This is a genomic window from Sulfitobacter pontiacus (assembly GCF_040790665.1).
Taxonomy (GTDB): Bacteria; Pseudomonadota; Alphaproteobacteria; order Rhodobacterales; family Rhodobacteraceae; genus Sulfitobacter; species Sulfitobacter pontiacus.
The window spans coordinates 56,949-284,857 of record NZ_CP160850.1 but is presented as its reverse complement, the minus strand read 5'-3'; the positions used below and the strand labels follow the sequence as shown (position 1 = coordinate 284,857).

Annotated in this window: 211 protein-coding genes, 3 tRNA genes, 3 rRNA genes, 13 pseudogenes and 1 other annotated feature (2 of these 231 cut by a window edge); of the genes and pseudogenes, 149 read left to right on the top strand and 81 right to left on the bottom strand. The window is 59.1% G+C overall.

Annotation, left to right across the window (positions count from 1 at the left end; translation table 11 throughout):
- From AB1495_RS16305 to AB1495_RS16220, 18 genes are all read left to right on the top strand, one after another.
- Window positions 1-53, top strand: the final stretch of a protein-coding gene (locus tag AB1495_RS16305; protein ID WP_074637163.1) for an ABC transporter ATP-binding protein. 1,633 nt of this gene lie to the left of the window's left edge; the window shows 53 of its 1,686 coding nt (coding positions 1,634-1,686); the start codon falls outside the window, past its left edge; it ends in the stop codon at window positions 51-53.
- Window positions 50-1,216 carry a M20 aminoacylase family protein gene (locus AB1495_RS16300; RefSeq protein WP_074637165.1) on the top strand — a complete coding sequence of 389 codons (1,167 nt, stop codon included), beginning with the start codon at window positions 50-52 and terminating at the stop codon, window positions 1,214-1,216. The genes AB1495_RS16305 and AB1495_RS16300 overlap by 4 nt, the downstream gene beginning before the upstream one ends.
- Window positions 1,217-1,286: 70 nt before the next feature.
- Window positions 1,287-2,426, top strand: a complete 1,140-nt coding sequence (locus AB1495_RS16295; protein ID WP_074637167.1) for a M20/M25/M40 family metallo-hydrolase — start codon at window positions 1,287-1,289, stop codon at window positions 2,424-2,426.
- A gap of 520 nt (window positions 2,427-2,946) precedes the next feature.
- Window positions 2,947-4,406, top strand: a 16S ribosomal RNA gene (locus tag AB1495_RS16290).
- Between the two features lie 248 nt (window positions 4,407-4,654).
- Window positions 4,655-4,730 (top strand) — tRNA-Ala (locus tag AB1495_RS16285).
- 100 nt (window positions 4,731-4,830) lie between these two features.
- Window positions 4,831-4,907 (top strand) — tRNA-Ile (locus tag AB1495_RS16280).
- A gap of 605 nt (window positions 4,908-5,512) precedes the next feature.
- Window positions 5,513-8,420, top strand: a 23S ribosomal RNA gene (locus AB1495_RS16275).
- Window positions 8,421-8,602: 182 nt separating this feature from the next.
- Window positions 8,603-8,717: ribosomal RNA gene (gene rrf / locus AB1495_RS16270) — 5S ribosomal RNA — on the top strand.
- Together the 16S, 23S and 5S rRNA genes with 3 tRNA genes alongside form the textbook arrangement of a ribosomal RNA operon.
- Window positions 8,718-8,786: 69 nt before the next feature.
- Window positions 8,787-8,863, top strand: a tRNA-Met gene (locus AB1495_RS16265).
- Between the two features lie 139 nt (window positions 8,864-9,002).
- A complete protein-coding gene (locus AB1495_RS16260) occupies window positions 9,003-9,581 on the top strand; it encodes an ImuA family protein (RefSeq protein WP_074637810.1) in 579 nt (192 codons plus the stop codon).
- Entirely contained in the window at window positions 9,553-10,995 is a 1,443-nt protein-coding gene (locus AB1495_RS16255; RefSeq protein WP_367581978.1) for a DNA polymerase Y family protein, read from the top strand. Before AB1495_RS16260 ends, AB1495_RS16255 begins: the two co-directional genes overlap by 29 nt.
- Window positions 10,992-14,255, top strand: coding sequence for an error-prone DNA polymerase (locus AB1495_RS16250; RefSeq protein WP_074637813.1), 3,264 nt, complete (start codon window positions 10,992-10,994; stop codon window positions 14,253-14,255). The genes AB1495_RS16255 and AB1495_RS16250 overlap by 4 nt, the downstream gene beginning before the upstream one ends.
- 248 nt (window positions 14,256-14,503) lie before the next feature.
- Window positions 14,504-15,442: a DctP family TRAP transporter solute-binding subunit gene (locus AB1495_RS16245; RefSeq protein ID WP_367581985.1), complete on the top strand. Its 939-nt coding sequence runs from the start codon at window positions 14,504-14,506 to the stop codon at window positions 15,440-15,442.
- 14 nt (window positions 15,443-15,456) lie between these two features.
- Window positions 15,457-15,813: a cupin domain-containing protein gene (locus tag AB1495_RS16240; protein ID WP_005848253.1), complete on the top strand. Its 357-nt coding sequence runs from the start codon at window positions 15,457-15,459 to the stop codon at window positions 15,811-15,813.
- A complete protein-coding gene (locus AB1495_RS16235) occupies window positions 15,810-16,283 on the top strand; it encodes a TRAP transporter small permease (protein ID WP_074637816.1) in 474 nt (157 codons plus the stop codon). Before AB1495_RS16240 ends, AB1495_RS16235 begins: the two co-directional genes overlap by 4 nt.
- Window positions 16,280-17,563 (top strand): TRAP transporter large permease, encoded by a 1,284-nt coding sequence (locus AB1495_RS16230; protein ID WP_074637818.1) that lies wholly within the window; start codon window positions 16,280-16,282, stop codon window positions 17,561-17,563. The genes AB1495_RS16235 and AB1495_RS16230 overlap by 4 nt, the downstream gene beginning before the upstream one ends.
- Window positions 17,564-17,592: 29 nt before the next feature.
- Window positions 17,593-18,837: a Zn-dependent hydrolase gene (locus tag AB1495_RS16225; protein WP_074637819.1), complete on the top strand. Its 1,245-nt coding sequence runs from the start codon at window positions 17,593-17,595 to the stop codon at window positions 18,835-18,837.
- Window positions 18,834-19,781: an ornithine cyclodeaminase family protein gene (locus AB1495_RS16220; RefSeq protein ID WP_074637821.1), complete on the top strand. Its 948-nt coding sequence runs from the start codon at window positions 18,834-18,836 to the stop codon at window positions 19,779-19,781. Before AB1495_RS16225 ends, AB1495_RS16220 begins: the two co-directional genes overlap by 4 nt.
- Here AB1495_RS16220 and AB1495_RS16215 read toward each other — a convergent pair.
- Window positions 19,763-20,695 carry a LysR family transcriptional regulator gene (locus AB1495_RS16215; RefSeq protein ID WP_037953368.1) on the bottom strand — a complete coding sequence of 311 codons (933 nt, stop codon included), beginning with the start codon at window positions 20,693-20,695 and terminating at the stop codon, window positions 19,763-19,765. The genes AB1495_RS16220 and AB1495_RS16215 overlap by 19 nt on opposite strands.
- Window positions 20,696-20,862: 167 nt before the next feature.
- On the opposite strand from AB1495_RS16215, the gene AB1495_RS16210 reads away from it, so the two are divergent.
- The 11 genes and pseudogenes from AB1495_RS16210 to AB1495_RS16160 all read left to right on the top strand — a co-directional run bounded on the left by AB1495_RS16210 (window position 20,863) and on the right by AB1495_RS16160 (window position 29,936).
- Window positions 20,863-21,207 (top strand): RidA family protein, encoded by a 345-nt coding sequence (locus tag AB1495_RS16210; RefSeq protein ID WP_074637823.1) that lies wholly within the window; start codon window positions 20,863-20,865, stop codon window positions 21,205-21,207.
- A gap of 106 nt (window positions 21,208-21,313) precedes the next feature.
- Entirely contained in the window at window positions 21,314-21,928 is a 615-nt protein-coding gene (locus AB1495_RS16205; protein ID WP_074637824.1) for an RraA family protein, read from the top strand.
- Between the two features lie 54 nt (window positions 21,929-21,982).
- Window positions 21,983-23,515 (top strand): ABC transporter substrate-binding protein, encoded by a 1,533-nt coding sequence (locus AB1495_RS16200; RefSeq protein ID WP_074637826.1) that lies wholly within the window; start codon window positions 21,983-21,985, stop codon window positions 23,513-23,515.
- A 70-nt stretch (window positions 23,516-23,585) separates the two neighbouring features.
- Complete coding sequence (locus AB1495_RS16195; RefSeq protein ID WP_005848269.1) at window positions 23,586-24,506, top strand: ABC transporter permease; 921 nt, start codon at window positions 23,586-23,588, stop codon at window positions 24,504-24,506.
- Entirely contained in the window at window positions 24,506-25,378 is an 873-nt protein-coding gene (locus AB1495_RS16190; protein ID WP_009824089.1) for an ABC transporter permease, read from the top strand. Before AB1495_RS16195 ends, AB1495_RS16190 begins: the two co-directional genes overlap by 1 nt.
- Window positions 25,379-25,383: 5 nt before the next feature.
- A complete protein-coding gene (locus AB1495_RS16185) occupies window positions 25,384-26,358 on the top strand; it encodes an ABC transporter ATP-binding protein (protein WP_074637828.1) in 975 nt (324 codons plus the stop codon).
- Window positions 26,355-27,305 (top strand): oligopeptide/dipeptide ABC transporter ATP-binding protein, encoded by a 951-nt coding sequence (locus AB1495_RS16180; RefSeq protein ID WP_244269080.1) that lies wholly within the window; start codon window positions 26,355-26,357, stop codon window positions 27,303-27,305. Before AB1495_RS16185 ends, AB1495_RS16180 begins: the two co-directional genes overlap by 4 nt.
- A gap of 140 nt (window positions 27,306-27,445) precedes the next feature.
- Window positions 27,446-27,900: pseudogene (locus AB1495_RS16175) on the top strand (transposase); the annotation flags it as partial.
- Between the two features lie 128 nt (window positions 27,901-28,028).
- Window positions 28,029-28,232, top strand: coding sequence for a hypothetical protein (locus tag AB1495_RS16170; RefSeq protein ID WP_074637833.1), 204 nt, complete (start codon window positions 28,029-28,031; stop codon window positions 28,230-28,232).
- A gap of 118 nt (window positions 28,233-28,350) precedes the next feature.
- A pseudogene (locus tag AB1495_RS16165) lies at window positions 28,351-29,521 on the top strand (IS3 family transposase).
- A gap of 25 nt (window positions 29,522-29,546) precedes the next feature.
- A complete protein-coding gene (locus AB1495_RS16160; RefSeq protein WP_074637563.1) occupies window positions 29,547-29,936 on the top strand; it encodes a C4-dicarboxylate ABC transporter substrate-binding protein in 390 nt (129 codons plus the stop codon).
- A 173-nt stretch (window positions 29,937-30,109) separates the two neighbouring features.
- On the opposite strand, the gene AB1495_RS16155 is transcribed toward AB1495_RS16160, so the two are convergent.
- The 4 genes from AB1495_RS16155 to AB1495_RS16140 form a co-directional block, all read right to left on the bottom strand.
- Window positions 30,110-30,703: a TetR/AcrR family transcriptional regulator gene (locus AB1495_RS16155; RefSeq protein ID WP_074637561.1), complete on the bottom strand. Its 594-nt coding sequence runs from the start codon at window positions 30,701-30,703 to the stop codon at window positions 30,110-30,112.
- Between the two features lie 27 nt (window positions 30,704-30,730).
- Window positions 30,731-32,470: an aldehyde dehydrogenase family protein gene (locus AB1495_RS16150; protein WP_074637559.1), complete on the bottom strand. Its 1,740-nt coding sequence runs from the start codon at window positions 32,468-32,470 to the stop codon at window positions 30,731-30,733.
- Window positions 32,467-34,089: a long-chain fatty acid--CoA ligase gene (locus tag AB1495_RS16145; RefSeq protein ID WP_074637558.1), complete on the bottom strand. Its 1,623-nt coding sequence runs from the start codon at window positions 34,087-34,089 to the stop codon at window positions 32,467-32,469. Before AB1495_RS16145 ends, AB1495_RS16150 begins: the two co-directional genes overlap by 4 nt.
- A gap of 76 nt (window positions 34,090-34,165) precedes the next feature.
- On the bottom strand, window positions 34,166-35,893 hold the full coding sequence (locus AB1495_RS16140; RefSeq protein WP_244269057.1) for a GMC family oxidoreductase: 1,728 nt from the start codon (window positions 35,891-35,893) through the stop codon (window positions 34,166-34,168).
- Window positions 35,894-36,346: 453 nt separating this feature from the next.
- Here AB1495_RS16140 and AB1495_RS16135 point away from each other — a divergent pair, with 453 nt between their 5' ends.
- The gene (locus tag AB1495_RS16135) at window positions 36,347-36,487 is read left to right on the top strand and encodes a hypothetical protein (protein ID WP_208856551.1); all 141 of its coding nucleotides are present in this window, start codon (window positions 36,347-36,349) and stop codon (window positions 36,485-36,487) included.
- Window positions 36,488-36,806: 319 nt separating this feature from the next.
- Here the strand turns inward: AB1495_RS16135 and AB1495_RS16130 are convergent, their stop codons facing one another.
- Window positions 36,807-37,121, bottom strand: a complete 315-nt coding sequence (locus tag AB1495_RS16130) for a putative quinol monooxygenase (RefSeq protein WP_074637556.1) — start codon at window positions 37,119-37,121, stop codon at window positions 36,807-36,809.
- A 336-nt stretch (window positions 37,122-37,457) separates the two neighbouring features.
- On the opposite strand from AB1495_RS16130, the gene AB1495_RS16125 reads away from it, so the two are divergent.
- From AB1495_RS16125 to AB1495_RS16095, 7 genes are all read left to right on the top strand, one after another.
- Complete coding sequence (locus AB1495_RS16125; protein ID WP_074637554.1) at window positions 37,458-38,984, top strand: acyl-CoA synthetase; 1,527 nt, start codon at window positions 37,458-37,460, stop codon at window positions 38,982-38,984.
- 100 nt (window positions 38,985-39,084) lie between these two features.
- Window positions 39,085-40,248 (top strand): acyl-CoA dehydrogenase family protein, encoded by a 1,164-nt coding sequence (locus AB1495_RS16120; RefSeq protein WP_037942207.1) that lies wholly within the window; start codon window positions 39,085-39,087, stop codon window positions 40,246-40,248.
- A gap of 52 nt (window positions 40,249-40,300) precedes the next feature.
- Window positions 40,301-41,278: a nitronate monooxygenase family protein gene (locus AB1495_RS16115; protein WP_074637553.1), complete on the top strand. Its 978-nt coding sequence runs from the start codon at window positions 40,301-40,303 to the stop codon at window positions 41,276-41,278.
- Window positions 41,279-41,322: 44 nt separating this feature from the next.
- On the top strand, window positions 41,323-42,060 hold the full coding sequence (locus AB1495_RS16110; protein ID WP_074637551.1) for an enoyl-CoA hydratase/isomerase family protein: 738 nt from the start codon (window positions 41,323-41,325) through the stop codon (window positions 42,058-42,060).
- Window positions 42,061-42,324: 264 nt separating this feature from the next.
- Window positions 42,325-43,356 (top strand): IS110 family transposase, encoded by a 1,032-nt coding sequence (locus tag AB1495_RS16105; RefSeq protein WP_074637878.1) that lies wholly within the window; start codon window positions 42,325-42,327, stop codon window positions 43,354-43,356.
- Window positions 43,357-43,736: 380 nt separating this feature from the next.
- Window positions 43,737-44,792, top strand: a complete 1,056-nt coding sequence (locus AB1495_RS16100; RefSeq protein WP_367581984.1) for an acyl-CoA dehydrogenase family protein — start codon at window positions 43,737-43,739, stop codon at window positions 44,790-44,792.
- 12 nt (window positions 44,793-44,804) lie between these two features.
- Window positions 44,805-45,938 (top strand): acyl-CoA dehydrogenase family protein, encoded by a 1,134-nt coding sequence (locus AB1495_RS16095; RefSeq protein ID WP_074637547.1) that lies wholly within the window; start codon window positions 44,805-44,807, stop codon window positions 45,936-45,938.
- A 44-nt stretch (window positions 45,939-45,982) separates the two neighbouring features.
- Here AB1495_RS16095 and AB1495_RS16090 read toward each other — a convergent pair whose 3' ends face one another.
- Window positions 45,983-46,627 (bottom strand): TetR family transcriptional regulator, encoded by a 645-nt coding sequence (locus AB1495_RS16090; protein ID WP_005848303.1) that lies wholly within the window; start codon window positions 46,625-46,627, stop codon window positions 45,983-45,985.
- Between the two features lie 397 nt (window positions 46,628-47,024).
- Between AB1495_RS16090 and AB1495_RS16085 the strand changes: the two genes are divergently transcribed.
- The 19 genes and pseudogenes from AB1495_RS16085 to AB1495_RS15995 form a co-directional block, all read left to right on the top strand.
- Window positions 47,025-48,593 (top strand): long-chain-fatty-acid--CoA ligase, encoded by a 1,569-nt coding sequence (locus AB1495_RS16085; protein WP_074637546.1) that lies wholly within the window; start codon window positions 47,025-47,027, stop codon window positions 48,591-48,593.
- Window positions 48,590-49,600 carry a phosphotransferase family protein gene (locus AB1495_RS16080; protein WP_244269055.1) on the top strand — a complete coding sequence of 337 codons (1,011 nt, stop codon included), beginning with the start codon at window positions 48,590-48,592 and terminating at the stop codon, window positions 49,598-49,600. The genes AB1495_RS16085 and AB1495_RS16080 overlap by 4 nt, the downstream gene beginning before the upstream one ends.
- The gene (locus AB1495_RS16075) at window positions 49,597-49,992 is read left to right on the top strand and encodes a DUF6285 domain-containing protein (RefSeq protein WP_139283849.1); all 396 of its coding nucleotides are present in this window, start codon (window positions 49,597-49,599) and stop codon (window positions 49,990-49,992) included. Before AB1495_RS16080 ends, AB1495_RS16075 begins: the two co-directional genes overlap by 4 nt.
- A 46-nt stretch (window positions 49,993-50,038) precedes the next feature.
- A complete protein-coding gene (locus AB1495_RS16070; protein WP_074637537.1) occupies window positions 50,039-51,370 on the top strand; it encodes an acyl-CoA dehydrogenase family protein in 1,332 nt (443 codons plus the stop codon).
- Window positions 51,370-52,221, top strand: coding sequence for a crotonase/enoyl-CoA hydratase family protein (locus AB1495_RS16065; RefSeq protein ID WP_074637536.1), 852 nt, complete (start codon window positions 51,370-51,372; stop codon window positions 52,219-52,221). Before AB1495_RS16070 ends, AB1495_RS16065 begins: the two co-directional genes overlap by 1 nt.
- Before the next feature lie 35 nt (window positions 52,222-52,256).
- Entirely contained in the window at window positions 52,257-53,048 is a 792-nt protein-coding gene (locus AB1495_RS16060; RefSeq protein ID WP_074637534.1) for an enoyl-CoA hydratase-related protein, read from the top strand.
- 38 nt (window positions 53,049-53,086) lie between these two features.
- Window positions 53,087-54,247 (top strand): acetyl-CoA C-acetyltransferase, encoded by a 1,161-nt coding sequence (locus AB1495_RS16055; protein ID WP_074637532.1) that lies wholly within the window; start codon window positions 53,087-53,089, stop codon window positions 54,245-54,247.
- 133 nt (window positions 54,248-54,380) lie between these two features.
- Window positions 54,381-55,538, top strand: a complete 1,158-nt coding sequence (locus AB1495_RS16050; RefSeq protein WP_074637531.1) for a C4-dicarboxylate TRAP transporter substrate-binding protein — start codon at window positions 54,381-54,383, stop codon at window positions 55,536-55,538.
- Between the two features lie 75 nt (window positions 55,539-55,613).
- Window positions 55,614-56,162, top strand: coding sequence for a TRAP transporter small permease (locus tag AB1495_RS16045; protein ID WP_074637529.1), 549 nt, complete (start codon window positions 55,614-55,616; stop codon window positions 56,160-56,162).
- Window positions 56,155-57,459: a TRAP transporter large permease gene (locus AB1495_RS16040; protein WP_074637526.1), complete on the top strand. Its 1,305-nt coding sequence runs from the start codon at window positions 56,155-56,157 to the stop codon at window positions 57,457-57,459. The genes AB1495_RS16045 and AB1495_RS16040 overlap by 8 nt, the downstream gene beginning before the upstream one ends.
- Before the next feature lie 234 nt (window positions 57,460-57,693).
- Window positions 57,694-58,941 (top strand): acetyl-CoA C-acetyltransferase, encoded by a 1,248-nt coding sequence (locus tag AB1495_RS16035; protein WP_074637524.1) that lies wholly within the window; start codon window positions 57,694-57,696, stop codon window positions 58,939-58,941.
- Between the two features lie 88 nt (window positions 58,942-59,029).
- Entirely contained in the window at window positions 59,030-59,791 is a 762-nt protein-coding gene (locus tag AB1495_RS16030) for an SDR family NAD(P)-dependent oxidoreductase (protein WP_074637522.1), read from the top strand.
- A 21-nt stretch (window positions 59,792-59,812) separates the two neighbouring features.
- Window positions 59,813-60,592: an SDR family NAD(P)-dependent oxidoreductase gene (locus AB1495_RS16025; RefSeq protein WP_074637521.1), complete on the top strand. Its 780-nt coding sequence runs from the start codon at window positions 59,813-59,815 to the stop codon at window positions 60,590-60,592.
- Between the two features lie 106 nt (window positions 60,593-60,698).
- Window positions 60,699-61,523: an enoyl-CoA hydratase-related protein gene (locus AB1495_RS16020; protein ID WP_074637519.1), complete on the top strand. Its 825-nt coding sequence runs from the start codon at window positions 60,699-60,701 to the stop codon at window positions 61,521-61,523.
- A 51-nt stretch (window positions 61,524-61,574) separates the two neighbouring features.
- Window positions 61,575-62,732, top strand: a complete 1,158-nt coding sequence (locus AB1495_RS16015) for an acyl-CoA dehydrogenase family protein (protein ID WP_208856550.1) — start codon at window positions 61,575-61,577, stop codon at window positions 62,730-62,732.
- 9 nt (window positions 62,733-62,741) lie between these two features.
- Window positions 62,742-63,830, top strand: a complete 1,089-nt coding sequence (locus tag AB1495_RS16010; protein WP_074637517.1) for a CaiB/BaiF CoA-transferase family protein — start codon at window positions 62,742-62,744, stop codon at window positions 63,828-63,830.
- A 39-nt stretch (window positions 63,831-63,869) separates the two neighbouring features.
- A complete protein-coding gene (locus AB1495_RS16005; protein WP_083350914.1) occupies window positions 63,870-64,640 on the top strand; it encodes an SDR family NAD(P)-dependent oxidoreductase in 771 nt (256 codons plus the stop codon).
- A gap of 175 nt (window positions 64,641-64,815) precedes the next feature.
- Window positions 64,816-65,244, top strand: coding sequence for a phosphotransferase (locus AB1495_RS16000; RefSeq protein ID WP_244269053.1), 429 nt, complete (start codon window positions 64,816-64,818; stop codon window positions 65,242-65,244).
- Window positions 65,178-65,822, top strand: a pseudogene (locus tag AB1495_RS15995) (phosphotransferase family protein); the annotation flags it as partial. The gene AB1495_RS16000 and the pseudogene AB1495_RS15995, both read left to right, overlap by 67 nt.
- Before the next feature lie 182 nt (window positions 65,823-66,004).
- Here the strand turns inward: AB1495_RS15995 and AB1495_RS15990 are convergent.
- Complete coding sequence (locus tag AB1495_RS15990) at window positions 66,005-66,643, bottom strand: TetR/AcrR family transcriptional regulator (protein WP_074637513.1); 639 nt, start codon at window positions 66,641-66,643, stop codon at window positions 66,005-66,007.
- Between the two features lie 70 nt (window positions 66,644-66,713).
- On the opposite strand from AB1495_RS15990, the gene AB1495_RS15985 reads away from it, so the two are divergent.
- Genes AB1495_RS15985 through AB1495_RS15975 form a run of 3 tightly spaced genes read left to right on the top strand, consistent with a single transcriptional unit; the run spans window position 66,714 to window position 69,790 of the window.
- Complete coding sequence (locus AB1495_RS15985) at window positions 66,714-67,760, top strand: phosphotransferase family protein (RefSeq protein WP_208856549.1); 1,047 nt, start codon at window positions 66,714-66,716, stop codon at window positions 67,758-67,760.
- Between the two features lie 13 nt (window positions 67,761-67,773).
- Entirely contained in the window at window positions 67,774-68,508 is a 735-nt protein-coding gene (locus AB1495_RS15980) for an SDR family NAD(P)-dependent oxidoreductase (RefSeq protein ID WP_074637511.1), read from the top strand.
- A 34-nt stretch (window positions 68,509-68,542) separates the two neighbouring features.
- Window positions 68,543-69,790, top strand: a complete 1,248-nt coding sequence (locus AB1495_RS15975; protein ID WP_074637509.1) for an acyl-CoA dehydrogenase family protein — start codon at window positions 68,543-68,545, stop codon at window positions 69,788-69,790.
- 93 nt (window positions 69,791-69,883) lie between these two features.
- On the opposite strand, the gene AB1495_RS15970 is transcribed toward AB1495_RS15975, so the two are convergent.
- Genes AB1495_RS15970 through AB1495_RS15955 form a run of 4 tightly spaced genes read right to left on the bottom strand, consistent with a single transcriptional unit; the run spans window position 69,884 to window position 72,931 of the window.
- Window positions 69,884-71,398, bottom strand: coding sequence for a DUF2207 domain-containing protein (locus AB1495_RS15970; protein ID WP_074637507.1), 1,515 nt, complete (start codon window positions 71,396-71,398; stop codon window positions 69,884-69,886).
- The gene (locus tag AB1495_RS15965) at window positions 71,395-71,775 is read right to left on the bottom strand and encodes a DUF2207 domain-containing protein (protein WP_159431876.1); all 381 of its coding nucleotides are present in this window, start codon (window positions 71,773-71,775) and stop codon (window positions 71,395-71,397) included. The genes AB1495_RS15970 and AB1495_RS15965 overlap by 4 nt, the downstream gene beginning before the upstream one ends.
- A 4-nt stretch (window positions 71,776-71,779) precedes the next feature.
- Window positions 71,780-72,340 carry a LemA family protein gene (locus tag AB1495_RS15960; protein WP_074637503.1) on the bottom strand — a complete coding sequence of 187 codons (561 nt, stop codon included), beginning with the start codon at window positions 72,338-72,340 and terminating at the stop codon, window positions 71,780-71,782.
- Between the two features lie 48 nt (window positions 72,341-72,388).
- On the bottom strand, window positions 72,389-72,931 hold the full coding sequence (locus tag AB1495_RS15955; RefSeq protein ID WP_074637501.1) for a hypothetical protein: 543 nt from the start codon (window positions 72,929-72,931) through the stop codon (window positions 72,389-72,391).
- A gap of 153 nt (window positions 72,932-73,084) precedes the next feature.
- On the opposite strand from AB1495_RS15955, the gene AB1495_RS15950 reads away from it, so the two are divergent.
- Window positions 73,085-73,969, top strand: coding sequence for a hypothetical protein (locus tag AB1495_RS15950; protein WP_083350912.1), 885 nt, complete (start codon window positions 73,085-73,087; stop codon window positions 73,967-73,969).
- A 212-nt stretch (window positions 73,970-74,181) separates the two neighbouring features.
- On the opposite strand, the gene atzF is transcribed toward AB1495_RS15950, so the two are convergent.
- Complete coding sequence (gene atzF, locus AB1495_RS15945; RefSeq protein ID WP_074637499.1) at window positions 74,182-75,972, bottom strand: allophanate hydrolase; 1,791 nt, start codon at window positions 75,970-75,972, stop codon at window positions 74,182-74,184.
- Window positions 75,973-76,125: 153 nt separating this feature from the next.
- On the opposite strand from atzF, the gene AB1495_RS15940 reads away from it, so the two are divergent.
- The 9 genes from AB1495_RS15940 to AB1495_RS15900 all read left to right on the top strand — a co-directional run bounded on the left by AB1495_RS15940 (window position 76,126) and on the right by AB1495_RS15900 (window position 84,575).
- Window positions 76,126-77,028, top strand: a complete 903-nt coding sequence (locus AB1495_RS15940; protein ID WP_074637497.1) for a LysR family transcriptional regulator — start codon at window positions 76,126-76,128, stop codon at window positions 77,026-77,028.
- A 158-nt stretch (window positions 77,029-77,186) separates the two neighbouring features.
- Window positions 77,187-78,308, top strand: a complete 1,122-nt coding sequence (locus tag AB1495_RS15935; protein ID WP_074637495.1) for a BMP family ABC transporter substrate-binding protein — start codon at window positions 77,187-77,189, stop codon at window positions 78,306-78,308.
- Window position 78,309: 1 nt separating this feature from the next.
- Window positions 78,310-79,416, top strand: coding sequence for an ABC transporter permease (locus AB1495_RS15930; RefSeq protein WP_074637493.1), 1,107 nt, complete (start codon window positions 78,310-78,312; stop codon window positions 79,414-79,416).
- A complete protein-coding gene (locus tag AB1495_RS15925; protein ID WP_074637491.1) occupies window positions 79,416-80,342 on the top strand; it encodes an ABC transporter permease in 927 nt (308 codons plus the stop codon). Before AB1495_RS15930 ends, AB1495_RS15925 begins: the two co-directional genes overlap by 1 nt.
- Before the next feature lie 11 nt (window positions 80,343-80,353).
- A complete protein-coding gene (locus tag AB1495_RS15920) occupies window positions 80,354-81,364 on the top strand; it encodes a formamidase (RefSeq protein WP_074637489.1) in 1,011 nt (336 codons plus the stop codon).
- The gene (locus AB1495_RS15915) at window positions 81,361-82,041 is read left to right on the top strand and encodes a cysteine hydrolase family protein (RefSeq protein ID WP_208856548.1); all 681 of its coding nucleotides are present in this window, start codon (window positions 81,361-81,363) and stop codon (window positions 82,039-82,041) included. The genes AB1495_RS15920 and AB1495_RS15915 overlap by 4 nt, the downstream gene beginning before the upstream one ends.
- Window positions 82,038-83,573, top strand: coding sequence for an ABC transporter ATP-binding protein (locus AB1495_RS15910; protein ID WP_074637485.1), 1,536 nt, complete (start codon window positions 82,038-82,040; stop codon window positions 83,571-83,573). Before AB1495_RS15915 ends, AB1495_RS15910 begins: the two co-directional genes overlap by 4 nt.
- On the top strand, window positions 83,570-84,235 hold the full coding sequence (locus tag AB1495_RS15905; protein WP_074637484.1) for a cysteine hydrolase family protein: 666 nt from the start codon (window positions 83,570-83,572) through the stop codon (window positions 84,233-84,235). The genes AB1495_RS15910 and AB1495_RS15905 overlap by 4 nt, the downstream gene beginning before the upstream one ends.
- A complete protein-coding gene (locus AB1495_RS15900; protein ID WP_074637482.1) occupies window positions 84,228-84,575 on the top strand; it encodes a cupin domain-containing protein in 348 nt (115 codons plus the stop codon). Before AB1495_RS15905 ends, AB1495_RS15900 begins: the two co-directional genes overlap by 8 nt.
- A 424-nt stretch (window positions 84,576-84,999) precedes the next feature.
- On the opposite strand, the pseudogene AB1495_RS15895 reads toward AB1495_RS15900, so the two are convergent.
- Window positions 85,000-86,030 (bottom strand): annotated as a pseudogene (locus AB1495_RS15895) (IS3 family transposase).
- Window positions 85,589-85,705, bottom strand: a sequence feature (AL1L pseudoknot). (Overlaps the previous pseudogene by 117 nt.)
- 58 nt (window positions 86,031-86,088) lie before the next feature.
- Entirely contained in the window at window positions 86,089-86,475 is a 387-nt protein-coding gene (locus AB1495_RS15890) for a DUF4440 domain-containing protein (protein WP_074637478.1), read from the bottom strand.
- A gap of 145 nt (window positions 86,476-86,620) precedes the next feature.
- Between AB1495_RS15890 and AB1495_RS15885 the strand changes: the two genes are divergently transcribed.
- On the top strand, window positions 86,621-87,508 hold the full coding sequence (locus tag AB1495_RS15885; RefSeq protein WP_074637476.1) for a LysR family transcriptional regulator: 888 nt from the start codon (window positions 86,621-86,623) through the stop codon (window positions 87,506-87,508).
- Between the two features lie 6 nt (window positions 87,509-87,514).
- Here the strand turns inward: AB1495_RS15885 and AB1495_RS15880 are convergent, their stop codons facing one another.
- Entirely contained in the window at window positions 87,515-88,420 is a 906-nt protein-coding gene (locus AB1495_RS15880) for a LysR family transcriptional regulator (protein ID WP_074637474.1), read from the bottom strand.
- Window positions 88,421-88,528: 108 nt separating this feature from the next.
- Here AB1495_RS15880 and AB1495_RS15875 point away from each other — a divergent pair, with 108 nt between their 5' ends.
- Together AB1495_RS15875 and AB1495_RS15870 are read left to right on the top strand one after the other, a co-directional pair.
- On the top strand, window positions 88,529-89,152 hold the full coding sequence (locus AB1495_RS15875; RefSeq protein WP_064215666.1) for a glutathione S-transferase family protein: 624 nt from the start codon (window positions 88,529-88,531) through the stop codon (window positions 89,150-89,152).
- 171 nt (window positions 89,153-89,323) lie between these two features.
- On the top strand, window positions 89,324-91,294 hold the full coding sequence (locus tag AB1495_RS15870; protein WP_074637472.1) for a pyridoxamine 5'-phosphate oxidase family protein: 1,971 nt from the start codon (window positions 89,324-89,326) through the stop codon (window positions 91,292-91,294).
- Between the two features lie 313 nt (window positions 91,295-91,607).
- Here the strand turns inward: AB1495_RS15870 and AB1495_RS15865 are convergent, their stop codons facing one another.
- The 7 genes from AB1495_RS15865 to AB1495_RS15835 all read right to left on the bottom strand — a co-directional run bounded on the left by AB1495_RS15865 (window position 91,608) and on the right by AB1495_RS15835 (window position 98,343).
- Window positions 91,608-92,462: a peptidylglycine monooxygenase gene (locus AB1495_RS15865; protein WP_159431875.1), complete on the bottom strand. Its 855-nt coding sequence runs from the start codon at window positions 92,460-92,462 to the stop codon at window positions 91,608-91,610.
- Window positions 92,459-93,664 carry an amidase family protein gene (locus AB1495_RS15860; protein ID WP_074637468.1) on the bottom strand — a complete coding sequence of 402 codons (1,206 nt, stop codon included), beginning with the start codon at window positions 93,662-93,664 and terminating at the stop codon, window positions 92,459-92,461. Before AB1495_RS15860 ends, AB1495_RS15865 begins: the two co-directional genes overlap by 4 nt.
- Window positions 93,665-93,675: 11 nt before the next feature.
- Entirely contained in the window at window positions 93,676-94,974 is a 1,299-nt protein-coding gene (locus AB1495_RS15855) for a TRAP transporter large permease (protein ID WP_074637466.1), read from the bottom strand.
- 2 nt (window positions 94,975-94,976) lie between these two features.
- Window positions 94,977-95,447 carry a TRAP transporter small permease gene (locus tag AB1495_RS15850; RefSeq protein WP_159431874.1) on the bottom strand — a complete coding sequence of 157 codons (471 nt, stop codon included), beginning with the start codon at window positions 95,445-95,447 and terminating at the stop codon, window positions 94,977-94,979.
- A 135-nt stretch (window positions 95,448-95,582) separates the two neighbouring features.
- On the bottom strand, window positions 95,583-96,542 hold the full coding sequence (locus tag AB1495_RS15845; RefSeq protein ID WP_074637462.1) for a TRAP transporter substrate-binding protein: 960 nt from the start codon (window positions 96,540-96,542) through the stop codon (window positions 95,583-95,585).
- 69 nt (window positions 96,543-96,611) lie between these two features.
- Window positions 96,612-97,280, bottom strand: coding sequence for a DUF4286 family protein (locus AB1495_RS15840; RefSeq protein WP_074637461.1), 669 nt, complete (start codon window positions 97,278-97,280; stop codon window positions 96,612-96,614).
- A gap of 175 nt (window positions 97,281-97,455) precedes the next feature.
- Window positions 97,456-98,343, bottom strand: coding sequence for a LysR family transcriptional regulator (locus AB1495_RS15835; protein WP_074637460.1), 888 nt, complete (start codon window positions 98,341-98,343; stop codon window positions 97,456-97,458).
- A 438-nt stretch (window positions 98,344-98,781) separates the two neighbouring features.
- Here AB1495_RS15835 and AB1495_RS15830 point away from each other — a divergent pair, with 438 nt between their 5' ends.
- Window positions 98,782-99,186 (top strand): hypothetical protein, encoded by a 405-nt coding sequence (locus AB1495_RS15830; RefSeq protein WP_139283845.1) that lies wholly within the window; start codon window positions 98,782-98,784, stop codon window positions 99,184-99,186.
- A gap of 242 nt (window positions 99,187-99,428) precedes the next feature.
- Here AB1495_RS15830 and AB1495_RS15825 read toward each other — a convergent pair.
- Window positions 99,429-99,961, bottom strand: a pseudogene (locus AB1495_RS15825) (glyoxalase superfamily protein).
- 433 nt (window positions 99,962-100,394) lie between these two features.
- On the opposite strand from AB1495_RS15825, the gene AB1495_RS15820 reads away from it, so the two are divergent.
- Window positions 100,395-101,027: a tyrosine-type recombinase/integrase gene (locus AB1495_RS15820; protein ID WP_074637457.1), complete on the top strand. Its 633-nt coding sequence runs from the start codon at window positions 100,395-100,397 to the stop codon at window positions 101,025-101,027.
- Window positions 101,028-101,228: 201 nt separating this feature from the next.
- Here AB1495_RS15820 and AB1495_RS15815 read toward each other — a convergent pair whose 3' ends face one another.
- Window positions 101,229-101,666 carry a helix-turn-helix domain-containing protein gene (locus tag AB1495_RS15815; RefSeq protein WP_074637455.1) on the bottom strand — a complete coding sequence of 146 codons (438 nt, stop codon included), beginning with the start codon at window positions 101,664-101,666 and terminating at the stop codon, window positions 101,229-101,231.
- Between the two features lie 75 nt (window positions 101,667-101,741).
- Here AB1495_RS15815 and AB1495_RS15810 point away from each other — a divergent pair, with 75 nt between their 5' ends.
- The 6 genes from AB1495_RS15810 to AB1495_RS15785 all read left to right on the top strand — a co-directional run bounded on the left by AB1495_RS15810 (window position 101,742) and on the right by AB1495_RS15785 (window position 105,846).
- Entirely contained in the window at window positions 101,742-102,131 is a 390-nt protein-coding gene (locus tag AB1495_RS15810; protein ID WP_039911262.1) for a mercuric transporter MerT family protein, read from the top strand.
- Window positions 102,132-102,145: 14 nt separating this feature from the next.
- Complete coding sequence (locus tag AB1495_RS15805; protein ID WP_074637453.1) at window positions 102,146-102,442, top strand: heavy-metal-associated domain-containing protein; 297 nt, start codon at window positions 102,146-102,148, stop codon at window positions 102,440-102,442.
- Window positions 102,439-102,675 (top strand): mercury resistance system transport protein MerF, encoded by a 237-nt coding sequence (merF, locus tag AB1495_RS15800; protein WP_074637451.1) that lies wholly within the window; start codon window positions 102,439-102,441, stop codon window positions 102,673-102,675. Before AB1495_RS15805 ends, merF begins: the two co-directional genes overlap by 4 nt.
- On the top strand, window positions 102,672-104,087 hold the full coding sequence (gene merA, locus AB1495_RS15795) for a mercury(II) reductase (protein WP_074637450.1): 1,416 nt from the start codon (window positions 102,672-102,674) through the stop codon (window positions 104,085-104,087). Before merF ends, merA begins: the two co-directional genes overlap by 4 nt.
- A 4-nt stretch (window positions 104,088-104,091) precedes the next feature.
- Complete coding sequence (locus tag AB1495_RS15790) at window positions 104,092-104,292, top strand: hypothetical protein (protein ID WP_244269048.1); 201 nt, start codon at window positions 104,092-104,094, stop codon at window positions 104,290-104,292.
- Between the two features lie 207 nt (window positions 104,293-104,499).
- Window positions 104,500-105,846 carry an NAD(P)/FAD-dependent oxidoreductase gene (locus AB1495_RS15785; RefSeq protein WP_074637448.1) on the top strand — a complete coding sequence of 449 codons (1,347 nt, stop codon included), beginning with the start codon at window positions 104,500-104,502 and terminating at the stop codon, window positions 105,844-105,846.
- Between the two features lie 238 nt (window positions 105,847-106,084).
- Here AB1495_RS15785 and AB1495_RS15780 read toward each other — a convergent pair.
- A pseudogene (locus AB1495_RS15780) lies at window positions 106,085-107,179 on the bottom strand (transposase); the annotation flags it as partial.
- A 40-nt stretch (window positions 107,180-107,219) separates the two neighbouring features.
- Here AB1495_RS15780 and AB1495_RS15775 point away from each other — a divergent pair.
- The 3 genes and pseudogenes from AB1495_RS15775 (at window position 107,220) to AB1495_RS15765 (ending at window position 110,643) form a co-directional block, all read left to right on the top strand.
- Entirely contained in the window at window positions 107,220-108,443 is a 1,224-nt protein-coding gene (locus tag AB1495_RS15775; RefSeq protein WP_197145911.1) for an IS256 family transposase, read from the top strand.
- Between the two features lie 36 nt (window positions 108,444-108,479).
- A pseudogene (locus AB1495_RS15770) lies at window positions 108,480-109,617 on the top strand (IS3 family transposase); the annotation flags it as partial.
- A gap of 171 nt (window positions 109,618-109,788) precedes the next feature.
- Window positions 109,789-110,643, top strand: a pseudogene (locus AB1495_RS15765) (sterol desaturase family protein).
- Window positions 110,644-110,685: 42 nt separating this feature from the next.
- Here the strand turns inward: AB1495_RS15765 and AB1495_RS15760 are convergent.
- Both AB1495_RS15760 and AB1495_RS15755 read right to left on the bottom strand, forming a co-directional pair.
- Window positions 110,686-111,915 (bottom strand): MFS transporter, encoded by a 1,230-nt coding sequence (locus AB1495_RS15760; protein WP_074637714.1) that lies wholly within the window; start codon window positions 111,913-111,915, stop codon window positions 110,686-110,688.
- A 7-nt stretch (window positions 111,916-111,922) separates the two neighbouring features.
- The gene (locus AB1495_RS15755) at window positions 111,923-112,183 is read right to left on the bottom strand and encodes a metal-sensing transcriptional repressor (RefSeq protein ID WP_074637716.1); all 261 of its coding nucleotides are present in this window, start codon (window positions 112,181-112,183) and stop codon (window positions 111,923-111,925) included.
- Between the two features lie 81 nt (window positions 112,184-112,264).
- On the opposite strand from AB1495_RS15755, the gene AB1495_RS15750 reads away from it, so the two are divergent.
- The 3 genes from AB1495_RS15750 to AB1495_RS15740 are packed head-to-tail and all read left to right on the top strand — an operon-like array spanning window position 112,265 to window position 114,081.
- Entirely contained in the window at window positions 112,265-112,621 is a 357-nt protein-coding gene (locus AB1495_RS15750; protein ID WP_074637717.1) for a hypothetical protein, read from the top strand.
- Window positions 112,622-112,678: 57 nt separating this feature from the next.
- Window positions 112,679-113,407, top strand: a complete 729-nt coding sequence (locus AB1495_RS15745; RefSeq protein ID WP_074637719.1) for a HupE/UreJ family protein — start codon at window positions 112,679-112,681, stop codon at window positions 113,405-113,407.
- A gap of 17 nt (window positions 113,408-113,424) precedes the next feature.
- Window positions 113,425-114,081, top strand: coding sequence for a transmembrane anchor protein (locus AB1495_RS15740; RefSeq protein WP_074637721.1), 657 nt, complete (start codon window positions 113,425-113,427; stop codon window positions 114,079-114,081).
- A gap of 38 nt (window positions 114,082-114,119) precedes the next feature.
- Here the strand turns inward: AB1495_RS15740 and AB1495_RS15735 are convergent, their stop codons facing one another.
- Window positions 114,120-114,443: a YnfA family protein gene (locus AB1495_RS15735; protein WP_074637723.1), complete on the bottom strand. Its 324-nt coding sequence runs from the start codon at window positions 114,441-114,443 to the stop codon at window positions 114,120-114,122.
- Window positions 114,443-114,868 (bottom strand): helix-turn-helix domain-containing protein, encoded by a 426-nt coding sequence (locus tag AB1495_RS15730; protein WP_074637724.1) that lies wholly within the window; start codon window positions 114,866-114,868, stop codon window positions 114,443-114,445. Before AB1495_RS15730 ends, AB1495_RS15735 begins: the two co-directional genes overlap by 1 nt.
- A gap of 303 nt (window positions 114,869-115,171) precedes the next feature.
- Between AB1495_RS15730 and AB1495_RS15725 the strand changes: the two genes are divergently transcribed.
- From AB1495_RS15725 to AB1495_RS15640, 18 genes are all read left to right on the top strand, one after another.
- Complete coding sequence (locus AB1495_RS15725) at window positions 115,172-117,388, top strand: heavy metal translocating P-type ATPase (protein WP_139283874.1); 2,217 nt, start codon at window positions 115,172-115,174, stop codon at window positions 117,386-117,388.
- Window positions 117,389-117,407: 19 nt separating this feature from the next.
- Window positions 117,408-117,872, top strand: a complete 465-nt coding sequence (locus AB1495_RS15720; protein WP_074637727.1) for a DUF411 domain-containing protein — start codon at window positions 117,408-117,410, stop codon at window positions 117,870-117,872.
- Window positions 117,873-117,967: 95 nt separating this feature from the next.
- Window positions 117,968-118,402 carry a CBS domain-containing protein gene (locus tag AB1495_RS15715; protein WP_074637729.1) on the top strand — a complete coding sequence of 145 codons (435 nt, stop codon included), beginning with the start codon at window positions 117,968-117,970 and terminating at the stop codon, window positions 118,400-118,402.
- 86 nt (window positions 118,403-118,488) lie between these two features.
- Complete coding sequence (locus AB1495_RS15710; protein ID WP_074637730.1) at window positions 118,489-119,457, top strand: cation diffusion facilitator family transporter; 969 nt, start codon at window positions 118,489-118,491, stop codon at window positions 119,455-119,457.
- Window positions 119,458-119,480: 23 nt separating this feature from the next.
- Window positions 119,481-119,918 (top strand): hypothetical protein, encoded by a 438-nt coding sequence (locus AB1495_RS15705; protein WP_244269069.1) that lies wholly within the window; start codon window positions 119,481-119,483, stop codon window positions 119,916-119,918.
- Window positions 119,919-120,016: 98 nt separating this feature from the next.
- Window positions 120,017-120,964: an exo-alpha-sialidase gene (locus AB1495_RS15700; RefSeq protein ID WP_244269071.1), complete on the top strand. Its 948-nt coding sequence runs from the start codon at window positions 120,017-120,019 to the stop codon at window positions 120,962-120,964.
- Window positions 120,961-121,455 (top strand): DUF411 domain-containing protein, encoded by a 495-nt coding sequence (locus AB1495_RS15695; RefSeq protein ID WP_074637732.1) that lies wholly within the window; start codon window positions 120,961-120,963, stop codon window positions 121,453-121,455. Before AB1495_RS15700 ends, AB1495_RS15695 begins: the two co-directional genes overlap by 4 nt.
- Window positions 121,456-121,462: 7 nt before the next feature.
- Complete coding sequence (locus AB1495_RS15690; RefSeq protein ID WP_005848461.1) at window positions 121,463-121,594, top strand: hypothetical protein; 132 nt, start codon at window positions 121,463-121,465, stop codon at window positions 121,592-121,594.
- Window positions 121,591-122,067, top strand: coding sequence for a cytochrome c (locus tag AB1495_RS15685; RefSeq protein WP_005848463.1), 477 nt, complete (start codon window positions 121,591-121,593; stop codon window positions 122,065-122,067). The genes AB1495_RS15690 and AB1495_RS15685 overlap by 4 nt, the downstream gene beginning before the upstream one ends.
- A complete protein-coding gene (locus AB1495_RS15680; protein WP_074637734.1) occupies window positions 122,064-122,642 on the top strand; it encodes a DsbE family thiol:disulfide interchange protein in 579 nt (192 codons plus the stop codon). Before AB1495_RS15685 ends, AB1495_RS15680 begins: the two co-directional genes overlap by 4 nt.
- On the top strand, window positions 122,639-123,154 hold the full coding sequence (locus AB1495_RS15675; RefSeq protein WP_074637736.1) for a TlpA disulfide reductase family protein: 516 nt from the start codon (window positions 122,639-122,641) through the stop codon (window positions 123,152-123,154). Before AB1495_RS15680 ends, AB1495_RS15675 begins: the two co-directional genes overlap by 4 nt.
- 53 nt (window positions 123,155-123,207) lie before the next feature.
- Complete coding sequence (locus AB1495_RS15670; RefSeq protein ID WP_039911275.1) at window positions 123,208-123,426, top strand: hypothetical protein; 219 nt, start codon at window positions 123,208-123,210, stop codon at window positions 123,424-123,426.
- Between the two features lie 22 nt (window positions 123,427-123,448).
- On the top strand, window positions 123,449-123,730 hold the full coding sequence (locus AB1495_RS15665; RefSeq protein ID WP_074637740.1) for a hypothetical protein: 282 nt from the start codon (window positions 123,449-123,451) through the stop codon (window positions 123,728-123,730).
- 54 nt (window positions 123,731-123,784) lie between these two features.
- On the top strand, window positions 123,785-124,432 hold the full coding sequence (locus AB1495_RS15660; protein ID WP_005848473.1) for an SCO family protein: 648 nt from the start codon (window positions 123,785-123,787) through the stop codon (window positions 124,430-124,432).
- Window positions 124,429-125,076, top strand: a complete 648-nt coding sequence (locus AB1495_RS15655) for a hypothetical protein (RefSeq protein WP_244269072.1) — start codon at window positions 124,429-124,431, stop codon at window positions 125,074-125,076. Before AB1495_RS15660 ends, AB1495_RS15655 begins: the two co-directional genes overlap by 4 nt.
- Complete coding sequence (locus AB1495_RS15650; RefSeq protein WP_074637741.1) at window positions 125,073-125,552, top strand: hypothetical protein; 480 nt, start codon at window positions 125,073-125,075, stop codon at window positions 125,550-125,552. Before AB1495_RS15655 ends, AB1495_RS15650 begins: the two co-directional genes overlap by 4 nt.
- The gene (locus AB1495_RS15645; protein WP_005848477.1) at window positions 125,545-126,273 is read left to right on the top strand and encodes a cytochrome c biogenesis CcdA family protein; all 729 of its coding nucleotides are present in this window, start codon (window positions 125,545-125,547) and stop codon (window positions 126,271-126,273) included. Before AB1495_RS15650 ends, AB1495_RS15645 begins: the two co-directional genes overlap by 8 nt.
- A gap of 218 nt (window positions 126,274-126,491) precedes the next feature.
- Window positions 126,492-129,047, top strand: a complete 2,556-nt coding sequence (locus tag AB1495_RS15640) for an NAD-dependent epimerase/dehydratase family protein (protein WP_074637743.1) — start codon at window positions 126,492-126,494, stop codon at window positions 129,045-129,047.
- Between the two features lie 402 nt (window positions 129,048-129,449).
- Here AB1495_RS15640 and AB1495_RS15635 read toward each other — a convergent pair.
- The 3 genes and pseudogenes from AB1495_RS15635 to AB1495_RS15625 all read right to left on the bottom strand — a co-directional run bounded on the left by AB1495_RS15635 (window position 129,450) and on the right by AB1495_RS15625 (window position 133,122).
- Window positions 129,450-130,836 (bottom strand): annotated as a pseudogene (locus AB1495_RS15635) (IS1182 family transposase).
- Window positions 130,837-130,990: 154 nt separating this feature from the next.
- The gene (locus AB1495_RS15630) at window positions 130,991-131,449 is read right to left on the bottom strand and encodes a GAF domain-containing protein (RefSeq protein WP_005848481.1); all 459 of its coding nucleotides are present in this window, start codon (window positions 131,447-131,449) and stop codon (window positions 130,991-130,993) included.
- Window positions 131,446-133,122, bottom strand: coding sequence for a gamma-glutamyltransferase family protein (locus AB1495_RS15625; RefSeq protein ID WP_074637748.1), 1,677 nt, complete (start codon window positions 133,120-133,122; stop codon window positions 131,446-131,448). Before AB1495_RS15625 ends, AB1495_RS15630 begins: the two co-directional genes overlap by 4 nt.
- A 90-nt stretch (window positions 133,123-133,212) precedes the next feature.
- Here AB1495_RS15625 and AB1495_RS15620 point away from each other — a divergent pair, with 90 nt between their 5' ends.
- The 4 genes from AB1495_RS15620 to AB1495_RS15605 are packed head-to-tail and all read left to right on the top strand — an operon-like array spanning window position 133,213 to window position 137,202.
- A complete protein-coding gene (locus tag AB1495_RS15620) occupies window positions 133,213-134,010 on the top strand; it encodes a GntR family transcriptional regulator (protein ID WP_074637749.1) in 798 nt (265 codons plus the stop codon).
- Between the two features lie 42 nt (window positions 134,011-134,052).
- Window positions 134,053-134,991, top strand: a complete 939-nt coding sequence (locus AB1495_RS15615) for a tripartite tricarboxylate transporter substrate binding protein (protein ID WP_074637751.1) — start codon at window positions 134,053-134,055, stop codon at window positions 134,989-134,991.
- Window positions 134,992-135,002: 11 nt separating this feature from the next.
- On the top strand, window positions 135,003-135,611 hold the full coding sequence (locus AB1495_RS15610; RefSeq protein ID WP_367581977.1) for a hypothetical protein: 609 nt from the start codon (window positions 135,003-135,005) through the stop codon (window positions 135,609-135,611).
- 10 nt (window positions 135,612-135,621) lie between these two features.
- Window positions 135,622-137,202, top strand: coding sequence for a tripartite tricarboxylate transporter permease (locus AB1495_RS15605; RefSeq protein WP_074637755.1), 1,581 nt, complete (start codon window positions 135,622-135,624; stop codon window positions 137,200-137,202).
- 124 nt (window positions 137,203-137,326) lie between these two features.
- Here AB1495_RS15605 and AB1495_RS15600 read toward each other — a convergent pair.
- A pseudogene (locus tag AB1495_RS15600) lies at window positions 137,327-137,557 on the bottom strand (transposase); the annotation flags it as partial.
- Between the two features lie 113 nt (window positions 137,558-137,670).
- Between AB1495_RS15600 and AB1495_RS15595 the strand changes: the two are divergent.
- Entirely contained in the window at window positions 137,671-138,702 is a 1,032-nt protein-coding gene (locus tag AB1495_RS15595; RefSeq protein WP_074637878.1) for an IS110 family transposase, read from the top strand.
- Window positions 138,703-139,035: 333 nt separating this feature from the next.
- Here the strand turns inward: AB1495_RS15595 and AB1495_RS15590 are convergent.
- Window positions 139,036-139,821: pseudogene (locus AB1495_RS15590) on the bottom strand (IS30 family transposase); the annotation flags it as partial.
- A 382-nt stretch (window positions 139,822-140,203) separates the two neighbouring features.
- On the opposite strand from AB1495_RS15590, the gene AB1495_RS15585 reads away from it, so the two are divergent.
- From AB1495_RS15585 to AB1495_RS15570, 4 genes and pseudogenes are all read left to right on the top strand, one after another.
- The gene (locus AB1495_RS15585; RefSeq protein WP_074637876.1) at window positions 140,204-141,268 is read left to right on the top strand and encodes an MBL fold metallo-hydrolase; all 1,065 of its coding nucleotides are present in this window, start codon (window positions 140,204-140,206) and stop codon (window positions 141,266-141,268) included.
- A 121-nt stretch (window positions 141,269-141,389) separates the two neighbouring features.
- On the top strand, window positions 141,390-142,613 hold the full coding sequence (locus tag AB1495_RS15580; RefSeq protein ID WP_367581983.1) for an IS256 family transposase: 1,224 nt from the start codon (window positions 141,390-141,392) through the stop codon (window positions 142,611-142,613).
- A 20-nt stretch (window positions 142,614-142,633) separates the two neighbouring features.
- Window positions 142,634-143,113, top strand: a pseudogene (locus tag AB1495_RS15575) (DDE-type integrase/transposase/recombinase); the annotation flags it as partial.
- On the top strand, window positions 143,055-143,966 hold the full coding sequence (locus tag AB1495_RS15570) for a DUF4198 domain-containing protein (RefSeq protein ID WP_367581982.1): 912 nt from the start codon (window positions 143,055-143,057) through the stop codon (window positions 143,964-143,966). The pseudogene AB1495_RS15575 and the gene AB1495_RS15570, both read left to right, overlap by 59 nt.
- A gap of 33 nt (window positions 143,967-143,999) precedes the next feature.
- On the opposite strand, the gene gspD is transcribed toward AB1495_RS15570, so the two are convergent.
- From gspD to gspG, 5 genes are read right to left on the bottom strand one after another with little or no spacing between them, the layout of a single operon-like run.
- On the bottom strand, window positions 144,000-145,895 hold the full coding sequence (gspD, locus tag AB1495_RS15565) for a type II secretion system secretin GspD (RefSeq protein WP_074637169.1): 1,896 nt from the start codon (window positions 145,893-145,895) through the stop codon (window positions 144,000-144,002).
- 47 nt (window positions 145,896-145,942) lie between these two features.
- The gene (locus tag AB1495_RS15560) at window positions 145,943-146,818 is read right to left on the bottom strand and encodes a type II secretion system protein N (protein ID WP_074636973.1); all 876 of its coding nucleotides are present in this window, start codon (window positions 146,816-146,818) and stop codon (window positions 145,943-145,945) included.
- Window positions 146,815-147,177 carry a type II secretion system minor pseudopilin GspI gene (gspI, locus tag AB1495_RS15555; protein WP_074636976.1) on the bottom strand — a complete coding sequence of 121 codons (363 nt, stop codon included), beginning with the start codon at window positions 147,175-147,177 and terminating at the stop codon, window positions 146,815-146,817. Before gspI ends, AB1495_RS15560 begins: the two co-directional genes overlap by 4 nt.
- Complete coding sequence (locus tag AB1495_RS15550; RefSeq protein WP_074636978.1) at window positions 147,174-147,656, bottom strand: prepilin-type N-terminal cleavage/methylation domain-containing protein; 483 nt, start codon at window positions 147,654-147,656, stop codon at window positions 147,174-147,176. Before AB1495_RS15550 ends, gspI begins: the two co-directional genes overlap by 4 nt.
- Window positions 147,653-148,138, bottom strand: coding sequence for a type II secretion system major pseudopilin GspG (gene gspG, locus AB1495_RS15545; RefSeq protein WP_074636979.1), 486 nt, complete (start codon window positions 148,136-148,138; stop codon window positions 147,653-147,655). The genes AB1495_RS15550 and gspG overlap by 4 nt, the downstream gene beginning before the upstream one ends.
- A 181-nt stretch (window positions 148,139-148,319) precedes the next feature.
- On the opposite strand from gspG, the gene gspL reads away from it, so the two are divergent.
- The 4 genes from gspL to gspF are packed head-to-tail and all read left to right on the top strand — an operon-like array spanning window position 148,320 to window position 152,564.
- Complete coding sequence (gspL, locus tag AB1495_RS15540; RefSeq protein WP_074636981.1) at window positions 148,320-149,366, top strand: type II secretion system protein GspL; 1,047 nt, start codon at window positions 148,320-148,322, stop codon at window positions 149,364-149,366.
- Complete coding sequence (gspM, locus tag AB1495_RS15535) at window positions 149,363-149,818, top strand: type II secretion system protein GspM (protein WP_074636983.1); 456 nt, start codon at window positions 149,363-149,365, stop codon at window positions 149,816-149,818. Before gspL ends, gspM begins: the two co-directional genes overlap by 4 nt.
- Window positions 149,815-151,347, top strand: coding sequence for a GspE/PulE family protein (locus AB1495_RS15530; RefSeq protein WP_074636985.1), 1,533 nt, complete (start codon window positions 149,815-149,817; stop codon window positions 151,345-151,347). The genes gspM and AB1495_RS15530 overlap by 4 nt, the downstream gene beginning before the upstream one ends.
- The gene (gene gspF / locus AB1495_RS15525) at window positions 151,347-152,564 is read left to right on the top strand and encodes a type II secretion system inner membrane protein GspF (protein WP_074636987.1); all 1,218 of its coding nucleotides are present in this window, start codon (window positions 151,347-151,349) and stop codon (window positions 152,562-152,564) included. The genes AB1495_RS15530 and gspF overlap by 1 nt, the downstream gene beginning before the upstream one ends.
- Here the strand turns inward: gspF and AB1495_RS15520 are convergent.
- A complete protein-coding gene (locus AB1495_RS15520) occupies window positions 152,561-153,226 on the bottom strand; it encodes a hypothetical protein (RefSeq protein ID WP_074636990.1) in 666 nt (221 codons plus the stop codon). The genes gspF and AB1495_RS15520 overlap by 4 nt on opposite strands.
- On the opposite strand from AB1495_RS15520, the gene AB1495_RS15515 reads away from it, so the two are divergent.
- The 3 genes from AB1495_RS15515 (at window position 153,184) to AB1495_RS15505 (ending at window position 155,761) form a co-directional block, all read left to right on the top strand.
- Entirely contained in the window at window positions 153,184-154,356 is a 1,173-nt protein-coding gene (locus tag AB1495_RS15515; RefSeq protein ID WP_367581981.1) for a penicillin-binding protein activator, read from the top strand. The genes AB1495_RS15520 and AB1495_RS15515 overlap by 43 nt on opposite strands.
- A complete protein-coding gene (locus AB1495_RS15510; RefSeq protein ID WP_074636992.1) occupies window positions 154,353-154,880 on the top strand; it encodes a type II secretion system protein GspJ in 528 nt (175 codons plus the stop codon). Before AB1495_RS15515 ends, AB1495_RS15510 begins: the two co-directional genes overlap by 4 nt.
- A gap of 113 nt (window positions 154,881-154,993) precedes the next feature.
- A complete protein-coding gene (locus AB1495_RS15505) occupies window positions 154,994-155,761 on the top strand; it encodes a general secretion pathway protein GspK (RefSeq protein ID WP_159431873.1) in 768 nt (255 codons plus the stop codon).
- Between the two features lie 304 nt (window positions 155,762-156,065).
- Here the strand turns inward: AB1495_RS15505 and AB1495_RS15500 are convergent, their stop codons facing one another.
- Window positions 156,066-157,691 (bottom strand): DUF4331 domain-containing protein, encoded by a 1,626-nt coding sequence (locus tag AB1495_RS15500; protein ID WP_074636996.1) that lies wholly within the window; start codon window positions 157,689-157,691, stop codon window positions 156,066-156,068.
- Window positions 157,692-157,899: 208 nt separating this feature from the next.
- Here AB1495_RS15500 and AB1495_RS15495 point away from each other — a divergent pair, with 208 nt between their 5' ends.
- Window positions 157,900-158,355, top strand: a complete 456-nt coding sequence (locus AB1495_RS15495; RefSeq protein ID WP_074636998.1) for an A24 family peptidase — start codon at window positions 157,900-157,902, stop codon at window positions 158,353-158,355.
- A gap of 83 nt (window positions 158,356-158,438) precedes the next feature.
- Here the strand turns inward: AB1495_RS15495 and AB1495_RS15490 are convergent, their stop codons facing one another.
- Window positions 158,439-161,618: an efflux RND transporter permease subunit gene (locus tag AB1495_RS15490; RefSeq protein WP_074637000.1), complete on the bottom strand. Its 3,180-nt coding sequence runs from the start codon at window positions 161,616-161,618 to the stop codon at window positions 158,439-158,441.
- A complete protein-coding gene (locus AB1495_RS15485) occupies window positions 161,615-162,823 on the bottom strand; it encodes an efflux RND transporter periplasmic adaptor subunit (protein WP_074637002.1) in 1,209 nt (402 codons plus the stop codon). Before AB1495_RS15485 ends, AB1495_RS15490 begins: the two co-directional genes overlap by 4 nt.
- Before the next feature lie 316 nt (window positions 162,824-163,139).
- On the opposite strand from AB1495_RS15485, the gene AB1495_RS15480 reads away from it, so the two are divergent.
- Entirely contained in the window at window positions 163,140-163,895 is a 756-nt protein-coding gene (locus AB1495_RS15480; protein ID WP_367581980.1) for a TetR/AcrR family transcriptional regulator, read from the top strand.
- 40 nt (window positions 163,896-163,935) lie between these two features.
- Here the strand turns inward: AB1495_RS15480 and AB1495_RS15475 are convergent, their stop codons facing one another.
- From AB1495_RS15475 to AB1495_RS15450, 6 genes are all read right to left on the bottom strand, one after another.
- Window positions 163,936-165,243: a TRAP transporter large permease subunit gene (locus AB1495_RS15475; RefSeq protein ID WP_005848587.1), complete on the bottom strand. Its 1,308-nt coding sequence runs from the start codon at window positions 165,241-165,243 to the stop codon at window positions 163,936-163,938.
- Window positions 165,243-165,749, bottom strand: coding sequence for a TRAP transporter small permease (locus AB1495_RS15470; protein WP_005848588.1), 507 nt, complete (start codon window positions 165,747-165,749; stop codon window positions 165,243-165,245). The genes AB1495_RS15475 and AB1495_RS15470 overlap by 1 nt, the downstream gene beginning before the upstream one ends.
- Window positions 165,750-165,806: 57 nt before the next feature.
- The gene (gene dctP, locus AB1495_RS15465; RefSeq protein ID WP_074637004.1) at window positions 165,807-166,817 is read right to left on the bottom strand and encodes a TRAP transporter substrate-binding protein DctP; all 1,011 of its coding nucleotides are present in this window, start codon (window positions 166,815-166,817) and stop codon (window positions 165,807-165,809) included.
- A 78-nt stretch (window positions 166,818-166,895) separates the two neighbouring features.
- Window positions 166,896-167,486, bottom strand: a complete 591-nt coding sequence (gene leuD / locus AB1495_RS15460) for a 3-isopropylmalate dehydratase small subunit (protein ID WP_074637006.1) — start codon at window positions 167,484-167,486, stop codon at window positions 166,896-166,898.
- Window positions 167,483-168,880, bottom strand: coding sequence for a 3-isopropylmalate dehydratase large subunit (gene leuC, locus AB1495_RS15455; protein ID WP_074637008.1), 1,398 nt, complete (start codon window positions 168,878-168,880; stop codon window positions 167,483-167,485). Before leuC ends, leuD begins: the two co-directional genes overlap by 4 nt.
- Complete coding sequence (locus tag AB1495_RS15450; RefSeq protein ID WP_074637010.1) at window positions 168,877-169,692, bottom strand: GntR family transcriptional regulator; 816 nt, start codon at window positions 169,690-169,692, stop codon at window positions 168,877-168,879. The genes leuC and AB1495_RS15450 overlap by 4 nt, the downstream gene beginning before the upstream one ends.
- A 141-nt stretch (window positions 169,693-169,833) precedes the next feature.
- Between AB1495_RS15450 and AB1495_RS15445 the strand changes: the two genes are divergently transcribed.
- Genes AB1495_RS15445 through AB1495_RS15420 form a run of 6 tightly spaced genes read left to right on the top strand, consistent with a single transcriptional unit; the run spans window position 169,834 to window position 176,964 of the window.
- Complete coding sequence (locus tag AB1495_RS15445) at window positions 169,834-170,400, top strand: tautomerase family protein (protein ID WP_074637171.1); 567 nt, start codon at window positions 169,834-169,836, stop codon at window positions 170,398-170,400.
- Window positions 170,397-172,091 carry a hydantoinase B/oxoprolinase family protein gene (locus tag AB1495_RS15440; RefSeq protein ID WP_074637012.1) on the top strand — a complete coding sequence of 565 codons (1,695 nt, stop codon included), beginning with the start codon at window positions 170,397-170,399 and terminating at the stop codon, window positions 172,089-172,091. Before AB1495_RS15445 ends, AB1495_RS15440 begins: the two co-directional genes overlap by 4 nt.
- The gene (locus AB1495_RS15435; RefSeq protein ID WP_074637014.1) at window positions 172,088-174,154 is read left to right on the top strand and encodes a hydantoinase/oxoprolinase family protein; all 2,067 of its coding nucleotides are present in this window, start codon (window positions 172,088-172,090) and stop codon (window positions 174,152-174,154) included. Before AB1495_RS15440 ends, AB1495_RS15435 begins: the two co-directional genes overlap by 4 nt.
- Entirely contained in the window at window positions 174,151-174,753 is a 603-nt protein-coding gene (locus AB1495_RS15430) for a cysteine hydrolase family protein (protein ID WP_074637016.1), read from the top strand. The genes AB1495_RS15435 and AB1495_RS15430 overlap by 4 nt, the downstream gene beginning before the upstream one ends.
- Complete coding sequence (locus AB1495_RS15425; RefSeq protein WP_074637018.1) at window positions 174,750-175,610, top strand: oxaloacetate decarboxylase; 861 nt, start codon at window positions 174,750-174,752, stop codon at window positions 175,608-175,610. The genes AB1495_RS15430 and AB1495_RS15425 overlap by 4 nt, the downstream gene beginning before the upstream one ends.
- Complete coding sequence (locus tag AB1495_RS15420) at window positions 175,597-176,964, top strand: FAD-dependent oxidoreductase (RefSeq protein WP_074637022.1); 1,368 nt, start codon at window positions 175,597-175,599, stop codon at window positions 176,962-176,964. The genes AB1495_RS15425 and AB1495_RS15420 overlap by 14 nt, the downstream gene beginning before the upstream one ends.
- Before the next feature lie 49 nt (window positions 176,965-177,013).
- Here the strand turns inward: AB1495_RS15420 and AB1495_RS15415 are convergent, their stop codons facing one another.
- The 7 genes and pseudogenes from AB1495_RS15415 to AB1495_RS15385 form a co-directional block, all read right to left on the bottom strand.
- Entirely contained in the window at window positions 177,014-177,778 is a 765-nt protein-coding gene (locus AB1495_RS15415) for an SDR family NAD(P)-dependent oxidoreductase (RefSeq protein WP_074637024.1), read from the bottom strand.
- A 25-nt stretch (window positions 177,779-177,803) separates the two neighbouring features.
- The gene (hisD, locus tag AB1495_RS15410; protein WP_074637026.1) at window positions 177,804-179,135 is read right to left on the bottom strand and encodes a histidinol dehydrogenase; all 1,332 of its coding nucleotides are present in this window, start codon (window positions 179,133-179,135) and stop codon (window positions 177,804-177,806) included.
- 104 nt (window positions 179,136-179,239) lie between these two features.
- Window positions 179,240-180,004 carry an HpcH/HpaI aldolase/citrate lyase family protein gene (locus AB1495_RS15405; RefSeq protein ID WP_074637028.1) on the bottom strand — a complete coding sequence of 255 codons (765 nt, stop codon included), beginning with the start codon at window positions 180,002-180,004 and terminating at the stop codon, window positions 179,240-179,242.
- Between the two features lie 21 nt (window positions 180,005-180,025).
- Window positions 180,026-181,084 carry a TRAP transporter large permease subunit gene (locus AB1495_RS15400; RefSeq protein WP_244268999.1) on the bottom strand — a complete coding sequence of 353 codons (1,059 nt, stop codon included), beginning with the start codon at window positions 181,082-181,084 and terminating at the stop codon, window positions 180,026-180,028.
- A gap of 97 nt (window positions 181,085-181,181) precedes the next feature.
- Window positions 181,182-181,613 (bottom strand): annotated as a pseudogene (locus AB1495_RS15395) (TRAP transporter large permease subunit); the annotation flags it as partial.
- A 385-nt stretch (window positions 181,614-181,998) separates the two neighbouring features.
- Entirely contained in the window at window positions 181,999-182,967 is a 969-nt protein-coding gene (locus AB1495_RS15390; RefSeq protein ID WP_074637030.1) for a TAXI family TRAP transporter solute-binding subunit, read from the bottom strand.
- A 110-nt stretch (window positions 182,968-183,077) separates the two neighbouring features.
- Window positions 183,078-184,058, bottom strand: a complete 981-nt coding sequence (locus AB1495_RS15385) for a LacI family DNA-binding transcriptional regulator (protein WP_005848616.1) — start codon at window positions 184,056-184,058, stop codon at window positions 183,078-183,080.
- Between the two features lie 170 nt (window positions 184,059-184,228).
- Between AB1495_RS15385 and AB1495_RS15380 the strand changes: the two genes are divergently transcribed.
- The 4 genes from AB1495_RS15380 to AB1495_RS15365 all read left to right on the top strand — a co-directional run bounded on the left by AB1495_RS15380 (window position 184,229) and on the right by AB1495_RS15365 (window position 187,209).
- A complete protein-coding gene (locus AB1495_RS15380; protein WP_074637032.1) occupies window positions 184,229-184,930 on the top strand; it encodes a haloacid dehalogenase type II in 702 nt (233 codons plus the stop codon).
- 140 nt (window positions 184,931-185,070) lie between these two features.
- Complete coding sequence (locus tag AB1495_RS15375; protein ID WP_009824175.1) at window positions 185,071-185,541, top strand: MarR family winged helix-turn-helix transcriptional regulator; 471 nt, start codon at window positions 185,071-185,073, stop codon at window positions 185,539-185,541.
- Window positions 185,534-186,400 carry a serine aminopeptidase domain-containing protein gene (locus AB1495_RS15370; protein ID WP_074637034.1) on the top strand — a complete coding sequence of 289 codons (867 nt, stop codon included), beginning with the start codon at window positions 185,534-185,536 and terminating at the stop codon, window positions 186,398-186,400. Before AB1495_RS15375 ends, AB1495_RS15370 begins: the two co-directional genes overlap by 8 nt.
- A gap of 44 nt (window positions 186,401-186,444) precedes the next feature.
- The gene (locus tag AB1495_RS15365) at window positions 186,445-187,209 is read left to right on the top strand and encodes an enoyl-CoA hydratase (RefSeq protein WP_074637036.1); all 765 of its coding nucleotides are present in this window, start codon (window positions 186,445-186,447) and stop codon (window positions 187,207-187,209) included.
- Window positions 187,210-187,425: 216 nt separating this feature from the next.
- On the opposite strand, the gene AB1495_RS15360 is transcribed toward AB1495_RS15365, so the two are convergent.
- Window positions 187,426-188,148 carry a DAPG hydrolase family protein gene (locus tag AB1495_RS15360; protein WP_074637037.1) on the bottom strand — a complete coding sequence of 241 codons (723 nt, stop codon included), beginning with the start codon at window positions 188,146-188,148 and terminating at the stop codon, window positions 187,426-187,428.
- A gap of 173 nt (window positions 188,149-188,321) precedes the next feature.
- Here AB1495_RS15360 and AB1495_RS15355 point away from each other — a divergent pair, with 173 nt between their 5' ends.
- The gene (locus AB1495_RS15355) at window positions 188,322-189,005 is read left to right on the top strand and encodes a TetR/AcrR family transcriptional regulator (RefSeq protein WP_037941463.1); all 684 of its coding nucleotides are present in this window, start codon (window positions 188,322-188,324) and stop codon (window positions 189,003-189,005) included.
- Window positions 189,006-189,146: 141 nt separating this feature from the next.
- Here AB1495_RS15355 and AB1495_RS15350 read toward each other — a convergent pair whose 3' ends face one another.
- Both AB1495_RS15350 and AB1495_RS15345 read right to left on the bottom strand, forming a co-directional pair.
- Complete coding sequence (locus AB1495_RS15350; RefSeq protein WP_244269003.1) at window positions 189,147-190,421, bottom strand: surface lipoprotein assembly modifier; 1,275 nt, start codon at window positions 190,419-190,421, stop codon at window positions 189,147-189,149.
- A gap of 83 nt (window positions 190,422-190,504) precedes the next feature.
- On the bottom strand, window positions 190,505-191,209 hold the full coding sequence (locus tag AB1495_RS15345) for a hypothetical protein (RefSeq protein WP_074637039.1): 705 nt from the start codon (window positions 191,207-191,209) through the stop codon (window positions 190,505-190,507).
- Between the two features lie 171 nt (window positions 191,210-191,380).
- Here AB1495_RS15345 and AB1495_RS15340 point away from each other — a divergent pair, with 171 nt between their 5' ends.
- From AB1495_RS15340 to AB1495_RS15330, 3 genes are read left to right on the top strand one after another with little or no spacing between them, the layout of a single operon-like run.
- Entirely contained in the window at window positions 191,381-191,980 is a 600-nt protein-coding gene (locus AB1495_RS15340) for a hypothetical protein (RefSeq protein WP_244269005.1), read from the top strand.
- Window positions 191,902-193,539, top strand: a complete 1,638-nt coding sequence (locus AB1495_RS15335; protein WP_244269007.1) for a sensor histidine kinase — start codon at window positions 191,902-191,904, stop codon at window positions 193,537-193,539. The genes AB1495_RS15340 and AB1495_RS15335 overlap by 79 nt, the downstream gene beginning before the upstream one ends.
- The gene (locus tag AB1495_RS15330; protein ID WP_074637041.1) at window positions 193,536-194,177 is read left to right on the top strand and encodes a response regulator transcription factor; all 642 of its coding nucleotides are present in this window, start codon (window positions 193,536-193,538) and stop codon (window positions 194,175-194,177) included. Before AB1495_RS15335 ends, AB1495_RS15330 begins: the two co-directional genes overlap by 4 nt.
- Before the next feature lie 101 nt (window positions 194,178-194,278).
- Here the strand turns inward: AB1495_RS15330 and AB1495_RS15325 are convergent, their stop codons facing one another.
- From AB1495_RS15325 to AB1495_RS15275, 11 genes are all read right to left on the bottom strand, one after another.
- Window positions 194,279-195,373 carry a C45 family autoproteolytic acyltransferase/hydolase gene (locus AB1495_RS15325; protein ID WP_074637043.1) on the bottom strand — a complete coding sequence of 365 codons (1,095 nt, stop codon included), beginning with the start codon at window positions 195,371-195,373 and terminating at the stop codon, window positions 194,279-194,281.
- A gap of 1 nt (window position 195,374) precedes the next feature.
- Window positions 195,375-196,448 carry a PHB depolymerase family esterase gene (locus AB1495_RS15320; protein WP_074637045.1) on the bottom strand — a complete coding sequence of 358 codons (1,074 nt, stop codon included), beginning with the start codon at window positions 196,446-196,448 and terminating at the stop codon, window positions 195,375-195,377.
- A gap of 30 nt (window positions 196,449-196,478) precedes the next feature.
- Window positions 196,479-196,895 carry a CopG family transcriptional regulator gene (locus tag AB1495_RS15315; RefSeq protein ID WP_009824184.1) on the bottom strand — a complete coding sequence of 139 codons (417 nt, stop codon included), beginning with the start codon at window positions 196,893-196,895 and terminating at the stop codon, window positions 196,479-196,481.
- Window positions 196,896-196,973: 78 nt separating this feature from the next.
- On the bottom strand, window positions 196,974-198,395 hold the full coding sequence (locus AB1495_RS15310; protein ID WP_074637048.1) for a UdgX family uracil-DNA binding protein: 1,422 nt from the start codon (window positions 198,393-198,395) through the stop codon (window positions 196,974-196,976).
- The gene (locus AB1495_RS15305; protein ID WP_074637050.1) at window positions 198,395-199,630 is read right to left on the bottom strand and encodes a putative DNA modification/repair radical SAM protein; all 1,236 of its coding nucleotides are present in this window, start codon (window positions 199,628-199,630) and stop codon (window positions 198,395-198,397) included. The genes AB1495_RS15310 and AB1495_RS15305 overlap by 1 nt, the downstream gene beginning before the upstream one ends.
- Before the next feature lie 111 nt (window positions 199,631-199,741).
- On the bottom strand, window positions 199,742-200,116 hold the full coding sequence (locus AB1495_RS15300; protein ID WP_005848648.1) for a response regulator: 375 nt from the start codon (window positions 200,114-200,116) through the stop codon (window positions 199,742-199,744).
- Window positions 200,113-201,213 (bottom strand): HWE histidine kinase domain-containing protein, encoded by a 1,101-nt coding sequence (locus AB1495_RS15295; protein ID WP_074637051.1) that lies wholly within the window; start codon window positions 201,211-201,213, stop codon window positions 200,113-200,115. Before AB1495_RS15295 ends, AB1495_RS15300 begins: the two co-directional genes overlap by 4 nt.
- Window positions 201,214-201,360: 147 nt before the next feature.
- Entirely contained in the window at window positions 201,361-202,149 is a 789-nt protein-coding gene (locus tag AB1495_RS15290) for a heme ABC transporter ATP-binding protein (RefSeq protein ID WP_074637053.1), read from the bottom strand.
- The gene (locus AB1495_RS15285; RefSeq protein WP_244269009.1) at window positions 202,149-203,213 is read right to left on the bottom strand and encodes an iron ABC transporter permease; all 1,065 of its coding nucleotides are present in this window, start codon (window positions 203,211-203,213) and stop codon (window positions 202,149-202,151) included. The genes AB1495_RS15290 and AB1495_RS15285 overlap by 1 nt, the downstream gene beginning before the upstream one ends.
- Before the next feature lie 4 nt (window positions 203,214-203,217).
- Complete coding sequence (locus AB1495_RS15280) at window positions 203,218-204,078, bottom strand: hemin ABC transporter substrate-binding protein (RefSeq protein WP_074637057.1); 861 nt, start codon at window positions 204,076-204,078, stop codon at window positions 203,218-203,220.
- Window positions 204,075-205,130, bottom strand: coding sequence for a hemin-degrading factor (locus AB1495_RS15275; protein WP_074637059.1), 1,056 nt, complete (start codon window positions 205,128-205,130; stop codon window positions 204,075-204,077). The genes AB1495_RS15280 and AB1495_RS15275 overlap by 4 nt, the downstream gene beginning before the upstream one ends.
- Window positions 205,131-205,346: 216 nt before the next feature.
- On the opposite strand from AB1495_RS15275, the gene AB1495_RS15270 reads away from it, so the two are divergent.
- Window positions 205,347-207,374, top strand: coding sequence for a TonB-dependent receptor domain-containing protein (locus tag AB1495_RS15270; protein ID WP_244269011.1), 2,028 nt, complete (start codon window positions 205,347-205,349; stop codon window positions 207,372-207,374).
- A gap of 51 nt (window positions 207,375-207,425) precedes the next feature.
- On the opposite strand, the gene AB1495_RS15265 is transcribed toward AB1495_RS15270, so the two are convergent.
- From AB1495_RS15265 to AB1495_RS15235, 7 genes are all read right to left on the bottom strand, one after another.
- Window positions 207,426-207,866: a cytochrome c gene (locus AB1495_RS15265; protein WP_074637061.1), complete on the bottom strand. Its 441-nt coding sequence runs from the start codon at window positions 207,864-207,866 to the stop codon at window positions 207,426-207,428.
- Window positions 207,867-207,920: 54 nt separating this feature from the next.
- Window positions 207,921-208,661, bottom strand: coding sequence for a copper-binding protein (locus AB1495_RS15260; protein ID WP_074637064.1), 741 nt, complete (start codon window positions 208,659-208,661; stop codon window positions 207,921-207,923).
- A gap of 48 nt (window positions 208,662-208,709) precedes the next feature.
- Entirely contained in the window at window positions 208,710-210,068 is a 1,359-nt protein-coding gene (locus tag AB1495_RS15255) for a multicopper oxidase family protein (RefSeq protein WP_107277643.1), read from the bottom strand.
- 11 nt (window positions 210,069-210,079) lie between these two features.
- Window positions 210,080-211,543, bottom strand: coding sequence for a TolC family protein (locus AB1495_RS15250; protein WP_074637066.1), 1,464 nt, complete (start codon window positions 211,541-211,543; stop codon window positions 210,080-210,082).
- A complete protein-coding gene (locus AB1495_RS15245) occupies window positions 211,543-211,785 on the bottom strand; it encodes a hypothetical protein (protein WP_009824197.1) in 243 nt (80 codons plus the stop codon). The genes AB1495_RS15250 and AB1495_RS15245 overlap by 1 nt, the downstream gene beginning before the upstream one ends.
- 83 nt (window positions 211,786-211,868) lie before the next feature.
- Complete coding sequence (locus AB1495_RS15240) at window positions 211,869-212,276, bottom strand: hypothetical protein (protein WP_074637069.1); 408 nt, start codon at window positions 212,274-212,276, stop codon at window positions 211,869-211,871.
- Window positions 212,277-212,342: 66 nt separating this feature from the next.
- A complete protein-coding gene (locus AB1495_RS15235; protein ID WP_074637071.1) occupies window positions 212,343-212,825 on the bottom strand; it encodes a helix-turn-helix domain-containing protein in 483 nt (160 codons plus the stop codon).
- Between the two features lie 159 nt (window positions 212,826-212,984).
- Here AB1495_RS15235 and AB1495_RS15230 point away from each other — a divergent pair, with 159 nt between their 5' ends.
- Window positions 212,985-214,397, top strand: a complete 1,413-nt coding sequence (locus tag AB1495_RS15230; protein WP_074637072.1) for an MATE family efflux transporter — start codon at window positions 212,985-212,987, stop codon at window positions 214,395-214,397.
- Here AB1495_RS15230 and AB1495_RS15225 read toward each other — a convergent pair.
- Entirely contained in the window at window positions 214,394-215,278 is an 885-nt protein-coding gene (locus AB1495_RS15225; protein WP_005848677.1) for a LysR family transcriptional regulator, read from the bottom strand. The genes AB1495_RS15230 and AB1495_RS15225 overlap by 4 nt on opposite strands.
- Window positions 215,279-215,411: 133 nt before the next feature.
- Between AB1495_RS15225 and AB1495_RS15220 the strand changes: the two genes are divergently transcribed.
- The 9 genes from AB1495_RS15220 to AB1495_RS15180 all read left to right on the top strand — a co-directional run bounded on the left by AB1495_RS15220 (window position 215,412) and on the right by AB1495_RS15180 (window position 224,715).
- Window positions 215,412-216,359, top strand: a complete 948-nt coding sequence (locus AB1495_RS15220) for a tripartite tricarboxylate transporter substrate binding protein (protein WP_074637074.1) — start codon at window positions 215,412-215,414, stop codon at window positions 216,357-216,359.
- The gene (locus AB1495_RS15215; protein ID WP_074637076.1) at window positions 216,356-216,865 is read left to right on the top strand and encodes a tripartite tricarboxylate transporter TctB family protein; all 510 of its coding nucleotides are present in this window, start codon (window positions 216,356-216,358) and stop codon (window positions 216,863-216,865) included. Before AB1495_RS15220 ends, AB1495_RS15215 begins: the two co-directional genes overlap by 4 nt.
- On the top strand, window positions 216,866-218,383 hold the full coding sequence (locus AB1495_RS15210) for a tripartite tricarboxylate transporter permease (RefSeq protein WP_064215692.1): 1,518 nt from the start codon (window positions 216,866-216,868) through the stop codon (window positions 218,381-218,383).
- The gene (locus AB1495_RS15205) at window positions 218,367-219,956 is read left to right on the top strand and encodes a gamma-glutamyltransferase family protein (RefSeq protein WP_074637078.1); all 1,590 of its coding nucleotides are present in this window, start codon (window positions 218,367-218,369) and stop codon (window positions 219,954-219,956) included. Before AB1495_RS15210 ends, AB1495_RS15205 begins: the two co-directional genes overlap by 17 nt.
- A gap of 99 nt (window positions 219,957-220,055) precedes the next feature.
- Window positions 220,056-221,033, top strand: coding sequence for a bile acid:sodium symporter family protein (locus AB1495_RS15200; RefSeq protein ID WP_074637080.1), 978 nt, complete (start codon window positions 220,056-220,058; stop codon window positions 221,031-221,033).
- Between the two features lie 207 nt (window positions 221,034-221,240).
- Window positions 221,241-222,509 carry a tetratricopeptide repeat protein gene (locus AB1495_RS15195; RefSeq protein ID WP_074637082.1) on the top strand — a complete coding sequence of 423 codons (1,269 nt, stop codon included), beginning with the start codon at window positions 221,241-221,243 and terminating at the stop codon, window positions 222,507-222,509.
- An 86-nt stretch (window positions 222,510-222,595) separates the two neighbouring features.
- A complete protein-coding gene (locus AB1495_RS15190) occupies window positions 222,596-222,832 on the top strand; it encodes a type II toxin-antitoxin system Phd/YefM family antitoxin (RefSeq protein WP_005848692.1) in 237 nt (78 codons plus the stop codon).
- On the top strand, window positions 222,829-223,227 hold the full coding sequence (locus tag AB1495_RS15185) for a type II toxin-antitoxin system death-on-curing family toxin (protein ID WP_074637085.1): 399 nt from the start codon (window positions 222,829-222,831) through the stop codon (window positions 223,225-223,227). The genes AB1495_RS15190 and AB1495_RS15185 overlap by 4 nt, the downstream gene beginning before the upstream one ends.
- 102 nt (window positions 223,228-223,329) lie before the next feature.
- On the top strand, window positions 223,330-224,715 hold the full coding sequence (locus AB1495_RS15180; protein ID WP_074637087.1) for a cytochrome P450: 1,386 nt from the start codon (window positions 223,330-223,332) through the stop codon (window positions 224,713-224,715).
- On the opposite strand, the gene AB1495_RS15175 is transcribed toward AB1495_RS15180, so the two are convergent.
- A complete protein-coding gene (locus tag AB1495_RS15175; protein WP_074637089.1) occupies window positions 224,697-226,088 on the bottom strand; it encodes a sensor histidine kinase KdpD in 1,392 nt (463 codons plus the stop codon). The two genes, AB1495_RS15180 and AB1495_RS15175, sit on opposite strands and share 19 nt — an antisense overlap.
- A 175-nt stretch (window positions 226,089-226,263) precedes the next feature.
- Between AB1495_RS15175 and AB1495_RS15170 the strand changes: the two genes are divergently transcribed.
- Complete coding sequence (locus AB1495_RS15170; RefSeq protein WP_074637091.1) at window positions 226,264-226,992, top strand: acyl-homoserine-lactone synthase; 729 nt, start codon at window positions 226,264-226,266, stop codon at window positions 226,990-226,992.
- Here the strand turns inward: AB1495_RS15170 and AB1495_RS15165 are convergent.
- Entirely contained in the window at window positions 226,959-227,576 is a 618-nt protein-coding gene (locus AB1495_RS15165; protein WP_074637093.1) for a TetR/AcrR family transcriptional regulator, read from the bottom strand. The genes AB1495_RS15170 and AB1495_RS15165 overlap by 34 nt on opposite strands.
- Before the next feature lie 113 nt (window positions 227,577-227,689).
- On the opposite strand from AB1495_RS15165, the gene AB1495_RS15160 reads away from it, so the two are divergent.
- On the top strand, window positions 227,690-227,909 hold the 5' portion of the coding sequence (locus AB1495_RS15160) for an efflux RND transporter periplasmic adaptor subunit (protein ID WP_074637095.1). The gene runs 857 nt beyond the window's last position; 220 of the gene's 1,077 nt are visible here — the first part of the coding sequence; it begins with the start codon at window positions 227,690-227,692; its stop codon lies off the right edge, out of view.

The following is a 227,909-nucleotide window of genomic DNA, read 5'->3' as shown; positions in this document are numbered from 1 at the left end:
CCAACTTCCGTGCGCTGGACCGCACGCCCCCCGTGACAGGAGCCACCCTATGACCACCATTCCAAAGATCGAATCCTTTGCCAGCGATCTGACCGCGATCCGTCAGGATTTCCACGCCCACCCCGAGTTGGGGTTCGAAGAGGTGCGGACCTCGGGCATCGTGGCGGCGCAGCTGCGCGCCTATGGGGTGGACGAGGTACATGAGGGCATCGGCGGCACCGGTGTTGTCGGGCTGATCAAGGGGCAGGGGGGTGGCAACCGCCGTGTGGGTCTGCGCGCCGATATGGACGCGCTGCCGATCGATGAAACCTCGGGCGTGGCCTATGCCTCGACCAACCCCGGGCGGATGCATGCCTGTGGTCACGACGGTCACACCACGATGCTGCTGGGGGCCGCGCGCTATCTGGCCGAGACGCGGGATTTTGACGGCACCGTGGTGCTGATCTTCCAACCCGCCGAGGAAGGTCTGGGCGGTGCGCGCCGCATGATCGCCGAGGGGCTGTTTGAACGCTTCCCCTGTGACGAGATCTACGGGATGCACAACGATCCGAATTCGGAACCCAATGTTGTGTCTGTCACGCCGGGGCCTGCGATGGCAGGGGCGAGCTTTTTCGACATCACGATCAAGGGCACCGGCAGCCACGCCGCCGCGCCGCATCAGTCGAAAGACCCGATCGTTATCGGGTCCGCTTTGGTGCAACAGCTGCAAAGCATCGCCAGCCGCAATATCATCCCCACCAAGCCCATCGTTCTGTCGGTGACCAAGTTCAATGCGGGCTCTGCCTATAACGTGGTGCCCGATACGGCGACGATCGCCGGCACCATCCGCTATTTCCATGACGATGTGTCCCAGCTTGCCGATCAGCGCATCCGCGATATCTGCGCGGGCATGGCGCTGTCTTACGGGGTGGAGATTGACGTGGATCTGCGCAATGTCTTTGATGTGCTGATGAACGATCCCGACCTGACCACCGCCTATGTCGCAGCCGCCGCAGATGTGGTGGGCGCTGACCTGTCGTCAGAATCGACCGAGCAGGCCACCGGATCAGAGGATTTTGCCGATATGCTGAAAGTCGTGCCCGGGGCCTATTGCCGTGTCGGACACGCGGGCAATGTGCCGCTGCATAATCCGGGCTTTGTGCTGGATGACGCGATGCTGCCTGTGGGGGCATCGATCTATGCGCGCATCGTGGAAACACGTCTGCCCAAGGCCTGAAGTTACGCTATCATCAAAAACGTCTGGCGGCGCCGCAGATCACGGCATCGCACTAGGGAGGAGACCCGACATGACCAATCCGCTTGAGCTGCCGTTTGACACGGACGAGATGATCGCAGGGCTGCGCCCCTGGATCGAAACCGAAAGCCCGACCTTTGACGCGGGGGCCGTGAACCGGATGATGGATCTGGTGCAGCATGATTTGGCGGCCTTGGGCGCGCGGGTTGAGCGGATCCCGGGCCGGATGGGGTTCGGCGACAGCGTGCGTGCCACCATGCCCCACCCCCGTGCGGGTGAGGGGGGTATTCTGCTCTTGGGGCATATGGATACGGTCCACCCTGTAGGCACGTTGCAAAAGCTGCCGTTCCGCCGCGAGGGGGGGCTTTGTTATGGCCCCGGCCTGATGGATATGAAGGGCGGCAATTATGTCTTCCTTGATGCGCTGCGCAAATTGCTGGCCGCCGGGTTCGAAACTCCGCTGCCCGTCACGGTGTTGTTCACGCCGGATGAAGAGGTCGGCACACCGTCGACCCGCGCGCTGATCGAGGCCGAGGCCAAGCGCCATAAATATATCCTTGTGCCCGAACCTGCCTGCCCCGACGGCGGCGCGGTGATCGGGCGCTATGCCATCGCGCGGTTCAACCTGCAAACCCGCGGCAAACCCAGCCACGCGGGATGGGCGCTGAAGGATGGCGTGTCGGCGATTGCCGAAATGGCAAAGCATGTCGCCGTGATCGAAGGCATGACCAGCGACGACTGCACCTTCTCGTTGGGCGTGTTCAACGCAGGCCAATGGGTGAACTGCGTATCTTCGGTCTGCGATGCCGAAGTTCTGTCGATGGCCAAGACACAAGAACAGCTCGATGCGGGCGTCGCCAAGATGATGGCCTTGAACGCGGATCAGGGGAATGTGGTGATGGAGGTCACGCGCGGCGTGACCCGCCCCGTGTGGGAACCGGACCAGCCCGGCACGATGGCGATGCTGGGGGTGGCGCAAGAGATCTCGCGCGAGCTGGGGTTCGAGATGACCGGCCAATCGGCAGGCGGCGGTTCGGACGGGAACTTTACCGGTTACCTCGGATTGCCCACGCTCGATTCCATCGGGGTCCGGGGGCAGGGGCTCCATACGTTGAACGAACATATCGAAGTCGACAGTCTGGTAGAGCGCGCAAAGCTGGCCGCGGGGCTTTACTGCCAGCTTGGGGCATAGGAGCCGGAATGGGGGCACAGCGCCAGCAGCACGCGATATCAGCGTGGTTCCGAATAAAATCGAAAAAAACGAAGTTTTTTGAAAAAAGCTGTTGCAGCCCCCAAATCACAGGTCTATAGAGCGTTCTACCGGAGACGCAGACAAGCAGACACGGGGCGCTAGACGGGGACGACGGGTTACGGTTCGGGTCTTACGTAGCGGGAAAATTCTGAGGTAATTGAGGCGGGGCGCGCTGAGAAGTTTACGGCGCATCTTGGTTTCTTTTGTCTCGACGCTCTTTGAAATTGATAGATATCTGAAGAGATATGTGGGCGGTTTGGTTCATTCGATGGATCAACGTCTGTATATCGCGCTCTTAGGCTTCGGCCGATGATGGAGTGTCAGCTTCACTGTTTGGACGGCTTGTTGTTACTTTGGTAACTTTAAGCACTTCAAACGGAGAAAACGCCTGTATCATTCAGTAAGTGATGCAGGTTTGATGTGCAGAGGTTCGACGTCAAGGATACGCAGTAATGCGTTTCAACTTGAGAGTTTGATCCTGGCTCAGAACGAACGCTGGCGGCAGGCCTAACACATGCAAGTCGAGCGCACCTTCGGGTGAGCGGCGGACGGGTTAGTAACGCGTGGGAACATACCCTTTTCTACGGAATAGCCTCGGGAAACTGAGAGTAATACCGTATAAGCCCTTCGGGGGAAAGATTTATCGGGAAAGGATTGGCCCGCGTTAGATTAGATAGTTGGTGGGGTAATGGCCTACCAAGTCTACGATCTATAGCTGGTTTTAGAGGATGATCAGCAACACTGGGACTGAGACACGGCCCAGACTCCTACGGGAGGCAGCAGTGGGGAATCTTAGACAATGGGCGCAAGCCTGATCTAGCCATGCCGCGTGTGTGATGAAGGTCTTAGGATCGTAAAGCACTTTCGCCAGGGATGATAATGACAGTACCTGGTAAAGAAACCCCGGCTAACTCCGTGCCAGCAGCCGCGGTAATACGGAGGGGGTTAGCGTTGTTCGGAATTACTGGGCGTAAAGCGTACGTAGGCGGATTGGAAAGTTGGGGGTGAAATCCCAGGGCTCAACCCTGGAACTGCCTCCAAAACTATCAGTCTAGAGTTCGAGAGAGGTGAGTGGAATTCCAAGTGTAGAGGTGAAATTCGTAGATATTTGGAGGAACACCAGTGGCGAAGGCGGCTCACTGGCTCGATACTGACGCTGAGGTACGAAAGTGTGGGGAGCAAACAGGATTAGATACCCTGGTAGTCCACACCGTAAACGATGAATGCCAGTCGTCGGGCAGTATACTGTTCGGTGACACACCTAACGGATTAAGCATTCCGCCTGGGGAGTACGGTCGCAAGATTAAAACTCAAAGGAATTGACGGGGGCCCGCACAAGCGGTGGAGCATGTGGTTTAATTCGAAGCAACGCGCAGAACCTTACCAACCCTTGACATCCTGTGCTAACCCGAGAGATCGGGCGTTCACTTCGGTGACGCAGTGACAGGTGCTGCATGGCTGTCGTCAGCTCGTGTCGTGAGATGTTCGGTTAAGTCCGGCAACGAGCGCAACCCACATCCTTAGTTGCCAGCAGTTCGGCTGGGCACTCTAAGGAAACTGCCCGTGATAAGCGGGAGGAAGGTGTGGATGACGTCAAGTCCTCATGGCCCTTACGGGTTGGGCTACACACGTGCTACAATGGCAGTGACAATGGGTTAATCCCAAAAAGCTGTCTCAGTTCGGATTGGGGTCTGCAACTCGACCCCATGAAGTCGGAATCGCTAGTAATCGCGTAACAGCATGACGCGGTGAATACGTTCCCGGGCCTTGTACACACCGCCCGTCACACCATGGGAGTTGGTTCTACCCGACGACGCTGCGCTAACCTTCGGGGGGCAGGCGGCCACGGTAGGATCAGCGACTGGGGTGAAGTCGTAACAAGGTAGCCGTAGGGGAACCTGCGGCTGGATCACCTCCTTTCTAAGGATGATCTTAGCAGCGAGAACTTGTTCTCACTCGTAGATCACTTAGCAGGTCAGTAAACAAAACTGACCATATTCAAGGCATCGCAAGATGACCTTTCGGACCGAGCCGTCCTCATATCTCTTCAGCAAGCGTCTCACGCAGTGAGGCGCGAAGCCCCGACAGGGTATTTGCACAGCAAATGTCCCGGAAGGGGTAGGGTTGCTTCATGCAGCCAACGTAACACGCAGCCCTCGGGCTACGCTGGGGCCTTAGCTCAGCTGGGAGAGCGCCTGATTTGCATTCAGGAGGTCAGGAGTTCGATCCTCCTAGGCTCCACCAAGCATACGGCCCTTGAATAACCGCTTGGGCTGGTCCCTCTCGGGACATTCCTTCGGAATGCCCTGCCGGGACGTCGCGGTTTTGCTTTGCAAAACACGCTGGGTCGGTAGCTCAGGTGGTTAGAGCGCACGCCTGATAAGCGTGAGGTCGGAGGTTCAAGTCCTCCTCGACCCACCAAGATCTTTGCCAGCTAAAGATCGTCGCCCAAACAGGGTTTTGCGCAGCAAAGCACGCGTTGGGCAAGCACACGATTTGACCATTAAGCACTGTTCGCAGTTCTTAATCGTCCAATCGGACGGCGCGCAAGCGTATGGGTGACATTCCTTTGGAATGCATCTGATTGACATCGTAAAGAGAGATACAGTTACTTTAAGAGTAATCTTGAAGTAACAAACAACACGATCTGATCGCACCGCGTTAGGTGATGATCTCGGTTGCTGCTCCTATTGGAGCCGGCGTTTACTTGACTGTTTCCTCGGTCTTTTGAACGTATCGCGACTGAAAGCGACGTGTTGTCCAAGTCAAGTACACTAACCAGAGTAGTGACGCCTGCTTCCTGCACGGAAGGTAGGCTAGATGCACTACTCGCTGTCCACTCTGAGAGAGTGGGCGGGTAAAAGTATGCTTTTGATCTGGAATAAGGGAAGACAGTTTCTTACCAGCTTCTGTCTCCCGCGTTGGACTGACGTCCTGCACTCTACCGGCCGTTTGAGGGTCTAAATTGTCCTCAAGTAGCCGAATAGGCGGTAGGACATTAAATCAGTCTTTCTTTTTCTGGATCAAATCAAGCGCGAAAAGGGCGTTTGGTGAATGCCTTGGCAGTAAGAGGCGATGAAAGACGTGATACTCTGCGATAAGCCATGGGGAGCTGAGAATAAGCTTTGATCCATGGATTTCTGAATGGGGCAACCCACCTGATTGTTTATTGTTGTCCTACCGCTTTGCTACTTGAGGACGTAAGTTCGCAAGGTGCAGACGGTGGGTTCATCAGTAAGCAGAACCAGGTATTTATAGACTGAATACATAGGTTTATAAAAGCAAACCCGGGGAACTGAAACATCTAAGTACCCGGAGGAAAGGAAATCAATTGATACTCCCCTAGTAGCGGCGAGCGAACGGGGACCAGCCGAGCCATGAGTGTGGTTAGAATGCGTTGGAATGCGCAACCAAAGTGGGTGATAGTCCCGTATAAGAAGCATGATTGGACGTATTAAGTAGGGCGGAACACGTGAAATTCTGTCTGAAGATCGGAGGACCACCTTCGAAGGCTAAGTACTCCTTACTGACCGATAGTGAACCAGTACCGTGAGGGAAAGGTGAAAAGCACCCCGACGAGGGGAGTGAAACAGTACCTGAAACCGAACGCCTACAATCAGTTGGAGGGTCTTTACGGCCTGACAGCGTACCTTTTGTATAATGGGTCATCGACTTGGTCTCACAAGCAAGCTTAAGCCGTTAGGTGTAGGCGTAGCGAAAGCGAGTCTTAATAGGGCGTTGAGTTTGTGGGATCAGACCCGAAACCGAGTGATCTAGGCATGGCCAGGTTGAAGATAAGGTAACACTTATTGGAGGACCGAACCCACATCCGTTGAAAAGGATCGGGATGAGCTGTGCCTAGGGGTGAAAGGCCAATCAAACTCGGAGATAGCTGGTTCTCTGCGAAATCTATTTAGGTAGAGCGTCATCCGAATACCCTCGGGGGTAGAGCACTGGATGGGTAATGGGGCCCCACAGGCTTACTGATCCTAACCAAACTCCGAATACCGAGGAGTACTAGATGGCAGACACACAGCGGATGCTAACGTCCGTTGTGAAGAGGGAAACAACCCTGACCTACAGCTAAGGCCCCTAATTCATGGCTAAGTGGGAAAGCAGGTGAGACGACCAAAACAACCAGGAGGTTGGCTTAGAAGCAGCCATCCTTTAAAGATAGCGTAACAGCTCACTGGTCTAAATAAGTTGTCTTGCGGCGAAGATGTAACGGGGCTCAAGCCATGAGCCGAAGCTTAGGATGCATTAATTGCATGGTAGCAGAGCGTAGTGTGACATAAGACTTATCTTTATTATCGCTTAACGTCTGTTTGGTACGTGTAAACGTGCTCAAGTAGCCGTAGGCGGTAGCACAAGATAAAGTCTTTTCTGTGAAGCCGGCGCGTGAGCGATCCGGTGGAGAGATCACTAGTGAGAATGATGACATGAGTAGCGACAAAGAGTGTGAGAGACACTCTCGCCGAAAATCCAAGGGTTCCTGCTTAAAGCTAATCTGAGCAGGGTAAGCCGACCCCTAAGGCGAGGCCGAAAGGCGTAGTCGATGGGAACCAGGTTAATATTCCTGGGCCAGATGGAAGTGACGGATCTCGAGGGTAGTTCATCCTTATCGGATTGAATGGGCTGCTTAGAGGTCCCTGGAAATAGCTCCATCGCTAGATCGTACCCTAAACCGACACAGGTGGATAGGTAGAGAATACCAAGGCGCTTGAGAGAACTATGTTGAAGGAACTCGGCAAAATACCTCCGTAAGTTCGCGAGAAGGAGGCCCGGTTCCTAGGCAACTAGGGGCTGGGGGCACAAACCAGGGGGTGGCGACTGTTTATTAAAAACACAGGGCTCTGCGAAGTCGTAAGACGACGTATAGGGTCTGACGCCTGCCCGGTGCCTGAAGGTTAAAAGGAGGAGTGAGAGCTCTGAATTGAAGCCCAGGTAAACGGCGGCCGTAACTATAACGGTCCTAAGGTAGCGAAATTCCTTGTCGGGTAAGTTCCGACCTGCACGAATGGCGTAACGACTTCCCCGCTGTCTCCAACATAGACTCAGCGAAATTGAATTACCGGTCAAGATGCCGGTTACCCGCGGTTAGACGGAAAGACCCCGTGCACCTTTACTACAACTTCACACTGGCATTAGGCCGAACATGTGCAGGATAGGTGGTGGGCTTTGAAGCGTGGACGCCAGTCTGCGTGGAGCCTCCCTTGAGATACCACCCTTGTTCTGCTTGATGTCTAACCGCGGTCCGTTATCCGGATCCGGGACCCTGTGTGGTGGGTAGTTTGACTGGGGCGGTCGCCTCCTAAATCGTAACGGAGGCGCGCGAAGGTTGGCTCAGAGCGGTCGGAAATCGCTCGTTGAGTGCAATGGCAGAAGCCAGCCTGACTGCGAGACTGACAAGTCGAGCAGAGTCGAAAGACGGCCATAGTGATCCGGTGGTCCCAAGTGGGAGGGCCATCGCTCAACGGATAAAAGGTACGCCGGGGATAACAGGCTGATACTGCCCAAGAGTCCATATCGACGGCAGTGTTTGGCACCTCGATGTCGGCTCATCTCATCCTGGGGCTGGAGCAGGTCCCAAGGGTACGGCTGTTCGCCGTTTAAAGAGGTACGTGAGCTGGGTTTAGAACGTCGTGAGACAGTTCGGTCCCTATCTTCCGTGGGTGTAGGATACTTGAGAGGAGTTGCCCCTAGTACGAGAGGACCGGGGTGAACGATCCACTGGTGGACCAGTTGTTATGCCAATAGCAGTGCTGGGTAGCTATGATCGGACAGGATAACCGCTGAAGGCATCTAAGCGGGAAGCCCCCCTCAAAACAAGGTATCCCTGAGAGCCGAGATAGACCATCTCGTCGATAGGCCAGAGATGTAAGCGTAGTAATACGTTCAGTTGACTGGTACTAATTGCTCGATAGGCTTGATTTGATCCAGTAGAAGAAAGACTTCTTACTAGGACAAAAGCATACACATACAATCAGTTGTACTGACTTGGACAAATCCTCACCCAAAAAGGTGGGGGGCGGGAACGCGCATCCTTCGGATACGCTCTCTCCCGCTTGTTGCTCTTTTGCCAATGGCAAAAGGAACAACATAGAGGTTTTACTCGGTTTGGTGGTCATAGCGTAAGCAAAACACCCGATCCCATCCCGAACTCGGCAGTTAAGTGCTACTGCGCCAATGGTACTGCGTCTTAAGACGTGGGAGAGTAGGTCACCGCCAAACCTAGCAAAACCTCTACGTATCTCTCAACGATGACAATTAATAAGCCAATACAAAAACATTGGCACCCGGCGCGGGATGGAGCAGCCCGGTAGCTCGTCAGGCTCATAACCTGAAGGTCGTAGGTTCAAATCCTACTCCCGCAACCAAATACAAAAATACGATATAAAAAACGCCGCATGTGGCGTATCGCCCAAGCGGGCGCTGGTCACGGCTGGATGAAAGTTCAGTGGCGGGTCAAGATGTCTTCAATGTGCATCTTTTGTTCCGTCTTGTATGATCTGAGCCATGGCCCAGTTCGAATCTCACTTTCCGCTCAAGAATACCCGCACCCATGAGGTTTGCGGGGCGTCTGCCTATGCTTTTGCATATGCATTGGCCGGTCAGGTCTGTGGCGCGAATGGCGGGGCCGCGCTTTGGGTGCGTGAGGCATGGCACGGCACGCAGATCAATCCGGTGGGGGGCGCGGCATATCTTGATCCATCGCAACTGCTGATCGCGCAGGCACCGCGTCATATTGATGTGCTCGCCTCGACCGAGGAGGCGTTGCGGTCGGGGCATGTGGCAGTGGTGATCGCAGAGCTCACACAGCCCATTGGGTTGACGGAAGGGCGGCGTTTGCAACTGGCTGCGCAAGAAGGGAACGCCACAGGGCTTTGCATTTTGCCCGAAGGAATGGGGAACAATGCTGCGCAGACCAGATGGCACTGCACCCCTGTTTTTGATGAAGGCAACACAGCCGAGGACTCGACTCTGCAAAATTGGAAACTTATAAAGAACAAATCAGGAACATTGGCGGCTTGGACTGTGAAGTGGAATGCGCAAACGCGTCGCATCAGTGTGGTTTCCCCGACTGCCCAGCGATAGGGTGCTGCGCGCGCGGACGCGTGAGGCCGCCAATAGCGATCGCCCTTTCGCGCTGGTGCAACACGCGAAAAATACCGACCGCATCTACTGTTTGAACCAAGCGGCAGAGGCGCAGGGGTTGCATCGTGGCATGGGGTTGTCAGATGCCCGTGCCTATTGCCCCGAGCTTTACAGCGCAGCAGCCAACCCCCAAGAGGACGCGCGGTTTTTGCAATCACTTGCCCGGTGGAGCAAACGATACTGCCCTTGGGTGGGGGTGGATGGGAGGGATGGTTTGGTCCTGAACATCACCGGGTCAGTGCATCTGTTTGGCGGTGAGGCGGAAATGCTGGATGATATGCGTCACCGTCTTGCGCGTGCGGGGCTGAACGGGCGTATCGCGGCGGCCGATACCCGCGGGGCAGCTTGGGCGCGCACGCATTATGCCCGCAAGCCCGATGCGGATATCACTGCATTGCCCGTTGCTGCGCTGCGTCTTGACGAGAAAACTGACACGGCGTTGCAGCGGCTTGGCCTGCGAAAAATCTCGGACCTATTGGCCTTGCCCCGCATGACAATCGCGCGTCGTTTCGGGCCGAATGTCATGTTGCGACTGGATCAGGCAATGGGCACCCAGGACGAGACGATCACACCGATTGGCGAGGTACCGCACTATGCTGTGCGCATGACATTGCCCGAGCCGATCGGGCTTAGCGCTGATGTGATGGCGGGCACGAAAAGGTTGCTGGATCAGCTTTGCGACAAGTTGAAACGTCAGGCCATGGGGGCACGGCGATTGCAGTTAACGATGCGGCGGGTGGATCAGGGCGCGCAGCAAATCGAACTGCGTCTTGCGGCACCCATGCGCGATGCAATGCGTATTTTGCCCTTATTTGACCGGGGGATCCGGACTGCGGATGCGGGTTTTGGCATCGACCAGTTACGGCTTGAAGCGACGCAGGTTGAAAACCTTGCCGACGCGCAAATCACCGCCGCCACGGCTGCGCGCCCTGACGGGCTGGAGGATCTGATCACCCGTCTTGGGAACCGGATCGGGCTTGAAAACATTCAACGTTTTCTACCGGCAGACAGCCATATCCCCGAGCGGAGCTTTCAAATCGTACCAGCGGCCTACAGTACCGCCACGGGATCATGGTCCACGCTGCGGCCGCGCCCTTTGTGCCTGTTCCCGCCGGAACCTATCGCAGCCAGCGGGACACGGCCCCCTGCACAGTTTCGCTGGCGCCGGATGTCGCTGACCACGGGGCGGGCGACAGGGCCTGAACGTATCGCCCCTGAATGGTGGTTGCCAGATGACAACTGGCGGTCAGGTGTGCGGGATTATTGGAAAGTGGACACAACGCAGGGCCGGCGCTTGTGGTTGTTTTATACGCCGCAAAACCCGAACTGGTTTGTGCAGGGTGAATTTCCATGAAGGCGCGAAACCCGTCTCTGGATCCCGGCTATGCGGAACTGTGTTGCACGTCTAACTTTACGTTCCTGCGGGGGGCATCCCACCCAGAGGAATTGGTCTCTCGGGCGGCCCAGTTGGGGCTGAACGCCTTGGCCATCACAGACCATAATTCGCTGGCCGGGGTCGTTCGGGCCTATTCCGCTCTGAAAGAGCTTCGCCGCGAGTTGGGGGCTGATGCACCCTTGCCAAGGCTTGTCATCGGGGCGCGGCTGATCTTGCGCGATAGCGATACCCATTGGGTCGCATTGCCCCACGACCGTGAAGCCTATGCGCGGTTGACGCGGTTATTGACCCTTGGCAAACGACGTGCCCCCAAAGGGGCCTGCTATCTGGACCTGCCCGATCTGGTTCAAGGCTGTGCGGGCATGAGCTTGATTGCCGTGCCGCAAGCGTCCCTAAAAGCCAGCCAGCCCGATATTGCGACGCTGAAAAAACACTTTCCTGCGGATGTCTTTGTCGGTGTCGCGCCGCGCTATGATGGCAGTGATCAACGCTATTTTGATGCCTGCGCCACCCTCGCGCATCGCACCGCAGCGCCGATGGTGGCCGTGGGGGATGTGTTGATGCACCACGGTGCGCGACGGCAGTTGGCTGATGTTCTGACCTGCCTGCGCCACAATATTACGATCGATCAAATCGGCACGCGTGCCTTACCCAACGCTGAAAAACGCCTCAAGCCCGAAGCTGACATGAAACGCCTGTTCGCCCGTCACCCGGCGGCCTTGCGCCGCACGACACAGATCGCGGCCAGATCCAGCTTTTGCCTGTCCGAACTCAGCTATGATTACCCGGACGAGATCGCAGACAATGAAACGCCCCAAGACCGTTTGGCGCGGTTGGCGTCCGAGGGGCTGAAGGTCCGCTATCCCAAGGGGGCACCCGCGCGGGCCATTGCGCAAATGGAAAAAGAACTGGCGTTGGTCAAGACGCTCGATTTTCCGGCCTATTTCCTCACGGTGCATGACATCGTTCAATTCGCGCGCTCCAAGGGGATCTTGTGTCAAGGGCGGGGGTCCGCGGCCAATTCGATCTTGTGCTATCTGTTGGGCATCACCGACGTCAGCCCCGAGACGATTACCATGGTGGTGGAACGCTTTGTGTCAGAACATCGCGGAGAGCCGCCGGATATCGACGTCGATTTCGAACATGAACGCCGCGAAGAGGTCATCCAGCATATCTACGCCAAATACGGCCGGCACCGCGCCGGGCTTTGCGCCACGGTGATCCATTTCCGCTCGCGCGCGGCGATCTCCGAGGTGGGTAAGGTTATGGGCTTGTCCAAGGATGTCACGGCCAATCTCTCCGGGCAAATCTGGGGCACCAGCAATGGCGGGCCGGACCCCGAGCGCGTTAAACAACTGGGGCTTGATCTATCGGAACCGCGTCTGGCGCTGACCATCAAGCTGATTGGTGAAATCATCGGGTTTCCGCGACATCTGAGCCAGCATGTCGGCGGGTTTGTCATCACCAAGGGGCGATTGGATGAGCTTTGCCCTATCGAAAACGCCGCGATGGATGACCGCACGATCATCGAATGGGACAAGGATGATATCGACGCTCTGAATATTCTGAAGGTCGATATCCTGTCGCTTGGGATGCTCACCTGTATCCGCAAAAGCTTTGATCTGATCGCGCAACATGGGGGCAAAGAATACAGCATCGCCAGCATACCCCAAGATGATGCGCAAACCTATGACATGCTGTGCGTTGCGGACGCCATTGGTGTGTTTCAGGTGGAAAGCCGCGCGCAGATGAACTTTCTGCCGCGGATGAAGCCCCGTGAATTATATGATTTGGTGATCGAGGTGGCGATTGTGCGCCCCGGCCCCATCCAGGGCGGCATGGTACACCCCTATATCAATCGCAGGCAGGGGAACGAAGCCGTGGTTTTCCCCTCGAAAGAGCTGGAAGACGTGCTGGGCAAAACGCTTGGCGTGCCATTGTTCCAGGAACAAGCCATGCAGATCGCTGTGGTCGCAGCCGGGTTCCTGCCAAGCGAGGCAGACCAGCTGCGCCGGTCTATGGCGACCTTCAGGCGGATGGGTACGATTGGCCAACTTCGCGATAAATTCATCAATGGCATGTTGGCGCGGGGCTATGAAAAAGCTTTCGCCGAGAATTGCTTTTCCCAGATCGAGGGCTTTGGCGAATACGGTTTCCCTGAAAGCCATGCCGCTGCTTTTGCAATGCTTGCCTATGTATCGGCCTGGCTGAAATGCCACCATCCGGCAGCCTTTGCCTGCGGGTTGCTGAATGCGCAGCCTATGGGGTTTTATGCGCCCGCCCAGATCGTGCGCGATGCCCGCGAGCATCACATCGAAGTGCGCCCCGTCTGCGTCAACACAAGCGAATGGGACAACACGCTTGAAAAGCGCAGCGATGGGGCGCTGGCTTTGCGATTGGGATTTCGCCAGATCAAAGGCTTTCGTGAAGAGGATGCAGGGTGGATCGTTGCCGCGCGTGGCAATGGCTACCCCGATCCCGAAGCTTTGTGGTTAAGGGCAGGGCTTTCGCCCTCGGTTCTGGAACGTTTGGCCGAAGCCGACGCCTATGCAGGGCTTGGCTTGGGACGACGCGACGCCTTGTGGGCGGTAAAAGCGATCAAAGGCAATGCGCCCTTGCCGTTGTTCAATGATACGATCGAGGGCGAGGGCATTGCGGAACAGCCCGTCACCTTGCCCGCCATGCATTTAGGGCAGGAAGTGGTCGAGGATTACGTGGCCATGCGCCTGTCGCTGAAAGCCCACCCGATGGAGCTGTTGCGCCCGGCCATGACGGGGCTGACACCTCATGACGCGCTGCCCGAGGTGCCTTTGGGGCCTATGGCACAAAGGCCCATTTCTGTCTGCGGTCTGGTGATCACGCGGCAACGGCCCGGTACGGCATCGGGTGTCGTTTTCCTGACGCTTGAGGATGAAACAGGTGTGTCAAATGTGGTGGTCTGGAAAAAGGTCTATGCACAATTCCGCCGCGCGGTGATGACGGGGCGCTTGCTGCGTATCACCGGCCATGTACAACGCGAAGGTATCGTGGTGCATGTGATTGCGCATACCATCGAAGACGTGTCGCACTATCTCAGCCGTCTCGGCCATCCGATGGATGATGCGGTAGGCATCACGCAACCCCAAGCCGACGATGCACCAAGATCCCGCACCCAACCCCGTGCCATGCACCCCCGCGATCAGGCCAAGCGCTTGTTTCCAAGCAGGGATTTCCACTAACGTGTCACTCAGCAGGGCGACCCATGAGCGGGCGCGCATGATGTGGGCAAGCCTTCACGCCGCGCGAAAGTGCAGTCCTGTGGTCAGACCGTTGAGCATTCAAGAAAGCTTTTTCAATTATAGGTCCAGCCTATTTGCGTAAAAACGGCGATCCGTATTTCTTCTGTTCAAAATAATGCTCAACAGGAGAGACCAAAATGAAATCCCCCACCACATTGATCAAAGGCGGCCTGCTGGCGGCCAGCCTTATGGCCTTTGCGCCGCTTGCCGCTCTGGCAGATGACGTGTCGATCCGTCTTGGCCACGTTCTGCCGGAAAGCCACAGCTGGCACGTTGCCGCCACTGGTTTCGCCGAAGAGGTCAACAACCGCACAGAAGGTCGCGTTTCGATCAAGGTCTTCCCCTCCGGGCAGCTTGGCAGCGAAAAGGAAGTGATCGAGGGGCTGCAATTCGGGTCGGTGCAGGCCGGGCTGATCGGTTCTGGGTCGTTCCAGGGGATTGAGCCGCGCATGGGCATCATCGAGATGCCCTATGCTTGGGGCGCGCGCGATCAGGCCTTTGCCGCGCTTGACGGCGATCTGGGCGTTGCGCTGGCCGATATGCTTGATGGCAAGGGGATCAAGGTTCTGGGCTGGTGGGAAAACGGTTTCCGCAACATCACCAATAACGTCCGCCCCGTTGAAAAGCCCGAAGACCTCGCCGGTCTGAAAATCCGTGTCACGCCCGACAAAGTGCGCTTGGCAACATTCGATGGTCTGGGCGCAGAACCGGCACCCCTGTCGTTCGGTGAGCTATACTCCGCGCTGCAACAGGGGCTGTTTGATGCGCAGGAAAACCCGCTGGCAATCATCTATTCCGCGTCCTTCTTCGAAGTGCAGAAATACGTCTCGCTGTCTGAACACATCTGGGGCGCTGCCACGCTGACCATGTCGAAATCTGTCTGGGACAAGATCTCTCCCGAGGATCAGACCATCGTCATGGAAGCCGCCACATCCTGGGGCCTGAAACAGCGCGACATGGTTGCCGCCGCCAATGACAAGCTGATCGCCCAGCTGGAAGCAGAAGGCATGCAGTTCAACGAGGTCGACAAAGCCGCCTTTATCGAAGCGGTCGAACCGATTTGGGAAAGCCAGAAGGACGTTTATGGCGAAGAGCTTCTGACCATCCTGGACCAGTACCGCAAATGACTTTGCGGCCTGAAATGACACAAGTTGCATCGGTCGAGCCGGTGCAACTTTACGACTTCACACAAAAGGTGCTGTTTTCCCCGGCTCAACGCGGCGAGGGCTTTATCAAGCTTTCGGTGACCACCGGTAAGAAAGGCGCGAAGTCTACCGCGCACAGCCATCCCCGCGACGAGGTGACGCTGACGCTGAAGGGCGAGGCGATCTTGCGGGCAGGGGGCGAGGAATACCACATGACCGAAGGCACGGCCATGCGCCTGCCACCGGGGCTTGACCACACGGTCGAGGTGATTTCGGACGAATGGGTCGTCGTCGCGGCCTATTGTGACGAATGCATGCTCTGCCGCGGCCCAGAAGGATTTTTGAAACCATGACTTTCAGGAACGGGTCGCTGCGGGCGGCCATTCTTATCGACCGCGCGGCCCGCTGGGTTGGCGCGGCGCTGGTGGCGGGGTTTGCGGCGATGGTCGTCTATGTCGTGATCTCGCGCTACCTGTTCTCCTCAACCCCTCGCTGGGCCGAGGAACTGCCCCGCATGGCGCTGGTCTGGCTGACCTTTGTGGGGGCCATTTCGGGGTTTGTGCGGGGCACGCATTTCCGTGCGGGGTTGCTTGACCTGGTGACCATGCCCGCACCGCTGCGCCGGGTTTTTGCCGTTCTGGCATGGCTGGCGAGCTTCGTTTTTCTGGCGGTGTTCATCTGGACCGGCTGGAAGCTGACCCAGATCACATGGGCGCATCAGACCACCGCGCTCTCGCTGCCGGTGGGGCTTTTTTACCTTTCACTCCCCGTTTGCTGTGGCGTTGCACTGCTGGGCCTGATCCTGAAAGGGGGCCGCACATGAGCCTCGCGCTTGCTTTGCTTCTTGTCGTCTTCGTCCTCTTGGTGCTGCTGGATGCGCCCATTGCCGTGGCGCTTGGTCTGTCATCGATGTTTTATTTGGTGATCGCCGATGCCGCGCCCCTGATCGTTGTGGCGCAGCGCGCGGTGGCGGGGATCAACAGCTTTACACTGCTGGCTATTCCGCTGTTCCTGCTGGCGGGTCTGCTGATGGTCCACGGCGGGCTTGCGCCGCGGATCATCGCGCTGTGTTCGGCCCTTATCGGGCGGCGCACCGGCGGGTTGGCGATGGTGATGATCATCGCCTGTATGATGTTCGGGTCGCTTTCCGGCTCCGGCGTGGCCGACGTGGTGGCCATTGGCACGATGATGCTGCCCGCGATGAAGGATCAGGGCTATGCCCCCGGCTTTTCAGCCTCTGCCTTGGGCTGTGCTGGTTCGCTTGGTACCGTTATCCCGCCGTCAATCGTGCTGATTGTCTACGGCACCGCCACCAACAGTTCGATCGGCCAGCTTTTCGTGGCTGCGATCATCCCCGGCATCCTGCTGGGCCTCGGCCTCATGCTGGTGGCGTGGTGGATTTCGCGCCGCAACGGATGGCAAGGCGGAGAGCCTTTTTCCTGGGCTGAGCTGGGACGTGCCGCCAAGGGCTCGATCCTGGCGATGCTGGCACCGATCATCATTGTGGGTGGCATTCGCCTTGGCATCTTCACCCCGACCGAAGCTGCGGGCATCGGCGTGGCCTACGCGCTTTTCATCGGCGTTTTCGTCTATCGCGCGCTGTCACTTTCCACCCTGATGCGACTGTTGCGGGAAACCACCGAGATGACAGGGGTGATCCTGCTGGTGATCGCTTCGGCCTCGGTCTTTGGCTGGATCCTCGCGGCCGAGCAAGTGCCGCAGATGGCGGTCAACGGTATCACGCAGGCCACGCAAAGTGGCACTGTCGCCTTGTTGATGATGATGGCGGTCCTGTTGATCCTTGGCACTTTCATGGAAAGCATCGCGATCATCCTGATCCTTGCGCCGGTGTTCCTGCCGATCCTTGGCCACTACGGCATCGATCCGGTTTACTTCGGCATCCTGCTGACCATCAACCTCGCCATTGGTGCCAATACGCCCCCGTTGGGGATCGACCTGATGGCCGCCTGTCGGGTGGGTGAAATCCCGCTCAGCGCGTCGTTCAAATACTTGATCCCGTTCCTTGGCGTGATGGTCGGCGTGCTGCTGCTTCTCGTCCTCTTCCCTGCACTGATTACCGAACTTCCGGGCATCCTGTTTTGATCCCGGCCCTCGAAAGAAAGAAGGTTTCCATGTCGATTACCCCCGATACCCGTGTCGATCTTGACCGTTTCTGGTCCACCATCGAAGCCTCCGGCGAGATCGGTAAAGGCCGCCCCGGCGGGCTGTCGCGCCTGACGCTTGGCGATGCCGACCGGGACATGCGCGATCTGTTCCGGTCCTGGTGTGAAGAGGCCGGTTTGACCGTTGAAGTGGATGCCGCCGGCAATATCTTTGGCCGTCGCGACGGCAGCGACAACGATCTGCCGCCGATCCTGATTGGCAGTCACTTTGATACCCAGATCAACGGCGGGCGGTTCGACGGGATCGCCGGCGTGCTGGCCGGGCTCGAGGTGATCCGCTGCCTGAACGATGCGGGCCATGTCACCAAACGCCCCATCGTGGTGGTCGACTGGACCAACGAGGAAGGCGCGCGGTTCTCTCCTCCGATGGTCGCCTCGGGCTGTTTCGTTGGGAAATATGACATCGACTGGGTGCATGATCTGATCGGCGATGATGGCGCGCGCTTCGGTGATGAGCTTGAGCGCATCGGCTATAACGGCGAACGCGTTTGCAAGGCCGGCGAGATCGACGCCTATTTCGAGCTGCATATTGAACAAGGGCCGATCCTTGACGCCGAGAAGCGGCAGGTCGGCATTGTCACCGGCGGCTATCCGGTGCGCGGGATGCGGGCGTCGTTCAAGGGGCAGACCTCGCACACCGGACCAACGCCGATGGACCTGCGCAAGAACGCGCTGGCGGCGGGGGCGCGCTGGCTGACCGCGGTGGATGACATCGGCTGGGATTTTGCGGTGCATGACGGCAAGGCCACCGCCGCGCGGTTGACCGCTTGGCCCAACAAGCCGGGGATCCTGTCCGACACAGCCGAAGCCGTTTGTGACGTGCGCCACCCCGATCCCATCACCACCCGCGCCATGGCCGAAAAGATGCGCCGGGCCCTGTTCGAATCCGCCGCACGGTGTGGGTGTGAGGCCGTGATCGAGGATGAATGGGAATGGGGCGGCGACATCTTTGACCACAAGATGATCGACGGCATCCGCGACGAGGCTATCCGCATGGGCTTCAACTGGCGTGATATCGAAAGCCAGGCAGGTCACGACGCCTATTTCCTTGCCACCCATTGCCCGACGGCGATGATCTTTGCGCCTTGCGAAAACGGCATCACCCACAACAATGAAGAAAACTGCACACCAGAGGATTTCGTCGCCGGGCTAAATATTCTGCTGCATGCCGTCGTCAAACGGGCGGATCGATGAGCGCATTGATCGGACACGAGGCGCTTGAAACCGCGCTGGATTGGCCCGATCTGATCGGCCAGTTGCGCGACTGGTATCGCGGCAAGGCGGTGCAGGCACCGGACCGGCAGGTTTTGACGATTGAGCAGCCGGACGGCACCGAGGCATCTTTGCTGATCATGCCCGCCTGGGTTCCCGGTGAAAGCATTGGCGTCAAGGTGGTGACCTTCTTTCCCGAAAACGCCGCCAAGGGCCGCCCGACGATCAATGCGGGCTATCTGCTGTTCGATGGGGAAACCGGGCAAATGCAGGCCGCACTGAACGGTGATACACTGACCGCGCGGCGCACGGCGGCGGCGTCGGCACTGGCGGCGGATCTACTGGCGCGCAGGGATGCGCGTGATTTATTGATCGTCGGTACGGGGCAGCTTTCCCTCGCCGTCGCAGCGGCACATTGCGCGGTGCGGGCCTACACCTCGGTTTCAATCTGGGGGCGCAGCGGTGAAAAGGCTGCGGCGATTGCCTCAACGCTTGGGGAGCAGGGTCTGCCCGCTCGGGCCGTCGACGACCTTGAAACAGCGTGTCGCGCGGCGGATGTGGTCAGCACGGTTACGGCCTCGATCAGGCCCATCATCCAGGGGGACTGGCTCAAACCCGGCAGCCACCTTGATCTGATCGGCGCATTCAAGGGCGACATGCGTGAAAGCGACGATCAGGCGATCCTGCAGGCCGAGGTTTTTGTCGATCTGCGGGCAGGGGCATCGCTTGCGGGGGATCTGTCGCAGCCATTGGAAGCGGGGCAGATCACGCCAGAGCATATTCGCGCTGACCTGGCCGAATTGTGTCAGGGTGCCCATCCCGGCCGTCGCGATGACAGTGCCCGCACCGTTTTCAAATCCGCGGGCATGGCGCTTCAGGATCTGGCAGCGGCGACAATGGCAAGCGATCACACCATATTGGGGTAAATCGCCAGCAGCTCTTGCGCGATATCCACAAATTTCTGCTCCGAGGGAGATAGCTTTTCTCTCGGGGCGTGCACCAGATAGACGTCGGCCCCAATCGTTTCATCCGTGATCTTGATGGGCCACAGGTCGCCGCGCCTGATGTCGTCCTGCGCGGCCATGAGGGGCAGGATGCCAATGCCCATACCCGCCACGATCATTCTTCGGACCTCTTCGATGTTGGTGCTTAGCCCGTTGATGCGATTGCCAAGCCGTGTGCCTTCGCGCAGGACCGACATCGGCTCCAGCCCCATGCCTTCGGTGGCGCAGGCAAAGCTGATAAAGGGCTCGCGCTGAAGATCGCGGAGCGCGACGCTTTCCTGCCCGAACAGCGGATGCTCGGCCCCGCAGAAGACACAGAACTCCTCGCGAAACAGACGGATCGAGGGCAGGTTGACCAAGGGGGCGGCCAATAGGCAGAACCCGATCGTGCCACGCCCCTGCTGAATAGAGCGCACGATCGCCTGACTGTTCTGGACCTCACTTTGGAAGGCCACGGAAGGGTATCGCTGATGATAAAGCCGCAGCAATTCGTCCATCATCGGTGACATCAGATTGCTGATAATCTGATAGCGGACCTGCCCGCGTTCCTCTTCTTCGGCGTCGCGGACCAGAAGATTGATCCGTTCGGCACTGTGAAAGATCTCGCGGCATTCCTGAAAAATCTTGTCGCCACGCGTTGTCAGTTCGAAGTGGCGGCTGTCGCGAAAGACAAGCTGGCACCCCAGTTGCGCTTCGAGCTTTTGCAACGCATTGCTCACCGAAGGCTGGCTTAGGCCGAGCCGTTTTGCGGCCTTCGTGATGCTTTCTTCCTTCGCAATCATGTAAAACATGCGCAGAAGGTTCCAGTTCAGATCGGATTGCGGCAAAGCGTTCATGCGGATGATTCGTTTCTTGCTTGGGTCTGAGTAGAGTTTCCTATTTTTCATCCCCTATCACATAGTCAACGCGAATGCCTAAAATTGACTGTGACTATGGTGTGCAACTGTGCGCGTGGGGCAGGTTCGGCTAAGCTTGCCACTCATTTCATCAGAAAGCACAAAACATGACCATCACTCGTTTGCACCCCGGCCCCCGCATGAGCCAGGCCGTCGTTCACAATAACACCGTTTACCTTGCCGGTCAGGTCGGCACCGCCGGCACCGATGTCGCGACCCAGACCCAAGATTGTCTGGACGCGATCGACCGCTTGCTGGCAGAGGCAGGCAGCGATAAATCCAAGCTGCTGCAGGTCACCATCTGGCTTGCTGACATGGCTGATTTCCAGGATATGAACGCAGTCTATGATGCGTGGATTGACCCTGCGAACCCGGCGGCGCGCGCTTGTGGTGAGGCCAAGTTGGCGACACCGGACTACAAGGTAGAATTTCTCGTGACCGCCGCGATCTAATCGCCGCTTTCTAGCCGGAGATTATGCGAGCCATAATCTCCGGCTATTTGACCCTGCCGCTCTCCCGTCGCCATCCTTTCTTACACATCAGGCGACAGGACAGGGCATGACATTTCAAATCGACCTTTCGGACATCGAAACAGCGACGCTGGGGCATTTTCTTGAATCCGGTTTCATGTCCCCCGCGCTGCAGGGGCTGTTGCCGCATCGAACTGTTTTTGGCCCCGCGCTGACCGTGCGTATGCTTGGCGATGATGGCGCGATGCTGACCGAGGCGCTGTCCGCTGCACAACCCGGACAGGTCATCGTTATCGACCGTTGTGGTGATCTGCGCCATGCCTGTTGGGGGGCAGTCACGACCGCTGCCGCCAAGGCACGCGGCGTGGTGGGGGCGGTGATCGACGGCTTTGTCACCGACCGCTCCGCCATAGAGCAAGAAGACTTTCCAGTCTGGTGCCGTGGACGGTCACCCATCACGACCAAGCCGCGTGGGCTTGGCGGCGACTTCAACGTGACCGTGGGGTGTGGCGGCGTCTCGGTCCGGCCCGGCGACATTGTTCTGGCCGACGAAAACGGGGTTGCCGTACTGGACAAAGATCAGGCTGAAACCCACGCCGCGCGCGCCCGAAAAATGCAGGCGGCCGAGATTACAATCCTCGAACGGCTGCGTGCTGGCGAAACGCTAGCTGAAATAACGCGGGGCGCAAAGCAGCCCGCATAGAACCGGATAACCGGCGCAAAACACCTTCCCTTCACTCAACCGACAGAGAGATCCATGACACAGACATTCTCCATAAAGGGCCTCACTACATTGGCCGTCCTTGCTGCCAGCACAGCGCTGACACTGGGCACACCCGCCATCGCCGACAAGGCGTCCAATACGCTCAACGTCGCTTTCGCCGCCGAACCAGAGCCGCTGGATACCTATAAAATCGCCGGTCGTCAGGGCCTGATCCTCGCGCGGCACATCTATGACGGGTTGCTCTACAAGAACCTCGACACCGGAGAGATCGTCCCCGCGCTGGCGGAATCCTGGGAATTTACCGGCCCGCTGACGATGGAGTTCACCCTGCGCCAAGGGGTCAAATTCCACAACGGCGCCGATTTCACCGCTGATGACGTGGTTGAAACGCTCAACACCGTGATCACCCCGGAATACGGCACCCGCTATTCGATCTCGGTCGACTGGATCGACAGTGTCGAGAAGCTGGATGACTATAAAGTCCGCATTAATATGTCCAAGCCCTTTGCCGGTGCGGTAGAGATGCTGGCGGATGCACTGCCGATCTATCCGCACGCCTTCTTTGCGGAAAACGGGTCTGCGGGTATGGCCGCCACGCCGATCGGCACCGGCCCCTACAAGCTGGTGAGCCAAGAGCCGGGCATCCGCTACGAGATGGAGCGCTTTGAGGATCACTATGAAGGCAGCCCCAAATCCGGTGCCACCATCGACAAGATCTCTGTGCGCACCATACCCGAGATGAACACACAATACGCCGAGTTGATGTCGGGGTCGCTGGACTGGATCTGGCGTATTCCGCCGGATCAGGCGTCGCGTCTTGAAGGCCGTGTGCAGATCATCAGCGCACCGATCATGCGCATCGGCTATGTCGGTTTCGCCCCCGAGGCGATGGATGGCGACACGCCGATTGCAGACAAACGTGTGCGTCAGGCGCTTATCCACGCCACAAACCGCGGCGCGATTGTCGACGCTTTCGCAGGCGGCGCGTCCGAGGTTCTCAACACCCCATGCAACCCGGCGCAATTCGGCTGCGAACAGGATGTCACCGCCTATGAATACGACCCGGAGAAAGCCAAGGCGCTGCTGGCCGAAGCCGGATATGAGGACGGTTTCAAGATGGAGATGGTCTTTGCCGCCATGCCGCGCCCGACTGCCGAAGCCGTGGCCGCCGATCTTGCCAATGTCGGCGTGACGCTTGAACTGAACGAACAACAGTACGCGTCGGGCATCGGCAAGTGGCGCGCCAAGGAGCTTCCGGCGTTCTTCTCGAACTGGGGCAGCTATGGCATCGGCGACACCGCATTCATCTTGTCGAATTTCTTTGGCGGCGGCGCGGATGACCTTGTGCAAGACGCCGAACTGGCAACCTGGCTGACCGAGGCTGATACGTCATCGGACCGCGATGTGCGCGCCAAGAACTACTCTATGGCCGTCAAGAAGATCGCCGAGGAAGCCTATTGGATGCCGATGTATAACTTCAACGTCAACTATGGCCTGTCCAACGACCTGAACTTCACGCCGCATCCGGATGAGTTCGCCCGTTGGTGGGGTGCCAGCTGGAAGTAAGCTGACCCTGTCAACATAACGGGCCGGACAGTCCTCTCCCCGCTGTCCGGCCCCCATAACGGAAAGACCTATGCTCTCTTTCATCTCTAAACGTCTGCTCGTGGCGCTCTTGGTCTGTCTGACCGTGTCCGCGCTGAGCTTTGGCTTGATGTTCGTGTCGGGCGACCCTGCGATTGCCATCGCGGGCGCGGGTGGCCGGGCCGAGGATGCCGAAGCGATCCGGCAGGCCTATGGCTTTGACCGACCCTTGGTTGTTCAATACCTGGACTGGATCGGCAGCGCCTTGACCGGAAATCTGGGGCAGAGCATCTATTTCAATGTGCCGGTGACAGAGATCATCGGCAACCGTGCCGGCGTCACGCTGGCGCTTGGCTTCATCTCGTTCCTCGTCGCTTTGGTGATCGCCGTGCCTTTGGGAGTCGCCGCGGCGCTCAGACCGAACGGCTGGATCGACCGCCTTGCGCTGGTGATCGCCGTGTCCGGGCAGGCAATCCCGAGCTTCTGGTTGGGGTTGATGGCCATCGTGGTCTTTGGGGTCTGGTATGGCTGGGTCCCCATTTCGGGTGCTGACACATGGCAGGGATACATCCTGCCCGTGATCGTGCTGAGCTATTACGCTATCCCCGAACTCATGCGCATCACACGCTCGGGCATGATCGACGTGCTGGCCACGGATTATGTCCGGGCGGCCAAGGCCAAGGGCCTGCCGATGCATCTTGTGATTTCACGCCATGCCTTGCGCAATGCGGTGCTGCCGCTTGTATCACTGGCAGCGGTTCAACTGGGCCAGCTTCTATCCGGCTCCATCGTGATTGAAAGTGTCTTTGCGCTGAACGGGCTGGGGCGGCTGGCGTGGGAATCTCTTCTGCGCAGTGACCTGCCGGTGGTGCAGGCGATCATCCTGATCCTGTCGCTGCTTTACGTGCTGCTGACCATGCTGGCCGATATTCTGAACGCGGTGCTGGATCCGCGCCTAAGGGGGGGCTCCTGATGTCCGACGTCACTATCGAAACGGCCCGCCCGTCTGTCTGGCGCAAGATGCGCGGCAATACGGGTGCGTTGATCGGGGGTACGCTTTTGGCAGCTATCATCCTGATCGCTTTGCTTGCGCCGCTGCTGGCCCCGCATGACCCAATCGCGCAGGATTTGAGCCGCCGACTGCTGCCGCCCTTCTGGCATGATCGCGCGGTGCCGGAACACCTGCTCGGGACCGATCACCTTGGGCGCGATTACCTATCTCGGATGATCTATGGCGCGCGGGTGTCGCTGGGTGTCGGGCTTGGGGTGATCCTCGTTTCTGGTGCCATCGGGATCACGCTTGGCCTGATCGCGGGCTATTTCGGGGGCTGGATCGATATGGTTATCAGCTTCGCCATCACAACAAGGCTATCACTGCCCATCGTGCTGGTCGCACTGGCGGCGGTGGCATTGGGCGGCGCGTCGCTGACCACGCTGATCACCGTTCTAGGGTTGCTTCTGTGGGACCGGTTCGCGGTGGTCACGCGCGCCGCCGCTCAAAGCTTGCGACATCAGGAATTCATCATGGGCCTGCGATCCATCGGCGCGAGCCGCATGCGCATCCTGTTTCTCGAAATCTTACCCAATATGCGCGCCACGATCCTTGTCGTCGTCTCGCTTGAGGTCGCAAACGTCATCCTGCTCGAAGCGGCCCTGTCCTTCCTTGGGTTGGGCGTGCGCCCGCCGACGCCAAGCTGGGGGCTGATGATCTCGGAAGGGCGCGACAATATCCTCTTTGATCCATGGTTGATCGCACTGCCCGGATCGGCGCTCTGCCTGCTGGTGCTGGCGGTGAACCTGTTCGGCGATGGTATGCGCGATATAACAGGGCCTGCACGAAAGTGACTGACATGATGCTTGATATCCGAAACCTGAAGGTGTCGATCCCCACCGACCGCGGCATGTTGAACGCGGTTCGGGGTGTCGACCTGCAAATCGCTGAAGGAGAGACCCTCTGCCTTGTCGGCGAGTCGGGCTGTGGCAAGTCGCTTACCGCGACGTCTATCATGGGGCTGCTGCCGCGCTACGCCAAGGTGACGAGTGACCGGTTCGACATGGCGGGGCAGGATCTGACGACCAAGACCGATGCCAAGCTGGCAAAGCTGCGCGGCCGCGATGTGGCGATGATCTTTCAAGACCCGACCAGCGCGCTAAATCCGACGCTTACCATTGGCCGGCAGTTGACCGAGGGCGTTATGCGCCACGAAAACTTGACCCGAAAAGAGGCTGACGCCCGCGCAGTCGAGATGCTTGACCGGGTGGGGATCGCCAATCCGGCGGCACGGCTGACGCAATATCCACACGGGTTCTCTGGTGGGCAACGCCAGCGCATCATGATCGCCTCGGCGCTGATGGGACGACCCAAGCTCTTGATCGCGGACGAGCCGACGACGGCGCTGGATGTGACCATTCAGGCGCAGATCCTGACGCTCCTGGGGCAATTGCAGGCCGATCTTGGTCTGTCACTCTTGCTGATTACCCATGATCTGGGCGTGGTGGCGGCTATCGCGAACGATGTTGCGGTGATGTATGCAGGGCGGATCGTCGAACGCGCGCCCGCCGCCGATCTTTTTACGACGCCGCGCCACCCCTATACCAAAGGGCTGCTTGCCGCGATCCCGGTGCCGGGTGTCACCGAACGGGGCAGCGCATTGCCCGCCATTCCGGGGCGCGTCCCGGGGGTGATCGGCACGATGGCGGGCTGCGCCTTTCGCGACCGCTGCGCCATTGCCGGACCTGAATGCGCTGCCGATCCAGTGCCACGCATAAGCGCCGGGGGGGCGCAATTCATTGAATGCGCCAAGGCATCAAAGGTGGCCGCATGACCGCAGCGACGCCGATGATCCGCATGACCGATATCCGCAAAACCTACCGCCTGCGCCGTGGCATGTTCGCCGCGACCGAAGAATTGGTGGCCGTGAACGACCTGTCGCTCGAGGTCGCCGAAGGCGAAACGCTTGGCCTTGTCGGTGAATCCGGTTGCGGCAAAAGCACGGCGGTCAGCATCATGCTGGGCTTGTTGCAGCCCGATCGCGGCGAGGTCGAGATCGCGGGCCAGAAGGTCGACACCATGCCCGTGGCGGACCGTGTGCGGTTGATCCAGCCCGTATTTCAGAACCCCAATGCCTCGCTTAACCCGGTCAAACGTATCCAGACTCTGGTTGGCCAGCCGCTTCGACTGCATGGCGGCACGCATGTCGATGCAGAGGTCAAGCGGATGCTTGATCTGGTCGGGCTGCCATCACGGCTCGCCGATGCCTATCCCGGGGAGCTTTCTGGCGGGCAAAGGCAGCGGGTCGCCATCGCGCGTGCGCTAATCCTCGGACCGCGTGTCTTGATCTGTGACGAGCCGACCTCGGCGCTTGATGTCTCGGTGCAGGCGCAGATCATTAACCTGTTGCTATCGCTGAAGAAAGAACTGGGCCTTACCATGGTTTTTGTCAGCCACAATCTTGCGGTGGTCGAACATTTGGCGGACCACGTGGCCGTTATGTATCTCGGGCAGAAGATTGAAGAAGCCGCGACAGATGCGCTTTTCGAGGATGCCAGCCACCCCTACACCCGTGCGCTGCTTGCCGCGACCCTGCTGCCGGACCCAGAGGCGGGACTGCCTGAAGCAAAGCTTGGCGCAGCAGCGGCGGACCCCTTTGCAGCGCGTCAGGGCTGTCATTTTGCGCCGCGCTGTCCTGAGATGAGACAGAGCTGTATCGAGGGCCCGCAAAAGCTACGGAAACTGCGCGAAAGCTTGGTCAGATGCGAAAGAGCGGTGTGACCACCGCATTTTCTCAAAGCTGCAAGACGCGGTACGTAGCCAAAAGTCGTTGCGCCTTTGCTTCTAAGGGCGCGACGATATTGAATAGCCCCTAGATTTGTAGACGCTTTCTTCCCTAACTTTGAGGCAAGGAAGCCGTTATGGGGAAGCCAAATTTCAGTGAAGATTTCAAGCGCGATGCCGTCCATCAGATAACAGTGCGGGGGTATGCCGTTCGCGAGGTTTCGGAGCGGTTGGGCGTCAGTACATATTCGCTCTACAAATGGATGAAGCTCTATTCAAAAGCTGCGTCACAGACATCATCTGTTGACCATGAAGCTGAGAACCGCAGGCTCAAGCGTGAGTTGGCGCGGATGACGGAGGAGCGTGACATCCTGAAAAAAGCAGCTGCGTACTTCGCATAGGATGCAAGGTGAAGTACGCGTTCATTGCCGAGCACCGCCCTCAGTATTCGGTACGCAGGATGTGTCGTTGCCTCAATATCCATCCCAGCGGGTTCTATGCATGGGTTAAAAATCCATTAAGCCACCGGGCGCGTGAGGATGCGCGTCAGACCAAGCTGCTCGAAGAAGCTTGGAACGACAGTGGCAAGGTCACTACCGCCCGCCCGCGCCAGAAAGCATGATGCCGATAGACCAAAGGCCGACCATGCATTAACATTCAAACTGGACCACCCGATGGGGGCACTCCATCGGCAACTTTGCTTTTTATAACACCGATCCGATGGTCATGGCCTTTGCGTCGACTGAATTCGGCCTTGCCAACGAGGCTGCACTGGCCGAGTGCAAAAAAGAGAATGGCGTCGTTTTCGGCGGCGGCTATTCGACCTCGCAATATTACATGATGTGCAACACACCTGTCGCTACCTACGAAGATATTCAGGGCAAGCGTCTGCGAATGGCGGGCGGGGCCTGGTTAGGCACGTGAACACGCTTGCAGTAGGGAACTACTATGCCGGATTTGAATGGCGCTATGGTAATCCCCCCCAAAATTAGCGGTGTTCAAAAGTAGAATTTTCTCGGCAAGATATCTGAGGAGATTTACGATGAAGAACGGACGATACAGCGACGCGCAAATCATGGCAGTGTTGAAGCAGGCGGAGGGCGGTGTGCCGGTCTCTGAGCTGTGCCGTGAGCATGGCATGAGCAGCGCCAGTTTCTATAAGTGGCGCGCTAAGTTTGGCGGCATGCACTGCACGGCAGGGTTATGCGTAGCATGATCCCGAGAGTGGACGCGTCCTTGATGTCCGAGATGAAGGATATGGCGGAAGAGAACCGTCGTCTGAAGCGCATGTATGCCGAGATGAGCATGCAAAATGATCTGCTGAAGGAAGCCCTTGGAAAAAAGCGTTAAGGCCGTCTCTGCGACGAGAACCTCTCGGGACATTGCTTCGCAATGCCCTGCCGGTCAACGGATGGCCATGAATGCGGTCGCACGACACGGCGTAAGCATCGCGTCGGCGTGCCGGGCGTTCGAGATCAGCGAGACCTGCTACAGATACAGCCCTGTAATGAGCGACGAGAATGAAGAGATCGCCGATTGGCTGGAACGTCTGACAGCAAACAAGCGCAACTGGGGCTTCGGCCTGTGCTTTCTGTATCTGCGCAACGTCCAGGGTTACGGCTGGAACCACAAGCGGGTCTATCGGATCTACTGCGAGCTGGAGCTAAACCTGCGTATCAAGCCCAAGAAACGCTTGAAGCGGGACAAGCCGGAACCCCTGTCTGTGCCTGATAAGCCCAATGAGACATGGTCGATGGATTTCATGGCGGATCAGCTGGCAGATGGGCGCTCGATCAGGACATTGAACGTGCTGGATGACTTCAATCGTGAGGGCCTATGCATCGAAGTGGACTTCTCGCTGCCCGCAGAGAGAGTGGTCAGAAGCTTAAACCAGATCATCGAATGGCGCGGTCAACCGCAGACAATTCGCGTCGATAATGGCCCAGAATATATTAGTGGTAAGCTGATGGAATGGGCCGAAAAACGCAATGTTCGACTGGAATACATCCAGCCAGGCAAGCCACAACAAAATGCCTACATTGAACGCTACAACCGAACCGTTCGCGGCGAATGGCTTGGGCAATACATCTTCGAAACCATCGAGGAGGCACAAGACCAAGCAACTGAATGGCTCTGGACTTACAACAACGAAGCGACCCAACATGGGTATCGGCGGCATGACACCCGCCATGAAACTGAAAACAGCCGCCTGAATTCTACGGCTGGACCCCATTAAAAATGGGGGGATTACCGTCCGAGGCGTCGCGCAACGTACTGTTTGACCAGGCGGCATACTATCTTGCGCAGCACCGGGTCGAGTTCGACAAGGATGTTGAAAAAGCGGTTTCCGCCGCCAAAGAAGGCGGCATGAAGATTTTCGAACCTGATCAGGCTCTGACGGAAGCGCTGGCGGAATTTGTAACCGCCGACGAGGCCGTGCTGATCGAGAACGCCAAGAGCCGCGGTATTGAGAACCCCGAAGCACTGCTGGCAGACTACAAGCGCATCGTTGATCGCTGGGCTGCGCTGCTGGCGGATGGGGATCACAGCGATACCTATGCATTGGCAGCATTGGCCAAAGCAGAGATCTACGACAAGTTGGACCGCGCAAACTACGGTATGAACTAACCCACATATATTATGTACAGTCCCGCGGCGCTGCCAAAGCGCCTCGGGGTTCCTACCGCCCTGCGACCTCATAGCGTTTTGATCAAAACGCTACCAGCAATGTAGACTGTCATTCGAAAGCGCGCAAATGATCAGAAGACTGTTTGCAGCACATGATGCAGACGCAGGTGGGGTTACCCGGCAGCGGCTTTGAGCACCTCGGTCATTTCCCCCAACTCACGCGGGCGACCAGAAACGCTCAACTGCAGCAAATATCGAAAAGCGCCGTCGAAACGCAGATAAAGAAGTTCCTTGGCTTTGCGCTCAGAGGCTATCGGATTCATCATCTCGATCAGCTGTTCTTCAATCTCGTCAACGACGGGAACGAAAGCTTGGTCAAATAGCGCTTGGTTTCGAATGTCGTACCAAAGCCGATGAAGCTCAGCTTCGGTACTGATCGTTTCTGCCAAAGCAGTACAGAACGCTGTCTTGATGCGATCTGGGTTGGAAATACCACTGACAGATGCAGAAATTGTTCTGGCAAACTCGCTTTTGTACTGTCGCACACAGTAGATCAGAAGTTCGTCCTTATCCTCAAAATAGTAGTGCAGACTGCCAAGCGACATTTCTGATTGCGACGCAATATCACGCAGGGTCGTACGGGCATAACCATAAAGCTTAAGCGCGCTGATCGCACTTTGCGCAATCTCGCGTTTGCGGTTCTCACGCTTGCGGGCCTTATTCGCTTTTCGGTCCGCAAGCTTACCTGTTTGGGTCATGTCGTTCATCGGGCACTCACATTTGTCCCTGCCGACCTAGCCCAAAAGGGCGTGAAAGAAAATACGCGGCAGCTTGAACCAGCTGGGTTTGTGCTGAAACCGGGTCAGCAAGCGACCGATATGATGCTGACGCTTGTTTGACACAAACCAGGGCGGACGGGGCAGCAGGCTCATCCCGCCGGATAGCAGATTGCGCGGGAAGGGGCGGAACGGGGCCTCGATCACCGTGCGTTCAACGTTTTCAAGCATGAAGGTATTGTGGACCGTGCCCACACCAGACTGGACGTTTTGCAAGGTCGCGCCGGCAAAGCCGCCCCAGGGACAGGCAGTCACCAGAAAGGCAAGGCCGGACCACGCGTTGATCGCAATCGCGCCATAGCGGAATTCGGCGATGATCTCTTCGAACCGCTTGCGGCCCATAGCCCGGATCGTGGCAGGGTGGATGATGATATTGCCGCCCAATGTGCCATAGAGCGTGTCATTCGCCCATTTAATCGCTTCGATCATATAGGTTTCGGCATCTTGTGCCTCGATGTGCATGACACCAAGCGCAGATGTGAAGACTTCGGTCTGGGCCAGCCAATCGCTATCACCCTCGGCCATATCGGCAAGATAAAGCGGAGCCACATCCGCCCCACGATCCAGCTTTTGCGGGCTTTTGGCGTGATCGACAAAGGCCTTTTGACGATCTTCGGCACCGGGATAATAAGCGGCCCGTTTGGTGTGTTTGGCCATCACATCGGCGACATTCCCCATCAGCTCGGCTGTCTTATCCCAGCCTTTCGGTAAAATAAGGCTCTGCACCGCGACACAGTTAAAGCCACCGTTATGCAGTTTCATGGTGGCGATGTTCTCCGCCTGAAAGCGCAAGTCCGCCTTGGTCCACGGGCCTGGTACGACAATGGTGGGGCAAACGGCACCAAGCTCGGATGTCATGTGTCGGGTGTTTTTCGGCGTGTTGGCGGCCTTGTTCTTCTCGCCTTCCTCGCCTGGCCCCCAGACGATCAGATCATGGGTGGCGCGCGCACCGGTGATGTGGATTTCCTCGACCAGCGGATGCGTCGTAAGATAGGCCCCCGCCGGACCATCGCCACGATGGATACGTAGTGCGTCGCGGTCGATCAGCGGCTTCAGGGCGGCCTGCAAAGGTTCGGTCAGGTAGTCGTTGACCGGGTTCATTTTAAGCAAGACCACCTGGTTTTCCAAAAAGAGCTTCTGGAAAGCATCCAGCGGCGTGATCGCGGCGATATTGCCGGCGCCCAGAACCAGCGCGACCTTGCCACGCCGTTGGTCTGCCGGAATGTCATAGGCTGATGCAGCGTTGTTCTTGAGGTTGGCGGGGGTCACGCCTTTTTGCATCCAGACATCCGCATGCACGCCCGAAATCAACAACCGATCCCAGATCGAATGTGGCACAACGCGCACGGCGGTTTGACCGCTTGGCAGGCTGCGTTTCTTTAGACCGTCCAGAAAGGTTTTGCCTTCCATCTGCGACAGCGTATCGATCAGACCGTTGCAGCAGGACATGACGGCATAGGGCCCCGATGTCCATTCCTCCCCCAAGAGAGGGGAACCTTGCGGGATGCCCTTGGCCTTACCCGCCGCATCGACCCATTCGTCGGCGACGCGCATCAGATTGTCTTTGATTGCCTGCAGAACCGCGATGCGGTCGTCCAGCGAGGTTCGCGCCCAACGGTCCTTCGCCGCGTCGAGGGCTTTTAGGTCGATGTCATAGGCTGCTTGCAGATCGGGGGTGAAGTTACTTTGATGTTTCATGCGGCTCCCTCCAGAAGGATGTTCGCGTAGGTCTCGCGTAGTTTGAGTTTCACCACTTTGCCCGTGGCACCTAGGGGCAGTTCATCGACAAAGATCACCCGATCTGGCACCTGCCAGCTGGCGACTTTGCCGTCGTAGATTTTCAGAAGTTCCGCTTCGGAGACGTCACCGGATTTGACCGCGATCAGGATCGGACGCTCGTCCCATTTAGGGTGATGGGCAGCGATGGCGGCGGCATTTGCGATCGCCGGGTGACCGATTGCGATGTTTTCAAGTTCGACCGTAGAGATCCATTCGCCGCCGGATTTGATGATGTCCTTTGAACGGTCTCGGATCACCATGAAACCATCCGCGTCAATCGTGGCGACATCGCCAGTGTCGAACCAGCCATCGGGGGTCAGTGCCGAGTCTTCTTTGTTAAAATAGCTGTGAACTACCCAAGGACCGCGCACCTGCAGGTCGCCCTGTGTTGCCCCGTCTTCGGGCAGTACATTGCCGGTCTCATCTACCAGCCGGATTTCTATCCCGTAAACAGAGCGGCCCTGACCCACGCGAATGTCGGTTTGTGCTTCGGTCGACAGACCCTCGTGGCGCTGCAGCAGACGGTTGACCGTCGCGAGGGGGCTGGTCTCTGTCATGCCCCACGCTTGAATCAATTCGACATCATATTTGTCGCGGAACGCCGTATACATCGACGGTGGCATCGGTGCGCCACCGACAATGGTGCGGGTCAGGCTTGGCAGCTTAGAGCCGGATTTTTCCAACGCCGCCAATAGCCCCATCCAGATTGTGGGCACGCCAAAGGCCGCGGTCACCTGTTGGGTGTCGATCAGGTTGGCAAGGCTGTCCCCATCCAGCCCCGGACCCGGCAGCACCAGTTTTGCACCGGCCGACGCCGCAGTATAGGGTACGCCCCACGCATTGACGTGGAACATTGGCACAACCGGCATCACCGTATCACAGGCCGAGATCGCAAGCCCGTCGGGCTGGTTGCCTACAAGCGCATGAAGCAAGGTCGACCGATGGGAATAAAGCACGCCTTTCGGGTTTCCCGTGGTTCCGGATGTGTAGCAAAGCGAAGAGGGCTGGCGTTCATCGAGTTCGGGCCAGACAAAATCCGGGTCTCCGTCAGCGATCAATTCATCATAGAATTGCAGCCCGTCAAGCATCTGGGCCGCCTCGTCGTCCCGTGGTCCCAGCAGAACGTAGTGCTCGACCGTATCAAACCGGTCCTTCAAGTTTGCCACAGCGGGCAGGAAGGTTCGGTCAAAGAACATCACCTGATCTTGCGCGTCATTGGCAATATAGACCATCTGGTCGGGATGCAGACGCGGATTGAGGGTATGGCAGACGAAGCCTGCACCCGAACTGCCAAAGTAAATCTCGAGGTGCCGCCGGTTATTCCATGCGATGGTGCCGCACCGGGTTTCCTGCGGCAGGCCCAGTTTGGTCAGTACCGAACCCAAGCGCCGCGCATTCTTGGCAACCTCTTGCCAGTTTGTGACGTCTACTTCGCCTGAAGTTTCAACCGAGACAATTTCGGTGCGCCCGTGGCAGCGGGCTGCGTGATCGATAAGGGAAGAGATCAGCAACTGCTGGTCCATCATTTTGCCAAGCATAGAGTGGCTCCGTAATTTTGAGACGATATGGGGGCTCGCGACCTCGGTTGCCCGAGGTCGCGAGGGGTAAGTCAAGTTAGGCCCGGATCAAGTCAGAGCACTTTTCGCCAATCATGATGGCGGCGGCGTTCGTGTTGCCATTGACGATCGTCGGCATGATAGACGCATCCGCGACGCGCAGCGCGTCGATCCCATGAACCTTTAGATCGGCGCCGACCACAGCCATGTCATCGGACCCCATTTTACAGGTGCCCACAGGGTGATAGATCGTCTGGATATTTGCCCGCAAGTAGGCTCGAATTTCGTCATCGGTTTGGACATCCACCCCCGGAAAGCGCTCTTCGCCACGGAAATCATCCAGCGCAGGGGAGCTCATGATCTTGCGCGCGATCTTGACCCCCTCGACCAGAATTTCCAGATCTTGGGCTTCGGCAAGTGCATTTGGATTGATCAGCGGTGCATCCTCTGGGTTGGCTGACGCGAGCGTGATTTCACCAACTGACTTCGTCCCAACGAGGCTTGGCATGATGGTAAAGCCTTCGCTGTCCGTTGGATTGCCAGCACCGTCCGAGATGAACCAGGTCGGAGCAAAATGAAACTGAAGATCAGGGGCAGGGGCGTCCGGCATAACCGTCAGATATCCGCCTGCTTCGCCAATATTCGACGTGAGCATTCCCATGCCCTTGCCAAGCAGTTCCGCCTGCTCAGGCTCAGTCGCATGGGCGAGGGTTACGGGTTGCGTGCAGACATGGGCAACCGGTGCCATCAGGTGTTCCTGAAGGTTCTGACCAACACCGGGGAGGTCATGAACCACCTCGATCCCCAGCTCTGTCAGGGCGCTGTGTGATCCAATGCCCGACAGCATCAAAATCTGGGGTGAGCCGATCGATCCTGCCGACAGGATGACTTCAGCCTCCGCCATGACCTCATGCATCTCGTCACCGGATTTGAACCGCACACCGACGCAGCGGCCATTTTCGACAAGGAGCTTGTGCACATGGGCTTCGGCCTGAATAGCGAGGTTGTCGCGCGTTAGGGCAGGGTGCAAGAAAGCGACGGCCGTCGAATTTCGCATCCCGTCTTTTTGCGTGACCTGATACAGGCCGAACCCTTCCTGCTCTGTGCCCGCATTGAAATCGGGCTGCGCTGGATAGCCCGCCTCTACAGCGGCATCGACCATCGCGAGCGTCACAGGGTTAGGGTCGCGCAGGTCCGCTACGTTCAGCGGGCCACCTGTGCCGTGATGATCATCGGCACCGCGTTCGTTATTTTCCGACCGCTTGAACAGAGGCAAGACATCTGCGTGGCTCCAGCCGGGGTTTTCTGCCCCCCAAGCATCATAACAGACCGGATTGCCCCGCTTGTAGATCATCGCATTGATCGAGCTTGACCCACCAAAAACTTTTCCTCGGGGCATATACAGTTGAATATCGGCGGAATGCTTTTGGGGCGTGCTGCGGTAAGCCCAGTCTAGCGGGGTCTGAAATAGATTGGGAAAGGCAGCAGGAATGTGGATGAACTGGTTTTCATCCGCTGGCCCTGCTTCAAGCACGAGCACGTTCTTGTCCGGATCCTCTGACAGGCGCGCCGCAAGGGCACAACCCGCAGAGCCTGCGCCGATAATGATGTAATCATATTTTTCGGCTGCTTGCGCTTTGGCATGGCTGGCGCCTAGTGCAAGAGGTGCCGCAGCGGCCACCCCGAGTGCTGCGCTCTTGCGCATAAAGTCACGCCGCGAAATACGGCCTGCGTCAAATTCCTGTGCAACGGCTGCGTATCTTGTCTGGTTCTTTTCGCTGTTCATGATCGACTCCTCCCAAGTCATTTTCATCAAGGACTGCCCCTCCACTGGCGCCCCTTGATACTACCGGGCATCTGAACAGACGAACTGGTCAGTTGTCCAGTATTTTATCGTGTGCATCTCTGAGCAGATAATTAATTAACATTAACAGACAGTTGCGATATCAAAGGCTGATGAGGCCATACCCCGTCGACTCTGCGATTTCGCGGCTCTCTTAGAATTTCACACAACGAACTCCACAATTTCCGGCTTCGCTTATTATGCCGGTACGTTGCAAATCCGGTGTGCATCTTCAGGGGGTAGTGTCCCTAGGCTTGGTGTAATTCCGACGGTAGCGCGGGCTGAGTGGAGCCACGCGTAGCTTAGGCGAAGCCCACGCGGTTTGCTGGGCGACCGTGGACGTTCTCCGATAGGGTTTGGGTTGCACACCTCACCTACCGATCAAGGAGAACCCCCATGACCAAGGACATCATATCAGAAACAGCCGCTTTGAAAGCGCTTCTTTCGGAGACTGCGGACCACCAAGTTCTGGCCGAGATGCTGGGTTTCGGTGCCGACCGGCTATTGGCCCTCGATGTCGACCATCTGCGAAAATAACAACATGGACCCGGCAAAAATCGCCGGCCTTTAAACCGGCTCAACATCCAGCCGGAGAATAAATTAGACCACCTGCTGGGACACTATCCGCATATAGGCATCGCTTAGCACTTCGTCGCGCCGGGAAGCCGCAGCAGAACGGATTCATTGAAAGCATCAAACTTCAGCACTCGGCACTAAGGTTGAGGGGGCTTGGGGCCCAGGTCAGTGGATGCGTGAGGGCCAAGCCTATCAAGCTAGCGCATTCAACTAAATCCGCTCCGCATGATCGTCTGGGGTGCAGGGCGCTAAAATGGCGTGGCGTGGGCTGCGCCGATGATTATGCGAGCGACAGAATGTGGATTTTGCTATCGGCGACCATGTTCTTGGATTGCTTGCTATACTCTTTCATATGTGGTGCTGCAGCATGTGCCCCTAGCGCCTGCATGCTCTCCCATTGTTCAACGACAACAAATGTATCTGGCCCAAATTCCGCCTGCATTGGTCCTGCACTTTCTGCGTCGACTGTGGCCTCGTAGGCGATGCAGCCTGCTTCAGCTTTCACGGTAGGGACGTTTTTATTGAATAGATCCAGAAGTGCTTGGCGTTGTCCTGGCTGGGCTGTGATGACGGCAATAACGTGGATATTTGGCATAGGTAACCTTCTTTGGTTGGCGGGCGCTTTGGGTTTAGCTTCGGATTAATTGAGCACTTATATGTGGCTTTGATCCTGTGAGTTTGAGTGCTGTTTCTTATGAATATTTGGTGTAAAACTCTAAACCTACAGCGAAAGATAAAGCAATGCTTGAAATATATTAATTCAGCAGTTAATTAGTGCAAATTCGGAGCGTGGGAGGAGGATTCTTCGTCCGTCGATGTTCTATGGTACCGTGCCTTGGGAGGGGATAATGGTTCACTGCAGCAGTCAAAGTGCCGCACATCGTGAAGATGGCAAGATTTCCGGCGCACTGGAAAACGCTGTGGTTGCGTCATGAAGCATCCATCCTACACGGCCAACACTGATCCTGACAAAATTGCCTATGAAATGGCAGGTAGCGGCGAAACCCTGAGTTTTGGGCAGCTGAACAAGCGATCCAATCAGGCCGCGCATGGCTTTCGGAAACTGCAAGTGGCAGCCGGCGAAAACATTGCACTACTATTTGAAAACTGTCTGGACTTTGTTGTTCTCACATGGGCGGCTCAGCGGTCGGGGGTGTTCTACACCGCCATAAGCTGCCATCTGACTGCGAACGAGATCAGTTATATCGTAGGCGATTGCGCAGCGAAAGTGCTGGTGCTCTCCTCCAAATATACGGAGCTTTTTCCTGCAATCCAAAGCGCTTGTCCGGATGTTAGAATTTATGTGAGCGGGAAATGCGACCATCCGGAAATGGACTGGAACGCCTTTGTGCGCCATATGCCCAGTGATCCAATCCAAGACGAGACGGTGGGCGCGGACCTGTTGTATTCGTCAGGTACGACGGGGAGGCCCAAGGGCGTGGTGCGCGAATTCACCCGCCAGCCAATCGAAACGGTCATACCCCCGCTGATGACGGTGCTGTGTGAAACGATGGCGAATATGAACGACCAAAGCGTCTATCTGTCTCCAGCTCCTCTTTATCATGCAGCCCCTTTGCGCACATCAATGATGGCGGTCATGCTGGGTGGCAAATCAATTATCATGGAGCGTTTCGACGCCAGCGAAATGCTGCGACTGATCGATCGACACCGGGTGACACATACTCAGGTTGTGCCAACGATGTTTGTGCGGATGCTCCGTCTACCTCTTGCTGAACGCGAGACGTATGACCTTTCCTCGCTAAAGGTGATTTTCCACGCGGCAGCACCTTGCCCGCAAGAGATCAAGAGACAGATGCTGGATTGGGTTGGTCCGATCCTGATCGAATATTACGCAGGTTCCGAGGCAAATGGGGTAACCGTATCGACCTCGGATGACTGGCTGAAGTATCCGGGCACCGTGGGGCGCTCCCTGATTGGTGACATACTTGTGGTCGATGAGAACGGCAGGGCGTTGCCCGTCGGAGAGATAGGCGATGTCTATTTCGACAGCGGTATCGAATTTTCCTATCGCGCAGATCCCGATAAGACTGCCAAGGCTTACTTGCGTCCCGGGTGTTCCACGCTGGGGGACGTCGGCCATGTGAACGAGGAAGGATTTCTTTTTCTCACAGACCGTGCGTCGTACACGATTATTTCCGGTGGCGTGAACATCTATCCGCAAGAAACCGAAGATCTGCTTGCGTGCCATCCTGACGTTGCAGATGTCGCGGTGTTTGGCGTTCCCAACGAGGAAATGGGCGAAGAGGTAAAGGCGGTCGTGCAGCTTGAAGATGGTGTCGCCCCGTCGGCGGCAAAGTCAGAGGAACTGATGGAATACTGCCGCTCTCATCTGTCCCGGATCAAAGCGCCGAAAAGCATCGACTTTCGCACCGACCTACCGCGAACACCGACAGGAAAGCTGACCAAACGAAAGCTCAAGGACGAATACTGGCACTGAGCGTTAAAGCTTGCTGGGGCAGCGCATAACGCCCAGACTCACCGCTCTGATGACAAGAACTGGATCACCGAAAATGACTTTTACCCTCGATAACAGCCGGATGTCCGAACGGGCGTTGGAAATCGCCGACCGCGTAGAGGCTTTCGTTCGCGAAAAGATCGTTCCGTATGAAAAGGACGACCGCCGCAACAGCCACGGCCCGACGGAAGCGCTTGGCGACGAGATGAAGGAGGCGGCCCGACAGGCGGGGGTGATGACGCCCCATATCCTCGAGGACGGCACGCATCTGACCCACCTTGAAACAGCATGTGTGTTGATCCGGTCGGGTCTGTCGCCGCTCGGTCCGGTCGCTTGCAACGTGGGCGCGCCCGACGAGGGCAACATGTATCTGCTGGGCAAGGTCGGATCGGCCGAGATGAAAGAACGGTTTTTAGCACCGATGGTCGAAGGCAAGATGAGATCAGCCTTTTTCATGACGGAGCCCGCGGCCGAAGGGGGTGCCGGGTCTGACCCGATGATGATGCAGACGACCTGCAAGATGGACGGGAACCACTGGGTTATCAACGGGCGCAAGACGCTGATCACCGGCGCTGATGGGGCGGGGCTTGGCATTGTCATGGCAAAATCCGAGGATGGGGCCTGCATGTTCCTTGTTGATCTGCCTGATCCCGCGATCCGGATTGAACGGGTGCTGGACACCATCGACGATTCCATGATCGGCGGACATTCGGTCATCAACATCGACAATCTGCGGGTCCCTGCGAGCCAGATGCTGGGGGAAAGCGGTGAAGGTTTCCGCTATGCTCAGGTGCGTCTGTCGCCTGCGCGTCTGACCCATTGCATGCGCTGGCTCGGTGCGGCGATCCGCGCCAATGAGATCGCGAGCGACTATGCCAACCGGCGTATGGCTTTTGGCAAACCGCTGGTGGATCACGAGGGCGTCGGCTTTATGCTGGCGGAGAACATGATCGACCTAAAGCAGGCCGAGCAGATGGTCTATTGGTGCGCGGATGTGCTGGATACCGGCGAGCTGGGTACGGTTGAAAGTTCCATGACAAAGGTGGCTGTGTCCGAGGCGCTGATGCGGGTCGCGGACCGATGCGTTCAGGTGATGGGCGGGCAGGGCGTGACTGGCGATACGATCGTCGAACAGGTGTTCCGCGAAGTGCGCGCGTTCAGGATCTATGACGGCCCGACCGAAGTGCACAAATGGTCGCTTGCCAAAAAGGTTAAACGGGATTGGAAAAAGGCGCAGGGCGAATGAGCCATGTCTGTTTCGGTCTGAATTCAAACATTATGAAAGCGGAGATACTCTGATGGCTCTTCATACGCGGGTCACCGAAATGCTGGGGATTGAAACCCCGATTGTACAGGGTGGCATGATGTGGGTCGGCACCGCCGAGATGGCTGCCGCGGTTTCGAATGCCGGGGGGCTTGGTATCCTGACCGCCCTGACCCAGCCAACGCCTGACGCCCTGGCCGCAGAGATCGAGCGCTGCAAGACTATGACGGACAAACCGTTTGGCGTGAACCTGACCGTGCTGCCATCGGTGAACCCGCCGCCCTACAGCGACTATCGCCGTGTGATTATCGAAGCGGGGGTCAAGATCGTGGAAACAGCAGGGGGGCGGCCACAGGAGCATGTGGAGGATTTCAAAGCCCATGGCATTACGATCCTGCATAAATGCACCTCGGTCCGTCACGCGCTTTCGGCGGTCAAGATGGGTGTTGATATCATCTCTATCGACGGGTTCGAATGTGCGGGCCATCCGGGCGAAGATGACGTGCCCGGTCTGGTTTTGATCCCTGCTGCCGCTGACCAGATTGATGTGCCTTTGCTGGCGTCAGGCGGGTTCGGCGATGGCCGCGGGCTTGCCGCTGCTTTGGCCCTGGGGGCCGACGGGATCAATATGGGAACGCGGTTCTGCGCAACGGTAGAAGCGCCGATCCATGAGAAGGTTAAACAGTTTTTGGTGGCGAACGGGGAACGGGACACCAACCTGATTTTCCGGGGGTTCAAGAACACCGGCCGCGTCGCCAAAAACTCGGTCTCTGACATGGTGGTCGAGATCGGGTCGAAACCGGGTGCCGAATTTGGCGATGTCCAACCCTATGTCTCCGGCGTCAAAGGCCGCGAGGCTTTGATGTCCGGTGATCTTGACCGGGGGTTGATCTGGGCGGGGCAGGTGCAAGGGCTGATCAACGACATCCCCACCTGCGAGGCATTGATCGCGCGGATCGTGGCGGACGCAGAATCCATCATCTCTACACGGCTTGCACGACTGGTTGCGTAAGGGCCGCCTTTGATGCCCGACGGTTTGGGAAAGGGAAGAGTACATTGGCTGAATTGGTACTACGCGAGGACAAGGACGGCTGGACGGTTCTGACGCTGAACAGGCCGGAGAAGTTAAACTCTCTGACCGTCTCGCTGTTCAAGGAGCTGCGCCAGCATATTATTGATCTGCGCGATGACGACGCGGTCCGTTGCGTTGTCCTGCGCGGCGCGGGCAAGTGTTTTTCGGCGGGCCATGACCTTGGCGATATTGCCGAGGGGGAGGATGTGCCGTCAGCCGGGTGGCATTCCGAAACCTTGCGGCTGATGGAAAAACTACCAAAGCCGGTGATCGCCGCGGTGCATGGGCATTGCTACACCGGCGCGCTCGAAGTGGCGCTGGCCGCTGATTTCATCGTCGCGGCGGATACCGCCCGTTTCGGTGACACCCACGCCAAATGGGCCCTGACCCCAGTCTGGGGGATGAGCCAGCGGCTGCCCCGGCGTGTGGGCATCGCAACAGCCAAGCGGCTGATGTTCACGGCAGATATGATCGACGCCAATGAAGCGGTGAGGATCGGGCTGGCCGAGTATGCGGTTCCGCTTGATCAGTTCGACGCCGAAATCGAAGGTTTGGTCGCCCGCATCATCGCCAATTCCCCGTTTTCCAATGCCGCGAACAAGCAATTGCTTGAAGCGACAGACATGCGCCCGATGGATGCGGGATTGCAGTGGGAAGTGATGGAGACTGCCGGCATCGGCCCGGACATGGCGGAGCGGATCGCCGCCTTCACCAAAAAGTAAATCCGGCGCGTTTCGGACGAATTTCTTCAGGAGGATTGCAGGATGACGACCCAGACCAAAGAGGAACTGGACGCGTTCCGGGAAGAGGTGGCAGCCTACTTGGACACGGCCCCCACCGACGCGATCCGCGAAGCCGGGCGCAAAACATGGGGTAATCGCTCTGTCACTCCGCGTTTCGTCATGGCATCGAAATGTTTTTTCTCCGGTATGATCCAGAGCGTGATCCGAAAGGGTCTTGTTCGAAGCAACAGATGGAGATTGAGCATGGGCCAGTACATAGGGCTTGACGTTTCGTTGAAGGATACCGCGATCTCAATCCGAGAAGACGGCAAAAGAATATGGCGCGGGAAATGTCCCTCCGACCCGGGAATTATTGCGCAGGCGGTTCGGAAGCATGCGGACGACCCCCTGAGCGTCGTTTTCGAAACTGGCCCACTCGCCACTTGGTTCTTTCATGCCTTAACGGGGGAAGGACTCCGGGCGATCTGCATTGAGGCGCGGCATGCTCAGAAAATTCTGGGTGAGACGCTGAACAAGACCGATGCAAACGATGCTGAGGGATTGGCCAAACTTGCCGAAACCGGCTTCTATAAGGCTGTCAGGGTCAAGTCGTTCGAAGCGATGCTGATCCGGTCATTGGTTGCAGCCCGCACCCAACTCTTGGCCATCACGACACAATTGACCAATCAGATCCGTGGTTTGATGAAGACTTTCGGTCTTGTCGTGCCCAAGAGCAAAGGCCGGGTGTTCATAGAAAAGGTTAACGATCTACTGGACGGACACGTCGAGTTGAAAGGGATCATCTATCCGCTGCTTGAAGCTTGGCAAGCTGTCAGGGAGCGGGCGTCTACGCTCAGCCGCCAGCTCTTGTTGGCGGCGCGACAGTGCCAAAGCACGCGTTTGCTCATGACGATACCAGGCGTTGGGGCGATCACAGCAGTTTCCTATGTGGCCGCTATCGAAGACCCGAAGAACTTTCCGAAGTCCCGATCTGTCGGCGCATGGCTTGGCCTCACTACACGCCGATACCAATCGGGAGAGATGGATTTTAACGGCCACATCTCTCGAAGGGGGGATCAACGATTGCGTGGGCTCCTCTACGAGGCTGCGACCTCGTTGCTTACGAGGACACGAGCCGAAACGGTCAGTGATCTAAAAACCTGGGGGCTTCAATTGCGCGAACGCCTTGGCTTCAAGCGGGCGGCGGTCGCCGTTGCTCGCAAACTCGCCGTCATCATGCATTCCATGCTGAAGACCGGTCAAACCTTTATTCCAACGCGCGAGGAACTCGCCTAATGCATTGTCCCTCGCACACCGAGCTCAGCGCATCATAACTTGATGCGAGGAGGCGTCCCTGTCGTGGACGGAGGTCAGGCCAATCCGAAAGACGTGGCAGCAGCTATTACAGACTGCGTGCAAAACAATGGAAGGCTTCACCTGCGGAACCCAAAATGCGGCAGCCAAGTGCTGACCGCGGAGACAACCATGCCCCGGACACACGCATGACCTCGATAACATAAACGTGCTGAGAGCGAACTGAGCAAGAACCGGAGGCCGAAATGCTCTAAAGGCATTTCGATAGGCCGTGCTTTTGCATCAAGGCTTGACTGCGGCCTTGCGATTAGACAACCACCAGTGCCTTTGCACCGTTTGAACAAGGCGCGGCGTGGCAGGCCATTCTAAACGAAAAAGGCTGGGCCGCGCCCGATTGGCCCGAGAAATATGGTGGTACGGGCTGGTCCGCCGAGAAGCGCACCATTTTCGAGGAAGAATACCGCAAGCGGGATCTGCCGCCCTTGCTGCCAAACTCTCTCAAGATGGTGGGGCCGTTGTTGATCGACCTTGGCACCGAAGAGCAGAAGGCCAAATACCTGCCCCGGATCCTGTCGGGCGAGGATTACTGGACGCAAGGGTATTCGGAACCGAACTCCGGTTCCGATCTGGCATCGCTGAAATGCAGCGCGGTTGCGGATGGGGACGATTACATCATCAACGGCAGCAAGATCTGGACAACCTTCGCCCATAAATCGAACCGGATGTTCATGTTGGTGCGCACCAGCAGCGAGGGCAAAAAACAGCAGGGCATCACCTTTCTGCTGCTGGACAGAACCGACTTTCCCGGCATGGACATTCGCCCGATCAAGGGGCTGGATGGTCATGCGGAATTTTGCGAGGTGTTTTTTGACAATGTTCGCGTGCCGCAATCCGGTCGGGTCGGGGCCGAAAACGAGGGCTGGAGCGTTGCCAAACATCTGCTGAAACATGAACGCAACGGATCGGCCAACAGCCCCGTTCTGGTCCGCTATCTGAAACGGATCACCGAGGCGGCGCAGGATGAAACATCCCCCTTTGGCGGCAAGCTGTCTGACGACCCGGTGTTCCAGCGCGACCTGGGCGCATTGTACGCGGATGTCGCGACGCTCGCCCAGTTCGAGTGGCTGATCATGAGCGGTCACGAGATGATCAACGACCCGGCGCTGCCTTCGATTGCCAAGACCATGAACTCGGAGCTGATCCAACGTGTGTCGGTGATGATGACGCGGGTGGCCGGGCTCGAGGGGCTGTCCATGCAGCTTGACGCGCTGACCGTGGGGTCGGGGGTGGATCCGATGGGAAGCGAGCTGGATCTGATCTCTATGCCGTTTTACCTCAACAGCCGCGCGACGACGATCTACGCGGGCACCAATGAGGTTCAGCGCGACTTGATCGCACGCAGCCTGCCGATCGCTTGAAAGGGTACTCAGATGGATTTCTCTCAGACCGACGAACAGAAGATGCTGCAAGAGAGCGTGAAGCGCCTATTGGAGCGGAGCTATGATTTCGAGACCCGTCAGAAGATGCTGCAATCCGGCCGCCCGTGGTCTCCCGAGATTTGGCAGGCACTGGCCGAGATGGGTATTCTTGGCCTGCCTTTCGCCGAAGAGGTTGGCGGGTTTGGTGGGTCGATGGCGGATGTCGTTGCTGTGGCTGAACCCTTTGGGGCGCATCTGCTGATCGAGCCTTATGTCTCTTCGATCCTGCTGGCGGGGTCTTGTCTGGCGCAATCCGATAGCCCTGCAGCGCAAGCGCAACTTTCCAAAATCATTACGGGTGAACAAACGGCAGCCTTCGCCCATGAAGAAGGCAAGGGGACCGCGGATTCGGCACTTGTTTCCTTGGCCGCAACCGAGGTAGCGGACGGATTCACCCTGAGCGGTGAAAAGCGGATGGTCCTTGGGGGCGCGCAGGCCGACGCGCTTGTCGTATCGGCACGAACGCGCGGCACGGCACCTGACAAGGATGGCCTATCTTTGTTTATGGTCGATCCAAAACAGCAAGGGGTCAGCATTACATCTTTCGTTACCATTGACGGCCGCCACGCCGCGCATATCACTTTTGATGGGGTTCAAATCCCGTCCGAGCGCAGGATCGCCGAAGATGCCCATAGCGTGCTGCAAACAGTGATCTCTAGGGCAATCGTCGCGCTCTGCGCTGAAGCCGTGGGCGCTATGGGCGCCTTGCTGCGACTGACAAGCGAATATGCATCGACGCGCAAACAGTTCGGCACGCCTATCGCCACGTTTCAGACCATTTCGCACCGCTTGGCAGATATGAAGATCGCCTATGTAAAGGCTCGCTCCTGCCTGCTGTACACGACGGCGCTGATGGATGCCGGACAGGTAGGCGCGCAGGATATTTCGGTCCTGAAAGGGCAGATTGGTGCCTTGGGACGGGACATCGGCGAAGCAGCGATCCAGACCCATGGCGGCGTCGGGATGACGGACGAGGTCAGCATCGGTCACTTCCACAAGCGTATCCTGACAATCAATGCGCTGTTCGGAGATAGTGAATATCACTTCCGTGCGGTTGGCAAATCTCTCGCGACTGCCAAAGCGTAGAAATATGATGCGGAGGGAGGTGTGGCTATCTCACCTCCGCGATATCAGCTACGCGCCATTAGGCCGCCCAAGATGACCGCGATCATTTGCTCCGTATAGGAGCGGCGTATGTCGTCATCAATTCTATCGACGCCGTGCATATAGTTCAGCACTTCTCGGGACGAAAATATCTGGTCACATGCCCCGATGACGATGAAGTAGAAAAACTTGTAGTCGACAGACTGGAACTCTCCTGCCGCGACACCTTCGGAAATCATCCGCTTGTAGGCGTCATGGATCGGTTCGATGTACGACTTTATCATGGTCCGTCTGACTTCTTCGGTTTCGTCGCGCATCGTCGCGGTCAGCAGGCGCTGTAAGTAAGGGTATTTGAAGTACATGTTGACGAGACCGGAGAGGTGGTACCGCATCTTCGCGGTCGGGCGCATGTCCATCTCGACCAAGGCTTCAAGCTGGGTGACCGCTTCCGCCAGATCTCGGTGAAGAAGGGCGCGCATCAAGCCGCTTTTGTTGCCGAAGTAATACTTCACCAAAGCAGAGTTCACCCCAGCCTTCGCCGCAATATCGATAATGGGCACCAGCAAGGTGTCCCGTTCACACATGAGCTCGCTTGCGGCGGTGAGCAAATCATCTCTTGTTGACGCACGTTCTTCGAGCGGTGCGGTGACTGCGGCTACCTTTGAATTCATTGCTCAACTAACTCCTGTAGGTAGAACCTTATTACTCAGTGCCGATCAGAATGTCACGGACGATTCGGTCGCACTTCAAGTCAAGAAGCCATTGAAGCTTGCCAGTCGCGCCTCCTTTGCGACGAGATCGGCTAGGGGATCGCATTAGGGTTTGTGATATTACTGTTCTTTATAGCGGTGGCGCATGGTTTCAAAAACCTCATTAACTACACAATTACCACTTTACAGGCGCAACTTAACTGCGTAGCTAATATGCCTGTGTGATGTGTTTGGTCTGGGAGGTCGCCCATCACGATTGGTAATTAAGCGCGACGTTTTCGCATACCAAGAAGGCTGTGTCGCAGCGCGGTACCGTCCGCCGGGCGATGAGGATGTGGTAACGTCGGGAGGAGACGAGATGATTGATCCAGAGGCAATGAGCTCGATTAGCGCGGTCGCACGAAGCGCTGCACAGCGCGCACCTGACAAGATCTGCAATCGGTTTGAAGGGCGCGATACAACCTTCAAGGATTTTGATCGTCACGTTGATCAGGTTGCACACGGCTTGGACGCGGGTGCCGCTAAGGTCGTCGCTTACCTTGGGAAAAACTGCGACCACGTCTTCGAGATTTTCATCGGCGCGACGCGCGTCGGTGGAATGTTCGCGCCCTTGAATTGGCGGCTTGCACCTGCCGAGATCATCGAGATTTTGCGCCAATACCCGCCACAGATGCTGTTCTTCGGGCCTGAGTTCTCGGAAGCGATCAAGGAAATCAACGCAGCACTTCCGGACATTCAGATCCTCGCTATGGAGGAGGGCGATGGACCTTGGGAAACATACGAGGCGTGGCGTGATGGTCAATCGAGCGAACCTGCCGCTGACTGCGCTTCAACGCATGATCCGGCTATGGTTTTGTTTACATCCGGCACCACCGGTGTGCCGAAAGCCGTACTCCTGAGCCACAGTAACTTGCTACAGCCGAAACTGGACTCCCTGGCTGTCAAGCATATCTATGACCACTGGGACGACGAGGATATCGGGTTTGTTGCGATGCCCTTGGCGCATATCGGCGGCATTGGTTTTTGGACAATCGCCTTTGTAAACTGCTGTACCAGCGTCATCCTCCGAGAGTTTGACCCTGTTGCGGCCCTTGATGCAATCCACACAGAGCGCGTTTCAAAGCTGTTCGTTGTGCCTGCCGCTTTGCAGATTGTCATTCAGAACCCAGAAGCAAAGCGTGTCGATTTTTCTTGCGTCAAAACCGTGATGTACGGTGCTGCGCCCATGCCCCTGCCGCTACTGAAAGAAGCCATCGAAGTCGTTGGTTGCCAGTTTATCCAATGTTACGGCATGACGGAAACGACGGGCACGATCGCGATACTTCCGCCAGAGGACCACGTGCCCGAGGGATCCGAGCGGATGCGTAGCGCCGGGCGACCCGCGATGGGGTGTGAAATCGCTATTTTCGACCCAAACGGGAAACCCGTCAAAGCTGGCGAGATCGGCGAAGTGGCCGTCCGGGCACCGGCAAATATGCTGGGATACTGGAAGAACCCGGAGGCGACGAGCAAGACGCTGCGCGACGACGGTTGGCTGCTGTCGGGCGATGCGGGCTATCTTGACGAGGACGGCTACCTGTTCATCCACGACCGCATCAAGGACATGATCATTTCCGGCGGCGAAAATGTATATCCTGCCGAGGTGGAGAGCGCGCTATATGCGCATCCCTCCATCAGTGAGGCAGCTGTGATTGGCGTGCCTGACCCCAAGTGGGGCGAGGCCGTTCGGGCGGTTGTGACGCTCAAGCCCAATGCAACCCTTGACGAGAAAGAAGTGCTGGCTTGGATGCGCGGTAAGCTCGCTGCATTCAAATGTCCCAAGGCGATTGACGTCATCGACGTGATGCCGCGCAATGCGTCCGGCAAGCTGCTTAAGCGCGACCTGCGCGCGCCCTATTGGGAGGGCCGCGAGCGGCAGGTGAATTGAACGCAGCACAAGACATCTTGCATCCTCAGACGACCCTCGAGAACGGATTGGCGCGGCTGGTGCCCACCCTCGATCCTGCGGCGCAGGGTATCAAGGGGCTGCGGCGGCTATCGGGCGGGGCCAGCCAGGAAACCTGGTCTTTTCAGATGGATGGTGGGGAGGGGCACCACTTGATCTTGCGCCGCGAACCTGCCGCGGCGCGGTCGGGCGGCACCGGCATCGGCATGGCGGCCGAAGCCCGAGTGATCAAACGCGTGGTTACAGCAGGCGTGCCCGCACCACAGATCGAACATGAGCTGACGCCAGATGACGGCATCGGCGCAGGCTTTGTCATGATACGCATCGACGGGGAGGCGCTGCCCCATCGCATCCTGCGCGACGACAGCTATGCCCCGGCGCGGGCGAAGTTCGCCCGTCAGGCCGGTGAAATTCTGGCGAGGATACACCAGAGCGACCCGACTGGCCTGCCCATTCCCGTGCTGTCTCCGCGCGAGGTGTTGGATGATCTTGGCGATCGACACCGCGCATTCGGCGCCGCGCGCCCTGTCTTTTCGCTGGCGCTGCGCTGGTTGGCCGAACATGCGCCAGAGCCGCGCGCGCCAAAGTTGGTGCATGGGGATTTCCGCATGGGCAATCTGATGTTTGGTCCTGAAGGGATACGCGGCGTTCTGGATTGGGAACTGGCGCATATCGGTGATCCGATGGCCGACATGGGTTGGCTTTGCATGGAAAGCTGGCGCTTTGGTCATGCCGATCCCGTTGGCGGTTTGGGCCGTCGCGAGGATTTGTTTGCAGGGTATGAAGCGGCAGGGGGTGATCCTGTCGATCCGGCTACAGTGCGCTGGTGGGAAATCCTGTCGGCGTTGCGGTGGGGTGTCATCATCGAAGAAATGGCCGCTTGGGTGCGCGATGGTACTGATACCAGCGTGGAACGTCATGTGATCGCGCGGCGCGCCTCGGAAACAGAAGCGATATTGTTGCTTCATCTGCTGGAAAGGGCCGCATGATGCAGGACCAGCCAAGCCCCGACGCGATTTTGGCGGCCGTTGCTGCATGGCTGCGTGACACCGCCGCGGATGCACTGCCTGCGCATGCCCGGTTCGAGGCCAAGGTCGCGGCAGGCGCGGTTGAACTGGCCCGGCGCCAGATCGGGGCGGAACCGTCCGAAAGCGAGGAAGCCCGGATGCTGTCGGTGCTGGTGGGTGACACGGGCGGGCTGGACGCGTTGACCGCGCGTCTTTGCGCACAGATCGAAAATGGCAAAACGGATCTATCGACGCCGGGGCTGTCGGACCTGTTGATCGCAACCACGCTGAACAAGATCGACATCGATCAACCGGAGTTTTCCGCGGCAGCCCGCTTGCGGGCATTGGCGCAGCGCAGGCGAGGGTTGCCGTAGCAGAGCCACCCGAGCCGCCGCCAATCGACACAAGGAACACCCGCAGATGAACTTTGATCTACCTTCTGAAATTACCGATCTTGTGACGCGCCTTGATACGTTTATCAAAGCAGAAATCGTACCGTTGCAGGCCGAGGACGATAACGAACGGTTTTTCGACCATCGCCGGGAATACGCTCGCACGGATTTTGAAAACGGCGGGCTGCCCCGGCCCGAGTGGGAAGCCTTGATGGCCGAAGCCGTCCGCCGCGCCGACAAGGCCGGGCTGTATCGCTTTTCCTTGCCTGCGGAATTCGGCGGGCAGGACGGCGGCAATCTGGCCATGGCCGTTGTGCGCGAGCATATGGCTGCCAAGGGGCTGGGGCTGTTCAACGACCTGCAGTCAGAGCATTCGGTAATTGGCAATTTCCCGGTCATCGTCATGCTGCGCGATTTCGGAACAGAGGCACAAAAGCAGACATTCATCTCGGGCGCGCTGAGCGGCGACATCCGCATGGCCTTTGGGTTGACCGAGGAAGCGCATGGGTCGGATGCCACACATATGGAAACCCGTGCTGTGCGCGAGACCCGCGATGGCAAATCCGGCTGGCGCATTGACGGTGAAAAAATGTGGACCACGGGGATGCACACCGCGACCCATTGCGTCACCTTCGCGCGCACCTCTGGCGAGGATGGCGCGGCGGATGGGATCACCGCTTTCTTGGTTCCTGCCCAGACACCGGGGCTGAAGATCGAGGAATATCTCTGGACCTTCAACATGCCCACCGATCATCCGCGGATCAGTTTCAACGACGTCTGGGTGCCGGATGATCTGATGTTCGGACCAGAGGGCGGCGGCTTGGCGCTGGCGCAGGCTTTTGTGCATGAAAACCGCATTCGGCAGGCGGCGAGTTCGCTGGGGGCTGCGGTATATTGTATCGAGGAATCCGTGCGCTATGCCCGCGCCCGCAAACCATTTGGCAAAGAGCTGGCGGCAAATCAGGCGATCCAGTTCCCCTTGGTCGAATTGGCCACGCAGGCAGAAATGCTGCGCCAGCTCATCCGCAAGACAGCCTGGGAGATGGACCGCATGCCACACCCCGAGGTCGCCAAGAAACTGTCTGACAAGGTGAGCATGTGCAATTATCAGGCCAACCGTCTGTGTTGCGAGGCCGCAGACCGCGCCATGCAAATTCATGGCGGCATCGGATATTCCCGGCACAAACCGTTCGAACATATCTACCGTCATCACCGCCGCTACCGCATCACCGAAGGCGCAGAAGAGATCCAGATGCGAAAAGTCGGTGCATGGCTGTTCGGCTACCTTGGCCCCCGACGCGGCAACATTCCCGATCCGGCGCCGCGCAGCGTTGCGGCACCGCTAAAGGGAGAGAACTGATGGCTGTTGTACGCACTGATCTGACGGGCGGGGTCATGACGCTCACCCTCGATCGGCCGGAAAAGCTGAACGCCTTCACGATTGAGATGATGCAAGAGCTTATCGACGCCTTTGATGTGGCCGATGCAGATGACGCGGTCCGCGCTGTTGTGGTGACCGGGGCGGGCCGGGCGTTTTGTGCCGGTGCGGATATTTCCGGCGGGACCAAGGGCTTTGTGGATGTGGAAAAGCGCAAGGTAGGCGCCGGCACCGTGCGCGATGGCGGCGGTCTGTTGACCTTGCGCATCTTTGACAGCCTCAAACCTGTGATCGCCGCCGTCAACGGCGCGGCTGTCGGCGTTGGTGCCACGATGCAGTTGCCGATGGATATGCGGCTTGCCTCCGAGGATGCCAAATTCGGTTTCGTCTTTGGCCGCCGTGGCATCGTGCCGGAAGCCTGTTCGTCATGGTTTCTGCCGCGTGTGGTCGGTATCTCCAAGGCGATGGAGTGGAGCACGACGGGTCGCATCTTTGATGCGCAGGAAGCACTTTCCGCCGGATTGGTCCGCTCGGTCCACAAACCCGCCGATCTGATTGGGGCCGCGCAGGAACTGGCCGAGGAAATAGGCGCAAACAACGCCCCGGTTTCTGTCGCGCTGACGCGTCAGATGATGTGGCGGATGTTGGGCGCCGATCACCCAATGCAGGCGCACCGCGTCGACAGCCTTGCGATTGAACTGCGAAGCGCCTCCGCCGATGCCGCAGAGGGTGTGCGCAGTTTCACGGAAAAGCGTCCGGCGGTTTTTCCCGACAAGGTCAGTACAGATTTGCCCGACATCTTTCCCGATTGGTCGGCGCCGAAATGGCAATAGCCAACCCGATCCCCGAAATTAAAGGAGCCCCGCCGATGACAACTTCTACCCTTGATGACCGTCTCGCAGTCACCCGCGAGGGGCGTGTCAGCACGGTTCGCCTGAATGACCCCAAGACGTTGAATTCCATGGATACGCAGATGGCGCTGTCCCTGCGCGAAGTGTTGCGTGCCGAGGCCAAGGTTTCCGGTTGCATCATTCTGGCGGGCGGAGAGCGCGGATTTTGCTCTGGGGCCAACCTGTCCGGCGATCTTGCCCCCGGTGACGGGGAACTGGATGCAGGTCAAACACTAGAGGACGCCTTCAACCCCTTGGTTGAAACAATCCGGACCTTGCCAGTGCCTTTTATCACAGCGGTGCGCGGTGCGGCGGCGGGGGTAGGTGCTTCTTTGGCGATGTCCGGTGACATCATCACCTGCGGTCGATCGGCCTATTTTCTTGAGGCCTTTGCGCGGATCGGGCTGGTTCCCGATGGCGGCGCAGCGTGGTTTTTGACGCGCTCGGTCGGACGGATGCGGGCAATGGAATTGATGATGCTTGCAGAAAAACTACCAGCGGAAAAGGCGTTTGAGTGGGGCCTGATTACCAGGTTGTTCGAGGATGACGCCGTCGAGGCGAAAGCGATGAAGATTGCGCAGAAACTGGCGGACGGGCCAACCCGTGCACTGGCGCTGACCCGGCAATCTGCATGGGCAGCGGCGGATTCCAGTTTCACCGAAACCCTGCAATTGGAACGTGTTCTACAACGCGACGCGGGCAATCACCCCGATTTTGCCGAAGGTGTCGCGGCATTCATGGAAAAGCGTGCCGCGCGTTTCGGCGGTTAAGCAGGCGTTCTGCGCCCTACGTAAAGGAAGGTAATAAAATGACCGAAGCTTATATCTGTTCTGCATTGCGCACCCCTGGTGGCCGTCGTGGCGGCAAGGTGTCCGGGTGGCACCCCGTCGATCTGGCCGCGCGCGTTTTGGATGCCACGGTGCAGAATACCGGCATCGATCCCGCTGCCATTGAGGATGTCATCATGGGCTGCGTCGGCCAAAGTGGCGAACAAGGTTTGCATATCGGTCGCAATGCCGTGCTGGCCTCGTCCCTGCCCGAAAGCGTACCGGCGGTGTCGATTGACCGTCAATGCGGCTCTTCCCAGCAGTCGATCCAGTTTGCGGCGCAGGCCGTCATGTCCGGCACTCAGGACCTGGTGATTGCCGCGGGCGTTGAATCCATGTCGCGGGTACCGATGGGGACTACAGGCGTCTTCACGCGAAACTTCGAGCCCGGCTCGGCCAAGTCGCCGGGGCTGGACGCCAAATATCCCGGCGTGGCCTTTAGCCAGTTTTCCGGCGCCGAAGCGATTGCACGCAAGCATAACTTCAGCCGCGAGGATCTTGATGCCTTTGCTTTGCTGAGCCATCAGCGCGCGGCAAAGGCGACCGAAGCAGGTGCATTCGATCAGGAGATCGTGCCCCTTGAGCTCGAGAATGGCGAAATGCACCGGACAGACGAAGGCATCCGTGCTGACGCCTCGATGGAGGCGCTGGCCGGCGTGAAGACGCTGAAAGAGGGCGGCGTGATCACCGCCGGCAACGCCAGCCAGATTTGCGACGGTGCCTCGGCGGTTTTGATTGCCAGTGCCGCGGCGGTCAAGGCCCACGGGCTGACCCCCCTCGCACGGATCAGGTCCATGACGGTAACGGGTGGGGATCCGGTGATCATGCTAGAAGAGCCGCTTTTCGCCACCGATCGCGCCTTGGCCCGCGCAGGCATGACGATCGACGAGATTGATCTTTACGAGGTTAACGAAGCCTTCGCCTCGATCCCTCTTGCTTGGCTCAAGCACACAGGTGCCGACCCTGATCGTTTGAACGTCAACGGCGGGGCCATTTCGCTGGGTCACCCATTGGGCGCTTCGGGTGCCAAGCTGATGGCGGCATTGGTGCATGGATTGCGCGCCCGCGGAAAACGCTACGGGTTGCAGACCATGTGCGAGGGCGGCGGGCTGGCGAACGTCACCATCGTCGAAGCGCTTTAAGCTAAATTCTGGCTGCGGTTCGTGGAGTATCTCAGCCGAATGACCGCTCCGCTGCGTGGCTTCGGAGCACAGACAGTCACCAACAAGTCGGGGGAAACCCGACGACTTACTGAAAATCAAAGGGAGAAGTTAAATGAAGTTTTCTAAGTTGTTCAAAAGCAGCGGGTCTGCTTTGGTTCTTGCAGCGGCATCAGTGGGCACATTCTCGACATCGGCCGAGGCACGCGATTTACGCTATGCGATTGGCTGGCCCCCGGGCGCGCTGCCGACAGAGGCGATCGAGACCTATGCTGATGCCGTAGAAGAGGCATCTGGCGGCGACGTCACGGTAAAGGTTTTCCCACTGTCTTTGCTTAACTTTCTGGAGTCGACATCGGGTGTGCGTGACGGGATTGCCGACATAACAACTGTTTTGACACCGTATTTCCTATCCGAGTTCCCCAACACAAACTTCGTGACCGAGCTGGCGAGCTTTAGTGAAGTGGTGGAAGGCGACCCTGATCGGATGGCCTTTGCTTTCACCGGCGCGATCATGGAATACGTCATGTTCAATTGTGGCGACTGCTTGAGCGAGTTTGCGGCTCAGAACCACGTTTACACAGCGGGTGCGGGGACACCCCCCTACATGCTGCAGTGCACAAAACCGGTCGTTTCGGCCGAGGATCTGAAGGGTGCTCGTATCCGCACACCAGGTGCCTTCTGGAGCCGCTGGATCGAAGCGATGGGGGCCACGCCCGTCTCCATTTCGATCAACGAGACTTTCGAGGCGCTGAACCAGGGCGTCATTGACTGTACTGCATCATCAGCTTCGGAGCTGACGAACTTCAGCTTTATTGATGTGGCGACAGACATCACGACAAACCTGCCGGGGTCTTCCTTTGTATCAGGTCTTACCAATGTGAATGCCGATACATGGGCTGGCCTTGATGACGCAGGCAGAACCGCGATGTTGAAAGGGTCTGCCGTCGTGGCGGCGGAAATGAACTGGGCCTATTATGGTGAGGCACGAGACAACATTGCCAAGGCCAAGGAACAGGGGATCACTTTCCACGAGGCAGAAGCAAGTCTGCGCACGCAAAGCGTCGAGTGGATCAACGAAGACATCTCGAACGTCGTTGACATCTACGCCGAGCGTGGCGTTACGGGCGGTGAAGAAAGTGTTTCGAAGGTGCGTGAGCTCATGACCAAATGGGTTGGTTTGGTGGAAGACGTGCAGGATGCTGATGCACTGTCCGATCTTTACTGGACCGAAGTACTGTCGAAGGTCGATGTATCGACCTACGGACAGTAAGCGATCTGCTGCACCGACGGTACGTTGTTTTCCGACGGTGCAGCAATCTTCATCCCACAGACAAGTGAGGCTCGAATGAAGCTTTTTCAACGCTTGCTTGAACCGTTGGTCTCGGTAATGGGACTGGTCGGCATCATCTGCGTAACACTCATGATGTTGCACATTACGACCGATGTAATTTTACGGTTTGTTTTTAATTCGCCGATCAGAGGTACGATCACCATCGTTTCCCATTATTACATGGTGATACTTGGCTTTTGTTCGCTGGCAGTGGCTGAATCGCGCGATGCCCATGTTTCTGTCGAAGTCTTCACCGAGCTGATGCCGCGCAATGTTCAAAGCGGGCTGGCCGCGATGGCCGCGTTTCTGGCTGCGATTGTTTTCGGATTCGTCACGGTTCGTACCTGGATAGAAGCCATTCACAAAATGGAAATCAGCGCGGCAATCCAGCAAGGGTCGCTGACCATCCCTGTCTGGCCCAGCTATTTTGCGCTGCCTTTGGGCTGCGGATTGATGGCTATAACCGCGCTTTGGCGTGCGCAGGCGATTGCCAGAGGCGCACAATCTACTTTTGGCCCTGACATGAATGGCGAATTGCCAGCGGAGGAGCTTGCAAATGGATGATATCGGTATTGGTCTCAGTGGCTTGGGGCTTTTGTTTGTCCTGATCGCCCTGCGCGTTCCTATCGGCGTTGCTTTGATCGGGGTAAGCTTCGGCGGGCTTTATGTTCTTTTGGGCTGGCGGGTTGCCTGGGGCGCGCTTGCGGTCATGCCCTATCAGTTTTCCGCAAACTGGGTGCTTAGCTCGGTTCCTATGTTTTTGCTCCTTGGGTTTATTTGTTATCATGCTGAGCTGACCCAAGGGATGTTCAGGGCCGCAAGGGTATGGACGTCTGCGCTGCCGGGTGGGCTTGCCATTGCGGCGGTCTTTGGTTCTGCAGGTTTTGCAGCAGTATGTGGGTCGTCGGTGGCTTGTGCCGCGGCAATGGGGCGTATTGCCGTGCCCGAGATGATGCGCGCGCGCTACAATGCCGAGCTTGCGACAGGCACAGTTGCCGTCGCGGGCACCATCGGAGCCTTGATCCCGCCCTCGATCATTTTGATTTTGTATGGGGTTATCGCACAGGTATCAGTGCCGCAATTGTTTCTGGGCGGCATCACAGCGGGGGTGATCTCGGCGATCGGTTACTGCGTGGTCATTCTGGTTCGTGTCAAAATTAATCCGGCTATGGCACCCGTAGGGGTTCGCGCCTCATGGGCAGAGCGTCTTTCGGCGCTCAAGGATACCTGGCCGATTGTCGTGGTCATGATCGGGATTTTTGGCGGGCTTTTCTCTGGTGCTTTCACTCCGACAGAGGCTGGCGCGATTGGCGCGTTCCTTTCATGTCTGGTGGGGCTGGCCCGCAGGACACTGGATTGGCGTCGCTTCCGGCTTGCCGTTGAGGAAACGATGATCACGACTGCCGCCTTGATCGTCATCGGCGTTGGCGCGACATTGCTAACAAGATTTCTGACCCTGTCAGGTGCCGGAGATTACCTGTCAGACTCCATCATCGGATTATCCGCCAATCCGGCCATGATCCTCTTTGGCATCATACTGGTCTATCTCATTCTTGGTATGTTTCTTGAGCCGATTGGCGCGATGCTGCTGACGATGCCGATTGTTCTGCCGATCGTGCAGGACGCGGACTGGTCACTGCTTTGGTTCGGGATCGTGCTCACCAAACTGTTGGAAATCGGGATGGTGACGCCCCCAATCGGGATGAATATTTTTGTCATCAAGGGTGTCGTCGGGAACATCGCCACAACAACCCAAATTTTCCGTGGCGTGATGTGGTTTATCCTTATGGATCTGCTGGTGCTGGCGGTGCTGGCAATCTGGCCTGAAATCACACTGTTCTTGCCCGAAATCATGAAGTGAGACGCACCGAGTTCCCTCGCAACACTTATTGTGTCGCCTCACTTTGTGGACGAGGCGGCGCTATAACTACCGGACTATTCGCGTAGTTAACTTAATTAACTACTTGACTAATTAACGTTGTGGTGAGATGCCTGCAGTGAATGAATTTAACTGTCGCTTTAGGCGGCGGTGAACTGGACAGCGAAGCAAACGGCAGGCGGCGCGCCAGCTGAACTTTAAAGAAGGAAACCCTCAATGGCTGAAGCATATATCATTGACGCTTGCCGCACCCCTCGCGGTGTTGGGAAGGTCGGGAAGGGCGCGCTCGCGCACCTGCATCCTCAACACTTGGGGGCCACTGTCCTAGCCGCGCTGCGGGATCGCAACGGTCTGAACACAGCTGATGTGGATGACATTATTTGGGGTACGAGTACGCAAAAAGACAAGCAGGGCGGCGACCTTGGTCGCATGGCGGCGCTGGATGCGGGCTATGACGTCAAAGCGTCAGGCGTCACGCTTGACCGTTTCTGCGGCTCCGGGATCACCACGGTTTCGCTGGCTGCAGCCCAGATCATGTCAGGGATGGAGGATGTCGTCATCGCGGGCGGTACCGAGATGATGAGCTATACCGGGCAGATCGCTGACCCGAAGAAACCCTTTATGATGGACGCGGGCAACCTGAGCCTGCGCGCAAAGCACCCGCAGACCCAGCAGGGCTGCAGTGCAGACGCCATCGCGACGATTGAAGGCATTGATCGCGCTGCAGCAGATCAGCTGGCCGTGGCGAGCCAAGAACGCGCTGCCAAAGCCATCGCCGAAGGTCGTTTCGACGGCTCTATCGTACCAGTGCGCGACCCCGAGACCGGCGAACTGGTTTTGGACAAGGAAGAATTCCCGCGTCCCGGCACCACGCTTGACTCTCTCTCAACCCTCAACACGGTTTTCGACAAGTTCATGGAGTTCCCGATTGACGACAAGGGGACAACCTACGGTGACATGATCTATGCCCGCTATCCTGAGTTGAAGGGGAAAATGCAGCACATTCACCATGCGGGGAATTCCTCTGGCGTTGTGGATGGCGCGGCGGCGCTTTTGCTGGCGTCCGAAGGCTATGTAAAAAAGACAGGCATGAAGCCGCGCGCGCGCATCGTGGCGACGGCGAACATTGGCGACGATCCAACGTTGATGTTGAACGCGCCTGTTCCGGCAGCGCGCAAGGTTCTGGAGAAAGCGGGTCTGACCACTGACGATATTGACGTTTATGAAATCAACGAAGCCTTTGCCGTGGTTGCGGAAAAGTTCATTCGGGATCTCAAGCTCGACCGTTCCAAGGTGAACATCAACGGCGGCGCGATGGCGCTCGGTCATCCTATCGGTGCGACCGGTTCCATTCTGATCGGTACTGCCTTGGATGAACTAGAGCGTTCTGGTGGTCGGTATGGCCTGATCACGATGTGTGCGGCCGGTGGCATGGCCCCCGCAATCATCATCGAGCGGGTGTAAGCCTTTATCCGTGCAGAGGGCTGGTCATGATCGCCCTCTGCAAATTTTGGCTCCCTCGAAACGAGACGACCCCAAGAAGAGACCTAGAATGACCCCACCCTTAAGTATCGACTTGAGCCAAAGCAGAGCGCTCGTCACAGGAGCATCTAGCGGCCTGGGCGCACATTTCGCTTCTGTTCTTGCGGCGCAAGGGGCTGATCTGGTTCTTGCAGCACGACGCACAGACAAGCTGGAGGAGGTCGCAGCGCCATTGCGTGCGATGGGGCGCGATGTCCAGGTTGTTCAAATGGATGTGGGCTCCCCCGAAGCGGTTCAGGCGGCGTTTGCGGATATGCCACCCTGTGACATCGTTATTAACAATTCGGGTATCGGTCAGAATTCTTGGCTTGCCGATATGGATGAAGACGAGTGGCAGCAGTTGATAGATGTCAACCTGAGCGGGGTCTGGCGTGTGTCCAAACAGGCTGTCGCGATGTTTCGCAAAGAGAAGACAGCCGGGGCCATCGTTAACATTGCGTCAATTACAGCATCGCGAACTGCGCTCAAATCAGGGGCGTATGCGGTAACCAAGGCCGGCGTTATTCATATGACCAAATCGCTTGCGATTGAGGTCGCGCGTGACGGCATTCGAGTCAATGCATTGGCACCGGGCTATTTCCAGACAGAGTTGAATGCGGATTTTCTGGGATCCGAAGCGGGGGACCGCATGGCTGCGCGCATTCCGCAACGCAGGTTTGGGGCTATGGAGGAATTGAATCTTCCATTGCTCATGCTGGCGGCCAGACAGAACAGCTACATGACCGGCGCGACCATAACCGTGGATGGCGGTCATAGCATCAATGCCCTTTGAGATAAATTACGGAGAACGCAAATGAAACTTGATAACTCAATCTCGGCAGTCATCACTGGGGGCGCCTCCGGTCTGGGGCTTGCCACAGCGCGTGCGTTGGCTTCACATGGCGTGAAGGTGGCCTTGTTTGACCTGAACGAGGAAGCGGGCCAGACCATTGCAGCTGAATTGGGCGGCGTGTTTTGCAAGGTGAACGTGGCGGACGAAGCCAGCGTCGACGCCGGTTTTGAAAAGGCGCGGGCGGCCAACGGTCAGGAACGTATCCTGATCAACTGCGCGGGCATCGGCAACGCGATCAAGACCGCTGGTCGGGATCGCAAAACTGGTGGGATTTCCCAGTTCCCCATTGCCGAATATCGCAAGGTTATCGAGGTGAACCAGATCGGTACCTTTATCTGTACCGTCAAGGCCGCCGCGGGTATGATGACCCTCGACCCAGAGGACGGAGAGCGTGGCGCGATCATCTCGACCGCTTCCGTTGCGGCAGAGGACGGTCAGGTCGGCCAAGTCGCATATTCGGCGTCGAAAGCGGCGATTGTTGGTATGACTTTGCCAATCGCCCGTGACCTTTCGGCCGAGCATATTCGCGTCAACACAATCCTGCCCGGTCTTTTCGAGACGCCGCTTTTGATGAGCCTGCCCGAAAACGTTCGGCAATCCTTGGGGGCGATGGTGCCCAACCCTGCTCGCCTTGGTAAGCCGGAAGAATATGCCTCTCTGGCTCTCGAAATGGTGCGCAATCCCTACCTGAACGGCGAAGACATTCGCTTGGATGGTGCTATCAGGATGGCACCGCGCTGATTGGCCGCTGTGACGTTGGGGGAGGGGGCGGTCCCTCCTGCCACATCACGGCACTGCAAAAGTCGACGTGGGAACCTGACTGCGCCGCGGGAAAATGGAGAATGGAATGACTGACGTAAAAACCAAAGATGCCAAGGATATCTGGGCGCGCGATTTCGACTATATCTCGGTCAAACGTGACGGCCATATCCTTGAAATTACGATCGATCGCGCGGATCGCTACAACGCCCTCCACGGCGGGGCGCATCAGGAATTGCACGATATCTTTGATGGATACGAGCAGGACCCGGATCTGTGGGTCGCCATCATCACCGGGGCCGGGGACAAAGCTTTTTGCTCGGGCAACGATCTGAAAGCCACAAGCGAAGGGCAGGATATTGAACCCGCCAGCAGCGGCTTTGGCGGTCTCACTGATCGCTGGGGCCGGGAAAAGCCGGTTATCGCGGCGGTGAATGGGGTGGCAATGGGCGGTGGATGCGAGATCGTTCTGGCATCCGATATTGCCGTGGCGGATGCCCATGCGAAATTCGCGCTGCCCGAGGTGAAGGTTGGCCTGTTCGCAGCGGCGGGTGGCGTGCAACGTCTCACGCGCCAGATTGGTCGTAAAGCCGCGATGGAGCTGATCCTGACAGGCCGTGCGATTACAGCCGACCGTGCCTGTGACCTAGGCATTATTAACCGCGTTGCAGGTGAAGGTGAAACGGCGATGGATATCGCACGTGAAATCGCCAAGGAAATCACAATGGTATCGCCGACTGCCGTCAGAGCGTCAAAGCGGGTGCTCAACGCCCTTGAAGAAGACATCGAGCGTCTGCCCGAAGCCTTCGCAGGCAACACGGCTGAATTTGACGTCGTGCTAAAATCCAACGACGGTAAAGAGGGCGTCAAAGCCTTTGTCGAAAAACGCGCGCCGAACTGGACAAATAGCTAAGCCGTTTGTCCCACCGATGCCCAGACCCATCAAAGCAACGAGGGATGTCCCATGATCAAAAGACGTATTTTTGAAGAAGAGCACGATATGTTTCGTGACAGTGTTCGCAAATGGATCGCGGCCGAAGTTGCCCCCCATGCCGAAAGCTGGCGTCAGAACAAGCACGTAAGCAAGGAAGCTTGGAAATCCGCAGGCGAAAACGGCTTTCTGGCGATGTTTGCCGATGAAAAATACGGCGGCATGGGCCTTGATGATTTCCGCTTTGACATGGTTCTCAACGAAGAACTGGGCAAGGTGGAAAGCTCTTTCTTCATCACGCTGCACAATCGTATCGTGGCGCCCTATCTGCAAAAGTTCGGCACTGACGATCAGCGCGACCGGTACATGCCGGGGATCGTTTCGGGCGAAACCATTCTTGCGATCGGCATGACCGAACCGGGATGCGGCTCGGATCTTGCGGCGATCAAAACCCGCGCCGAAAGGCAGGGGAACCATTGGGTCATCAACGGGTCAAAAACCTACATCTCAAACGGTCAGATTGCTGGCCTCTACTTGATCGCTGCGAAAACCGACCCCGATAACCCGCGCTCTATCGGGCTGTTCTGGGTTCAAGAGGGGGCAGAAGGCTTCTCCAAGGGTCAGAACCTCAAGAAGATGGGGCTGCAAGCGCAGGATACGTCCGAGCTGTTCTTTGATAACGTCAAAGTGCCGGCATCGGATCTGGTTGGCGATGGGACAGATGGTTTCAAATTGATGATGACCAATCTGGCCGAAGAACGGCTGGTGGGGGCGGACGGTTATCTGGCGCGTGCGGAACGTGCGTTCGAGATCACGATGGAGTTCATCAAAGAGCGCAAGGCCTTCGGAAAACCGGTCGGCACCTTCCAGAACAGCCGCTTTGTCATGGCTGATGCGCGCACCAAACTCGATGTCGGCTGGGCCTACCTCGATCACTGTGCGATGGCCCATATAGATGGGGAATGCACTGCGGAAATGGCGGCGCAAGCCAAGTTGTTCACATCGGAGATCGAAGGCGAAATCATTGATGCCTGCCTGCAGTTACATGGCGGTGCTGGATATATGGAAGAGTATGAAATCTCTCGGCTTTATGTCGATGCGCGGATCAGCCGTATCTATGCTGGCACGTCCGAGATCATGCGTGAAATCATCGGTCGCGGCCTTGGGCTGGATGATCGTCAAAAAGGCTGAGGGTTAGTTATGTCGGGACCACTGAAAGGCCTGGAAGTCATCGAAATGGCCGGGATCGGTCCCGGCCCTTTGGCGGGGCAGTTGCTGGCCGATCTGGGCGCGGATGTGATCGTCATCGACCGCGCCGAAGCGCCAGCTGACAAAACCGATGTGAACCGGCGCGGCAAGCGGTCCGTCTTTTTGGATCTGAAGTCTGAAGAGGGGCGCAGTACCGCGCAGGCGCTGATCAATCGGGCTGGTATCGTCATCGAAGGTTTCCGGCCCGGCGTGATGGAACGGTTGGGGCTCGGGCCAGATGACCTTGACGAGACGGTGATTTTTGGCCGGATCACGGGCTGGGGGCAGGACGGACCGCTGAGCCAATCGGCGGGGCATGACATCAACTATCTTGGCCTGACGGGTGCTCTGGCTGCAATGGGCACGGTTGATAACCCGCCGCCGCCGCCGTTGAATCTGGTCGCGGACTATGGCGGGGGCACGATGTTCCTGCTGCTTGGCATCCTTGCCGCCGTGTTCGAGCGGCAGACATCCGGCAAAGGTCAGGTGGTCGATGCGGCAATGCTTGATGGCGTAAGCGCGATGATGGGGCTTTTCCACACCTTCAAAGCGCGCGGCGCGTGGAGCGAAAACCGCGCGTCCAACCTGCTGGACGGGGGTGCCCCTTTCTATCGCTGCTATCGGACCAAGGACGATCTGTTCATGTCCGTCGGCCCGCTAGAGCCTCAGTTTTTTGCCCTGCTGCTGGAGAAGGCCGGGCTGCCCGCCGAGCATAGCGTGGATCAAAACGACCCTGCCACCTGGGCCGAGCGTGCCGAGCTTTACGCACAGGCTTTCGCAAGCAAGACACAGGCGGAGTGGTCCGGCATCTTTAGTGGGACCGATGCCTGTGTGGCCCCCGTGCTGAGCATGGATGAAGCGGCATCCCATCCTCATATGGCCGCGCGTCAAACGCTGGTCGAGGTGGATGGCGTTTTGCAGGCCGCTCCTGCGCCGCGTTTTTCGCGCAGCAAACCGACAGGGATCAATACACCGAAGGCAATGGGCGGGGACACTGCGGCGATCCGCCGAGCGCTGCATGAGGCTCCGAAGTCCGAATGAACATCGCGGCGGGAAACCCTTGCCGCATGGAGGTTGCACATGTTTGATCTGACAGGAAAAACCGCCTTGATCACCGGTGGCAACAGCGGAATTGGACTGGGCATGGCCGAGGGCCTCGCCAAATGCGGCTGCGGTGTCGCCATTTGGGGCAGGAACGCCGAAAAGAACGCTCAAGCGTTAGAAAACCTGTCGACCCATGGCACAAAGGTCAGCGCATATATCTGCGATGTGACCCGTTCAGAGGCCGTGAACGACGCATTCGCCGCCATTCTGAACGACCATGGTCGCGTCGATGGCTGCTTTGCCAATGCCGGATTTTCCACGCCCAATTCGGGCTTTGACCAATCCGAGGATGCGCATTGGCAGCAAATGATCGATATCAACCTTAATGGTGCCTATTACGTCCTACGTGTGGCGGCCGCCCATATGCGGGAGCGTGCCGAAGGCGGGGACAGGTTCGGACGTTTGGTCGGCACCTCCAGTATCGGTGCCTTGAACGGCATGCCCCGCAATCAGCATTATGCGGCTGCCAAGGGCGCATTGATCTCGATGATCCGATCGCTGGCGGTGGAATATGCCCGATACGGTGTGACCGCCCACAGCATTCTGCCGGGGTTTGTCGAAACACCGCTGACGGACGAAAGCTTTGCCTCGCAGGCGTTCGCCGACAAGGTGCTGCCCAGAATTCCTGCAAGGCGTCTGGGGCAGGGGTCGGACTTCAGCGCGATTGCGGCCTATATCATGAGCGATGCCAGCGCATGGCATACCGCTCAGGATTTCATCATAGACGGCGGGTATATGGTGTTTTGAACTGGCGTCATGGGCGTAAAGAACAACGAATAGAATTCGATCTACATCAAAAGCCCAAACCGGTGCCGTAATGTCATATCTGTGGATCGGCCAATTCGACCGCATTGCCGGTAGCATAAAGACAGAACGACGGGATTTTGGGATATGGGGGCGCGTATGGACACGGTAGCAAAGGGTGCAATGGATTTCGAGCCGGAAGCGCTTGCCGATTTCCTTGCTGAAACTTTCGGAGGCAAGGCTCCGGTCACGATCGAGCGGATTGCGGGCGGGCTCGAACCCGACGTATTTTGTCACCCGCGGGGACGTACGGCTGGTCTTGCGCAAACAACCGGGCGGCCCGATTTTGCGGGGGGCCCATGCCATTGATCGCGAGTACCGCGTGCTCGAGGCGCTGCACCCCCAAGGCGTCCCGGTGGCGCGTCCGATCCTGTATCATGCGGACCCTGATCTTTTGGGCACCCCGTTTTATCTGATGGAGCGGATCGAAGGGCGGGTTTTTGCGGAAGGTGCCTTGGCGGCGGCAGACAAAAAGAACGCCATGCCTTGTGGATGGGTTTGGCCGACGCGATGGCCGCCATGCACAACGTCCGCCCCGAAGCGGTAGGGCTGGAGGATTTTGGCAAACCTGGAAATTACTTTGCCCGGCAAATCGCGCGCTGGTCACGACAGTGGGAAGAAAGCCAGAGCGACCCGATCCCGGAGCTGGATGAATTGTCGGCCTGGCTTGTCGAACATCAACCGCAGGATGACGGACGGGTGAGCCTCGCTCACGGGGACTACCGGATGGGGAACGTCATTTTTCATCCGACCGAACCGCGTGTGGAAGCCATTCTGGATTGGGAGCTTTCTACGCTGGGGCATCCGCTTGCCGATCTTGGCTATTGCTGCATGGCCTGGCACACGGCACCCGAAGAATACGGCGGACTCCTAGGGCTGGACCTCGCGGCAGAAAACCTGCCGACCGAAGAGGCATTCGTTGAGCGCTACATGTCACACTGCCCCGACCTGCCACCGCTGACCTCGTTTCACAAGGCTTTCGCGTTGTTCCGGTTTTCTGTCATCTGGGTGGGCATCGCCGACCGCGTGCGTGCGGGCAATGCCGCGGGCGCGGGCGGCGCGGACCCCGTACATCTTGCCAGATGTTTCGCGAGACGTGGTTTGGAAGTGATCGAGCGCGGCTGACGAGAACTCCATTAGGGGGCTGATGGCCAGCCCCCAATCTTAACGAGACATCTCGAACCTGACCGCTATATGTCTCTGGCACTTTCGGTGGCGGGGACTTCGTGCGCTTTGACATCTTTGATACGTGTCAACGCACTCGGGTCGGAAAACCCGTGCCATGCTATCTACATTGCTTGCAAGGATCACTCCATCTCAAGCATCCATGTGACTGTGGCGGCGAAATGCGCCAGCGTTGATGCGTCGCTCCAAGTGGCGTGGGCGCGGCTCGTGTCACCCAGTCTTGTCTCACGCGCGCTGAGCACTCCGCCCAGATAGGATTCCAGAAATATAAATCGCTGATTTTGTATGGTCCGGCTTTGCGACGGCATCAACATACGCAGATGTTCCAGGCAACGCTGATAGCCTGAGTTCCAGCGGCCCTCTAGGGCGTCATCGAAGAGGGTCCTGTGGGACATGGTGAGCATGTGGAGAAAGCGGTTGTATGTGTCCGTTTCACCATCTGCGGCTAAGTTGACAGAAGGATAGATAAGAATATCCACGATCTGCGAAATCCGCGTGGGGCCGCCGTCTGCTTCCAGAGCATCAAGCTGGGCGTTTCGGCGTGCACCGATAACCTTTGCACCGTCCACGATAAGTTCGCGGATCAGCGCCTCCTTCGAGCCGAAGTGATACCCCACAGCGGCGGGGTTCTTTTGGCCAGCAGCTTTGGCGATGTCACGCACTGTAACGCCATCAATGCCCCGATTGGCAAAGAGGCGCTGTGCCTCGCCCTTGAGCCGTTCAACCGATGGGCTGGGCACCTTTGAAGACAGTCTGGTCATATCACGATCCTCTAGAGCACAGAAAATTATGGGTTGCAATAATTCAAATGATTAATACAAATGAATTATGATGAATCAAGCAAACATAGAAACGATCCCGGTCGACCAGCAAGCGCTCACAGCGTGGATGGACGATATCGGGTTGGAACGCGGCCCGCTGAGCAATCTGCAGCTTCTTGCAGGCGGGACGCAGAACATCTTGCTGCGCTTTGACCGGGGCGGCAGAGAGTTCGTGCTGCGCAGGCCGCCGCTTCATCTGCGCAAGAATTCCAATGAGACGATGAAGCGCGAGGCGCGTATTCTGGAAGCGCTTAGCGCGACTGACGTGCCACACCCCAGGTTCATCGCAGGTTGTGACGATGAAGCCGTGCTTGGTGCCTGCTTTTATCTTATGGCTCCGGTTGAGGGCTTTAATCCTGCAAACGGATTGCCGCAGCTTCACGCCAACGACCCGGCGATCCGCGCGCGCATGGGGTATTCCTATATCGAAGGGATGGCCGCACTCGGGGCGGTTGACTACAAGGCGGTAGGCTTGGAAGGATTTGGCAAGCCCGACGGGTTTCTGCAACGGCAGACAGGCCGGTGGATGAGCCAGCTGGAAGGCTACGCCGCTTTCGACGAATGGACAGGCTTCAAAGAACTGCCTGATGTCGAAAGGATTGTCTCCTGGCTTGAGGATAATCTCCCCCAAGATTTTACGAGCGGAATTTTTCATGGTGACTGCCATTTGGCAAACACGATGTTTGCCCCTGACAGTCCCAAGCTCGTCGCCTTTGTCGATTGGGAGCTGGCCACGATTGGCGATCCCTTGATCGACCTTGGCTGGGTCATGGCCACATGGGCCGATGAACATACGCCCGTGGTGGGCGATATCGAACCCTGGGATGGTTTCCCGAGCCTCAATGAACTTATTGCACATTACGACAGGCATTCGACACGCAGTTTGGATGCGGTCGCCTGGTATGGGGTGCTGGCCTGTTTCAAGCTGGGGACACTTCTGGAGGGGACCCATGCTCGCGCAAGCGCTGGCAAGGCACCAAAGGAAACCGGCGATCATCTGCATGCGATGACGATTTCATTGTTCAATCGCGCCCACCGATTGATCGCGAAGAACTGAGAAGGAAACTGTTATGAATGATTTGGACTTTTCGGGAAAGCGGGTGCTGGTCGTCGGCGGTTCTAGCGGGATCGGCAACGGCATAGCCCGTGGCTTTAGCGCGCGCGGGGCAGAGGTGCATGTCTGGGGCACGCGCGCTTCGGCAGCGGATTACGCGGGCCAAGAAGGCTCTGATCTGGCAGGGCTGCATTATGCGCAGGTCAATGTGGCGGACTTCGACGAGTTAAGCGCTTATGCGCCGCCCTTCGACAGTCTGGATGTGCTCGTCCAGTCCCAGGGCTTTGTCCGGTATAAGCAGGCGGAATATGCTAAGAAAGGCTGGGACGAGGTGATGGATATCAACATCAACTCGGTCATGCATACGGCGACCAAGTTCAAGCCCATGCTCAGCGCGGCCAAAGGCGCCATCGTGATTGTCAGTTCGGTCTCTGGTTTGCAGGCGAATATCGGCAACCCCGCCTATGCCGCTTCCAAGGCTGCCGCAATCAGCCTTACCAAAACGCTCGGCCAGTCCTGGGCGCGTGACGGGATCAGGGTGAACGGACTGGCCCCCGGACTGGTACCAACCAAGCTGACTGCCGTCACCACACAGAACAAGGAGCGCGCGGAAGCCTCTTTGCGCGCAATCCCGGTGCGCCGCTTGGGCACGCCGGAAGAAATGGCCGGTGCCGCCATGTTCCTTGCCTCGCCGCTCGCCTCCTATGTGCAGGGCCACACTCTCATCGCTGATGGCGGTCTCACGCTGTAACAAGCGATCCAGAACAATTTAGGACGCCCAAATCATGTTCTTTGATTACACCGAAAAAACACAAAACCTGATCGACAAGCTGCAAGCCTTTGTCGATGCCAACATCCTTCCCGTGGATCGCGAGGTCCATGCATGGAACGCCGATGCGGCCAACCGCTGGAAGCCTTGGCCCGGTTTGGAACCTCTCAAGGAAACGGCCAAGGCGGCTGGCCTATGGAACCTGTTCCTGCCCGAGGAATATGGCGAATACAGCCCCGGCCTTACAAACCTGGAGTATGCGCCGCTGGCAGAGATCATGGGCCGAAATATGTGGTCTGCCGAAGTCTTCAACTGCTCCGCACCTGACACCGGCAATATGGAAGTCTTTGCCAAGTTCGGCACCGCCGCCCAGAAAAAGGAATGGCTCCTGCCGTTGCTAGCGGGCGAAATACGATCGGCATATTTGATGACCGAACCCGATCACGCCTGCTCCGATGCCACGAATGTCCGCACTGAAATCCGCAGTGACGGCAAGGATTATGTCATCAACGGCAAGAAATGGTGGATTTCAGGCGTCATGGACCCGCGCTGCAAGGTCCTGCTGCTGATGGGCCAGACCAATCCGGAAAACCCGCGCCATACGCAGCAATCAACCGTTATCATTCCGCGTGACGCGCCGGGTGTTAAGGTGATCCGCGCCCAGACAGTATTCGGCGATGTCCATTCACCCGGCGGGCATTGCGAAGTGCATCTGAAGGATGTGCGCATCCCCAAAGAGAACATCATTCTTGGCGAGGGGCGGGGCTTTGAAATCGCACAGGGCCGCCTTGGGCCTGGCCGCATTCATCACTGCATGCGCTCCATCGGATCGGCGCAGCGTGCCTTGGAACTGATGTGTCAGCGCGTGACAGAGCGCAAGACCTTTGGTCGGATGCTTTCGGATCGTTCCAGCATTCGGATGGAAATCGCAAAGAGCTATTGCGACATCGAACAGGCGCGCCTGCTCACGTTGAAAGCGGCGGATGCGATTGACCGTCATGGGGCCAGGAACGCCAAGGATTTGATCGGCGCGATCAAAGTCGTAGCCCCGCAAATGGCACAAACCGTGGCGGATCGCGCGATTCAGATCTTCGGCGGCATGGGTGTGAGCGATGACGTGCCCTTGGCAGAAATCCTCGCCACACAACGATTTATCCGCCTTGCAGATGGTCCCGACGAAGTGCACGCATCCCAGCTCGGCAAGTTCAAGATCGCTCAATACGCAAAACCCGGTGCCGGTTGGAATAACATCTCTGAAACGTGACGGCTACGATTGTGGGTATGGTATTGCAGCTCTGCCCGTTCGCGCAGGGCGTCGGTCCTGCAAGGCCCTGACCCTAACGGGATTTCGCAGGGGCTACCAACCTCCACCACCTCCGCCGCCGCCGCCCGATCCGGCAGAACTGTTGCTATCGTCTGCACCGCTATGGAGCGATGCAGCAACAGATTCTGCGAAACGTGATAGTCCGCTGATTGCGTCGTCATCATCGCCCACAAACCAGCTTGGTGCATAACTGGGTCCTGTGAGTGACTGGCCTGATATTAGATGCGCTTTGAACGCCGCGCGCCAAGGTTTTTCGATACCGAGAGCGATCGCGCTTGGCAGTAGGGTTTCGAAATGCGCTGGCGACAATTCCGGTGCGTCGCGGATGTTCATGCGGTCCATCTCTCCTACCGTGAGATAGAGGCGCAGCCCCGTGATGTGATCCCTTATCTTTGCCCCTGCACGTGTGGTTGATCCGATCAGCACAAGGAAGATCTGGTTGAACGTCACGCCACCCCAGACGACCAACAAAGCCTGAAAGGCGATATTCATTCCTGTGTCTTCGTAGAGCATGGCGGAAAACAATAGTGCTCCGAAGACCCACATGCCCGCAAGAATGGCCAATCCCATAAAATTCAGGAGCCGCTTCATCCAAGAGTACGGGTTCCTGCGCGATTTCAGCAGTTTCCAGATGCCTGCATTAAGGAATAGGGGCGCGAGACTGAAGAAGAATACGAGCTTCATGGCCGTCTCATTAAGATCGATAACCACCAGCCAGGCAAAGGCAGCGGCACCGGATATGATAATGCCCAGATGGAACAGAATTTTGTTCTGACGGTAAAAGCGCCCGTCGTTTTCAGCCTCGACGCCAACTTTGAAGTTGAGCAAAACTGCTTCGATATCATCTTCGTGTAGTGAGGCCAGGGACATCTCACCTTCATGCGCATGAAGCATGTCCAGAATAGCGATATGACCGGCAGGCAGCCCGTCTGATATGGGCAAGTCAGTCCGCCTGATGGTGACCAGATGATCAAGGCCGTCGAGAACAACGTAGCCCTTCACAGCGAGATCCAGAACCGTGGCAGTAAGCGCCGTTTTCCCTTCATCCCGCAAGGTTCCATCAAAGATATAGCTCATCAATGCTGGCGAAATCCCCATTGGTAGATCCCACCGTGGGACGATTGTCCCTGCCTTGGGATCGCGCCCGAACCAAAGCCACGTAAACATCATATAAGCAAAAACGGCCGCAAAGCCGTAGATCAAGACGACCCATCCCAGATTGTCCCGCCACCACCAGTCTGACAGTTGCGCGGTGGTTGGAGGTGCAACAGCGCCCTTGGGGAGCTGTACCATGATCGTCAGCCCTTCGAATGGATCAAGAGCGTGGGTGGTTTCAAACGTGGCACCGCGCCCGGATACTGTCGCGACTGCATCGGCCAACTTGCTGCCGCGGGAACCGGTAAAGGCTATCGGTTCAAAAGGCTGTGCGCCGCTCGACAGGATGACGTGCGCAGATGCACTCAGGATCGGGAAACTCCACTCGTCGCCAGTGACGTTCCAGCGCAATCTGTCGCTCGCGTCTCCGAAGATAATCTGTCGGTCGGTCAAATAGCGGATCTGGTAGGTGTGGTTGACGGTCGAAACGAGCTGAAACGGATCACCGATGTGAACTTGGTGCCCAGATCGGTGTCAGTTGCCTCCCATGGTTCATCCTCGCCGTTGCGTGTGACCGAAAGGATCTCGAAGCTTACCTTGTATCGCGTGCCGCCCGGCGTAGTGACATATTGCGGGAAGTCGCGATAAATCCCGTGCTGGATATCTGTTCCATCGGCATTCACTTTGATCGTCTCGGTCACATCAAGCACACCATCCTCCCGCACGAGGATATCGGCGTTGAAAGATCGGATCACGTCGCCAGCGTGCGCCCCGTAGGCCCAGATAGAAAGTAATACAGCGGCAAGGACGCGCGCGATGTGTTTGGTCACAGCGTTAAAATCCAACCGTTGGGAGTCTGCGATCCGCGGGCTCTTCGATCTCGAAGAAAGCACTTTGTTCGAAGCCGAAGCTTTTGGCGACCAGATTGGAGGGGAAGCTTTCGACCTTGATATTCAGGTCTCGCGCCGCGCCATTGTAATAGCGGCGGGCCATTTGGACCTCACTCTCGACAGTATCAAGGTTAGCAGCCAGATCGCGGAAGTTATTGCTTGCCTTTAAGTCCGGATAGGCTTCGGCCAAGGCAAACAGCTTTCCGATGGCCTGCCCCACCAAGTTTTCCGCGCGTGCACGTTTTTGCACATCAGAAGGGTTCAGGGTGGCCGCCGAATTACGGGCTGCAACGATCTCGTCAAAGGTGGCGCGTTCGTGCGCGGCGTATCCGTTTACGGTTTCGATCAGGTTGGGAATCAGATCTGCGCGTCGTTTCAACTGTACATCGATACCGGACCACCCCTCTCGAACGCGCTGACGGGCGCGCACAAGCGCGTTGTACAAAGAGATGAGCAAGACACCAGCAATCGCAACTACGGTAATAATAATCAGAAGCGTATTCAAAGGGTGGTTCCTATTCCAAGTGGAGCATTCAGGGTTGGGGCCAGTGGATCAGAACCGGCAATCGGGCAGGGCAGTCGCGTCAAAATACCCTTTCACGGGCTCGTCGAAACTGGCGTCTATTCTGATCGGGTCGAAAGGGGCATAGTCTTGGGCGTCGGGGGAAAGCCGGACGACGTAGTGACAACTCGATCTGACGATGGTCGCACCCTCATTGGTTTCCATCTCTACAACGACGGGCACCGCCGAGACCTCTGTACCGACACCAGCGCTGGTGAATCCCAGTTCGAAGCGCAGTTTAATGCTGCGGATATCCTGAAATTTGTTGCGAAACGCATTGTAATCAGCGGCAAGCTGGTTCGCATCTTTTTCGGGAGTGCTTTTAAGGGTGTAACTGAAAGCGCGTGCCAGCTGCCCCGTGCCGATTGCGTTGTAGTAAGACTGGACGAGATCAAGCGCTGTTGATCTATTGTCGTAATACGTTGATGCGGCGGTCACGTGTAGCGCGGGTTCCTTAGCTTGTGCCTGGGTGTACGGCAGCACCGCGCATAACCCTGCGCAAAGCAGTGGGCGGAACGCTGATTGGATATGCATGGGAGCACCTTCTGAAGAAAATGTTTTCAGACGAGATGTTTATAAGTTGTTCGTTTGTCCACAATGGGCAAAAATTTTTAGCCCAGATATGAGTTGAGAGCGGCGCAGTCGATGCTGTTGTGCGCCCCTCTAAAAAGCGAAACTAGATAGATCATGATCCAGACTGCCGATACCGCACCTTCTTATGACGCAGCACAGCTTATTGCGCGCCCGATGTTCTGGGAGGCGCTGAAGGGAGAGGCAAGCGATCTGTTGAAGGTCCACGCCGTTGCTCCAGAGGTTGTGCATTACCTCGCCGATATACGGCACTGGATCTTGATCCATATGGCGATTGCCTTGCATTTCGAACGCAAGATTGACCCGGCCGCGCCGCCCTTAACGCCGAAAAAGCTTCTGACCGAACTGGCTGGCACGGGGATCGCCAGTCGCAATACTGTGCAGTCCTTCTTGCGAGAACTTTTGCGAATTAAGCTGACAGAACCGCCGAAAACCGGGACATTGCGTCAGCATGCGACTGAAGTCTCGGCAAAAAGCGAAAAGCTTATGTTTGTCTACATCGACATCCACCTTCGCGCGCTCGATATGGTTGATGGGGGCGGGCGTAGTGCACTCTTTAACCGGACCCCGACGCTTTTGCATAAGCTTCAACCCGCTTTCGCCCGCAAAATTTGTTTGAACCCTGCGTGGTACAATCCGCCGGCAATGGTCAACTGCTTTACCAATAGCGTCTCCGGCAGCAGCATCTTGCATGAAATGGTGCTGTCCACCCAATTCAACGAGCCGGATGGAGATGGCCGGTTCTGGCTCGGCACCGTGTCGACAGCGGGTTTGGCCGCACGCTACTACGTATCCGACGCTCATATTTCGCGCATACTGATAAAGGCACAGCAGGTCGGCGGTATCGGCTGGGAAAACGAAAGGCGACGCGGGGCGTGCTGGCTGTCAACGACACTGCGCGACGCTTATCTTTTATGGCAGGCCGAAAAACTGGCTGCGTTATCGAGCGCGTTTAATCGGTGCGTCAGCGCAACCGCATAGGGGCAACTTAAATAGCTCTATGACATTTAGCTGCATTGAGCCAGAAGTATGAGAGCTGGTGGCGCGTTTATATACAAGGAAAGTTCAGGCCTTCTGCCAAGTTGTTAGGGTATGGGGAGCAATTGCGACTACCTAAGATGAACCCTCGTCGATTCCGAACAGCGGGGAAACCGAAGATACGACGCCACCTTAGAGATGGGGCGCTACCTACCTCACAGCTGCGCTAGATAATTTCGCCAATCGCCGATCTGAGTGATGTCTGTGCTTTCCGCAACGGCTTCGGCCTCACAAATGAACCCTTTTATCTGCCGCCCGTCGGACAGATCGATAGTGCCGATACCAAGAGGGGCGGGAATGGCTTCCAGAAAGCCGCCGACCTTTTCAAAGGGAAGGGACCACAGTTCTACCGCAATGGGAGCACCTGATCCGGGGGTGCCTTTCACCAAGCCCGGCCTTGCAGGAGGGTCGCCGGCGAGCGCGTAGAAACGATAGCTATCGGTGGTCGTCGCTGCGCCGAGATAGGTCGCGCCCCGCTGGGTCAATTGATGGTTCAACGGCAGCCCGTCCATATGGGCACCGCACACCGCGAGGATCAGACCGTCGGTCGTCGCAGTGTCGAATGTGGGCGTGCCGTTGAACGACCAACCCGTTGCGCCTAGGTTCCGCTTCCCTGCGGCCTCCAGTGCAAGACCTGAGGCGGCGATATCCGCATCTTTGCCCGCGGCTGCCAGCAACGTGACGCTGCCCGGACGGCCATCACTGCGCGCCGGCACGGGCACGGCGATACCGCACATATCCAGCAGGTTGACGAAGTTCGTATAGGTGCCGAAGTTCGAGTTCGGTCCGATGGGATCAGCTTCTAGCTCGGCGACGGTGTGGAAGGTCGGAATGGTTGGCACGCAAAGCATATCCAAGCCCTCCAACGCGGTTTCAGCAATGCGCGACAGCTTTTTCAGACGGTACATGCCGCGAAACGCATCTGCGGCAGAAAGCGCTTCGGCCTTGCAAATGACCTGGCGCGTGACAGGCAGGATCGCCTCTGGGTCTGTATGCAAAAGATCCTCGATGACGGTATACCGCTCCGCGACCCACGCCCCTTCATAAAGCATATCCGCCACATCATAGAGCGGCGTGAAATCAATCTCTCGTATCTCGGCACCTTGGCCGCGTAGCAGGTCCACCGCTGCGGTGAACGAAGCCTCTTGGACGGCGTCACCCGAAAAGCGGATGCTGTCACGACTGGGGATGCCGATCACAGGGGCGGATTTTGGCGCAGCGAGGGGAGGGGCCGAGATGTGTCGTGCATAGGCATCGGCGGCATCATAGGCGCAGGCGACAGTGAAAGCCGTATAGGCGTCGGCGACGGTAAGTGCGAAGATCGAGACCGTCTCGACCGACCGGCACGCGGGCACGACACCAGTTGCAGATAAGGCACCGAGGGTTGGTTTCAGGCCCACAATATTGTTCAGCGCTGCTGGCACCCGCCCGGACCCTGCGGTATCGGTGCCAAGCGAGAAGGCGACAATACCATGGCCTACCGCCACGCCCGAGCCGCCCGAGGACCCACCGGGCACAATTTCAGGATCGATAGAATTGCGCGGCGCGCCATAAGGGGTGCGGACGCCCACAAGCCCTGTCGCAAATTGGTCAAGGTTGGTTTTCCCGATGAAAATTGCCCCCGCCTCGCGCAGTTTGGCGACGACGAAGGCGTCTTGCGTGGGGGGATAGGCATAGGCAGGGCATGCGGCGGTTGTCTCGTACCCCGCGACATCGATGTTGTCTTTCACCGCAAAAGGGACACCCCACAGCGGTTTGGCAGGGTCGTATGGGCCAAGAGCCGTGGCCGCCGCTTGGGCGTCAGCCTCGCTTGCCATGGATAGAAAGATGCATGGGTCGTCCACTTCACGCAGTCGGGTATAGACTTGGGCGATGATTTGTTCAGGCGACACACCGCGCGCATAGGCCGCGTGAAGGTCTGGGATGGTCATCGCAATATCGGTCATAGGAGGCTCTTTTGTAGTTGCACTGGGGTCATCGTTGCGGGCCGTGCCGCTGACGTGTCTCAGTCGTCCTCTGTTGCGCTGCGGAATTCAAATGCTAAGAATTCACAAAAGCGGTGCAAAAAATGCATCATCATGGGTTGGAAGGTCTTTTCTATGAAACATCTGCAAACTTTCCGCTTCATCGAGGCAGTGTCGCGCGCGGGCTCAATCCGGAAAGCGGCGGACGATATGAACATCACGGCCTCTGCCCTGAACCGTCGCATCCAGCGGTTCGAAGAAGAGTTTGGCGTCGAAATTTTTGAACGCCTGCCGCGTGGTGTGCGCTTGAACCCGGCCGGTGAGTTGCTGATGCAGCATTTCCTGATGCAGGAGTCCGACTTGCGGCGGGTGAGAAGCCAAGTGGCTGATCTGTCCGGCGAACGACGGGGCCATGTGACGGTGGCCTGCTCTCAGGCGCTGATCCCGTATTTTATGCCTGCGCACACCGCAGCATACCGGCGTGACCATCCCGGGGTGTCTTTTTCTGTGCAAGTGCGTGATCGCGAAGACGCAGAGCGCGATCTGGCCGAGTTCAGAAGCGATCTGGCCTTGGTATTCGAGCCTGTCCATATGGTAGACCTTGATGTGCTGATGCGTATCCCTCAGGTCATCCATGCCATCATGAAACGGGATCACCCCTTGGCGTCTAAGCCCGAGGTACGATTGCGCGACTGTCTGGATCAGCCGCATGTCATCCCGTCTCGCCGGTATGGGGTGCGGGCTATGCTGGATGATGCCGCGGCGCGGGGGTCGCGCCCGCTACGCCCCATTGCCACATCCGACAGTTTCGAGTTCATGCGCCACTATGTGCTGCATGAGGATGCCATCGCATTCCAGATCCCCATCGGCCTGGATATGGAGCACTGCGCAGAACTGACCTCGCGCCCGCTGTCGTTACGTGACGTCGCGGCGGGTAGTCTGGTACTGTGTCAGTTGCGCGGTCGGACCTTGCCCGTGGCGTCCGCCCGTTTCGGCTTGGTACTTTCCACCGCATTGGAACAGTTTTCCGACGTCTAGCAGGCGACCCTGGGGCGACCACAAACCGAGTGATGCATTTTTTGCACCGCTTTGTGGAATAATGAGCAGACGTAATCACCGCTGAGATTTTGTAGTCATTGAATCACATCATATGCGCTCTCTCCTCCCAGGGCGGCGCATCATCATTGGAGATTTGAATGACACATGCACCGTTCCTGAACCGCCGTGGTTTCCTTGGTACTTCCGCCGCTTTGCTGGGCACTGCCGCAGTCGGTGGTCTGGCCCGCCCCGCGATGGCGGCTGACCCTTTGACCGTGGGGTTCATCTACGTCGGTCCGAAAGATGATTTCGGCTATAACCAGGCGCATGCCGAAGGGGCAGCGGCGGTCAAGGCGATGTCTGGCGTGGTCGTGCTGGAAGAAGAGAACGTCCCCGAAAGTCAGGACGTGCAGAATTCCATGGAATCGATGATCAATTTTGACAGGGCCAAGCTGATCTTCCCCACGTCCTTCGGTTATTACAAACCCCATGTGCTTGAGACAGCGCCGAAACACCCTGACGTGCGCTTTCAACATTGCGGCGGCCTGTGGTCCGAAAATGACCCGTCGAACGCCGGTTCCTACTTTGGCTATATCGGCATGGGGCAGTATCTGAACGGCGTTGCCGCAGGTCATGCGACCAAGACCAAAAAGATCGGTTTCGTCGCGGCCAAGCCGATCCCTCAGGTGCTCAACAATATCAACTCCTTCCTATTGGGTGCGCGTTCGGTTGATCCCACGATCGTCTGTCAGGTGATCTTTACCGGTGAATGGTCGCTTGCCGTAAAAGAAGCCGAAGCGACCAATGCCTTGGCAGACCAAGGGTGCGATGTAGTCACCTGCCACGTCGACGGGCCGAAGGTGATTTGTGAAACCGCTGTTTCGCGCGACATTTTTGTTTGCGGTTACCACGCTGACCAGACACCGATTGCAGGGGACAAATACCTGACAGGGGCGGAATGGAACTGGGCCAGTGTTTATACCGACATGGTGGCCAAGACCTTGGCAGGGGAGCCGATCCCGAACTTCGTGCGCGGCGGGCTGGCTGACGGCTTCATCAAGATGAGCCCCCTCGGCCCCGCGGTCAGCGATGCGGCGCGTGCACAGTTTGAAGCCACGAAAGCAGAGATCGAGGCAGGCGGCTTTGCCGCGATCAAAGGGCCGCTGAAGGACAACAAAGGCAATGTGATCGCCGCCGAAGGGGAATCCTTTGTCGAAACCGATGTCGCGATCGAGAGCATGGACTACCTTGTCGAAGGCGTGATCGGGTCCACAAGCTAAGATGACTTTGGTTGCTCAAGCTGAAAAGCCCGCGGCCACTGCGGCGCGGTCCTTTATCGGGATCGCGCCGAGGGCCGAGGCTGTGGTGATCCCGATCTGTGCTTTGCTGGCCGGTTTCGCGTTATTTAGTGTCTTTTTGCTGATGGTCGGGAAATCCCCGGTCACGTTTTACCAACTGGTCTGGAAGGCGGGATTCTCGTCTGCTTTCTCGTGGCAGAACACGCTGTCGCGCGTGGCACCTCTGGTGCTGGCGGCATTGTGCGTCGCACTTCCCGCACGACTGGGGCTTGTTGTTATTGGCGGCGAAGGTGCGATCGTCTTGGGCGGTCTTGCCGCTGCCGTTGCAGGCACCGCCGTTGCCGGGATGCCCGCCGCTTTTGGCATGGTCACAATGGCGATTGCCGCGATGATCGTCGGCGGTGTCTGGATCGGTGCCGTGGGCGCGTTGCGTATCAAACGGGGCGTGAACGAAACCATCGCATCCCTGCTGATGGCCTATATTGCGATTGCGCTGTTGAACCATTTTGTCGAGGGGCCGTTCCGTGATCCGGCATCGCTCAACAAACCCTCCACCGTGCCACTGACAGAGAGTTTGCGCGTCGGGGATATGCCGTTTTTGCCGTCGCATTGGGGCATTCTTGCGGGCGTGCTCGCCTGCCTCTTTGCATGGGTCTTGATCGAACGCACAACGCTGGGGTTTGCCGCGCGTATTGCGGGCGACAATGTGCGTGCCGCGCAGGTGCAAGGGCTACCCGTAGGGCGTCTGGTGATCGGTTTTACCGCACTTGGCGGTGCCTTTGCAGGGCTGGCGGGCTATTTCGAAGTGGCGGCGGTGCACGGTTCCGCCAATGCGTCGCTGATCGCGGGCTATGGCTATACCGGCATCCTGATCGCCTTTCTCGCTCGGCATAACCCTTTGGCGATCCTGCCGGTTGCGGTTCTGTTCGGCGGGTTCGAAGCCTCTAGCGGGTTGATCCAGCGCCGGATGGAGCTGCCCGATGCGACGATCCTTGTCTTTGAAGGCATCGTGTTCCTGGTGATCTTGCTGAGCGAGGCGCTGTACGGGCGGGTGCCAATCTTTACCGCTGCATATTGGGAGAAACGCTGATGGAACAGGTAGATGTCGGCCTTTGGGGCGTTCTCATCGCCATTCTGGGCGGTGCCATCCGTGTGTCGACCCCGTTTATATTTGTCTCTCTGGGCGAGCTGCTGACCGAACGTTCTGGTCGGTTCAACCTTGGGCTGGAAGGGACATTGGTCTTCGGCGCGATGAGCGGCTACGCCGTCGCTTACGAGGCCAACAGTGCGTTTATCGGCGTTTTGGCGGCGGCTGCGGCGGGGGCATGCTTTGGGTTGTTGCACGGTTGGATCTGCAAGTTCAAAGGGGTGAACGACATTGCTGTGGGCATCGCCATGATGCTGCTTGGCATGGGGCTCGCCTTCTTTTTTGGCAAACCTTACATCCAGCCGCAGGCACCTGATCTGCCTGCGATCAGCTTGGGCTGGTGGTCGGATATTCCGCAGCTTCGGGCGACACTCGAGGTGAATGTGTTGTTTATCGTCGGCGGGCTGCTGGCGCTTGCCATTGCATGGATGCTGCGTACCACCCGCATGGGGCTGCGCTTGCGCGTGGTCGGGGACAGTACCGATGCGGCGCGTGCTATGGGGCTAAGCCCCGATCGCATCCGGCTGCTGGCAACCGGCGCCGGTGGGGCAATGGCGGGCGTCGGCGGTGCCTATCTGTCGCTTTACTATCCCGGCAGCTGGACGGAGGGCATTTCCTCGGGCCAAGGCCTGATGGCCATTGCGCTGGTGATCTTTGCCCGTTGGAACCCGATCAACTGCTTTTGGGCGGCATTGCTCTTTGGCGGGGCGGGCGCACTTGGCCCGGCCTTGCAATCGGTGGGCATCACCGAAGGCTACTACCTTTTTGGTGCCGCACCCTACGCCCTGACACTGGGCCTTTTGATCCTCACCAGCGCGCCGGATCGCGCGGTACAAGGCGCACCGCTTGCGCTGACACTGACGAAATAAGGATAGAGTTTATGAATGGTTTAGGTGGACTGAACAAATCTGACCAAGGTGTTGTGATTGGCATGGTTCAGTTGCAATTGCCGACTGTCGCGACCAAAGCCGAGCTGACAGCACAAACCGCCCGCGTGGTCGATCTGGTGGGCAAGGCGCGCCGCAATATGGCGACGATGGATCTCGTGGTATTCCCTGAATACATGTTGCACGGACTGTCGATGAACACTGACCCCGAGATCATGTGTACGATGGGTGGGCCCGAGGTCGCAGCGCTCAAGCAGGCCTGCGTCGACAATGACATCTGGGGCTGCTTTTCGATTATGGAGCTGAACCCCGGCGGCTACCCTTATAATACGGGCCTGATCATCGACCCGCAGGGCGAGGTGCAGCTGTACTATCGCAAGATGCATCCTTGGGTGCCGGTAGAACCGTGGGAGCCGGGCAATGGCGGCATTCCGGTCTGCACCGGCCCCAAAGGGGCCAAGATCGGTCTGATCATCTGCCACGACGGGATGTTCCCCGAAATGTCCCGTGAAGCGGCGTATAAAGGGGCCGAAATCATGATCCGCACTGCGGGCTATACCGCCCCGATGCGCGAGGCGTGGCGGTTTACCAATCAATCCAACAGCTTCTGCAACCTGATGATCACCGCGAACGTGTGTATGTGCGGCTCTGACGGGACGTTCGACAGCATGGGCGAGGCAATGATCATCGACCACGAAGGCACCGTCATCGCGCATGGCAAAACTGGGCGCGTGGACGAGATCATTACCGCCGAGGTCCGCCCGGATATCGTCCGCGAGGCGCGCATTGGCTGGGGCGTGGAAAACAACCCCTATCAGTTCGGGCATCGCGGATATGTTGCCGTGAAGGGGGGCGCGCAGGATTGCCCCTATACCTATATGACCGATCTCGCGAAAGGGGCCTATCGCCTGCCATGGGAGGATGAGGTCAAGGTCACTGACGGCACAAGCTGTGGCTTCCCGCTGCCCAACCGTAGATTCAACGAGCAGGAGCCACTGACGTGACGACCGTTCAAAGCCACCCCTACGCCTGGCCCTACAACGGCGATCTGCGCCCCGAGAATACGGCGCTGGTCATTGTCGATATGCAGACCGATTTCTGCGGGGTCGGCGGGTATGTCGATCACATGGGCTATGATCTGTCGCTGACCCAAGCACCTATCGCGCCAATCAAGGCGCTACTGGCGGACATGCGGGCCAAAGGCTACCACATCATCCACACCCGCGAAGGGCATCGCCTCGACATGGCGGATCTGCCCGCGAACAAGCGCTGGCGCAGTCAGCAGATTGGTGCCGGGATCGGCGACAGCGGCCCCTGCGGCAAGATCCTGATCCGTGGCGAGGCGGGGTGGGACATCATTCCGGAGCTCGCCCCGCTGGAGGGAGAGACAATCATCGACAAACCCGGCAAGGGCAGCTTCTATGCCACTGATCTGGAGCTGATCCTGCGCACAAGGCAGATCGACAATCTGATCCTCACCGGTATCACAACCGATGTCTGCGTTTCCACCACCATGAGAGAGGCGAATGATCGCGGGTTCGAATGTGTGGTCGTCGAGGATTGCTGCGGCGCAACCGACCCCGCAAACCATGCCGCGGCCATTAAGATGGTCACAATGCAGGGCGGCGTCTTTGGGGCCGTGACGACCAGCGCGGATCTGATTGCGGGGCTGCCGTCATGACAGTGCATGCGCGTACGTCTGGCGATGCCATCAGCGTCGAAGCCATCGGCATGACCATGCGCTTTGGCGACTTCACAGCGCTCGACGATGTCTCTCTCAAAATACCGGCGGGCAGCTTCCATGTGTTGTTGGGCGAAAACGGTGCTGGGAAATCGACGTTGGTGAAATGCCTCATGGGGTTTAACCGCGCGACACGGGGCGAGATGATCGTGGACGGGGCGCAGGCCTTTATGACCGATCCGAAGGTCGCGCAATCGCTGGGGCTGGGAATGGTCTATCAGCACTTTACCCTCGTGCCCGCGCTGACCGGTGCAGAAAACCTCGTGATCAGCCGCACCGACACCCCAAGCGTTATCGACTGGGCGCAAGAACATCAGTCGCTTCGGTCCTTCATGGCGACGATGCCATTCCACGTGCCGCTCGACCGACCGGTGAGCCAGCTTGCTGCAGGCGAAAAGCAAAAGCTCGAGATCATCAAACAGCTCTACCTTGGCAATCGATTTCTGATCCTAGACGAGCCGACATCCGTGCTGACCCCTGCCGAGGCAGATGAGGTTCTTGGCCATATCCGCGCTATGACGGACGCGGGCGCGCTGACTGTCCTCATGATCTCGCACAAGTTCCGCGAGGTGACGGCATTTGCCGATCACGTCACGATCTTGCGCCACGGTAAATACGTCGCCGGTGGCGCAGTTTCCGAGATGAGCGTGGAAGACATGAGCGCCGCCATGATGGGCAAAGCGCCTGTACACAATCCGCGTGTTCGCGTTGATACGGCACGCAAGCCTGTGCTGCATCTCAACGGCATTCGGGCACAAGACCGCAGCGGGTTGAACAGCATCCAGATCGACAACGTTACCCTGCATTCCGGCGAGGTTCTGGGAATCGCTGGCATCTCGGGTAACGGCCAGATGGAGCTGATGGAAATCCTGACAGGTCAGCGTCGTCTTCAAGCCGGAGAGATACGGGCAAACGGCACCCGCTATACCGCCACACGGGCAGAGGCGCGGCAGCATAAAATCCGCTACCTGCCCGAAGAACCCCTGCGCAATGCCTGCGCCCCCAAGATGAGCGTCGCCGATAACCTTGCATTCAAGATGTTCGATGTCGGGCGCAACGGCCGGCCTGCCTTCTGGTGCAATCGCAAAGATATGGCGCGCAATGCCGATCGGCTGATTGCCGAGTTCAACGTCAAGACAACCTCGCCCGATGCCCGTATCGCTTCGCTGTCGGGCGGGAACGTACAGAGAGCTGTTCTGGGGCGCGAGCTGACCGGCGAGGTGAATGCGCTGATCATATCAAATCCCTGTTTCGGGCTGGATTTTGGCGCGGTCTCCGCCATTCGCGACCGCATCATCGAAGCCCGCAATAACGGCACGGCAGTGCTGCTGATCAGCGAGGACCTTGACGAGATCATGGAGCTTTCTGACCGCATATTGGTCATGTCAGAAGGGCGCATTGCCTTTGAAACCACCGCCGCCGCGGCAGATCTGACAGAGATCGGGCAGCATATGGCAGGGCATGCCGCATGACACAGATCCCCGCCCGACCTTTCGATTTTCCGCTTGCCCGTGATCGGGTTGCGCTGGTCATTATCGACATGCAGCGCGATTTTGTCGAACCGGGTGGCTTTGGTGCAAGCCTCGGCAACGATGTCCGCCCGCTGCAGGCAATCGTGCCCACGGTTGCGCGGCTGCTTGCAGGCTTTCGCACCGCTGGCTTGCCGATCTTCCACACCCGCGAAGCACACCGCCCCGATCTGTCCGATTGCCCGCCTGCCAAACGTCTGCGCGGTGCGCCTGCGCTGCGCATCGGGGACGCGGGGCCCATGGGCCGTGTGTTGATCGCAGGCGCGCCCGGTTGCGAGATCATCCCCGCGCTGACCCCGCTGCCCGATGAACCCGTCATCGACAAACCCGGCAAAGGTGCCTTCTACGCCACAGACCTCGGCGATCAGCTTGCCGCACGGGGGATCACCCAGCTTGTCTGCGCAGGTGTCACGACCGAGGTTTGCGTACAAACCACGATGCGCGAGGCCAATGATCGCGGGTTTGAATGCCTCTTGGCTACCGATGCCACCGAAAGCTATTTCCCAAGCTTCAAAGCTGCCGCGATAGAGATGATCGTCGCCCAAGGGGGTATCGTCGGCTGGGCAACCGATACGGATACAATTCTAGGAGCGATCAATGGCTGAGGGTCTGCCATCACCAAACGTGTTTCGGGGGCTCGTGCCCGACGGTTGGCAAAACATGACGTTCGAGCCCTTCCGCGAAGGCGTCGAGATTTGCCACCTTGGCCGCGGTGGTCCGGACGTCGCCTTGCTGCGCTACGCCCCCGGTGCCTCTGTTCCCCGTCATCGCCATCAAGGGTTGGAGGTGATCATCGTCCTGTCCGGCAGCCAAAGCGATGACCATGGGCGGTATCGCGCCGGGGATGTCGTGCTGAATCCGAAAGGAAGCGAACATGAGGTCTGGTCAGTGGATGGATGTACCGTCCTGATCCAGTGGGAACGCCCGGTGACGTTTGTCGACTGAGCGACAAACCTTATCCGGATCGCCTTGCTGATCGCGGAACTGCTGCTTTTGCAAAATTGTAAGGTCAATTTTCATACGTGTCTTGGATTTAAATTTGGCCGTAAGCCGTGTCGTTGCAAAGCCGAGGGATTAGCCACAAATGTCTCCGGGCTTGATCGTGATCCCATTCGTTCGGACAGATGTACGCCCAGTTTAACGTGTATCTTCTAGGCCAGCAGCAACTACAATAAATCTGTCAAAACCAGAGGCCTGAGAATACAACTATCAGCCCCCCCGCGCAGAGCGCGATCGTCGGTATGGGGCGGCGCGCTCGGATCAGGCCGGACGAAGAGTAACGTCAGCCCCAAGGCCACGCGCGCCGCCGCCAAGAGAGCGGCCAGTGGTGAACCGCCCCGGGTTTACCGGAGAGTTTCTGGTTCAATGATTAAGCTGCTTTTTCGGCAGCGTTCAAGGTTTCGTAGAATACTTCCTCTGCTTCTTGCGGCGTGACGTAGCCGATGGCGCTGTGCAGTCGAGTGTTGTTATACCAGTCGACCCACTTCAGTGTTTCCCACTCGACCTGGCCGACGATCTTGCGGGCGAAGACGTCGATCACGAAGGCGACATAGACCATACCCTGCCAGCTTGAGACATAGGTGAAATCGTCGTCCATTGGGCTCGGACCAATGGCACCACAATGAACGACCCCAGAGCCGGTTCGGCATATCGGCGACGAAGGCCCGGTTCACCTTGTCAGCCGGGCAGGGTTGGGCTGTATCGGGGTTGGTCGTGATCACCTTCTTGCCACGGACAACACCTTGTAATGTCATGATCTTCATCAGCCGCTCCACCGTGCAGCGGGCGATGTCATGTCCGCTGCGGCGCAGTTGATGCCAGACCTTGCGCGCGCCATACCGGCCCCGGATGCTACCGAATGCCTGCTTGATGGCGGCCATGTCCAGCTGATCCTGCCTAGCCCGGTCCGATGCCAGGTCCGGATCACGCTCCACGGCCTTGAAGGCGTAATATGTCGATGGTGCGACCCCCAAGACCCGGCAGATCAGCCCGACACCAAAGACGCCACGATGATTGTCGATGAACGCGATCATTTGCGGAACGGGCGGTCGAGCTCCGCCGCCGCGAAATATGCGCTGGCCTTCTTCAGGATCTCGTTGGCCTGGCACAGTTCACGGACCTCACGCTCAAGTTCGTTCGCCATTGTCTCTCGGACCAATGGCGTTCCAATGGCTCACTCCGATCTTTCTGGGCACTTGTCAGCCCGGCCCGTTGCCCGGCATCGCGTTCGGCCTGCTGACACCAGACGCGCAAGCTGTCCGGTGAACAGCCAAGCTGCGGCGCAATCGCCTTATAGGCTGCCGTGTCGCTGGCATAATCAGCACGGTTCTCTCGGAAAAGCCGAACACCGCGTTCGCGAAGCTCGGCAGGATAGGCGGGGGTGAATCTCTGCTTGGTCATAGGGCTCATCCTTTGAGAGTTTTACTCTCCGGTAAACCCGGGGCGGTTCAGTAACGGCCTACGCCGGGCCGTTGTTGTCCATGTCGAGGAACATCTTCCAGGCGCCGGTTTTGTCGCGCTTATAGCCAAGCACCAAGCGGCCCTCGGGCGTCTTGACCTCGCCTGTGTCGTGCATCTTCATCGTGCCGTAGAAACGGCCCGATACGATGACAGTGTCGCCGTATTCCTGTAGGTCTTCGATATCATAACCAGAGGTGATTTCTGCGGCGGCGATACGCGGGTTGTACTTTGCGCGGATCGCCTGCGTGCCTGTTGTGACAGGCTGGCGTTCGTTCACCGTCATCACCTCGGGATGGCACGAGGCCACCATCCGTTCGATGTCACCATTGTCGAGGCCAGTGTTCCACTCAGCGATGGCGGCTTGGATTTCTTCAAGTACTGTCATTGTCTTGCTCCTTGGTCTGTTGATTGAAGGCCCGGTCATCGACCTGATCTTTGCGTTTTCATTTCCATGTTGCTGAAAATGTAGGTGGCTGGTATCGTAAGGATAACCCCACTTTAACTTGACACAGTGATCGGAAAAGAGAACAATGACCCGTAGCAGCTTTGGTGACATTCGTGTTTTTGTCGAAGTCGCGCGCCGCGGCGGCTTCCGTGCAGCGGCCGAGCATCTTCAGCAAGCCCCCGCCTCGGTGAGCGAGGCCATCCAACGGTTCGAGGACCGTCTGGGTGTACGTCTGTTTGAACGGTCATCACGCTCCGTCGTGCTGACACGCGCAGGCGAACAGCTCTATGATAAGAGCCTGCCCGCCATTGTGGATCTGGAAGATGCGCTGGATGACATCCACGCGCAGAAGGACGAGGTCGCAGGCACCTTGAGGCTTTCGGCCCCCTACAGCGCTGGCCCCTTCTTTCTGGATGATCTGGTCGCACGTTTCGCGACTGCATTTCCGACGGTCGATGTTGAAGTCATCTATGATGACAAAAAGGTCGATCTTCTGACGTCAGGCATCGACGCCGCGATCCGTTCAAACACGTTGCTTGGACCAGATACATATGCTGTCTCTGTTGGACCAGAGCTGGAAATGACCATCGTCGGTTCGGCCGAGTACCTTGCGGGAAAGGGGACACCTGCGCATCCGCGCGATATCCTGAAGCACGATGCAATCTGCTATGCCTTTGGCTCGGGCGCTCATCTGGCCCCGTGGGGGTTCGACGGGCCGGAGGGCATGTACACGATGCAGCCGAAACCGCGCATGGTGGCGAACGATATGCGGTCGCTTCTGACCTATGCACAGCAAGGGCTTGGTCTTGCGTATCTGTACAGGGAAATAGCCCTGCCTCATCTGGAAAAAGGTGGCCTGACCGAAGTTCTCAGCGGCCATGTGGGACAGCTTCCGCGCTATTCCTTGAATTACCGCAGCAAGCGGAACATGACGCGCCGGCTCAGAGCTTTCGTCGATATGGCAAAGGCGTAGCGCAAGTCAGGTCTTGGCGCTATCTGAACAAAGCTCCGGATCATCCGCGAGATGGTCAATAAGCGCCCGCACCCGCGTGGTAAGGCGCCTATTCTGGGGGAAGAGCGCAGCAACGGCATAGGGCGAAACCCGATGCTCGGCGAAAAGCTCCACCAGATCACCGGATGTGAAGGCATCCGCTACCGTGTAGGCGGGGCAACGGGCAATTGCAGCGCCTGTTGCGGCAAGCCGGGCTGCAGCTGCGGGCGCGTTCATGCGAAAACGCCCGCGGACCGGAACAGCCTCTTCCTGGCCATTGATATCAAACCTCCAGATGGTCGGCTCGGTCATGTTCCCGTCAAGAATACACTCATGCGTGGCCAGCGCCCGCGGATGGTCCGGCGTTCCGGTGCGCTCCAGATAGGCGGGCGACGCACATACGACCAACGGCATCGGGCCCAGTTGCCGTACCTTGAGCGAGCTGTCGCGCATCGGGCCAATCCTGATGGCGAGGTCAAAGCCCTCCTCAATGATCGACACGCGGCGGTCAGAGAATTGCAAATTAAGGTCCACATTGGGGTGTTTCGCCCCGAACCTTGCCAGCGACGGCGTCAGCCGCAAAGCTCCGAACCCAGTGGGGGCCGAAATATGTATCGCCCCCCTGAGCGAGGTCTGATCGTGTCTGACCCTCTCCTCCAACTCGTCAAAGCCATCAAGAAGCGGCTCACATAGCGCAAGATATGTCGCACCAGCGTCCGTCAAAGAGACACTCCGCGTCGTGCGATTAAGCAACTGCACCCCAAGCGCGTTTTCCAGATCAGCAACATATTTGCTGACCAATCGCGCAGATCGCCCCATACGCTGCGCGGCAATCGTGAAAGAGGCGTTCTTGGCGACAAGCGCAAAGGCCCGCATCCGGTCGATTTTATCCATCTCATTGCGCCCTATCAGGGCTTAAATATACGCCAATTTAGACAATTATCACCGGAATGCGCAACTGGTAGGGCTTGCACATATCTTGAAAAATGACTGGAGACACCGATGTCAAACGCCGTTCGCATTCACCATTTCGCAAAATCAGGTCACGCCCACCGAGCCTTGGTGTTTGCGAAACTCGCAGGGATCGCACATGAGGAAGTTCCCGTAGATCTGGCAAATGGTGCGCATAAGTCGCCTGAGTTTCTGGCCATGAACCCGAACGGGCAGGTCCCCGTCTTGCAAGATGGCGATGTAACCGTATCGGATTCCAACGCAATCCTCGTCTACCTCGCACGGACATATGCGCCGGACTGGATGCCAAGCACTCCGATCGATGAGGCCAATGTTCAACGCTGGCTGACACTTGCGGCAGGCGAAGTTGCCTTCGGGTCCTGTGCCGCACGTCTGATCACCGTTTTCGGCGCGCCCTTGGACGTAGATTTCGCCGATGCAACAGCGACCAAGGCAATGCAAAAACTGGAACATGGGCTGGAAGGTCGCGATTGGTTGGTTGGCGATCGCCCGACAATCGCCGATGTGGCGAATTATTCCTATACCGCCCATGCGCCCGAGGGGAACGTCTCGCTTGACCCCTACCCGAATGTCCGCGCATGGCTCGCCCGTTTCGAAGCCCTGCCCGGGTTTCAGGCCATGCCAGCAACCGCTGTTGGCCTTGCGGCTGAATAAGGGGGGCGGCCATGACATCCGAAGCCCCGCGCCATCCGGGTTTAAGCGATCTGGGGCTATAGCGCTGACGCCGTAACACCAGTAACCGCTGACGCCTTTCAGTCCTAAAGAAAGGCGTCAGCGCAAACACCGCAACACGACCGCTTTTCAGACGAACGATTGGAACACGAAATGGCCCAGATTCATAAATCGCACAAAGGCGAGCTGCGGCTTCAGGAGCGGCGCAATACGCCCAAGGAAATGATCTCCTCCATTCCCCAGTACATCGCCCCTGACATGCCACAGCAGCACGCGGATTTCTTTGCTGAACTGCCTTATTTGCCGCTCGCGACACTGGATCACGACGGGCGGCCTTGGGTGAGCCTTCTGGTTACACGATCGGAGAGTGACCCGTCGGTAGACATCAAAATTTCCGATCAAAACACAATGGAGGTTGTTGCCGAAAGCAACCCATACGATCCCTTCGCGCGGGCATTGATACAGAATCCAATCGCTGGCCATGCACAGAAACTCTTTGCCGGCGTAGGGGTCGATTTCAGCAATCGCCGGCGCAACAAAATCGCCGGACAAATTAGTGCGGCATCGGTTGAAGAGAGCGGAAAAATTAGCCTGCACTTGGCGTCCGATCAACATCTGGGAAACTGTCCCAAATATATTACCGTGCGTGAGTTGGCGTATGAAAAACGCAGTGCAGGCCTCGTGTATGACAGCTTTGAAACCCACACCGCCGCTTTGCCGGATGCCGCCAAAGCCGTTGTGGACCAAGCCAGCACGGTGTTTTTGGCGACAAAGCACATTGCAGATGAGGCCAGTTCTGGCATCAAGACCGACATGGGCGTCAATCACCGCGGCGGCGCACCGGGTTTTACCCGCATCTACGAAGACGCCAATGGTGATGACATCACGACGTATCTGGTTTTGCCCGACCATTCTGGCAATCGCTTCTATCAGTCTTTGGGAAATATCGAGACGGATCCACAAGTCGGACTCGTTTTTCCAGATTTCACGACAGGCAGTGTCCTTTACATTACGGGGGATGCCGAAAACTTGCTTGATGACGATGCAGAAGCACTTATTCCACGCGTGAGCCTGCTCACGCGTATCAAAGTGACAGGTGCCGTCTTTGTTAAAGACGGTCTAAACCTCAAGTTAACATCTCAAGAGCAGTTCTCGCCGTATAACCCGCCGGTCAAGCTCCTGCGTCGGGAAATGCAAGAAATGGGGCATGTACTGGTTGCTCACGAAACCGAAACCCCCATCACAGCCACACTCGCATCGACAGAAACGCTTTCTGAGAGCATCAAGACTTTCAATTTCGAACTGTCACAGCCTGTCAGTACGCCATTGCCCGGCGGGTTCGGTGTCTTCGACTTCTCAAACCTTTTGGGCTCGGGATACAGCCATATGAACGAAGCCAATCCGCAGCTGGTCAACGAAGACTACGTGCGAACTTGGACGATTTCGAATACGCCCGTTTTCGACCCTGGCAGCAACGAGTTTGCTGCCACCAATCAGGTGAGCGTCACCGTCAAAAGGAAACCGGGCGGCTTGATGTCCAATGTTCTTCACGCCAACGCTTACAAACTTATCGAACAAAGGCTGCCGGTTGAGTTCAAAGGTTCTGGTGCAGGCTTTACATGCTTTATGCCGGGTACTCAGAATGCTCCTCCAAGTGTTTCATCCAAGATGCTCTGGATCGCGGGCGGTGTCGGCATTACACCATTTATGGCGATGTGGGACGGTATCCTCCAACTGGCGAACGCTCACCCGCAAACAACGACCGACATCGTCCTCCTGTTTTCTGGTCATGGTGATGACATCAAAGTTCTGAAGCATTTTGTCCGGCAAATTGGTCCTGGCCCAGCCAATGTGAAACTGCGCATTGTGGCGTTTCAAAGCATTGGCGATGATACATTGGTCGCAAAATCTGCACGGGAGGATCTGTGTCTGGCATTTTCTGAGGATGCGCTGCAGATCAAAGAACGTCGCGCGCGGGTTGAAGATATCCAATCCATCTCCGCACTCGACAAGCGAGAGGTCTATATGTGCGGACCCGATGCGTTAATGAGGTGGAGCGAAGCAACCCTCAGCACACTAAACGTCGAAGACGGGCGACGTCATCGCGAGTCCTTCATCTTCTGAGTACAAAATTCATAAAGCCAACGACGATTTTGCCCGCAGTCACTGAACTTTGAACCAAATTTTTGCGGCGCTATCTACGCATGGCTGGTCTATCCACCGCGCGGCAGCACTAGATTTTACACCGACGCAGCATTTCCCATGCTGCATGCGCGCCCAGCGAGAAAACCAAATTCACAGGTTGGGCTCAGCCTGGCCTTTCGCCGCGCAAATCACCAAACTCCGCAACGGGCCGAAAGGGGCGGGCGACACCGTGCGCAGCTCACCGCGAAATCTTAGATAATTTAGTCAACTGTCGTTGCATTCCAGTGGGACCTCAGAATGTATCCCCTTCGGGCACCGGGATCAGCAAGGTGACACGGTCTGGGTTCATTTCTGCGATGATGATGGTCCCATCGCGCTGAACAGCCAATCCGTGACCAAAGGTTGAAAAGGTGCGACAGCGACCGACCAAGTCACCATTCGGAGTATAAGCGGACAGACGCGGGGTCTGATCACTGACCAGCAATAGGCCATCTGGCGTTAGCGCTAGCGCCATCGGCTTGTACAATCCCTCAATCTGACCCAGCCAAGTGCCATCCCCATCAAAAAGCTGAACGCGGTTGTTTTCACGGTCCGCGACACAGAGCCTGCCTTGGCCGTCGAACAACAGGCTGTGCGGGGTCGAGAACGCGCCCGGTTCAGCACCGGGGTGTCCAAAGGTCTTGAGGTGGCGCAGTTCCGGGTCAAAGATGTGAACAGCGCTGCTCCCGTATCCGTCAGCGACATAATAGCGACCGTCCGGACCTTGGGTGCAATCGCAGGGATGGTTGAAGGGGCGCCCCAAGCCCGGCCGCTCCGCGCAGTCCATCCGCGTGATCTCGTGCATCGTTTCATCGAGTAGCACGATCTTGTGGCCATCCATGTCCGTGGCGGCCAATTGGTTCGCAGAGGTGGCGCGCAGCCCGTGACCGCATACGAACTGCGGCAGATCGGTGCCTTCGCCACTCATTGCACCGTTTGGCCCGAGTATGACCAGCTCGGGCGCTTGCCGCCTGAGAACAACGATCCTGTCGCCCAAGACCGCGACATCGGAAAGGCCCGACAGCATTGGATCGCTGACATGGCGCACGCGGTAGCGTTGCGTGCCCAAAGCCACATAGGCGCAAGGGCGTTTCGTCAATGCGCTCACCATGCGCCCTGCAATGTTTCGGCCATGGTGATGAGCATCGCATCCCGGCCCGCCGGAGCAGTCAGCATCAGGCCCGTGCCAGGGTGGCCGGTGATGGGTATGCTGACCGAACAGCCGTCGATCACATTCGCAAGGCTGGTATTGCGCAGCGCCAGCAGGTTGATCCGGTCATAGGTCGCGTCGTCGTTCAGATCATCCAGCTTCGGCGGCATGATGGCTACGCTTGGCAAGGCCACGGGCGTGTCGCCAAAGAGCCGGTCTGCCCGCGCGATCAGTGCTTCCCGCGCGGCTATCGTGCGGGCGAATTCGATGCCGGTGACGCCGTCCGCCCGGGCCATACGCGAGGCGACGCGCGGATCAAGCTCGGTACGTGTCTGGTCAAAATAGGCCCCGTGGTGGGCGCGGGATTCGACTGCCGAGAATTGCCAAACGGGTAGGGCGCGGTAGTCCTCGAAAAAATCGAGGGTCTGTCGTCGTACGCTGACGCCAGATGCCCGAAGCACTTCGAGCGCGGCTTCAAAGGCGTCGACGACTTCGGTATCCAACCCGTCCATGCCGAAGTTCTCCGGCACGATGACTGCGCGCGGTGCAGAGGATGCGGGAAGCGGTCGGTCTCGTAGCACGTTCAAGACCGGCCGCAGCAGGCCAACGTCTCGGGTTAGCACACCGACACTATCCAGCGAATGCGACAGCGGCACCGCCCCCTCGCGAGAGATCGATTGGGCTGTCGCTTTGAACCCGAATAACCCGCAAAAGGCCGCCGGAATACGTGCGGAGCCGCCGGTGTCTGTCCCAAGCGCGATGTCAGCCACACCTCGCGCCACGGCAGAGGCACCGCCCGAGGTCGATCCACCCGCGATACAGCCTTCTTTCAACGGGGTGAGGGGGGTGCCGAAATGTGGGTTCAGGCCAAGACCGGAATAGGCGAATTCCGTCATATTTGCGTGACCAACGAACCCCGCACCTGCACCGCGCAGCCGCGCGACCGCCACAGCGTCCTTGATGGCGGGTGACGCGTCTTTACGGACCAGCGATCCCGCACGGGTGACTTGGCCCCGCACGTCGAACAGGTCTTTGACTGCTACGTTCAGCCCTGATAGCGGCCCTTCGCCTTCGACCGGATCATCGAAGGTGCGGGTGAAATCGGGCGCCAAAGCGCGCGCGCGGGCCGCGTCGAGGAGAGATTGAGGGGTCTGTGTCATCAAATCAGCCTTTAAATCGTTTGCTCTACAAGCCATGTGGCGATGCCGGGGAAAGCCGTCAGCAGGATTACGGCCAGCACAAGGATCAAGAAATAGGGGACGATCATACGAGTGATCTCGAAGATCGACTTGCCTGTCAGGTTCTGGATCACGAACAGGTTGAACCCCAGCGGCGGCGTGATCTGCGCCATTTCGACGACGATGATCAGATAGATCCCGAACCATACCGGATCGATCCCAACGGCAGCCACGGCGGGCATCACAACCGAGGTCGTGAGCACCACGATGGAGATTCCGTCTAGGAAACAGCCAAGCAACACGAAGAACACCGTCAGCACAGCAATCAACCCCGGTGCGCCCAACCCACTGTCAGAGATGATTTCGGCGAGTTGCCCGGGCAAGCCGGAGAAGCTCATGGCCGAAGTGAGAAAGGCCGCGCCCAGCAGGATCAGGCCGATCATGGCAGAGGTGCGGGTGGCCCCCAAAAGCGAGGCGATAAAACTGTCGCGGTTCAGCGAGCGGCCAAAGGCCGCGATGATGAGCGCCCCGGCCACACCGATGGCGGCGGCTTCGGTCGCGGTGGCGACCCCGGCATAGATCGACCCGATGACCCCGATGATCAAACCGACCACCGGCAGCAACATGCGCAGGCGGTGCAGGCGCTCAGCGATCGGTAGGCGGGGTTCGGGGGCGGGCACGCCATCGGGGTTCATTTTTGACCAGATGGCGATATAGCCCGAGAACAGCGCCATGAGCATCAGCCCCGGCACCACGCCCGCAATGAACAGACGGTTCACGGACACTTGGGCCGCGACGCCATAGACGATCATCACGATCGACGGCGGGATCAACAGGCCAAGTGTGCCCGATCCAGCCAAAGAGCCGATGGCGAGACGGTCGGCATAGCCGCGCGATTTCAGCTCGGGCAGGGAAATGCGGCCAACGGTGGCGGTGGTGGCAGCCGATGATCCCGACACAGCGGCAAAGATCCCGCAGCCCGCAACGTTGACATGCGCCAACCCACCGGGCAGCCGCCCGACCCAAGGGGCGAGGCCGGAAAACAGGTCTTCGGCCAGACGGGTGCGGTAGAGAATTTCGCCCATCCAGATGAACAGCGGCAGTGCCGTTAGCGTCCAGCTGGCGGAATGCGCCCACATAGTGGTGCCGAGGATCGCATCGACCGGCGTCGAGGTGAACATCATGAAGATCACGACGCCAGACGCCATCAGTGCCACGCCAACCCAGATGCCCAAGCCCAAAAGTATGAGCAGGGACACGACCAGAACGGCGGATTGCAGAAAAATATCCATGATTATTCGCCCCGACCTTGTTCGTTTGTATCGTCGCTCTCGACCGGCAGGCCGAGGATGAGGCGCAGCGTGCGCTCGGCAAAGGCCAGCGCAAAGAGCACCGACCCCAAAACCATCGCAGATTGAGGCCACCAAAGCGGAACGGCCACCACACCTTGGCTGACTTCGTTGTAGGTCCAGCTTTCGTGGACATAGCCAAAGATCGCCCAAGCGACCCAGCCCATCATCGCGGTGGCAAAGGCAGCGGCCAGAATGTCAGCGATATGTCCCAGACGATCCGGCATCAGCTGGCGTAGCGAGGTGACGCGGATATGATCGCCCCGTATCAGGGTCGCCGGCAGCGCAAGGAAAATCGACGCGCTCAGCCCCCATGCCGCGAAATCATCCGCCGACGGGATTTGACTTCCCATCAGGCGAAGGCCGATTTGCGACAGGATCAGGACCGCGATCCCAAGAAGGGACAGCGCGGCCAAGACTCCGCAAAAGTTGAATAAATGGCGGGTTAGCAACATGGCGGGGGGCTCCGGATTGGTGGGGCGGGCGGGGTAGGGACACCCCTAGCTGTTTGCATAAAGGCCCGGGCGTTTGACAGCCCGAGCCTGCTTGGATCAGTTCAACGCATCGACGATCTTTTGACCGTCTTCACCTGCCTGTTCCAGCCATTCTGCACGCATGGTCGCGGCAATCGTCTCGAAGTCGGCAGCCAGTCCTTCGGGGGTCGGCAGCACGTTCATGCCATTGTCAGCCATTGTATTTGTCGCTTCGGTAGTGGCCACTTCGGCCATCTCAAAGCCACGGGTTTCCGCCAGTTCAGCCGCTTCTTGCAGCGCGGTTTTCACCTCGTCAGACAGACCGTCGTAGGCCCCTTTGTTCACGATCACCATGTTCTTGGGCAGGAAGGCCTGAACGTCATAGTAATGCGACACGAAATCCCAAGCTTGGCTGTCGACACCGGTCGACGGCGAGGTGATCATACCGTTGATGACCCCAGTCGAGAAGGCTTGGCTGATCTCGGAGGTGGCGATGGTGGCGGGAACGGCACCCAAAAGCTCGGCCAGGCGCGCGGTCGATGGGTTATAGGCGCGGAATTTCACCCCGTCGAAAGAGGAGCCGTCGGTCACCTCTTGGTTCATGTAGACGCCTTGCGGTGGCCAAGGGGCAGCGAACAGCAGAACCAATCCATCGTCGGCCAGTTTTTCTTCGTAGATGGGGCGGGAGGCTTCCCAAAGCGCGCGGGCCTCGTCAAATGTCGTCGCCAAAAGCGGCACGGCATCGGCAGAGTAAACGGCGTCTTCGTTGCCAAGGGCCGAGATCAGGACCTCGCCGATGGGAACGATGCCGCGCTGAACGCCGCGCTTCAGTTCGGGGCGCTTGAGCAGGACCGAGTTCGACACAACGTCGATTTCCAGCGCGCCATCCGACAGGCGCGCCACGTCATCGGCAAAGGCGCGGATGTTCTGGGTCAGATAGTTGCCGTCTGGTGCGTCCGCTGACATTTTCCACGTTTCGGCATGGGCCAGACCGGCTGTCAGGGCTGCGATCGCAGTTCCGATGAGAAGGTGTTTCATGTGAGGTATCTCCTGTTGGGGTGGTTTGTTGTTCTTGCCCTGCCGTTGTGGCAGGGCAGTGTGGTTCACTCAGTCTTCTAATGCGGGCAGGTCCTGCGCATCCAATGACCACATCAGGCGGAAGGTTTCGGCCTCGCGCACCGCGCCGCCCAATTGCTCGGTCAATTGGCGCAGGGTCGCTTCGGCGATAGGCTCTGACGTCACATCTATCGCGATGCAAGGGGCCAGAACGCGCCCTTCGATGGTTTCGGACGGCAACGGGGTCGAAAGGGTCTCGTCGGGGATCATATGATGCACGCGCAACACGCCTTCCTCGGCCATCAACTGGCCAAGCACGTCGGCGACGGCGTCGGTATCCATTTCATTCGGCACCAGTTCAATCAGCACCAGTGCGCCGCCCCAGCCAAAGCCGCCCTCTTGCGCGACATGCATCACCCGACGGCGGGTGTTGGACATCCGACCAAAGTTGGTGATCGACCACTGGGTCTGTTTGGTAAAGGCTTTGCGGTAGGCGTCGGAGGTGAAATCGGCAAGGCTGCTGGCGCGGTAAAGCGCAAGGTATCGCCGGGCCGAGCCGGATACCGCACGATAGCGCCGCGCACCGGTGAAGCCCGGAATACGAACGCGCTCCTCCATATGCTCTCTGTCATACCACTGGTTGAAATCTGCTTCATGATCTGGGTCGATATCGCTCCAGACGAAAAGCTGTGCCTGATCGGTTGTACGGATATTGCTCATTCTGCATCCTGATCTTGGACATAGCTTTCCCGTCACGTGGCGGGGCACGGCCCGCCTCCGTCGAGGTGCGGTCAAGCTCTGTCGATTGTTGTTGGGGCACCCTTGCCGAGATGGGGCCCAACGACAAACGGGATTATTCAGGGGGGGGTGATAGGGTTTTCCGATCAGGCCCGTTTCAGACCGCGTCAGGTTGGCGCTGATGACGCTCTGCACAGACCCGCGCAAGATCGGCGATTGCCTTGTAAGTGGCCACATCGGAACTGCGCCGCCAGATGCAATACAGCGGCAGCGGCGGCAGTTCCGCATCGACATCAAGCTCGTAAATACCTGGCCCGGCCAAATCACAGGCCAGTGGCATGGTCGCAATCCCAAGTCCGCGCTGCGTCAACCGCGCAATCGCAGCCATCGAGGTGATGCAATGCACGATCGAAGGCCGCAGGCCGCGATCGCTGAAAAGCGCGAGTACATTGGCATGGGGGCGCGAATTGCGGGTGAAGGTGATCAGCGGGCTGGTGACAACATCAGCGAGGGAGAGTTTTTCGTCGCGCATCCCCTCTGGCCCGAACCAGCCCATGGCCAGTGGCGGCAAGTCGGCGCAAACACAGGTTTGATCGTGGCGGTCATCTGTCGTCAGCAACATATCCAAAGCACCGCGTTCAAAGGCGGCCGCGATGTTCGGCGTTGGCTCAACCGTCAGTTCAAGCTCTAGCCGCGGATAGCAGCGCGCCACCTCTTCGATCAGATCGCAAAGCCAAGTATGAACGACCGAAGATACCAGCCCCAGACGCACCCGCCCCACGGCGGTGGTTGGATCGGACAAGGTGGCGCGCAGATTGCGCTCCGTCGCGAGCATCTCTTGCGCTGTTTCAAGAATCATGGCCCCGGCCACGGTGATCCGGGTGGCGTGAAACTCACGGTCAAACAGGTCGACCTGAAGGTCCGTCTCCAGCGATGAAATCCGACTGGATACCGTTGCTTGGCTGACGTTCAATTGCTCGGCTGCCGCTCGGAAACTTCCCAGATTTGCAACCGTGACGAATGTTTCTAAAAAGCGCGTGTTCACTAAGAGCCTCTATTTCTTGTTTCGGTCGCGAAGGAAGAGGGTAATTCAGCCTGACGGTGAAGTCACCTGTCGTCAAAGAACGCTGGACCAATCAGGTGGTGAGCAACAATTGGGCGGTGAGGGCCCTTCGCTACAGCATTTGTAGATGTCCGGTGTGCGGGACTTAGCTGTCTTTGAGAGTTGTCATACAGACGACCGTTTCACCCAAAAACCGTGTGCATGCGGTAAAAACGGAAAATGTCAGGCGGTTATGAACCAACTCAATTAAGGCTGTCTTGATATTGACATTCAGGACGTGCAGCCGGAAATTTGCAGTGCAGCACGGTGCGTCGAAGAAGATGTCAATTTGTCCAATAGGGCGATGAGCTTGCCGAACTTGCCTCGGTAGGAACGATTTGGCATGCATAGATCAACCGATCGGATAAGAGGTCGATATCTATGAAAAAGTTCATATGGTTAGTTTCTGGCATCGTCGTATTGGGAGGCGCAGTTGCTTCCTGCTCTAATAACGAACGCCTCTTATGCTTTAACCCAACAGGCTATTGTGGGGGAAGCAGCACGCCGGACCCTGATCGCATCGGAGGACCGTCTTGGTTCCTTTGGCAATCCAGCGCCGAGGAAAGATTGGCGTATTACCGTGAGGAATGCTCAACCAGCACCATGCCGATGCCCTCCAACGATGTGACGACATGTGCGCTTGAGCGCATTAAGTATCAGACCCATTCAAATTGCGTTCAGTACTATCTGCCGCCGACCAGGCCCAAGGACGCAGCTGAGGAAGCGCAGCGCAACACGGCTTTTGAACGCTGCAAGCGCGATATTCTCAATCAACATGATTTGTAAAAAGTGATCGGTGCCGTTAACGGCCCAGACCGTCCATTCCCACGTTGTGCCGACGCCGCAGCGCAGGTGCAAAGGTGTGGAACGCGGGACAAACCGAGCTTTCGCTGCGGCTGCGCCAATGACGGACTTCGGAGAATGGGTGTTCAGTCGGCCTTGATTTTCGCGTTCTAAAAGCGGTCATTTCTGGAGCGTCTCGGCTAGAGTGGCAGACCAACGGTAGCTGGCCTGCCCCAGTTCTTTACTCAGGACACTTGTTCGCAAAACCGAATTCTGTTGCCAAATGGGTCATGCACTTGGATTTGCAGGCCCCACGGCAATTCTTCCAAATCAGGACGCCCGAAGGAATACTGCTTATCCGAAAGCTCCTTATGAAACATTCGAACTTTTTGAGTTGGCAAAAATACGTTCGATCCGGGGCTTGCGTCGCCATGATGCTCTGTAAGATGTAAAAGCGCACCGGCACGCTCGACGCCCATGTAGAGCGGCAGTTGCTTTTCTTGACGATGCTCAAATGCGACTTCGAAGCCAAGAAACCCGCAGTAGAACTCTCTTGCTTTGGCCTCATCAAAATGCGGATGATAGGGCTGATTTTACCGAAGTTGATCGCGTTAGAAACAGCACCTTCCAGTTTGGCCGATGCTGTGTCCCAATCTGAATATCCCAACGTGCTTGCAACGAGCTCCAAAGCCTCTGAGTGGGAAATATCTTTGTCGCCTTTGGCCAAGGCTGACCGAAGTTTGCGGGCCATAGATTTGGCCTGATCTACACTGTTCATGATGATCTCCATGCCAGCAAAGTGTTTACGGCGCTCGCTTTACCGACCAAGTGCTGGACGGAGTGTTTGAATTAAACATTAGAGCATTTTCACTTTACCCAACAGGGTGCGAGCGGCTGGCAACACAAACCGAGGTAAGAAGGCCATATTCAGTAAAGTTGGTCAAGAACTGCTTTGTGTGCCCACAAAAAACGCTCGTTTTTGACACGGCCCAAAAACATTCCAATTTATGCTGTCAAAAACCCCTTTCAGAACCCAGCCAGTTGTTGAAGGTTTTTGGGATGCTCGTGAAAGCGGTCATTCGTGCACAAAGCAGCATAGGTAAGTCTGGGCTCAAAGCCGACCTCGGATGCGGCGCAGCATCATATGGTATGATGTCTTGTCAACGTCGGGTTGTCGATGTGGGAGGGCGTGGTGGATCGGAGGATGCATCATGGAAACATCAAACTTACCGGCCATCCGCGCCTTACGCCCAGCCTGGAACAAAGGCCGGATCGTCGGCCAGAAAAGGCCGCTCAAGCCCAAACACGTCTGGGCGATCAGGGTGCGGCTGGAATTGGCCGAGAACCACCGTGATCTGGCCCTCTTCAATCTTGCCATCGACAGCAAGCTGCGCGGCTGCGATCTGGTGAAAATGAAGGTGGTCGATGTCATGGCCTCAGGCCAAATCAAAGAACGCGCGTCGGTTCTTCAGAGCAAGACCCAGAAATCTGTGCGCTTCGAAATCTCCGAAGGCACCCGTGCATCGCTGGCAAGATGGATGCGGGAGCCGCTGATGGTCGGATCCGAACACCTCTGGCCTGGGCGTTTTCACGAACGGCTTCACATCTCTACCCGCCAGTACGCGCGCATTGTGCGTGACTGGGTGACATCCATTGGTCTGGAGGCAAGCGCCTATGGCACGCACTCGATGCGGCGAACGAAGGTCACGCAGATTTACAAGAAGGCAGGCAACCTGCGGGCGGTCCAGCTGCTGTTGGGTCACACCAAGATGGACAGCACTGTCAGGTACCTCGGCGTCGAGCTTGAAGATGCGCTGGTGATCGCCGAAGCTATCGAAATCTAAACCGCTGGGCCGTCGCCACAGACGGCCCATTGTTGCCGTCCGGGTCTTAGAGTATTGCTGCGCAACAGCATGCAGAAAGCCGACATTCCACTGCGGTCGGCGAACGTTCTGATCCTTTGGAAACCAAAGGGCAATCTTCGCGTGTTTGCCGCACCTTCAAACGCGGTACACAACAATCCTTCATGTTCCGTCCAGTTCGGATCAATCTGTTTCGCCCACAGTCCCATCTGACAGCACCGTGAGGAGAGGACACTCTGGACTGTCCGAACCGCTGCACTTCGCAATCGTTTCCGCCAAGACGGCCTCGATGTTCTGAAGATCCATTATCTTCGTCCGCACGACCTCCAGATGATGTCGCCCGCGCTTCTCAACTTCTGCACAAGTATGGCTGCCGCGATCTACCATGCTGAGCAGTCCTCGGATTTCCTCCATCGTAAAGCCCAGTTCACGCGCCCGGATGATAAAGCCAAGCCGCTCGACATGCGTCGGCCCATAGCGGCGGTGTCCAGCGGGGCTGCGCGGTGGGTCGGGCATCAGACCGACGCCTTCATAATAGCGGATAGTCTCAAGGTTGCAGCCGGTCAGGCGTGCAAGGTCAGAGCGTTTAAGGTCTCTCACAACACCGTGATCATCAACCATGCGTTTTCTCCTTGATCCTGTAGTTGCTACAGACCCTATCTTGCAAGTCATCACAGGGCAACAATGAGCAAAGAGATGACAGATCACACCCCCGCGACCACAGACCAGCACGAAGACCGATCCGGTTGGCTCGCCACCGGCGCTGGCGTGATTGGCGCGCTCGCCATGACCTCCTGCTGCATCCTACCGCTTGTTCTGGTCAGTCTGGGTGTGACCGGGGTCTTCATTGGTCAGCTTACCGCCCTTTATGCCTACAAGTGGGTGACTTTGAGCTTCGCGGCAGCGGCGCTCGCCTATGGGTTCTGGAAAGCTTATCGCCCAGTTCCTACTGACGCCTGCGCGGACGGCACCTGTGCGCGCCCAATTGATCGCGGGCTGATGCGCGGGCTGCTCTGGGGCGCTTTGCTTGTCGTGCTTCTCGCCTTGGCCTTTCCGGCACTCTCGCCCTTCCTTTTGACATTCTGACCATGAGGTCTCCCATGAAACTTCTTATCTCCACCGCTGCGCTCATCCTTTCAGCCAGCGTAGCAATGGCCGCAGAGGCCACCACACGCGTCGCTGTTGAGGGGCTCACTTGCCCTTCGTGCAGCTACATCGTCGCCACCGCGATGAAGCGCGTGGAAAGCGTCGAAATCCTTGAGTTCATCGAGGGCGATACGGAAAACGGTCTTTATGTCCTGCGCTATGACAATGGGCTCACCGACCCGGAGGCCATCGTCGCTGCCGTGACCGGCGTAGGCTATGGCGCGTCATTGGCCACGGAGAGCGGATCGTGAAGGAAGCAAAGACACCCGACAACCAGAGCCGTCTGCTCAAGGTTGGTCTTATCGGCACGGTTATCGCTGCCCTCTGCTGCTTCACGCCTGTGCTGGTCATTTTGTTCGGCGTGGTCGGACTGTCGGCGTTGCTGGGCTGGCTCGACTACGTGCTGCTGCCCGCGCTCGCCGTCTTTATCGGCATCACAGTTTACGCGCTCTGGAAGCGCCGTAATTCGGAGAACCCCTCATGAAAGATAGCAGTTCACCCCAAAACGGCCCCTATGATCTCGCCGTGATCGGCGCCGGCTCCGCTGGTTTCTCCGCTGCCATCACCGCGGCCGAAGCTGGTGCGCGCGTGGCACTGATTGGCGCAGGCACCATCGGCGGCACCTGCGTTAACGTGGGCTGCGTGCCATCCAAAGCCCTGATCCGCGCGGTCGAGAGCCTGCACCACGCGCGTGCGGCGGGTCGGTTCGATGGGATTGAGGCCGAGGCCCGCGTGACTGATTGGGCGGCTACAGTTGCGCAGAAACAGGCGCTGGTCGAAGAGTTGCGCCAAGCGAAATACGCGGATGCTCTGCCCCGGCATGAGAATGTTGATTACGTTGAAGGCCGGGCGACATTCGATGATGAAGGCAAGTTGACGGTCGATGGCAGCCTCTTTCCGGCGGGAAAGTTCATCATCGCCACCGGCTCACGCCCGCATGTGCCTGCCATCCCGGGGATTGAGGAGGTCGATACGCTCGACAGCACATCAGCGCTGGAGTTGACCGCATTGCCATCCTCCTTGTTGGTTCTCGGCGCGGGCTATATCGGCGTGGAACTGGCGCAGCTTTTCGCGCGCGCCGGTGTCGACGTGACGCTGGTTAGCCGTCGTGGCGTGCTGCCCGAAGCGGAGCCCGAGGTTTCGGCGGCGCTTGAGGGCTATTTGGCGGACGAGGGCATCCGACTGGTGCGTGCAAAAGGCTATGATCGCATCTCAAAGCAAGGCGCCGCCATCGCACTGAACCTTTCGGATGACCAAGTGCTGACAGCAGAACGGCTCGTGCTCGCAACTGGCCGCGTGCCAAACAGTGACGGGCTGAACCTCGCGGCTGCCGGGATCACGGTGGGTGCGCGGGGAGGCATCGAGACCAACCCTCATATGCGCACCACCAACCCTAACATCTGGGCGGCAGGTGATGTTACTGGCCGCGATCAGTTCGTCTATATGGCCGCCTATGGAGCCAAGATCGCCGCCCGGAATGCTGTGGCGGATGAGACACGCACCTACGACAACGCGACCATGCCTTGGGTCGTCTTTTCTGATCCGCAAGTGGCCGGTGTCGGGCTTAGTGAAGCGCAGGCCCGCGCCGCTGGCCTTGAGGTCGTGACCTCCATTCTGCCACTTGACGCTGTGCCGCGTGCGCTGGCGGCCCGCGATACGCGCGGGTTGATCAAGCTGTTGTCCGAAGCCGGGAGCAAACGGCTGCTCGGCGCACAGATCCTCGCGCCAGAAGGTGCCGATAGCATCCAAACCGCGGCCATGGCGCTGAAAGCCGGGCTGACTTACGAGGAACTTGGCGATACGATCATGCCCTATCTAACCACGGTCGAAGGGCTGAAACTGGCAGCACAGACCTTCGAGAAGGACGTGGCCGCCCTGTCCTGCTGCGCGGGGTGAAGACATGGCAGACCGCTCAAACCACGATTGGCTGAGCACCCGGCGCGACAGCCTGCTTGCTTGGTGGCTCCCCATCGGCGCGATGCTTCTGGCGGTTCCGCTTGCCGATGGTCCCAAAACCGCAATCTGGGTCGCCGCACTGGCTTGGATGGGCATCGCCTGTCTGCGCAATGCCCATCGCTGTGGCCCTGTGCATTGCCGCTAGACAGGACCTTTTCTGCTGGCGATGACACTACCGGTGCTGGCGTATGGCGCAGGCGTGTTGCCGTTGGGCGGCGACGATTGGCGCTGGCTTGGGCTCTCGATCGGTCTCGGCGTGATTGGAATCTGGTGGCATAGTGAACGAATGCTCGGGCGATATCGTTGAGCCTGCGACAGACGCGTTCCGAACTCTCGACTTTAAGGAAATCTCATGACCGAAACACTTGACCTGATCGTCATCGGCGCCGGCATGGCCGGGGTCAACGCTGCGAAAAAGGCCGCGCGTGCAGGCTGGTCCGTCGCCATTGTGGACGAGCTCCCCTACGGCGGCACCTGTGCCCTGCGGGGCTGTGATCCAAAGAAAATGTTGCGCGCCGGGGCCGAGACGGTCGACGCCGCGCGGCTGCTGAGCGGCAAGGGAGTGGCCGGTGACACGCGGATCGATTGGCCCGCGCTGATGCAGCACAAGGAAAGCTTCACCGACCCGGTGCCTGAGAACATGGAGGACGGGCTGACGAAGGCCGGTGTGCAAACCTTGCATGGGTCAGCCCGCTTTACCGCAGCGGATCGGATCGAAATCGATGGCCATGGCGAAATCAAATTCGGTCACGCGCTGATCGCCACTGGCGCGAAACCGCGTCCGCTGGATTTTCCTGGTGCCGAGCGCCTAATCGACAGCACTGATTTCTTAAACCTGTCGAACCTGCCAAAGCGCATCATCTTCGTGGGGGGCGGCTACATCTCATTCGAATTTGCTCATATCGCCGCACGAGCGGGCGCCGAGGTCACGATCCTTGACCACGGCGCACGGCAGCTCAAGCTGTTCGATCCTGATCTTGTCGATATGCTGCTGGAGCGCAGTCGCGCGGCGGGGATCGCAATCATTTCCGAAGCAACCCCCGAAAAGATTGAAGCTGCAGGCAAAGCGCAGCGCATTTTCTACGGCAAAGACGGTAATACTCATGTCAAAGAGGCCGACCTCATGGTTCACGGCGCAGGTCGCATGCCGGCCGTCGATGAGTTGAATCTAAGCGCTGCTGGAATCGAAACCGAGCATGGCGGTGTGAAGGTTAGCCCTTGGCTGCAATCCACCTCCAACCCCCGCGTCTACGCAGCCGGTGACGCCGCAGCCTCCCCGGGCAAGCCTCTAACCCCGGTGGCTGTCTTCGAAGGCAAGATCGCCACTTCGAACATGCTGAAAGGCAAGCAGACCGAGCCGGATTACACAGGCGTGCCCAGCGTGGTGTTCACCATCCCCGAACTCGCACGGGTCGGCATGCTGGAAGAAGAAGCGCGCGAGACCGGCGATGTAGAGGTATCATTCACAGATACTTCCGGCTGGTTCTCCCAGAAACGTCTGGGCGAGACCCATGCAGGTGCCAAGATCATCTCGAATTCAGAGGGCAAGATCTTGGGCGCGCATATGTTCGGTCCGGACTACGCGGAACTCATCAATATCTTTTCTTTGGCAATCAAGCTGGGGCTCACGGTTGATCAGATCAAGACGATGCCCGCGGCATACCCAACGGGGGCGTCGGACATCGGTTCGATGCTCTAAGGTCGCCGAGTTGCTGCCAACCCCCGCTTCGAGAGCATGCGACGCGGCACCCTAACATGACCAAAAGGACGTCATAAACCAGTATGTCAGATGCATTGCGCGAGCGTCTGCTCTTAATGTCGCGGGGGGGCTCTCTTGCGCCCGCAGCGAACGACCGCTTTCCGCCGATTCTGTGGAAAAACTAACGTTTGCAAACGCAGAAATAGTTGTTCCAGATCCGGCGCGTGCGCCTTTCCTATCAGGCTTTGCGCGTTTGCTGCGGCGCAGGAAAGATCTTAGCAAGTTTCCGGAGGTTTTGGACGGTTGCGGCGAGGAGGAATTCATCATTTGCGCCGCATGGACCACGTAATCGGAGCCGCCCCAAGCCAAGGATGCGTTTGAGGTGCGCGAAGAGCATCTCGACTTTCTTTCGCAACCGCATCGAGATCGCATACTGTTTGGTTTTGGCAATATCACGGGCGGCCTGCCGGGCATCTTCGTGTTCTTCGCGGGTGATCTTGCGTGCATCGGCTTTCGGACAGCACTTCATCTTCGATGGGCAGGCCTGACAGGTGTGTTTCAAAGCCTGATACTTGGCGACGCCTTTGCCGGTGGGACCACGGTTTGGATCTGAGTAGTTGCGGCGGAATTGCTTGAGCGGCTGGCCTTCCGGGCAGATGTATTGGTTGTTCTCAGGGTCCCATTCAAAGTCGGCGCGAGACCAGGTGCCGTCAGTCCATCCAGCTTTATCCAGCACTGGAATGTGGGGTTTGATGTTACGATCAACCAGCCATCCCAACATTGGCCCTGATCCATAAGCAGTGTCTGCGATCAGTCTTTCTGGATCAATGTCGTGCCGGTCCTTGATGCGATCCAACATGGTGCGCACTGACCCGACCTCTGCCTGCCGGATCGACCGCGTTCCCTCAACGTCCACGATGACGCTATGGTCGGTATCAATCAGATAATTGGTAGAATAGCTGAAGAACGCGGGGCCTTTCCGAGCTGCGGTCCACTGGCTGGCGGGATCAGAATGGGACGTAAACTTGGCTTCAACCTCGGATGCTGCACCAAAAGCCGCGTCATCCAAGACGTTGAGATATTCCTTCACCGCACGCGGCGCATCTTTTGGATCGATGGCACTGCGGTCCCAATCTTCCTTCGGTGTAGAGTTCTGTTTGTTCGCATCAGCCTCAATCAGGCTGACACCTGCCGCAAGGCGTTGCCCGCTCACCAAGCCATCAGCGATACACCGTGCAACGGTCTTCTCGAACAGGTGGCGCAGAAGTTTGCTTTTCTGAAAGAGCCCGTGCCGGTTCTTGGAGAACGTCGAATGGGGACTATCCTGAATTTTGTGCGCTGACGTGGTAACTGCTCACAGAGGAGACCCACGTATGAGCATCGACAAAGACTTGCTAGACCGTCTGATGGAAGGGCGTTCACCCGGTGACCTGTTTGGCAAGAACGGCATCCTGGCGGAGCTGACCAAGGCGCTGGCGGAACGCGCGCTGAGCACAGAGATGGATGTCCATCTCGATGAAGAGCGCGCAGATGATGCGTCTGAGGGCCAGAACCAGCCGCCCAATCGGCGCAATGGCAGCAGCCAGAAGACCGTGACCATGGACAGCGGCAAGGTGGTTCTGGACATTCCCCGCGACCGGAACGGCACCTTCGATCCGATGCTGATCGCGAAGTATCAGCGGCGCTTTCCTGAATTCGACCGCAAGATTGTCAGCATGTATGCCCGGGGAATGACGACCCGAGAGATCCAGGGGCATATCGAGGAAATCTACGGCGTCGAGGCCTCGCCCAGCCTGATTTCCGCGATCACCGACGCGGTCATGGAGGAGGTCACCGCCTGGCAGAACCGCCCGCTGGATCCCTGCTATCCGATCGTCTTCATGGACGCGATCCGGGTCAATATCCGCAGCGACGGGGCGGTCTCGAACAAGGCGGTCTTCGTGGCCCTCGCGGTGCTGCCGGATGGCACGCGGGACGTTCTGGGCCTGTGGTTTCAGGCCAATGAGGGCGCGAAGTTCTGGGCCAAAGTGCTCAGCGACCTGCGCAACAGGGGCGTCCAGGACATCCTCATCACCGTCGTGGACGGGCTGAAGGGCTTTCCCCAGGCCATTGAGGCCGCATTCCCCCAGACTCGGATCCAGACCTGCATCGTCCATCTGCTGCGCCATTCCATGAACTTCGCCAGCTACAAGGACCGCAAGGCCGTCGCCGCCGCCCTCAAGGCGATCTACACGGCCGTGGACGTCGAGGCGGCAGAACTGGCTCTGGCTGAGTTCGAGGACAGCGATCTGGCAAGGCAGTATCCGGCGATCGCGCCGAGCTGGCGCCGGGCCTGGAACGAGGTCATCCCGTTCCTCGATTACCCGCCCGAGGTCCGCAGGCTGATCTACACCACGAATTCCATTGAGGCCTTGAACTCGAAAATTCGCCGTGCCGTCAGAACCCGAGGTCATTTCCCAAGCGACGACGCTGCGGCGAAATTGATCTATCTGGCGCTCAATGCTACATCGACCGAGTGGAAGCGTTCGGTCCGCGAATGGCACGCTGTCAGATCTCAGCTTGCCATCATGTTCGAAGACCGCTTCCCGATGGCGTAAGAAAACGCGTCACGCACAAAATTCTGCACAGTCTCGAAGGAATGCGTGGCTGACCTAACCCTTGAGAACCGTCTGCTCAAAAAAAGCATGACAGGGGCTGGGGAGTTCGAGGAATGAGGTATCCAGCAACCGAGAAGTTGGAGATCATTCGCACAGTTGAAGGGTCGCATCTGCCAACCAAGAAGACCCTTGATATGCTGGGCATCCCGCGCACCACATTTTACGGACACCTCTCACACATGCTGCGCATGTGCTGCCGGTCAGCGGGATATGGCCGATATGTCGAAGGTGGCTTTGATACCCTGGCAGATCGTTCGCCACGTCCAAAGTCGGTCTGGAACCGCATTCCTGATGTCCGCCGTGACGATCTGATCGAGTTTGCGTTGGAGCATGAGGCACTGACCACACGCGAGCTGGCCGTTAAATATACCGATGAGAAGCGATATTTTGTCTCTGAATCATCGGTTTACCGCATCCTGAAAGCCGCTGATCTGATTACTGCGCCGGACTACGTGGTGATCAAGGCCGCCCCCTCTCGGCAGATTGCTTTGCAATCGCCTGCCGGGCAATGGATGAGTTCACGGACAAGACCACCGCCATCAACCAGATGTGGCAGACTGACTTTACCTACTTCAAGATCATTGGCTGGGGCTGGTATTACCTGTCCACCATCCTCGACGACTACAGCCGCTACATCATCGCCTGGAAGCTCTGCACGAACATGCAGGCCGAGGATGTGACCAGCACGATCGAGCTGGCGCTTCAGGCATCGGGCTGCGACCAAGCCGTGGTCCGACACAAACCCCGTCTGCTCAGCGACAACGGCTCCTGCTATATCTCTGGCGATCTGGCCAAATGGCTGACCGATCAGAAAATGGACCACGTTCGCGGGGCGCCATTCCACCCACAAACCCAGGGCAAAATCGAACGCTGGCACCAGACCATGAAGAACCGTGTTCTGCTGGAGAATTACTACCTGCCCGGTGATCTCGAACAACAGATCGGGGCCTTCGTCGACTACTACAACAACCAGCGCTACCACGAGAGCCTGAACAACGTCACACCCGCCGACGTCTACTTTGGACGGGACAAAGCCATTCTGAGAGAAAGGGAGAAGATCAAGAAACTGACGATCCGACAGCGCCGCTTGCAACATCAAAAACAAGCCGCATAATCAATCACGCAACCGAACCAGAGCCTCCAATGTTCAAGCCGCTCTGATGTCCCATTTTATATGACGACTGACAATTCAGACATCGCGGGTCTCCTAACGATAACTTCATTCAATCAATTGCTTGAATGATAGCTATTTTGCTGTGCCAGACAATCCGGAAAGCTTCTTTTGATGTTTGAGACCTTTCTCTCTGCCGAACCCATGATCCGCCTTGCTGCCTTTCTGGGTGTGCTTGTGGCTATGGCCCTCTGGGAAGTCGCGGCGCCGCGGCGTCGGCGGCAGATCCCGCGGGTGATCCGTTGAACGAACAACCTCGCGCTGGTGGCCGTCGACACGATCATCTTGCGGCTCTCATTTCCGATCGTAGCGGTCGGCCTTGCCGTCATGGCTGAAGAACGGGGCTGGGGGTTCTTTAATAACTTTGACTTGCCCGTCTGGGTGGCAATTACCGCCTCAATGCTGCTGCTTGATCTGGCGATCTACCTACAGCACGTGATGTTCCACGCGGTCCCCGGCCTCTGGCGGCTGCACCGCATGCATCACGCCGACCTCGAGTTCGATGCGACAACAGGGTTGCGGTTCCACCCGGTTGAAATTCTCATCTCGATGGGCATCAAGCTCGCGGTGGTCGCCGCCATCGGCCCGCCCGCCGTGGCAGTGCTGCTGTTCGAGGTGGTCTTGAACGCGACCGCGATGTTCAACCACGCCAATATCCACCTGCCGCGCCCGGTGGATCGGATACTACGCCTTTTTGTGGTGACCCCTGACATGCACCGTGTTCACCATTCCGTCGATCCACGTGAGACCAACTCGAATTACGGCTTTAACCTGCCGTGGTGGGACCACCTTTTGGGGACGTATGTTGCGCAGCCAGCCAAAGGGCATGAGGGGATGGAGATCGGGATTGAGCAGTTCCGCAAGCGCCGGGACCTCTGGCTTGATCGCATGCTGATCCAGCCGGTTCGCGGCCCAGCCTCGGGCGGCGCACTCGACCCGAAGGTCACGACGAAAGAGCCTGTCGATTGATCAGAGTTCATCCGGAATGGGCCTGGCGCGGGCCCGTCATATTCAGAACTGCGTGCGAGACACACCCACGTTGTCCGACTCGTCAGCGGGCCAAAAGCGCAAAGCTGCTACGATCCCGAACGCAGCCAAACCCCCCAGCAGTATAAACGCCGGAGCCGTTCCGAATGCGGTCATGGTCCAACCTGCCAAAGGATAAGTGACCAGCCAGCAGGCATGAGACAACGCGAATTGCGCTGCAAATACAGCAGGCCGGTCTTCTGGCTGGGCTGATCGGCGCAAGAGACGGCCCGAGGGTGTCAAAACCGCAGAATTGCCCAGACCGATAAGCATCCAAATCGTCAGCAGGAGAGGCCAAGATAAGCCGAAACCTATGATGCCCGCTGCGATCCCAAACAGAGCCAGCATCATCAGCCAAGCCCCTGTCAACATGACGGGTCTATCCGGGAGTTTGTCCAGCACTCTGGGCAGAGCCAGCGCCGCGATCATGCTGCCAGCCCCGAAGGCAAACATCGACCAAGCCAGTGCTATATCATCAAGCCCCAGTTGCCCCCGCACCAACACTACCGAGTTTACCAGAACCATCGCGCCCGCAGACGACACAGCGAGGTTCAGCCCCAGCAGTCCGCGCAACCGGGGCGTTGCGAGGTAGATCCGAAGCCCCCGCGTGGTGCGATCATAAATCCCGCGCGCGACTGTCGCCTTGGGAACGGGCAGAATGACCGTCAACACCAGCAGCGCCGAGGCCCCAAAACCCGCGACCGTCCCAAGAAACAGGGTGTTATAGCTCATCACCGCCAGCAGCACAGCGGCCAGCGCGGGCGAGATGATGTTTTCCAGATCATAGGCCAAGCGGGACAAGGACAGAGCCCTGGTATAGCGCGCCTCATCCGGTAGCACGTCAGGGATGGTTGCCTGAAAGGTCGGCGTGAAGGCGGCTGAGGCCGATTGCAGGAAGAAGATCAGGATATAGATCTGCCAAACCTCGGTTACGAAGGGGAGGGCCAAGGCCACCGCAGCCCGCACCAAGTCCAACGTGACCAATAGAGCACGGCGCGGCAGACGCTCGGCAAAGGCGCCGGCAATTGGCGCGATGCCGACATAGGCCACCATTTTGATCGTGAAGACGGTGCCAAGCACCATGGCAGCCCGATCCCCGGCCAGATCATAGGCCAATAGGCCAAGCGCCATCGTTGCCAATCCAGTGCCAAGTAACGCGACAACTTGGGCAAAGAACAGATGTCTGTAGGTGCGGTCCGATAGAACAGCCAGCATGATGCCCTCAGAGGTAACGGGTGATAGCTTTGAGTTCCGCACGGTCACTCTCGGAGCCATCGACCTCAAGGCAATGGTCGATGTGGTCATGGATCAACACGCGTTTGGCGTTGGTCACGGCCTTCTCGACGGCTTGCAACTGCTGGGCCACATCAACGCAAGGCTTGCCTGCTTCCAACATCGCGATCACCGCACGCAGATGCCCATCGGCACGTTTCAGCCGGGCAATGAGGGCGGGATGACTTGCATGAATATGGGTATCTGACATACTAAGACTCTATCCCCCTGGGGGGGATAGAGCAAGACGGCGAAAAGCGCCGCGTAATTGACGAGAGGGCAGACAGGACAGATGACTTTTCTACGGACAACTGGGCAAGCCGCTTTTGCGATGCTCCTCTGTATGGCCGTGCTCGTCTGGTCCGTGGTGCCGACCTCTTCCCATGTTCCTGCGGTGTTGGATGTTCTTCAAGAACATGAACAGATGATCGCGGATCACGGGCACTCTCACGGGTTAGAAGAAGACCTTGCTTGGGCCATGCACGGGCACAGCCACGACCGTGCGGACCATGATCATAGCCAAGCCGTCGTGTTTGGCCGCGCCTTGGCCGCGCAACCTGTTGAGGTCTACAGGGCCGCTTGGCGGCTGAGTGTCGCTTCTGCAAATTCCTCAAGGGTCTACCTGATCGAACGACCGCCGCGCGTGTGACTGGCCGCGCCACTGGCGCTCCCATTCCTCACAAATCACATACGCGGAGTTCAACCTATGAACACAGTCCCACGGGGCTGGACCGATTTTGGCGCACGCCGGATCGCGATCCTGTCCCTTGTCACAGTTACCTTGCTCATTCAGAGCGCAAGCTATGCCATGGCGCATAACGTCACGCCCGGGGATGCGGGCTATATTCAGGAAATCTGGGGGGTGAACATCATTCCCTTCATGTATCTCGGTGCCAAACACATGGTGACGGGTTACGACCACATCCTGTTTTTGTTTAGCGTCGTCTTCTTTCTCTACAAGATGAAAGACGTCGGCATCTATGTCAGCATCTTTGCTGTGGGGCATTCGACGACGATGCTGGCGGGTGTCTGGTTCGGCTGGGGCATCAACGCCTATATCGTTGATGCCATCATCGGTCTGTCGGTCGTCTATAAGGCGCTCGACAACCTTGGCGCTTATCAACGCTGGTTCGGCGTGCAGCCCAATACCAAGGTCGCCACGCTGATCTTTGGCTTCTTCCACGGCACCGGTCTGGCCACCAAGCTTCTCGACTACGAGATCGCCCCGGACGGCCTATTGGCTAACCTTCTGGCGTTCAACGTGGGCGTTGAGATGGGCCAACTGATGGCGCTTGCCGTCATCCTTATCGTCATGGGCTTTTGGCGAAAATCACCCAACTTCTTCCGCCAAGCCTACACCGCAAACGTCATCATGATGGCCATGGGGTTCATCCTCATGGGCCTTCAAATCACCGGCTATTTCGTAGCCGCTTAACCAATTAGGAAAACCACATGTTCAACGCAGAAAAACCAAGCCTCAACGAATTGCCAACCTCCGCGCAACTCATCCGCTCCACTGCCATTGCTGCGGCCAGTGCCGCAGTGATCCTCGTGACCGTTGTGCTGCCCGCGGAATACGACATCGACCCTACGGGGATCGGCGGCGTGCTCGGTCTGGCCGAAATGGGCGAGATCAAAAGCCAGCTTGCCGCAGAGGCCGACGCGGACCGCATCAAAGCGCTGGAAGAGCAGGGCGCGCTTGTGCCCCAAGAGCAGTCAAGCCTGATGAACGACATCTTCAGCGTCTTCGTCGGGGCCGCCCATGCAGAAGAAGTGCCGTCTGAACCCGTGCAAGAATGGCGCGATGAGATCACCTTTACACTCGCCCCCGGCGAGTCTGCCGAGTGGAAGTTGGTGATGGAAGAAGGCCAGACCGCGGAATATGTCATGTTGGTCGACGGGGGGCGCGTGAACTTTGACCTGCACGGTCATGGCTCGGGCCAATCCGAGACCTATGAAAAGGGCCGCGGCTCGACAGGCGAAGAGGGCGAAATCACCGCCGGTTTCGCAGGCCAGCACGGTTGGTTCTGGCGCAACCGTGACAAGACTGAGGTGACTGTGACCGTTCAGGTGCGCGGCGAATACGACGAATTCAAAGACGCCAGCTAAACCGCGTGGCTGCCGGCCCTTTGAGGAGGGTCGGCAGCCTATCCGGCGCGGGGCGCGAGAATAATCACCGCTGCGCCAAGAATACAAAGACCCGCCCCGGCCGCATCCCAAAGATCAGGCCGCTGCCCTTCTACAGCCCACATCCACGCCAGCGAAGCCGCGATATAAATGCCGCCATAGGCCGCAAAAGCGCGCCCGGCGAACCCGGCTTCGACCAAGGCCAACAACCCCGCAAACAGCGCCAAGCTGAGCAGCCCCGGCACCAGCCATAGCGGCGAAGCGCCGCGCCACCACGCCCAGACCGCGAAACACCCGACGATCTCAGCCAATGCCGCAAGCGGATAGAGCAGGGCAGCGGGCATCAGGCGGTGGTCCCGTGATCGGCAAGGCATTCTTCATGGTCGCGCAGCACCTCAAGAATGCGACAATCAGCCACCCGATCCGCATTGCACGCCCCGATCATGCGCTGCAATTCAACGCGGAGGGCTTCGAGCCGCACCAGCCGCGCCTCGACGTCGCGAAGTTGCTTTTGGGCGATCGCATCGACCTCAGCGCAGGACCGGTCTGGCGTGTCAGAGAGGTCCAACAACTCCCGAATTGCCTCGAGCGAAAAGCCGAGCTGGCGGGAATGACGGATGAAAGAGAGACGGTCCAGTTCCGCATCGCCGTAACGCCGCTGGCCGCCTTCGGTCCGGCCGGGCTCGGGCATCAGACCTATCTGTTCGTAATACCGGATCGTCTGCACTTTGGTGCCGGTGCGTTTTGCGAGTGTGCCGATGGCAAGCATATCTGGTCCTTTCAACTCTACAGTGTGTGTAGATTTTTCCAGGGTTTCACGCAAGCCAGCAGTCGGAACGTCTTTGAACGGGGTGAGTCCAAAAGCTGAAAGTTCTACAACTCGTTTTACCATGTCCCGCCACGAGTCCAGTTTCGACTTATCGCAATGGAGGTCGATCATGAGAAAAAAGTTCCTAAAAACGCTTGAAGCTACAGTTCCTGTAGGTCGTATCTCCGCAGCTGATTATGGATCAGATTGGAATCAGAAATGGTGGAAAGCAGCGAAGCACCACGGGAATGGCGGGTCTCGGGAATGGACTGTGGCGCCTGCGCGGCCAAGGTTCGCGGCGCGGTCGAGCGCTTGCCGGGGGTTGCGAATGTTGATGTCACGCTGATGTCCGAGCGGCTGCGAGTGACGCTGCATGAGGGCGAAACATCGCCCGAGCAGATCGAGAAAGCCGTGCGCGGCATCGGTTTTGGCATCTCTCCGAAGGGGGCAAAGGCAGAGAGGCCGAAGGGCGGTTTCATCCTGCCGGACGATGCGATCATCGGCGCGGCAGCGGCACTGCCTCAGGACACTACGCCCGAAGAGGCATCCAGCGCCGCTTGGTATCAAACCGCGAAAGGCCGCTTGGTCCTCGGCAGCGGAGCTTTGCTTGCAGCAGCATGGGCATCATGGCTTTACCTGCCGGCTCAGGTATCCCACTGGGGATTTGTTATCGCTACGCTGATCGGGCTGATCCCTGTCGCCCGTCGCGCGGTTGCCATGGCGAGGGTGGGCATGCCGTTTACCATCGAAATGCTGATGACGATCGCCGCGAGTGGTGCGTTGGTGATCGGAGAGTCGGAGGAAGCCGCGTTGGTAGTCTTTCTTTTTGCCGTAGGCGAATTGTTGGAGGGTGTCTCCGCCGGCAAGGCGCGCAATAGCATTCGGGCTCTGACAAACTTGGTGCCGAAGTCGGCGCGGCTTGAGGTCGGCCGCAAAACGCGGGAGGTGGCGGCTGAGACACTCCGTGTCGGGCAGATTGTGCAGGTGCGCCCCGGTGATCGAGTGCCATGTGACGGCGAAGTGGTCAGCGGCACTTCGGGCGTCGACGAAAGCCCCGTAACAGGCGAGAGCGTGCCTCGGCTCAAAGAGCCGGGATCGGATGTCTTTGCCGGGTCGATCAACACCGAAGCCATGTTGCGCGTGCGGGTTGCCAAAGCCGCTGCGGACAATACCATCGCCCGCATCGTGCGGCTGGTGGAAGAGGCCGAAAGTGCCCGAGCGCCGACCGAGCGTTTCATTGATCGGTTCAGCCGCGTCTACATGCCCGCTTTAGTTGGCATGGCCGCTTTGGTGGCCGTAGTGCCGCCGCTCGTTTTCGGAGGCGCTTGGGGCGAATGGGTCTATCGAGCGCTGGCTTTGCTGCTGATCGGTTGCCCCTGTGCGCTGGTGATCTCGGTGCCTGCGTCGATCACCTCGGCCCTGTCCACCGGGGCGCGCAACGGGTTGCTGATGAAGGGCGGCGCGGTGATTGAAGCTGCGGCGCAGATCACCCAGATCGCCTTTGACAAGACCGGGACGCTGACCCAAGGCAAGCCGCGGGTAACCGACGTGCAGGTGCTTGTAGGAAATGAAGACGATCTATTGTCCCTTGCCGCCGGTGTCGAGAACGGCGCAAGCCACCCACTTGGCCAGGCAATTTGCGGCGCAGCTAATGCGCGTGAAATTGAGGCCGCTGCCGCGACACAGTCCCGCGCCTTGCCCGGCAAAGGGGCCGAGGCGTTGATCGCCGGGGCGACCATCTGCGTCGGTTCGCCCCGTTTGGCGGCAGAGCGCGGGGCGCTGTCAGACACATTGCGCGCCCAAGTGGAAACGCTCGAAGCACAGGGTAAAACCGTGGTAATCGTGTTGCGCGATGACTTGGCCCACGGTCTCATCGCGCTGCGCGATGAACCGCGTGCCGATGCCGCAGAGGCGGTGGCGCAATTGAACGCCTTGGGAATTTCGTCGGTGATGCTCACTGGGGACAACCAACGCACAGCAGCGGCCATCGCTGAAGGGCTGGGTATAGACCACCGTGCTGAGTTGATGCCCGAAGATAAGGTCGCGGCCATTCAAAACCTCACGGCTGAGGCGAAGGTCATGATGATCGGCGACGGCATCAATGACGCCCCTGCATTGGCCGCAGCGCACGTGGGTGTCGCAATGGGCTCCGGCACCGATGTGGCGCTCGAGACCGCCGATGCCGCGATCTTGCGTGACCGGGTGACAGACGTGCCCGGCCAGATCCGTCTCGCCCGCGCCGCGATGGGCAATATTCGGCAGAATATCGCCATAGCGCTCGGGCTAAAGGTCGTGTTCCTTGTCACCACAGTGCTCGGCATTACCGGTCTTTGGATCGCGATCTTGGCGGATACCGGGGCGACCGTTCTGGTCACGCTCAACGCCCTGCGGCTGCTGTATTTCCGCCCCTCCACCGCCGAGCGGTTGGCCATCCTCGGCCGCCGCCCTACAACCCATGCGACCGCCCAAACGACCGCTTGAACCTTTGAAAGGACTTCTCATGTTTCTCACACGACGTAGCCTGCTGGCCTGTTCCGCAAGCTTTGCCGCCGCACCATTTGCGGCATGGGCCGAACAAAAGCCTGCGATCCACGTGATGAAAGACCCGAACTGTGGCTGCTGTTCGGCGTGGATCGAGATTCTGGAGAACGAAGGTTTTGCCGTCACCACCGAACGCAGCATGGGAACGCTCTTGATCAAATACAAGCAAGACAACGGCATCCCGCAGGAAATGGCCTCTTGTCACACCGGAAAGATCGATGGCTATATGATCGAAGGTCACGTCCCACCTGCCGACATCCGCAACCTGCTGGCCGAGCGCCCAGATGCCATCGGTCTTGCCGTGCCGGGGATGCCCTATGGCTCGCCGGGGATGGGGCCGGAGAGTGAGCGCGACGCCTATGACGTCTATCTGATTGCCCGTGATGGCAGCAGCGAGGTGTTCTCAAGCTATGACGCTGCATAGGACCCTGCGCTGAGAATTGCTGAGTGTCGTGTTCACAGGAACATGCATGTCGGCTCTCGGGTTTTCACCCTGTTACCCAATCAGGGAGTAAGATCATGCAAGTTCAGGAAATCATGACGAGCAACCCGACCTGCTGCGGCCCCGACGCCTCGGTTCAGGAGGCCGCGAAGCTGATGGATGACAATTCGGTCGGCTCCATTCCGGTGGTGAACGACGCCGGCGCGCCGTTTGCCGTTGTTACGGATCGCGACATTTGCTGCGGTGCGGTTGCGCAGGGAAAAGGCCCCGATACGCGCGCGTCTGACGTCATGTCAAAAGACGTGCTGACTACCGCGCCCGACGATGATGTCGAGGAGTGCTGCACCAAGATGGAAGAGAAGCAGGTAAGGCGTGCAGTAGTCACTGATGCGGCTGGTAAATGCTGCGGCATCGTCGCACAGGCCGATGTGGCACGGGAAGCCAGCGGCAAAGAAACAGCAAAACTGGTGCAGAAAATCTCCCGTGACGAAAAAACATCGGGCTGCTGCTAACCAGGCTTTGCTTTGCTTGCGGGGCAAGACATCAAAACGCGGGGCGCCCCGCGTTTTGATACACATTGCATTAAAGGGAAAGGCTGATGGCACATGATCATGCTCATATTGACCCCGAGAGCGGCGACCGCAAAGTATCATTGGCCATCTGGGCGAATGCCCTACTGACCGTGGCGCAAATCATTGGCGGTATTCTTGCGGGGTCGCTCGCGCTTATTGCGGACGCGCTGCATAATTTTTCCGATATGGCGTCGCTTGTCATCGCCTTCGTTGCACGTAAGATCGCGCGGCGCCCGGCAGATGCTCGGATGACATTTGGCTATGGCCGGATCGAAATCGTCGCGGCGCTGATTAACTACACCACGCTTATTCTCGTTGGAGTATATTTGATCTACGAAGGCGGGATGCGCATGATTGATCCACCTCAGGTGGCAGGGTGGACGGTAGTCATTCTGGGTGGTGTCGCGCTCATGGTCGATACGCTGACGGCGCTGCTGACCTATTCGATGCAAAAGGGCAGCGTTAACATCAGGGCCTTGTTCTTGCACAACCTGTCGGATGCGCTGGCTTCGGTAGCGGTAATCATTGGTGGCACACTGATCATTCTATATGACCTTCGGTGGGTCGATCCCGCGATCACCATCGGTATCGCGCTTTACATCCTTTACCTCGCACTTACCGAAATCGGGAGCCCGATCCGCATGCTGATGCTGGGCAGCCCGCCCGACATGGATGCTGGCGCAGTGGTTAAGGCGATGACCGATGTCGAGGGCGTCCGCGATGTGCATCACGTCCATCTCTGGCAGATGCAAGAGCATGAAGTGGCGCTTGATTGTCATGTGGTGTTGAGCGGACGAGATTGGACGGACTTGGAGGTTGTAAAGCAGGCGGTCAAGAAAAGTCTCGCAGACGAATTCGGCATTGGCCACTCGAGTCTTGAATTTGAAACTTCTGGGAATTCCCATAAGCATGCCGCGCTGTTCGGGCATGAAGGCGGTGCGACGGGCGCTGGCGAAGAGGGAGAACTCAGTGATCGGGCGTCGCACGACCGCTGAGGTCGCTTGCCATGCGCTGCGTCTTGCTGATCTATGAGCGTGCGGCGTTTTGCGCACCCTCACTTTCTGGTGAGGGGATCGACAGCAACACATCGGGTCCCTATATCTCTTCCATGCGCATCCTGCTTCGCCTTGCCACATTCTGCCTCTCGCTCGTGCTTTTAACGGGCATCTTGGCGCATGATTTGGCGGCGGCGAACATGTCGATGCAGATGTCAGGTGTGACCTCATCCGCAATAATGGAAGAGGACGGTGGCTGCACCGCTTGTTTGCAGGAAAATCAAGGCGAAGCGGTGTGCGACATTGATTGCACAGCACCCGTCTTTGTGACCTCGCAGATGCTTCAGTCCCAACCCGAAAGCGTCCAGGGCTTCTTTGTGCCGGTGCCGGGCGATCTTGACCTCACCGGGGTCGATCCCGGGTCTGATCCTTTCCCACCGCGAACCATCTCCCTGAGTTGACCGGCCGCACCCAAGGGTGACGGCCCGGTTTCGCGACGCTTGCTGCCAACGGGCAGCGGCGCGCTCGACCCTACCTGTCACTTTCGGGAACGACCCTCATGCCTATTCAATCCACTCGCGCGATGTCGCGCAGGCGTGTGCTGACCGGCGGACTTGCCGCAGTTGGTGCCACGCTGATCCTACCTGATCCCTCTTTCGCGCTATCAAAAGGGGTGCCGATCCAAGCCTTGGGTTTCGACGGCGCCGTGCTTGTCGCGGCCTCAAAGCGCAGGCTATGGCACCTGTCATCTTCGCAAGAAGCCAAGCCTTCGCCGGTGGAGCGCTCAATTGCCGCAATCGCAAGCCATCCCGAGACTCCTGGCACGATGTTCGCGGCAATCGATCCTGTCGGGCTCATGCGCAGTCGCGATGGGGGCAGCACATGGGCCGACGCCGGCGCGGGCCTGCCCGCGACCCGCGTCACGGCACTGACCCATAGTGCGCTCGAGCCAGACATGCTCTACGCCGCTCTTGCAGAGGACGGGCTTTGGCGCAGCATAGATGCGGGTGAAAGCTGGGAGTTCGTCATGGATCGGCCCTACCTCAACGGGGCTGAACGCGAAGTGCTGACGCTCGCATCGGTTGGCAATCCGACCGGCATGGGCGGCATCTGGCTCTATGCCGGAACCGACGCCGGGCTGACCCGCGTGCCTGATTGCTTTTGCCGCTGGCAGGATGTGACACCGGGCGACGCGATGGATGCGCTGGCTGCGGGCAAGACACCGCCGTCTGCCGAACCCTTGCCTGAGGGACAGTCTGTCCGCCATCTCGCGCTGTCGCCCAAAGCGTCTGAACGGCTCTATGCCGGGCTGGAAAGCGGCCTTTGGACGTCGACAGATGCTGGAGTGAATTGGACGCGCGCAGCGGCGGGAAAGATCGACGCGCTGGCTGTCGATCCTGTCGACCCTCAGCATCTTGCCGCCGTTCGCGACGGCATTCTTTCCGTCAGCCGCGATGGCGGCATGACCTTTGAACCTCTCAACATCCCTCAAGGAGATCAGACATGAACAGGAAATACACCTTCGGCGCGGCCGCGGCCGTAGCCGCCGCCGGTATCATCGGCTTTGCCACCTTCGGCATGGCTGAAAGCGACAAGACGACGCCCGCCGACACTGCGGCAAGCACCGTCCCCGCAGATCGCCAAATGACCATCTGGCGCGATCCGTCCTGCGGCTGCTGCGATGCTTACGCCGATTATGCCGAAGAGAATGGCTATCACGTCACCCGTATTGACGACCGGAATTTCGACAAACGCTCGGTCGAGGTCGGCGTGCCAGAACAGGGGCTGGGGTGCCACCTTGCCGAGGTCGATGGCTACTACGTCAGCGGTTTGGTGCCTGTTGAGATTATCCAGCGTCTGACATCCGAGCGCCCCGAGGTCACCGGCATCACGCTGCCCGGTATGCCCCAGAACGCGCCCGGCATGGCAGGCAAGAGCGGCACGCTCAAGACCTACGCCTTCGGTGAGGACGGCGTGGCCGTGTATTCAAATGAATGAGGATAGAATGATGGGCATGATGAACGGGCCGATGTCGGTCGGAATGATTATCGTCTGTGGCCTGCTCTTCCTCTTGGTGCTAGCGGTGCTGGTGCTGGGTGTGCTGGCCTTGATCAAATACCTGCGGCGGCCCGCATGAACCGGTTGGGTCTGACCGCCGCTATCGGTGTCGCGGGCGCGGCGGCGGTCGCTGTCTGGGCCGGGGGGAAGGAGGACAGCCCTCCGGCGCTCGCCGTGTTCGGCGTGCCGGTGGACGCAGAGATGATTGAGCTTGGCGCGGGACTCTATGAGGAGACCTGCGCCTCCTGCCACGGCACAGACCTCGAGGGCCAACCTGACTGGCGCAGGCGGCTCGACAATGGCCGCATGCCCGCACCGCCGCATGATGAAACGGGTCATACATGGCACCACGCGGATCAGCAGCTTTTCGACATTACCAAGAACGGGCTGGCCTCGGTTGTGCCCGGTTATGAAAGCGACATGCCGGTGTTTGATGGCATTTTAAGCGATGACGAAATTACGGCGATCCTCGGCTATATCAAGAGCACTTGGCCCGAGCGGGAACGCGACTATCAAGCCGAGATTACCTCCAGAAGCGAGGAGGGATCATGAGCGGTATTGAGCGAAATGTCCGCAAGCCGCGATGGTTTGTGCTAATCGCCGCACTTCCTGTGACGGTCTTCGTAGCAATCGCAGCGGCCTTCCTGTGGGGGCTGTTCAACAATGAAGACAGCCTTCCCAGCACAATGCTCGGCCGGGACATCCCGGAGTTTGATCTGCCCCCCATTGACGGACGCGAAAACGGCTTGTCTGCGGCAGATCTGCACGGCGAAGTTTCACTGGTGAACGTCTGGGCTTCTTGGTGCGTGCCATGCCGGGTTGAGATGCCGCTGCTGGTGGAACTGGCCCAAACGAAAACCGTGCTGATCCACGGTATCAACCTCAAGGACAAGCCCGCTGCCGCCCGAAGATTCTTGGCTGAGCTTGGCGACCCCTATGACCGGATCGGTGCCGATAGTTCTGGCCGGACCTCAATCGACTGGGGCGTCTATGGCGTGCCGGAAACCTTTGTTATCGATGCCGAAGGGAGCATCGCTTACAAACATGTCGGTCCATTTGACCGGCAGTCTCTGGAGAACGACATTCTTCCAGTGGTGCGTCGTCTGCAACAGGAGCAGGGGGCGTGAAGCGGCGCGTTTTTCTGGGCGGCGCACTGGCGCTTGGGTCCACGCCTGTCGCGGCGCGGACCCTGATGGTAGAGCATCAAAAGCCTTTACCTATGCTGTCGCCGCCCATCACGGATGGGGCCGGGCGGAGCCTGACTTTGGCCGAGTTTCGTGGCCGGACGCTTTTGCTCAACATCTGGGCGACATGGTGCGCTCCCTGCCGCCATGAGATGCCAACCCTTGACCGGCTTCAGGAACGATTGGGTGGCCCGGAGTTTCACGTTCTTGCACTCTCAATCGACAAGGGCGGGTTCGACGCTGTGCGCGCGTTCTATACGGAGATCGGCATCACGCATCTCGACCTTTATCTGGCAAACCAGTTGCGGGGGATGATGGCCTTTGGCGTTGTCGGCCTGCCCACAACACTGCTGGTTAACCCCCAAGGCCGCGAGGTTGCCCGCAAGATTGGCCCCGCTGCGTGGGACAGCCGGGCAGCAATTTCTCAAATCCAACGCGTCATTACAAAAGGATGAACCCAACTATGACCCATTTTGTAAAAGCGAACCGGCCCTCATTCGCGATCACCATGCCTTCGCGGCGCCAGATCCTCATGCTGACCGGCTTTGCCGCCATCGGTGGAGGTGCAGCGCTGAATTGGGAGTGGTTGACCGCCGTGGGGGCCGCGCCCTTGCTCCTCAGTCTCGCCCCTTGTGCCGCCATGTGCGCCCTAGGGCTGTGCATGCGCGGCGGCTCTGGCTGCGCCAAAAACGATCCGGTGGCAAAACCGGACACCTCGACAGACTAAACCTCAATCGAAAGGAACTAACATGACCTACACAGTGAAACTTACCACCGCAGCCCTGACAGGTTTGCTGCTTGTCGCCACTATCGCTCAGGCGCAGGAGGCTAAACCCGAGACCGGGGATATGCCGATGGCCGATGGCGAGCATATGAAAGGCGACATGGCTGACATGAAGGGCATGGAAGGGATGATGCCCATGATGAAAATGATGGCCGAGATGGGGCCGATGATGGAGACCTGCAACGAGATGATGCAGTCCATGAAAGAGCATATGGAAACGCCCCATACCGAAGATCAAAAAGGCTGACGCCCTTGGTTCGCCCGTCCAGGAGGCGGGCGAACCACCAGTGAAAGACATACTATGACCAAGATCACCACGACCCATCGTCGGCTTCGCATAATTCTTTGGACCACAGCAATCGCAGCTGTTGTTGTCGTTGCAGGTTTTGCGGTTATGCGCCCCGGCCATATCCCCTCGCATCAGGCCGTCTATCGCGGCGACGCAGATATTCGTTCCGAATTCGCGTTAATCGATCACGACGAGCAGGCCGTCACCCAAGACGATTATAAAGGTCGTTGGCAGCTTGTATTCTTCGGCTTTACCAATTGCCCGGACATCTGCCCAACCACTCTGGCCTATATGGGTAGCGTGCTGGACAAGCTTGGATCTGAAGCAAATCAGGTCGCCCCGCTGTTTGTGACCGTGGACCCAGAGCGCGACACACCTGAGGTTCTCAAGGACTATGTTGCAAATTTCCATCCGCAATTGACCGGGTTGACGGGCAGCACAGCGCAGGTTTCCGCGGCAGCGGATGCCTTCAAGGTCTACCATGAGAAACTCTCGAACGAGACCGCGCCGGACGGCTACATGATGGCCCATGCGGGTCACATTTACCTGATGGCCCCTGACGGTCGGTTTGATGCTGTATTTCTCGAAAGCGCGCAGCCGGTCGAAGAAATGGCTGAACAAATTTCTATGCGCATCGCGAAAGAGAAGAGAAACCATTGACACAGAATTTACTGTTACCACCCCGCTTCGGGTTGCGGGCTGCGCGCATTTGCGCCGCGATGCTGTTCACCGTAACGCCTGCCTTTGGGGACCACCCAGGGGAGAACCTGAACCAAGCGATGGTGGGCAAGGAGGCCGCGTTTGAACCCATTGCGGCGCGAGAGGTGCCAGAGGTGAAATGGACGGCACCAGATGGCGACACGGGCTCTCTGGACGCAATGAGGGGCAAGATCACGGTGCTTAGTTTTGCTCCTGATGCTTGCGGCAGCCCCTGTGACGCGCAGCAGGACCAACTCAGCAAAACGCTTGCCGCGCTCAATGCCAGTGCCATGCGCGAAATGGTCATCTTTGTCACCCTGCGCGATACGGCACCTGCGGTCCCGGCCGAGCAGAACTGGACAGCTGCGCAACTTTCCGACGTTGATCGCCTTGGTGACACGGTGAATGCCTTCGCCTCTGTGAGCGCCCGGAAAGATGGAGCCCCGATGGTGCATTTGCTCAACCGTGAGGGTGCGCAGGTTGGCATATTCCACGGGTCAGACTTTGAGCCGATAAACCTCGTTCTTTACATCAACGGGCTGACGCACCAGCGGCCCCATGCCGAACCCGGTTTTTGGCAACGCATAACGGGGTGGTTTCAATGACAAGCCAAAGTCTGGTCAGGCCACATTGGCTCACCACCCTGCGCCGTTTTGCCTTGCTAACGCTGCTGGGGCACCTTTTTTGGGAGGTTGCCCATATTCCGCTCTATACAATCTGGGTTGAGGGGACATGGGGCGATATCATCTTTGCCGTGGTCCATTGCACCGGAGGCGACCTGCTAATCGCCATGAGCAGCCTTCTGCTTGCGTTGTTCATCTTTAGCACAGGCGCATGGCCACGGGCGCGGGTCTATCCCGTATTCACCGCGATGATAGCGATCGGGTTTGGATACACGATTTTTAGCGAATGGCTCAATATCGAGGTCCGTGAGGCTTGGGCCTACCGCGAGATCATGCCAGTCATCCCGTTCATCGACGCAGGACTGACACCGATGTTGCAATGGCTCGTCGTGCCTTTCGCAGCTTACTTCGGTGCGCTCAGGCGCTTATCAAAGGGGAAGGAGGCGCCGGGTGCTTGATGTCTCCTCCCTCGGGGTGATTGCCGCTTTACTGGCCGGAACGATCTCCTTTGTCTCGCCCTGTGTCTTGCCACTGGTGCCGGGCTACGTCTCTTATATTGCCGGGCGCACTGGCGCCGCGGGCGCGGAGCGTAGTCGGAGCCAAGCGGTTTGGCTGAGCTTCTGCTTTGTGTTGGGGTTCTCAACGATCTTCATGGCGCTCGGTGCATCGGCCACAGCATTGGGGCAGGCGCTCTTGCGCTGGCGGTTCGAGCTGAACCTGATCGGGGGCGCGGTCGTGATCCTGTTTGGGTTGTTCATGCTGGGGGCCGCGCGCGTTCAAACAATGGAGCGTGACCTGCGGTTTAACCTCGACCTTCCCGGCGGGCAGCCGGTGGCGGCCTATGTCCTGGGCCTTGCCTTCGGCTTTGGTTGGACCCCCTGTATTGGACCGATCCTTGGTGCGATCCTGACAGCCAGTGCAGCAAGCGCCACGATATCAGAAGGCGTCTGGCTGTTAGGGATCTATTCGGCAGGTCTTGGCGTGCCGTTTTTGATCGTGGCCGCTTTTACCGATCAGGTTGCAACGCGCTTGCGGACGATTGGTGCGGTCGGGCGGCGTCTGCATCAAGTGGCGGGCGCGGTCATGGTCCTGATGGGGATCGGGATGATGACGGGTCAGCTTAGCGCCTTTTCTTGGTGGCTATTGGAAACATTCCCAATCCTGGGAGCAATCGGGTGAAACTATGTCGGAACCTTCCAGCGGAGGAGGTTGGTTGAGTCTGTATAACCTAGTTTCGGAGGGGCTCAGTAAGGAGAAAAGCGATGATGAACGGTGATATGATGGGCGGTGGCATGATGTTTGGCATGGGGGTCGGCTGGCTTCTGGTTATCGTGCTCTTGGTTTTGATGATTGCGGCGTTGGTGAAATATCTGCGCAAGTAAGACGGTAGGTGGGGCATGGAGACGTCCGATAAGCCAGTCATCGTCGTGACCGGATCAAGCGGCTATCTTGGTGCGGCGGTCGTTAAGCGGTTGCACGAAAATTACCGCGTTGTGGGGTTGGACCGCAGCTCGCCCCCGCATCCGCCCCATCAGGCTGAATGTGTTTGTTTCGACATCACTGACCAGGGCAGCGTCGACAAAGCCTTGGCGCGACTGCGGTTGGCCTACGGAGACCGTATCGCGGCCTGCGTCCATCTTGCGGCGTTTTTTGACCTGAGCGGAGAAGACGATCCGGCCTATGACGCGGTGACGGTAGAGGGGAGCAAGCGGCTGCTGAAAGGGCTGCAAGATTTTGAGTTAGAGCAGTTCATTTTCACCTCCACCATGCTGGCACATGCGCCCACCGTGCAAGGCGACAAGATAGACGAAGAAGCACCCTTCGACCCCAAGCTGCCCTACCGCGCCTCGAAAATCCGCACCGAGGCGATGTTGCGCGAGGAAAAGGGCGAGGAAAAACTTGTTCTCATGCGGCCTGCTGGCATCTACGATGATGACGGGCATTCGACCTTCTTGGCTCATCAAATATCCCGTATTTGCGAAAAGCGGCTGAGCGGTAAAGTTTATCCCGGTGACCTGTCCCGCGGACAGGCGTTTTTGCATCTCGACGATCTCCTCAATGCCATTGAACGCATCGTCGACCGCCGCCAGACCCTGCCGGAAGTCTTTCCCGTGTTGTTGGGCGAAGCTGAGCCAATCCCCTTTGGCGAATTGCAGCGGTTGATCGGACGCGAACTGCATGGCGAAGATTGGGTGACATGGAATATCCCGCCCGCCGCCGCGAAACTTGGGGCATGGGCCGAGAACCGCATTTTTGGCGAGGACGCCTTTATCCGTGCGTGGATGGTGGATATCTCCAGCGATCACTACGAGCTTGATCTGTCACAGGCTAAGGAGCATCTGGGATGGACCCCGAAGCACAGCCTGCGTCACGATATGCCCCTCATGCTGCAAAAGCTGAAAGACGATCCGTATCGCTGGTATAAGGACAACGGCTTGAACGCCGCACGGGTTTCTGCGGCCAAGGTGGAGCAGGCGGCAGAAAAGGCTGCAGCCGAGGAGAAAGACGAGGGTGCCGCCGGACAGCAAATTGCTGTGCGCGAGCACGACAAACATATGCGCATGATGCATTTCCAAATGCTTTGGGTGCATTGGCTGGTTGCGGCATTGGGCCTCTGGCTCGCCACCGCGCCCTCGGTGTTCGGAACATTTGACCAGACCGAATTCAGCGCCGCCGTGCAGCGCGTGACCGAAGATCGCGGGCTCTGGGCGGCTTCAATGCGCAGTTGGCTTACGGCGTGGAACAATGTCTTTACCGGTCTGGCCATCACCGCGCTGGCCTTCATCTCGATGAAACCCGGCAACGGTTGGGCGCAATGGGCGAACGCGGCGCTTGGGGTCTGGCTGCTTGCCGCGCCCTTGGTGTTCTGGACGCCTGACCCTGCGGTTTATGCCAATGACACCCTGATCGGCGCGCTGGTGATCGCGCTGACGATCCTGATCCCGATGATGCCCGGCATGTCGCGCGAGGGCATGATGGACGACGGGGACATTCCGCCGGGGTGGACCTATTGCCCCTCCACTTACGTCCAGCGGGTGCCAATTATCGCGCTCGGGGTGGTCGGTTTCCTGCTATCGCGCATTCTCTCGGCCTATCAATTGGGGCATGTCGATGGAATCTGGGAGCCGTTCTTTTCCTCTCCATCCAACCTCAACGGCAGCGAATATATTGTTACCTCAGATGTCTCCAAGGCTTGGCCCATCGCTGACGGTGGCTTGGGGGCGATGAGCTATATGTTCGAGATCCTTATGGGGGTTATGGGCAGCCGTATGCGCTGGCGCACGATGCCGTGGATGGTGGCGCTTTTTGGCATTGTCGTAGGTCCGCTGGGGGTGATCAGCATCTATTTTATTATCATCCAGCCCATCGCAATCGGAACCTATTGCACGATCTGTCTGCTGGCCGCCGCCGCGATGCTGATCATGATCCCGTTCTCTTTGGATGAAATCGTCGCGATGCTGCAGTTCATGGTCTGGAACACCCGCCGTGGGCGCCCCTTTTGGCGGGCGTTTTTCCGGGGCGATGCGCTGCCGGGCTCAAGCAAAGGCGGCACGATGAGTTTTGATGCGCACCCTCGCGAGATCGCCCGGCAAAGTGCGCGGGGGGTCACTGTGCCTTGGACCTTAGGGGTGAGCGCTGCCATCGGCCTGTTTTTGATGTTGTCGCGTGCGATTTTTGACAATGCCCTGCCGCTGGCGGGCAGTGATCACTTGGTTGGCGCATTGGTGCTGACGACCGCTGTCATCGCCTGGGCCGAAGTTGCGCGGCCGTTTCGGTTTTTGAACATTGGCTTTGGGCTGTGGCTGATCGTGGCACCTTGGGTTCTGGGAGGCGGCACCATCGCGGGCAGCCTGATCGGTGTGCTGTCGGGCGTCGCGCTGCTCGGGTTGACCCTGCCGCGTGGAAAGCGCAACGCGGAGCATTATGGCAGTTGGGACCGCTATATCGTTTGAAGTCGAAGTGTCCAGAATTCGCATGCGGTAACCGCGTCGAGTTTCTGGAGTGCGTGTTACGCCCAAAAATGAAGACTAACTCCCAAATAACTGCCTCTTGATAGCCCCGGTGCAACATATCGAGTTTGACCAACTCCGGTTTGGGCCGTCGCCTGCAAAGAATGCGAGGTTGCGACTGCGCATAGCTCCAAGCGTGACACGGTCACTAAGGGGCTCAGAGCAGCCTTGCGGCGATGCAGCGAAAGATCTCATGCAATACTGGGGTGGATGTTGGCTTCCTCTGCCTCGGCAAGTATAGGGCGCGTCTGCGGCGAAAGACCGGTTTCCGCCCATTCTGTGGAAAAACAGCGTGTTGCTTGCGCAGAAAGCTGCGCTTTGAAGAGCGCGCGAGCGTCTTTCCTATCAGGCTTTGCGCGTTTGCTGCGGTGCAGGAAAAATCTTAGCCAGTTTGCGGAGGTTTTGGGCGGTGGCGGCGAGGAGGAATTCGTCATTTGCACCGCATGGGCCACGTAATCGCAGTCGTCCCAGCCCGAGAATGCGTTTGAGGTGGGCAAAGAGCATTTCGACCTTTTTTCTGAGCTTCATCGCAATCTGATATTCTTCAGTATTGGCCAAATCTCTGGCAACCTGACGCGCGTCTTCGTGCTCCTCGCGGGTGATCTTGCGCGCCTCAGCGTTGGGGCAGCATTTTTGCTTGGAAGGGCAGACCTGGCAGACTTCTTTCAAGGCGCGATAGCGCGCGGTGCCCTTGCCCGTCGGCCCCCGGCTTGGATCAGAGTAATTCCGGCGGAACTGTTTGAGCGCGTGGCCCTCGGGGCAGATGTATTGGTCGTTCATCGCATCCCAGTCAAAATCTGTGCGTGTCCAGGTCCCATCTGGGCGTCCGGCCTTGTCGATCACAGGGATGTAAGGATCGATCTTGCGTTCCACGAGCCAGCCGAGCATGGGGCCTGAACCATAGGCTGTGTCGGCGATCATCCAGTCGGGGACCAGGCCGAACTTGGCTTTCACCCGTGTAAGCATGGTCTGGGTCGATCCAACCTCGGCTTGTCGGATCGAACGGGTGCCTTCAACGTCCAATATGACACCGTGATCCGTGTCTATCAGGTAGTTATCGGAATAGCTGAAGAATGCCGGACCCTTACGCGCCGCCGTCCATTGGCTGGCGGGATCAGAATGCGAGGTGAACTTGGGCTGCACCTCGCTGGCCGCGCCAAATGCAGCCTTATCCAGCGTGTCGAGATACTCGCGCACGGCGCGGGGCGCATCAGCCGGATCAATGTGCGCTGCGTCCCAGTCTTCCTTCGGCGTGGAGTTCTGCTTGTTCGCATCGGCTTCGATCAGGCTGGCGTCAATCGCCATTCGCTGGCCGCTGACCAGACCTTCGGCGATGCAGCGCGCGACAGTCGTCTCAAACAGGTGGCGCAGCAGTTCGCTGTCGCGAAAACGCCCATGCCGGTTCTTGGAAAACGTCGAGTGATCCGGGACCCGGTCGCTCAGATCGAGACGGCAGAACCAGCGATACGCGAGGTTCAGATGCACCTCTTCGCAGAAGCCGTCGCTCAGAGCGAATGCCGAAGCAATAGCCGACCAGCAACATCCGGATCAGCAGCTCGGGGTCGACCGACGGGCGGCCGGTATGGCTGTAGAAATCCGCAAGGTGGGCGCGGATGCTGCTCAGGTCAACGAACCGATCAATGGATCGAAGCAGGTGATCTTGGGGAACATGATCCTCCAGCGAGAACTCGTAGAACAGCGCCGGTTGCGCCTCCTGTCGTGGTCCCATCATCGCCAATACTCCCCCCGAATAAAGGAATTGAATCAGCAGTTCAGGCCGCGATTAAGGAAGAGTTTTTCAACAAAATACGCCCAAAGATGCGTCTCGGTGGCGACTAACAGACGGCGAGAATAAATGATGCTTACGGCACCATGGCGTATTAAAGTTAGTTTAGCAGTTCACTTCGATCGGCCAGTGCAGCAGCAACTTGTTCTGCGATCTCCACTTCTCGCGAACTGAAGGCCGGATCGCCACGCAAGTAATTGACCGTACCCAAAACCGATTGGTCACGAACAATCGGAACATTCAACACAGCATTGAGCCCGAGCCCAAGAATGGTTTCGTAATCCGAAAATGCCCATCTGATATCAGCGGCCCCGAAACCGAGGTTGATCTTTCGGTCGATCAGAACGTTTTTGCCCCATTCCGTATCCCGCTTTGGTTTGCGACCGCTGACGGGGTAGCTCTCGGGCAAGGTAGAGTGAAGGCGTTCCACCTCCATCGTTGTGGCGTGGAAGCGCATCGCGGTGAACAACTGATTGTCGAGAGCTTCACCGCAGAGGTCAAACGCCTCCTTCAGCGGTATGTTCTGATCGGCGATGCGTTTGCAAATGTCCGTTGTCATGGTTTCGCTCCAGTTTTGGCCGTGCCCGCGCGCCGCGGGTCGGCGACCGCGTCCACGCCGGCCCCGTCGCGCAGGGCGATGCAGATCCCGCCCGCCATCCAGGTTCGGGCGGGCCATTCTTCGAGATCATGTCCGCGTGCGCGTAAGTCCTTTATCTGCTCCAGTGGCAGATCCGCTTCGTATAGCACCTTGTTAGGATGGACGTCATGTGGCGCGAAGCTGCCGGGATAGGCATATGAAGCCACGCGGGGCGCCTCGACCGCCGCATGCGGAGCCTGTCCGTGGTCCAGCATGCCTAACAATACCTGCGCCATGGCCTGAACCTGTACGTCGCCGCCGGGCGTGCCCATGGCGAGCCAAGGTTTGCCATCCTTCAGTCCCAGAATAGGGTTCGGTGTGAGCCGCGGACGCTTGCCCGGTGCGAGAGCATTTAGGTGACCAGGGATCGCACGGCTCTGCGACCCGCGTGAGGAGACCGACAGCCCGGTGCCGGGGATCACCACGGTGTCATAGCTTGGATCGCTCGGGGTGGCGGAGAAGATGTTGCCGGCACCGTCGATGACGCTGACGTGAGATGTATCGGCGCAGCCTACCTCGAACACCGGGCGTTCGCCCGAAGCCGCAAGAGCCGGGGCCATAGGGGCAGGAAGCGGATCGGAGGTCTCTTGAATGCTGCGCAGCCGGTCTGCGATGAAGGCGGGGTCCAGCAGTGCCTCGGGGGCGATCTGCATGTAGCGAGGGTCGGTGACATGCGCTTCGCGGTCGGCGAACACTCGTTTCAGCACTTCGAGCAAGAAATGCAGTTTAATCTGTTCCTTGTCGCGGGTGGCGTCAGGGCCGGCCTGCTCTAGCATGGCAAGCGTCTGCGCCATTGAGATGCCCTGGCACCACGCGCCGCAGCAGTGGATTTGCGTGCCCCGGAATTCGACGGCGAAGGTAGGCTCTTCGCGGACCTCGTACGAGGAGAGGTCCTCGGCCCGCAGCAGGCCGCCGTCCTTGGCGTGAAAGGCAACGATCTTTTGCGCGATCGGGCCAGTGTAGAAAGCCGCACGGGCGGCGGCCAGGCCGGCGCGCCGATCTCCACCCTCGGCACGGGTGGCGCTTTCGGCGTCGATCAGCAGTTGCAAGGTTTTTGCAAGGTCAGTCTGAACGAAAAGCTCTCCGACCTTCGGCGGGCGGCCATCGGGGAGGAAGATCGCCGCCGTGGACGGAAAGCGCGCGTATTTTTCCACCCGCGATGCGATGAAATCGGCCAGCAGGGGATAGACGTCGAAACCATCGCGGGCGGCCTGCACCGCCTCTTGCGCGACATCGCCGAAACCGAAAGTGCCGTGGGTCGCCAGAACCTTGATCCAGCTTGCCGGGGCGGCGGGGACGACGGTGCGCAGCAGGCCCTCGGGCACGTGGTCACCGTGATCGCGCTGCATCTGCACCACGTCAGCGGCCTGCGGCCAGACCCCGACACCGTCATAGCTGGTCACATGCTCGCGCGCCGCGTCATAGAGGATTACCGGCGCGACCCCGGCAAAGGACACCAGATCGGGCTGCACAACGGCCAGCGCTATCCCGGCGGCCACCCCGGCATCCACGGCGTTGCCGCCTGCGCGCAGCACCCGCTCCGCAGCCCCGGTGGCGGTGGGGTGTCCGGTTGCCACTGCCCATTCTTCGCTCATCTCCACCCTCTCAACGCTGCAATATATTCCTGTGACAATTATTAACTACGTAGTTGACAAGTGCAATACCCCTCGTTCTATGATAGTTGTATGGAAATCTCGTCAGATAGACTGTCCCTCGAGACCTTGGTCACCGCATGGGAAGACACGGCTCCCGATGGCAAGGGTCGGCCCAAGTACCTGCGTCTGAGCGAGGCTTTTACCCGCTGCATTCAGGACGGGACCTTCGCGCCCGGCGGCCAGCTTCCCGGCGAGACCGAGATCGCCGCCGCGCTGCCCATCGGCCTGTCCACGGTGCAAAAGGGCCTGTCGCGGCTGGTCGAGCAGGGGCTGATCGTGCGCCACCGCAAGCGCGGCAGCTTCATCGCCGACGCACGTCATCAAGTGCCCGAGGTGCATGTCTACCGCTTCCGCGACCCCGAGACGGGGGATTGGAAGATGCCCTATACCCGGGTTGTCGATATCCAGCGTCTGCCCACCGCCGAATCCGGGCCGCTGCTCATCGGCTTCGAAGCCGAGCAGGTGATCCGCATCGACAGGTTGGTCTGGGTCACCGGATCGCAACCTGCCTTCGGCACTATGTACTTGCGGTTCGACCACGCCGAAGCGCTGCTGTCGCGCCCCTTAGAGGAGCTGCACGGGATTTCCTATCATCGCATGCTCTGGGAACAGTTCCAGATCCGAACCGCCAAAGTCCGCCACGAGGCGCGCGCCGATCTGCTGTCGCGACAGGCGTGCCAGCATCTCGACCTTGCCGCGCCTCATGTGGGGATGATCTGGGACGCCCATGAGCATGACGCTCAAGACAGGCTGCAACTGATCCAACGCTTCGAATTGCCCCGGGGCCACCGCCCAATGGAACTGGTGGAAAGCAAACCGGGCTTCTGACGACCCAAAAAAACAAACAACCCAATCAACAGTGGAGAGACCATGAAACGTATTCTGATGACCACCGCCGCTACCGCCCTGCTGGCCGCCGGGCCCGCGCTGGCCGAATGGAACCCTGACGGCCCGATCCGCCTGTGGATCGGCTATGGAGCCGGCGGCGGGACCGACGTGCAGGGCCGGACCCTTGCGAAGGAGATCGAGGCCAAGCGTGGCTGGCAGGTGATCCCCGAAAACAAGGCGGGCGACGACGGCACCGTGATGTCGGCGCAGCTCAAGGGAGAGGCACCCGACGGCCAGACCCTGGGCTTCGCGATCACCACGACCTATGATTTCGCGCCGATGAACAGCGATAACCTGTCGCCAGAGGATTTCACCTATATCACCACGACCGCAGGCTCGCAGATGGCGGTTCTGGCGCGCGCCGAAAGTGGCTGGAAGACGCTCGACGATCTCAAAGCCGCCGCCGCCAATGAACCCATCGTCTGGGCCAACTGGGGCACGCAGGTCGAGGCCGGAGCCGAAATCGTCGCCCGCGCGCTCGGGATCGACGTGAACCACCTGCGCATGAAGGGTGGCCGAGGCACGCTCAATGCGCTGGTGTCGATGGACGCCAACGTCGCCTGGGGTGGCGGTGTGCAGAAACCGCTGGTTGAGGCGGGCGAACTGGTGATCCTCTCCTCCGCCGAGACCGGTCCGGTCGCGCTTGCCCCGGAGATGCCGACGCTGATGGATCAGGGCATCGACCTGAACCTCGGCTACCAGTATATCATCACCGCCCCCGTGGGCATGCCTGACGAGATCCGCGACGAGATCGGCAGCGTAATCGCCGAGATCCTCGCCGACCCCGAGAGTGAGACACGTCAGTTCATCGAAAAGCAGTACCCACCTGCGCCGATCGTGACGCAGGGCGCGGAGCTGCGCGAGCAGATACTCTCGACCTATGAGGCCAACGTATCGATGATGAAGGCACTGGCCGAATGACGCGAGGTCCCGTGGACACCGATGAAGGCGCCCCCTCTGGGGGGTGCTGGAACCTCTGGCTGGGCGGGGGCACGCTGGCGCTTGTCGCGCTTTGCCTTCTGGTTTGGTTTCCGCGGGACATCAGCAGCGGATTCCTGAAAAAGAGCCTGACCGGCAATACCATTCCCGGTGACGCCTTCTTTCCCACGCTACTGGTTCTGCTGATGGTGCCGCTGGCGCTCTTGCTGATTGCGGGAGAGTTGCGGTCCAAAGGTCGCAAGGCGGGAGAGCCCGTTGGGCGCCTCGGTCTCGACAACCTTTTGTTTCTGACCCGCGCCGGTCTCGTCACCACTGCTTCGCTGGCGTTGATGACATGGGGCGGGCCGATGGTGGTATGGGCCAGCAACGCCGCGGGCTTCTCCGATTTCTCCGGCTACCGAGCGGCCTCGGGGCGGTTTCCCTACAATGTGGCCGGGTTCTTCCTCGGCGGTACGGCGCTAAGCGCCAGCTATATCTACATCACCCGCCGCAGCCTGCGAATGCGGGACATCGTGGTCTCCATGCTCTCGACCGCTTTTTTGATCCTGCTGTTTGCCGGGTTGCTCGACAACATCCAACTGCCGCCGAACGCCGACCTCTGAAGGACACCCCTTGGACCTATTGCTGCAATATCTCGCGCTCGGAATCACTTCCGTCTTCACAGCCGCCGATGGCGGCCTTTGGCTTTTGCCTACGGTCATGGTGCTGACCGGGGTGGTGATCGGCATTCTTGTTGGTGCCACCCCGGGCCTGTCTGGCCCCTTCGCCATGGCCATCGCGCTGCCGGTTCTGGTGTCGATCTTCGGCTACGGGAACGAGGCGCTCTATCCAGTGCTGGGCTGCCTCCTGGGGATCATGAAAGGCGCGACCGTGGGTGGCGCGGTGCCAGCGATCCTGTTCAACACCCCCGGCACGCCCGATGCCTTCCTGACTACGGTCGACGGCTATCCGCTGGCGCAAAAGGGACAGGGGCGCAGGGCGATCCAGACGGCTCACTTCGCCTCCGTCGTGGGGGACAACTTTTCCGACCTCGTGCTTTTCATCGCCGCCCCAGTGCTGGCGGTGGCGGTGGAGCGGGTACTGGACCTGCCCGAGAAATCGGCCCTGATTATCCTGTCGCTATGTTTCATGGCTGCCGTTGTCGGCAAGGCCCCGTTGAAGGGCTTGATAGGCGGCCTTCTGGGGATGTTCGTTTCACTCGTGGGGACAACGATGTCGGGCGACGGGCCGCGCATGACGCTTGGCATCCCCGAGCTTGGCGGCGGGCTGCCGCTAACCTCCTGCGTACTGGGCGTGCTGGTACTATCCGAAGTGCTGATCGCGGTCGAAGACATGCGCCGCGATCGGGCGGCGGCCAAGGGGCCGGTCTCCGCTCCCGAAATGGGGCCGCGGCTGAGCTGGGCCGAGCGTTGGCGGATGATGCCGGCGATCTTGCGCGGCGCCAGCATCGGCACGATGATCGGCGCGCTGCCGGGGATCGGCACCACTACCGCCGCGACCCTGTCGCATGACACGGCGCGGCGCCGCTCGAAATCTCCCGACACCTTCGGCAAAGGCGCGATCGAGGGCGTGGTGGCGACGGAATCGGCGAACTCGGCCGTTTCCGGCGCAAACCTCATTCCAGTAATGAGCCTTGGCATTCCTGGCAATTTCGCCGCCGTCTTCATTATCCTGGCGGTCGAGACAATTGGCGATTTCGCCTTTGGGCCGCAGGTCTTCCGGTTCACTCCGATTAAAGAGATCGAGGGTTTTGATACGATCATGAACCGCGATCTGGTCATGGCCTTCGGCCTCTTTACGATGATGGTGATCGCCAACTTCTGCAACTGGAGCGTCGGCAGTTTCCTGATGAGCCAGTTGGGCCGTCTCATTCGGATTCCGAAGGACGTGATGTTGCCGGTGATCCTGACCGTCTCGCTCACCGCGGCCTATGTGCAGGACGGCGGCTATGTCGGTCTGCTGAGTGCCTGCGTCTTTGCCTTGATTGGCTACGTGCTGCGGCGCCTCGGGATTTCGATCCTGCCTTTTGTCATCGGTTTCCTGCTGGCCCCGGCCCTCGAAGGGCTGATCCGCGGCAGCTTCACCGCCTCGGGCGGCGATCCGTGGTTTCTCCTGAAGTCGCCCATCGCGCTTGTGATGCTTGCGCTGTCCGTCTGGTTGCTGGTGCGAATGTTCCGGCAGAATCGCGCGTAGCTTGAAGTTCTTTAATAAGAAAATGCTCACATTCTGAGTTAGCTCAAGTGGCAAAACCTTATTGTTTCGTAGAGCGATGATGTAGTGTGGACTCACATTGAAGCGCAATTTCTGATTTGCAATGTTATTCCAATCGGTTCCTGATTTCCATCAGCCTGCTTTCAAAGACCTCAGCGGGCGTCCAGTAGTCTAGGCACTTGCGCGGCGTTGCGTTGAGGCGCTGGCAAATCGACTTCAAATATCGATATGTCAGAGCCGTCGGTGCGGTTGATCTGGGCAGGTACTTCCGCAGCCTGTTGTTCGTATTCTCAACAGTGCCTTTCTGATAGGGCGCTTGCGGGTCACAGAACATGGGGTAATCGCTCTGTCACTCCGCGTTTCGTCATGGCATCGAAATGTTTTTTCTCCGGTATGATCCAGAGCGTGATCCGAAAGGGTCTTGTTCGAAGCAACAGATGGAGATTGAGCATGGGCCAGTACATAGGGCTTGACGTTTCGTTGAAGGATACCGCGATCTCAATCCGAGAAGACGGCAAAAGAATATGGCGCGGGAAATGTCCCTCCGACCCGGGAATTATTGCGCAGGCGGTTCGGAAGCATGCGGACGACCCCCTGAGCGTCGTTTTCGAAACTGGCCCACTCGCCACTTGGTTCTTTCATGCCTTAACGGGGGAAGGACTCCGGGCGATCTGCATTGAGGCGCGGCATGCTCAGAAAATTCTGGGTGAGACGCTGAACAAGACCGATGCAAACGATGCTGAGGGATTGGCCAAACTTGCCGAAACCGGCTTCTATAAGGCTGTCAGGGTCAAGTCGTTCGAAGCGATGCTGATCCGGTCATTGGTTGCAGCCCGCACCCAACTCTTGGCCATCACGACACAATTGACCAATCAGATCCGTGGTTTGATGAAGACTTTCGGTCTTGTCGTGCCCAAGAGCAAAGGCCGGGTGTTCATAGAAAAGGTTAACGATCTACTGGACGGACACGTCGAGTTGAAAGGGATCATCTATCCGCTGCTTGAAGCTTGGCAAGCTGTCAGGGAGCGGGCGTCTACGCTCAGCCGCCAGCTCTTGTTGGCGGCGCGACAGTGCCAAAGCACGCGTTTGCTCATGACGATACCAGGCGTTGGGGCGATCACAGCAGTTTCCTATGTGGCCGCTATCGAAGACCCGAAGAACTTTCCGAAGTCCCGATCTGTCGGCGCATGGCTTGGCCTCACTACACGCCGATACCAATCGGGAGAGATGGATTTTAACGGCCACATCTCTCGAAGGGGGGATCAACGATTGCGTGGGCTCCTCTACGAGGCTGCGACCTCGTTGCTTACGAGGACACGAGCCGAAACGGTCAGTGATCTAAAAACCTGGGGGCTTCAATTGCGCGAACGCCTTGGCTTCAAGCGGGCGGCGGTCGCCGTTGCTCGCAAACTCGCCGTCATCATGCATTCCATGCTGAAGACCGGTCAAACCTTTATTCCAACGCGCGAGGAACTCGCCTAATGCATTGTCCCTCGCACACCGAGCTCAGCGCATCATAACTTGATGCGAGGAGGCGTCCCTGTCGTGGACGGAGGTCAGGCCAATCCGAAAGACGTGGCAGCAGCTATTACAGACTGCGTGCAAAACAATGGAAGGCTTCACCTGCGGAACCCAAAATGCGGCAGCCAAGTGCTGACCGCGGAGACAACCATGCCCCGGACACACGCATGACCTCGATAACATAAACGTGCTGAGAGCGAACTGAGCAAGAACCGGAGGCCGAAATGCTCTAAAGGCATTTCGATAGGCCGTGCTTTTGCATCAAGGCTTGACTGCGGCCTTGCGATTAGACAACCACGCATCTGCACCGATCCCGGCCTTGAGATGTCTCCATGCGGAGAATTCGGTGCCGCGGTCGAATGTGATCGACTGACGCGCATCGGCGGGCAGGGGAGCCAGGCCCCGGATCAGCGCCTCCATGATCGGTTTGGACTGGCGATCCTCGTTGCGCATGACGACAGCATACCGGCTCACCCGTTCGACCAGAGACGTCACGTTGACCTTTCCATGCTCCTTGCGGAACATCATCAGATCGCATTCCCAGTGGCCGAACTCGGCACGCTCTGAGATGCTCTCAGGCCTGTAGGGCAGGCTCTGCGTGTCGAAGATGTGGGTCCGGTTGTGCCTGCGGTAACCACGCGGCCTGCGGCGTCTGCGATGTTCGGGAAGATGGCGATAAAACTGTTCATCGCGACCATCTTTGGAATAGGCGAACCAATAGATCGTCTCGTGACTGATCCGGATCGGATAGCGCTCCAACCGCATGCGGCCCGCAATCTGTTCGGATGACCAGCCAGCCTTCAATCGGCCTTCAATGGCTTCCTTCAGTTCAGGGTAAACGATCATCTTGCGATGGATCGCGCGGCGCGCCTCGTATTTGTCCTGAGCGACAAGCGCGTGGTATCCATCCAGTTCCGGTATCTCTTTGTCAGTGTAACGATTGCGCTTAATGTCTCGGTAGATCGTGGAGGGATCGCGGCCCAGGCGATCCGCAATCTCTGAAATCGGCATTTTGGCTTCCAGCCACTTTGCAAGCTTGCGTCGTTCGTTCAGCTTCAGGTGACAGTAGTGGGTTCCCATTCTTTATACGCCATGCAACTCTCTGTATTCGTACAGAATTTGCACTTCGTTTGTGAATCCACCCCAGGTAGCGCCCGCCACACCTATAATTAGGATTATGTTTATAATGTAGCCTTGGACGCCTAGATCGTACTAAATATGCTTCGACGAAAGACCATCGGGATTTGAGGTAGATATACGTCTCAGGATAACTGAGTTACCTCCGCCTCGGTCCAGGCAGCTACCTTTCTGGTATGACAGTTGCCAATGTCTCATATCAAGCGGTTTCGAGGCCTACGTCACTCAAGGACCAAGAAGGTGACTTCGGGTCGTTACTTTGCTTGATGAATAGCAAATAAGTGTATATTTCTGTTTTGATTACGCCAGTTTAGGACGAGTCGAGATGGTTTGCGAAGTAGCCTCAGCCGCGGTCAAAAATGTTCTCCAATATCCATTTGCAGGAGATGCCCCACTCATCGGCGATGGCTCTACTGTTGAGGTGAACGATAACCTGCTTTGGGCACGTATGCCGGTTGGTGGTGGTCTGCTGTCGGTCAACATCTGGCTGTTCAGACATGATGGGGCGTGGGATATCATCGATACGGGCATCGACTCTCCGGAAACCGTTGCGGCTTGGGAAAAAATCTTTAGCTCCACCATTCAGAGACACGCCGTGGGCCGTTTGGTTCTGACCCATGGACACCCTGACCACGGGGGGGTGGCCGGGTGGATTAGTAAGCTTTGTGATGCGCCGGTGCTGATCACTTCGGAGGAAGAGAAAGAGCTGGTTGCATTGGCCAAGGGCATGTCGCCGGAGCGTGATGCGCGCCAGGCGGCATTCTTTCGCGCGGCTGGCGGTAGTGATGCTTTGATCGAGGCAAATATGGATCTTCAACGATCCTATAGCGGGCTTGTCTGCACTCCGCCGGAGACGTTTGAACGGATTGCAGCAGGTGACATTCTGACGTTGGGAGGAGACGATTGGCGGGTCGTCATAGGCTCCGGCCATTCGCCAGAACACGCCTGTCTTTATAATGAAAAACGAAAACTGTTCATCGCAGGCGATCAGGTGTTGCCGAAGATCACGCCCAACGTATCGGTTCGCGCGCGTAATCCCGAAGCGGACCCGATGACCAATTGGCTCGGTAGTCTGGCGCGCATCAAGTCTGAGATCCCGGATGACGTGTTGGTGCTGCCATCGCATGGCGATCCATATCGCGGGTTGCATGCACGCATCGACACGCTGATCGAAGGCCATGAACAAGACCTGAAAAATGCGCTCGCGGAGATCCGGGAGCCCAAGCGGGTCGTTGACCTGTTCACCGTTCTCTTTAACCGCGAAGTGACTGAAAGCATTTACGGTCTTGCCGCTGGCGAGGCATTGGCCAATCTGCACTGCCTACGTACGCGCGGTCAGGCCACGCGCGACATCGATGCAGAGGGTGTCGCGTGGTGGCGTGCGATTTGAAATCGCCCGCCACCTCACGTGCTTCATGCGTTCTATTTTATCAGGACATGCGCGTAGCAAACGGGGACTATCCTGAATTTTGTGCGCTGACGTGGTAACTGCTCACAGAGGAGACCCACGTATGAGCATCGACAAAGACTTGCTAGACCGTCTGATGGAAGGGCGTTCACCCGGTGACCTGTTTGGCAAGAACGGCATCCTGGCGGAGCTGACCAAGGCGCTGGCGGAACGCGCGCTGAGCACAGAGATGGATGTCCATCTCGATGAAGAGCGCGCAGATGATGCGTCTGAGGGCCAGAACCAGCCGCCCAATCGGCGCAATGGCAGCAGCCAGAAGACCGTGACCATGGACAGCGGCAAGGTGGTTCTGGACATTCCCCGCGACCGGAACGGCACCTTCGATCCGATGCTGATCGCGAAGTATCAGCGGCGCTTTCCTGAATTCGACCGCAAGATTGTCAGCATGTATGCCCGGGGAATGACGACCCGAGAGATCCAGGGGCATATCGAGGAAATCTACGGCGTCGAGGCCTCGCCCAGCCTGATTTCCGCGATCACCGACGCGGTCATGGAGGAGGTCACCGCCTGGCAGAACCGCCCGCTGGATCCCTGCTATCCGATCGTCTTCATGGACGCGATCCGGGTCAATATCCGCAGCGACGGGGCGGTCTCGAACAAGGCGGTCTTCGTGGCCCTCGCGGTGCTGCCGGATGGCACGCGGGACGTTCTGGGCCTGTGGTTTCAGGCCAATGAGGGCGCGAAGTTCTGGGCCAAAGTGCTCAGCGACCTGCGCAACAGGGGCGTCCAGGACATCCTCATCGCCGTCGTGGACGGGCTGAAGGGCTTTCCCCAGGCCATCGAGGCCGCATTCCCCCAGACTCGGATCCAGACCTGCATCGTCCATCTGCTGCGCCATTCCATGAACTTCGCCAGCTACAAGGACCGCAAGGCCGTCGCCGCCGCCCTCAAGGCGATCTACACGGCCGTGGACGTCGAGGCGGCAGAACTGGCTCTGGCTGAGTTCGAGGACAGCGATCTGGCAAGGCAGTATCCGGCGATCGCGCCGAGCTGGCGCCGGGCCTGGAACGAGGTCATCCCGTTCCTCGATTACCCGCCCGAGGTCCGCAGGCTGATCTACACCACGAATTCCATTGAGGCCTTGAACTCGAAAATTCGCCGTGCCGTCAGAACCCGAGGTCATTTCCCAAGCGACGACGCTGCGGCGAAATTGATCTATCTGGCGCTCAATGCTACATCGACCGAGTGGAAGCGTTCGGTCCGCGAATGGCACGCTGTCAGATCTCAGCTTGCCATCATGTTCGAAGACCGCTTCCCGATGGCGTAAGAAAACGCGTCACGCACAAAATTCTGCACAGTCTCCGGGAAGCAGTCCGGTTCTAGGTCACTCGCTTTAGTCCACATTTCGCAAATTGCGGCCGGCGCGTTCGTCCTCGACATTTTCGTGCAAACGCCACGAAACGCTACAGCAGCCAAGCGATTTCTTCAAAGGCTGATCAATCAGTTCGGCGAGCCGAGGGTCATGATCACCGACAAGCTGTGCAACTGTGTCAAGCCGATCAAAACATTGGCACCGGAGGCTGACCACCGCGCCCACGAGGGATGGGACAACACCATCGACGGATCACACAGGCCGACCCGCAAGCGAAAGAAGATATTCGGCCGGTTTAAGTCAAATCGGCAGACTCAGAGGTTGCTATCCGCTCACGATCAGACCAACCTGATTTTCCGTCCCGCCGATTTCAACGCGCCGCAAACTCATATCGCCATGCCCGAGATGACGCGTTCAGCCTTTGGGCAGAATACATCATCGAAGTGGTGGCTTAATTTACAGACCAGCAACACCCTACGACACGCGGCCAACAACTTGGCAATGCCGAAACAGCAAACGGGTATGATCATGTCTCTTTACACGAAATCTTTCACCATATGGCTTCTGGCCACTCATTCTGCCTTGGCGCATGAATTTTGGATTGAACCTCGGGCCTACACTTTCCCGTCGCAGGCGACGATTGAGGCGGATCTATTGGTCGGATCCGAGTTTGTCGGGCAGGATTATATCTTCATTCCGAAGGGATACAGCTCGGCCCTGTTTTCCAGAGGTGACGTTGAAACAGAGCTGGCGTTTACCGGACAAGATAACCCGTCGTTGAGCCTCCAGTCGGGCGAAAACGGGCTGCACGCTATTGTACTTGTTTCAAATGCAAGCACCCTAAAGCATGACACGCTGGCCGACTTTCGTGAATTTGCTGAAACCGTAGGGCGTGGTGCCGAAGTATTTAGCACCCGGCCGGGTCAGCCCATCAGAGAAGCCTATTTCCGTTATGCGAAAACCTTGGTGGGGGTGGGCGACAAAAGCGGGCAGGATCGTGCATATGGCGCAATTTACGAGTGGGTAGCGCTGGATAATCCTTATGTTACTTTGGACGGGCCGGTCCGCTTTCAGCTGCTCTTGAATGGTGAAGCAAACGCCAATCAACCGGTTCAGGTATTTGCGCGGCCTGTTGGGTCCGAAGCCGAGACAGGACCGCAGCATATGATGACGGATGCGAATGGCATATTGACGCTTTCGGATGACATTCGTGGAGAGATCATGATCAACAGCGTAAAATTGCTGCCGGTAAAGCATAATGATTTTGATTGGGTGAGCTATTGGGCGTCGCTGACTTTTGAACGGTAGCAGCGTCTTGGGGGCGCGTGCCACTGGCCTGGATCAATACAAACCCTGAATTTCCAAAGGCAACTGCTGTACTTCTTGTTTTTTAAGGATCGTTCTAGGCTGCTGTCTGGCGTCGGCTGCTTTCAGGCGGTTGAACCGGCGCGAAGAAGCTTCGGTGATATCTTCACGGCTGCGCAGGATTGTAGGCCTTAGAAAGACAAAAAGTGTACGCTGGGTATTGCGGGCATTACGCGATTTAAAAAGCTCTCCCACCACCGGTAGATCGCCAAGACCGGGCACCTTGCTGCTGCCATTGATGCGGTCGTCGGTTATCAGCCCACCAAGCACAACTGTTCCGCGGTTGTCGGCCATTACGGTTGTATTAATCACCCGCCGGTTGGTCACTAGATCCGCGGCACCTTCAACATTGGCATTTGTTAGGCTCGATATTTCCTGTTCGATGACCAGCTGCACCACACCTCCGGCCGTGATCCGGGGCACGACATTCATCGTGATGCCGACATCGCGTCGTTCAATCGTGGTAAAGGGGGTCGCCGTATTCCCATCGGTGGCGAAGCTACCCGTCCGGAAGGGAACGTTCTGGCCAACCACAATGGTCGCGGGTTCATTGTCCAGCGTCGTGACCGATGGCGTCGACAAAAGCCGCGCGCTCGTAGACTGCGACAGGGCCTGCACCAAAATACCAAAGTCATTGCCACCGGCACCAAGCGTCAGTCCCGTAGACAAGGCCGACCCGGCGGGGACACCGACAGCAGCAAGCACGGACCCCAGCGATACCCCTCCCCCATTAGAGAAGTTCGAGGCGGCGATTGCTCCGTTCGGCACATTCGGGCCAAGCCCCAGTTGGACCCCAAGCCGCTCTGCGACCTCGCCGGACACTTCGACAATAGCTGCCTCGATCATCACCTGCGGGCGACGCACATCAAGGGCATGAACGAGTTGCCCGACTTCTTGAACCTGCGCCGCAGTGCCGCGAACAACGATAGAATTCGTTTCGACAGAGGCGGTGATATTGACAGCATCCGGGGCGACGACGCGGTTTAGCGGCACAAATTGTCCGTCCGACGTGGCTTCGGCTGATTGTGCGCCCACATCGGCGGCAACTGCGTTGGTGATGTCAGTGGCATCCCCCACCGTACCTTTGATGATGTCTGCAATGATCTGCGCGTCGCCATACTGGAGGTTGAAAACTGTGGTAGCGACGGCCTCGCGGGGGTCTTTACGTGGCGCAACGTCCATGGCGATCGCAAGGCTGCGAATTTCTGCAATGTCTTCGGGCGTGCCACGGACAAGCAGTAGATTGGACCCTGCATCAACGGACAGGCGCGCGCCTGTGCCCGCTTGACCAAGTACCTCTAGGATCGCACTGCCGACGGTGACCGCATCGGCACTGCGAAAGCGCAGCACCTCAGAGCGGACAAGGGCATCTCCGTCAAAGCTGCGCGCGATGGCCATGATCCGGTCCACATTGGCGCGGGTATCGGTAATGACCACGCCATTGGGATCTTCGACGGCTTCGATATATCCCGATTCCGCGACAAGCGGGCGCAGGACGCGCACGGCTTCGGCAGAGGGCAGCCGGTTCAGGCGCAACATCTCGGTTACGAAGTCTTGGCTGCCGGCGATGACTTCTTCGCCAAGATTGGGCCCGCTCGCAGTGCGCGCTTCGGCCTCGGGGATCACTTGCCAGATCGATCCGGCCTGAACGGCAACAAATCCGCGTACCCGCAGAATGGATTGGAACAACGACCAGACGCCTTCTTTGTCCAGCGCCTCGGCAGAGACGACAGTCACCTCTCCCACCAACCCCGGATCAAGCACCAAGGTGCGGCCGGTTATTTCGGAAATCTGTTCAACGAGCAAAGAGATGTCTGCGTCTCGCAGATTGATGACAAAGGTCTCCTGAGCGCGCACAGGGGCGGGCAGCATCAGTAAAACTGCGAGGGCAAAGGCTGCTATATGGCGAAGCGCAAGGTTCACTGCAGCGGAAATGACATAACGATCGTTCGGCCATTCCTTTCGACTTCGATACGGGCCAAGCCAGACGCCGCGATCACGTCATACAGTTCCCGATCCTGATCGACATTGCCGACGCTTTCACCATTTACACTTGTCACGATGTCACCTGCTCTCAGACCGGCGCGGTTTACGCCTACGTCGTGCTTTTCAGCGATGGTATATCCTTTTTCCCCTGGCACCAAGCCAATCGTATCCAGAACCTCAGCGGGGTTGGCGATGATGCGGTCGCGCCACATGTCGATGTAATCCTGTGTTGTCACGGGCTGAGCGCGTGCCGCTGCATCCACCTGTTCACTGATGGAACTGCCCTGCCCAGAGGTCATAAGCGCCAGCAGCCGTTCCGCGCCTGTCGGGACTTGCGGACCATCGGCGACCAGATCCGCACCGGCAAAATAAAGACGGCTCTCGGTGTCTTTTGTCAGCACGGTTACATGGTTTTGTGAAATAGAGGTGAGCATCGTACCGGGCACGACTTCATCGCCGATGCGATAGTTGCCTTCAGTCGTGTCCGACCGCAGCAATGCCAGCGAGCGGGTCGGATCATCGCGTACGATGACCCCGAGCAAGATCAGGGTCTGCGGTATCGCGGCCGTCTGAGCATCTGCCACCGCGACTTCCGCAGCGCCAAACGGTGCAAGAGCCAGCGCAGGCGCAAGGTCGGGCAGTGCCTCGGGCTCTTGTGCGGGGGGGCGAAGCTTCGCAATAGGGGGGATAACGCGATCGTGGCCAAGCACACGCCAAGTCGCTTCTGCACCCGCCGCGGCCACGCTGGAAACGGCCGTCAGGATCACGCCCAATCGAAGCCATTTCGCCGCATGATCAAAGCGCGTCATGACGGGTCTCCTGACGCGACATATCCATCCAGAATATACAAAACCCGATCCGTCCCTGAAACGGCGCTGCCGACAGAGACGGCCTGCACATCGGGGTCGCTGGTCGGGCGGCGCGTCACATTGAGATCGAATTCAATGCCGTATACCTCAAGCGGCTCTGCGCCGATTGCCACCCCTGCCCGGACTTCTGAAAGGCGGTATTCGGCGGCCCACCGTGCCGCGACCCGATCCGAGAGATCAGCGATGCGTTTACTGTGCCCCTGCGTGGCCGACAGCAGCGATACGGCGCCCAAGGCAAGGACGGCCATCGCCACCAGCGCTTCGATCAACGTGAACCCTGCATCGTTCTGACGTGTCATTCTACCTCCTGAAGATGCGCCGCGCTGACGCCGTCGAACCGAACATATTCCGCCGCGCCGTCACCCGCACGCAGTTCAAGCGACAAGGGGCTATCCCCAGTCGGGCGCGACTCCGTGGAAACGACGATCGCGCCAGCGCTGCCAACGATCCGCGTGCGACCGGCCAGCAGATGGGGTTCTTTCAGGACCGGTAAAGGATGCGGCTCCCAGATTTCCCCGTTATAGACATCGAACCTATAGCCCTCCGCGCCCCAAACGAAGCCCATTGGCACCCCCGTCAGGATCACATCGTCCGCTGCCCGATTTAGCCTGGCGACAAGAAGGTCGGCCTCTTGCTTGGCAATATCACCACGTGACCCGCTGCCGATGTTAAGCCCGACAATCCCGGCCATGATTCCCACCAACACCAGTACCACAAGCACCTCAACAAGCGTCACGCCCGCGTCTTGGTGTCGGTCAGGGGCGGCCGTGGTTTTCACCTGCTGGCCTGCAGCTGCCCATGTGCCAGATCTGCCGCGACCCCTTCGCCGCCGGGTGCCCCATCTGCCCCAAGCGACATCAGATCGAACCCGCCATTCGCACCCGGAGAGACGTAGATGTAATCATTCCCCCAAGGATCGACCGGCACAGCGGTCAGATACCCACCCGCGACCCAGTTGCGGGGTTCGGGCGGCGCGGTGGGACGCACGGCCAAGGCCTGCAATCCCTGTGCGGTCGTGGGATAGGTGCGGTTGTCCAAGCGGTAAAGTTCGAGCGCCGAGCCGACTGCGCGGATGTCGGACTGCGCAACGGTCACCCGTGCTTCGTCTGGGCGCCCGATAACGTTGGGCACGATGATCGCTGCCACCAGGGCGATAATGACCAGCACCACCATCATCTCGATCAGAGTTACGCCCGCTTCACCGTCGCGGCGGCTGCGGTGGGACGCGGGGCGGCCCCCCAGCTTTTTCCAGTGACGCATGAAACTGTTTCCCTATCTGTTACGTGGCTTTCCGTATACTATGGCAACAACGGGACGATTGAAAAGGTAATTTTTCGTGATAAGTCAAGGCATTACGCCAGATTTAAACGCCTCGGAGCGCCCTGTACGGCTGCCCGCGTCTGACGCTTTAAAAGTGCCTTTGACGACGAGAAATTCGGCCATGGTTGCACGGGCCGAACTTTATTGCCCGCAGGTTGATGGGCTGGCCGCCCGTCCGGTCAGTGCAGAACACGTCAGCAGTTTTATCGTTCATGTACCCAGATCCAATGCGCGGCAACGACAGGCGTTGATCACCTTTGCTGTCGAAGAGCGGATTGCCGCACCGCTGCAGTCCGTCCAGATCATCCAAGGCCCGCTTGCCGATGCGTCGCCCGGGGATCACCTGGCGTTTGTCCTGTCCAATGACGTGATGACGCAGGTGACACAGGAAGACGCGCCGCACCTCCCCGAATATCTATTAATCCCCCGTCCACCGTCCGACAATGGTCCCGCGTGGGCCGTCTGGAAAGAAGGCAATCGTGCGGTTGTGCGCTGTTCCGACGGGACGGGTTTTGCCGCCTATGTGAATATGCTGCCGCTTTTATGGCAGCGCGCTGGCCGGCCGTCGCTGCGCGCGCTTGGCGAACCGTTGGGAGCGGATCTTCCGGCCGAAAATCTGTCAGCCACACCACCCCCTCCGGACCCGATAGACGTGGCCTTCAGTTTTGCTCAGCCGCGCAAGGCTGCAGCACGGGGGTTGGCTGCGTGGAAGTGGGCTGCCGTCGCTGTGGTTTCCGCCTTGGTGCTGCATATGACCATCGCGGCGTTGAACCTGCGCGCCCTCTCTCAGATCGCTCAGACAGAGCGCCGCGCTGCAGAGCTGGCCATATCGGACATCCTGCCCAGCATGACCCTAACCCAAGAGGTTGGCCCCGTTCTCGCACGCCTGACACCCGCGCAGGTGGTTGCAAAGGAAAGCAGCTTTTTGCCCCTGCTCAGCGATATCTCACGCGTGCTGACGGACGCGCCGGTTGGTTTCAGGCGCATGGCATGGGGCGCGTCAGAGAATACATTGGTGGTGCTCATGCAGAGCCCTGGCCTGGACGACCTGCAAGGCATCGAGCAGACGCTAGAGGCATCGGGCTTTGCCGTGCGCAGCGGTGCCGCCACAGCGGGCGATGGCGGTGCAGAGGTCGAAATGCGGATCGCGCGGGGGGATGGCGGATGAAAGCTTTTGCCGCGCTTAACCCGCGTGAAAAGCGTCTGGTGAGCATTGTGCTACCGCTCGCTATCATGATTGTGGGCTACCAATTCCTATGGGCTCCGCTGCAACGGGCGCAGGCCGAAGCGCGCGCAGACATTCAAGCATTTCGCCTTGTTCAGGACACAGCTGCGCTGGCGTCCGTCGACACGATCGTGTCATTGCAACCGCTCAACGAGACGCCTCTTGCCACGCGGATCACCACCTCGGCATCCGCGGCAAACCTGACCCTGCGGCGCATTGAGCCTGAAAACGACAGCATTCGGGTCACTTTGGACGATACGCCCTTTGCGACCATATTGCTGTGGCTTTCTGATCTGGAAGAGCAGCACGACGTGAGGGTAGAGGCGCTCGAGGTGGATCGGCGCCCGGCACCGGGCCGTGTTTCGGCGCGTTTGCTTTTAGGATCGTTGCAATGACCCATGCCAGCACCCAGACCCGCCTTTCCTATGGTTTCGCGCAAAGCCAAGGGGTCATTCTATTGCCTGCCTCTGAAGAGAGTGCGGAGCCACGCTGTCAATATCGCCATGATGCCTCTTTCGAAGCCCTGATCGAAGCACAGCGCGTGTCTGGCGCCGCTGTGACATTCGAGGAAATATCGGCTGCCGATTTTGAAGCGGCTCTTGGCATGACCTACCGCGATTCCGCGTCCGAGGCCGCACAGGTGGCCGCGGATGCAGACGATGATCTGGCCTCATTGGCGGACACGGCTGCTTCGATCGACGATCTGCTGGCCCAAAACGATGATGCGCCCGTGGTGCGGCTGATCAATGCCCTACTGCTCGAGGCGGTCAAGGAAGGCGCGTCTGACGTGCATATCGAGACGGAGGAGCGGCGACTTTTGGTGCGCTTTCGGGTCGACGGCATTCTACGCGAGGTAATCAGCCCGAAACGCGCACTCGCGCCGCTGCTTGTCAGCCGGATCAAGGTGATGGGCAAACTCGACATCGCTGAAAAACGCCTTCCGCAGGACGGTCGTGTTTCGTTGCGGGTCGGAGGGTATGACCTTGACGTGCGCATCTCGACGATCCCCTCTCAATTTGGCGAGCGCGTGGTGCTGCGACTTTTGGACCGGGGGCAGACATTGCGCGGGATCGACCATCTTGGCCTGTCGGATCGCGATAATACGGTGCTGAAACGGATCCTGTCCTTGCCCGATGGGATGGTGCTGGTGACTGGCCCGACTGGTTCGGGCAAGACCACGACGCTTTATGCTGGTCTGGATATGCTGAACGACCGGCAACGCAACATCATGACCGTCGAGGACCCGATCGAATATACGATGGACGGTGTTGGCCAGATGCAGGTCAACGCCAAGACCGATCTTAGCTTTGCCAGAGGGTTGCGCGCCATTCTACGACAAGATCCGGATGTGATTATGGTCGGCGAGATCCGGGACCGCGAGACGGCACAGATCGCCGTGGAATCCGCCATGACCGGGCATCTGGTCATCTCGACCTTGCACACCAACACGGCCATCGGTGCCGTCTCTCGACTGGTCGAAATGGGTGTCGAACGCTTCTTGCTGGCCCCTATGCTGCGCGGGCTGATCGCGCAGCGGCTGGTGCGGCGCAATTGCACCGACTGTCTGGGCGACCACGAGGTCACGCAGGCGGAAAGCGATCTTTTGGGGCAAAAGATAAAGCCCGGAGAGATCGTGAAGAAGGGGCTTGGCTGCGATACCTGTCAAGCCAGCGGCTTTCGCGGACGTCTGCCGCTGTATGAAATTATCGAGGTCGACGGCGCGCTTGAACGCAAAATGCACGAAGGACAATCCGAAGCCGAGCTGATCGCCGCGGCGCGGGATCGCGGCCCTAGCATTCTGGACGACGGCATCGCCAAAATGCGTTTGGGCCTCACCACTGCACAGGAAGTCGCGCGCGCCATCCACGACGGTGCCCCACCGCAACCCAGCATATCGCTTGCCGCATCACAAGAGGATGAATAATGCCAGCCTATGCCTATGAAGCGATGACGCCCGCGGGCAAGTCGACCAAGGGGATCATAGAGGCCGCAAGTGCGGCCGCCGCGCGCAGCAGTCTGCGCCAGCGCAACCTCGCGCCGCTGTCGGTCGAACCAACCGTCGCAAAAAAGGGGAAAGCGACAAAGGGGGCGGGCTTTGGCAGGGCCAAGATTTCGCGCCGCGCGCTGACCCTACTGACCCGACAGCTTGCCACGCTGATCGGTTCGGGGATCGGTGTGGAGCAAGCGCTCAAGACAGTGGCAGACCAGCAGAATAAGCCCGCTGTTACATCACTGTTGTTGAACCTGCGCGCCTCAGTGCTCGACGGGCGCAGCTTTGCGCAGGCGCTTGGCGAGTATCCTCAGGTGTTCGGCGACTTTTACCGTGCGTCGGTCGCTGCGGGGGAAACCTCGGGGCAGCTTGGCCAAGTGATGGAACATCTGTCCGGCTTTGTGGAAACTCGCGCCAAGAACCGCCAGACGGTGCAGCTTGCTTTGCTGTATCCCGCGATCCTTGCCGTCGTTTCGCTTGCGGTAATCGTAGCACTGTTGACCTTTGTGGTGCCTGACATCGTGCGCGTTTTCACCTCTCGCGGGGCGGAACTGCCGTTCCTGACCCGTTCGTTGATTACGGTAAGCGATTTTATCAATGCGTGGGGTATTGCAATGCTCGGCGTGCTCGCTGCCGTTATCCTTGGCGGGGCCAGCCTGCTGCGGCAACCGGCGATGCGGCTGCGCTGGCATCGATTTCTATCGCGTTCGGTGCTGACGCGGGGGTTCTCTCTCAAGACAAACTCGGTGCAGTTCGCGGGTACCTTGGCAACCTTGACCGTCAGCCGCGTGCCGCTTGTAGATGCCTTGACCGCTGCTACGCAGACCGTGCCAAATTTGCACGTCCGCGAAAAAGTCGCCCAAGCCACGGCACGCGTACGCGAAGGGACGGCGCTTTCACGGGCGCTGGACGATGCCAAAGTCTTCCCCCCGATGCTGATCGCGATGATCGCAAGTGGGGAAGCGGGGGGCGTGCTGGGGACAACACTGACCCGCGCAGCCGACGATCAAGAGCGCGATCTGAATGCATTGGTAGCCACATTGGTAGCACTGGTCGAACCGGCCGTACTGCTGATCATGGGTGGGATCGTGATGCTTTTGGTGCTCTCCATCCTGCTACCGATCGTTAACCTTAACAATCTGGTGAACTAGAATGGCATTTCGATGATCATCGGTCCGCTCGTCGGCATGCCCGGCACAAGCACTGCGCCTTCGGGCTCGATACGCGCGATCAGCCGCCGTTCCCCTGTAACCGTGACCTTGGCCAGCGTGCTGTCACGGTCCGTCAATATTGCTATGGCGTCGCGGCCTTGGGTTGTCAGGTCCAACGTCATCTGTGGCACTGTTGTGTCGCGCCCCAATAGATCTTTGCACCGCCCTTCGCTGATCAGAACCGCGCCCGCAGCAGCAGCGGCCCCCTTGCGCCAGCTCAGCCGTTGCACATCAACGACGGCCTGCGACGTGCAGTTTTTCAATGCGGCCCCGGGGATCAGGTCGACCAAACCGGGCCCGATACGCCCCACAATGTCCGTCGCGCTCATGGATGCTGGGGTAAAGATCGCAACGCCGGTCAATTGGGTGTCGGGCCCTTGCAAAGTCCAGTCCGCGACCCCGCGAGCAGCGAACAAAGGCCAGCCGCGCAGGTCCCAATCCAGCGAATATCCACCGTCCAACACAGCACGCCCTTCCCACAGGCCGCCATACAGGTCAGTAATCGGAGCAGGGATGACGGCAATACGGCGCAAGGCCGATGCCGGGAGGGTGACAATCAATGTCGTCACGTAAACGAGGAATGCAAAAGATGCCAAAAGCACAGCCGATAAAATCCATCGAAACCGTGGCTTCCGGTGCCTTTTCCCCTCTGTCGCGGCGGCGGGTATTGTTGGGTCTTGGTGGGTCATCGGCGCTCATTGGTTTATCGGGCTGCGGCGGGTTGTCTTTGACAGGTGACACTGAACTGCCGCCTGAAAATGCGGTAGGACAGGCCGTTTTGCTGGCCCCGCTTACCGGCCCGCGTGCGTCATTAGGACAGATCATGCTGGCAGCCGCAAGCCTTGGCGGCAACGCGACCGGCCCAGGGGCCGAGGTCGAGGTGGTCGATGCTGGCGATAGCCCCGAAACAGCCGTTGCTGCCGCGCAAAAAGCGATGGACGGCGGGGCGAAGATGTTGCTTGGTCCGCTTTTCTCCGGCCAGAGCCGCGCAGTCGCCGAAGCTGTCGGGCGCGGTACGCCCGTTGTTTCACTGTCGAACGACAGCTCTATCGCCGGAGATAACCTGTTTGTATTCGGCATCACACCGCAGCAATCAGCGAAATCGATCCTCGGCTTCGCGGCAACCCGCGGCAAGCGCAACGTTGTTACTGTTGTTCCTCCGGGGCCATTTGGTGCCTTGTCCGCGCAGGCAGCGCAATCCGTCGTCGCGGCGACAGGGGGTACCGCTCCGCCAGCGATTGTTGCCGCATCCGCCGCTGGCCTGATCGACAAGATCCGGGCCGCGAACGGCGGTGCGCTGCCAGATGCGGTTTATCTGCCCGTTGTGGGTGGCCCCTTTGAAGAACAGGCCGCGGCGATCAAGAGCGCGGGGGTGCAGCTGCTTGGCTCGGAACAATGGGCATCGATCACGCCTTACCGGATCGACGCATTGCAGGATGGGTGGTTTGCCGCACCCGACCCTGTTCGTTTCGAGGCCTTTGCTACGGCCTTTACCGCGTTCAGTGAAACCGAGGCGGGTGTGCTTGGCGGGTTGGCCTTTGATGCCGTCGAAATGGCGCGCATTCTTGGGCGCATCGGCCAGCAGAACCGCAAAGGGCTGCTGCGTGACGCCGGTTTCGACGGTGTCGTCGGCCCCTACCGTTTCCAAAAGGACGGACAATGCGCACGCGGGCTGGCTATCCTAAGCGTGACAACCGGCGCGAATAACCTGATTGGCTCTACCGGCGCATGACCCTTATCCGCGACCAAGAGGCTGGCGTGACCCTGATCGAGATGCTGGTCGCGCTTAGTCTGTTCGCTTTGGTGGGTATTGCCTCGTTTACCACGCTGGACACGATCTTGCGTGTCCGCGAACGCACCGATGGCCGGCTCGAGCATCTGGCACAATTGGATCGGGCCTTGCTGGTCTTCGGGCGCGATATTGTGCAGGCGGACCCCCGTACGGTGACGCTTCGAGATGGGGTCCTGTCCACTCTCGGACATGATGGCCAAACCAGACGCCAGTATCTGCACGATGCAAATGCGCTTAGCCGCGAGATAGGCCCCCGAAACGCGGATGATCTGTTGCGGCAAACCTTGATACTGGATGTCAGCGCGCTGACGTTTCGCGTGCTTGATAGGGATCGTAACTGGCATTCAACGTGGCCCCTCCCCGACAGCGAGAGCGAAGCGCTGGCCGTGGATATGCGCGTGGACATTAATGGAATTGGCAGTCTGAGGCGGCTTTCGTCTTTGACCCGCCCTGCGCCCCGATGAGCCGCGCCGGTATACGATATCCGGACGCCGGCGTCGTGTTGATCAATGTGTTAGTGGCGCTCGCGTTGGGGTCTGCGATCGTTGTCTTGATGTTCACCTCGCAAGAATCCCTGATGGAACGCACCCAGCGAGCAGCCGCAGCGACCCAGGCCGAGGCGCTGGCCTTGGGCGCGGAGACCTCGATTATCGTGGCGTTACGCCGGGATATGGACGTCGCACCCGAGACGGACCATATGGCCGAACCATGGGCGCTGGCTGCGCAAGAAGAAGTGCAACTAGAGACGGGTAGCTTTGCGATCAGCGTATCAGATGCCCAAGCGCGGTTTGATTTGAACGGGCTTGCAGCGGGGCGTCTCTCGCAACAGCAGATCCTTGCGCGGCTGGTCAAATCTCTGGACCTGCCCGACAGCGTGGCCTTGGACATCAACGACCGAATTTCCCGCCGCGGCCCCATACGCGCGTTGTCCGAGGTCGAGCTTTTGGACGCGCAGACGCGTGCGATACTGGCCCCCCACGTCAGCCTGCTACCGCAACCCGGAGATGTGAACATCAACACCGCAAGTGAAGCGGTCATAGCGGCAGTGCTGGGATCGCCAACCGCCGCAAGACAACTGGTCAAGCGGCGCGAACAAAACGGTTTCCTCACGCGCGGGGACGTGACCGACGCCGGCATTGTCGCGCTGAACGGCATTGGCTTCACGTCAGACGTCTATGATGTGGAAAGCCGCGCAGAAGTCGATGGCACCACGGTGATCCTGACGTCCCGGCTGCTGCGCGAAGACAGGCTGGGGCGAAAAGACACCTATGCGATCGAGCGCAGCTTTTCGGAGCATCTGGGATCGAAGGGGAGCTTGCCTGCCCCAAAGCCCTTCCGTCCCTAAGGGTAAAATGCGAAACGCGGCCACTCTATGGAGCGGCCGCGCCTCTTTCATATTCTCACACCCCCGAAAAGGAGCCAATCAACCTAGGGGTTGAAAGGTTCGCTCGTCGGGAACCGTGGCACTGTGACCCCCGCGAGGGAGATCGGCTGGGCATTGCGATCCTGGTTGAAGGCGCGCACAAAATCGGCCCCCAATTTGGAAATGCCGTTTAGTCCGCCGCTGCTACCACAAGCGACTAGAACGCCGGCCACAACCACAAGAACTGAGATACTCTTCAACATCGGAATTCTCCTATTCTATGGGTTTAGTTGTTCGGCGAGCCAGCAATCGGTGTGTTCAAGTAGGGGAACACGGTTTGCAACTCGGTGGCGCGCAAAGGTGCCCCATCGGTCAACGGTACTAGGCCCGCAGGCGCGGTATCGTTGGGATCGCCTTTGCCACAAAGACCCAGATTTACATTGTCTTCGGCACTTGGGTCTCCGCTAAGCTCTTGCCCGAGAGGCACGTCATGGCACAACCGGCCCATCATCACGCGCAGCGCAAGATCGACAGTGTCATCCGCCGGACGGCGACCGTTGGGAAAGCCCGCGAGGTCTTCAGCCAAAAGGCCAAAGGTATGCTGCTCGGATGCGGGTGTCGCCGGGAACGCTGTATTCAAGCGCAGCATTTCGGACAGGTCTGTCTTCGTATCGAAGCCAGCAGGCTGGTTTACGCCCTCAAAACCGCTGAGGAACGCGGTAACAAGGTCGTTCCGGGGGAAGTTCGACGGAGCGATATTGCCCGATGCACCCAACGCATCGCGGAACAGGATATCCAGTAGCGCTGGCAGGGTCGGATTGGTCACATAGACAGCCAGTGCCTCGTCAATTGTAGGCTCTGCTGCGTTAAACAGATCCTTGTCGGAAAGGCCGATGACCACCTCGTTGACCAGCGGGTTGGACAAGCGCGACTGCTGCACCCACGCGCCACCATAAATCGAGGTCTTCTCGTAGGTGGGCGACGGATCTTCCAATTCGCCTTGTGGCAGGCTGGCAGTCGTCCATGCCCCGATGACCGGCTCATCCCCTTGGGTCAGACAGGAGATTGGAATTTCCAAAGCCAGCGTTGTGACATTGGCTTTACCAATCAGGTCGTCATTGGCGCGGTCCTGCACGATCCCGTTCGCGTTGAAATTGGGATCGTTATACTGGGACCACATCGGGTTATCTGGTCCCTGCACTGGAACGAGGTTCACCAGATCAAAGATTTCGCCAAGGTTCACCGCGAAGGCCTCTGCGCGCTGGCCAGCAAAGACCCGGCCCGTTCCGCAGCCCGGAATTTTTACATCGTCATAGATATAGGCGTTCGCGTATTCGGCATAGTCAGGCAGGGTCTTGTTGCCAACGTTGTCGAGCGGCTTGGTAAAGGTCGTCCCGCCGCCATGAGAAAGAGACGTTCTTTTGCCGCTGCGACGGTCGCCCGTGATCATGGTCACGCTATAGCTTTCGGTTTCACCCAGAGCGGCAGTCGGGCTGCTGGCTGTGATCTGGCCTGCAGCGCGCAGCGGAATGCCCACTTTCTCGCCGCCGATGTCCAGCTGGATACCAGTGCCGTCTTTCAGATTATTGTCGAATTGAAACTGAAAGGTGATCTCTTCTTCGGCATCGGCGTCATTGCTGACATGGATCTCATAGATCGCATCGGGGTCCATGGTGAAATAGTTGGGTCCACCATAGGGGGCCTGCAAAGGCTGATAATTTGCAATGAGGGTCACGTAGTCGCCGCGGTTTGCCTCGTAGCTTTTGAACATGTAGAAATCTGTCGCGTCGATCTTTGGCTGCTCGGTAATGCCCGGCGCCTCACGGTGCGATGATGCAGATGCAATGCTTGCTGTCAGGCAAAGCGCTGTAGCGCAGCTTCCCTGCAACAAGGTACGAATGGTAAATGTCATTTTTCACTCCCAAGTTGGCTTACTTTATGTGCCGAGACCAATGGTCATCGGTTCGCCCTGCGAGTGCTGAAAAAATTCTATTCACTACCCGCATTGAATGAGACACGTGCTGCCGCCGAGAAAGTTTCACCGTTTATGATAGAATATCTCATTTAGATGGAACCTAGGCACACTGGCGTTTTTGATGCTTGCCGTGTTTTATACGTGAATGCCTCTGTTCATCTTATCCTCGATCATTCTGATTCCGATTTTGGGTCAGCTTGTTCGTATTGATCTGCGCCAACACCGCCTGCCGGATCGCTATACGCTTCCGCTGATATGGGTCGGACTGGCAACGAATGCCCTCGCGCAGCGTGCCCTCCCGACGGAGGCGATCTGGGGCGCTATCATTGGCTATGTGGTATTCTGGCTGATCGGAGCGGTCTATTTCCGCAGCCGCGGGCAGGAAGGGTTGGGCTTGGGCGATGCAAAGCTGCTGTCGGCAGCGGGTGCATGGGTTGGGGTTTTCGCCTTGCCTTGGGTCGTGCTCCTGTCGGCTCTGGGTGCCCTTGGATACGCAGTGCTCTCGGGCCACGGGCGCCAAGAGCGCCTCGCGTTTGGTCCATGGATTGCCGGGGCCCTTCTTCTTATTTGGTTCGGAAAAGGGCTTTTTTCAGAGGTATAGAAACGCGTATTACCCCTGCGAACGGCATTTTAAGCCGCCATCTCGCGGAGTTTCCAATCGAAGGACGTCAACCACACGCCCGGTCAGCGTTGAGGGTCTGCACGTTTACGTCTGAATAAGCTCGACAACCATGCTCTCCTCGGCCGTTCCGCTGGCGTCGCTTCGTCCCCTTGCAGGCTTCGCTTTTGTCCGAACATCAGCATGGCAGGTGTCAGGATGAGGGTCAGAAGGGTCGCGACAACCAGCCCCCCTACAATCGCGCTCGACAGTTCGGTCCAATATTGGGTCGATGGCGCGCCAAAGACGATTTCGCGCGTGAAGAAATTCAGGTTGGCCCCCAGCACCATCGGCATCAGGCCAAGCGCCGTGGTAATCGATGTCAGAAGAACAGGCCGCAAACGTTGTGCGCCTGTGCGCAAGGCGGCCTCGCGCGGGTGCATGCCAGAGGATCGTAGGTCATTGTAGGTATCAATCAGAACAATGTTGTTGTTCACCACGATGCCCGCCAACGCGATAATCCCGATACCCCCCATCACAACGCCAAAAGGGCGCCCCGTGACGATCAAGCCAAGCAAAACACCCGCGACCGAGAAGATGATCGCGCTCATCACGACGAAGGCTTGGTAGAAGCTGTTGAACTGAAGAACGAGGATCACCAGCATCAAGACAATCGCGGACACGAAGGCACCAACGAGGAACACCATCGCTTCGGTCTGGTCCTGCGCCTCGCCGGCGAAGCTATAGCTGACCCCGTCGGGCAAATCTGCAGCGTCCAGGGCTTGTTGCAAAGCCGTCACCTGATCGTTGACCAACAAACCGGGTGCGACATTTGCCTCTATCGTCACGACGCGCTTTTCATCGACACGTGTGATCGTGCCCGTCCGCTCAACCGGCTCGAAGGTGACAAAGTTGGAGATCGGCACCAATCCGGCAGAGGTGGGAACGCGCAGGTTTCCAAGCTCTGACAAAGACCGTTCTTCGGCCGGGAAACGGACGCGGATATCCAGCTCTCCGTCCGCGTCCTCGGGCCGGTAATCCGCGACGGCGATGCCTTGGGTCAGCAGCTGAACGGCCTGCCCCAAAAGACTGACATCAGCGCCATATCGCGCGGCTTCCGCCCGGTTCACGCGGATGGACACCTCTACCCCCGGAAGCGGCAGCGTGTCGGTCACATCCGTGAAGCCGCCGATCTGCTCCATGATGGACAAGACCTGCGCGACAGCATCACCCTGCACCGCCGGATTGCGTGCCGCGATCTGAAGGTTGATCGGCTTGCCAGCGGTGGGTCCGCCGCTTTCGGTCTGAACCTGAACATCAATACCCGCAATGTCTGCGACATCCCGCCGGATATCGGTGCCGATGGCTTCTGCCGCGCGCCGCCTGTCCCATTCGGTGAGCTCAAGCTGTATCGTACCGATGGTTTCTTCGCTGCCCTGCCCTGCGCTCATCGTGGATCGGGCATAGACGGTGGCTACTTCATCATAGCCCATCAATCGCTGCTCGACCCTGCGCACCAACGCGTCACGTTCGTAGATAGAGAAGTTGTCACGGGCAAGCACCTGCACCTGCATGAACTCAGGCTCTACCGAGGGGAAAAACGACAGGCCGGTGCCGAACTGCCCGTATAGACCAAAGCTGCCAAGCAGCATGGCAAGCGCGAGCAACGCCGTCGCGCCGGGTCTGAGGATTGCCCATTCCAACAGACGCACATAAGCTCCGGTCAGCCCGCCAATGCGCCGTGGGTCACCTATTTCAGCTTCGCTGAGCGCACGTTTGGCCACCGCATTTTGCGGCTGGCGTTTCCCGATGAGGCCACCCAGTACCGGGATGAAGATGAGCGCCATGAAAAGCGACGCGAAAAGGGTCAGGATCACGGTAATAGGCAGGAACTTCATGAACTCGCCGACCATGCCGGTCCAGAACAGCAGCGGAAAAAAGACGCTTAATGTCGTGGCGGTTGAGGCGATGATCGGCCAAGCCATGCGCTTGGCGGCATAGGCATAGGCTGTTTGCGCATCATCCCCCTCTTGCAGACGACGGTCCGCCAGCTCGACCGTTACGATGGCCCCGTCGACCAGCATCCCGACAACCAAAATCAGCGAAAAGAGAACCACGATATTCATCGTGAACCCCATCGCCCAAAGCGCCGTTACCCCCACCAGAAAGGCCCCCGGAATGGCAAGACCGACAAGGATAGCCGACCGAAGGCCAAGGGCAGCCACGATGACGATCATAACAAGCAAAACCGCTGCAATGACGTTTGCTTCCAGGTCGCTCAGCAAAGTCTCTACTTGTTCGGACTGATCTTGCAGGTAGGTTACCTCGATGCTTTCGGGCCAATCCTTGCGCAGCTCTTCCAGCGCAGCACGCGTCGCCGCGACTGTTTCGATGATATTCGCGCCGGACCGCTTTTTCACCTCAAGCGCAAGCGCCGGTTGCCCATCGATGCGTGCGTAGCCCGTCGGATCTTGGAAGGTGCGGCGGACGGTTGCGACATCTTCAAATGTCACCACCGTATTTCCGCGCACCTTTACCGGAATTTCCATGACGTCTTGCAGGTCCTCGATCAGGCCCGGCACCTTGAGCACGATGCGACCGCCCCCCGTCTCGATGGCCCCCGCGGCAATCAAACGGTTGTTCCGCTGAAGCTGGCCGATCAGCTCATCAAAGCTCAGGTTGTAGGTTTGGAAAACGGTCGGGTCGATCAGTACTTCAAGGAATTCGTCCCGCGCGCCGCCAATCTCGACCTCCAGAACGCCGGAAAGCCCTTCGATGGCTTCTTGCGCGTCATCGGCGATGGCGTTCAGCGTTCGCTCTGGCACCGGCCCCGAAATGAGCGCGGTGATAATCGGGAAGAGCGCGGTGTTGATCTCTGTCACCGTGAGGTCATAGGCGTCTTCGGGCAAATCTCCCTCGACCTTGTCTGCGGCTTCCCGGACTTTGCGCAGCGCTTCGTCGATGTCTCCGCCGGGGGTGAACTCCAGCTGGACATTCGCATAGCCTTCGGATGCGTTGCTTTGGATCTTCTCAAGCCCGGCAATCGCGGCGAATTCGGATTCCATCGGCTCGATCAGCAGGCGTTCGGCATCCGACGGGCTGATCCCTTCAAGGCCCGTGGAGACGTAAACAAGCGGTAAAGGCACCTCGGGGTTGGCTTCTTTGGGGATGGCGACATAGGCGACCGCGCCTACGCCCAAGAGCATCAGAAGCACCATCAGAACGACCCGGCCACGCGAGAATGCGGCGTCAATAATCGTATTCATTCCCGCTGCCCTTCGTCGCTTGCCGCGTCCCTATCGGGAGTGGGAAGCGCGGGCTGCCCATCTTGAGGGGTGCTGTTTTCCTCACCGTCATCCGCCTTGGTCTGTAACGACGGTGCCACCTCTTCGCCTTCGTTCACGAACCCCTGACCAACAGTGATGATCCGCACCGCGTCCGACAGGCCGCTGACATACAGGCCATCGATCTCTGCCCGCACGATGCGAATGGGGGTGAACACAACCATATCATTCTCATCAACGGTTTTGACACCCAAGCGCCCCTCTGGGCTCAGCGATATCGTCGAGGGCTGCACGAAATGCGCGCTTGTCGAACCGGTCGGGATCCGAATTTCGGCGGAAATACCAGCGGGAATGGCACCGTCTTCATTCGGCACGGTGATCTTGGTGAGGAACGTGCGGGTTTCGGCATTTGCAGCCGTGCTGACAAAGCTCACCGTGCCTTCACGCTCTTCTCCGGTGATGAAATTCACCGTCGCCGTCTGGCCGCTTTTGATCTGACCAAGCGCCTGTTGTGGCACCTGCAACGCAACTGTCAGCGGCCGATTATCAACGATGCGCCCGACTTCGGCGCCCGCCTGAATAAACTCACCCGCATCAAGTGACAGCTCTTCGACACGTCCGGTAAACGGGGCCGTGATAACAAGTGCCTCTATCGCCTCTTGCGCTGCGGTCACGGATGCTTCGGCGGCGGCAAGCGTGGCGCGTGCTTGGCTGACCCGATCGGCCGTCGCCACCCCTCTGTTCAATAGCTCAGTCGCGTTCTTGAACTCTCGGTCCGCACGGGCGAATTCTTCGCGGGCCCGCGCAAGATCCGCCTGAGCTCCCGTCGCAGAGAGCCGAGCAATCACCGCGCCGCCCTCAACCTCTTCCCCCTCCATCACCAAGACATCCACGACGTCGCCTGACGCCTCGGCGCGGATCGACGTATCGCGGTCGGGTTGCGCCTGTCCTTCCGCCTGAAAGGATATCGTGACCTGTTGAGGCGTCGACTTTTCAACCGCCACGGCAACCGGCTTGGCGGGGGCAGTTTCAGCTTGCCCTGCGTCTTCGTCACCCGAGGGCAGGATATACCCGCTGCCCATCCAGCCGACGATGGCGACAACCAAAGCCGCGGCAATCCACGCCGACCGCGACGCGCCTTTATCGTCCTCGAAAGACAATTGCTCTTTGTTTTCGCTGTCGCTCATTTCCAGTTGGCCTTCACTCTCACACACAGGGTTCCTTTTCAGACATGCATACCATGTAGGCCGCCGTTCAAAGAGGTCGCATCATATGACGCTTTTTAACAACAGACCAGCAGTCTGTAAGCGGGAAATAGACGGTGCGCATGAAACGTCAATGTGACGTCGGGGCATCCAGTGATCCTACCGCTGAAACGAAGCGCAATCGCGATGGATCAAATGCGCTTTGCTGAACACGTACGACCTCATTCAGCATCTAGATGCTCATGGGTCTTGAACAGTGAATGACACGGGCCTAGGTGTATACCGACCAGCGATCTGTATGGTTAACGATCTGTATGGCTATGGAGACGTCGCATTGGCAAAGACCGAAACAAAAAGAGACAGCCGTGTGCGTATGGCACCAGCGGTAAGGCGAGACCTTATCCTTGATGCGGCCCAAGCGCTGTTTATGGAGCGGGGCTGGGATGCCGTGACAATCGCGGATGTGCAGGAAGCGGCACGCATTTCACGCGGCGGTTTCTACCACCACTTTGCCGCAAAAGAAGACCTGTTGAGCGGGCTTATCGCGCGCATGACTGAACAAGCGATGCAGACCACTGAAGCCGCGATGAGCCAGAACAACGGCGATGCATTGGTCCAGTTGAACGGTTTGCTGGATGGCGCGGCGCAATGGACGGCCGACAACGTCAACGAACTGCGCGGTTTGGTGCAAATCTTCTCACGGCCCGGCAACGAGATCCCCTACCGCCGGATCTGTGACGCCGAGGCGGCGGTCGTGATGCCGGTCCTTAAAGCCATTATTGAATCCGGTATTGCTGAGGGAACATTCAACCCCATTGATGCAGGGCTGACCGCCGAGCTGATGCTAAGCCTTTCGCAGGGCCGTCGGGAGGTTCTCATCGAGGCATTTGACCTGGCGAGCGCGAACGATCTGGACGCGGCAGTTGACGCACTTGACAGGCGTCTTCGATCTGAAGGTGAAATCTGCGACCGATTGCTCGGACTACCCGTGGGTAGCGTCGCCCTGTCAAACCGCACCGAATACCGCCGAATGCTGGCCGGCTTGGTCCAGTAGCGGCGGATGATATGCGCGAGTTTGCAACGCGACGCTCCGACTACATCCCAGGCAGCCATAGCGCCAGTTGCGGGAACAGGATCAACAAGAACACCAGCAGCACCGAGCATCCCATGTAGGGGAAGGCAGATCCGTAGATTTCGCGCATGGTTGTGCCCTTGGGGGCGACGCCCTTCATCACGAAAAGCAATAACCCGAAGGGCGGCGTGGTAAAGCTGATCTCGAGCGCCAGCAGGATCACCAGACCGAACCACACCGGATCAAATCCCAGCGTTGTGGCGAGCGGGAAAAAGATCGGTACGGTCAGTAACATCATTGAGATCTGCTCCATGAACATACCCAGCAGCAGCAGGACCCCGAACATCACCAGCAGCATCGCCACAGGGGCCAGATCAAACGACGTCGCCCACCGGATCAACCCGCTGGAAGCACCGGAAAACGCCAGCAACTGGCTGAAGGTGGCCGACCCAAAGACGATGAGATAGGCCATCAGGGTCACCCGCATCGCGCCGATCACCGATTTCTTCATCGCTTCCCATGTGAGGCAACGGAAGGCCACGGCCAAGATCAACACGCCAAGCGCCCCGAATGCCGCGGCCTCGGACGGGGTGATCAGCCCGCCCACCATGCCAATCACGATCACGACCATGACTGACAACATGGGCACCACATCGCCGAAAAACAGGCGCATCTTCTGGCCAAAGCGCAGGTCTTCAACCTCGTAGGCGGGGGCGGCGTCGGGATCGATCCGGGTCTGAATGTAGATTGTCGCGATATAAAGGCTGGCAAGGATGAGCCCCGGAATGATCCCCGCGATCAACAATGCGCCCACATCAATCCGCGCCAAGGTTGCCAACAACACGGCCAGCGCTGAGGGCGGGATGATAATCGCCAGACCGCCCGTGCCAAGGATCGGACCGATGGACATATGCTTTTTATACCCACGTTCCGTCATTTCAGGTACCATCAGGCTACCCAGCAACGCGGTGGAGCCCATGGACGACCCAGACAGCGTTGAAAACGCCGTGCCGCCCAGTACCGTGACATAGGACAGCCGCCCCGGCAGCTTACCCAGCAAACGGTCGATGGCATTGAACATGCGCTTGCCCAAACCGGTGTAGAAAAAGATTTCGCCCATCAGCAAGAACAACGGGATCGGCACCAGCGCATAGTTGGTCAGCCCGCCGAACCCATTGTTCAGCAGCAGCGTGACCCCTTTGGCTCCGCCCATAAAGAACCACGCCCCAACGATATTGGCTGCGAGAAAAGCCAAGGCAACCGGCATCCCGATGGCCATCAGCACCAGAATAGAGCCCAGCAAAAGGGCCAGCGATTCAAACCATTCCATTACTCATGTACCCCTGCTTCGCCGGAGTGCATCAGGTCATCGCCAAAAACAAATCGGGAAAATTCAATCGCCATCAGGCCAAAGCTGACCGGAAAGGCCAGCGTCAGTATCCATTTCGGAAAGTAATACGCACGCACATCCAGATCATTGCGTGCGATATTGTTCAGGCACAGCTCTGCCCCTTTCCACGCCAGTATCAAGGACACGACAACACAAAGCACCGCGACCAGCCGGCTGACAAAGCGGCGTGCCGCTTCGGGCAGCGCCGCGGTCACCAGTTCGATATGCACATGTCCCTTTTCGCGCACCAGCCAAGGTGCGCCGAGCATGGTCATATACAGGATCGCATATTCAGACGAGGTAAAGAGCCACGCAAAGGGCTGCATTCCGCTGTTGCGCATCACCACTGACAGAATGACCGAAATCATCAGCCACACCAGCATGGCCCCGGCAATCCCCGCCATCGCGTAAAGAAAACCTCTGTAAATTTGTCCGACACGCGCCATGGCTGCCCCTTTTGAACGAAAGCAGGCGCGCCCCATCAAGAGCGCGCCAGATGTGGCTTACTGATTTTTCTGCGCGTCGTAGAACAGCTCTATCAGTTTGTCGTAGTTCCCGTCGCCTTGGGGGCTTTCGGCCATCAGGCCCTTCATCCGGTTCCACGTATTCTCTGTCGCCGCCGCCAGATAGTTTTGCGCCGCTTCCCCTTCCAGCGTCACAACGGTCATGCCTGCCTCTTCAAGCTTGGCAAAGTCTTCATCACGCACCGCGCCCAGCTTCTCGGCCGAGGCTTTCTCGTGCTCGATCGCCACGTCTTGCAGGATTTTGCGCGCCTCGTCCGAGAGGGAGTTCCACTTGTCCAGGTTCACAATCGTGCCAAGATCGGTCGAGAAGAAGCAGGGTTCGATCCGGTAGTTCAGGAACTCGTTCCATTTAAGGTCAATAAGGCCGATCTGTGTCCAGCCTGTCGCATCGACCACGCCCCGTTCCAGCGCCGAATAAACCTCGGTTGTAGGCAGATCGATCACCTGCGCGCCCAGATAGTCGGTGAAGAAGGCGTTATAAACCGCGTTGCCCCGCAGCTTGAGCCCCGACACATCCAGGTTCCCCTCTGCGTCAAGGCTGGGCTCATCACGGGTCCACAGGTTGTAGCATACGCCGGAATCGAACCACCCGAGGTATTTGACGCCCATTTTCTCTTGGTGGATCTGGTCGATCAGTTCCAACCCGCCATTGGCGCGGGTTTCGACCGCGGTCAGGTTAGATGTGACCAGCGCGTCTTTTTCAGGCAAAGCCCCAGCGTAAAAGCTCCCCGGCGTATAGACCATATCGACCACACCCGACCGGACGGCGTCGGGCTGCTGGAACATGCCGATGGCTTCGGGGCCACCACGCACTTCGATCTGCACAACGCCTTCACCGGCGGTGTTCACCTTGTCGACGAATTCAAGGAACGACTTGGTATAGATCAGGGATTCAGGAAAAGCGTGCACTGCGGTCAGCGTCTCTTGCGCAAAAGCCGCCGTGGTCAGCGCCGTCGAGGCGAGGATACCGCCAAGGATTGTCTGTTTCATCGTATATACTCCCGGTTGGTGGGGCTGTTGGACCCCGTTATGTTGCCGTCCTGTCCCTCTTGCGGGGATCAGCACGTCTTAGGATGCGGGCACTGCCCACGGGTGCGCGGCAAACCGTGCCGTGCGAAAATCTTTGATGCGGTCGTTATGCTGGGCGGTCAGGTCGATATCATCCCAACCGTTCACCAGTTTCTCTTGCCAGACGGGATCCAGTTCGAACGTCAGGGTATGCCCCGCGATCACCGCTGCACATTTTTCCAAGTCCACTGTCGCGCTGACAGCATCGGTGCCGATCGCGTCCAGCAGGGCGTCAATTTCTGCATCGCTCAGACGGGCGGGCAGCAGGCCATTGTTGACGGCATTGCTTTGAAAGATGTCGCCAAAGCTCGGGGCAAACACGGCCCTGATCCCGAAATCAACCAGCGCATAGACCGCCGCCTCGCGGCTTGAGCCGCTGCCGAAGTTGCGCCGCGTGATCAACACCTCTGCCCCCGCATGGCGATCAAGCACATGATCCGCCGCATCCTGACGCAAGTCGTGCAACAGGAACTTGCCATAGCCGTCAGCCCGCGGTGCCGACATAAATCGCGCCGGTATAAGCTGATCGGTGTCGACGTTTTCCTGCGGCAGCGCGACGGCGGTGCCATTGATCTGTGTCCAGCCGGTCATGTGCGTCCCTCCAGCAGCGGGCGCACATCGGCGAGGTGCCCGGTCACTGCGGCGGCAGCGACCATCGCGGGGCTCATCAGATGGGTCCGCGCCCCGCGTCCCTGACGGCCCTTGAAGTTACGATTGGTCGAGGACGCGCAGCGTTTGCCCGCCTCGACCCGATCGCCATTCATGCCGACACACATCGAACAGCCCGATGCGGCCCATTCAAGCCCCGCTTGGGCAAACACATCGGCCAGCCCTTCGGCTTCGGCCTGCTTCTTGACCTGTGCCGATCCGGGCGACACCAACCCCGGCACGACGGCCTTGCGCCCCGCCAATACTTTGGCGGCAAGGCGCAGGTCTTCGATCCGGCCATTGGTGCACGATCCGATAAACACCTGATCCACCGCAATTTGGTCCAGCGCCATTCCCGGTTCCAGCGCCATATACTCCAGCGCCGCGCGCGCCTGCGCCTGTTTGCTGCCCGACAGCCGCGCCGGATCAGGGACATGTCCGGTGATGGGCAGCGCCTCTTCGGGGGAGGTGCCCCAGGTCACGGTTGGCGCGATATCGCTGGCGTTGAGTGCAACCTCGCGGTCGAAACGGGCGTCTGTGTCGGTCGCAAGCTGGGACCAGTCCCGCAGGGCCGTGTCCCAATCCGCGCCTTTCGGGGCAAAGTTGCGCCCTTTGATATAATCGAATGTCACCTGATCCGGGGCCACCAGCCCCAACCGCGCTCCCCCTTCGATGCTGAGATTGCACAGCGTCAGGCGCCCCTCCATGCTTAACGCGCGGACAGCGGGGCCGGCATATTCAATCGCGTGGCCGCGTGCCCCATCGGCCCCCAGCTCTGCGATCCAGTGCAGCGCCAGATCCTTGGCCGTGACACCGGCCCCCAACGCACCGTCCACGGTAATCCGCATCGTTTTGGGGCGTTGTTGCCAGATTGTCTGCGTCGCCAGAATATGCGCCACCTCTGTCGCACCGACGCCAAAGGCCAGCGCACCAAAGGCCCCATGCGTTGAGGTATGGCTGTCGCCGCAATTGATCAGCAGCCCCGGCAAGGTCAGCCCCTGTTCGGGGCCGATCACATGCACAATGCCCTGCCCCGGATCGCGCAGATCGAAGAGCCGGATGCCCTGCGCCTTGGCGTTGCGCCCCAATGTGTCGATCATCCGCCGGATATCCGCCGCCATCTCCCCGGCGCGGGTGGGGGCATAGTGATCGACGACTCCGAAGGTCAGATCAGGGACGGCGACCTTCATGCCGCGGCTCTCCAGTTTCACAAATGCGTGGTGCGATCCTTCGTGCACCAGATGTCGATCGACCCATAGCAGTGACGTGCCGTCATCGCGCCGCATCACCTCATGTGCGGCCCAAAGCTTGCCAAAGAGGGTCTGCGGCGCGGTCATTCTGCGGCCCCCGTCCGGCCCGGTTTCACCACCGGCTCCCAATGGCGCGCCTCGCCTGCGCCGACACGGCTCAGCGCCATTTCAAGGCGGAACATATCAGGGCGGTAAAGCGCAGACAGGTATTCAACCCCGCGTCCATCCTCATCCTTGACCACACGGTCCAGCGACAGCAGCGGCGCGCCGACACTGACCCCGAGCGCATCCGCCACATCGGGCGACGCGAGGGTCGCGCTTACCGTTTGATGGGCTGATGCAACCTTGACGCCAGACCGCTCCAGCAAGCGGAAAAGTGGCGTCGTCGCCAGCTCTGCCTCTGTATAGTTATGCGCGATATCTTCGGGCACCCAGGTGGTCAGGTGGGAAAACGGCTCCCCTTCCACCAACCTCAGACGCACCGCAACTTGCACACGCGCTTGCGCATCCAGCCCCATCGCGGTGGCCACACTGCCCGGCGCGGCACCATAGCTAAAGGACAAAAGCCGCGCGGTGGTGTTCTGCCCCATCTCGACCAACTGCGGCATCAATGTATTGAAATCCGCGGCAAGTGCCGGCTGCACCTTGGGTGCGCAGACAGTCGTCCCAGACCCGGCACGGCGCGAGATCAGCCCGTCCCCTTCCAGCGCGTCCAGCGCACGGCGCACGGTCACCCGCGACACATCCAGCGTCACCGCCAGCTTTTGCTCGCCGGGCAAAACCGCACCGGCAGCGTAGACGCCGCGCATGATCTCTTCGTGCAGATGCAAGTAGACGCGCCGCGCCTTCCCCCCTTCGGGAAGCCCCCTGCCCTTCGAAGATGTGCTTTGAAGTGTCATTTGAATCCTTCCAATCCCTTCCAACCCTACAAAGAGTTTTTTCAAAAGCAAGAAATCTATCTGACAAAAATCAAATTATTTGATCTATGCACATTTAATTATCTGTATTACAAAAAATACAGATCTGACGCAGGAGGCTTTATGCCGATCATCGAGATTCATGTGCTGCAAGGGTATGACGCAGCCCAGAAAACAAGGCTGTGCAAGGCGCTGACCAATGCCGCGCGCACGGTGATTCCCGCGACACCGGATGCGGTGACAGTGATGATCAAGGAGATGCCCGCCACCGATTATATGCGCGGCGGCCAGCACCGGTCGCCCGCCCCCGCCCTGCCGGATGCCCCGTCAATGGTGGCGCGATACCTGCGCGCGATGGAGCAGCGCGACATCGTTACCGCCCACACACTTTTAGGCAACGGGTTCACCATGCACTTCCCCGGTGCCGCGCCTATGACACAGCTTGATGATCTGCTGAAGTGGGCCGCGCCGCGCTATCGCTTCGTCAAGAAAACCATTCGCTCGATTGACCTTGCACCCGGCGACGGGCCGGCCACGGTCGTCTATTGCCGCGGCACGCTGTCAGGCGAATGGCCCGACGGGACCGCATTTTCCGATATTCGCTTTATCGACCGCTTCGAAGTCACCGACGGCTTCATCACCCGCCAAGACGTCTGGAATGACATCGCAGAAACAAAGGCCCAACCATGACCCAAGACATCGACCCGATTACACTGGCCGTTCTGGCCGGACGGATGGAACAGATTGCCGACGAAATGGACGCAACCCTGTTCCGCGCCGCCTTTAACCCGATCATCGCCGAAGCACATGACGCGTCGCACGGGCTGTATCATGCGGTGTCGGGCGACACGCTGGTGCAGGGCAAGTCCGGGCTGCCGATCTTTGTCGGGGTGATGTCATTTGCCGTGAAGGCGGTGATCGACAAAGCGGCCGAGAATGGCGATCTGGAAGACGGCGACATCTATATCTTCAACGATGCCCATCTGGGCGGCACGCACCTGTCCGACATGCGGTTGGTGCGCCCCTATTTTCACGACGGCAAACTGTTTTGCTATCTCGCCTCGGTCGGGCATTGGCATGATGTGGGCGGCGCGGTGCCGGGCAACTACAACCCCGCCGCAACCGACGCCTTCCAAGAAGCCTTCGTCCTGCCCCCTGTGCGTCTTGCCAAAGCGGGCAAGGTCCAGACCGACATTATCGACATCCTGATGCGCAACACCCGCCTGCCGCAATCGGCCCAAGGCGATCTGAACGGCCAGCTCGGCGCGCTTGATCTGGGCAAGAAACGTCTGGACGAGCTGCTGGCGGAATACGGTGCCGACACTGTGCGCGCGGCATTGGATGCGCTACAGGACCGCGCCGAAACCCTGATGCGGACAGAACTGACAGACCTGCCAGATGGACGCTGGGAGGCAGAGGATTTTCTGGATAACGACGGCATCACCGATACGCCGCTGCCGATCAAGGTCGCGCTCGAGATCAAGGGCGATCAGATGCTGCTGGATTTCACCGGCACGGCAGACCGCTGTGCAGGGCCGGTCAATATCGCGCTCCCCACGGCGGTGGCCACGGCCTATGTCGCGATCAAACATATCTTTCCCAGCCTGCCCGCCAACGCCGGTGTGATGCGCCCGATCGAGGTGAAGATCCCCGAAGGATCGCTGCTGTCCGCCCCCTTCCCGGCGCCGGTCGGCGGCTATACCGAAACGATCCTGCGGATGGTCGATGTGATCTTTTCCGCCGCGTCGCAGGCCGCACCGGACCGCGTGGTTGCCAACGCTTATGGCACGATCAACGCGCTGTCGATTTCGGGCAAACGCGCGAATGGTCAACCTTGGGTAATGTTCAGCTTTTACGGCGGCGGGCATGGGGGCTCTCCCGAAGGGGACGGGCTGAACCACGGCAATGCGCCGATCTCCACCGCGACCATCCCCCCGATGGAGATCCTCGAATCCGCCTACCCGGTGATGTTTAAACAATGGGCCCTACGCCCCGACAGCGCCGGTGCGGGTCAGCATAGCGGCGGCATGGGGGCCACCTACGAGATCGAAGTGCTTGAGGAATCCGCCACCGCCTTTCTGTTCGGCGAACGCGGGCGCTTTGCGCCGAAAGGGGTCGCAGGCGGGGGCGACGCGGCGCTGAACCGGTTTGAGTACGAACAAGACGATGGCTGGCACGCCCCGCCCATGGCCTCGAAAATGGTGGGCATCAAGCTGCAACGCGGCCAGTCCGTACGGCTCGATACCCCCGGCGGTGGCGGCTATGGCGCGCCCGCAAACCGCGCTGCGGCCGATGTGGCCCGCGACGTGGCGGGTGGCCTGCTGACACCCGACTACGCGACACAGACCTATGGCCCTGACTGGAAAGAGGTGACCCAATGACCAGCGCAAACCGCATGATCGGCGTCGATGTCGGCGGCACCTTCACCGATATTTTCGTTCTGGACGAGGCAACAGGCAGCGCGCAGGTCGCCAAGGTTCCCACCTCGCGCCCCGACCAATCGGCGGGCTTTTTGTCGGGCATCGGATCGCGGGTCGATGATCTGTCGACTGTCTCTGTCGTCGTACATGGCACCACTGCCGGCACCAATGCGCTGCTGGAACGCAAAGGGGCCAAGATCGGCGTGATCACCACGATGGGCCTGCGCGACGTGCTGGAAATGCGCCGCCGTGACCGGCCGCGCACTTGGGGCCTGCGAGGGGATTTCACGCCCGTTGTCGATCGCGCCTTGCGCCTTGAAGTACCGGAACGCACGCTTGCCGATGGCACGATCCGTCAGGCGGTGGACCTCGACGCGGTACAAGCCGCCGCGCAAGAGCTGCTGGATCAGGGCTGTCTTGCCTGTGCGATCCTCTTTGCCAACAGCTATGCCAATGCCGAAAATGAAAGACTGGCGGTCGAAGCCGTGCGCGCCATGTGGCCGAATGCCCATGTCTCGGCCTCAAGCGAAATCCTGCCCGAGATCCGCGAGTTCGAACGGTTCTCTACCACCGCGTTGAACGCCTATCTGCAACCCGAAGTCTCTGGCTACCTCGCGCGGCTTGAAACCGCGCTGAAACAGGACGGGTTTGCAGGCGAGTTCATGATCGTGCAGTCCAATGGCGGGGTGATGGATGCGGCGACTGCGGCGCGTCTGCCCGTGCGCACGGCGCTGTCGGGTCCGGCAGCGGGGGTCATCGCCGCGGGTTACATCGCCGAAGCCGCCGGTTTTCCCGATATCATCACCGGCGACATGGGCGGCACCTCTTTCGATGTGAGCCTGATCGCCAAGGGCCAGTCGATGCTGTCGCAGCAGACGTCGATCGACTTCGGCATGGTGGTCCGGTCCCCCATGATCGAGATTACGACAATCGGCGCGGGCGGTGGCTCTATCGCTTGGGTCGATAAGGGCGGCTTGCTGAACATCGGGCCGGAAAGCGCCGGGTCCACGCCCGGCCCTGTCGCCTATGGTCAGGGGAACACGCGCCCCACCGTGACCGACGCCAATGTCGTTCTGGGCCGTATTGATCCCGACAACCCCATCGGCGGCAAGCTGGACCGGCTGGATGTGGAGGCGGCAAAAGCCGCGATCCTCGAACATGTGGGCACGCCCCTTGGGCTGGACGCCCTGCAAGCCGCCGAGGCGATCTTGCGCGTGGCCAACAGCCGCATGGCCGGCGCGCTGCGACTTGTCTCTATCGAGCGCGGGTTTGATCCAAAACGCTTTGCGTTCATGCCCTTTGGTGGCGGTGGTGCGTTGCATTCCGGTGCCATGATGGCAGAGGTCGGGCTGGCGCGGTCCATCGTGCCGCGTTACCCGGGGGTAACATCTGCCATGGGCTGCGTCATCGCGGATATGCGGCAGGATTTCGTGCAAACCATCAACTCGACTCTGTCGGGCATCGACCTTGGGGCGCTGACCGGTTTCATGCAAACCCACGTTGATGACGGGCTTGCCACGCTTGAAGCCGCGCGCACCCATTTTGAACGGCGCGATACGGAGTTCACGCTTGATATGGCCTATCTCGGCCAGACGCATACGGTATCGGTGACGCTGCCGATGACCGTGACCGATGGCACAGTGACACCCCCGACAGAGGCCGATATCTCGGCTGCATTCGACAGCGCCTACCGCGCCACCTATGGGCGGCTGCTTGAGAATGGCACGCGACGGGTGATCAACCTGCGCTCTGCCATCACCGGACGGCGCCCGCGCTTTGATCTGTCCACGCTCGCCCCTGTCGGTGGCAGCGTTGAAGACGCGCTGAAAGGAACGCGTCAGGTCCACTTTGACGGACAGTGGCACGAAACGAAGCTCTATCACCGTCTTGCCTTGCCGGTCGGTGCCGAAGTCCCCGGCCCCGCAATCCTTGAACAACCTGACACAACCGTGTTGATCGAACCCGGGCTGGTCGGCAAAGTCGACGCCTACGGCAACACTCTGATCGAAAGGGCCACCGCATGATCCCTGCCACGACCGCTTTGCTGACCATCGACCTGCAAAATGATTTCCTGCATCCGGAAGGTGCCTATGGCCGTGCGGGTCAGGGAACCGAGAGTATCCTCGCCCTGCCCGACCGGATCGCGCCGCTCAAGTCCGCGCTGACCAAGGCGGGCGGCACCTATATCTCGGCTCAGTTCACGCTGGTACCGGGGCGCGATGACGAACCGCTGATCGCCGCGCATCTCAAGAAACTGCGCCCCTTCCTGACCAAGGGCGACTTTACCCCGGGCGGCTTCGGCCACGCGCTGGTAGATACGCTCGCCCCGGCGGATTTCACGATCGAAAAAGTCGCCTACTCCGCCTTTTACCAGACACGGCTTGAATATGTGCTGCGCGCGATGAAGATCGACACGCTGATCGTCGGCGGCATCGTCACCAACGGCGGTGTCGCCAGCACCGTGCGGGATGCGCATCTGCGCGACATTCATACGGTGCTGCTGTCGGACGGTTGCGCCGCGTTCAAACAGGACGTGCACGAGGCGACACTGACCTCGCTGGGGTCGGTGACGCAGGTGATGACCTGCGCCGAGGCCACCGCCGCTGTCGGAGGTGCCCAATGACCCTGCGCCAACGCCTGACCACCCCCGATATTCTGATCGCCCCCGGTGTCTATGACGGGCTGACCGCCGCCCTTGCCACCGACGCGGGGTTCGAGGCGCTGTATCTTTCCGGTGCAGCGGTTGCCTATACCCGTTTGGGCCGCCCCGACATCGGGCTCAGCACCGCGTCCGAGATGACCGATACGATGGCGTTGATTGCCGATCGCACGGACCTGCCGGTGATCATGGATGCCGACACCGGTTTCGGCAATGCACTGAACGCGCGGCGCACGATGCAAAGCTATGAACGCGCGGGGGCCTCTGCTTTGCAGGTGGAGGACCAGACCTACCCCAAAAAATGCGGCCATCTGTCTGACAAGTCACTGATCCCGAAAGAGGAAATGGCCGGCAAGATCGCCGCGATGGCCGATGCGCGCCGCCACGATACGCTGATCATCGCCCGCACCGACGCCATCGCGGTAGAAGGCTTTGACGCGGCGATAGATCGCGCGGGCAGCTATATCGACGCCGGTGCCGATGTATTGTTCATCGAGGCCCCCCGCGACAGCGGAGAGCTTTCGCGCATCGCCGATACCTTCAAGGGGCGTGTCCCGCTGCTGGCCAATATGGTGGAAGGCGGCGCGACCCCGATCTCTTCGGCGACCATGCTAGAGGATATGGGTTTCGATATCGTGATTTTCCCCGGCGGCATCGTGCGCGCTTTGGCGAAATCGGCGCAGGATTATTACGCGAGCCTGAAGGCAACCGGCTCTAACAAAGCGTTTTCCGACCGAATGCATGATTTCGACGGGTTGAATGCAGCGATTGGCACCCCCGAGATGCTGGCCCTTGGAAAGCGGTTCGATGGCAAATCCTGATGTCGCCGCCCCGCCGTCGGCTTTCGATCTAGAGGTCGAAACCCTGATCATCGGCGCGGGGGCCTGCGGCATGATCGCGGCGCTGGCGGCGCATGAGGCGGGTCAGGATGTGCTGCTGCTAGAGGCCGACCCGATCCCCACAGGCTCTACCGCGCTGAGCGCCGGGTTGATCCCCGCGGCAGGGACGCGCCTGCAACAGGACGCGGGGATCAGTGACAGCCCCGACGGTTTTGCCACCGACATTCAGGCCAAGGCGCACCACGAAAACGACGATGCATTGGTCGCCGCGATGGCCCGCACCGCCCCTCGGGTCATTGACTGGCTTGTCGAAACCCACGGGCTGCCATTCTCCCTCGTGCGCGACTTTGATTATCCCGGTCACAGCCAACGGCGGATGCACGGGCTGCCCTCACGGTCGGGGCGCGAATTGATCGACGCCCTGCGCGCGCGGATCGAGGCGCTTGATATCCCGCTGATCTGCAACCGCCGCGCCACCCGGCTTTATGCGGCAGGCGCAACGCTCGCAGGGGCGCGGGTGACGTTGCCTGACCAAAGCGGCGAGGATATCGGCTGCGACCGGCTGATCCTTGCGTGCAACGGGTTCGGCGGCAACCGCGCCATGGTCGCCCACCACATGCCGGATATCGCGGACGCGATCTGGTTCGGCCATGACGGCAACCGAGGAGAGGCGATCAGCTGGGGCGAGGCGCTTGGCGCGCGCCGCCGTCATCTGGGCGCCTATCAGGGGCACGGCAATGTCGCCCACCCGCACGGTATCCTGATCACATGGGCCACAATCACCGAAGGTGGCGTTCAGGTGAATACGACCGGCAAGCGGTTCTGGAACGAGGCGCAAGGCTACTCCGAAGCGGCGCGGGCCGTGCTGGCGCAGCCTGACGGCGTGGCGTGGACCATATTCGACGCCCGCATCGCCGAGATTGCCCGCCAGTTCGAGGATTTCAAGAACGCCGAGACCCAAGGCGCGGTGATCACAGGGGATACGGTCGAAACACTGGCTGCCAAAGTCGGGTTACCCGCAGATGTCTTGGCGAAAACGATCGCTGATATTCCGGGGGGCGGGCGTGATGCCTTTGGCCGCACATGGGGTGTTACGCCCCTTTCCGCCCCCTTCTGCGCGGTGAAGGTAACCGGCGCGCTGTTTCACACGCAAGGCGGGCTTGAGGTTGACCCGACGACGGCCAAGGTGCACAGGACAGAGGGTGGCACATTCGACAATCTATACGCCGCTGGCGGTGCCGCTTGCGGGGTTTCAGGCAAGGGCGACAGCGGCTATCTGTCGGGCAACGGCTTGCTCGCGGCTGTCACGCTTGGATTCATTGCGGGGCGCGGATAGGGTTTTGCCGCCATCCTGCGTCTCCCGTGTTCGTTGACCGCTTCGCCGCTCACTCGGCGGTCCAGCCGCCATCGACCATCAGGGCTGTGCCCGTCACCATGGCAGACGCATCGCTCGCGAGGTAGACGATCGGGCCCATGATATCCTCGATCTCGCCGACGCGGCCCAGTTTGATCTTTTCTTCAATCCAAGCCAGACGCGTGGGATCGGATAAGGTTTGCTCTCCCAAAGGCGTGCGGACGAAGGTCGGGCATAGCGTGTTGATGCGCACCGCCTTTGGGCCCCATTCGATTGCCATCGCCTTCACCATCCCTTCCAAAGCGTGCTTCGAGGCGCAGTAGACACCCCGATCGATGCCCCCGACATGGCCCATCTGACTGCTCACATGGATGATCGAGCCGGGGCGGCCCGCTGCGATCATTTGGTCGGCGGCGGCTGTGGAAAGGAAATAGGCTGCCCGAAGGTTAACATTCATGACGGCGTCGAAATCCTCGGGCGTGGTGTCGAGCGCAGGCCCGTGGCGGGCCATGCCCGCGGAATTGACCACGATGTCAACCGCCCCAAGACCGGAGAATGCCGCTCGGGTCGCATCTACATCGGTGATGTCGAGCTCTTGCGTCTCGCAGCTCAGCCCCTCGGCCTTCATCGCCGCGTGCAACTCTCCCAACGGTCCGGCCCGGCGCGCGGCGCAGACGACATGCGCCCCCGCCCTGGCCAAGGCCGTCGCAGCCCCCAGACCGATGCCAGAGGTGGCACCGGTGACAAACGCGCGTTTTCCGGAAAGGTCAAACCCGGCAAAGGACGGAAGTTGCATTAAGATCTCCTAGGTTAACAGCGGTCTATTCGGCCGCTTCGCGGTAGCTTGCGGCTTCGCCATAGGGCACGTTCTCACCGCCATAGCGCCGCACGCGGACATTGCATTGTTCGGCGTGCCCCACAAAGCCTTCCAACATGCATAGACGCGAACCATAGGCCCCGACCATTGCTGCAGCCTCATCCGTCATAATCTTCTGATAGGAATGGGTCTTGAGGAATTTACCAACCCAAAGGCCCCCTGTATAGCGCCCCGCCTTATGCGTGGGCAGCGTGTGGTTGGTCCCGATCACCTTATCGCCATTGGCGACATTGGTACGCGGGCCCAAAAACAGCGCGCCATAGCAGGTCATGTTTTCCAAGAACCAGTCATCACGGTCCGTCATGACCTGCACATGCTCCGACGCGATATCATCGGCCACCTGCAACATCTCGTCGTAGGTATCACAGACGATCACCTCGCCGTATTCCTCCCAGCTTGTCTGGGCTGTGGCCGCAGTCGGGAGAATTTGGAGCAGCCGGTCAATCTCGGCCAAAGTATCCTCGGCCAATTGACGCGAATTGGTCAGCAAAACGGCAGGAGAGTTATAGCCGTGTTCCGCCTGCCCCAAGAGATCGGTCGCGCACAGCTCGGCATCCGCTGCTGTCTCATCCGCGATAACCATCGTCTCGGTCGGGCCGGCGAAGAGATCAATACCCACCCGTCCGTAAAGCTGACGCTTGGCCTCGGCGACGAAGGCATTGCCGGGGCCAACCAGCATGTGTACCGGATCGATCGTCTCTGTGCCAAGCGCCATAGCCCCAACCGCCTGGATCCCGCCCATGACATAGATTTCATCTGCCCCGCCCAAATGCATCGCCGCAATAACAGCCGGGTTTGGTTTTCCGTTAAAGGGCGGCGTGCAGGCCACGATGCGTGGTACTTCGGCAACCTTGGCCGTGGCGACAGACATATGCGCGCTGGCGACCATGGGGAATTTCCCGCCCGGAATGTAGCAGCCGACGGATTGAACCGGGATATTCTTGTGCCCCAGAATAACCCCCGGAAGCGTCTCTACTTCGATGTCGGTCATCGAAGCGCGTTGCGCGCGGGCAAAATTCACGACCTGCTCTTGCGCAAACTGAATGTCCTGCAATTCCCGTGCGCTGAGCTGACCGATCAGGTCGTCAATCTCTTGCTGGCTTAGCCGGAACGTTTCCGGGCTGTAGCTGTCGAACTTTTCGCTCAATTCGCGCACCGCTGTGTCGCCGCGCGTTTCGATGTCCTGCAAGGTCTGCTCGACGACCGCACGGGTCTTGGCGTCGTCATCGGCGCGGGCAGCATCGGATTTGCCCTTCTTGAGGTAGGTAATTGTCATGGTTCGGTCCTTTGGTCAGGCGCTGGCAGTGATAGGTCATTTCTAGGCTGACCAATCCGAGTTGCAATATTTTCCGAATACACTGCAATTATTTCATAGTCATGTCAGCGCGCGTCTCTCTTTTTGAAATCTTCCACAAGCGCGGCACCGCCCAATTGCATGAGCGTGTGTTCGGACCCCACGACAAAGAAGCTCCCTCCGGCGTCGCGGTGCGCGTCTAGGGGCTCTGTCGGGGCGCAATAGAGTCCGGTGGCCGCCCCTGTCGCGGCAAGGATGTCCCGCGTCATCTTTGCCACTTCAGGCGCAAAGAAATCGGACAGACCATGAGAGACGGCCAGATCAGCGCGCCCGATAAAGAGCGCATCTACGCCGTCTACATCCGCAATTTCACTGTGGTTGACCACGCCGTCGGGGTCTTCAATCTGGCAGATCAAGGCGACTTCACTTCGCGCCACGGACAGATGCTCTTTCAGGCTGCGGCCAGCATAGTCGGCCGCCCGTGACGTGCCGGCAAAACCACGCCCGCCGGGGCCGTAAGTCACGGCGCGCGCCAGTTCTTTGGCCTGCGCTGAGGTTTCGACATGAGGCACCATGACACCGGCCGCGCCGCCGTCCAGCACATTGAGCACCCAATCCGCTGTTGCCACTGGCACGCGCACCACGATGGGGCACCCTTCGGCACGTCCGGCCATCGTCATGGCGTCAACGGTGCCCCGATCAAAGGGCGCGTGTTCGGCATCGACGACCAGAAAATCGAACCCTGCCCGCGCCATGATTTCGATCACGATGGGATGGGGCGTTTTGATGAAAGCCCCGAGCATGGGCTCTCGTGCGACCAGCCGTGCCTTGAATTCAGCATTCGTCATCATTTCCAGTACCCTCCTTGGCCCTTAAGCCGTTTGCATTTCGATATTTTCCGCAGCGCCCAAGGCTTTGCGAGAGAAGACCACCAAGATCGCGAACACGATCGCGGCTGCCGCCGTCGCCGGCCAAGGCGGCATCAGCGCAAGACCAATCGGCACGACCCAAAGCAGCCGCGACAGACCGCCCCAAGGCAGCCGCGCGCCGCCCAGAAGATGCGCAACGCCCAAGGCGAAAACGCCGCCTGACAGGATGGCACGCAGGATGTCTCCGGCTTCGCCACCGCCCAACATGCCGGGATAGGCGAGGAACAGCATTGGCAAGGCATATGCGGTCGCCCCAAGGCGCAACGTCTCGCCCGCGACCTTCATCCACGGCGCCTGCGCAATGGTCGCCGCAACGAAAACACCAAGGCAGACAGGCGGCGTGATAACCGACAGCGCCGCGTAGTAGAGCACGAACATATGCACCACGAGCGGATCAATACCCTGTTGGATCAGCGCCGGGGCGAAAACAGCCGCGACCATGACGTAGGCTGCCGAGGTCGGCAGGCCCATGCCCGCGATCAGGCAGACAATGGCCATGAGCCCGGCAATGAGCCAGATTTGCCCCTGCCCGATCGACAACACCGCTGCTGTTACGGCGACACCAAACCCGGTGAGGTTGATCATGGCGACAAACACCTGTGCGCCGACCAGAAGGATACCGACAATGACAACACCTTTTCCGCCCGCTTCCAGCGCGCGAATGATAATGCCGATGACGGCACGGGGATCCTCACCACTCGAGATCCGCGCGACAAGGACAGCCACCAACATGGCAATCATGCCGTAACAGGCCGTCAGCTCGACGGAATTGCCGTTGAGGACGCCAAATCCAAGCCCCAGCAGGGCGGCGACAATAGGGGCGAGCCGCGCAAAGGTCATGGCACCGCGCCAGTCGGGTAGATCTTCGGAGGTCACCGGACGAAAGCCCTGACGGCGCGCGATGACGTGAACGGTTGAATAGATGCCAAGGTAGAACAACAGTGCAGGCACAACGCCCGCAAGCGCGATAGACCAGTAGTTCACGCCCACAAGCTCGGCCATAACAAAAGCGGCAGTCCCCATGATCGGGGGGGGCGAGCTGCCCGCCGGTCGATGCAATCGCCTCTACCGCGCCGGCATAGGCAGGGGGGTATTTCAGCCGCTTCATCAGGGGAATGGTGAAGTTCCCCGTCGTTGCGACATTGGCGACGGTCGAGCCGTTGATCGCCCCAAAGAAGCCCGATGCGAAGGTCGCGATTTTCGCCGCTCCACCGGGCCGGGAGCCACCCAAACGGGCCGAGAGGTCAAAGAATGTCTCGCCTGCGCCCGTGTGCAACAGGATCGCGCCGAACAGCACAAATGCCGCCAGCGTCGTCGAGGCCACATTGACCAGCATACCCCATAGGCCACGGTCGGACAGGAAGATGATCTCGGTGAGATAGCCCGCGTCAAAGCCACGGTGCCCGAATTGGCCGGGGATCAAATAGCCGAAGAATGCATAGGTAACAGCCGCAATGACGATAAGGGGGAACACCCAGTTGGAGCTGCGCCTTGCCAGTTCAAGCACGCAGGCCAATGTGCCGAACCCCATGACCATATCCCAACCGTTCGCCCAAGGCAGATCGTTCATAATGGTTTCGTAGTTGGTTATGATATAGGCACCTGACACCGTCACCACGCCGACGATTGCCGCATCGATCACGATACCAAGCGGGCGCAGGCGGCTGCCTTCGAAAAGCGGGTGCATCAGCACGGCCAGGGCGGTGATCATCATCACAAAGATCGCACGCTGCACGAGCGATTCAAACGGCCCGTTGAAAGAGGTGTAAAACACAAACACCCCCAGAAGCACTGCAAGAGCCGCGATGGCGGTCTGTCGAAAATGAGCGAAGATCGGAAGAGTATTCATCACGGCACCTTGGCGAAAATGGTAAATAGAGGGGCGACACGCGCCGCCCCTTTTGAGATCAGGTCTTTTACTTGAGGCGCGCGGGCACGGTCAGGCCGATTTCCTCGTAGTAGCGGATGGCACCAGGATGCAGCGGGCTGGTTGCGTATTGCAGGGTCAGCTCTGGCAGGTTCAAGCCCTTTACCGTCGGGAAAGCGGCGGATTGCTCTTCCATATTCTCCATCACGGCTTTGGTCAGGTCATAGGCCGTCTGGTCGTCCATATTGGGGCGCGCAGAGACACCGATCATGAATCCCCAGACCTTGTAAGGGCCTGTGTTCTCCATCTCGCCGCCCGGCATGTCCACGATGGAAAGCTCCGGCAGCGCTTCGCGGATCTTGGCTTCTTGCGCGTCGTCGATGCCAAGCGCTGTCAGCGGTGTGAAGGCCGCGATATCGGTGGTAAGCGCATCGAAAGACGTTCCCACGGCGCTTTTGACGAAGCCTTCGGACCGGCCGTCTTTGATGGCGTTGGCCTGTTCACTGTTGGTCCCGCGCACCCAGTCGGGCGAGATTTCCAGCAGGTCGAACACAGCCAAGGCCGTGGCTTCGGTCGACGACCCACGCATGCCCGGTCCGAACTTCTTGCCGTCGATATCCGACAGTTTCTCGATACCGGAATCGCGGCGAACGACTGCGTTCTGCGGTGCCAGAGAATAGGCCCACAGGAGTTTGGATTCGATCGGTTTGCCGTCGAAGCTCTTGATGCCATTGTAGGCGTGATACAGCGTCGACGTCGTGATCAGCCCGATATCCAACTGGTCACGCGCCATGCGTTTGAGGTTATCGACTGTGGCACCCGTTTCCACGACCGACGCCTGATAGGCCTCCGGATAGGCAGAGTTGATGATTTTCGCGAGCGAGGCGAAATAGGCATAATGCGCGCTTTGCGAATTGGTCGCACCGAAAGCGAGCCGCGTTTCAGCTTGAGCAGGCAAAGCCACCCCAAGCCCGGCAAGGGACAGTGCAGCGGCGACAGCGAAGTTGCGTAGTTTCATGGGTATCCTCCAAATATCATGAAACGATCCCGATAGGGACGTTCGAACGGAGGTTAGCCACAGTGCATAGCCGCTATGCAATTCCTGTCTGCGTTAATGAAATAATTTCACTACCCGCTTTGACGCTCTTGGAGTTCACCCGCCAAAACACGGATATCACCGGTCCCGACATAGCTCTCGGCGCTTAATATGATATCGACCGCTTGATCCAGCATGCGGCGCAGTGGTTGGCGCATTGTGGTCAGCCGATAGGATTCCCAGGCCGCCATCGGAATGTCGTCGAACCCGATCACAGCCAGATCACCGGGGACCGAGATGCCTTTGTTTCGTGCAGCGTCGAGCATGGCAATCGCCATGATGTCATTGGCGCAGAACACGGCGTCCGGCATCGGACGCTGGACCAACATTTCTTGCGCAGCGGCATAGGCTTGGCGGTAGCTGAACCCGCCGTCGAACTGCACAGCGATCTCGCGTCCGGCCTCTTCCAACTGGTCGCGAAATCCTCGCATGCGTTCCAGATGCGTCGAGGTATCACGCCGCCCACCGATAAAGGCGATGCGCTGTCGGCCACCGTCCAGAAACCGCCGCGCTATCGTTCGCGCGCCCCCGTAATTGTCGCAGCACACCGCCATCATGGTACTGTCGGTCTGTACCCGATTCAGCAACACGGCGGGAATTCCGTTCTGACGACAGGCACGCGCCAGCCCGGAGGTGATTGTGGAGCTTGCCAGAATGACCCCCTGCGTGCGGAAGTCGATGACTTGCCGGATCATCGTGTCCACATCCTCGGCCGCTGGCACCACATGCATAATCGCCTTGAGCCCGCGCCCTGGTAGCATTCGGGTCAATTCGTCCATCACAATGGGGTAGAACGGGTTGCGCATTTCGCTCAGCACCATCGAGATCGTGTTGCTGGATTGTTTGGCCAACACCTGATCGACCTTGCTCACATAGCCAAGCGCCGTGGCAGCAGCAAAGATCGCTTTGCGCTTATCCTCGGCAATCGGGGCATTCCCCCGATACGCGCGCGACACGGCGGACACCGAAACGCCCGCGCGGGCGGCAACATCTTTGGCAGTGACCTTTTTCATATCGATTGCCTTACCCGATTGCTGCGCTTGCCCGAAATGGGGACTGACGGCTGACCTCACGCATAGTTTGACGAAGCAATGGCATGGGTGCAATTGTGAAACGTACCCGCCATCGTGTTCCCATACTTGGATGAATGCTGCCGAAAAGTAGCACGCTCAGAAAGCCCCCCATGCCAGACCGTACAGATTTTTCGACCATTGTTTTCGACGTAAACGAAACCCTTCTGGATATCTCGACACTAGAGCCGTTTTTCGACCGCGTGTTCGGCAATGCCGCGGTCCTGCGCGAATGGTTTCCGGAGCTGATCTTGTATTCACAAACAGTGACCTTGTCCGGGCTCTATGCGCCCTTCGGCGATCTGGCCGGCGGTGTTCTGCGGATGGTTGGCGACAATAAAAACATCGCCATTCAGGACAGCGACGTATCCGAGCTGAAGTCACTGATTGGATCGATGCCCGCCCATGCCGATGTGGCCCCGGCCTTGACCAAGTTGCGCGACGCGGGGTTCACGCTTGTGACACTGACGAACTCCGCCCCATCCCCCGCGCCGACACCCCTTGAAAAAGCCGGCATCGCAGCGCTTTTTGACCACCACTTTAGCGTAGCCGAGGTTGGTCACTTCAAACCTCATCCGTCGACATATCAGATGGTTGCCGACCGTCTGGGCGTCGATGTCTCAAGCCTGTGCATGGTCGCATGTCATATCTGGGACACCATCGGCGCGCAGTCCGTGGGGTGCCGCGGTGCCTTTATCGCGCGACCACACAACAGCATCCTGCACGTGCCCGGCGTACCGGAACCTGACTTTACCTCACATGATCTCGCCAAGCTCGCCGACCAGATCATTCAGGCAGAAAAGTTGGCCGGGTAGGCAGCAAAAAGCCCTGTTCGCCGTCGCGGTGCCGCAGGCCGCGGCCGTGTCGTAACGTCACCATTGTCTGTGACGCGGTACATGTTGTCGGGTGCATTTAATTCATATACGAACAAACTAGTTCACATGCGAATTGATTTATGGCCAATACATTCAAGGTTTTCCACAAGCTCCAGATCGCACATTCAGCGCTCTTTCGCGCTGCCGATCGTCGGACGCGCAACAAGATAGGGCTTACCACGTCACAGCTTGCGGTGCTGTTGATCCTGTCGCGAAAGGACGGGCAGCCCATCAGTGACCTCTCTTCGACCCTTGCTATGGGTAAGTCGAGCTTGACCGGTCTTGTGGATCGCATGTGCGCAAAGGGTCTGGTGCGTCGGTCACCGTCGCCGGTGGATGGCCGTGTCATACACGTCTACCTTGAACAGTCGGGCCGCGCGGTGCTTGAACAGGGCGCGGGCGAAATCAGCCAGTTCAATGCGGCGCTGCTTGCGCCTTTTCCTGCTGAGGAACAGGTCATTATTGAACGGTTTCTGACGCATCTGGCAGACAATGCGGACGGCATTGTGAACGGCCCTACCCCGCCGAAGAAAGGGCCAGCCGATGACTGAAGACATTACCCAAACGACGATCCGCTTCGCCGCCACCGATGGATGGGAGCTGGAGGCAGACATCCACACCTCACCTTCGCCCAAAATCGCGGTATTGATCTCGGCCGGCACGGGGTTCCCGCGTCAGTTTTATACCGGCCTCGCGATGTATCTGGCCTGCCAAGGTGCCGTTGTCCTGACCTATGACTATCGGGGGATTGGGGGATCGAAGGGCAAGGATCTGGCCGGATCCGGGATCGACTACCCTGACTGGGGACGGCTTGACGCACCCGCCGCCCTAAATGCGCTGGAGGAGGCGGCACCGGGCCTGCCGCTGACCCATCTGTGCCACAGTGTAGGCGGGCATTTTGTCGGCCTCATGCCGAACCACTCCAAGATCACCAGACACGCGTTTGTTTCTGTCGGGACCGGTTATTTCGGCGGCCACCACCTGCGCATTATCCCGTCCGAGCTTTATTTCTGGTGGGTGTTGGGCCCCTATTTGCTGCTGCGCTACGGCTATATCAAACCGGCGGGCGGCTGGCGGGGCGAAGCGCTGCCGCCGAAACTGTTCAAGACATGGCGCCGGTGGAGCCAGCGCCGCAGCTATTTTCAACCGGACCTCGCAACGAAACTGGCACCGCATCACTACGACGAGGTCACAGCCCCTATCCGGTCCTGGATCTTTCCCGATGACCCGATTGCGACGCCGTCAACCGCATCCGACCTTTTAAAGTGTTATCCAGCCGCCCCGCACGAGGTGATCATCCGCAAACCATCGCAGGTCGGTGCAACGCGGATCGGGCACGAAGGCGCGTTGCGAAAAGGCCGCGACGCTTTATGGGCCGAATTCAGCAATTGGCTCATGGGCGCGCCTTGAACCGCAACCGATTTCCACCGCCATTCAAATCAACAGGATCAAACATGACCGAAAACATCAAGCTACACACCGACCAACGAGTCACGACCATGACCATGACCATCGCGCGCCCCGAAAAGCGCAATGCCATCACGCAGGATATGTATGCCGCCATGGCCGACGCACTGGAAGACTATGCCCGGTCCGACGCGGTACGCGCCTTCGTGATCACAGGTGCGGAAGACTACTTTACCTCCGGGAATGACTTGCAGGATTTTGCCAAGGGAACCCGCAGCGACGGTGTGCCGCCCGTTATCCGGTTTCTGACCGCAATCTCCACCTGCCCCAAACCCTTGATTGCCGCCGTAAACGGCCCGGCCATTGGTGTCGGGGTGACGATGCTGCTGCATTGCGACCTGATTATCGCCGCCGACACGGCCACATTCAGCACGCCATTTGTCCAACTGGGACTGGTACCAGAGGCCGCCTCCTCGCTCTTGCTGCCCGCCACCGTCGGCATGGCCGTGGCGAACGATATGCTGCTGGCCAATCGCGTTCTCGATGCGGCCGAGGCGCTGCGCTTTGGGTTGGTGTCGCGTGTCGCTCCCTCGTCCGGTTTTGCCACCGAAGTCGCGTCGCTTGCAGCTGGTTTGGCCCAGGCGGCACCAAGCTCGGTTATCAAAACCAAGGCGCTGATCCGTCATGGCAAGGACCAGATGACCGCCCAGATGGAGCGTGAGTCAGTGCTGTTCGCCGAACAACTGAAATCTCCGGAATTCGCAGAGGTCGTCGCCGCCAAGATGCAAAAGCGCCAGCCGGTCTTCAAATAACGCGCCGCTTTGCCCTAAGGCACCCGGCGGGCAAACCTGACGGTTCAACCCGGTTTTCCGGGTCGGCCGCAGGTTCGCTTGGCGGGTTGCGTCGCGGCGCGTCAACTCGCCAGCAGATGCATCGGCCCGCTGACCTTTTCGGCATAGCGCACAGCCGCGATCTGCGCGATGACGGCAAGTCCGCTTGGTGGTCATGGCGTGAATGCAGCGTTTTTCTTACCCTTGCGCATCGGCGTAGAGCTTTGGGAGAAAGCCTGCCAGAATGGTCATCTCATCAAAACAGTGGTTTAACAAAGCAGTTGCCGACGCCTCTTTCACGGTCAGCAGACGTGCCAGATAGGCGTTCCCAAGCGTTCCGATGACAGAGGGCACCGCCTCGTTTCCCTCACGCGCGGCCACCATCCCAAGCCAAAAACGGCTACGCATTTCGGCACCGCCTTCGACATTGCGAACAATGTGGCACATTTCGCCGCCATAGATGGGCTCTTCTAGCAGGCCAACGCGGGCGCATACGGCGACGTCGCCGTCAGCCAAGTTTACCTCCCCCAAAACCTCCTCAGGTTCAACAAACTGAATTCTCAGCTTATTCAAGTCTTCACCGATGTATTCATGCACCAGATGGCTCGCCCCGATGAACTGGCCATCAACCTTGTTTTCCCAATCCATCCAAAGATGCGCGTCCGGGAACCAACGTCGGTAGTGTTCGGTCGTTTCCATGTAATCGCCAAACCACCAACCAACCATTTCAGGTGAAACGCCCGGCATCGGGGTCCGTACAGAAACCTCATAAATACCGTTGGGTAGGCGTTTCACCCCGGTCTCAAATCCAGGTTCACCTTCCGCAAACCCAGCGGTGGGCTGACCGCTAAAGGGCGGGAGGCCGAATATCCCGACACCAAGCGCAAAGACAACTGCGCCCCCTACAATCCATCTCATCATGTACTGACATCCTATCGTGCTTGTGCGCCCAGCTATTCTACGTTCGTGGAATATGTCAATATTATTCTTCGCGCGTAGAATATCGTGTTGTAAGAGATCACGCTGGAAAGCTAAGCTGACCCGGGCTAAGCGAGACGGAGTTCTCGCGGCTCAAACATGGAGATGTCATTCAAATGTCCAAGCAACGTACGAGGACCGAGGTCAAAACCGCCATCGACGTTTCTGAGACAGCCGAAAGAAAACGCGGCCGTCCGCAGGCCGCACAGGGTACAGATTTGAAGCTGGCCTTGCTTCGCTCTGCGATTGATCTGTTTGCGGAGCGCGGTTTCGACGGCGTTTCACTGAGCAACGTTGCTGAAAAAGCCGGGGCCGACAAAGGCCTTTCACGGTATTACTTTGGATCAAAAGAGGCGCTTTGGATCGCGGCGATGGAACATCTTGCCGACTGTTTTGCAAGCGACCTTAACAAAGCTCTTGTCGTCAATACCGCGACCCAAACGGAAGCACTGAAGGCGCTCATTCGCGCTTTCATCACCGCATCCGCCCGCTGGCCACAAGTGAGCCGTGTTATCGTTCATGACGGGGCAAAACACAGTGATCGCAGTGATTTTTTGCAAAGGCACCTCGTTGTGCCTTTTTACACGGCACTGAAAGATCTGATCACAGGTGCAAAATCAGAAGGCACCCTTCCGAACGTCTCGGACCGGACTATCTTTTTCATGATCACCCATGGTGGGTCATTTCCAATGGCCCTGCCCATTCTCACTAACGCGATCGAGGGTGGGGATATTCGATCATCCGACGCATTGGAACATCATTCCGAAGCGATCATCGAACTGCTATTTTCCAAGGCATGAAGATGAAATGGGGCTGTCGCAGTTCCCACCCTATCGTTGGTGCGTGCGCAGGGGACAACCGGCGTCTGCACGCGCTGCGTAGTAACGACCAAGCACGACCGAAACCTATGCAACCGGGCAGCGACTTGGGGCCGATTTTCTTCAAAACGATCGTGTCAGGCCGATGCTGGCAGTGGCGTTGCGAAACCTGTTGATCGAAATGGTGGAGCGTTGCTCTTCAAACCCGAGCCTCAGAACCTGCGTAAATCCCTTGTAGCTCCAGTTCTGGTTGGACAGGTTCAGCATGACGCTTAATTTCTTGTCGACGCGGGCAACGCCGAAGATGGGATGCACGCCGTCAAATTCGTTCCGGTCAAACGACAGGTCCAGCCCGACCCGAAGACCGCCGGCAAAGGAATAATCGCCGCCGATGGTGACGCCCGCCGCATGGCCCGCGACGGGGCTGTAAGAGCTGGTACGGCTTTCCGCGCGCAAGCCTACGCGAAACACAAGCTGCGACGATGCCGCATAAGCGAATTGCGCAGCACCTGCTGTTCGGTTCACGCCGACACCGCTGCCATCATAGGTGATACGTTCTCGCTGAAGCACCGCCGTGGCGCGGGCGCGGGTGCCGAGGTTGCGCGTATAGGAAAGGCCAAGGCCGTAGGTATGCGCATAGGCCGCGTCATCAATCCAGCGCTGCGATCCATAGATCTCGGCCGAGACAAGACGCCCTTCATTGGCGAAATGCAGCAGGGATGCACTGGTCCGAAGGGTCACTTCATCGGGCGCACGCCCGTCGAAAAGACGGGCATCCAGATCCAGCGCGAACCTGGCGCGTAAGGCGTCCGTAAGGCGCGGCACGGTCGCAACGCCCGTGCCAATCTCGAACGCCGTGGCGGATTGGGCGCGGGAATTCGGGTCCAGCCGCAGCACAAAGCCGCTGAGGTTCACCGTCTCTGCAGATGTCCGGCGGGCGGCATTGCTTTCGGGTACAATGGCAAAACGGAAATAGCCCTGCCATTTTTTCGGTTTGGCCAAACGGTCCAGCTCCGCCTGCACTTTTGCCTGGACAGAGGGCGACAAACCCGCACCTTTGGCCAGTTCAAGGTGATATCGCGCCCGTTCGATCTGGTCGCTTTTCACCAATGCGTTCGCCAGCTCAAGCCGGAACGTGGGATCGTCTGGCCGCAAGATCACAAGCCGCGCCAGCGGGGCAACGGCTTGGTGTGATTTTCCCGAACGGTTGTAGGCGACCCCTAGAATCCACATCCGGCGCAGGGTCTCTGTCTCGGTCTTGGGTGAATACCCCTCGAGCAATGGAATAACCTCTGCGGCTTTCCCCTTGAGGATGCTTTGTTCTGCATCATCAAGGGAAAAGGCCGCTAATGGCGAGGCCAGTAAGATTAAAAATAGATTGTATAAAATTCGCCGCATCAAAGACCTCGGCTACCGCGGGGAAAGCGGGTTTTTGCGGCCGGTAATTGACCGCATCCAAGAGACCCGCTTATCCGTCGCTTCTATTTCTTGTTGGCGTAGAATGTACCACCGACGCCCGCGTCGAAAATCTGCGGCGAGGGATTGTTCACATCGTTGATACCGCCAGATACCGGCCCAAGCATCGATTCTGCACCCGGCCCCATGAAGTTTCCGCCGAACTGCAAGGTGGCGTCCCCTTCGTTCTCGCCACTGCTAAGCCGACCGGACATGTGGAACAGCATCGCGCCGGTGTTCTGCTCGGGGATATTGACGCCCGCGACGACCTGCGCCGGAATGGTGGTGCGGCTGAGTGAGGCTGGCAAGCCTTGATCGACCGTCAGCGTCCCGTCCAGTTTGACGGAGTTCGAGGTGCCCGCCTCTGTCGCGACAATGTTAGAGGCCGTTCCGGTGAACGGATTGGTGGTCTGCCCGTCGGTCCAATCCACATCGACTGCCAGATCGCCAATGATTTCCGCGCTATTCGCATCGATATCGGTGCCGAAAATCTGGGCCGATCCGCTGTTCACGCCGACCTTCATCTGACCCTCATAGCTGGCTTTCAGCGACGTGGGCATATCCGAAGTGGGGGCCTTTTGACTGACAGCGTTAAAGGCTGTCTCAAAATCCTGCCCGCCGCCTGCGCCGCCGCCAGCAAGCCCGCCGGCAGAGCTGCTTCCATTGCAACCAGACAAGACCGTCGCCACCCCAAGGCTTGCAATAACAATACTAAGACGTGCGTGTTTCATGAAATTCCCCTTGCTTGATTTAAAAAATTCTTCTTCACTTTTTAGATACCTACTTCATGAAATCGTCTCCCCCCTGTTCAGGGGGTGTCCTTGGACAAGAGTATTTTGAGAAGATGAGCCGTATAGAATGACTAAATTTGCAATTATAAATTTCGCTGTGTGGTCCATAAGATGACACGTCCACATGTCGCCCCCGGAGCCATTTTCGCGCTTTGCGTCGTGCTCTATCTGGCCGCCGCCGCTGCCCTGACGTGGGTGGCGACGGCCCAGCCGTGGCTCGGGCTCAGGCTTGGCGTGGTGGGGCAAAGCGTTGTCGTCACTGACATCGCGCAGGGCAGCGCCATGGATCGCGATATGATTGGCAAGACGCTTCTTGGCCTTTCAGCGGATAACCAGCCCACAATCCCGGTGACACCCCTAGACCTGATAGAAGAGCCCGACGGGATCGGTGATCAAGAGACCCTGCGTCGCTTCTTTAACCGTCAGGATCGCCTGCATGACACGTTGCGAAGCGGCGCAGTCACCCTGACGTTCGACCAAGCCGACGGCCCTGAAAGCGTCGCGGTAAGGGTCCAGGGAAGCCGTCCGGTTTCGGATCTGCCGATGAAATTCTGGACGCAAATTTTTGTCGCGTTCGTGGGCATGTTTATCGGGACCTGGGTTGTCTGCCTACGGTCTCATGAACACGCCGGATGGTGGTTTCTGCTTTCCGGGATCGGGCTGGCCTTGGCATCGTCGAGCGCCGCGATCTACAGCTCGCGCTTAGTCTGAAGGCCTATTCGGTGGCCTGCCGGGTAAATCCCGGTGGATCGCTGCTGTTCGGGATCGGTATGGTGACGTTGTTCCTCTCATACCCGCGGCGCATTGTTCCGAAACCTGTGCTCTGGCTACCGACACTTCTGATCGGTGCCTGTATCCTCTTGGTGCTTGGCCCCGGCTGGCCGGACAACCTGAACAATGCCCCGGATTTCATCGCGATCATCATGGTGGCCCTGTTGCTGTTCATTGCCGCACAAGTCGCCGCCAATCGCCGCGACCCGGCTGCGCGGGCGATGCTGGGCTGGCTTGGCGTGTCGGTTGCAGCTGGTGCGGGTGGCTTTGTGCTGACGTCCATTCTGCCGACGCTTATTGGGTTGGCCCCGGTGATCGAACAAAGCACTGCGTTTTTGTTTTTCCTGATCATCTACGCCGGTATTGCCTTGGCAGTAACGCGCTACCGGCTGTTCGACCTGGCGAATTGGTCCTACGGCATTTTGTTTTATGGCCTTGGGGTGGCTTTGCTTCTGGGGCTTGATGCCGCGCTCATCTACGGGCTTTCGCTGGGGCGTGCCCCTGCCTTTGGCATCGCACTCGCGGCGATCTGCATGGTTTACCTGCCCTTGCGCGACAAGGTCTGGGTGCTGCTCAAGCGCAACCGCGAGATCCCGGCGGAAGAGCTGTATCGCAGAGTGACCCGGATCGCCCATGCGAGAGACCCCGAAGACAAGCAGAGGCTGCTGCGTAAATTCTGGTCCGATATTTTCAATCCGTTGCGCATCAAGGATCAACCGGCGTCTACCACGATCACCGCACTGCAAGACGATGGCCGTATCCTGACGCTCGCGTCCATCGGCAATCTGCCTGCACTGTCGCTTGAGCTGGCCGGGCAAGGATCGCGTCTTTTCTCGTCGCGCGATCTGGCGCGGGCCGATGCGATCCTGTCGTTGCTTGATGCCAGCCTGTCCCAGCACGAGACCTATCTTCAAGCCGTCAGCGCAGAGCGGCTGCGCATCAATCGCGACATGCATGACAACATAGGGGTGCTGCTGCTCAGCGCCCTGCACACCGGCCTTCGGGAACGCAAAGACCTTCTTATCCGCCAGACCCTCGCCGATCTACGAGAGTTGATTTCAAACCCGGATCAGACTGATTGGGATCTCCGCGATCTGCTCGCCGATCTACGTGCCGAGATTATCACCCATTTCGAGGCCGCCCATATCACCGTCACGTGGCAGGCCGACGAGATCACCAAAGGCCGTATTTCCCATCGGTTGGCGCATGCGCTGCGCGCCTTCCTGCGCGAGGGGACCAGCAATATCCTACGCCACTCGGGCGCGACAGAGGCGAAGGTCCGGATTGCCCTGGAAAGCGATGGGTTGCAGCTCACGCTAAGGGATAACGGCTCGGGCTTTGACAGCAGCGTCGCGTCGCTTGGCAATGGTTTCAGAAACCTCAGAAACCGCTTCACCCAGTTGCAAGGTGCCTTCAGCTACAGCACCGGTGACAAGGGCACCACCTTGACCGCGTTTCTACCTCTTTTCAGCACTCAGAAAGAGGCCGCAGCAGAATGAAGCGTATCCTGATTGTCGAAGATATCGTCGAAACCCTGCGTTGGCTGGTCGATATCGTACGATCAGCATATCCGGCGGCCACAATATGCACGGCCAACTCGGTACGGACGGCGCTGTCAAAACTGGATGGCCAGATAGATCTCGCCCTGATTGATCTGGGTCTGCCTGATGGGTCGGGTCTCGAAATCCTGCGCGGCCTGAACAAGGCCAGCCCCTCTGCAATCAAGGTCGTAACCACGGTAATGGGCGACGACGCGAGCATTGTTTCCTCTCTCTCGGCCGGGGCGGACGGGTATTTGCTGAAAGAGACAGAGGCGGCGGTGCTCTCTCGCCAGCTGACACAGCTTTCTATGGGGTTACCGGCGATATCACCCTCTGTCGCCCGCCGCATCATGGAACACTTCCGCCTCACCGGGCCAGTCGCCAGCCTGGACGGGCGCCTGACGGAGAGGGAGACCGAAGTGCTCACGCTCATCTCCAAAGGTCTGCGCAACGCCGAGGTCGCCTCCGCATTGAACATCGCGGAAACGACGGACGCGGGATATATCAAGATCGTCTATCGCAAGCTCGGCATCTCCTCACGGGCGGAAGCCGCCTGGCACGCGAACCGCTTGGGGCTTGGACTGAAACCGGAATAGCGCCTTGGTCGAGCAATAGGATTTCAACGAAGGAGCGGCTGCCGTTGGCGTGTTGTAGGGTCTGTTCCGCGTAATATAGCAAGGCCTTCCGCTTCGACGCCCTACGCCACATCGCCCCCGGCGGGAACAAACCTACGCCAATCAACCCCGCGGCCCGCTGCGTAGTCCAGACCGATTTGCACCCAATTGATGTCACCCCCTGCGGCCACCGATGACGGGGTGCTGCCATATGTGACCTGCCGCGTGCCTTCTTCGAACGCGTCAATTGATTGAGGCCAGATCTCATCGTCCCAATGCAGCGTCATCTTCCGGCGTTTGGGTTCGTATTCGGCGGTGAAAAGCGTGCCAAACCCCTCGGCGTAGCGGTCTTGCTTGAGCGGCGCTTGGGTGAACTGGTTTGCCAGCGCTGACGGCGTGACCCCTTCGGATAAGACACTCACAAGGTGTTTTGACCGTTCAAACGTGCGGGTAAAACTGCCTCTGTCAGGCGTGCTGCCGTCGGTCTGGTGGTTTGTGGCGACCAGCCGCGGCTGCACCTTTGCCCCGCCACCGGCGTACATCTCGACGCTGGCACCCGCACCCGAGGCATCGGCGACCACCACATTATAGGGCATATGCGACGGCACGCGTTGCAGCACGCGCAGCGCTTGGGGCACGGTTTCGCAGGTTTCCAGAACGTAGCGCAGGATTGTGGTGATACCGAACCCGCGCCCTGTTTCCTGCCGTCCGCCATAAGCCAGCGCGATGCTGAGCCCCGCATCATTGATGCCATCGGACAGGCCCCAAAGGAATTCGACCATACCCATCACGCGCCGCCCGGTCCAGGCGCTGTGCAGCAGTAGGCCTTCGTTCAAGTCAGGCGACAGATCGTAGTTGCGCACCAGCCGGATGTCGTCGTCCGACGTGGCCACGGCAAGGGAGCAGCCGCCCAGATAGCTTGGCGGGCACCACGTGGACAGGAAGCGCGCCGCACGGTCCGACCCGCCCGCGAGCGCTGTGAGCTTGGCGTGAACAGGCACTAACTCGGGCATATGTTGCTTTAGCGCCGCCTCGCAGGCTGCGCGGTCAGGGCCGCTATCGCCGTCGTGTGCAGTGAACCATGCCTCGTAGGCGGGCCATGAACGGGCCCATCGGGCGGCCCATTTCGGGCCCGGCGTGGCTTCGCTGATGGCGTCAAAGGTAAGGGAGTGTGTCATATCATGCGCCTTTCTTAGGCAAATCGAGGAAGAACCGCAGCATTTCGCGGCTCGCATCTGGTCCTGTGGGGTCCGTGTATGACCCCGCGCTGTTGCCGCCCGACCACGCGTGACCAAGGCCCGAGACGGTCCATTGTTCCATCACGACATGGCCTTTCGACGCCATCACGCTGCGGCGGGAAAAACGGCGCCCGCCCGCGTTGCCATCGTCCAGAACCTCGGGGCCTTTTGGGGCGTGTTTGGCGATCGCATCCGCATTCGCGGCACTCACAGTGCTATCCGCATCGCCCTGAAAAATGATCGTCGGAATGAATTCCCCTGTGTCAAAGCCTGTTGCCCCCTGCCCCATCGCCGCAAAAGCCGATGGCACATCATGGGCGGCGCGGTAGGGCAAACCGGAATGGGCACCCACCGCGTCAAAGACATCCCGATAGGTTTGTCCCAGCACCACCGCCATCGCCGCGCCGGCCGACAGCCCCGCAACAAAGCTGCGCCCTTTGGGAATGGCATGGTCGCGCTGAAGTTGTTTCATCAGCCCCGCAAGGATCGCCGGTTCACCCGCGCCGCGCATCTGATCGGCGGGATCAAACCATTTCCAACAGTTCTGCATATTCGCCATGCGGGATTGCGCCGGATAGACCACGATCAACCCATGCGCCTCTGCCAGTTGGTTCATGCCCGTGCCCTTGGCAAAATCCACAGGGGATTGTTTGCACCCGTGCAGCATCATCACCAAACTTGTCGGCGCAGAGCCGTTGAGGTTGGGAACATAAAGCCGATAGTCGCGGCTGCCTGCGCTGCAGGAAAAGCTGCCGCTGCCGAATGTGGCACCCTCGGGCAGGTCCGGTTCGGTGCTGTCACCGCCGTTCAGGGTTGATTGCGCCAGCCCTGAAAGCGTCTCGCGCAGGCCGCGGCCGATCTTGGCTTTTCCAAAGGGGCTTTTGCGACCTTTCGCCATGCTCCCCAGCCCACCGGCGCCAAGCGCGTTCTGGATGGCTTCGGTCGCCGCTTTGGGGTTACCCGCGCGCACAAGTTTTCCGGCACGGCGCAGGGCCGCGTTAAATTCATCTGCCATGTCGCATTCCTTTTAAGGATGATGCCGGAGCTAACTGATCCGGTCGCCGAGTGCTTTCTTGACTTCGGTGCTGGCTTGAAGCGCCCCCAGCACGTTGATGGAGCCGATGGTCGCAAGGGCCAGCTCTGGCGTCACATCGCGCGCGATACGGGCCAGACCGACGACCTTGATGTGCAGCACTTCATTTGCTGCCTGCACCGCCTCGAGGTCCGCGACGGAGTAATCGCGCAGGCCCATTTCCATTGTGTGACGGTCGATAGACCGTGTCACCGTTTCCGACTGGTGATCCAACTGCTTACGGATCGCCGTGCGGATGAAATCGCTTCGGTTAGAATAGAACCCCTCCTGCACCAGCAGGTCGATCCGCCCTAGATCGACAAAGCCGAGGTTGATTGTGATCTTTTCGTTCTCGGGTTGCTTTTCCCGTAGCTGCCTGACGTTGCTCATCTCGATTCTCCATCCATGTGGATGGTATATGGCATCCAATAGCCATATTGCAACTGCCCCCTACGAAATTACGCCTTTTCATGCCAACATTCGTACGGCGGCGGTCAAATCGTCTTGAAATTGGGCAGTTGCGTCGGCTTTGGCCTGAGGATCGGGGACGCGCAAAAGATACGATGGGTGTAGCGTCAGCAGGACCGGCGTGCCTGAAGGCGTTTGTTCGACCGTGCCACGGCGGGCGGTGATGGCATCGCGCCGTCCGGTCAGCCCCTCGGCGGCCGTCGCCCCCATGCCCAAAATCAGCTTGGGTTTGACCTGCGCGATCTCGGCATCCAACCACCAGCGGCAATGTTGAATCTCTGACGCATTGGGCCGTTGGTGCAGACGGCGTTTACCGCGCGGGGTGAATTTGAAGTGTTTCACCGCATTGGTCACAAACGCCTTGTCCCGCTGCAGCCCCACCCGCCCTGCGATCTGATCAAAGAGCTGCCCCGCAGGCCCGACAAAGGGTCGCCCGCATAAATCCTCCTGATCGCCGGGCTGTTCGCCCACGATCATCAGATCGGCATCCATCGGCCCCTCGCCCGGTACGGCCTGCGTCGCATTGCAATGCAAGGGGCAGCGGGTGCAGGCGGCGATATCCTTGGCCAACGCGTCTTGCGGCCCCTCCCACGCGGATTGATGCGCGGCAAGCTGCGCCTGCACCTGCGCCAATCGCTGCGGCGGAAAGGACGGTGCTGCCTCGGCCATCGCGCGGGCACGGGCGGGGGCGTCGGCGATCATTTGGGGGATATGCGCCGCCTCGGGCATGTTCTTCCAGTATTTCTTGGGCATCTCGGACTGCATGGCTTTGACCATCAGCCGCGCGGGATTAAAGATGTTCTGGAAATAGGTGATCCACAGCTGCTCGCTCGCGTCTTCGGGCAGCGCGGGCTTTTCCCGCCCCTCGTGGAAGGTCAGTTTGCCCCCTTCGAAAATCGCGCAGACATCCGGCGTGAGAATGCGCCAATCCATATCGCTGAAACGACGCAGGAAGAAATCAGCGGTGGGTTCTACCGTGTGATACGTCGGTTCGAACCACGCGGCAAAGGACCGGCGGGGGGCATCGGGCGCGCCAATCTCGCGGAAACGGACGAAGGCTTTCATCTTGTGCTGGCAGCGATGCACGTTCTTCTCCATCCGGCGCAGGCGCGACAGGTCGGCATCACCGCGATCCGTCATCAACTGCGGCGCATCCTTCAACCGCCAGAGAAACGCATAAAGCCGCGCAAACCGTTCGGGATCGCTGTGCCAGACGACACTGCTCGCCATGCTGATGAAGCTACGCGGCACGGTCACCTGCCCGCCCGTCTGCATCGGGGCGGTGTCGCCAAAAAGATCGGGCACCGTGCTGGTATCGCCCCACAGGATCGCCTCGGGCGGGATGCCGGCGGCAAGGAACTGCCGCGCCGCATCACGCCACGCCTGCGCCGTGCCGATCTTGGGCATGACCGCGCGATGCATCAGAACAGGGTCAACTGTTCAGGCGGCGGCGCAAACCGCGCGCGCAGATCAATACTGTCGGTCAGCCCGCCGGGGGACCAGCCCCCCGCAGTGACAAAGCTGCGCGCCTTTTTCATAGATGCGCCCATGCGGATCAGATCCTCGTAGCGCAGGGTGCGATGGCGGCGGGTGGACAGGATGCGGTTCACGGTCTTCACTCCGAACCCTGGCACCCGCAGCAGCATCTCGCGGGTGGCGCGGTTCACATCCAGCGGGAACACCGCGCGGTGCACCAGCGCCCAAGCCAGTTTCGGGTCGACCTCAAGATCAAGGTTCCCGTCCGCGGTGACGGATGTAATCTCGTCCAGCTGGAAGTCATAGAACCGCAGCAGCCAATCCGCCTGATAGAGCCTGTGTTCGCGTTGCAAGGGCGGCCGGATCAGCGGCAACTTGGCCGAACTGTCAGGGATCGGTGAGAAAGCAGAATAATACACGCGCTTGAGCTTGTAGCTGGAATAGAGTCGTGTGGACTGGCCCAGAATGGCCGCATCATTCGACCCATCCGCCCCGATGATCATCTGCGTCGATTGCCCCGCAGGCGCAAAGCGTGGTGGGCGCTTGCCGGTGTGGGATGTGTCTTTCGACACCTCTTTACGCAGCCGGAAATCGGCCATCGCTTTGCGGATCTGGTCGGGCTTCTTTTCGGGCGCATATTGCTGAACGGCGGCATCGGTGGGCAGCTCGACGTTGATCGACAGCCGGTCTGCCAGCAGCCCCGCTTCGGCGATCAACTCTGGCGCGGCGTCGGGGATGGTTTTCAGGTGAATATAGCCGCGAAAATTCTCTTCGTGGCGCAGCTTGCGCGCGATCTGCACCATGTCCGACATCGTCGCATCGGGCGATTTGATCACGCCCGAAGACAAAAACAGCCCTTCGATATAATTGCGGCGGTAGAATTCGATGGTCAGCTTCACCACTTCATCGACACTAAACCGCGCCCTAGTGACATTGGACGAGGCACGGTTGATGCAATAGCTGCAATCATAAATGCAGAAATTCGTCATCAGAATTTTCAGGAGTGATATACAGCGCCCGTCCGGCGCATAGGCATGACAGATGCCCGACCCCTCGTTCGACCCCACGCCCTTGCCATCGCGCGAGTCGCGTTTCGTCGACCCCGAAGAGGCGCAAGACGCATCATATTTCGCCGCGTCGCTCAGGATTGCCAGTTTTTGCTCTACAGATTGCTTAGCCATGTGTTCACTATATGTTCACATCTGGCCGATGTCACGGGGGCAAAGCAGCCCTGCCCTGCGCCGCAGTGTCGCGGCGCGCGGGATTTTGCCTGCGGGGTTTCCTGTCTGAGCTTACTCGGTCTCTAGGCTTGGGTAGACACGGCGCAGCGTCTCAATCAGCTTCTGGCTGCTCACGGGCTTCTTCACGACACGATCATCCGGCCCGAGAAAGCTGATCTGGTCGGCGTCATATGCGGTGATGAACACAAAAGGGATACCCCGTTCGCGCAGAATATCCGCGACGGGTTTCGATGTCTTGTTGCGCCCAAGGTTCACGTCAAGAAAGGCGATATCAATATCCCCGTCGCGCGCTTTTTCCTTGGCGTCTTCCAGATGGATACTGGGGCCTACGACGTTAAAGCCGATGTCTTCCAGCAGGTCGGACATCTCGAATGCGACCACGACCTCATCTTCGACGATGAAAATATTCTGAGGTTGGTTTGTCATTCTACTGCCTGCTCTTCCGTCTGTTGCGGCATCTTCAAATGCCATTCATATCCATCTGGCCCGAAAACCGTATCGATTTTCCCGCCTGTTTCCGCCTCGAGGGCACGCCCTGTGATGAAGCTACCAAAACCTGTCTCGCTGGGTTTCTCGGCGGCAGGGCCGCCTTGTTCCACCCAGTGGAGTTCAAGGGGGGAACCCTCGGCGGCACTTCCTTGTTCCCAAGATAAATTCACAACACCGTCAGGAACCGACAGGGCGCCGTATTTCATCGCGTTTGTTGCCAGTTCGTAAAATGCCATCGACAAGGACAGCGCCTGGCGCGATGGCACCTCTACCTCCGGCCCTTTCAACGTGATCCGACCGCCGCCTATAGGGTCGAGCACATCGGCAGCCACGGCACCAATCGCAGCACGGTCCCAAGTGGTGCCCACCAGTTTGGAGTGGGCCGTCGCATAGGCGTTAAGCCGTTGGTCAATCGTTTCGCGGATACCGCGTTGAATGCTCATCTTGCGCAAGGACTGGCTGACGATGGATTTCACCACGCTAAATGCGTTCTTCACACGGTGGTTCAACTCGGCAATCAGGATGTTCTGCGCCTCGCGCAAGCGGCGTTCTTCGTCGATGTCGATCAGGGCGACGGTCGCCCCGATCCGCTCCCCCTCGCCGTCGAGCACCGGCTCGCCGATGATCCGCATCCAAAAGCGGGTGCCGTCGCCGCGCTGATAATCCACGTCGATCTCGACATGGTCCTCGCGGTTCTGGATCACCCGCGCCAAAGGGTACTCGTGGCTTTGTACACGGGACCCATCAGCGTGGTACGATACCCATTCGCCATAGGCGTTCACGTCGTCCGAATGCAACACAGGGTGGCGCACCATCTTTTCGACGTGGCTGTTGCCGTAGATAATCTTGCCTTCGGCATCGGCCATGACGACCCCGACGGGCACTGTCTCCATCATCGCTTCGAGGAAGTTCAACCGATGCGACGCCCGCTGCGCCTGTTTCTTCGGCGCATCCGCGTCAACATTCTTTGCCGCCAGCTCCTCTTGCACATGCAAAAGCTCTGTCGCCATCTTATCGGTGGGCTGTGTCGGCATGGTCTGTCCTGGGTGATTGGTGTGGTGTGTCGGTTGACATAGACCGTCAGACGCTGGTGTCTAGGTGTAGTGTCACATTTACGTCATTCTGTCGAAGCTCATACGTCAACCGATATATATGTCAGCGCGCTGGCGTGGTGCCCGCACCTACCCCATACGCTCCTGCGCGACGTGTGGCAGGATATAGCTTTGACCGGCTGCGGCGGGCGTATTGACGGTCAGGGTGCACCCATAGGCTTGGGACAGTATGGCGTTTTGCATCACGTCGGCGGGCGCGCCGTGTTTCAGGATCTGGCCGTCTTTGATCATCGCCATGTGATCGGCGAACATGGCCGACAGGTTCAGATCATGCATGACCGCGACCACGCCGCCGCCGCGATTGGCGAAATCCTTGAGAAGCCGCATCACCATAAGCTGATGGCCGATATCCAGACTGGCAACAGGTTCGTCCAGCAGCAACCAACGGGGCAAGCCGTTCTGCACCGGATGCCAAACCTGACAGAGCACGCGGGCCAGCTGCGTGCGTTGCTGCTCTCCGCCCGAAAGCTCTTGATAAAGCTTGTCTGCGTAGCCCTCTAACCCCACGGCATTCAGGGCGCGGGCGGGGATATCGTCGCGGTGTCCCGATATGCCGCGGCGTAGCCCCATGCGCACGACCTCGGCCACGGTAAAGGGGAACGCAAGGGTTGCTGACTGCGGCAGCACCGCGCGCATCGCAGCAAGCTCCCACGGGTGCAGATCGGCGACGTTTTCGCCATTCAGCAGAACGCGGCCGGTGAAGTCGACCTCGGCCGTGATCGCCCTAAGCAGTGTCGATTTGCCCGACCCGTTGGGCCCGACAATCGCTGTGAGCGCGCCGGCATTGGCGGTGAAATCGACCCCGTGCAGAATCTCTTTCTTGCCGATACGGGCAACAATATCGCAGGCGCGCAGCATCACAGGTCCACCAGCCCACGGCGCCGTAGCAGAATCCAGAAAAACACTGGTGCGCCCAGAATGGCGGTGATCAACCCGATGGGCAGTTCCGCCGGCGCAATAATCACGCGGCTGATGATGTCGGCGGTCAGCAACAGCGTGGCCCCCAGCAGTGCAGCGTTCACGAGCAAGGGTTCGTGATCGGGCCCCGTGGCAAGACGCAACAGATGGGGCACGACGATCCCGACAAAACCGATCCCGCCGGACATGGCGACCGCGGCACCGGTGGCGGCCGCGACCGTGAGGATGGCGGTATGCTTTACCCGCTGCACCGGCACCCCCATATGCGCGGCTGTTGCCTCCCCGAAGGCGAGCGCATTTAGCCCGCCGCCCAAGCGCATGGCTACACCCGTCGCCAGAAGGATCAGCGGCCCCGCGATGGCGACTTTGGTCCATGTGGCACCGGCAAGCGAGCCGAGCCCCCAGAACGTCAGATCGCGCAACTGCGTGTCATCGGCGAAATAGATCAACAGCCCGCCCAAGGCCCCTGTCAGCGCGCCCAAGGCAATCCCCGCCAGCAGCATCGTCGCGACAGAGGTGCGCCCGCGCCGAGTCGACACGCGATATAGCAGCAAGGTTGCCGCCCATCCGCCCAGAAAGGCAGCCAGCGGGATCAGCCAAAAGCCCGCCACGGTGAGAACAGCCACCGGCAACAGCCCGCCCAGAACGATTGCCACGATCGCGCCCAATCCGGCACCCGCGCTTACCCCAAGCAGACCCGGATCCGCGAGCGGGTTGCGAAACAGCCCCTGCATCACCGCGCCTGACACGGCCAGCGCGGCCCCGACACAGATGCCCATGATCAGCCGCGGCAAACGGATATCCCAAAGCACCACGCGTTCAAGCTGCGTCAGCGGCGCACCGGTCACGATCTTGAACAGGGCGTGCCACAGCGATGTGCCCGACGCCCCGATCGCAAGGCTGCTGATGGCGGCGACTGCCAGAACAGCCGCCAGCCATAGATGCGCCTTGCGCGCGGCACGACGGCGGTCGCGGGGCGGGGCGAAATCTGCAAGTGCTGTCATCGGATCAGTCGGCGTAAAGCGCGGCGTGCAGATCGGTGACCGCATCTGCCGTGCGCGGCCCGAACCCCAGCAGATAAAGCCCGTCCATCCGCACCACCGATCGGCTGTTCGCCGCAGGGGTGACGGATATGGCAGGCATCGCGAAAAGCTCTGCCTCGGTGCTGTTGTGATCGCCTTCACGCGCCATCATCACCAGCACATCGGGCGCTGCAGCCAGCACGGCTTCGTCCGTGATGGGTTTGTAGCCCGCAAACCCCGTGACCGCATTGACCGCGCCAGCCAGCTCTATCATCGAAGCCGCTGCCGTATCCGTGCCCGACGCCATGATCCGCCCGCCTTGGGTGCTGAGGATGAACATCACGCGCTTGCGCTCTGCCTCCGCTCGGTCTTGCGTCGCGCGGGATACAGCTGCCAGCTTTTGCTGCAATTCAGCAGCCAGCGCTTCGGCCTGCGGGCCTTTCCCAAGCGCCTGCCCGACGGCGCGTATCTTGGCGCTGCCCCCTTCGGCGGTATAGTCATCAGGGACGGTGACAAAGGGGATATGCGCCTGCTCAAGCACCTCGATTGTTTCTGGCGGTCCGGCACCTTCCTCGGCGATGATCAGCTTGGGGCCTGTGGCCAGCACCCCTTCGGGCGAGAGCGCGCGCATATAGCCCACGTCCGGCAAGGCAGCGGCTTCAGGCGGATAGCTAGAGGTCGTATCCCGCGCAACCAGCTGGTCCTGCGCGCCGAGGGCAAAGACGATCTCTGTCACCGCGCCGCCGATGGATACGACGCCCCCTGTGGGTTCCTGTGCCGTGGCGGGCAGTACTGTGATCAGGCCAAGCGCCGCGACGCTGATAGCGGTCGTGAAAGCGCGGATCATGCGGGCACCTCGACAGTCAGGCTCTCCAGCCCCGCGACAAGCTTGCCCCATGCGGGACGACAATCGCGCCCTTCCTTGCCGACGCCAAAGACCTGAAGGATAAGCCCCCCGTCCTTGTTGAAAGCCTCGACCGAAACAGCGGGGCCGCGTTGCGTGGGCTTGTCGACGGCCCAGACCTCGGCGATGTGATCAAGCCGCAGATGCAGGTTAAAGCGGGGGTCCAGCACATTCTGCCACGGACCCATGGATTTCAGCGTGGTGATGGGGCCCGAATGGATCTGGATACACCCGCGATTGCCGGCAAAGACCATGATCTCAAGCTCTTGCGCGACCACCTGATGCAGCATGGCATCGACAGCAGAAGGCTGCAAAGCGCGTGCAAAGGGCTCGCCCGCGATGCGGTAGGCCCCTAACCGGTTCATCTTGAGCTTGGAGGTCAGGCGCAAGAACTGATGCGTGTCGGTCAGCCGCGCCCATTCCTTTCGCAGGATGTCCAGCTTCGACAGATCGGATTTCGGCACCTCGTCAGGTTCGCGCGGTACCACGTCAAGGGTGGGGGATTGATCTTCCAGCGTCAGCCCCGCTTTGGCGCGATCAAAGGCCGCCACATCGGACCCGTCGCGCAGAAAAATCTTATGTACCGCATCCCCCGCCGCATCGAACACCTGCAGGCTGCGGCGCGTACCGGCGTCCGTCTGCTTCTCTACGGCAAAGGCATGATGCCACCGGCTGGGAAAGAGGCGCAGGTCGATGTCATCGGCGAGGATCATCGATGCATGGGGACCGGGGTGATAGTTATCATAGGTGCCGACCTTTTCGTGCACGCAGGACGGGTTGCGGGTCAGCGCCATAACCTCGCCCAGAGTCTGGGCGGCGCGCATGATCTCGTCGGGGTGCGCATTGATACGCCGCACGCCATCGCCGGTATAGGCCGCCAGCAACTGCGCCTCACTGATCCTGAGCTTGTCGGCCACATCACGTTCGCGCAGCTTTGCGTGGTCGGCGCGGAAGGCGCGAATATCCTCGGGGGTCGGGGGAACGGAATGGGTCATGCAGCACCTTCGCCATATAGATTAAAAGAGAGGGGGCTGGCGACGCGCGTCGGGCATCCGCTGGCAAAGGCGCAGATCAGAACCTGCCCTTTAATGTTGACACTTTTAGTCGGTCTTTTTAGAACCCGCAAGAGCGCTCCCCCTCTACGCCCCTTTTTTCACCGCCAGCCCCTCGCAAGCATTCCGTCAAACCTATTGCTTGCAAGGATGTCTTCGATGACCAAAGCCGCTGGAACCCGTGCCCTATTGAGGGGCACGACAAGCCTGATACTTCTTTCCCTCACCCCGCTCCCCCTCGCCGCGCAGGAGGGCTTTCTAGGCACGCTCGTTCTGGGCGAGAGCAAACGCGAGGTGCAGACCGATACGGCAGTATCCATTACCACAGTCGACCAAGAGGAGATCGACGACCGTCAGGCGGGCACCGTGGCAGAGCTGATCGATTCAGTTCCCGGCGTGAGCCTTGTGAACGGGTCCACCCCGCAAGGGTCCGGCATCAACATCCGCGGCTTCGGCGCGAACGATATCTACGGTGCGGATTCCAAAGTCGCCGTGCAGATCGACGGGGCCACCACCGGGGCAGAGCGGCTATACCGGATCGGCACCCAGCTGTTCACCGATCCGTTCCTTTACAAGTCGGTCGATGTGATCCGCGGGTCCGTCGGCAGCTTTGAATACGGATCCGGCATCGTAGGCGGTGTCGTCCGGCTTGAGACGAAAGACGCGTCGGACCTGACGAATGGTAAGCTTGGCTATGTGTTGGGTCAAACGCTGGAGTTCAGCACGAATGGCGACGGCATCACGTCTTCCAGCGTGCTGGCGTGGCAACCGACCGAAGATATGGAGTTTCTGCTGAACTACACGTGGCGCGACCAGAACGATCAGGTGGATGGTGACGGGGCGACTATCGGTAACAGCGCCTTCACCCTGCCGTCGGGACTGATCAAGGCAAAATACAGCTTTGGCCAGAACCGCGATCAATCGCTGACCTTCAGCCTGTCGCACACCACCGCAAGCGACCGCGACGTGCCCTTTGACAGTTTCACCACCACTGCGGATTCCTTTGGCACCGTTGACCGCGATACGGAGTCTACGACCGCGGTGCTCAAGTACAACTTCAACCCGGCTGACAATGATCTGGTGAACCTTGATGTCGTGCTATCCTACGCCGACCAACAGATCGACCAAAGCTATGTCTCGGGCAGCTCACCCCTTGAAGGCACCCCGCAAGGGGCCGGTGTTCTTGCCTTGGCGAATGCGGATCATCGGTATCAAACAACGAAACTGGCGTTCAAAAACCAAAGCCTGTTCACCTCGGGCGCTGTCTCGCATGATCTGCGGACCGGGCTTGAACTGATCCACAAAGAACGCCTTGATGCCAGCAACGCCCCCGGCGGCAAGGACCGTCGCGTCGCTGTCTATGCGGTGGACGATATGCGCATCACTGATGCATGGACCGTGACACCGGCGCTGCGCTACGAGACGTCGAAGATCACCGGATCAGCGGCCCCGAATGATGGCTCCTATGACAACAACGCACTGATGGGCGGGTTGTCGGTGCGCTATGCCTTCGGGAATGGTTTGGCGCTGTTCACCAGCGCTGCCTACACCGAAGGGCTGCCGATGATCGACCATCTGGGCACCGATGCCGCGATCACCTCATCCGAGAAGGCCGAAACATACGAGATCGGCGCCTCGTTTGACCGTCATGATCTGTTCCGCAATGGGGACCAATTCGCGATCAAGGGTGTCTACTACGAGACCACCTTGACCGATGTCAGCAGCTATTCGGTCTCGGGGGTACGCCCGCCTGCACCGGCGCTGGACCGGGTCGAAACCTCGGGGCTGGAGCTTGAAGCCTCTTACGCGTTGGACACCGGTCTTTACTTTGACGTGAATGCCAATGTGGTGCGCGGGACGGAGTATGAACCGGGCGGCTCTTCCGGCGACTGGCGGTTGCTGCCTGCGGACAGTCTGCGGGTCACCGTGGGCAAGAAATTCGGCAAAGAGCTTGACCTGAGCTGGGAGGTCGTGGGCAACACATCCGTAACAGACGACGGCGAGACCTCGGCAGGATTTGGGGTCCATAATCTGCGCGCCACCTATGTCCCGCAAAGCGGTATCCTCAAGGATACGCAGTTCCGCGTCGGGCTAGAGAACGCTTTTGACAAAACCTATACGCCGCATCTGTCGACCCGCACGGCACCGGGCCGCAACGTGAAATTCTCGATCTCGCGGATGTTCTGAAACGGCGCGGGCCCCCGGGGTGTAACGTACCTCGGGGCCTTGCCCTTTGGCCTAGTCGATCCCGTTCTCGCGCTGAAGGCGACGGATGTAGGCCACAATGTCCATCACATCGGCCTGCGTGATCCCTTCGACGGGGGGCATGTTTCCGAACGGCCAGTGATGCCCCCGCACCCCGTTTTGCGCGGCCAGCAGGAACGCCCGGTCGCCGTGGTGGCTGGGCTCGTAGATCACATGCACCAAGGGCGGTGCGACGCCGTCCTGCCCATGACCATTGGCCCCGTGACAGGCCGCGCAAACCGCATCATAGGCGCGCTTTCCCAGCTGCTCCTGATCGGTGAAACTGTCCGGCACCTTCACGGTTGCCAAGGCACCCTCCGCAAGCTCGGTCGGGCTGGTCTCGGGTTGATCATGATGCGAGAAATACCACCCACCCGCCGCTGCCGTCAGCAGCGCAAAGGGGACGACCCACAGCAATACACGCGATGTTTTCATGTCTTCGCCTCTTATGGGGCGGGCTCCGATGCATGACCGGAGCCCGCGCGTGGGTTACTTCAACTCGACGACGGTCAGCTTGCCTTTGACGGGCTCTGCGACGAATTCGATGCTCTGACCTGCAGAGAGCTTGCCGATCATGGTTTCATCGGCGCGAAACACCATGGTCATCGCGGGCATATCAAGGTTGACCAAAGGTCCGTGATCGATGGTGACCTTCCCGCCTTTGGTGTCAACTTTCTTGACGGTGCCCTTGGTATAGACGACCTCTGCCGCTTTTGCTTCTGCTTCGGCTTTGGCGCTGACTTCGATGGGGCCGTACATGCCGGATTCATAGTGACCGGGGATCAGGCAGGCGAATTCAAACGTGCCGGCATTGGCAAAGGTCCAGATCACCTCGCCCGATTGGCCGCCCTCAAGACGGACCGAATTGGGGTCATCATGTTCCATATCCATCTTCGCCATCATTTCCTTGTGCTTGGCGTTGCCTTCGGCATTATCGATCACGAACTCATGCTCAAGCTCGCCCTTGTTGGTGACCTCAAAGCGGATGGTTTCCCCCTGCTCGAACGCGAAACTGTCGGGTTCAAAGATCATATCGCCGTCGTCGGTCTCGCGCATGGTGACGGCGATGGTGCGGGTGACGTCAGCCGCCGTACCGGGTTTGCCCACTGCCATCATTTTGGCATGCTTGTCGGCGTGGTCGTCATCATGCCCGCCAGAGTGGGAACCCGCCGCAAAGGCAGGGCCGGTCAAAGCAATGGCGAAGGCGGTGGTCATCAGAAGGTTTTTCATTGTGTTTTCCTATATGGTTTTCAAAGTTTTATGTGGATGCAAAAGGGATCATCCCTTTTGCGTTGGTTTCGGGGTCAGGATCGTTTTGGGGCTGTTGTTCGTGGCGAATTCCGGTAGTTCTCCGGTCCACTCATAGGCTTCCTCGCCGGGGGGGTTATCGTACCATCCGGGGTCGGAATAATCGTCCGGCGCAATGCCGTCGCGCACCTTCACGACAGAGAACATGCCGCCCATTTCGATCGGCCCGTGTTTGCCCCAGCCGTTCATCATGGGGATCGTGTTCTCGGGCAGTTCCATCGACATCTTGCCCATGTCCCCCATGCCCGCCGTGCCCATCGGCATGTAGCCCGGCTTGAAGCTGCGCATCTTGGGGGTAAGCTGGGATTTATCGACACCGATAAAGGTCGGCACGTCGTGGCCCATGGCATTCATCGTATGGTGCGACTTGTGGCAGTGGATCGCCCAATCGCCCAAGTGGTCCGCCGTGAACTCATAGGCGCGCATCGCGCCGACAGGAATGTCGATGCTGACCTCGGGCCATTGCGCGCTTTCCGGCACCCAGCCGCCGTCGGTGCAGGTGACCTTGAAATCATAGCCGTGCATGTGGATCGGGTGGTTTGTCATCGTCAGGTTGCCGACGCGCACCCGTACCCTGTCGCCCTTGTTCACGACCAGCGGATCAATATCGGGGAAAATCCGGCTGTTCCATGTCCATAGGTTAAAGTCGTTCATCGTCATGACACGCGGTACATAGGTACCGGGGTCAATGTCGAACGCGTTGAGCATGATCAGGAAGTCACGGTCCACCGGCATGAACGTCGGGTCTTTGGGGTGGACGACAAACATCCCCATCATCCCCATCGCCATCTGGACCATCTCATCCGCATGGGGGTGGTACATGAAGGTGCCGGATTTGGTCAGGTCGAACTCGTAGACAAAGGTCTTGCCCGGTTTGATCCCCGGATGGCTCAGCCCGACCACGCCATCCATACCCGAAGGCAGGATCAGCCCGTGCCAGTGGACGGATGTGTTTTCTGGCAGCTTGTTGGTGACATAAATCCGCACACGGTCGCCTTCGACCGCTTCGATCGTGGGGCCGGTGGACTGGCCGTTATACCCCCACAGATGCGCGATCATGCCATCGGCCAGTTCGCGTTCTACGGGTTCCGCGACAAGGTGGAATTCCTTGACGCCGTTGTTCATGCGGTAGGGCAGCGTCCAGCCGTTCAGCGTGACCACGGGCGTGTAATCCACCCCCGTCGAGGGGCGCGCCGTAACCGCAGTCGCAGCGCTGTCCATATGCGCCGCCTCCGGCAGCCCCATGTTCAGAGTTTTGCCCCACGCCTGAGAGGACACAAGTGTCGCCCCGGCCGCACCGGCACCGAGTAGTTGACGTCTGTTCATCATATCGTTTCCTTTCAGTGTCCTGCGCCGCCACCAGCGGCCAACGTGGCGCCTTCGGAGCCCCCGCCGCCGCTGCCTGCACCGCCGCCGTAGATGGCCGCGGTCAGATCCGCCTGCGCCATAAAGAACGCCCGCTTCGCATCAGCGGCTTCCAGCTCGGCACCGAGCTTTTCACGCACATCGGTCAGCAGTTCGAAGGTATTGGTGATCATGCCGTTGTAAGACAGCAGGGCTTCGTTCTCGACGGTCTTGCGCAGCGGAACCAGAACATCGCGGTAGTGGCGCGCGATCTTGTAAGAGGCATGGTAGGCCCGTTCGGCCCCCCGCGCTTCGGAGCGTACATTGACCGCCCGTTCCGCCAGCACATTCGCCGCCTGCAGATACGACAGCTCTGCCTTGCGCATCCGCGCCTTGCCGCTGTCATAGATCGGGATCGCGAACTCCAGCTCTACCTGAGGCGTGATCTCTTTCTCGATATCGCCCCCCTCGGCTTCACGCTCAAGCTCGGCCCCTGCGACGATCTCAAGGTCGCTGACGATGCGGGTCTGATCCGTCAGGCCAAAGGCTTTTGCCTGCGCTTCAAGACCCAGCTTTGCGACACGCAGATCGACACGGTTGCGCAGCGCCTTGGCTTCGACATTGGCGACGCCGCCCACGGACCGCGGCAGCCCCGGCAAGGCATCAGGCACGTAATAGTTCACGTCAGCCCCCCAAAGCCCCATGAGGCGCGTCAGCTCTTCCTTCGCTGTGGTCGCATCCAGCCGTGCCTTGGCAAGCTGTCCGGCCAGCTCCGCGTTGAACGCCTGCTCGCGGGCTTGGGCAGCTTTATTGAGCGCGCCGGTTTCCCCCAGCTTGCGGGCCAGCTCCGATCCGGCGTCCGAGGTCGCCTTGGCGCGTTTCAAATACCCCACCACCTCAAATGCGGAAACGGCATTGACCCAGGCCTGACGGGTCTGGTTGGCCAATGTCAGCGTATCGTTCACCGCCGTCAGCTGCGCTTGACGAAAGCTCGCGTCAGCGATTGCACGGCGTTGTTTACGCGTGGTGGCATCCAGAAGATTGGCGCGGATTAACCCTTCGATCGCACGGTAGGCCCCCAGCTCGGGCGCCCCGATCCCGAGCACGCCAATGGACACGATCGGGTTTTCCGGCGTCGATTGCTGCCATGCTTCGGCGGCGGACAATCCGACATTCGCATAGGACGCCTGAAGCCCCTTGTTGTTGAGCAAGGCAACCTGAACCGCCGTATCGGCCGAGATTGTCTTGCCCTGCACCATCGCGCGCACTTCGCGTTTCACCGCTTCGTTTTCGGCTTGGGTCTCGGCAAAGACGGTACGTTTACCAAGCGCGGGCGTGATCTGGCTGGCGACATTGGAAAAGCCGGCTTTGGGGTCGGTATAAGCGCTCGGGATCGCCGTGGCGCAGGCCCCGAGCACAAGGGGAAAGCCGATGATCAGCGGCAGTTTACGGACGTACATCAGTTACCCTCCGATTGTTCTTGGTTCACGGTGCGCCAGTCACGCGGACCTGTGGGCCCACGATACGTATAGCCGGCCAGCGGGTTCGGGTGGCTGATGGGGGAGACGACGGTCGTGCTGAGCGTGGCTTCTTGCGTGGCCACGGCAGGCAGCGGTGTCGGCGTATAGGGCAAGGGTCTGACATCCTGCGTGCAGGCGCCAAGGGTCAGGGTGCAAGCCCCCAAAACGAAATGGATTTTCATGTGATGTACCTGATTGATCTTCTAGGGATCGCGCGCAGGAACGCTGGCGCGACGCAAAGACCCCAAAGCGGGTCTAAATCAGATCAGGATTGAGGAGGACGCAGAAAGCCTTGCGCCTCAAGCGAGCGCGCCTGCGCATGGCCGATCTTGTAGGTGCCCGCAGTGACGGCATCGTCTTGCGGATGCGCGTGGTCCATCAACACGATGGACAGGCACATCCCGTTGCAGCAATTGCCTGCACTGTCGTCAGGTGTGTTCGAAGGGGCTTTGTCACTGTGATTGTCGACAGCGGCACGATCCATAGTGCTATGATCATGCAGGGCGTCTTGCGCGGTTATATCGGCCACATCATCCATGGCGTTGGCATAATGCCCGTCATGCATCCCCGACGCCGCGTGGGACGCGGACGGCGGAAACAGCACCAGCGCCGCAGCAAAGGCAAGACATGCCACTGCGTTCAGCCAGAAAGATATGGTGCGCTTAAAAGCCATGGAAGACAGTTGATGCACCCGCCCCTTCCTGTCAATCGGTCCTGCGCTGGAAGGTTTCGAAGTTTTTTACCCGGTGGGCGGCGGAAAGCCGCTATGCTTTTTGGCACCGGCGTTCGAGATAGCGCTGACACTGCGGTGGGTAATCTCCTCTCCGGTGACACGGTCGACCAGCATGGGCGCGATCGGCGTGCCCGCACTGCGCGAGACCAACGTGACCGACGGGCTGCCTTCAATCGGGACATGGGCGTTGGCCCAGTCGATCAGCGACACCAGCATCGGATACAGCGCCTTGCCCCGTTCGGTCAGCCGGTATTCGTGGCGCAAGGGGCGCTCCCGATAGGCCTCGCGGCGCAGCACACCGGCCCCCTCCAGCTTGCGCAACCGGTCCGCCAGCACATGTCGCGTGATCCCCAGCCGGTCCTGCATCTGCTCGAACCGGCGAATGCCCAGAAAGCAATCGCGCAAGACCAGCATGGTCCAGCGGTCGCCCACCACGGACAGCCCCCGCGCCACGGGGCAGGATTCATTCTGTAGTTCGTTCCATTTCATCCCTTGATCCTAGCAGGCATTGACAGGTTCTGAAAGAGAACTTACCCGTAGTGCATTCCAAAAAGGAACCGAGAGGCGAAAACTCGCCACTCCAAGCATTCGAACGGGGGAAACCATGCCACATCAGGTCGCCACATCGCAGCTCGGCAAGGCCGGCTGATGGCCCGCGTCACCCCGAACGCCGCCCCCGCCCTTTCCGCCGCCGCGACCCAGGCCCGCGCCACCCGGACCCGCGCCCTGCTTGAGGCCCCAATCGCGCCGACGCTGGCCAAGCTTGCCGCGCCCAATGTCTTGGCGATGTTCGTGCAAACCGTGCAAAGCATATCCGAGGCGTATTTCGCCAGCCTTCTTGGGGTGACAGCGCTGGCCGGTCTGGCGCTGGTGTTCCCGCTGGTCATGTTGACGCAAATGCTGTCGGCGGGGGCCATCGGTGGGGCGATCTCCGCCGCGGTGGCGCGCGCACTTGGCGCGCAAGACAGCGCGCGGGCGGCCACATTGGCAGTAGTCGCGTGGATGATCGCGGGTGCCTTTGCCGTGATCATGGCCCTTCTGGTCGGGCTGTTTGGCGTGGCGTTTTTCACCCTGCTGGGGGGCGGTGCCGATGCCATCTCTGCCGCCGCGACCTATGCGCTGGTCTTCTTTCCCGGCTGTATGGCGATCTGGCTGTGCAATGCGTCGCTCAGCATTATTCGTGGAACGGGCGACATGCAGACCCCTGCCGTGCTCTTGCTGCTGGTGTCCGTCATCTCGATCCCCTTGTCGGGCGGCTTCGCCCTGGGGTGGGGCCCCCTGCCCGCGCTTGGCATGGCGGGGCTGCCCATCGGCGTCGTGCTCGCCTTTGCGATCGGGGCTGTGCTGGCGATGGCGCATATCCTGTCGGGGCGCACGGGGCTTAGCTTTGGCGGTGCCTTGGGCCGGATCGATATCAGCATGTTCCGCGATATCCTCAGCGTCGGGGCGCTGGCGGCGGTGAATACCCTGCTGACCACGATCACCATCATCATGATGACAGGGCTCGTGGGCCGGTTCGGCGAAGAGGCGCTGGCCGGTTACGGGCTTGGCGCGCGGCTCGAATTTCTGATGATCCCCGTGATCTTTGGCATTGGTGCCGCGATGACGGCAATGGTCGGGGCGAATATGGGCGCCGGTCAGGTGGACCGCGCCCTGCGCGTGGCCTGGACCGGTTCTTGCGCGGCGGCGGTGATCGTCGGCGGTATCGGGCTGCTGCTCGCCGTGTTTCCCGACCTTTGGCTTGGCATGTTCCTTGACCCGTCCAACACGGGCGCGCTGGACGCAGGGCGCAGCTATTTCCGCCTCGTGGCACCGTTCTACGCCTTCTTCGCCCTCGGGCTCGCGCTGTATTTCGCGTCGCAGGGGGCGGGGCATATGGTTTGGCCGGTGATCAGCAGCCTCAGCCGGATGGCAGTGGCGCTGATCGGCGCGTTGATCCTGATGCAAACCGGCGGTTTGGGCCTGCGCGGCATCTTCATCGCCATCGGCGGCGCGATGGTGGTCTATGGCACGGTGATCGGCCTTGCGATCTGGCGTAAGGGCTGGCGCGCGCGGGCCTAATCATAGACTTCTGCCGTGAGCCCCTGCTGGATCAGCGCGGTGACCAAAGCCGCCAGCACCTCGGCGCGGCGCGAGGTGACCCGCTGCACCAGCCCCAGACGGCGATGGATCGGCGGCGCCCCGAAAGGGAACCAGTCAAGCGAGGCGGTCTCGGCGTCGTGCAGCGCGATCTGCGGGATAATGGCAAAGCCCAGACCCGCGCGCACACAGCCCACCACGGCAGGCATCGTATTCACCGACACGATCTGGCGCGGCGCGGCACCAAGGCGGGCGATTTCGGTATCGATCTGGCGCGCCAGCGGCACCTGCGTGCGATAGCGGATATAGGGCACGTCGCGGATCAGATCATCCAGCGTGATCGTCCCCGTGCCGGGCGGTGTGAGAACGATCAACGGTTCGGTCAGCACAGGGGTCCAGCGCAGACTGCTGGGCACCGCCACGTGATCCGCCACAACCGCGGCATCCAGCTGGCCCGAGACGACCTCGCTCATCAGCTCCTCGGACACACCGACGCGCAGCCGAAAGTTCAGGTAGGGAAAGCTGGCGCGCAGCGTCGCAAGCGCCTGCGGCATCAGTGAATTCGCCCCGGTCCGCAACGACCCGAGCGCCACGGTGCCGCGCATCTGCTCCCCCGCGACGGAGGCTTTCGTGTCCGACACGATCTGCAGGATCGACTGGGCCGAGCGGACCATCTCTGCGCCCTTTGTGGTCAAGGCGGGCGGACGGCGAGTGCGGTCGAACAACTGCGTGCCGATCTCTGCCTCTAGCGCCGCGATCTGCTGGCTGACGGCAGAGGCGGTCAGGTTCACGGCCTGCGCCGCCGCGGCAAAGCCGCCGTGCTGGCTAATGGCCAATAAAGTCTCAAGCTGACGTGTATCCATACCTCAAGATAAGATATACTAAATGTAATGGCAAGAATTACGCGCTTTGATATGGTTATTCTTGTGTTATTCACGAAACTGACACCAAACCCGTGGCGGATAAACCGCTGCTTCTCTCACAGGGAGTCCTCCTATGACGTTTCGTTCGGGCCTTGCCGCCCTTTTCACCGCTGCCAGCCTGATTGCAGCCCCCGCCACAGCCGACACCTACCCCGAGCGCGCGGTAGAGTTCATCGTGCCCTGGTCGCCCGGTGGCGGCTCTGACACGCTGATGCGTCTTGTGGCCAACAACGTGCAGCCCTTCCTTGGCGCTGAAATGCCCGTGATCAACATGCCCGGCGTCGGCGGCACCGTGGGCCTGCGCGAGGCCTCGCGCCGCGCTGCGGATGGCTATACCATCAGCCAGGTTCACGAAGGTCTGCTGGTCGCCACCGAAACCGGCATCACCGATCTGGCATGGGATGACTTTGACCCGATCGCACTGATGACAGCCTCGCCCCAGTATCTGGTGGCGGGCAAATCCGACAACTACAGCAATTTCGAAGAATTCGTGACCTACGCCAAGGCACATCCCGGCGAGATCTCCATGGGCGTCACATTGGCCGGCGTCCCGCATCTGCACGCCGCGATGATCGAACAGGCCTTCGGGCTTGAATTCAAATACGTCGGCTATGAGGGCACGGGCGAACGCGTGCGCGCGCTGGTCGGCGGCAACCTTGATGTGGCGATTGGCGACATCAGCTCCTCCAAACAATTCGTCGACAACGGCGATCTGACCTTCCTTGCCGTCGGCGCGACCGACCGGGTGGACGCCGCCCCCGATGTGCCGACCTTCAAAGAGCTGGGTCAGGATCTTGAGCTGAACGTGACCCGCGGCATCGTGATGCCCAAAGGGGCCCCGCAAGAGGTCCGCGACACGCTTGAAGCCGCGCTGCAAGAGATGGCCCAAGACCCCACCTATATCGAGCAGACCAACAACGCGGGTGCCGATGTCGGGTTCCGCGGTCAGGAAGACTACCGCGCCTATCTAAGCAAACTGGACGAGACAGTGAAATCGCTGTCGTCGGTTCTGGCCCCATGAACGGGCACGACCCCATGAAGGCGCAGGAGGCGGGCTTGGTTGCCCGCCTTCTGAGCTATGTCTTCCTCCTGCTGGCCTCGATCGCATTGTTCATCTCGGCCAGCGGCATTGCGACCTCGCGTTTTGAAAAGCTCGGCGCGGGGGCGTTCCCCAAGATCATCTTTGGCGCGATGGCGATCGTATCAGCCATCGCGATCATCGACGCGCTGCGCCAGATCCCCCGCCTCGCTTACGGTGATTTCGCAGCACAGGCCGTAGCATGGGCGAAACGCTGCTATCTGGTGTTTGTCTGCCTTGGCGCGCTCACCGCCTATCTGCTGGTCATTCCGGTGCTGGGGTTTTCCATCGCCAGCCTGATCTTCCTGTTCGTGCTTCAGGTGATCCTCATGCCACGCACGCCCAAGTCAATCGCCCTCGCTGCTGTGGTGGCTGTGGTTTTCTCCTTCGGGCTGAACTGGCTTTTTGCCGAAGTGTTCACCGTCTTCCTGCCGCGCGGAGTGCTTTGAATGACTGATTTCATGACAGGGGCCGCGCAGATTTTCACGCTGGCGACGCTCGCCTATATGCTGGCGGGGTCCGTCGCGGGCATCGTTGCGGCGGCGATCCCCGGTTTCACCGTCACGATGGCGATTGTGCTGACCCTGCCGCTGACCTTCACGATGGAGCCTTTGCAAGGCATCGCCGTGATGCTCTCGGTCTATGTGGGCGGTTATACCGGCGGGCTGATCTCGGCGGCATTGCTGGGCATTCCCGGCACGCCATCGTCGGTCGCCACGACCTTTGACGCCTTCCCCATGGCGCGCAACGGCGAACCGGGGCGCGCGCTGTCCATCGGGGTCTGGGCGTCCTTCTTTGGCACCGTGATCTCGACCATCGTGCTGATCTTCGCCGCACCGCCGCTGGCGCTTTTTGCCGTGCGCCTTGGCCCGTGGGAGTATTTCTCGCTCATCGTCTTTGCCCTGACAATCGTCGCCAGCCTTGTCGGCACCTCAGCCATGCGCGGCATTCTGGCGGGGCTGATCGGGCTTGCAATCTCTACCGTGGGGACGGACCCGATCATGGGCCGTCCGCGCTTTGATTTCGGCATAGAGATGCTACAGGCCGGCCTGCCGTTTCTGGTCGTGCTGATCGGGATCTTCGCCATTTCCCAGCTTGTGTCAGAGGTAGAGAATGCCGACAGCGTGCGGTCGGGCAATGCGCTGGTCACAGGGGCCATCGATTTCCAGACATGGACCGTGATGAAAGAAGTGTTGATGCGTCCCGTCAACCTGCTGCGGTCGTCCATCGTGGGGGTGCTGATCGGCGCGCTGCCCGGTGCGGGCGGGTCCATCGCCAACCTCGTCGCCTATGACCAGGCCAAGCGCGGGTCCAAGAATAGTGACAAATTCGGCACCGGTGAACCCGACGGCATCGTCGCCTCCGAGGCGGGCAACTCCGCCACCGCGGGCGGCGGGCTGATCCCGCTTATCGGTCTGGGCATCCCCGGATCGGCTGTCGATGCGATCCTCATGGCGTCGCTGATGGTGCATGGTATCTCGGTCGGGCCACGGCTGATCATGGATCACGGTGACCTTGTCTATGGCATGTTCATCGCGATGGTGGTCGCGTCCTTCATGATGCTGATCGTGTCGATCTGTTCCATGCGCCTGTTCCTGCGGGTGACCGAAGTGCCCAAATGGCTGATCGTGCCGGTGGTGATGACCTGCTGCGTCGTGGGCACCTTTGCGCTGAACAACCGCGTGACCGACCTTTATCTGCTGATCTTTATCGGCATCACCGGCTACACGCTGCGCGCCCTTGGCTATGCGCTGGCACCTTTGGTGCTGGGGGTCATTCTGGGCCCAATCGCAGAAACCAACCTGCGGCGCGCGCTGATGACGGACGAAGACCCGACGCTGTTCTTCACCCGCCCCATCAGCCTGATTTTCCTGATTGCGGCTTTCGTGTCCATTGTCTGGGCCATCCGCAGTCACCTCAAAAACCGTACATCTACAGAAAGGCCATCCCATGCGCCTACGTCATGATCCCGTCTACCCTTCGCGCCGCTCGCCCATTCTGGCCGAGAATGTCGTCGCCACCTCGCAACCGCTGGCGACCCAAGCCGGTCTGTCCATCCTGCAACAAGGCGGCAACGCTGTGGATGCGGCCATCGCCACGGCGGCGGTGCTAACAATCGTCGAGCCCACGGGCTGCGGCCTTGGCTCTGACGCCTTCTGCATCCTGTGGGACGGCAAGCAACTGCACGGGCTGAACGCCTCGGGCCGCGCACCCGCCGCCTGGACGCCCGAGTATTTCAAGGACGGCATCCCTGAACATGGCTGGGACGCCGTGACCGTCCCCGGTGCCGTCAGCGCCTGGGTCGAACTGTCTGAAAAATTCGGCAGCCTCGGCCTGTCGACCGTGCTGGCCCCCGCGATCCGCTATGCCGAAGACGGCTTTATCGTGTCGCCGGTCGTGGGCACAGCATGGGCCAAAGGGGCCGCGGTGCTCAAGGACCAGCCCGGCTTTGCCGAGACTTTCATGCCCGAGGGACGCGCGCCCAAACCCGGCGAACGCTTCCGCAACCCCGGTGCCGCGCGCACCCTGCGCGCTATTGCCGAGACCAAGGGCCGCGCTTTCTACGAGGGCGAGATCGCGCAAGAGATCGCGGCCTTCGCCAAGGCCAATGGCGGCGCGATGACAGCCGACGATCTGGCAGCGCATCACAACGACTGGTGCGGCACCATCAGCCAAAGCTTTGACGACGTAGAATTGCACGAGATCCCGCCAAACGGTCAGGGCATCGCCGCGCTGATGGCGCTTGGCATGTTGCAGCACACCGACATCCGCGACCACGGCCCAGACGATCTGGCCGCCGTGCATTTGCAGATCGAGGCGATCAAGCTCGCCTATGCAGATCTGCACGCCTATGTCGCCGATCGCGATCACATGACCGACGTGGACGAAGCGGCCCTGCTTGACCCCGATTACCTTAAATCCCGTGCCGCCTTGATTGATGCCAACAAGGCGCAGGACTTTGGCGCGGGGGCCCCGAAACAGGGCGGCACCGTGCTGCTCAACGTCGGTGATGCCTCGGGCATGATGGTCAGCTTTATCCAGTCGAACTACGCGGGCTTCGGCTCTGGTGTGGTTGTGCCGGGCACGGGTGTGTCGATGCAGAACCGCGGCTTTGGCTTCACGACACAGGACGGCCACCCCAATCAGGTCGCGCCGGCCAAACGCCCCTTTCACACGATCATTCCGGGCTTCGCTATGAAAAACGGCGCGCCCCTGATGGCCTTCGGCATGATGGGCGGGCCTATTCAGGCACAGGGCCACATGCAGCTCTTGCTGCGCACGCAGCTGTGGGACCAAGACCCTCAGACCGCCGCCGATGCCCCCCGCTGGCGCGCGATCGAGGGGTTGGCCGTCGCTTGCGAACCGTCGATGCCTGCCGATCTGCTGGACGGGCTCAAGGCGCTTGGCCATGCGATCCAGATCGAGGCACCGGACAACGCCTTTGGTTTCGGCGGCGCGCAGCTGGTGCAACGCAACGCGGCAGGCGGTTATGCCGCGGGCTCTGATCCGCGCAAAGACGGGCAAGCCGCAGGCTTCTGATCCCGCGCCACATGGGCAAGCGGAGGGTCACGCCCCCCGCTCGCCCTTTACGGGCCGGCAGCGCCCCTATATCGATCTTTCGACAACGCAGGCATTCCCATGAACTATATCAAACGCATCGGCATCGACGCCTATATGATCTTGCTGCTGGCCACCGTGATCGCGGGCATTGTGCTGCCTGCCACAGGTGTCGCCGCCGAAGGCCTGCGCGGGGTGACCTTCTGGGCCGTCTCGTTGCTGTTCTTTCTCTATGGGGCCAAGCTGGACCCGAGCGCGGTCAAGGCTGGCATCACAAATTGGCGCCTGCAAGGGATGACCTTTGGCGCGACATATGTGCTGTTTCCGCTGATTGGCCTGCTGCTGGCGACGCTGTGCAGCCCGATCCTCGGGGCGACGGTGACCATGGGGCTGCTGTTTTTGTCGGTGCTGCCCTCGACCGTGCAATCCTCTATCGCCTTCACCTCGATTGCGGGCGGCAATGTGCCCGCAGCGATCTGCGCGGCCTCCGTCTCTAACCTCGTCGGGGTCATTCTGACGCCGGTGCTGGTGACCTTGCTGCTGCATCAGGGCGACGGCGGCGTCAGTCTGGATGCCATCGGCAAAATCGGCGTGCAGATCTTGCTGCCTTTCATCGTCGGGCAGGTAATGCGTCCGCTGGTGGGCGGGTTTGTGCAACGCCACAAGCTGCTGACCATGATCGTGGACCGCGGGTCGATCATGCTGATCATCTACTCTGCCTTCAGCGCGGGCACAGTCTCGGGCCTTTGGTCCGCTATTCCCGTCACCACGCTGATGCTGCTCTTTGCTGTGGTCTGGCTGTTTCTGGCCGTGGGCATGTGGTCGATGATCGCCCTTGGCAAGGCGACGGGGATGCCCGACGCGGATCGCGCGGTGCTGTTCTACTGCGGGTCCACCAAAAGCCTTGCCAGCGGGTTGCCCATTGCCACGGCGCTTTTTGCGCCCGATCTGGTCGGGGCCATCGTTTTGCCGCTGATGATCTACCACATCTCGCAGCTTCTGGTCTGCGCCTTCGTCTCGCAGCGCGCGTCACGTCGGGCCTCTGCGGCACCTGCCTAAAGTTACCCATGGGTATCCTTTTTGCCAATCACCCCCGCGCCCGCGCGCGGGTCTTTGCCGGTCGGGGCACCACGGCCTAAGCCACAGCAGAAACACGCAATTTTCCGCCGAGATTTGGCGGGGTGCCGGCGTGCATCGATAGGGGACACGCGTTACGAAAACGCGAAAAGGCAGCAGGCTGCCCACCCGACTAGAAGGACCCTTTCGATGGCAGATAAAACAAAACGAAGCTGGTTTGGCCGTACTATTCTCGCCGCGGTGATGCCCGTGGCCGCGCAGGCCCAGACCGTGCAGGACGGCATGGCCGCGTTCGAGCAAGGCGATTATACCCACGCGCTGGAGCTGCTGCTGCCGCTGGCCGAACAGGGCGACGCCGAGGCGCAATGTCAGGTCGGCCGCCTGTACTACCGCGGCGGTGATGGTGTGCCGCAAAGCTTTGATGATTCCGTCGCATGGGCCAAGAAGTCTGCCGAGCAGAACAACCCCTGCGGGTTGAACTCTCTGGGCGTGTCCTACCGCTTTGGGCAAGGCGTCGACCCCGACGCGAAAACCGCGTTCGACTATTTCACCCGCGCTGCGGCCCAAGGGTTTGACAAGGCGCAGTTCAGTCTGGGCAACATGCATGAACTGGGCGAAGGCACAGCGCAAAGCGATGCAGAGGCCCGCGCCTGGTATCGTAAAGCGGCAGAGCAAGGCAATGCTATGGGCCAATACCGCTTGGGCATCCTGTTGCTGGAAGGTCGCGGCGGCGAGGCGGCCCCCGAAGAAGCACAGCAGCTTTTGCGTGCCTCGGCGGAACAGGGTCTGGCTGACGCGCAATATTCGCTGGGGTGGATGGCCAACCACGGCGTCGGGGTAAAGCAGGACCACGGCCAAGCGCTTGAATGGTATCGGCTCGCGGCAGAACAAGGCTATGCCCCCGCGCAGATTAATCTGGGCAACCTCTATGCCGAGGGGCTTGGCACCTCGCAGGATGACGAGAAAGCCGTCGGCTGGTACTATGAGGCAGCGCGCAATGGCGTCCCCGCTGCGCAGGTCAACATGGGTAAGCACTATGCGCTTGGACGCGGTGTGCAGCAGGACTTTGACGAGGCGATGGTCTGGTATCAGCAAGCTGCGGAATACGGCGAACCCGTTGCCTATCTGAACGTAGGTTTGCTGTATGAAAACGGTCAGGGCCGCCCCGCCGATCCGGCAGAGGCCGCGCGCTGGTACCGTGCCGCCGCCGAACGCGGAGAGCCCCGATCCCTTGCCAAGCTCGCGCATTTCTATGCCGAAGGGATCAGTGTCACACCGGACCCCGTGACCGCATGGGCGTTGCAGGATACCGCGATGGCCTATGACCGCGACGGCGCGCTGGATGCGCCCGAAGAACGATTGATGCAAATGGGCCAACAGTTGGCACCCCAGCAAAAGGGTGAGGCAAAGGCGCTGGCGCAAAGCTGGCAGAACGGGGAAGAGCTGGTCTTGCCTTAGCGATTTAGCCAAAGCTGTGACCACGGCCCATATGGACAAAATGTCCATTTTGCCTATATTGTGCGGTGACGCTACAGGAGAGCCCCATGACACGTGTCACCGCCACCGAATTCAAGAACAACATCGGCGCATTCAGCGATGCGGCGATGAGCGAGCCTGTCATCATCACCAGCCATCAACGTGACCGTCTGGTGCTGTTGTCAGCGGATGAATACCGTCGCCTGACCGCCCTGACCGAAGGTGTGACCGCGCAGGATAAAGACCGCGTGGCGCGCGGGCTTGAACGGCATCGCAGCACGATACTGGAACTCGCCAAACGATGACGGAGCCCCGCTGGGTCACCCGCGAACTTGTTGAATACATGCATGATTGCGTTCTGGAGCTGGCGGGCGGCGCGCGCGGGTTGCGCGATGGTGACCTACTGGAATCCGCACTGGCCCGCCCGATGAACTTATATGCCTTTGGCGAAAAATCGCTTTTTGAACTGGCCGCCTGCTATGCCGAAGCCATCGCCCGCAACCACGCTTTTGTCGATGGAAACAAGCGCACAGCTTTCTTTGTCGCCAGCGATTTTCTGGACCAGAACGGATACGAGCTGCAGGCCGCTGTGGATCAGGAACACGCCGATATGATGGTGGAACTGGCCCAAGGCAAAATGACCCGCGCCGACGCTGCCGCACATTTACGCAGCCACAGCATCAGGACCTCTGCGACCTGACGTTTCGCGTTGGCGCGTAACTTTAGATAGAATTAATCATTGTTTCCCTGCTAGAAACACCGGTGTGATAAACGCCACCCGTGGGCCGGCAAGGAGACGACAATGAATACACAGAATATGCCTGCGCCCGATGGGGCGACACCGGCGCACCCGATCCCTGTGGAGGCGGATCTGGCCAAGGCCGATGTCGGGCTGATCGACTTTGCCAAAAAAGCGGGGAAGAATATTTTTTCGGTGATCCCCGATGCGACGCGCACGCAAAGCTATCTGAAAGGGCCGGCCAAGATCCACTATGTCTGTGACCCCGATATGGTGACCGAACTGCTGGCCGGTGTCGGGCGTCGCTTTCCCAAGGCGGAGTTTACACATAACGTCATCGGCCCCGTGGTCGGCAACGGCATGATCCTGTCGGAAGGCGAGAAATGGCGCGCGCAACGGCATCGCTATGCCCCGCTTTTTGCCGCGCGCAACCTGCCCGTGCTGACCCGACATTTTGCCCAGACCGGCGACGAGCTGGCGGATTTCTTTGCGCGCACGGCGGGCGAAGTCGATGTATCGGATGCGGCGCAAGAGGCGACGCTCACCAATATCTCGCGGGTGATGTTCTCGGGGAACGAGGCCGTGTCCAAGCAGGATGTCCGTCAGGGGATGCGACGGTTCACCGACTATATCAGCTATATGTCGCTGTTCGATCTGATGGGGCTGCCGAAGTGGGTGCCCCGTCTGAAATGGCTGCGCAGCAAGAAAGCGATCCGTGATCTGCGGCAGTTGACCCATGACGTGATCGCCAACCGCCGCGCGCAGCGCCATGCAGAGGCGGTCGATTTTCTTGACCTGCTGATCGAGGCGCTTGAGACGGATAAGGAAGATGTAGAAACGACGGTCGATAACCTGCTGACCTTTGTCGCGGCGGGCTATGAAACCTCGGCCAATACAATCGCTTGGGGGCTGTATCTGCTGGCGATGCACCCCGAGGTACAGACCGATCTGCGCGCCGAGGTGATGGAGGCCTGCGGTGACGGGCCCATCGGCTTTCACGATTTGCCCAAGATGCCCAAGCTGCACGCGCATGTGCGTGAAACCCTGCGGATGTACCCCGCAGGCGCCCTGTTCGCCCGTGATGCGACGGATGAGGTGACGATCAAGGATGTGACGTTCAAAAAGGGCGACGTGATCATGTTCCCGGTCTATGCGCTGCACCGGAACGAGCTGCTGTGGGACAACGCCGCACTTTATCAGCACGACCGGTTTCTGGACCGTAAGTACCCGCGCGGACAGTATATTCCTTTTGGGGACGGGCCGCGCATCTGCATCGGGGCGCAATATGCCGAGACAGAGATTATGGTGCTGCTTGCCTCGGCTCTGCGGCGGGCGTCTTTTGAACTGACGGACCACCCTGTCGCGCCCCCGAACCTGACCTTTACCATGCGGCCCGATGGCCCGCTGATGTTGCGGGCCGTGCCGGTAGATCAGGCGGCGGTCGAATAGCTTTCGGGCTTAACCGCCTTGGCCGCATCCGCTGCCTTGAGCACAACACAGAAGGTGGTGCCCACGCCGAGCTTGCTTTTATAGGCGATGCTGCCGCCGTGGGCATCCACGATACGTTTCGAGATAGACAGGCCAAGACCCGTACCCTGGAACTTGCGCTGATCGCTTGAATCGATCTGGCCAAATTCCTCGAAGATGACGCTTTCGCTGCCTTCGGGAATCCCGATGCCCTGATCCGCGACCGAAATCACGAGGTTCTCGTCCTCGCGTTTGAGCCCCACACGGATCGTGCCCCCCGCTTCCGAGAATTTGGCGGCATTGGACAGCAGGTTCACGATCACCTGATCGAGCCGTTTCTTGTCGCCGCGCACGATGGGCTGGTCTGCGGCGACGTTGATCTCTACCGCGACGCCAAAGCGGCTGGCATAGGGCTGGAACGAATGGGCGGCCGTGTTCACGACCTCGGCCAGATCCACGTTACCCAGATCAAGCGAGAATTTCCCCACATCCGCAGATTGCAAAAGCAGCAAATCCCCGACCAGATCCCCCAGACGGTTCGAGTTGCGCGTCGCGATATCGAGCAGCCGCGACATTTTGTCCGGCACCTCTCCCGCTGACCCTGCGTTGATCAGGTCAAGCGCACCGCGGATCGACGTGAGCGGCGTGCGCAATTCGTGGCTGACGGTGGACAGGAAACGGGTCTTGGCCTCGCTTGCGGCGAGGGCATTCTTGTTCTCTGTCTGAAGCGCCAGGCGGTTCTTCATCAGCGCGGAATACCCCTTGATGAAGGTCCGGGCGAGTTCGAATACGAAGCCCAGAACAAACAGCGCGGTAAAGAGGTTCAGCCAGATTTCAGAGTCCAGCGACGGGCGCGCCACGACAACATCGCGGATCGGGATGTAGAGGATCGCCCCGATGTAGATCGCCAGCCGAAACCCCAGCACATACAAAAACTGGTGGTTGTTCATCGCCGCGAAGATAGAGGCGGAAATTAACAGGAAAAGCGGCAGAAAGTGGCTGTTTCCCACGCCCTGCTGGATCGCGATCGAGATGCAGAACATCGCAATCGTCGTCGCACTGAGCGCCGTGGTCATGTAGATGTGGAACAGCGATTTGCGGATCTTCAGGGTCTTGGACCGGGTGTTGCGCAGGATGTAGCGCAGCACGACGATGTCATAGATTTCGCATAGGCCGATCGCGAAAAAGAAAAACAGCGCGACCCTCAGTTCATAGTAATAGCCTGCCAAAGCAATAGCTGCGGTATAGATGATCGCCCGCTGGCCAAACGCACGGCTGCCCACAAGCGCATAATCCCGCAGCCGGCTTAGAACCGGGCGGGCCTGAGGCAAATTAACATTGTCAATTGCTTCCATGTTGCGCTTCCTCCGTCAGCCTGGCGCGGAATCGAGCGCCAAACGAATCTGCTGATATTTCACTACGATACACCTCAACTATTGGTGGAAAATTTGTTGCGATCATGGCAGAACCGTGGCTGTATGCATTTTGTTAACTTTTTCGTTACTTGAGCGGAGCTTTGGGCAAAGAACAATGGGTATCCAGAACGCAAAATCGCACCAGCGCGCAGAGACGATCCAGCTGGAGCCTTCGGTTCAGGCCGCTCTTCAGACACGACCCGTTGAGAGTGATGTGCCGTCATACGCGACACGGCTGGAAGAGACAGTGGTGCATATCGGCAACCAGTATAGGTATGGCCAGCTCTATTCAGATTTTCTAAAAGCACGCAAATCAGTTTTTATCGATCAAAAGGAATGGGATCTGCCCCATACCGAAGGGATGGAGTTTGACCAGTACGACACCCCCCAAAGCCGGTCTGTCGTGATCCACGAATACGGCCGGGTGCTGGCGGGCGTGCGGTTACTGCCCACCACGGCGCAATGCGGCTGTTATACCTATATGCTGAAAGACGCACAGCGCGGTATGTTGCCGGATATCCCTGAATATGTGCTTTACGAAGACGCGCCGGTGATGCCCCATGTTTGGGAAGCCACGCGGCTGTTTTTGTCAAAAAACGAGCCCGCGCACCGGCGGCTGGCGATCCAGACCAAGCTGATCCGGGGCATGGCGCGTGCCGCGACCGAACAAGGGGCGACCCATGTGATCGGGATCGTGCCTGCCGTGTTCCAACGCTGGATGAACCGGCTGGGGATGAGCGCGCTGCCCTTGGGCCCCAAGCTGAACATCAGCGGCGACAATACGCAAGCCGCGATCATGCATGTGGCGAATTACGCCGACCCGACCCCGTCTGAAGCCCGATAAGCGACCAGAATGGTATCGACCGCACGGGTGACATGCTGGTCGATATCCTTGTACGGGCGCGTCGTCAGCCCCAGTTGCGCACGGACCATGCCAAAGCCCTTGAGCAATGAAATAAGGTCTTCGGCGACATCACGCGGGTCGAAATCGTCGCGCAGATCGCCGTTTTCCTGCCCTTGCACCAGCAGACTGCAAACGGCGGCGCAAACCGCCTCGAAGGCGGCGGTATAGAAGGTGCGCCCGATCTGCGGGTAGTCGCGGGCGACCTCGTGGATCAGACAGGTAAACTCGACCGAATCCTGCTCCCCTAGAAAGCTCAGAAATTTCCGCCCGAACGACATCAGCGCGGTGCGCAAATCGGGATGGTCCGAGATATCTCCCAGCACCTCGGCGCGAAAAACCTCTGCCTCGGCCTCGAGCACATTTTGCAGGATCTCCGACATATTGTCGAAATGGCGGTAGATCGTCGCCTTGGACACAGAAGCCTCGCGCGCCAAAAGGTCCGTCGTGACTTTTTCAAAGCCTTTGACGAAGAACAGGGCGCGCGCTGTCGACAGTATTCGCGATTTTGATGCGTTTTCATTCATATTGCAGAACTAGGACGTGTATGGGTGAAATAAAAGTGCTGAACGGTACCAAGGGGGGTTGAACTGTACGTCACTGCGCGTAAGTACCGCCCAGTACTCGAAAGGCCTTTGATATGAAGCAGCTGATTTCCGTCCTTTTATGCGCCACTCTTGCGACGCCTCTCGTTGCACAAGACGCAGAAGACCTGACCCCCTCGGGCACGCCCGCGCCGATCAGGTCGGTCAAATTGATAGAGGCGGGCGGTGCCGCGTCGCAGGTGCAGCGGGTCTTTTTCGGCAAGATCGCAGCGCTGGAAACAGTGGACCTGTCTTTCGAGGTCGGCGGCCGCATGG

What these genes read in the sequence shown, in the direction of transcription:
- AB1495_RS16300 (WP_074637165.1), top strand. Translation starts at nt 50, where the DNA reads ATGACCACCATTCCAAAGATCGAATCCTTTGCCAGCGATCTGACCGCG.
- AB1495_RS16295 (WP_074637167.1), top strand. Translation starts at nt 1,287, where the DNA reads ATGACCAATCCGCTTGAGCTGCCGTTTGACACGGACGAGATGATCGCA.
- AB1495_RS16260 (WP_074637810.1), top strand. Translation starts at nt 9,003, where the DNA reads ATGGCCCAGTTCGAATCTCACTTTCCGCTCAAGAATACCCGCACCCAT.
- AB1495_RS16250 (WP_074637813.1), top strand. Translation starts at nt 10,992, where the DNA reads ATGAAGGCGCGAAACCCGTCTCTGGATCCCGGCTATGCGGAACTGTGT.
- AB1495_RS16245 (WP_367581985.1), top strand. Translation starts at nt 14,504, where the DNA reads ATGGCCTTTGCGCCGCTTGCCGCTCTGGCAGATGACGTGTCGATCCGT.
- AB1495_RS16240 (WP_005848253.1), top strand. Translation starts at nt 15,457, where the DNA reads ATGACACAAGTTGCATCGGTCGAGCCGGTGCAACTTTACGACTTCACA.
- AB1495_RS16235 (WP_074637816.1), top strand. Translation starts at nt 15,810, where the DNA reads ATGACTTTCAGGAACGGGTCGCTGCGGGCGGCCATTCTTATCGACCGC.
- AB1495_RS16230 (WP_074637818.1), top strand. Translation starts at nt 16,280, where the DNA reads ATGAGCCTCGCGCTTGCTTTGCTTCTTGTCGTCTTCGTCCTCTTGGTG.
- AB1495_RS16225 (WP_074637819.1), top strand. Translation starts at nt 17,593, where the DNA reads ATGTCGATTACCCCCGATACCCGTGTCGATCTTGACCGTTTCTGGTCC.
- AB1495_RS16220 (WP_074637821.1), top strand. Translation starts at nt 18,834, where the DNA reads ATGAGCGCATTGATCGGACACGAGGCGCTTGAAACCGCGCTGGATTGG.
- AB1495_RS16215 (WP_037953368.1), bottom strand. Translation starts at nt 20,695, where the DNA reads ATGAACGCTTTGCCGCAATCCGATCTGAACTGGAACCTTCTGCGCATG.
- AB1495_RS16210 (WP_074637823.1), top strand. Translation starts at nt 20,863, where the DNA reads ATGACCATCACTCGTTTGCACCCCGGCCCCCGCATGAGCCAGGCCGTC.
- AB1495_RS16205 (WP_074637824.1), top strand. Translation starts at nt 21,314, where the DNA reads ATGACATTTCAAATCGACCTTTCGGACATCGAAACAGCGACGCTGGGG.
- AB1495_RS16200 (WP_074637826.1), top strand. Translation starts at nt 21,983, where the DNA reads ATGACACAGACATTCTCCATAAAGGGCCTCACTACATTGGCCGTCCTT.
- AB1495_RS16195 (WP_005848269.1), top strand. Translation starts at nt 23,586, where the DNA reads ATGCTCTCTTTCATCTCTAAACGTCTGCTCGTGGCGCTCTTGGTCTGT.
- AB1495_RS16190 (WP_009824089.1), top strand. Translation starts at nt 24,506, where the DNA reads ATGTCCGACGTCACTATCGAAACGGCCCGCCCGTCTGTCTGGCGCAAG.
- AB1495_RS16185 (WP_074637828.1), top strand. Translation starts at nt 25,384, where the DNA reads ATGATGCTTGATATCCGAAACCTGAAGGTGTCGATCCCCACCGACCGC.
- AB1495_RS16180 (WP_244269080.1), top strand. Translation starts at nt 26,355, where the DNA reads ATGACCGCAGCGACGCCGATGATCCGCATGACCGATATCCGCAAAACC.
- AB1495_RS16170 (WP_074637833.1), top strand. Translation starts at nt 28,029, where the DNA reads ATGGTCATGGCCTTTGCGTCGACTGAATTCGGCCTTGCCAACGAGGCT.
- AB1495_RS16160 (WP_074637563.1), top strand. Translation starts at nt 29,547, where the DNA reads ATGGGGGGATTACCGTCCGAGGCGTCGCGCAACGTACTGTTTGACCAG.
- AB1495_RS16155 (WP_074637561.1), bottom strand. Translation starts at nt 30,703, where the DNA reads ATGAACGACATGACCCAAACAGGTAAGCTTGCGGACCGAAAAGCGAAT.
- AB1495_RS16150 (WP_074637559.1), bottom strand. Translation starts at nt 32,470, where the DNA reads ATGAAACATCAAAGTAACTTCACCCCCGATCTGCAAGCAGCCTATGAC.
- AB1495_RS16145 (WP_074637558.1), bottom strand. Translation starts at nt 34,089, where the DNA reads ATGCTTGGCAAAATGATGGACCAGCAGTTGCTGATCTCTTCCCTTATC.
- AB1495_RS16140 (WP_244269057.1), bottom strand. Translation starts at nt 35,893, where the DNA reads ATGAACAGCGAAAAGAACCAGACAAGATACGCAGCCGTTGCACAGGAA.
- AB1495_RS16135 (WP_208856551.1), top strand. Translation starts at nt 36,347, where the DNA reads ATGACCAAGGACATCATATCAGAAACAGCCGCTTTGAAAGCGCTTCTT.
- AB1495_RS16130 (WP_074637556.1), bottom strand. Translation starts at nt 37,121, where the DNA reads ATGCCAAATATCCACGTTATTGCCGTCATCACAGCCCAGCCAGGACAA.
- AB1495_RS16125 (WP_074637554.1), top strand. Translation starts at nt 37,458, where the DNA reads ATGAAGCATCCATCCTACACGGCCAACACTGATCCTGACAAAATTGCC.
- AB1495_RS16120 (WP_037942207.1), top strand. Translation starts at nt 39,085, where the DNA reads ATGTCCGAACGGGCGTTGGAAATCGCCGACCGCGTAGAGGCTTTCGTT.
- AB1495_RS16115 (WP_074637553.1), top strand. Translation starts at nt 40,301, where the DNA reads ATGGCTCTTCATACGCGGGTCACCGAAATGCTGGGGATTGAAACCCCG.
- AB1495_RS16105 (WP_074637878.1), top strand. Translation starts at nt 42,325, where the DNA reads ATGGGCCAGTACATAGGGCTTGACGTTTCGTTGAAGGATACCGCGATC.
- AB1495_RS16095 (WP_074637547.1), top strand. Translation starts at nt 44,805, where the DNA reads ATGGATTTCTCTCAGACCGACGAACAGAAGATGCTGCAAGAGAGCGTG.
- AB1495_RS16090 (WP_005848303.1), bottom strand. Translation starts at nt 46,627, where the DNA reads ATGAATTCAAAGGTAGCCGCAGTCACCGCACCGCTCGAAGAACGTGCG.
- AB1495_RS16085 (WP_074637546.1), top strand. Translation starts at nt 47,025, where the DNA reads ATGATTGATCCAGAGGCAATGAGCTCGATTAGCGCGGTCGCACGAAGC.
- AB1495_RS16075 (WP_139283849.1), top strand. Translation starts at nt 49,597, where the DNA reads ATGATGCAGGACCAGCCAAGCCCCGACGCGATTTTGGCGGCCGTTGCT.
- AB1495_RS16070 (WP_074637537.1), top strand. Translation starts at nt 50,039, where the DNA reads ATGAACTTTGATCTACCTTCTGAAATTACCGATCTTGTGACGCGCCTT.
- AB1495_RS16065 (WP_074637536.1), top strand. Translation starts at nt 51,370, where the DNA reads ATGGCTGTTGTACGCACTGATCTGACGGGCGGGGTCATGACGCTCACC.
- AB1495_RS16060 (WP_074637534.1), top strand. Translation starts at nt 52,257, where the DNA reads ATGACAACTTCTACCCTTGATGACCGTCTCGCAGTCACCCGCGAGGGG.
- AB1495_RS16055 (WP_074637532.1), top strand. Translation starts at nt 53,087, where the DNA reads ATGACCGAAGCTTATATCTGTTCTGCATTGCGCACCCCTGGTGGCCGT.
- AB1495_RS16050 (WP_074637531.1), top strand. Translation starts at nt 54,381, where the DNA reads ATGAAGTTTTCTAAGTTGTTCAAAAGCAGCGGGTCTGCTTTGGTTCTT.
- AB1495_RS16045 (WP_074637529.1), top strand. Translation starts at nt 55,614, where the DNA reads ATGAAGCTTTTTCAACGCTTGCTTGAACCGTTGGTCTCGGTAATGGGA.
- AB1495_RS16040 (WP_074637526.1), top strand. Translation starts at nt 56,155, where the DNA reads ATGGATGATATCGGTATTGGTCTCAGTGGCTTGGGGCTTTTGTTTGTC.
- AB1495_RS16035 (WP_074637524.1), top strand. Translation starts at nt 57,694, where the DNA reads ATGGCTGAAGCATATATCATTGACGCTTGCCGCACCCCTCGCGGTGTT.
- AB1495_RS16030 (WP_074637522.1), top strand. Translation starts at nt 59,030, where the DNA reads ATGACCCCACCCTTAAGTATCGACTTGAGCCAAAGCAGAGCGCTCGTC.
- AB1495_RS16025 (WP_074637521.1), top strand. Translation starts at nt 59,813, where the DNA reads ATGAAACTTGATAACTCAATCTCGGCAGTCATCACTGGGGGCGCCTCC.
- AB1495_RS16020 (WP_074637519.1), top strand. Translation starts at nt 60,699, where the DNA reads ATGACTGACGTAAAAACCAAAGATGCCAAGGATATCTGGGCGCGCGAT.
- AB1495_RS16015 (WP_208856550.1), top strand. Translation starts at nt 61,575, where the DNA reads ATGATCAAAAGACGTATTTTTGAAGAAGAGCACGATATGTTTCGTGAC.
- AB1495_RS16010 (WP_074637517.1), top strand. Translation starts at nt 62,742, where the DNA reads ATGTCGGGACCACTGAAAGGCCTGGAAGTCATCGAAATGGCCGGGATC.
- AB1495_RS16005 (WP_083350914.1), top strand. Translation starts at nt 63,870, where the DNA reads ATGTTTGATCTGACAGGAAAAACCGCCTTGATCACCGGTGGCAACAGC.
- AB1495_RS15990 (WP_074637513.1), bottom strand. Translation starts at nt 66,643, where the DNA reads ATGACCAGACTGTCTTCAAAGGTGCCCAGCCCATCGGTTGAACGGCTC.
- AB1495_RS15985 (WP_208856549.1), top strand. Translation starts at nt 66,714, where the DNA reads ATGAATCAAGCAAACATAGAAACGATCCCGGTCGACCAGCAAGCGCTC.
- AB1495_RS15980 (WP_074637511.1), top strand. Translation starts at nt 67,774, where the DNA reads ATGAATGATTTGGACTTTTCGGGAAAGCGGGTGCTGGTCGTCGGCGGT.
- AB1495_RS15975 (WP_074637509.1), top strand. Translation starts at nt 68,543, where the DNA reads ATGTTCTTTGATTACACCGAAAAAACACAAAACCTGATCGACAAGCTG.
- AB1495_RS15955 (WP_074637501.1), bottom strand. Translation starts at nt 72,931, where the DNA reads ATGCATATCCAATCAGCGTTCCGCCCACTGCTTTGCGCAGGGTTATGC.
- AB1495_RS15950 (WP_083350912.1), top strand. Translation starts at nt 73,085, where the DNA reads ATGATCCAGACTGCCGATACCGCACCTTCTTATGACGCAGCACAGCTT.
- atzF (WP_074637499.1), bottom strand. Translation starts at nt 75,972, where the DNA reads ATGACCGATATTGCGATGACCATCCCAGACCTTCACGCGGCCTATGCG.
- AB1495_RS15940 (WP_074637497.1), top strand. Translation starts at nt 76,126, where the DNA reads ATGAAACATCTGCAAACTTTCCGCTTCATCGAGGCAGTGTCGCGCGCG.
- AB1495_RS15935 (WP_074637495.1), top strand. Translation starts at nt 77,187, where the DNA reads ATGACACATGCACCGTTCCTGAACCGCCGTGGTTTCCTTGGTACTTCC.
- AB1495_RS15930 (WP_074637493.1), top strand. Translation starts at nt 78,310, where the DNA reads ATGACTTTGGTTGCTCAAGCTGAAAAGCCCGCGGCCACTGCGGCGCGG.
- AB1495_RS15925 (WP_074637491.1), top strand. Translation starts at nt 79,416, where the DNA reads ATGGAACAGGTAGATGTCGGCCTTTGGGGCGTTCTCATCGCCATTCTG.
- AB1495_RS15920 (WP_074637489.1), top strand. Translation starts at nt 80,354, where the DNA reads ATGAATGGTTTAGGTGGACTGAACAAATCTGACCAAGGTGTTGTGATT.
- AB1495_RS15910 (WP_074637485.1), top strand. Translation starts at nt 82,038, where the DNA reads ATGACAGTGCATGCGCGTACGTCTGGCGATGCCATCAGCGTCGAAGCC.
- AB1495_RS15905 (WP_074637484.1), top strand. Translation starts at nt 83,570, where the DNA reads ATGACACAGATCCCCGCCCGACCTTTCGATTTTCCGCTTGCCCGTGAT.
- AB1495_RS15900 (WP_074637482.1), top strand. Translation starts at nt 84,228, where the DNA reads ATGGCTGAGGGTCTGCCATCACCAAACGTGTTTCGGGGGCTCGTGCCC.
- AB1495_RS15890 (WP_074637478.1), bottom strand. Translation starts at nt 86,475, where the DNA reads ATGACAGTACTTGAAGAAATCCAAGCCGCCATCGCTGAGTGGAACACT.
- AB1495_RS15885 (WP_074637476.1), top strand. Translation starts at nt 86,621, where the DNA reads ATGACCCGTAGCAGCTTTGGTGACATTCGTGTTTTTGTCGAAGTCGCG.
- AB1495_RS15880 (WP_074637474.1), bottom strand. Translation starts at nt 88,420, where the DNA reads ATGGATAAAATCGACCGGATGCGGGCCTTTGCGCTTGTCGCCAAGAAC.
- AB1495_RS15875 (WP_064215666.1), top strand. Translation starts at nt 88,529, where the DNA reads ATGTCAAACGCCGTTCGCATTCACCATTTCGCAAAATCAGGTCACGCC.
- AB1495_RS15870 (WP_074637472.1), top strand. Translation starts at nt 89,324, where the DNA reads ATGGCCCAGATTCATAAATCGCACAAAGGCGAGCTGCGGCTTCAGGAG.
- AB1495_RS15860 (WP_074637468.1), bottom strand. Translation starts at nt 93,664, where the DNA reads ATGACACAGACCCCTCAATCTCTCCTCGACGCGGCCCGCGCGCGCGCT.
- AB1495_RS15855 (WP_074637466.1), bottom strand. Translation starts at nt 94,974, where the DNA reads ATGGATATTTTTCTGCAATCCGCCGTTCTGGTCGTGTCCCTGCTCATA.
- AB1495_RS15845 (WP_074637462.1), bottom strand. Translation starts at nt 96,542, where the DNA reads ATGAAACACCTTCTCATCGGAACTGCGATCGCAGCCCTGACAGCCGGT.
- AB1495_RS15840 (WP_074637461.1), bottom strand. Translation starts at nt 97,280, where the DNA reads ATGAGCAATATCCGTACAACCGATCAGGCACAGCTTTTCGTCTGGAGC.
- AB1495_RS15830 (WP_139283845.1), top strand. Translation starts at nt 98,782, where the DNA reads ATGAAAAAGTTCATATGGTTAGTTTCTGGCATCGTCGTATTGGGAGGC.
- AB1495_RS15820 (WP_074637457.1), top strand. Translation starts at nt 100,395, where the DNA reads ATGGAAACATCAAACTTACCGGCCATCCGCGCCTTACGCCCAGCCTGG.
- AB1495_RS15815 (WP_074637455.1), bottom strand. Translation starts at nt 101,666, where the DNA reads ATGGTTGATGATCACGGTGTTGTGAGAGACCTTAAACGCTCTGACCTT.
- AB1495_RS15810 (WP_039911262.1), top strand. Translation starts at nt 101,742, where the DNA reads ATGACAGATCACACCCCCGCGACCACAGACCAGCACGAAGACCGATCC.
- AB1495_RS15805 (WP_074637453.1), top strand. Translation starts at nt 102,146, where the DNA reads ATGAAACTTCTTATCTCCACCGCTGCGCTCATCCTTTCAGCCAGCGTA.
- merA (WP_074637450.1), top strand. Translation starts at nt 102,672, where the DNA reads ATGAAAGATAGCAGTTCACCCCAAAACGGCCCCTATGATCTCGCCGTG.
- AB1495_RS15790 (WP_244269048.1), top strand. Translation starts at nt 104,092, where the DNA reads ATGGCAGACCGCTCAAACCACGATTGGCTGAGCACCCGGCGCGACAGC.
- AB1495_RS15785 (WP_074637448.1), top strand. Translation starts at nt 104,500, where the DNA reads ATGACCGAAACACTTGACCTGATCGTCATCGGCGCCGGCATGGCCGGG.
- AB1495_RS15775 (WP_197145911.1), top strand. Translation starts at nt 107,220, where the DNA reads ATGAGCATCGACAAAGACTTGCTAGACCGTCTGATGGAAGGGCGTTCA.
- AB1495_RS15760 (WP_074637714.1), bottom strand. Translation starts at nt 111,915, where the DNA reads ATGCTGGCTGTTCTATCGGACCGCACCTACAGACATCTGTTCTTTGCC.
- AB1495_RS15755 (WP_074637716.1), bottom strand. Translation starts at nt 112,183, where the DNA reads ATGTCAGATACCCATATTCATGCAAGTCATCCCGCCCTCATTGCCCGG.
- AB1495_RS15750 (WP_074637717.1), top strand. Translation starts at nt 112,265, where the DNA reads ATGACTTTTCTACGGACAACTGGGCAAGCCGCTTTTGCGATGCTCCTC.
- AB1495_RS15745 (WP_074637719.1), top strand. Translation starts at nt 112,679, where the DNA reads ATGAACACAGTCCCACGGGGCTGGACCGATTTTGGCGCACGCCGGATC.
- AB1495_RS15740 (WP_074637721.1), top strand. Translation starts at nt 113,425, where the DNA reads ATGTTCAACGCAGAAAAACCAAGCCTCAACGAATTGCCAACCTCCGCG.
- AB1495_RS15735 (WP_074637723.1), bottom strand. Translation starts at nt 114,443, where the DNA reads ATGCCCGCTGCCCTGCTCTATCCGCTTGCGGCATTGGCTGAGATCGTC.
- AB1495_RS15730 (WP_074637724.1), bottom strand. Translation starts at nt 114,868, where the DNA reads ATGCTTGCCATCGGCACACTCGCAAAACGCACCGGCACCAAAGTGCAG.
- AB1495_RS15725 (WP_139283874.1), top strand. Translation starts at nt 115,172, where the DNA reads ATGGACTGTGGCGCCTGCGCGGCCAAGGTTCGCGGCGCGGTCGAGCGC.
- AB1495_RS15720 (WP_074637727.1), top strand. Translation starts at nt 117,408, where the DNA reads ATGTTTCTCACACGACGTAGCCTGCTGGCCTGTTCCGCAAGCTTTGCC.
- AB1495_RS15715 (WP_074637729.1), top strand. Translation starts at nt 117,968, where the DNA reads ATGCAAGTTCAGGAAATCATGACGAGCAACCCGACCTGCTGCGGCCCC.
- AB1495_RS15710 (WP_074637730.1), top strand. Translation starts at nt 118,489, where the DNA reads ATGGCACATGATCATGCTCATATTGACCCCGAGAGCGGCGACCGCAAA.
- AB1495_RS15700 (WP_244269071.1), top strand. Translation starts at nt 120,017, where the DNA reads ATGCCTATTCAATCCACTCGCGCGATGTCGCGCAGGCGTGTGCTGACC.
- AB1495_RS15695 (WP_074637732.1), top strand. Translation starts at nt 120,961, where the DNA reads ATGAACAGGAAATACACCTTCGGCGCGGCCGCGGCCGTAGCCGCCGCC.
- AB1495_RS15690 (WP_005848461.1), top strand. Translation starts at nt 121,463, where the DNA reads ATGATGGGCATGATGAACGGGCCGATGTCGGTCGGAATGATTATCGTC.
- AB1495_RS15685 (WP_005848463.1), top strand. Translation starts at nt 121,591, where the DNA reads ATGAACCGGTTGGGTCTGACCGCCGCTATCGGTGTCGCGGGCGCGGCG.
- AB1495_RS15680 (WP_074637734.1), top strand. Translation starts at nt 122,064, where the DNA reads ATGAGCGGTATTGAGCGAAATGTCCGCAAGCCGCGATGGTTTGTGCTA.
- AB1495_RS15670 (WP_039911275.1), top strand. Translation starts at nt 123,208, where the DNA reads ATGCCTTCGCGGCGCCAGATCCTCATGCTGACCGGCTTTGCCGCCATC.
- AB1495_RS15665 (WP_074637740.1), top strand. Translation starts at nt 123,449, where the DNA reads ATGACCTACACAGTGAAACTTACCACCGCAGCCCTGACAGGTTTGCTG.
- AB1495_RS15660 (WP_005848473.1), top strand. Translation starts at nt 123,785, where the DNA reads ATGACCAAGATCACCACGACCCATCGTCGGCTTCGCATAATTCTTTGG.
- AB1495_RS15650 (WP_074637741.1), top strand. Translation starts at nt 125,073, where the DNA reads ATGACAAGCCAAAGTCTGGTCAGGCCACATTGGCTCACCACCCTGCGC.
- AB1495_RS15640 (WP_074637743.1), top strand. Translation starts at nt 126,492, where the DNA reads ATGGAGACGTCCGATAAGCCAGTCATCGTCGTGACCGGATCAAGCGGC.
- AB1495_RS15630 (WP_005848481.1), bottom strand. Translation starts at nt 131,449, where the DNA reads ATGACAACGGACATTTGCAAACGCATCGCCGATCAGAACATACCGCTG.
- AB1495_RS15625 (WP_074637748.1), bottom strand. Translation starts at nt 133,122, where the DNA reads ATGAGCGAAGAATGGGCAGTGGCAACCGGACACCCCACCGCCACCGGG.
- AB1495_RS15620 (WP_074637749.1), top strand. Translation starts at nt 133,213, where the DNA reads ATGGAAATCTCGTCAGATAGACTGTCCCTCGAGACCTTGGTCACCGCA.
- AB1495_RS15615 (WP_074637751.1), top strand. Translation starts at nt 134,053, where the DNA reads ATGAAACGTATTCTGATGACCACCGCCGCTACCGCCCTGCTGGCCGCC.
- AB1495_RS15595 (WP_074637878.1), top strand. Translation starts at nt 137,671, where the DNA reads ATGGGCCAGTACATAGGGCTTGACGTTTCGTTGAAGGATACCGCGATC.
- AB1495_RS15585 (WP_074637876.1), top strand. Translation starts at nt 140,204, where the DNA reads ATGGTTTGCGAAGTAGCCTCAGCCGCGGTCAAAAATGTTCTCCAATAT.
- AB1495_RS15580 (WP_367581983.1), top strand. Translation starts at nt 141,390, where the DNA reads ATGAGCATCGACAAAGACTTGCTAGACCGTCTGATGGAAGGGCGTTCA.
- AB1495_RS15570 (WP_367581982.1), top strand. Translation starts at nt 143,055, where the DNA reads ATGCCCGAGATGACGCGTTCAGCCTTTGGGCAGAATACATCATCGAAG.
- gspD (WP_074637169.1), bottom strand. Translation starts at nt 145,895, where the DNA reads ATGCTGCCCGCCCCTGTGCGCGCTCAGGAGACCTTTGTCATCAATCTG.
- AB1495_RS15560 (WP_074636973.1), bottom strand. Translation starts at nt 146,818, where the DNA reads ATGACGCGCTTTGATCATGCGGCGAAATGGCTTCGATTGGGCGTGATC.
- gspI (WP_074636976.1), bottom strand. Translation starts at nt 147,177, where the DNA reads ATGACACGTCAGAACGATGCAGGGTTCACGTTGATCGAAGCGCTGGTG.
- gspG (WP_074636979.1), bottom strand. Translation starts at nt 148,138, where the DNA reads ATGCGTCACTGGAAAAAGCTGGGGGGCCGCCCCGCGTCCCACCGCAGC.
- gspL (WP_074636981.1), top strand. Translation starts at nt 148,320, where the DNA reads ATGGTTGCACGGGCCGAACTTTATTGCCCGCAGGTTGATGGGCTGGCC.
- gspM (WP_074636983.1), top strand. Translation starts at nt 149,363, where the DNA reads ATGAAAGCTTTTGCCGCGCTTAACCCGCGTGAAAAGCGTCTGGTGAGC.
- AB1495_RS15530 (WP_074636985.1), top strand. Translation starts at nt 149,815, where the DNA reads ATGACCCATGCCAGCACCCAGACCCGCCTTTCCTATGGTTTCGCGCAA.
- gspF (WP_074636987.1), top strand. Translation starts at nt 151,347, where the DNA reads ATGCCAGCCTATGCCTATGAAGCGATGACGCCCGCGGGCAAGTCGACC.
- AB1495_RS15515 (WP_367581981.1), top strand. Translation starts at nt 153,184, where the DNA reads ATGTCGTCACGTAAACGAGGAATGCAAAAGATGCCAAAAGCACAGCCG.
- AB1495_RS15510 (WP_074636992.1), top strand. Translation starts at nt 154,353, where the DNA reads ATGACCCTTATCCGCGACCAAGAGGCTGGCGTGACCCTGATCGAGATG.
- AB1495_RS15505 (WP_159431873.1), top strand. Translation starts at nt 154,994, where the DNA reads ATGGAACGCACCCAGCGAGCAGCCGCAGCGACCCAGGCCGAGGCGCTG.
- AB1495_RS15500 (WP_074636996.1), bottom strand. Translation starts at nt 157,691, where the DNA reads ATGACATTTACCATTCGTACCTTGTTGCAGGGAAGCTGCGCTACAGCG.
- AB1495_RS15495 (WP_074636998.1), top strand. Translation starts at nt 157,900, where the DNA reads ATGCCTCTGTTCATCTTATCCTCGATCATTCTGATTCCGATTTTGGGT.
- AB1495_RS15490 (WP_074637000.1), bottom strand. Translation starts at nt 161,618, where the DNA reads ATGAATACGATTATTGACGCCGCATTCTCGCGTGGCCGGGTCGTTCTG.
- AB1495_RS15485 (WP_074637002.1), bottom strand. Translation starts at nt 162,823, where the DNA reads ATGAGCGACAGCGAAAACAAAGAGCAATTGTCTTTCGAGGACGATAAA.
- AB1495_RS15480 (WP_367581980.1), top strand. Translation starts at nt 163,140, where the DNA reads ATGGTTAACGATCTGTATGGCTATGGAGACGTCGCATTGGCAAAGACC.
- AB1495_RS15475 (WP_005848587.1), bottom strand. Translation starts at nt 165,243, where the DNA reads ATGGAATGGTTTGAATCGCTGGCCCTTTTGCTGGGCTCTATTCTGGTG.
- AB1495_RS15470 (WP_005848588.1), bottom strand. Translation starts at nt 165,749, where the DNA reads ATGGCGCGTGTCGGACAAATTTACAGAGGTTTTCTTTACGCGATGGCG.
- dctP (WP_074637004.1), bottom strand. Translation starts at nt 166,817, where the DNA reads ATGAAACAGACAATCCTTGGCGGTATCCTCGCCTCGACGGCGCTGACC.
- leuD (WP_074637006.1), bottom strand. Translation starts at nt 167,486, where the DNA reads ATGACCGGCTGGACACAGATCAATGGCACCGCCGTCGCGCTGCCGCAG.
- leuC (WP_074637008.1), bottom strand. Translation starts at nt 168,880, where the DNA reads ATGACCGCGCCGCAGACCCTCTTTGGCAAGCTTTGGGCCGCACATGAG.
- AB1495_RS15450 (WP_074637010.1), bottom strand. Translation starts at nt 169,692, where the DNA reads ATGACACTTCAAAGCACATCTTCGAAGGGCAGGGGGCTTCCCGAAGGG.
- AB1495_RS15445 (WP_074637171.1), top strand. Translation starts at nt 169,834, where the DNA reads ATGCCGATCATCGAGATTCATGTGCTGCAAGGGTATGACGCAGCCCAG.
- AB1495_RS15440 (WP_074637012.1), top strand. Translation starts at nt 170,397, where the DNA reads ATGACCCAAGACATCGACCCGATTACACTGGCCGTTCTGGCCGGACGG.
- AB1495_RS15435 (WP_074637014.1), top strand. Translation starts at nt 172,088, where the DNA reads ATGACCAGCGCAAACCGCATGATCGGCGTCGATGTCGGCGGCACCTTC.
- AB1495_RS15430 (WP_074637016.1), top strand. Translation starts at nt 174,151, where the DNA reads ATGATCCCTGCCACGACCGCTTTGCTGACCATCGACCTGCAAAATGAT.
- AB1495_RS15425 (WP_074637018.1), top strand. Translation starts at nt 174,750, where the DNA reads ATGACCCTGCGCCAACGCCTGACCACCCCCGATATTCTGATCGCCCCC.
- AB1495_RS15420 (WP_074637022.1), top strand. Translation starts at nt 175,597, where the DNA reads ATGGCAAATCCTGATGTCGCCGCCCCGCCGTCGGCTTTCGATCTAGAG.
- AB1495_RS15415 (WP_074637024.1), bottom strand. Translation starts at nt 177,778, where the DNA reads ATGCAACTTCCGTCCTTTGCCGGGTTTGACCTTTCCGGAAAACGCGCG.
- hisD (WP_074637026.1), bottom strand. Translation starts at nt 179,135, where the DNA reads ATGACAATTACCTACCTCAAGAAGGGCAAATCCGATGCTGCCCGCGCC.
- AB1495_RS15405 (WP_074637028.1), bottom strand. Translation starts at nt 180,004, where the DNA reads ATGATGACGAATGCTGAATTCAAGGCACGGCTGGTCGCACGAGAGCCC.
- AB1495_RS15400 (WP_244268999.1), bottom strand. Translation starts at nt 181,084, where the DNA reads ATGGCCGAGCTTGTGGGCGTGAACTACTGGTCTATCGCGCTTGCGGGC.
- AB1495_RS15390 (WP_074637030.1), bottom strand. Translation starts at nt 182,967, where the DNA reads ATGAAACTACGCAACTTCGCTGTCGCCGCTGCACTGTCCCTTGCCGGG.
- AB1495_RS15385 (WP_005848616.1), bottom strand. Translation starts at nt 184,058, where the DNA reads ATGAAAAAGGTCACTGCCAAAGATGTTGCCGCCCGCGCGGGCGTTTCG.
- AB1495_RS15380 (WP_074637032.1), top strand. Translation starts at nt 184,229, where the DNA reads ATGCCAGACCGTACAGATTTTTCGACCATTGTTTTCGACGTAAACGAA.
- AB1495_RS15375 (WP_009824175.1), top strand. Translation starts at nt 185,071, where the DNA reads ATGGCCAATACATTCAAGGTTTTCCACAAGCTCCAGATCGCACATTCA.
- AB1495_RS15370 (WP_074637034.1), top strand. Translation starts at nt 185,534, where the DNA reads ATGACTGAAGACATTACCCAAACGACGATCCGCTTCGCCGCCACCGAT.
- AB1495_RS15365 (WP_074637036.1), top strand. Translation starts at nt 186,445, where the DNA reads ATGACCGAAAACATCAAGCTACACACCGACCAACGAGTCACGACCATG.
- AB1495_RS15360 (WP_074637037.1), bottom strand. Translation starts at nt 188,148, where the DNA reads ATGATGAGATGGATTGTAGGGGGCGCAGTTGTCTTTGCGCTTGGTGTC.
- AB1495_RS15355 (WP_037941463.1), top strand. Translation starts at nt 188,322, where the DNA reads ATGTCCAAGCAACGTACGAGGACCGAGGTCAAAACCGCCATCGACGTT.
- AB1495_RS15350 (WP_244269003.1), bottom strand. Translation starts at nt 190,421, where the DNA reads ATGCGGCGAATTTTATACAATCTATTTTTAATCTTACTGGCCTCGCCA.
- AB1495_RS15345 (WP_074637039.1), bottom strand. Translation starts at nt 191,209, where the DNA reads ATGAAACACGCACGTCTTAGTATTGTTATTGCAAGCCTTGGGGTGGCG.
- AB1495_RS15340 (WP_244269005.1), top strand. Translation starts at nt 191,381, where the DNA reads ATGACACGTCCACATGTCGCCCCCGGAGCCATTTTCGCGCTTTGCGTC.
- AB1495_RS15335 (WP_244269007.1), top strand. Translation starts at nt 191,902, where the DNA reads ATGGTGGTTTCTGCTTTCCGGGATCGGGCTGGCCTTGGCATCGTCGAG.
- AB1495_RS15330 (WP_074637041.1), top strand. Translation starts at nt 193,536, where the DNA reads ATGAAGCGTATCCTGATTGTCGAAGATATCGTCGAAACCCTGCGTTGG.
- AB1495_RS15325 (WP_074637043.1), bottom strand. Translation starts at nt 195,373, where the DNA reads ATGACACACTCCCTTACCTTTGACGCCATCAGCGAAGCCACGCCGGGC.
- AB1495_RS15320 (WP_074637045.1), bottom strand. Translation starts at nt 196,448, where the DNA reads ATGGCAGATGAATTTAACGCGGCCCTGCGCCGTGCCGGAAAACTTGTG.
- AB1495_RS15315 (WP_009824184.1), bottom strand. Translation starts at nt 196,895, where the DNA reads ATGAGCAACGTCAGGCAGCTACGGGAAAAGCAACCCGAGAACGAAAAG.
- AB1495_RS15310 (WP_074637048.1), bottom strand. Translation starts at nt 198,395, where the DNA reads ATGCATCGCGCGGTCATGCCCAAGATCGGCACGGCGCAGGCGTGGCGT.
- AB1495_RS15305 (WP_074637050.1), bottom strand. Translation starts at nt 199,630, where the DNA reads ATGGCTAAGCAATCTGTAGAGCAAAAACTGGCAATCCTGAGCGACGCG.
- AB1495_RS15300 (WP_005848648.1), bottom strand. Translation starts at nt 200,116, where the DNA reads ATGACAAACCAACCTCAGAATATTTTCATCGTCGAAGATGAGGTCGTG.
- AB1495_RS15295 (WP_074637051.1), bottom strand. Translation starts at nt 201,213, where the DNA reads ATGCCGACACAGCCCACCGATAAGATGGCGACAGAGCTTTTGCATGTG.
- AB1495_RS15290 (WP_074637053.1), bottom strand. Translation starts at nt 202,149, where the DNA reads ATGCTGCGCGCCTGCGATATTGTTGCCCGTATCGGCAAGAAAGAGATT.
- AB1495_RS15285 (WP_244269009.1), bottom strand. Translation starts at nt 203,213, where the DNA reads ATGACAGCACTTGCAGATTTCGCCCCGCCCCGCGACCGCCGTCGTGCC.
- AB1495_RS15280 (WP_074637057.1), bottom strand. Translation starts at nt 204,078, where the DNA reads ATGATCCGCGCTTTCACGACCGCTATCAGCGTCGCGGCGCTTGGCCTG.
- AB1495_RS15275 (WP_074637059.1), bottom strand. Translation starts at nt 205,130, where the DNA reads ATGACCCATTCCGTTCCCCCGACCCCCGAGGATATTCGCGCCTTCCGC.
- AB1495_RS15270 (WP_244269011.1), top strand. Translation starts at nt 205,347, where the DNA reads ATGACCAAAGCCGCTGGAACCCGTGCCCTATTGAGGGGCACGACAAGC.
- AB1495_RS15265 (WP_074637061.1), bottom strand. Translation starts at nt 207,866, where the DNA reads ATGAAAACATCGCGTGTATTGCTGTGGGTCGTCCCCTTTGCGCTGCTG.
- AB1495_RS15260 (WP_074637064.1), bottom strand. Translation starts at nt 208,661, where the DNA reads ATGAAAAACCTTCTGATGACCACCGCCTTCGCCATTGCTTTGACCGGC.
- AB1495_RS15255 (WP_107277643.1), bottom strand. Translation starts at nt 210,068, where the DNA reads ATGATGAACAGACGTCAACTACTCGGTGCCGGTGCGGCCGGGGCGACA.
- AB1495_RS15250 (WP_074637066.1), bottom strand. Translation starts at nt 211,543, where the DNA reads ATGTACGTCCGTAAACTGCCGCTGATCATCGGCTTTCCCCTTGTGCTC.
- AB1495_RS15245 (WP_009824197.1), bottom strand. Translation starts at nt 211,785, where the DNA reads ATGAAAATCCATTTCGTTTTGGGGGCTTGCACCCTGACCCTTGGCGCC.
- AB1495_RS15240 (WP_074637069.1), bottom strand. Translation starts at nt 212,276, where the DNA reads ATGGCTTTTAAGCGCACCATATCTTTCTGGCTGAACGCAGTGGCATGT.
- AB1495_RS15235 (WP_074637071.1), bottom strand. Translation starts at nt 212,825, where the DNA reads ATGAAATGGAACGAACTACAGAATGAATCCTGCCCCGTGGCGCGGGGG.
- AB1495_RS15230 (WP_074637072.1), top strand. Translation starts at nt 212,985, where the DNA reads ATGGCCCGCGTCACCCCGAACGCCGCCCCCGCCCTTTCCGCCGCCGCG.
- AB1495_RS15225 (WP_005848677.1), bottom strand. Translation starts at nt 215,278, where the DNA reads ATGGATACACGTCAGCTTGAGACTTTATTGGCCATTAGCCAGCACGGC.
- AB1495_RS15220 (WP_074637074.1), top strand. Translation starts at nt 215,412, where the DNA reads ATGACGTTTCGTTCGGGCCTTGCCGCCCTTTTCACCGCTGCCAGCCTG.
- AB1495_RS15215 (WP_074637076.1), top strand. Translation starts at nt 216,356, where the DNA reads ATGAACGGGCACGACCCCATGAAGGCGCAGGAGGCGGGCTTGGTTGCC.
- AB1495_RS15210 (WP_064215692.1), top strand. Translation starts at nt 216,866, where the DNA reads ATGACTGATTTCATGACAGGGGCCGCGCAGATTTTCACGCTGGCGACG.
- AB1495_RS15205 (WP_074637078.1), top strand. Translation starts at nt 218,367, where the DNA reads ATGCGCCTACGTCATGATCCCGTCTACCCTTCGCGCCGCTCGCCCATT.
- AB1495_RS15200 (WP_074637080.1), top strand. Translation starts at nt 220,056, where the DNA reads ATGAACTATATCAAACGCATCGGCATCGACGCCTATATGATCTTGCTG.
- AB1495_RS15195 (WP_074637082.1), top strand. Translation starts at nt 221,241, where the DNA reads ATGGCAGATAAAACAAAACGAAGCTGGTTTGGCCGTACTATTCTCGCC.
- AB1495_RS15190 (WP_005848692.1), top strand. Translation starts at nt 222,596, where the DNA reads ATGACACGTGTCACCGCCACCGAATTCAAGAACAACATCGGCGCATTC.
- AB1495_RS15185 (WP_074637085.1), top strand. Translation starts at nt 222,829, where the DNA reads ATGACGGAGCCCCGCTGGGTCACCCGCGAACTTGTTGAATACATGCAT.
- AB1495_RS15180 (WP_074637087.1), top strand. Translation starts at nt 223,330, where the DNA reads ATGAATACACAGAATATGCCTGCGCCCGATGGGGCGACACCGGCGCAC.
- AB1495_RS15175 (WP_074637089.1), bottom strand. Translation starts at nt 226,088, where the DNA reads ATGGAAGCAATTGACAATGTTAATTTGCCTCAGGCCCGCCCGGTTCTA.
- AB1495_RS15170 (WP_074637091.1), top strand. Translation starts at nt 226,264, where the DNA reads ATGGGTATCCAGAACGCAAAATCGCACCAGCGCGCAGAGACGATCCAG.
- AB1495_RS15165 (WP_074637093.1), bottom strand. Translation starts at nt 227,576, where the DNA reads ATGAATGAAAACGCATCAAAATCGCGAATACTGTCGACAGCGCGCGCC.